208 protein-coding genes, 2 tRNA genes, 1 rRNA gene, 1 other RNA gene, 4 pseudogenes and 1 riboswitch (1 of these 217 running past the window's edge) are annotated in these 230069 nt (G+C 60.6%); of the genes and pseudogenes, 112 read left to right on the forward strand and 104 right to left on the reverse strand.

Annotation, left to right across the window (positions count from 1 at the left end):
* The 4 genes from rrf to FGE05_RS10700 all read left to right on the forward strand — a co-directional run.
* Positions 1-84: ribosomal RNA gene (gene rrf, locus FGE05_RS10685) — 5S ribosomal RNA — on the forward strand; the annotation flags it as partial.
* A 148-nt stretch (positions 85-232) separates the two neighbouring features.
* The gene (locus FGE05_RS10690) at positions 233-892 is read left to right on the forward strand and encodes a paraquat-inducible protein A (RefSeq protein WP_139644705.1); all 660 of its coding nucleotides are present in this window, start codon (positions 233-235) and stop codon (positions 890-892) included.
* Positions 879-1502 carry a paraquat-inducible protein A gene (locus FGE05_RS10695; RefSeq protein ID WP_139644706.1) on the forward strand — a complete coding sequence of 208 codons (624 nt, stop codon included), beginning with the start codon at positions 879-881 and terminating at the stop codon, positions 1500-1502. The genes FGE05_RS10690 and FGE05_RS10695 overlap by 14 nt, the downstream gene beginning before the upstream one ends.
* Positions 1495-3798 (forward strand): PqiB family protein, encoded by a 2304-nt coding sequence (locus FGE05_RS10700; protein ID WP_139644708.1) that lies wholly within the window; start codon positions 1495-1497, stop codon positions 3796-3798. The genes FGE05_RS10695 and FGE05_RS10700 overlap by 8 nt, the downstream gene beginning before the upstream one ends.
* A 206-nt stretch (positions 3799-4004) precedes the next feature.
* Here the strand turns inward: FGE05_RS10700 and mksF are convergent, their stop codons facing one another.
* The 3 genes from mksF to mksB are packed head-to-tail and all read right to left on the reverse strand — an operon-like array spanning position 4005 to position 8810.
* Entirely contained in the window at positions 4005-6845 is a 2841-nt protein-coding gene (gene mksF, locus FGE05_RS10705) for an Mks condensin complex protein MksF (RefSeq protein WP_139644710.1), read from the reverse strand.
* A complete protein-coding gene (mksE, locus tag FGE05_RS10710; protein ID WP_024778194.1) occupies positions 6842-7543 on the reverse strand; it encodes an Mks condensin complex protein MksE in 702 nt (233 codons plus the stop codon). Before mksE ends, mksF begins: the two co-directional genes overlap by 4 nt.
* Complete coding sequence (mksB, locus tag FGE05_RS10715) at positions 7533-8810, reverse strand: Mks condensin complex protein MksB (RefSeq protein WP_139644713.1); 1278 nt, start codon at positions 8808-8810, stop codon at positions 7533-7535. Before mksB ends, mksE begins: the two co-directional genes overlap by 11 nt.
* Before the next feature lie 180 nt (positions 8811-8990).
* On the opposite strand from mksB, the gene FGE05_RS10720 reads away from it, so the two are divergent.
* On the forward strand, positions 8991-9776 hold the full coding sequence (locus tag FGE05_RS10720; protein ID WP_139644715.1) for an energy transducer TonB: 786 nt from the start codon (positions 8991-8993) through the stop codon (positions 9774-9776).
* Positions 9769-10221 carry a ribosomal protein S18-alanine N-acetyltransferase gene (gene rimI / locus FGE05_RS10725; RefSeq protein WP_003205585.1) on the forward strand — a complete coding sequence of 151 codons (453 nt, stop codon included), beginning with the start codon at positions 9769-9771 and terminating at the stop codon, positions 10219-10221. Before FGE05_RS10720 ends, rimI begins: the two co-directional genes overlap by 8 nt.
* A gap of 143 nt (positions 10222-10364) precedes the next feature.
* On the opposite strand, the gene FGE05_RS10730 is transcribed toward rimI, so the two are convergent.
* Complete coding sequence (locus FGE05_RS10730) at positions 10365-10769, reverse strand: serine kinase/phosphatase (RefSeq protein ID WP_139644717.1); 405 nt, start codon at positions 10767-10769, stop codon at positions 10365-10367.
* Between the two features lie 131 nt (positions 10770-10900).
* Between FGE05_RS10730 and can the strand changes: the two genes are divergently transcribed.
* Positions 10901-11545, forward strand: coding sequence for a carbonate dehydratase (can, locus tag FGE05_RS10735; RefSeq protein WP_041023284.1), 645 nt, complete (start codon positions 10901-10903; stop codon positions 11543-11545).
* A gap of 11 nt (positions 11546-11556) precedes the next feature.
* Here can and FGE05_RS10740 read toward each other — a convergent pair whose 3' ends face one another.
* The 3 genes from FGE05_RS10740 to FGE05_RS10750 all read right to left on the reverse strand — a co-directional run bounded on the left by FGE05_RS10740 (position 11557) and on the right by FGE05_RS10750 (position 14985).
* Entirely contained in the window at positions 11557-12084 is a 528-nt protein-coding gene (locus tag FGE05_RS10740) for a lysine methyltransferase (RefSeq protein ID WP_139644719.1), read from the reverse strand.
* A 210-nt stretch (positions 12085-12294) separates the two neighbouring features.
* Complete coding sequence (locus FGE05_RS10745; RefSeq protein WP_139644721.1) at positions 12295-13455, reverse strand: hypothetical protein; 1161 nt, start codon at positions 13453-13455, stop codon at positions 12295-12297.
* Between the two features lie 111 nt (positions 13456-13566).
* Positions 13567-14985 (reverse strand): short-chain fatty acid transporter, encoded by a 1419-nt coding sequence (locus tag FGE05_RS10750; protein WP_139644723.1) that lies wholly within the window; start codon positions 14983-14985, stop codon positions 13567-13569.
* Between the two features lie 311 nt (positions 14986-15296).
* Here FGE05_RS10750 and FGE05_RS30365 point away from each other — a divergent pair.
* The 4 genes and pseudogenes from FGE05_RS30365 to FGE05_RS10765 form a co-directional block, all read left to right on the forward strand.
* Positions 15297-15983, forward strand: a pseudogene (locus FGE05_RS30365) (PAS domain-containing protein); the annotation flags it as partial.
* 108 nt (positions 15984-16091) lie between these two features.
* Positions 16092-16523: pseudogene (locus FGE05_RS30370) on the forward strand (methyl-accepting chemotaxis protein); the annotation flags it as partial.
* 92 nt (positions 16524-16615) lie between these two features.
* Positions 16616-17173, forward strand: a complete 558-nt coding sequence (locus FGE05_RS10760; protein ID WP_139644728.1) for a DUF2975 domain-containing protein — start codon at positions 16616-16618, stop codon at positions 17171-17173.
* Positions 17174-17180: 7 nt separating this feature from the next.
* Complete coding sequence (locus FGE05_RS10765) at positions 17181-17399, forward strand: helix-turn-helix transcriptional regulator (protein WP_139644729.1); 219 nt, start codon at positions 17181-17183, stop codon at positions 17397-17399.
* A gap of 17 nt (positions 17400-17416) precedes the next feature.
* Here FGE05_RS10765 and ggt read toward each other — a convergent pair whose 3' ends face one another.
* Positions 17417-19258, reverse strand: a complete 1842-nt coding sequence (gene ggt, locus FGE05_RS10770; RefSeq protein WP_257225629.1) for a gamma-glutamyltransferase — start codon at positions 19256-19258, stop codon at positions 17417-17419.
* Positions 19259-19392: 134 nt separating this feature from the next.
* Here ggt and FGE05_RS10775 point away from each other — a divergent pair, with 134 nt between their 5' ends.
* Positions 19393-20004: a glutathione S-transferase gene (locus FGE05_RS10775; RefSeq protein ID WP_139644731.1), complete on the forward strand. Its 612-nt coding sequence runs from the start codon at positions 19393-19395 to the stop codon at positions 20002-20004.
* A 197-nt stretch (positions 20005-20201) separates the two neighbouring features.
* Here the strand turns inward: FGE05_RS10775 and FGE05_RS10780 are convergent, their stop codons facing one another.
* Both FGE05_RS10780 and FGE05_RS10785 read right to left on the reverse strand, forming a co-directional pair.
* Positions 20202-20990 carry an SDR family oxidoreductase gene (locus tag FGE05_RS10780; RefSeq protein ID WP_139644733.1) on the reverse strand — a complete coding sequence of 263 codons (789 nt, stop codon included), beginning with the start codon at positions 20988-20990 and terminating at the stop codon, positions 20202-20204.
* A 48-nt stretch (positions 20991-21038) separates the two neighbouring features.
* Positions 21039-22121, reverse strand: coding sequence for an alkene reductase (locus FGE05_RS10785; RefSeq protein ID WP_139644735.1), 1083 nt, complete (start codon positions 22119-22121; stop codon positions 21039-21041).
* Positions 22122-23408: 1287 nt separating this feature from the next.
* On the opposite strand from FGE05_RS10785, the gene FGE05_RS10790 reads away from it, so the two are divergent.
* Positions 23409-24305 carry a S49 family peptidase gene (locus FGE05_RS10790; RefSeq protein WP_257225631.1) on the forward strand — a complete coding sequence of 299 codons (897 nt, stop codon included), beginning with the start codon at positions 23409-23411 and terminating at the stop codon, positions 24303-24305.
* A gap of 166 nt (positions 24306-24471) precedes the next feature.
* Here FGE05_RS10790 and FGE05_RS10795 read toward each other — a convergent pair whose 3' ends face one another.
* Both FGE05_RS10795 and FGE05_RS10800 read right to left on the reverse strand, forming a co-directional pair.
* Positions 24472-24672: a hypothetical protein gene (locus FGE05_RS10795; protein ID WP_139644739.1), complete on the reverse strand. Its 201-nt coding sequence runs from the start codon at positions 24670-24672 to the stop codon at positions 24472-24474.
* Between the two features lie 755 nt (positions 24673-25427).
* The gene (locus tag FGE05_RS10800) at positions 25428-25652 is read right to left on the reverse strand and encodes a hypothetical protein (RefSeq protein WP_139644741.1); all 225 of its coding nucleotides are present in this window, start codon (positions 25650-25652) and stop codon (positions 25428-25430) included.
* A 922-nt stretch (positions 25653-26574) separates the two neighbouring features.
* On the opposite strand from FGE05_RS10800, the gene FGE05_RS10805 reads away from it, so the two are divergent.
* Positions 26575-27576, forward strand: coding sequence for a hypothetical protein (locus FGE05_RS10805; RefSeq protein ID WP_139644743.1), 1002 nt, complete (start codon positions 26575-26577; stop codon positions 27574-27576).
* A 540-nt stretch (positions 27577-28116) separates the two neighbouring features.
* Here the strand turns inward: FGE05_RS10805 and FGE05_RS10810 are convergent.
* A complete protein-coding gene (locus tag FGE05_RS10810; protein ID WP_139644744.1) occupies positions 28117-28872 on the reverse strand; it encodes an NYN domain-containing protein in 756 nt (251 codons plus the stop codon).
* Positions 28873-29418: 546 nt separating this feature from the next.
* Between FGE05_RS10810 and FGE05_RS10815 the strand changes: the two genes are divergently transcribed.
* Entirely contained in the window at positions 29419-30108 is a 690-nt protein-coding gene (locus FGE05_RS10815; protein WP_139644746.1) for a hypothetical protein, read from the forward strand.
* Between the two features lie 238 nt (positions 30109-30346).
* On the opposite strand, the gene FGE05_RS10820 is transcribed toward FGE05_RS10815, so the two are convergent.
* From FGE05_RS10820 to FGE05_RS10910, 19 genes are all read right to left on the reverse strand, one after another.
* Positions 30347-30781: a hypothetical protein gene (locus FGE05_RS10820; RefSeq protein ID WP_139644748.1), complete on the reverse strand. Its 435-nt coding sequence runs from the start codon at positions 30779-30781 to the stop codon at positions 30347-30349.
* Positions 30782-30825: 44 nt separating this feature from the next.
* Positions 30826-31410, reverse strand: coding sequence for a tail assembly protein (locus tag FGE05_RS10825; RefSeq protein ID WP_139644750.1), 585 nt, complete (start codon positions 31408-31410; stop codon positions 30826-30828).
* A gap of 3 nt (positions 31411-31413) precedes the next feature.
* Positions 31414-31764 (reverse strand): hypothetical protein, encoded by a 351-nt coding sequence (locus FGE05_RS10830; RefSeq protein ID WP_139644752.1) that lies wholly within the window; start codon positions 31762-31764, stop codon positions 31414-31416.
* Between the two features lie 110 nt (positions 31765-31874).
* On the reverse strand, positions 31875-32480 hold the full coding sequence (locus FGE05_RS10835; RefSeq protein ID WP_139644754.1) for a hypothetical protein: 606 nt from the start codon (positions 32478-32480) through the stop codon (positions 31875-31877).
* Positions 32477-32788: a hypothetical protein gene (locus FGE05_RS10840; protein WP_139644756.1), complete on the reverse strand. Its 312-nt coding sequence runs from the start codon at positions 32786-32788 to the stop codon at positions 32477-32479. Before FGE05_RS10840 ends, FGE05_RS10835 begins: the two co-directional genes overlap by 4 nt.
* Before the next feature lie 333 nt (positions 32789-33121).
* The gene (locus FGE05_RS10845; protein ID WP_139644758.1) at positions 33122-34924 is read right to left on the reverse strand and encodes a DUF927 domain-containing protein; all 1803 of its coding nucleotides are present in this window, start codon (positions 34922-34924) and stop codon (positions 33122-33124) included.
* Positions 34911-35792 carry a toprim domain-containing protein gene (locus tag FGE05_RS10850; RefSeq protein WP_139644760.1) on the reverse strand — a complete coding sequence of 294 codons (882 nt, stop codon included), beginning with the start codon at positions 35790-35792 and terminating at the stop codon, positions 34911-34913. The genes FGE05_RS10845 and FGE05_RS10850 overlap by 14 nt, the downstream gene beginning before the upstream one ends.
* Positions 35789-36013 (reverse strand): hypothetical protein, encoded by a 225-nt coding sequence (locus FGE05_RS10855; RefSeq protein WP_139644762.1) that lies wholly within the window; start codon positions 36011-36013, stop codon positions 35789-35791. The genes FGE05_RS10850 and FGE05_RS10855 overlap by 4 nt, the downstream gene beginning before the upstream one ends.
* Positions 36006-36293 carry a hypothetical protein gene (locus tag FGE05_RS10860; protein ID WP_139644763.1) on the reverse strand — a complete coding sequence of 96 codons (288 nt, stop codon included), beginning with the start codon at positions 36291-36293 and terminating at the stop codon, positions 36006-36008. The genes FGE05_RS10855 and FGE05_RS10860 overlap by 8 nt, the downstream gene beginning before the upstream one ends.
* Positions 36294-36305: 12 nt before the next feature.
* The gene (locus tag FGE05_RS10865) at positions 36306-36794 is read right to left on the reverse strand and encodes a hypothetical protein (RefSeq protein ID WP_139644765.1); all 489 of its coding nucleotides are present in this window, start codon (positions 36792-36794) and stop codon (positions 36306-36308) included.
* On the reverse strand, positions 36791-37006 hold the full coding sequence (locus FGE05_RS10870) for a hypothetical protein (RefSeq protein ID WP_139644767.1): 216 nt from the start codon (positions 37004-37006) through the stop codon (positions 36791-36793). The genes FGE05_RS10865 and FGE05_RS10870 overlap by 4 nt, the downstream gene beginning before the upstream one ends.
* On the reverse strand, positions 37003-37263 hold the full coding sequence (locus FGE05_RS10875; protein WP_139644769.1) for a hypothetical protein: 261 nt from the start codon (positions 37261-37263) through the stop codon (positions 37003-37005). Before FGE05_RS10875 ends, FGE05_RS10870 begins: the two co-directional genes overlap by 4 nt.
* Positions 37260-37574, reverse strand: coding sequence for a hypothetical protein (locus FGE05_RS10880; RefSeq protein WP_139644771.1), 315 nt, complete (start codon positions 37572-37574; stop codon positions 37260-37262). Before FGE05_RS10880 ends, FGE05_RS10875 begins: the two co-directional genes overlap by 4 nt.
* 475 nt (positions 37575-38049) lie before the next feature.
* A complete protein-coding gene (locus FGE05_RS10885) occupies positions 38050-38418 on the reverse strand; it encodes a hypothetical protein (protein ID WP_139644773.1) in 369 nt (122 codons plus the stop codon).
* Positions 38419-38688 carry an AlpA family transcriptional regulator gene (locus FGE05_RS10890; protein WP_139644778.1) on the reverse strand — a complete coding sequence of 90 codons (270 nt, stop codon included), beginning with the start codon at positions 38686-38688 and terminating at the stop codon, positions 38419-38421.
* Positions 38689-38793: 105 nt separating this feature from the next.
* Entirely contained in the window at positions 38794-39336 is a 543-nt protein-coding gene (locus tag FGE05_RS10895; RefSeq protein ID WP_139644780.1) for a hypothetical protein, read from the reverse strand.
* Positions 39337-39511: 175 nt separating this feature from the next.
* Positions 39512-40753: a tyrosine-type recombinase/integrase gene (locus FGE05_RS10900; protein ID WP_139644782.1), complete on the reverse strand. Its 1242-nt coding sequence runs from the start codon at positions 40751-40753 to the stop codon at positions 39512-39514.
* A gap of 170 nt (positions 40754-40923) precedes the next feature.
* Positions 40924-41000 (reverse strand) — tRNA-Met (locus tag FGE05_RS10905).
* Positions 41001-41103: 103 nt separating this feature from the next.
* Positions 41104-43296, reverse strand: a complete 2193-nt coding sequence (locus tag FGE05_RS10910) for a methyl-accepting chemotaxis protein (protein ID WP_373682456.1) — start codon at positions 43294-43296, stop codon at positions 41104-41106.
* A gap of 886 nt (positions 43297-44182) precedes the next feature.
* Between FGE05_RS10910 and FGE05_RS30375 the strand changes: the two are divergent.
* The 3 genes and pseudogenes from FGE05_RS30375 to FGE05_RS10920 form a co-directional block, all read left to right on the forward strand.
* Positions 44183-45205: pseudogene (locus FGE05_RS30375) on the forward strand (HAMP domain-containing protein); the annotation flags it as partial.
* Between the two features lie 111 nt (positions 45206-45316).
* Complete coding sequence (locus tag FGE05_RS30380) at positions 45317-46105, forward strand: methyl-accepting chemotaxis protein (RefSeq protein ID WP_373682467.1); 789 nt, start codon at positions 45317-45319, stop codon at positions 46103-46105.
* Positions 46106-46355: 250 nt separating this feature from the next.
* A complete protein-coding gene (locus FGE05_RS10920; RefSeq protein WP_139644787.1) occupies positions 46356-47927 on the forward strand; it encodes a TerC family protein in 1572 nt (523 codons plus the stop codon).
* Here FGE05_RS10920 and gcvA read toward each other — a convergent pair.
* Positions 47809-48774 carry a transcriptional regulator GcvA gene (gene gcvA, locus FGE05_RS10925; RefSeq protein WP_139644789.1) on the reverse strand — a complete coding sequence of 322 codons (966 nt, stop codon included), beginning with the start codon at positions 48772-48774 and terminating at the stop codon, positions 47809-47811. The two genes, FGE05_RS10920 and gcvA, sit on opposite strands and share 119 nt — an antisense overlap.
* A gap of 93 nt (positions 48775-48867) precedes the next feature.
* Between gcvA and FGE05_RS10930 the strand changes: the two genes are divergently transcribed.
* The 7 genes from FGE05_RS10930 (at position 48868) to FGE05_RS10960 (ending at position 59894) form a co-directional block, all read left to right on the forward strand.
* Entirely contained in the window at positions 48868-49476 is a 609-nt protein-coding gene (locus FGE05_RS10930; protein WP_139644791.1) for a LysE family translocator, read from the forward strand.
* Between the two features lie 67 nt (positions 49477-49543).
* Positions 49544-49975, forward strand: coding sequence for a DUF3592 domain-containing protein (locus FGE05_RS10935; RefSeq protein ID WP_139644793.1), 432 nt, complete (start codon positions 49544-49546; stop codon positions 49973-49975).
* Between the two features lie 15 nt (positions 49976-49990).
* On the forward strand, positions 49991-50578 hold the full coding sequence (locus FGE05_RS10940; RefSeq protein ID WP_139644795.1) for a hypothetical protein: 588 nt from the start codon (positions 49991-49993) through the stop codon (positions 50576-50578).
* Positions 50579-50851: 273 nt separating this feature from the next.
* Positions 50852-52915 carry a calcium-binding protein gene (locus FGE05_RS10945; RefSeq protein ID WP_139644797.1) on the forward strand — a complete coding sequence of 688 codons (2064 nt, stop codon included), beginning with the start codon at positions 50852-50854 and terminating at the stop codon, positions 52913-52915.
* Positions 52916-53317: 402 nt separating this feature from the next.
* Complete coding sequence (locus FGE05_RS10950; RefSeq protein ID WP_139644800.1) at positions 53318-54220, forward strand: ABC transporter substrate-binding protein; 903 nt, start codon at positions 53318-53320, stop codon at positions 54218-54220.
* Between the two features lie 29 nt (positions 54221-54249).
* Positions 54250-57300 (forward strand): response regulator, encoded by a 3051-nt coding sequence (locus FGE05_RS10955; protein WP_139644802.1) that lies wholly within the window; start codon positions 54250-54252, stop codon positions 57298-57300.
* Entirely contained in the window at positions 57297-59894 is a 2598-nt protein-coding gene (locus tag FGE05_RS10960; RefSeq protein WP_139644804.1) for an EAL domain-containing protein, read from the forward strand. The genes FGE05_RS10955 and FGE05_RS10960 overlap by 4 nt, the downstream gene beginning before the upstream one ends.
* 133 nt (positions 59895-60027) lie before the next feature.
* On the opposite strand, the gene ychF is transcribed toward FGE05_RS10960, so the two are convergent.
* The 8 genes from ychF to FGE05_RS11000 form a co-directional block, all read right to left on the reverse strand.
* Positions 60028-61128, reverse strand: coding sequence for a redox-regulated ATPase YchF (gene ychF, locus FGE05_RS10965; RefSeq protein ID WP_139644806.1), 1101 nt, complete (start codon positions 61126-61128; stop codon positions 60028-60030).
* A gap of 21 nt (positions 61129-61149) precedes the next feature.
* Positions 61150-61734, reverse strand: coding sequence for an aminoacyl-tRNA hydrolase (gene pth / locus FGE05_RS10970; RefSeq protein WP_024778155.1), 585 nt, complete (start codon positions 61732-61734; stop codon positions 61150-61152).
* A gap of 161 nt (positions 61735-61895) precedes the next feature.
* A complete protein-coding gene (locus FGE05_RS10975; protein ID WP_024778154.1) occupies positions 61896-62498 on the reverse strand; it encodes a 50S ribosomal protein L25/general stress protein Ctc in 603 nt (200 codons plus the stop codon).
* A gap of 137 nt (positions 62499-62635) precedes the next feature.
* Positions 62636-63577, reverse strand: a complete 942-nt coding sequence (locus FGE05_RS10980; RefSeq protein WP_003205529.1) for a ribose-phosphate pyrophosphokinase — start codon at positions 63575-63577, stop codon at positions 62636-62638.
* A 47-nt stretch (positions 63578-63624) separates the two neighbouring features.
* Positions 63625-63699, reverse strand: a tRNA-Gln gene (locus FGE05_RS10985).
* 37 nt (positions 63700-63736) lie between these two features.
* Positions 63737-64588 carry a 4-(cytidine 5'-diphospho)-2-C-methyl-D-erythritol kinase gene (gene ispE, locus FGE05_RS10990; protein WP_139644808.1) on the reverse strand — a complete coding sequence of 284 codons (852 nt, stop codon included), beginning with the start codon at positions 64586-64588 and terminating at the stop codon, positions 63737-63739.
* A gap of 1 nt (position 64589) precedes the next feature.
* Complete coding sequence (gene lolB / locus FGE05_RS10995; RefSeq protein ID WP_139644810.1) at positions 64590-65207, reverse strand: lipoprotein insertase outer membrane protein LolB; 618 nt, start codon at positions 65205-65207, stop codon at positions 64590-64592.
* 4 nt (positions 65208-65211) lie between these two features.
* Complete coding sequence (locus tag FGE05_RS11000; RefSeq protein WP_139644812.1) at positions 65212-66936, reverse strand: tetratricopeptide repeat protein; 1725 nt, start codon at positions 66934-66936, stop codon at positions 65212-65214.
* A gap of 172 nt (positions 66937-67108) precedes the next feature.
* Between FGE05_RS11000 and hemA the strand changes: the two genes are divergently transcribed.
* From hemA to FGE05_RS11030, 6 genes are all read left to right on the forward strand, one after another.
* Complete coding sequence (hemA, locus tag FGE05_RS11005; protein WP_139644814.1) at positions 67109-68398, forward strand: glutamyl-tRNA reductase; 1290 nt, start codon at positions 67109-67111, stop codon at positions 68396-68398.
* On the forward strand, positions 68395-69477 hold the full coding sequence (gene prfA / locus FGE05_RS11010) for a peptide chain release factor 1 (protein WP_139644818.1): 1083 nt from the start codon (positions 68395-68397) through the stop codon (positions 69475-69477). Before hemA ends, prfA begins: the two co-directional genes overlap by 4 nt.
* A gap of 14 nt (positions 69478-69491) precedes the next feature.
* On the forward strand, positions 69492-70322 hold the full coding sequence (prmC, locus tag FGE05_RS11015; protein ID WP_139644820.1) for a peptide chain release factor N(5)-glutamine methyltransferase: 831 nt from the start codon (positions 69492-69494) through the stop codon (positions 70320-70322).
* Positions 70316-71071, forward strand: a complete 756-nt coding sequence (locus FGE05_RS11020; RefSeq protein ID WP_139644822.1) for a molybdopterin-synthase adenylyltransferase MoeB — start codon at positions 70316-70318, stop codon at positions 71069-71071. The genes prmC and FGE05_RS11020 overlap by 7 nt, the downstream gene beginning before the upstream one ends.
* Positions 71064-71855, forward strand: coding sequence for a glutamate racemase (gene murI / locus FGE05_RS11025; RefSeq protein ID WP_139644824.1), 792 nt, complete (start codon positions 71064-71066; stop codon positions 71853-71855). The genes FGE05_RS11020 and murI overlap by 8 nt, the downstream gene beginning before the upstream one ends.
* Before the next feature lie 115 nt (positions 71856-71970).
* Positions 71971-72489, forward strand: a complete 519-nt coding sequence (locus FGE05_RS11030) for an acyloxyacyl hydrolase (protein WP_139644826.1) — start codon at positions 71971-71973, stop codon at positions 72487-72489.
* Positions 72490-72671: 182 nt separating this feature from the next.
* Here FGE05_RS11030 and FGE05_RS11035 read toward each other — a convergent pair whose 3' ends face one another.
* The 6 genes from FGE05_RS11035 to FGE05_RS11060 form a co-directional block, all read right to left on the reverse strand.
* Complete coding sequence (locus FGE05_RS11035; RefSeq protein ID WP_024778144.1) at positions 72672-72977, reverse strand: YkgJ family cysteine cluster protein; 306 nt, start codon at positions 72975-72977, stop codon at positions 72672-72674.
* Positions 72978-73005: 28 nt separating this feature from the next.
* The gene (locus FGE05_RS11040) at positions 73006-73764 is read right to left on the reverse strand and encodes an SDR family oxidoreductase (RefSeq protein ID WP_139644828.1); all 759 of its coding nucleotides are present in this window, start codon (positions 73762-73764) and stop codon (positions 73006-73008) included.
* A gap of 121 nt (positions 73765-73885) precedes the next feature.
* Positions 73886-75340, reverse strand: a complete 1455-nt coding sequence (phrB, locus tag FGE05_RS11045; protein WP_139644830.1) for a deoxyribodipyrimidine photo-lyase — start codon at positions 75338-75340, stop codon at positions 73886-73888.
* A gap of 13 nt (positions 75341-75353) precedes the next feature.
* Positions 75354-76292: a MerR family transcriptional regulator gene (locus tag FGE05_RS11050; RefSeq protein WP_139644832.1), complete on the reverse strand. Its 939-nt coding sequence runs from the start codon at positions 76290-76292 to the stop codon at positions 75354-75356.
* On the reverse strand, positions 76292-77251 hold the full coding sequence (locus FGE05_RS11055) for a DUF523 and DUF1722 domain-containing protein (protein ID WP_139644834.1): 960 nt from the start codon (positions 77249-77251) through the stop codon (positions 76292-76294). Before FGE05_RS11055 ends, FGE05_RS11050 begins: the two co-directional genes overlap by 1 nt.
* Positions 77252-77427: 176 nt before the next feature.
* Positions 77428-78414 (reverse strand): NAD(P)/FAD-dependent oxidoreductase, encoded by a 987-nt coding sequence (locus tag FGE05_RS11060; protein WP_139644835.1) that lies wholly within the window; start codon positions 78412-78414, stop codon positions 77428-77430.
* A 196-nt stretch (positions 78415-78610) separates the two neighbouring features.
* On the opposite strand from FGE05_RS11060, the gene FGE05_RS11065 reads away from it, so the two are divergent.
* Both FGE05_RS11065 and hemH read left to right on the forward strand, forming a co-directional pair.
* On the forward strand, positions 78611-79510 hold the full coding sequence (locus tag FGE05_RS11065; protein ID WP_139644837.1) for a TIGR01777 family oxidoreductase: 900 nt from the start codon (positions 78611-78613) through the stop codon (positions 79508-79510).
* Positions 79511-79523: 13 nt separating this feature from the next.
* Positions 79524-80549, forward strand: a complete 1026-nt coding sequence (hemH, locus tag FGE05_RS11070; protein ID WP_139644839.1) for a ferrochelatase — start codon at positions 79524-79526, stop codon at positions 80547-80549.
* 128 nt (positions 80550-80677) lie between these two features.
* On the opposite strand, the gene FGE05_RS11075 is transcribed toward hemH, so the two are convergent.
* Together FGE05_RS11075 and upp are read right to left on the reverse strand one after the other, a co-directional pair.
* Positions 80678-81952: a uracil-xanthine permease family protein gene (locus FGE05_RS11075; protein WP_139644841.1), complete on the reverse strand. Its 1275-nt coding sequence runs from the start codon at positions 81950-81952 to the stop codon at positions 80678-80680.
* Between the two features lie 2 nt (positions 81953-81954).
* Positions 81955-82593 (reverse strand): uracil phosphoribosyltransferase, encoded by a 639-nt coding sequence (upp, locus tag FGE05_RS11080; protein ID WP_024778135.1) that lies wholly within the window; start codon positions 82591-82593, stop codon positions 81955-81957.
* A gap of 162 nt (positions 82594-82755) precedes the next feature.
* On the opposite strand from upp, the gene FGE05_RS11085 reads away from it, so the two are divergent.
* Both FGE05_RS11085 and FGE05_RS11090 read left to right on the forward strand, forming a co-directional pair.
* Positions 82756-83313, forward strand: a complete 558-nt coding sequence (locus tag FGE05_RS11085) for a hypoxanthine-guanine phosphoribosyltransferase (RefSeq protein ID WP_041020499.1) — start codon at positions 82756-82758, stop codon at positions 83311-83313.
* Positions 83314-83316: 3 nt separating this feature from the next.
* Positions 83317-83790, forward strand: a complete 474-nt coding sequence (locus FGE05_RS11090; RefSeq protein WP_139644844.1) for a WbuC family cupin fold metalloprotein — start codon at positions 83317-83319, stop codon at positions 83788-83790.
* A 115-nt stretch (positions 83791-83905) separates the two neighbouring features.
* Here the strand turns inward: FGE05_RS11090 and dauA are convergent, their stop codons facing one another.
* The gene (gene dauA, locus FGE05_RS11095; RefSeq protein WP_139644846.1) at positions 83906-85645 is read right to left on the reverse strand and encodes a C4-dicarboxylic acid transporter DauA; all 1740 of its coding nucleotides are present in this window, start codon (positions 85643-85645) and stop codon (positions 83906-83908) included.
* Positions 85646-85816: 171 nt separating this feature from the next.
* Here dauA and FGE05_RS11100 point away from each other — a divergent pair, with 171 nt between their 5' ends.
* The 3 genes from FGE05_RS11100 (at position 85817) to FGE05_RS11110 (ending at position 87303) form a co-directional block, all read left to right on the forward strand.
* Entirely contained in the window at positions 85817-86302 is a 486-nt protein-coding gene (locus tag FGE05_RS11100; protein WP_041022098.1) for a hypothetical protein, read from the forward strand.
* Positions 86303-86363: 61 nt separating this feature from the next.
* Entirely contained in the window at positions 86364-86651 is a 288-nt protein-coding gene (locus FGE05_RS11105) for a PA4642 family protein (RefSeq protein ID WP_139644848.1), read from the forward strand.
* Between the two features lie 190 nt (positions 86652-86841).
* Positions 86842-87303, forward strand: coding sequence for a hypothetical protein (locus FGE05_RS11110; protein ID WP_139644850.1), 462 nt, complete (start codon positions 86842-86844; stop codon positions 87301-87303).
* A gap of 57 nt (positions 87304-87360) precedes the next feature.
* On the opposite strand, the gene mqo is transcribed toward FGE05_RS11110, so the two are convergent.
* Both mqo and FGE05_RS11120 read right to left on the reverse strand, forming a co-directional pair.
* On the reverse strand, positions 87361-88866 hold the full coding sequence (gene mqo, locus FGE05_RS11115) for a malate dehydrogenase (quinone) (protein ID WP_139644852.1): 1506 nt from the start codon (positions 88864-88866) through the stop codon (positions 87361-87363).
* Between the two features lie 735 nt (positions 88867-89601).
* Entirely contained in the window at positions 89602-89835 is a 234-nt protein-coding gene (locus tag FGE05_RS11120) for a hypothetical protein (protein ID WP_139644854.1), read from the reverse strand.
* Between the two features lie 201 nt (positions 89836-90036).
* Between FGE05_RS11120 and FGE05_RS11125 the strand changes: the two genes are divergently transcribed.
* Positions 90037-90621, forward strand: coding sequence for a YajG family lipoprotein (locus FGE05_RS11125; protein WP_047701387.1), 585 nt, complete (start codon positions 90037-90039; stop codon positions 90619-90621).
* A gap of 132 nt (positions 90622-90753) precedes the next feature.
* Here the strand turns inward: FGE05_RS11125 and FGE05_RS11130 are convergent, their stop codons facing one another.
* A complete protein-coding gene (locus FGE05_RS11130) occupies positions 90754-90960 on the reverse strand; it encodes a hypothetical protein (RefSeq protein WP_041020607.1) in 207 nt (68 codons plus the stop codon).
* Between the two features lie 291 nt (positions 90961-91251).
* On the opposite strand from FGE05_RS11130, the gene FGE05_RS11135 reads away from it, so the two are divergent.
* Positions 91252-91536, forward strand: coding sequence for a hypothetical protein (locus FGE05_RS11135; protein ID WP_139644856.1), 285 nt, complete (start codon positions 91252-91254; stop codon positions 91534-91536).
* Positions 91537-91684: 148 nt separating this feature from the next.
* Here the strand turns inward: FGE05_RS11135 and FGE05_RS11140 are convergent, their stop codons facing one another.
* Positions 91685-92851, reverse strand: a complete 1167-nt coding sequence (locus FGE05_RS11140) for a 1-acyl-sn-glycerol-3-phosphate acyltransferase (protein WP_139644858.1) — start codon at positions 92849-92851, stop codon at positions 91685-91687.
* 140 nt (positions 92852-92991) lie between these two features.
* Between FGE05_RS11140 and FGE05_RS11145 the strand changes: the two genes are divergently transcribed.
* Genes FGE05_RS11145 through FGE05_RS11155 form a run of 3 tightly spaced genes read left to right on the forward strand, consistent with a single transcriptional unit; the run spans position 92992 to position 94105 of the window.
* Complete coding sequence (locus tag FGE05_RS11145; protein WP_139645260.1) at positions 92992-93174, forward strand: CPXCG motif-containing cysteine-rich protein; 183 nt, start codon at positions 92992-92994, stop codon at positions 93172-93174.
* An 11-nt stretch (positions 93175-93185) separates the two neighbouring features.
* Positions 93186-93446, forward strand: a complete 261-nt coding sequence (locus tag FGE05_RS11150) for a putative signal transducing protein (protein WP_041020608.1) — start codon at positions 93186-93188, stop codon at positions 93444-93446.
* 35 nt (positions 93447-93481) lie between these two features.
* The gene (locus FGE05_RS11155) at positions 93482-94105 is read left to right on the forward strand and encodes an SOS response-associated peptidase (RefSeq protein WP_139644860.1); all 624 of its coding nucleotides are present in this window, start codon (positions 93482-93484) and stop codon (positions 94103-94105) included.
* A gap of 129 nt (positions 94106-94234) precedes the next feature.
* On the opposite strand, the gene FGE05_RS30385 is transcribed toward FGE05_RS11155, so the two are convergent.
* Positions 94235-95077 (reverse strand): methyl-accepting chemotaxis protein, encoded by an 843-nt coding sequence (locus FGE05_RS30385; protein WP_373682468.1) that lies wholly within the window; start codon positions 95075-95077, stop codon positions 94235-94237.
* 15 nt (positions 95078-95092) lie between these two features.
* Positions 95093-96373, reverse strand: a pseudogene (locus FGE05_RS30390) (HAMP domain-containing protein); the annotation flags it as partial.
* A gap of 217 nt (positions 96374-96590) precedes the next feature.
* On the opposite strand from FGE05_RS30390, the gene FGE05_RS11165 reads away from it, so the two are divergent.
* Positions 96591-97406 carry a M48 family metallopeptidase gene (locus tag FGE05_RS11165; RefSeq protein WP_139644865.1) on the forward strand — a complete coding sequence of 272 codons (816 nt, stop codon included), beginning with the start codon at positions 96591-96593 and terminating at the stop codon, positions 97404-97406.
* Positions 97407-97559: 153 nt separating this feature from the next.
* On the opposite strand, the gene FGE05_RS11170 is transcribed toward FGE05_RS11165, so the two are convergent.
* From FGE05_RS11170 to FGE05_RS11180, 3 genes are all read right to left on the reverse strand, one after another.
* Positions 97560-98144 carry a TMEM165/GDT1 family protein gene (locus tag FGE05_RS11170; protein ID WP_041020600.1) on the reverse strand — a complete coding sequence of 195 codons (585 nt, stop codon included), beginning with the start codon at positions 98142-98144 and terminating at the stop codon, positions 97560-97562.
* A gap of 90 nt (positions 98145-98234) precedes the next feature.
* Positions 98235-98353: riboswitch (yybP-ykoY riboswitch) on the reverse strand.
* A 51-nt stretch (positions 98354-98404) separates the two neighbouring features.
* On the reverse strand, positions 98405-99403 hold the full coding sequence (locus tag FGE05_RS11175) for a class I SAM-dependent methyltransferase (protein WP_139644866.1): 999 nt from the start codon (positions 99401-99403) through the stop codon (positions 98405-98407).
* 33 nt (positions 99404-99436) lie between these two features.
* The gene (locus FGE05_RS11180; RefSeq protein WP_139644869.1) at positions 99437-100402 is read right to left on the reverse strand and encodes a 2-hydroxyacid dehydrogenase; all 966 of its coding nucleotides are present in this window, start codon (positions 100400-100402) and stop codon (positions 99437-99439) included.
* 137 nt (positions 100403-100539) lie between these two features.
* Between FGE05_RS11180 and FGE05_RS11185 the strand changes: the two genes are divergently transcribed.
* The 6 genes from FGE05_RS11185 (at position 100540) to FGE05_RS11210 (ending at position 110272) form a co-directional block, all read left to right on the forward strand.
* A complete protein-coding gene (locus FGE05_RS11185) occupies positions 100540-101169 on the forward strand; it encodes a LysE family translocator (RefSeq protein ID WP_139644871.1) in 630 nt (209 codons plus the stop codon).
* 251 nt (positions 101170-101420) lie between these two features.
* Positions 101421-103103 carry a fatty acid--CoA ligase gene (locus FGE05_RS11190; protein WP_139644873.1) on the forward strand — a complete coding sequence of 561 codons (1683 nt, stop codon included), beginning with the start codon at positions 101421-101423 and terminating at the stop codon, positions 103101-103103.
* Between the two features lie 333 nt (positions 103104-103436).
* Entirely contained in the window at positions 103437-105296 is a 1860-nt protein-coding gene (locus tag FGE05_RS11195) for a DUF1302 domain-containing protein (RefSeq protein WP_139644875.1), read from the forward strand.
* 24 nt (positions 105297-105320) lie between these two features.
* On the forward strand, positions 105321-106685 hold the full coding sequence (locus FGE05_RS11200) for a DUF1329 domain-containing protein (protein WP_139644877.1): 1365 nt from the start codon (positions 105321-105323) through the stop codon (positions 106683-106685).
* Positions 106686-106980: 295 nt separating this feature from the next.
* Positions 106981-109716 carry a LuxR C-terminal-related transcriptional regulator gene (locus FGE05_RS11205; protein ID WP_139644879.1) on the forward strand — a complete coding sequence of 912 codons (2736 nt, stop codon included), beginning with the start codon at positions 106981-106983 and terminating at the stop codon, positions 109714-109716.
* A gap of 55 nt (positions 109717-109771) precedes the next feature.
* Positions 109772-110272 carry a methylated-DNA--[protein]-cysteine S-methyltransferase gene (locus FGE05_RS11210; RefSeq protein ID WP_139644880.1) on the forward strand — a complete coding sequence of 167 codons (501 nt, stop codon included), beginning with the start codon at positions 109772-109774 and terminating at the stop codon, positions 110270-110272.
* Between the two features lie 90 nt (positions 110273-110362).
* On the opposite strand, the gene FGE05_RS11215 is transcribed toward FGE05_RS11210, so the two are convergent.
* Positions 110363-110797, reverse strand: coding sequence for a YhcB family protein (locus FGE05_RS11215; protein ID WP_024778106.1), 435 nt, complete (start codon positions 110795-110797; stop codon positions 110363-110365).
* A 142-nt stretch (positions 110798-110939) separates the two neighbouring features.
* Between FGE05_RS11215 and FGE05_RS11220 the strand changes: the two genes are divergently transcribed.
* From FGE05_RS11220 to zapE, 3 genes are all read left to right on the forward strand, one after another.
* Positions 110940-111575 carry an alpha/beta hydrolase gene (locus tag FGE05_RS11220; protein WP_139644882.1) on the forward strand — a complete coding sequence of 212 codons (636 nt, stop codon included), beginning with the start codon at positions 110940-110942 and terminating at the stop codon, positions 111573-111575.
* A 24-nt stretch (positions 111576-111599) separates the two neighbouring features.
* Complete coding sequence (locus FGE05_RS11225; RefSeq protein ID WP_139644884.1) at positions 111600-112955, forward strand: tryptophan--tRNA ligase; 1356 nt, start codon at positions 111600-111602, stop codon at positions 112953-112955.
* A 102-nt stretch (positions 112956-113057) separates the two neighbouring features.
* Positions 113058-114152, forward strand: a complete 1095-nt coding sequence (zapE, locus tag FGE05_RS11230) for a cell division protein ZapE (RefSeq protein ID WP_139644885.1) — start codon at positions 113058-113060, stop codon at positions 114150-114152.
* 180 nt (positions 114153-114332) lie between these two features.
* Here the strand turns inward: zapE and FGE05_RS11235 are convergent, their stop codons facing one another.
* Positions 114333-115229: a GlxA family transcriptional regulator gene (locus FGE05_RS11235; protein ID WP_173668656.1), complete on the reverse strand. Its 897-nt coding sequence runs from the start codon at positions 115227-115229 to the stop codon at positions 114333-114335.
* A gap of 243 nt (positions 115230-115472) precedes the next feature.
* Here FGE05_RS11235 and FGE05_RS11240 point away from each other — a divergent pair, with 243 nt between their 5' ends.
* On the forward strand, positions 115473-116609 hold the full coding sequence (locus FGE05_RS11240; protein WP_139644889.1) for an acyl-CoA dehydrogenase family protein: 1137 nt from the start codon (positions 115473-115475) through the stop codon (positions 116607-116609).
* A gap of 177 nt (positions 116610-116786) precedes the next feature.
* Here FGE05_RS11240 and FGE05_RS11245 read toward each other — a convergent pair whose 3' ends face one another.
* A complete protein-coding gene (locus tag FGE05_RS11245) occupies positions 116787-117827 on the reverse strand; it encodes an NADP(H)-dependent aldo-keto reductase (protein ID WP_139644891.1) in 1041 nt (346 codons plus the stop codon).
* Between the two features lie 246 nt (positions 117828-118073).
* Between FGE05_RS11245 and rplM the strand changes: the two genes are divergently transcribed.
* The 7 genes from rplM (at position 118074) to FGE05_RS11280 (ending at position 122949) form a co-directional block, all read left to right on the forward strand.
* Positions 118074-118502, forward strand: a complete 429-nt coding sequence (rplM, locus tag FGE05_RS11250; RefSeq protein WP_024781110.1) for a 50S ribosomal protein L13 — start codon at positions 118074-118076, stop codon at positions 118500-118502.
* 14 nt (positions 118503-118516) lie between these two features.
* The gene (rpsI, locus tag FGE05_RS11255) at positions 118517-118909 is read left to right on the forward strand and encodes a 30S ribosomal protein S9 (protein WP_003228056.1); all 393 of its coding nucleotides are present in this window, start codon (positions 118517-118519) and stop codon (positions 118907-118909) included.
* A gap of 257 nt (positions 118910-119166) precedes the next feature.
* On the forward strand, positions 119167-119760 hold the full coding sequence (petA, locus tag FGE05_RS11260) for a ubiquinol-cytochrome c reductase iron-sulfur subunit (protein WP_139644893.1): 594 nt from the start codon (positions 119167-119169) through the stop codon (positions 119758-119760).
* Complete coding sequence (locus FGE05_RS11265; protein ID WP_139644895.1) at positions 119760-120971, forward strand: cytochrome bc complex cytochrome b subunit; 1212 nt, start codon at positions 119760-119762, stop codon at positions 120969-120971. Before petA ends, FGE05_RS11265 begins: the two co-directional genes overlap by 1 nt.
* Positions 120971-121753, forward strand: a complete 783-nt coding sequence (locus FGE05_RS11270) for a cytochrome c1 (RefSeq protein ID WP_024781107.1) — start codon at positions 120971-120973, stop codon at positions 121751-121753. The genes FGE05_RS11265 and FGE05_RS11270 overlap by 1 nt, the downstream gene beginning before the upstream one ends.
* Positions 121754-121901: 148 nt before the next feature.
* Positions 121902-122519, forward strand: coding sequence for a glutathione S-transferase N-terminal domain-containing protein (locus FGE05_RS11275; protein ID WP_139644897.1), 618 nt, complete (start codon positions 121902-121904; stop codon positions 122517-122519).
* Positions 122520-122535: 16 nt separating this feature from the next.
* Positions 122536-122949, forward strand: a complete 414-nt coding sequence (locus FGE05_RS11280) for a ClpXP protease specificity-enhancing factor (RefSeq protein WP_024781105.1) — start codon at positions 122536-122538, stop codon at positions 122947-122949.
* 581 nt (positions 122950-123530) lie between these two features.
* Here FGE05_RS11280 and FGE05_RS29825 read toward each other — a convergent pair.
* From FGE05_RS29825 to FGE05_RS11300, 5 genes are all read right to left on the reverse strand, one after another.
* The gene (locus tag FGE05_RS29825; RefSeq protein ID WP_176563000.1) at positions 123531-123677 is read right to left on the reverse strand and encodes a hypothetical protein; all 147 of its coding nucleotides are present in this window, start codon (positions 123675-123677) and stop codon (positions 123531-123533) included.
* 268 nt (positions 123678-123945) lie between these two features.
* Positions 123946-124524, reverse strand: coding sequence for a BON domain-containing protein (locus FGE05_RS11285; RefSeq protein ID WP_024781263.1), 579 nt, complete (start codon positions 124522-124524; stop codon positions 123946-123948).
* On the reverse strand, positions 124521-125114 hold the full coding sequence (locus tag FGE05_RS11290) for a phosphoheptose isomerase (protein ID WP_139644899.1): 594 nt from the start codon (positions 125112-125114) through the stop codon (positions 124521-124523). The genes FGE05_RS11285 and FGE05_RS11290 overlap by 4 nt, the downstream gene beginning before the upstream one ends.
* Positions 125115-125223: 109 nt before the next feature.
* Positions 125224-125586, reverse strand: coding sequence for a YraN family protein (locus FGE05_RS11295; RefSeq protein ID WP_139644901.1), 363 nt, complete (start codon positions 125584-125586; stop codon positions 125224-125226).
* Positions 125586-127397, reverse strand: coding sequence for a penicillin-binding protein activator (locus FGE05_RS11300; protein WP_139644903.1), 1812 nt, complete (start codon positions 127395-127397; stop codon positions 125586-125588). The genes FGE05_RS11295 and FGE05_RS11300 overlap by 1 nt, the downstream gene beginning before the upstream one ends.
* 232 nt (positions 127398-127629) lie before the next feature.
* Between FGE05_RS11300 and rsmI the strand changes: the two genes are divergently transcribed.
* From rsmI to lpxC, 18 genes are all read left to right on the forward strand, one after another.
* Positions 127630-128502 carry a 16S rRNA (cytidine(1402)-2'-O)-methyltransferase gene (gene rsmI, locus FGE05_RS11305; RefSeq protein ID WP_041020577.1) on the forward strand — a complete coding sequence of 291 codons (873 nt, stop codon included), beginning with the start codon at positions 127630-127632 and terminating at the stop codon, positions 128500-128502.
* A 74-nt stretch (positions 128503-128576) separates the two neighbouring features.
* Positions 128577-128930: RNase P RNA component class A (rnpB, locus tag FGE05_RS11310), an RNA gene on the forward strand.
* A 307-nt stretch (positions 128931-129237) separates the two neighbouring features.
* A complete protein-coding gene (gene mraZ / locus FGE05_RS11315) occupies positions 129238-129693 on the forward strand; it encodes a division/cell wall cluster transcriptional repressor MraZ (RefSeq protein WP_003205355.1) in 456 nt (151 codons plus the stop codon).
* Positions 129690-130637, forward strand: a complete 948-nt coding sequence (gene rsmH / locus FGE05_RS11320) for a 16S rRNA (cytosine(1402)-N(4))-methyltransferase RsmH (RefSeq protein WP_373682458.1) — start codon at positions 129690-129692, stop codon at positions 130635-130637. The genes mraZ and rsmH overlap by 4 nt, the downstream gene beginning before the upstream one ends.
* Complete coding sequence (gene ftsL / locus FGE05_RS11325) at positions 130634-130927, forward strand: cell division protein FtsL (protein ID WP_041020575.1); 294 nt, start codon at positions 130634-130636, stop codon at positions 130925-130927. Before rsmH ends, ftsL begins: the two co-directional genes overlap by 4 nt.
* Complete coding sequence (locus tag FGE05_RS11330; RefSeq protein ID WP_175364018.1) at positions 130927-132666, forward strand: penicillin-binding protein 2; 1740 nt, start codon at positions 130927-130929, stop codon at positions 132664-132666. The genes ftsL and FGE05_RS11330 overlap by 1 nt, the downstream gene beginning before the upstream one ends.
* Positions 132666-134129: a UDP-N-acetylmuramoyl-L-alanyl-D-glutamate--2,6-diaminopimelate ligase gene (locus tag FGE05_RS11335; RefSeq protein ID WP_139644907.1), complete on the forward strand. Its 1464-nt coding sequence runs from the start codon at positions 132666-132668 to the stop codon at positions 134127-134129. Before FGE05_RS11330 ends, FGE05_RS11335 begins: the two co-directional genes overlap by 1 nt.
* Complete coding sequence (murF, locus tag FGE05_RS11340) at positions 134122-135489, forward strand: UDP-N-acetylmuramoyl-tripeptide--D-alanyl-D-alanine ligase (protein ID WP_139644908.1); 1368 nt, start codon at positions 134122-134124, stop codon at positions 135487-135489. Before FGE05_RS11335 ends, murF begins: the two co-directional genes overlap by 8 nt.
* Positions 135489-136571 (forward strand): phospho-N-acetylmuramoyl-pentapeptide-transferase, encoded by a 1083-nt coding sequence (mraY, locus tag FGE05_RS11345; protein WP_041020571.1) that lies wholly within the window; start codon positions 135489-135491, stop codon positions 136569-136571. Before murF ends, mraY begins: the two co-directional genes overlap by 1 nt.
* Positions 136572-136576: 5 nt before the next feature.
* The gene (gene murD / locus FGE05_RS11350) at positions 136577-137923 is read left to right on the forward strand and encodes a UDP-N-acetylmuramoyl-L-alanine--D-glutamate ligase (RefSeq protein WP_047701351.1); all 1347 of its coding nucleotides are present in this window, start codon (positions 136577-136579) and stop codon (positions 137921-137923) included.
* Positions 137920-139137, forward strand: coding sequence for a putative lipid II flippase FtsW (gene ftsW / locus FGE05_RS11355; RefSeq protein ID WP_041020569.1), 1218 nt, complete (start codon positions 137920-137922; stop codon positions 139135-139137). The genes murD and ftsW overlap by 4 nt, the downstream gene beginning before the upstream one ends.
* Positions 139127-140197 carry an undecaprenyldiphospho-muramoylpentapeptide beta-N-acetylglucosaminyltransferase gene (murG, locus tag FGE05_RS11360; RefSeq protein ID WP_139644910.1) on the forward strand — a complete coding sequence of 357 codons (1071 nt, stop codon included), beginning with the start codon at positions 139127-139129 and terminating at the stop codon, positions 140195-140197. Before ftsW ends, murG begins: the two co-directional genes overlap by 11 nt.
* Positions 140190-141650 carry a UDP-N-acetylmuramate--L-alanine ligase gene (murC, locus tag FGE05_RS11365; RefSeq protein ID WP_139644912.1) on the forward strand — a complete coding sequence of 487 codons (1461 nt, stop codon included), beginning with the start codon at positions 140190-140192 and terminating at the stop codon, positions 141648-141650. Before murG ends, murC begins: the two co-directional genes overlap by 8 nt.
* Positions 141647-142612 carry a D-alanine--D-alanine ligase gene (locus FGE05_RS11370; RefSeq protein WP_139644914.1) on the forward strand — a complete coding sequence of 322 codons (966 nt, stop codon included), beginning with the start codon at positions 141647-141649 and terminating at the stop codon, positions 142610-142612. Before murC ends, FGE05_RS11370 begins: the two co-directional genes overlap by 4 nt.
* A 3-nt stretch (positions 142613-142615) precedes the next feature.
* Positions 142616-143482, forward strand: coding sequence for a cell division protein FtsQ/DivIB (locus FGE05_RS11375; protein WP_024781279.1), 867 nt, complete (start codon positions 142616-142618; stop codon positions 143480-143482).
* Positions 143483-143497: 15 nt separating this feature from the next.
* Entirely contained in the window at positions 143498-144757 is a 1260-nt protein-coding gene (ftsA, locus tag FGE05_RS11380; protein ID WP_139644916.1) for a cell division protein FtsA, read from the forward strand.
* A gap of 99 nt (positions 144758-144856) precedes the next feature.
* Positions 144857-146050, forward strand: coding sequence for a cell division protein FtsZ (ftsZ, locus tag FGE05_RS11385; protein ID WP_047701346.1), 1194 nt, complete (start codon positions 144857-144859; stop codon positions 146048-146050).
* Between the two features lie 112 nt (positions 146051-146162).
* A complete protein-coding gene (gene lpxC, locus FGE05_RS11390) occupies positions 146163-147074 on the forward strand; it encodes a UDP-3-O-acyl-N-acetylglucosamine deacetylase (RefSeq protein WP_010452622.1) in 912 nt (303 codons plus the stop codon).
* Positions 147075-147195: 121 nt separating this feature from the next.
* On the opposite strand, the gene FGE05_RS11395 is transcribed toward lpxC, so the two are convergent.
* Entirely contained in the window at positions 147196-148185 is a 990-nt protein-coding gene (locus FGE05_RS11395) for a PHB depolymerase family esterase (protein ID WP_176563001.1), read from the reverse strand.
* 91 nt (positions 148186-148276) lie between these two features.
* Here FGE05_RS11395 and FGE05_RS11400 point away from each other — a divergent pair, with 91 nt between their 5' ends.
* Positions 148277-148879, forward strand: coding sequence for a TetR/AcrR family transcriptional regulator (locus tag FGE05_RS11400; RefSeq protein ID WP_176563002.1), 603 nt, complete (start codon positions 148277-148279; stop codon positions 148877-148879).
* Positions 148880-149147: 268 nt separating this feature from the next.
* Here FGE05_RS11400 and FGE05_RS11405 read toward each other — a convergent pair whose 3' ends face one another.
* From FGE05_RS11405 to FGE05_RS11425, 5 genes are all read right to left on the reverse strand, one after another.
* On the reverse strand, positions 149148-150641 hold the full coding sequence (locus tag FGE05_RS11405) for a GGDEF domain-containing protein (protein ID WP_139644922.1): 1494 nt from the start codon (positions 150639-150641) through the stop codon (positions 149148-149150).
* A 223-nt stretch (positions 150642-150864) separates the two neighbouring features.
* Positions 150865-152244, reverse strand: a complete 1380-nt coding sequence (locus FGE05_RS11410) for a heavy metal sensor histidine kinase (RefSeq protein WP_139644924.1) — start codon at positions 152242-152244, stop codon at positions 150865-150867.
* Positions 152219-152893: a heavy metal response regulator transcription factor gene (locus FGE05_RS11415; protein WP_139644926.1), complete on the reverse strand. Its 675-nt coding sequence runs from the start codon at positions 152891-152893 to the stop codon at positions 152219-152221. Before FGE05_RS11415 ends, FGE05_RS11410 begins: the two co-directional genes overlap by 26 nt.
* Positions 152894-152902: 9 nt before the next feature.
* The gene (locus FGE05_RS11420) at positions 152903-156016 is read right to left on the reverse strand and encodes a multidrug efflux RND transporter permease subunit (protein ID WP_139644928.1); all 3114 of its coding nucleotides are present in this window, start codon (positions 156014-156016) and stop codon (positions 152903-152905) included.
* Complete coding sequence (locus tag FGE05_RS11425; RefSeq protein ID WP_139644930.1) at positions 156013-157170, reverse strand: efflux RND transporter periplasmic adaptor subunit; 1158 nt, start codon at positions 157168-157170, stop codon at positions 156013-156015. The genes FGE05_RS11420 and FGE05_RS11425 overlap by 4 nt, the downstream gene beginning before the upstream one ends.
* Positions 157171-157447: 277 nt before the next feature.
* Here FGE05_RS11425 and FGE05_RS11430 point away from each other — a divergent pair, with 277 nt between their 5' ends.
* The gene (locus tag FGE05_RS11430; protein ID WP_139644932.1) at positions 157448-157678 is read left to right on the forward strand and encodes a hypothetical protein; all 231 of its coding nucleotides are present in this window, start codon (positions 157448-157450) and stop codon (positions 157676-157678) included.
* 30 nt (positions 157679-157708) lie between these two features.
* Here the strand turns inward: FGE05_RS11430 and FGE05_RS11435 are convergent, their stop codons facing one another.
* Positions 157709-158677, reverse strand: a complete 969-nt coding sequence (locus tag FGE05_RS11435) for a LysR family transcriptional regulator (RefSeq protein ID WP_139644934.1) — start codon at positions 158675-158677, stop codon at positions 157709-157711.
* Between the two features lie 332 nt (positions 158678-159009).
* Between FGE05_RS11435 and FGE05_RS11440 the strand changes: the two genes are divergently transcribed.
* From FGE05_RS11440 to FGE05_RS11455, 4 genes are read left to right on the forward strand one after another with little or no spacing between them, the layout of a single operon-like run.
* On the forward strand, positions 159010-160494 hold the full coding sequence (locus FGE05_RS11440; protein ID WP_139644936.1) for an efflux transporter outer membrane subunit: 1485 nt from the start codon (positions 159010-159012) through the stop codon (positions 160492-160494).
* Positions 160495-160504: 10 nt separating this feature from the next.
* Positions 160505-162697, forward strand: a complete 2193-nt coding sequence (locus FGE05_RS11445; RefSeq protein WP_139644939.1) for an FUSC family protein — start codon at positions 160505-160507, stop codon at positions 162695-162697.
* On the forward strand, positions 162687-162887 hold the full coding sequence (locus FGE05_RS11450) for a DUF1656 domain-containing protein (RefSeq protein ID WP_024780658.1): 201 nt from the start codon (positions 162687-162689) through the stop codon (positions 162885-162887). The genes FGE05_RS11445 and FGE05_RS11450 overlap by 11 nt, the downstream gene beginning before the upstream one ends.
* 10 nt (positions 162888-162897) lie before the next feature.
* Positions 162898-163761: an HlyD family secretion protein gene (locus tag FGE05_RS11455; RefSeq protein ID WP_139644943.1), complete on the forward strand. Its 864-nt coding sequence runs from the start codon at positions 162898-162900 to the stop codon at positions 163759-163761.
* 631 nt (positions 163762-164392) lie between these two features.
* Here the strand turns inward: FGE05_RS11455 and FGE05_RS11460 are convergent.
* Together FGE05_RS11460 and FGE05_RS11465 are read right to left on the reverse strand one after the other, a co-directional pair.
* Positions 164393-165217 carry an SDR family oxidoreductase gene (locus tag FGE05_RS11460; protein WP_139644945.1) on the reverse strand — a complete coding sequence of 275 codons (825 nt, stop codon included), beginning with the start codon at positions 165215-165217 and terminating at the stop codon, positions 164393-164395.
* A 39-nt stretch (positions 165218-165256) separates the two neighbouring features.
* On the reverse strand, positions 165257-165721 hold the full coding sequence (locus FGE05_RS11465) for a multidrug transporter (RefSeq protein ID WP_139644947.1): 465 nt from the start codon (positions 165719-165721) through the stop codon (positions 165257-165259).
* Positions 165722-165887: 166 nt separating this feature from the next.
* Between FGE05_RS11465 and FGE05_RS11470 the strand changes: the two genes are divergently transcribed.
* Positions 165888-168677: an RHS repeat domain-containing protein gene (locus FGE05_RS11470; protein ID WP_139644949.1), complete on the forward strand. Its 2790-nt coding sequence runs from the start codon at positions 165888-165890 to the stop codon at positions 168675-168677.
* Positions 168678-168777: 100 nt separating this feature from the next.
* Here FGE05_RS11470 and FGE05_RS11475 read toward each other — a convergent pair whose 3' ends face one another.
* From FGE05_RS11475 to yaaA, 13 genes are all read right to left on the reverse strand, one after another.
* A complete protein-coding gene (locus tag FGE05_RS11475) occupies positions 168778-170229 on the reverse strand; it encodes a mannose-1-phosphate guanylyltransferase/mannose-6-phosphate isomerase (protein ID WP_139644951.1) in 1452 nt (483 codons plus the stop codon).
* A 146-nt stretch (positions 170230-170375) separates the two neighbouring features.
* Complete coding sequence (locus FGE05_RS11480) at positions 170376-171041, reverse strand: alginate O-acetyltransferase AlgF (protein ID WP_139644954.1); 666 nt, start codon at positions 171039-171041, stop codon at positions 170376-170378.
* 14 nt (positions 171042-171055) lie between these two features.
* Positions 171056-172231 (reverse strand): alginate O-acetyltransferase, encoded by a 1176-nt coding sequence (locus FGE05_RS11485; RefSeq protein ID WP_041021623.1) that lies wholly within the window; start codon positions 172229-172231, stop codon positions 171056-171058.
* Between the two features lie 11 nt (positions 172232-172242).
* Positions 172243-173808 carry an MBOAT family protein gene (locus FGE05_RS11490; RefSeq protein WP_139644956.1) on the reverse strand — a complete coding sequence of 522 codons (1566 nt, stop codon included), beginning with the start codon at positions 173806-173808 and terminating at the stop codon, positions 172243-172245.
* A gap of 193 nt (positions 173809-174001) precedes the next feature.
* Positions 174002-175123, reverse strand: a complete 1122-nt coding sequence (locus tag FGE05_RS11495; protein ID WP_139644958.1) for a mannuronate-specific alginate lyase — start codon at positions 175121-175123, stop codon at positions 174002-174004.
* Between the two features lie 23 nt (positions 175124-175146).
* A complete protein-coding gene (locus FGE05_RS11500; protein WP_139644960.1) occupies positions 175147-176595 on the reverse strand; it encodes an alginate O-acetyltransferase in 1449 nt (482 codons plus the stop codon).
* Positions 176596-176606: 11 nt separating this feature from the next.
* Positions 176607-178196 (reverse strand): mannuronan 5-epimerase AlgG, encoded by a 1590-nt coding sequence (gene algG, locus FGE05_RS11505; RefSeq protein WP_139644962.1) that lies wholly within the window; start codon positions 178194-178196, stop codon positions 176607-176609.
* Positions 178197-178222: 26 nt separating this feature from the next.
* Positions 178223-179707: an alginate export family protein gene (locus FGE05_RS11510; RefSeq protein ID WP_139645265.1), complete on the reverse strand. Its 1485-nt coding sequence runs from the start codon at positions 179705-179707 to the stop codon at positions 178223-178225.
* A 5-nt stretch (positions 179708-179712) separates the two neighbouring features.
* Positions 179713-181221: an alginate biosynthesis TPR repeat lipoprotein AlgK gene (gene algK, locus FGE05_RS11515; RefSeq protein WP_139644964.1), complete on the reverse strand. Its 1509-nt coding sequence runs from the start codon at positions 181219-181221 to the stop codon at positions 179713-179715.
* A gap of 9 nt (positions 181222-181230) precedes the next feature.
* Positions 181231-182400 carry an alginate biosynthesis protein Alg44 gene (locus FGE05_RS11520; protein WP_139644966.1) on the reverse strand — a complete coding sequence of 390 codons (1170 nt, stop codon included), beginning with the start codon at positions 182398-182400 and terminating at the stop codon, positions 181231-181233.
* Between the two features lie 35 nt (positions 182401-182435).
* Positions 182436-183917: a mannuronan synthase gene (gene alg8, locus FGE05_RS11525; protein ID WP_373682460.1), complete on the reverse strand. Its 1482-nt coding sequence runs from the start codon at positions 183915-183917 to the stop codon at positions 182436-182438.
* Positions 183918-184017: 100 nt separating this feature from the next.
* Complete coding sequence (locus FGE05_RS11530; RefSeq protein ID WP_139644970.1) at positions 184018-185334, reverse strand: nucleotide sugar dehydrogenase; 1317 nt, start codon at positions 185332-185334, stop codon at positions 184018-184020.
* 810 nt (positions 185335-186144) lie between these two features.
* Complete coding sequence (yaaA, locus tag FGE05_RS11535; RefSeq protein ID WP_139644972.1) at positions 186145-186924, reverse strand: peroxide stress protein YaaA; 780 nt, start codon at positions 186922-186924, stop codon at positions 186145-186147.
* A 202-nt stretch (positions 186925-187126) separates the two neighbouring features.
* Between yaaA and FGE05_RS11540 the strand changes: the two genes are divergently transcribed.
* The 7 genes from FGE05_RS11540 (at position 187127) to FGE05_RS11570 (ending at position 192444) form a co-directional block, all read left to right on the forward strand.
* Entirely contained in the window at positions 187127-188251 is a 1125-nt protein-coding gene (locus FGE05_RS11540) for a polysaccharide deacetylase family protein (protein ID WP_139644974.1), read from the forward strand.
* 43 nt (positions 188252-188294) lie between these two features.
* On the forward strand, positions 188295-188501 hold the full coding sequence (locus tag FGE05_RS29830; RefSeq protein ID WP_175363646.1) for a hypothetical protein: 207 nt from the start codon (positions 188295-188297) through the stop codon (positions 188499-188501).
* 86 nt (positions 188502-188587) lie between these two features.
* Positions 188588-189982, forward strand: coding sequence for a PhoH family protein (locus tag FGE05_RS11545; protein ID WP_041021615.1), 1395 nt, complete (start codon positions 188588-188590; stop codon positions 189980-189982).
* A 277-nt stretch (positions 189983-190259) separates the two neighbouring features.
* Entirely contained in the window at positions 190260-190733 is a 474-nt protein-coding gene (gene moaC, locus FGE05_RS11555) for a cyclic pyranopterin monophosphate synthase MoaC (protein ID WP_139644976.1), read from the forward strand.
* Positions 190730-190972 (forward strand): molybdopterin converting factor subunit 1, encoded by a 243-nt coding sequence (gene moaD, locus FGE05_RS11560; RefSeq protein WP_139644978.1) that lies wholly within the window; start codon positions 190730-190732, stop codon positions 190970-190972. Before moaC ends, moaD begins: the two co-directional genes overlap by 4 nt.
* A gap of 3 nt (positions 190973-190975) precedes the next feature.
* Entirely contained in the window at positions 190976-191431 is a 456-nt protein-coding gene (gene moaE / locus FGE05_RS11565; protein WP_139644980.1) for a molybdopterin synthase catalytic subunit MoaE, read from the forward strand.
* A 236-nt stretch (positions 191432-191667) separates the two neighbouring features.
* Positions 191668-192444, forward strand: a complete 777-nt coding sequence (locus FGE05_RS11570; protein WP_139644982.1) for an ABC transporter substrate-binding protein — start codon at positions 191668-191670, stop codon at positions 192442-192444.
* A gap of 100 nt (positions 192445-192544) precedes the next feature.
* Here FGE05_RS11570 and FGE05_RS11575 read toward each other — a convergent pair whose 3' ends face one another.
* From FGE05_RS11575 to FGE05_RS11595, 5 genes are all read right to left on the reverse strand, one after another.
* Positions 192545-193171, reverse strand: coding sequence for a transcriptional regulator (locus tag FGE05_RS11575; RefSeq protein WP_041021610.1), 627 nt, complete (start codon positions 193169-193171; stop codon positions 192545-192547).
* Between the two features lie 88 nt (positions 193172-193259).
* Positions 193260-194387 (reverse strand): FAD-binding oxidoreductase, encoded by a 1128-nt coding sequence (locus FGE05_RS11580; RefSeq protein ID WP_139644983.1) that lies wholly within the window; start codon positions 194385-194387, stop codon positions 193260-193262.
* A gap of 175 nt (positions 194388-194562) precedes the next feature.
* Entirely contained in the window at positions 194563-195510 is a 948-nt protein-coding gene (locus tag FGE05_RS11585; protein WP_139644985.1) for an ornithine cyclodeaminase family protein, read from the reverse strand.
* A gap of 124 nt (positions 195511-195634) precedes the next feature.
* On the reverse strand, positions 195635-197101 hold the full coding sequence (gene rhlB / locus FGE05_RS11590) for an ATP-dependent RNA helicase RhlB (RefSeq protein WP_139644987.1): 1467 nt from the start codon (positions 197099-197101) through the stop codon (positions 195635-195637).
* Positions 197102-197190: 89 nt separating this feature from the next.
* Positions 197191-197847, reverse strand: a complete 657-nt coding sequence (locus FGE05_RS11595) for an alpha/beta hydrolase (protein WP_139644989.1) — start codon at positions 197845-197847, stop codon at positions 197191-197193.
* 474 nt (positions 197848-198321) lie between these two features.
* Here FGE05_RS11595 and FGE05_RS11600 point away from each other — a divergent pair, with 474 nt between their 5' ends.
* The 4 genes from FGE05_RS11600 to FGE05_RS11615 all read left to right on the forward strand — a co-directional run bounded on the left by FGE05_RS11600 (position 198322) and on the right by FGE05_RS11615 (position 202483).
* Positions 198322-199353 (forward strand): amino acid ABC transporter substrate-binding protein, encoded by a 1032-nt coding sequence (locus FGE05_RS11600; protein WP_139644991.1) that lies wholly within the window; start codon positions 198322-198324, stop codon positions 199351-199353.
* A 65-nt stretch (positions 199354-199418) separates the two neighbouring features.
* On the forward strand, positions 199419-200600 hold the full coding sequence (locus FGE05_RS11605) for an amino acid ABC transporter permease (protein WP_139644993.1): 1182 nt from the start codon (positions 199419-199421) through the stop codon (positions 200598-200600).
* Between the two features lie 10 nt (positions 200601-200610).
* Positions 200611-201708 (forward strand): amino acid ABC transporter permease, encoded by a 1098-nt coding sequence (locus tag FGE05_RS11610; RefSeq protein WP_139644994.1) that lies wholly within the window; start codon positions 200611-200613, stop codon positions 201706-201708.
* 10 nt (positions 201709-201718) lie between these two features.
* Entirely contained in the window at positions 201719-202483 is a 765-nt protein-coding gene (locus FGE05_RS11615) for an amino acid ABC transporter ATP-binding protein (protein ID WP_003178331.1), read from the forward strand.
* Between the two features lie 62 nt (positions 202484-202545).
* On the opposite strand, the gene FGE05_RS11620 is transcribed toward FGE05_RS11615, so the two are convergent.
* Together FGE05_RS11620 and FGE05_RS11625 are read right to left on the reverse strand one after the other, a co-directional pair.
* A complete protein-coding gene (locus tag FGE05_RS11620) occupies positions 202546-203028 on the reverse strand; it encodes a type II TA system antitoxin MqsA family protein (RefSeq protein ID WP_139644996.1) in 483 nt (160 codons plus the stop codon).
* A complete protein-coding gene (locus tag FGE05_RS11625; RefSeq protein WP_139644998.1) occupies positions 203025-203336 on the reverse strand; it encodes a type II toxin-antitoxin system MqsR family toxin in 312 nt (103 codons plus the stop codon). The genes FGE05_RS11620 and FGE05_RS11625 overlap by 4 nt, the downstream gene beginning before the upstream one ends.
* A gap of 166 nt (positions 203337-203502) precedes the next feature.
* Here FGE05_RS11625 and FGE05_RS11630 point away from each other — a divergent pair, with 166 nt between their 5' ends.
* The 5 genes from FGE05_RS11630 to FGE05_RS11650 all read left to right on the forward strand — a co-directional run bounded on the left by FGE05_RS11630 (position 203503) and on the right by FGE05_RS11650 (position 207410).
* Positions 203503-204162 (forward strand): FadR/GntR family transcriptional regulator, encoded by a 660-nt coding sequence (locus FGE05_RS11630; RefSeq protein ID WP_139645000.1) that lies wholly within the window; start codon positions 203503-203505, stop codon positions 204160-204162.
* On the forward strand, positions 204152-205480 hold the full coding sequence (locus FGE05_RS11635) for a CynX/NimT family MFS transporter (RefSeq protein WP_139645002.1): 1329 nt from the start codon (positions 204152-204154) through the stop codon (positions 205478-205480). Before FGE05_RS11630 ends, FGE05_RS11635 begins: the two co-directional genes overlap by 11 nt.
* An 88-nt stretch (positions 205481-205568) precedes the next feature.
* Entirely contained in the window at positions 205569-206039 is a 471-nt protein-coding gene (locus FGE05_RS11640; RefSeq protein ID WP_139645004.1) for a nuclear transport factor 2 family protein, read from the forward strand.
* A 41-nt stretch (positions 206040-206080) separates the two neighbouring features.
* On the forward strand, positions 206081-206395 hold the full coding sequence (locus tag FGE05_RS11645) for a GIY-YIG nuclease family protein (RefSeq protein ID WP_139645006.1): 315 nt from the start codon (positions 206081-206083) through the stop codon (positions 206393-206395).
* 79 nt (positions 206396-206474) lie between these two features.
* The gene (locus tag FGE05_RS11650) at positions 206475-207410 is read left to right on the forward strand and encodes a glutathione S-transferase family protein (RefSeq protein WP_139645008.1); all 936 of its coding nucleotides are present in this window, start codon (positions 206475-206477) and stop codon (positions 207408-207410) included.
* Between the two features lie 194 nt (positions 207411-207604).
* Here the strand turns inward: FGE05_RS11650 and FGE05_RS11655 are convergent, their stop codons facing one another.
* Both FGE05_RS11655 and yejK read right to left on the reverse strand, forming a co-directional pair.
* On the reverse strand, positions 207605-207961 hold the full coding sequence (locus FGE05_RS11655) for a glutaredoxin family protein (protein ID WP_139645010.1): 357 nt from the start codon (positions 207959-207961) through the stop codon (positions 207605-207607).
* Complete coding sequence (gene yejK, locus FGE05_RS11660; protein ID WP_014340016.1) at positions 207961-208965, reverse strand: nucleoid-associated protein YejK; 1005 nt, start codon at positions 208963-208965, stop codon at positions 207961-207963. Before yejK ends, FGE05_RS11655 begins: the two co-directional genes overlap by 1 nt.
* Positions 208966-209361: 396 nt before the next feature.
* Here yejK and FGE05_RS11665 point away from each other — a divergent pair, with 396 nt between their 5' ends.
* A complete protein-coding gene (locus FGE05_RS11665; RefSeq protein ID WP_024777638.1) occupies positions 209362-209646 on the forward strand; it encodes an HU family DNA-binding protein in 285 nt (94 codons plus the stop codon).
* 85 nt (positions 209647-209731) lie between these two features.
* Here the strand turns inward: FGE05_RS11665 and rlmF are convergent, their stop codons facing one another.
* From rlmF to FGE05_RS11690, 5 genes are all read right to left on the reverse strand, one after another.
* Positions 209732-210757: a 23S rRNA (adenine(1618)-N(6))-methyltransferase RlmF gene (gene rlmF, locus FGE05_RS11670; protein WP_139645012.1), complete on the reverse strand. Its 1026-nt coding sequence runs from the start codon at positions 210755-210757 to the stop codon at positions 209732-209734.
* Positions 210758-211011: 254 nt separating this feature from the next.
* Complete coding sequence (locus FGE05_RS11675) at positions 211012-213858, reverse strand: valine--tRNA ligase (protein WP_139645014.1); 2847 nt, start codon at positions 213856-213858, stop codon at positions 211012-211014.
* A 235-nt stretch (positions 213859-214093) separates the two neighbouring features.
* On the reverse strand, positions 214094-214459 hold the full coding sequence (locus tag FGE05_RS11680) for a DNA polymerase III subunit chi (protein WP_139645016.1): 366 nt from the start codon (positions 214457-214459) through the stop codon (positions 214094-214096).
* 7 nt (positions 214460-214466) lie between these two features.
* Complete coding sequence (locus tag FGE05_RS11685) at positions 214467-214895, reverse strand: DNA polymerase III subunit chi (protein ID WP_139645018.1); 429 nt, start codon at positions 214893-214895, stop codon at positions 214467-214469.
* A 60-nt stretch (positions 214896-214955) separates the two neighbouring features.
* Positions 214956-216446 (reverse strand): leucyl aminopeptidase, encoded by a 1491-nt coding sequence (locus FGE05_RS11690; RefSeq protein ID WP_139645020.1) that lies wholly within the window; start codon positions 216444-216446, stop codon positions 214956-214958.
* Between the two features lie 313 nt (positions 216447-216759).
* Between FGE05_RS11690 and lptF the strand changes: the two genes are divergently transcribed.
* From lptF to pdxJ, 8 genes are all read left to right on the forward strand, one after another.
* The gene (gene lptF, locus FGE05_RS11695) at positions 216760-217881 is read left to right on the forward strand and encodes an LPS export ABC transporter permease LptF (protein ID WP_139645022.1); all 1122 of its coding nucleotides are present in this window, start codon (positions 216760-216762) and stop codon (positions 217879-217881) included.
* The gene (gene lptG / locus FGE05_RS11700) at positions 217874-218935 is read left to right on the forward strand and encodes an LPS export ABC transporter permease LptG (protein WP_139645024.1); all 1062 of its coding nucleotides are present in this window, start codon (positions 217874-217876) and stop codon (positions 218933-218935) included. The genes lptF and lptG overlap by 8 nt, the downstream gene beginning before the upstream one ends.
* A 255-nt stretch (positions 218936-219190) precedes the next feature.
* Complete coding sequence (lepA, locus tag FGE05_RS11705) at positions 219191-220990, forward strand: translation elongation factor 4 (protein WP_024777646.1); 1800 nt, start codon at positions 219191-219193, stop codon at positions 220988-220990.
* Positions 220991-220995: 5 nt separating this feature from the next.
* Positions 220996-221850, forward strand: coding sequence for a signal peptidase I (gene lepB, locus FGE05_RS11710; protein ID WP_041022962.1), 855 nt, complete (start codon positions 220996-220998; stop codon positions 221848-221850).
* Positions 221851-222018: 168 nt separating this feature from the next.
* Entirely contained in the window at positions 222019-222708 is a 690-nt protein-coding gene (gene rnc, locus FGE05_RS11715; RefSeq protein ID WP_041022961.1) for a ribonuclease III, read from the forward strand.
* On the forward strand, positions 222701-223603 hold the full coding sequence (era, locus tag FGE05_RS11720; RefSeq protein WP_024777649.1) for a GTPase Era: 903 nt from the start codon (positions 222701-222703) through the stop codon (positions 223601-223603). The genes rnc and era overlap by 8 nt, the downstream gene beginning before the upstream one ends.
* Before the next feature lie 198 nt (positions 223604-223801).
* Positions 223802-224491, forward strand: coding sequence for a DNA repair protein RecO (recO, locus tag FGE05_RS11725; RefSeq protein ID WP_139645026.1), 690 nt, complete (start codon positions 223802-223804; stop codon positions 224489-224491).
* Positions 224492-224500: 9 nt separating this feature from the next.
* A complete protein-coding gene (gene pdxJ / locus FGE05_RS11730; protein ID WP_373682462.1) occupies positions 224501-225286 on the forward strand; it encodes a pyridoxine 5'-phosphate synthase in 786 nt (261 codons plus the stop codon).
* Between the two features lie 139 nt (positions 225287-225425).
* On the opposite strand, the gene mltF is transcribed toward pdxJ, so the two are convergent.
* Complete coding sequence (mltF, locus tag FGE05_RS11735; protein ID WP_139645032.1) at positions 225426-226886, reverse strand: membrane-bound lytic murein transglycosylase MltF; 1461 nt, start codon at positions 226884-226886, stop codon at positions 225426-225428.
* Between the two features lie 288 nt (positions 226887-227174).
* Here mltF and purL point away from each other — a divergent pair, with 288 nt between their 5' ends.
* Positions 227175-230069, forward strand: partial view of a phosphoribosylformylglycinamidine synthase gene (gene purL / locus FGE05_RS11740; RefSeq protein ID WP_139645034.1) — the 5' portion only. 1002 nt of this gene lie beyond the right edge of the window; the window shows 2895 of its 3897 coding nt (coding positions 1-2895); its start codon is at positions 227175-227177; the stop codon falls past the right edge of the window.

The raw sequence follows: 230069 nt of genomic DNA on the forward strand, positions 1-230069 counted from the left end.
TCCCATCCCGAACTCAGAAGTGAAACGATGCATCGCCGATGGTAGTGTGGGGTTTCCCCATGTGAGAGTAGGTCATCGTCAAGATTAAATTCCGAAACCCCTATCTGCTGATGCAGGTAGGGGTTTTGTTTTGCCCGCAGGAAAAACCTGCGAAAGCTCGAAATAAATTTGCACAGTTATTTTTGAGCTGGAGCACTAGAATAGCCCCACCTCAGTTGAGTCAGAGTTGTTTATGCCCGACCCGCTGGACACCCATCGGCTGTCAGAACTGCCTTTAGGCGAACTGGTAGCGTGCCATGAGTGCGACCTGTTGATGCGCAAGCCTCGACTGTCCCATGGCGAGAAAGCCGAATGCCCCCGTTGTGGATATGAGCTCTACGCCCACCGGCCCAATGTCGTCGAGCGTAGCCTTGCCTTGGTCATCGCTGCCCTGCTGTTGTATGTACCCGCGAACTTTCTACCCATCATGCAGCTCAACCTGCTCGGTCAATCTTCCCAGGACACCGTGTGGAGTGGCGTGGTCGGCTTGTTCGATAGCGGCATGCAAGGCATCGCGGTGGTGGTGTTCCTGTGCAGCATGGGTGTGCCACTGCTCAAGCTGCTGTGTCAGTTGGCTGTATTGTTGACCATTCGCTGGAACGTCGGCCGCAGCTACGGCTTGTTGCTGTACCGCATTTATCACCACCTGCGAGATTGGGGAATGCTCGAGGTCTATCTCATGGGCGTGTTGGTGGCCATCGTCAAGTTGGCAGACATGGCCGCCATCACCGTGGGTCTGGGGTTGGTGTGTTTTATCAGTTTGCTGCTGGTTCAGGTCTGGTTGGAGGTGGTGATGTCGCCGCATCAGATCTGGCAAGCGTTATCAGGAGAGGATGCCCATGCGGGCGATTGATGCGGGCATTCTGATCTGTACCGAATGCCATGAATTGAATCGGCTGGATGCTGACGCCGACGCGCAAGCCTGTACCCGCTGCGGAGCGCGGATTCATCCCCGTCGCCCGAACAGCTTGATGCGTACCTGGGCGTTGTTGGTCACCGCCGCAATTCTTTACATCCCGGCCAACATGCTACCGATCATGACGATCAATTCCCTGGGCCATGGTGCCCCCAGCACCATCATGGCCGGTGTCATCGAGTTGGTGCAGCACGGCATGTTACCGATTGCCGCCGTGGTGTTCATCGCCAGTATCCTGGTGCCGACCTTCAAACTGGTGGGTATTGCCTTGCTGTTGTTTTCCGTGCAGCGGCATCAGCCCATGTCTGCAAGGCAACGCATCCTTATGTACCGTTTCATCGAATTCATTGGTCGCTGGTCGATGCTGGATATTTTCGTGATCGCGATTCTGGTGGCGGTGGTGAATTTTGGACGACTCGCCAGTGTCGAAGCCGGTCTCGGCGCGATTGCCTTTGCCAGCGTAGTGATTTTGACAATGATTGCCGCAGTAACCTTCGATCCCCGACTGATTTGGGATAACACGGAGTCGGATAACGACCATGACTGATTTGCCTACCGCTAAAACCCGACCGGCCTCTAACTGGTCGGCCATCTGGGTCCTGCCGTTGATTGCCTTGATCATCGGGGGATGGCTCGGCTGGCGGGCTTATAACGAGACCGGGATCGAGATCAGCGTGCGCTTCGAGAGCGGCGAGGGTATCCAGATCAACAAGACCGAGGTGGTCTACAAGGGTATGCCGGTCGGTAAAGTGAAAGCCCTTACTCTGGACGACGAAGGCAGCTCGAAGGGGGTGGTCGCGACCGTTGAGATGAACAAGGACGTGGAACAATACCTCAAGACCGGAACGCGTTTCTGGCTGGTCAAGCCAAGCGTGAGCTTGGCCGGGATCACGGGTCTGGAAACCCTGGTATCGGGCAACTACGTGGCAATCAGCCCGGGTGACGGAGAGTCCAGTCGCAAGTTCAAGGCCCTGTCCCAAGAGCCGCCGCTGTCGGACGCCAAGCCGGGTTTGCACCTGACCATCAAGGCTGACCGGTTGGGTTCGCTGGATCGGGGCAGCCCGGTGTTCTACAAGCAGATCCAGGTCGGGCAGGTGAAGAGCTACCAGCTCTCTGAAGATCAGAACACGGTGGAGATCAAGGTTTTCATCGAACCGACCTACGCCAGCCTGGTGCGTAAACACACGCGTTTCTGGAATGCCAGCGGCATCAGCATCGATGCCAATCTCTCAGGTGTCAAAGTCCGCAGCGAGTCCCTGGCGAGCATCGTGGCCGGTGGTATTGCATTCGCCACGCCGGAAAGCCGCAAGGACAGTCCGCCGACGGACCCCAGCTTGCCGTTTCGTCTTTACGAAGACTTTGACGCCGCGGCTGCCGGTATTCGCGTGAAGGTCAAGCTCAGCGACTTTGAAGGTTTGCAGGCCGGCCGTACACCGGTGATGTACAAGGGCATCCAGGTCGGTAGCCTGAAGAACCTCAAGATTGACTCTGACCTGTCCAGCGCTACGGCTGAACTGACCATGGACCCACTGGCCGAAGATTACCTGGTAACCGGCACTCAGTTCTGGGTCGTCAAGCCGTCGATTTCCCTGGCGGGGATCACCGGCCTGGAAGCGCTGGTCAAGGGCAACTACATTGCCGTGCGACCCGGCGACAAGGGCGCGGCCCCCCAGCGTGAGTTCGAAGCCAGGGCGAAGGCGCCGCCGCTGGACTTGCGTTCGCCCGGCCTGCATCTGGTGCTGTTGACTGAAAACCTCGGATCGCTAGAGGTCGGCAGCCCGATCCTCTACAAGCAGGTCAAGGTCGGCTCGGTGCAGAGCTACCAATTCTCCCGCAAGAAAAAGCAGTTGATCGTCGGTGTGCACATCGAGAAGGAATACGAAGGGCTGGTCAACGGTTCGACGCGGTTCTGGAACGCCAGCGGCATTACCCTCACGGGAGGTCTGACGGGGGGAATCCAGGTCAAGAGTGAATCGCTGCAAAGCCTGATGGCTGGCGGTATCGCCTTCGAAACGCCGGTGCCCAATGTACCGTTGAAGAGACGTGTCCCCCGCTTCCGCCTGTTCGAGAACCGCGAAGCCGCGCAACAGAACGGCACCGTGGTGACGATCAAGGTCGATCGTGCCGACGGTTTGCGCAGCGGGACGCCGATTCGCTACAAAGGGTTGGATGTGGGCAAGGTCGAGGACGTTGATCTCAGCGCCGATCTACAGTCGGTGCTGCTCACTGCTCGCATCACTGAAGTACCGGAGCGTATCGCCCGGGTTGGCAGTCAGTTCTGGGTCGTCAAACCCGAACTGGGGCTGATCAAGACCTCGAACCTGGAAACACTGGTGACCGGTCAGTACCTCGAAGTGCAGCCCTCGGTGAAAAACCTCGGACCACAGAAGAACTTCGTGGCCCTTGCCAGTCCACCGGAAAGTGCCGTGCCCGAAGCCGGTTTGAGCCTGGTGTTGAGCGCTGCCCGCCGTGGTTCGTTGAAGACGGGCGTTCCGGTGACGTACCGAGAGATCACCGTGGGCAAGGTCACCGGTTATGAACTGGGCCAGACTGCGGACCGGGTGCTGATCCACATCCTGATCGAACCCAAATACGCGCCGCTGGTACGCAGTGGTACGCGATTCTGGAACACCAGCGGTTTCGACATGGACTTCGGCCTGTTCAAAGGCGCCACAGTGCGGACCGAGTCGTTGGAGACGTTGATCCAAGGGGGCGTCGCTTTCGCGACACCGGATGGCGAGAGCATGGGCAGCCCGGCGCGGCCGGAGCAGACCTTCCCGTTGTTCGATAAATTCGAGGATGAGTGGCTGACCTGGGCGCCGAAGATCAAGCTCGGTAAATAACGGGTCAAGTGATGGCCTGTTCCGACGTCATCGCGAGCAGGCTCGCTCCCACAATGATCCGTTGCAAACACAGCTCCTGTGCCTGACACGAATCCCCTGTGGGAGCGAGCCTGCTCGCGATGACGGCGGGACAGTCGATACAAGTGCTTCAAAAAAAAGGCCGCGATCCAATGGATCGCGGCCTTTTTCATTTTCCGAGACTTACCTCACACCGGATCCAGCTCCGGCTCATCGGCCTCTACATTCACCGTGGCTTTCACCACATCATGGCGGCGGATGTACTTCCAGTCCGCTTCGTCGATGTAGATACCGTTCGGGCCGCTGCCGCCTTCCAGGTCGATGGCGACACTGGCACAGACCTGCGGCTTCACACTCGCCAGGATCGGCACGAAGCCCAGTTGCAGACTGGTTTCCAGCAACGCTGCCTGGTTCTTTTCATCGATGTCCGCCGCCTCATCCAGGTAGTACGGCAGGCGCACGCGACCGGCCTGCTCGCGGTCCATCAAGTGCAGCAACAGGTACATGTTGGTCAGCGCCTTGATGGTCATGGTGGTGCCGTTGGAGGCCGCGCCATCGATGTCGGTATGGATCACGGGCTGGCCGTTGACCTTGGTGATCTCGAAGGCCAGTTCGAACAGGTCCTTGAGGCCGAGCTGGTTGTGGTTCGCCGCCACCAGGCGCGCCAGGTATTCCTTGGCTTCTTCGTTCTTGTTGTCCTGCTCGGCGCTCTGGCTGAGGTCAAACACCGAGAGGGTCTCGCCTTCCTCGTATTGACCGGCGCTGTGGATGATCTGGTCGATGTGCTTGAGCGCTTCCTTGTTCGGCGCCAGGACGATGCGGAAGCTCTGCAGGTTGGACACCTGGCGCTTGTTGATCTCGCGGTTGAACAACGCCAGTTGGTGCTCGAGGCTGTCGTAGTCGCTGCGGATGTTGCGCAGGGTCCGGGCGATGTCAGTCACTGCCGCACGGCGAGCCTTGCCCAACGTCAGGGCTTCGTCGGTACGGTGGGCATAGGCGTTGATCAGCAGTTGCAGGCGGCGCTCCATGTCGTCTTCGCTGTCGAACTTGGCGACGCCCTTGAGGCGCACCTGGGCGTACAGTGCCTCGATCTGGCCGTCCACCCGCAGCAAGCCTTGCCAGCTGTCCTGATAGTCATTGAGCAGCGGCAGCAGGTTGTCCATGGAGTCGTCGACCGGGTCCATGAACGGCGTGCCGAACGGCAGGTCAGCCGGCAGCAGTTGACGGCGGCGCAAGGCGTCGTCGAGGGTGCGCTGCTTGGCTTCCATATCGGCAATCTGCCGGCCCACCAGTTGCAGTTTGGCGGAAAGCTGCTGGACACGCTCGGTGAAGGCGTCGCTGGAGCGCTTGAGTTCGTCCTGGGCGGCTTCCATCTGTGCCAGTTGCTCGAGCTTTTCGCCTTCTTCGGCGCTCAGGGTCTGGCTGCGACGGAAGTCTTCCAGGGCCTTTTGCGCGTCCAGTACCTGCTGGTACAGCGCTTCGGTCTGGGTCTTGCTCGCCGCACGGTCGGCGGCCACGGCCTGTTGGGTCTTGAGTTGCTTGAGTTCTTTCTCCAGGCGCTCTTTCTGGTCCCGCAACGCGGCGCGGTCGGCCAGGGCTTGCAGGGCCGGTGGCTCGATGTGGGACAGGTCGATGGACAGGCCCGGCACTTCGAAACGCTCGCCCTTGAAGCCGTCGAGGATCAACTCCATGGATTTGACCCATTCGCCGTTCTCGTCCAGCGCGATGCCATGCTCGCCCAGCGGTAGGCTGAACAGGGCGCTGTTGAACAGGCGCATCAGGCGCTCGACGTCCTGCTGCGAGAACTCCTCTCGCAGGCGGGCGTAGCTGTTGTTGTCGGCATGATCGAGTTGCTGCTTGACCGACTTCAGGCGTTTTTCCAGATCCCGCAGACGCTCTTCCAGGTCTTCGGCGCTGAACTGCCGGGACTGGGCCAGGGCGCCGGCCAGTTCATCGTGGGCATCCTTGGCGGCGAGCAGTTGCTGCTCCAGGACCTTGACGTCATCCACCAGGGCGAAGCGATGCTTGAGCACCGACAGCTCGCCGAGCCAGCGCTGGATCCCCGTGATTTCCCGCTCCAGGCGCATCAGCTCCTGGGTGCTGCCGCGCTGGTCGTTCTGCAGCGAATCCTGTTCGTTGCGGTAGTGCTCGGCCTGGATGGTCAGCTCTTCCTTGCGTGCACCGGCGTAGTCCGACCAGGTACCCAGCAACGAGTCGAGCAAGGGCGACAGGCGATGCAGTTTGCCGCGCAGGATACCGCGCTGCTTCACGCCATTGGCCAGGGCTTCCACCAACGGACCCGCTGCCACCAGGGAGTTGTAGTCCTGCTCCATGCGTCGCACGTCGCGGAAGGCTTCTTCGCACGCGGCGATGTAGTCCACGCTCCCTGAACGCAGGCTGTGCTCGAAGGCATCGAGAAACAGCTGCTTGAGCTTGGCCGCGGTGATTTCGCGCATGTGCAGCAGGTTGATGAACAGCGCTCGGAAAGTCTTGAGGCTTTGCTCGCTGGTGGAACGCAGCGGGATCAGCGTCAGGTCCAGGGGAATCGAGGTGTGACCACCCACCAGCAGGCGCCGCAGTTCATCGGGCTTGAGTTCGTAAGCCTTGAGGCCTTCGCGCTCCAGGTTGGTGAACAGCTCTTTCTGACGCAGGCAGGTGTCGTTTTTCTGATAGTGGGCCAGGTCCAGTTTGCCTGCGTAGGCAAAGAACTGGTGACCGAAACCGCCGCCGGGGCCGCGACCGACCACGCCGATCACATGAGGACCGTGGGGCAGGGCGACTTCCACCAGGATGTAGCTGGTGTCCGAGGCGAAGTAGAAACGCCGGGATTGCTCCAGGCTGTACTTGCCGAAGCTCATGTCCGACATACGCGCCAGGATCGGGAACTGCAAGGCGTTGATCGAGGCGGATTTACCGAGGTTGTTCGCGCCATACACCGACAGCGGTTCTTCCAGCGGGAACAGGCCGAGGCTGTAGCCGGCGGTGTTCAAAAGGGCAAAGCGGCGGATGCCGTAGCGTTCCTGGCTCATGCGTCGGTCTCCTGTTCTTCGGCAATGGCGCGGGCCAGTGCGTCTTCTTCGCTTTCGTCTTCAAACGGTGCCAGGTCGAGCGGATCGTCGGTTTGCAGCAGCTTCTCATCACTGTCTTCGTCGATCAGTACCGGCGCCGGCAACGGCAGCACGCTGTGCACGCTGGCCGCCAGGTCGCGGTCCTGCTGGACCGACAGGCAGACATCGAGGAAACGGTGCATCGGCGGCAGGAAGCGGTACACGCCGTTGTCTTCACTGGCGAAGCCCAGTTGGGTCATGCGGCGCATGATTTTTTCTTCCAGCTCTTCCTGGGTCTGCACCTCGGCCTGGATGAACAGGTCGCGGTACTTTTCCAGCAGCGAAGGCAGCTCATCGCGGCCCAGGCTGCCACCGTCGAGTACGGCAATCGGGTCGCGGCCCTGGTCGGCCAGGTGCTCGACGAGGATGAAGGTGAACAGCGCCAGGCGCTGGGCGGTCTTGTTCACCGCCGCAGCGGCCAGGTCCGGCACGAAGTAGTAGAAACCACGGGTATCGCACACCAGTTCAAAACCCAGGGCCTTGAACAGCGTGCGGTACTGGTCCTGGAAATTCGACAGTTGCGCGTACAGCTCCGGGTCGCGGCGGCTGACGTGGTAACCCTTGAACAGCTCGCGAAAGATCGGCGCCAGCTGGGACAGTTCGGATAGATCAAGATGCATGGGGGATGCTCGCAGAATCCTCGGCAGCGTCGCGGGCCGAGAGCAGGGCGAAGGAGCGCAGGCTGACCTGATGCTCGTGAGTGTGGTATTCGCGGCGTTCCAGGCGCTCGCGCTTGAAGCGTTTTTCCCGCGACAGGCGCGAGAACCAGTACAGCAATTCGTCGGTGGCGCCGTCCGGCTCCTGCTCCAGCAGCCAGACCATCAGATCCGGCAGCGGCAGGGCATCTTCGCAACGCTCGACCATCTCGCGCACGGTGCGCGGCGCCCGTGGGGCATCGCCGCCCTTGTGGGTTTTGTGGGACTTGGGGAAGCGCGCCGGTTTCGGCTCGAAGCGGGCCAGGGCGTAGACATAGGCTTCAACCTGGCTGGCGCTGCCGAGGAAGGTGCTTTGCGGCCGGGTGAACAACGGCATGGCCGCCTGCGGCACGGCATCGATGCCTTTGCGACGGATGGCAGCCAGGGCCAGGGCTGCGCCACGGGTCACGGCGTTGTGACGACGGGCCTCTTCGCGCAGCGGCAGGAGCAGTTCACGGGCATGGCGCAGGGTCAGCTGGGCGCTGGTCTGCATCTCGAGAATGCGTGCGTGGGTACGCAGCAGCATGTCATCGTCCACCAGGTGGCCGAGGCGCTGTTGTTCGGTGAGCATGCGCAACAACACATTCTCGACCTTGCGCACGCCTTGCTCGAACGCTCCGTCGGCGTTAACCAACTGGATCATCGGTTCGACGTACTCGTCCCAGGTCGCCAGCACTTCAGCGTAACGTTGGCGCAGCGGGATCTGCCGGTCGCTGGTCTTGGCCCGTTCGGCCACGGCCACCAGGGCCTGCTCATCGTTGGCAAGTTTCTTCAGGACGTCCCGCACGCGCATGTCGAGCAGGCGCAACTGGCGGGCCAGGTCGTTGCCGTCGCGCACGTCGAAGGCGTCCTGGATATAGCCGGCCAGACGTTCGAGGTGGCGCAGGTAGGCTTCGATCTCCAGGCACAGGCCCAGGCGGTGTTCGCGGCGCAGGTAGGCGAGGAAGTCATGGATCTGGGCATTCAGCTCGAAACGGTTCGGGCTTTTTGCCACCGGCACGAGGATGTCCAGGCGGATCCACACGTCCAGCAGGTTGGTGATGTCCTGGGGCGTGCTGTCCAGCTGTTGGGCGGCCAGTTGTGAACGCAATTCGTTGAGGCTCAGGGTGCCCTGGTCGAAGTGCTCGCACAAAGGTTCCAGCAATGCCCAGTGTTCAGCGAGGGCGCGCAAGACGCGCTTGGGTTCGATCATCGCAATGGCCGTCGGGTTGGCAATTAAAAGGGGCGATTGTACTGCATCGGGCCGGTTGCGATTCACCCCCGAGACGGACTGTCGTCTGTATTGCCCAACTATTGACTCAACAAGGAAGCGATCCGCGTCGAAGGGCGGTAGAATCCCTTCCACTTTCAGTTATCCACAAGTGGCCGACCCTTGCTTATCGAGTCCCGTCGCCGCGCCTATCTGACCGCCATGCAGGTGGTCAATTGGCTGCCGCGCACCGAATTGCCGTTCGCCGCCCCGTCGCGGCCTGAGCTGTTGGAAATGCCCGAGCCGGCAGAGATCGCGCCGGTGGTTGCGGCTCCCGTGGCCCGGACCGTGGCCGAGCCGGCAGCGCCTGTGGCCGAACGGCCGAAAATCGAAGTGCCACGGCCTAGCCTGGCCTCGACCCGCACCGGCGCCAAACCGGTGGAGGACGCGCCGGAGGTGCCGGCCCCTGCCAGGGTCGCCCCGGTCCCGCCACCGCGCTTCGCCCTGCAATTGCTGCGTGCCGGACGCTGCCTGCTGCTGGTGGAACTGCCCACCGGCGAGCCATTCCAGAGCCGCGATCCCGCGTACCTGCTACTCAAGGACATGTTGCGTGCCGCCGGTCTGCCAGACAGTCCACAGATCGTGGGTGAACCGGTGCGCTGGCCGCTGTTGTCTCGTGGGACGATGGACCAGGGGCCGGAAGCTGCACGGGAGTTCGTCCAGGGTTTTGTAGCGGCGCGGCTCGAAGACGCGCCCTGCGCGTGTTTGTGGTTGGTCGGCCTGCCGGCGGTGAAGTTTGCTGGCGAAGCGGACGCGCAAGCGTTCAATCGCGAGCTGCAGATCGAAGGGCTGGGGGTGGCCTGGGCATTACCGGGCCTGGAACTGTTAATGGAAACGCCACAGCACAAGGCTGAAGTCTGGCAAGCCATGCGCCGGCTGATGGCGCGCTGGAAAGAATCGAATGAGTGATGCTGTTTCGTTTCGCCCGATGACCGAGGCGGACCTCGACGCTGTACTGAAAATCGAATACGCGGCCTACAGCCACCCTTGGACCCGGGGGATATTTCTCGACGGTCTGGGCAAGTACCAGATCTGGCTGATGTTCGAAGGCCAGCAGCAAGTGGGGCACGGTGTGGTGCAGATCATTCTTGACGAGGCGCACCTGCTCAACATTACCGTCAAGCCGGAAAACCAGGGCCGGGGGCTGGGCTTGCGCCTGCTGGAACACCTCATGTCGATTGCCTACAAGGCCGAGGCCCGGGAGTGCTTCCTGGAGGTGCGCGACAGTAACCGCACGGCGTTCCGGTTGTACGAGCGCTATGGCTTCAATGAAATCGGCCGGCGGCGGGATTACTATCCGGCCGTGGGTGGACGTGAAGACGCAGTGGTCATGGCTTGTACGCTGGTGGATTGAAGCCAGCATAGAAGGCTCCTGTGGGAGCAAGGCTTGCCCGCGATAGCGATGGGTCAGTTGTCGAGCTATCGACTGTCCTGGCCTCATAACGGGCAAGCCATGCTCCCACAGGCGTATAGGCAGCCTGGAGGGCTGCGTTTCACTCAGCGCTTGCCATCCAGTGGGTCGATATCCGCCATCTCGGCCTCGTCCAATCCATCGCCCCCGCCAATGTCATTTTCATCCACCACGCTCAGGTCCCAATCGGCCTGCTCGTCGTCGCCGGCTTCGTGGGCATCCCGGGCACCGTCTTCCCGGATCAGTGTCTCGGGGCTCATGTCATCGTCGGTCGGTTGATGATCATCCGTCGAGGCGCCGGTCATGCCGGCCTCGCGGACGCGCTCACGGGGCATCAAATGTTCGCGTTCGTTTTCCGGCAACTCGTCACCAATCTTCGCGCTGGGCTCGTCTTCATCGAATTCCAGTTCATGCATCGAACCCATGCGGTCTTCGTTGTCATCGATGGGCTCCGGTTGCGCCGCATCGAAAGGACGTCGTGAATCATTCATGGCAACTCTCCTACTTTGGGCCTTACTGGATGGACCGGTAGCCGTGTCGAGAATTCCAACGGCATTGACGAAGTGACCTCGACAGCCGCTCCGTTGTCAAAGATGCGCACTGTTCTCGAGGGCAAGACAGCATGAACGAACTACAAGATCTGATTGATAACAACGCGCGCTGGGCCGATGCGATCAAGCAGGAGGATCCTGACTTCTTCGCCAAGCTGGCTCGTCAGCAAACCCCTGAATACCTGTGGATCGGCTGTTCCGATGCGCGGGTGCCGGCCAACGAGATCGTCGGCATGCTGCCGGGCGATCTGTTCGTGCACCGCAACGTGGCCAACGTGGTGCTGCACACCGACCTCAATTGCCTGTCGGTGATCCAGTATGCAGTGGACGTGCTCAAGGTCAAACACATCCTGGTCACCGGCCATTATGGCTGTGGTGGCGTGCGGGCCTCGATGCAGGATCGCCAGCTGGGTCTGATCGATGGCTGGCTGCGCTCCATTCGCGACCTGTATTACGAGCATCGCGAAGCGTTGGCGCAACTGCCGACCGAAGAGGAACGTGTGGATCGCCTGTGCGAACTCAACGTGATTCAACAGGTGGCCAACGTCGGCCACACCAGCATCGTGCAGAACGCCTGGCATCGCGGACAGAAGTTGTCGATCCATGGTTGCATCTATGGCATCAAGGACGGGCGTTGGAAAAGCCTGGACACCACGATCAGCGGTTTCGAGCAATTGCCGCCGCAGTATCGCTTGCGTCCGGTGGGCGCCCCCTGATCTGACTGGCGTCAGTCGCGGTGACAGCGGCGGCGCCAGTGCTTCAGGAACTTCATGCCCTGTTCGTTGGGCGGTTCGTCATAGCCAGTGATCCAACCATGGCAATTGGACGAACCGCACCGACAGGCAAACTGCCGGTAGAGCTTCTGTTCCGTGCTGGCGTGATCCATCGTCAGGCAGTCGCCTGCGTGGATGGGCGTCAGCGCCCATAACCACAGTTCGCTCATGTCGAGAAAGACATTCGGGTTGCAGGAATGCAGCAGCAATCCGGCGAAGTGCGGGTCATACATATGGATGTCCGGCAGGACCTGCACGGTATGCGGGCGGCGCCGCCCCACCAGCAGCCCCGATACCCTGCACATCCGCTCCATGGGGGCGAACCTTTTCCGGGCGATAACGGCATTGCCGCGGCCGTTGGGGGTGCGTAGCACTTCGAAATCGCGGGCAGACGGATAACCCAGGCGGAGGCTGAGTGCTTTTTCCGGGTAAATGCAGCCCCGGTCCTGTGAAAAGGCTTTATCTGCAACGAAGATGGTCATGACAGTCCTTGTCGGTACAGGCCGACTTGCTGCCGTTGGCGTCCTGCCAACGGTCGTGAGTGACCTGGGTAGCTTCCTCCAAGTCCGGTGGGACATCTACTGTCAACTCTGACAGGCGCCAAAGGCGCTTTCCTGTGTGAGCGAAGGCTTACACAGGAAAGTGGACCCGTGGCGAGGGCATATGTCCCCTCACCACGAGGCCTTCAGGGGTTATACCGGCTCGGATGGCAGCGGCATGGGCACCTTCAACTGCGGAAGTTGCGACTTGATCGCCGGCGTTTCGCATTTTTTCGCCGCGTCCTCTGGCGACAGCTTGCGAATCGAGGTGTAGAACAACTCGCAGGTTTTTTCCTTTTGCGTGACCTGCCAGGTCTGCGTGCACTGGTTCAATTGAGTCGTCGGGTCGCTGCTCGGCTTGCTGCCCATGCCGGCTTGCCAGCAGGCAGCGCTCAGGTCCTGGCCCATGACTTTCAGGCCTGCCGCGTCCGCCTTGGCTTCGTCGCCGCCATAGCTTTCCGGGTCGGCGGCGTACCAGATGTAGCTTGGGTGGTTGGAGCCCAGGACTGGAACCTTGACGCCAGCGGCGGGAGAGATGGTCGCCAGGCCGAGCACCGCCACGGTCTGGCCGTATTGGGTCTTGATCCAGTTCCGCACGGGGGCACCAAAGGCCACCATTGGCAGCGCGGTTCCGCTGGTGCTCTGGCTGACTTGCTTGACCATGGTGGTCTGGTAGTCGTTGAAGTAATCGTAGACACCCTCCAGCGTCGCGCCGGCAGTGGACGGAGCCGCGATGGGGGCGATGTCGATGATGGTCTGGTAAGCCGGCGTCTGGTCGGCGGCAATGCCGTTGGCCGTCAGCAGGGTGGCCCAGCGATCGGTGGTGGCTGATTCCAGGTAGTCCTGGGCCTGGGTCAGGGAATAATCAGGCGGGAAGTGCAGCAGTTCGATGCTCTTGCGGTTTTCCAGGGCCATGCCCAGCGGCAGGAACAGGTACCAGTTGTAGGCCCATTTCTTGTCGTCGTTGAGCTTCGTGGCCCCCTTGTACGCCAGGTCACCGGCATCGAGCAGTTTGCTCAAGGGTTGGCCATAGGCTTTCGGCACGCCGCTGATGTGGGCGTAGACCTTGCCGTTGTCGCGTTTGACGCTGACCTTGGCCGCGCCGTAGCCGTCACGTTGAACGCTCTGGGTCAGGTAGTGCTCGACGGTCTGTTCCAGCGTCCAGTTGCGGAAGCAGATGACGTTGCAGTTGTTGGGGTAAGCGAAGAGGCGAGTGACGCGTTCGGTACTGCCAAGCTGTACATCGACGTCGGCCCCGTGAACGGTGGCACTCAGGGCCAGGGCGGCAAGGGGAAATACTGCGAGTTTAGACATGCTCAGATCCTTTTCAGCGTTTGAGCCCTTCGAACAGGGCGCCCCCATACTGAAACAGACCGAGCCGAAGAAGAAGTGGGCCGATGTAAATATCGGCCCTTTTTTATGGCTTTATGGCATCACTGGCGGCAAATAGGCCAATGTCGTCCCGAGCGCCCATAGCAGCACCAGCACCAAGGGGGTGTGCACCAACAGTTGCACGAAGGAAAAGCCGATCAAGTCCCTGGCTTTCAGCCCCAATACACCCAGCAGCGGCAGCATGTAGAAGGGGTTGATGAGGTTCGGCAACGCTTCGGCGGCGTTGTAGATCTGCACCGCCCAACCGAGGTGGTAATTCAGGTCATTGGCCACCTGCATCACGTAAGGGGCTTCAATGATCCACTTGCCTCCACCGGAAGGAATGAAGAACCCCAGGATTGCCGAGTAGACCCCCATCAACAAGGCGTAGGTGTCGTGGGAAGCGATCTGTACGAAAAAGGTCGAGATATGGTGGGCGAGTGTCTGGGCATCGCTGCCCTTGACCGTGGTCAGCAGCGCGGCGATGGAGCCGTATAGCGGGAACTGGATCAGTACGCCGGTAGTGGTCGGTACTGCGCGGGCCACCGCATCGAGAAAACTGCGCGGGCGCCAATGCAGCAAGGCGCCGAGCATCAGGAACAGGAAGTTATAGGTGTTGAGCCCCGAAATCGCGCTGATCGCCGGCTTGGTCGAAAACTCGTGGAACAGCCAGCCGGCGGCCAGCAGCACCAGCGCGATGGTCAGCAGCGGGCTGTGCTCCAGCCATTCCCCAGGACGGGTACGGGGTTGCAGGGCCGGCATGCTGAAGCTGGGATCGATCCCGCAAGCGGCGGCGTCACGGGCGCTGTTTGGCCCTGGGGCGGTCGCATAGGCAACCAGCAGTGAAATGACGATCAGCGCCAGTAACATCACGCCGGACTGCCAGAGGAAGATGGTCTGGGTGAATGGAATGACGCCGGTGATCGACAGGATCGACGGCGGCAGGCTGGCCGGGTTGGCTTGCAATTGCGCGGCCGACGACGATAACCCCAAGGCCCACACCGCGCCGAGGCCCAGGTAAGCGGCGGCGCCGGCAGCGCGATAGTCCATTTTCAGATCGGTGCGGTGGGCAAGGGCGCGCACCAGCAGGCCGCCGAAGACCAGCGACAGGCCCCAATTGAGTAACGAGGCGACCATGGAGATCAACGCCACCCAGGCCACTGCGGAACGCCCGTTCCTTGGGATGCGCGCCAGGCGATCGATCAACCTGACGGCGGGTGGCGAGCTGGCGACCACGTAGCCACCGATCACGACGAAGGCCATTTGCATGGTGAACGGGATCAGGCTCCAGAAGCCATCGCCGAACGCCATGGCGGCGGCCGTAGGCGTGGCGCCGATGAACTGCGTCGCCAGGGCGACCACCAGCACTGCCAGCGCGGCAAAGACCCAGGAGTCGGGAAACCAGCGTTCGGCAAAACTGGAACAGCGCAAGGCGAAGCGGGCGGAGCGGCTGTCTTGGATGTCGGTGGTCACGGCGATTACCTCGATTCTTATGATTGCTTTTATGGGGACGGGTATCTGGAGCGGAGAGGCCCCGACAACGGTAGAACAATCCACTGACCATGAAAGACGGGCCTGGGTTCGCGAGCCTCTTGGAAAACGCCAGGGCGACCAATGGCACTCTTCAGAAAAAAGTCGCCGCGCCGATGGCATGAGAACAGCTTGTCAATTCTCCTGCCACCCGGAGCATGCTTATGTTCAATCAACGCTTGAAGCAGGAGCTGACGGCCCTGCGCCAAGAACTGTCCAGCCTCATGCAAGTGAAGGAAAGCCTGGACCGTGAAATGCTGGCGCTCACCCTTGATGCCGAGGGGAGGGTGCAGACGGTCAATCAGAAGTTTCTCGATGAAATGCACTACAAGAGCCAGGACCTCATTGGCCGGGGTGTGGAAGACCTGGTGCCGTCCTATCTGAAGTCCAATGAGTTCCAGCTTCGCTTCAAGACGGCATTGACCCGTGGTGAGCATTTTTCCGGTGCCGTGCGCCTGCTGCGGGGCAATGGCAAGGAAGCCTGGCTGCGCTCGATCCTTCAGCCTGTAAAAGGAGTTGATGGGCGAGTTCGTTATTTTTCGATGTATTCCAATGACCTGACCCGTACCATCGAAGGTTCTCGCGAGCATGAAAACCTCATTGGTGCGTTGGTGCGTTCAACGGCGGTGATCGAGTTTGATCTGGACGGTCACGTACTGACAGCCAATGACCGTTTTCTCAACGCCATGGGTTATAGCCTGGCGCAGGTCAAGGGCAAGCATCACCGCACCTTCTGCGATCCGGAGGAATACAACAGTCCCGCCTACCAGCAGTTCTGGAAACGCCTGAACAGCGGCGAGTTCGTCGCCGGCCGCTTCAAGCGCCTCGACAGCAATGGTCGTGAAGTGTGGCTGGAGGCTTCCTACAACCCGGTGGTCGACGCCAACGACCGACTGTACAAAGTGGTCAAGTTCGCCACCAACATCACCGACCAGGTCAACCAGGAAAAAGCCGTCGCCGAGGCCGCCAACATCGCCTACAGCACGTCCCTGCAAACCGACAGCAGCGCTCAGCGGGGGACTACTGTGGTGACCCAGGCCGTGGACGTGATGCGCGACCTGGCCCGGCACATGCAAACCGCCGGCGAAGGTATCGAGGCGCTGAACGAGCAATCCATGGTGATCGGCACCATCGTCAAGACGATCAGCGGTATTGCCGAGCAGACCAACCTGCTGGCGCTCAACGCTGCTATCGAAGCCGCCCGTGCCGGCGAACAGGGCCGAGGCTTTGCGGTGGTGGCCGATGAAGTGCGGCAACTGGCGTCGCGTACCAGCCAGGCCACCGATGAAATTGTCGGCGTGGTTCGCCAGAACCAGGACATGGCGCGTAATGCCGTCTCGTTGATGACGGACGGTCAACACCAGGCCGAACAGGGCCTGGCCCTGGCAGCCGAGGCGGGGACAGTGATCGTCGAGATCCAGGATGGGGCAAAGAAAGTGGTCGATGCCGTGAGCCAGTTTGCCAATCAGCTGTCGAGCTGAGGCAGGTGTTATTGTTTTTTACATATTAATTATTGTTTTACGATAATTTCGTAATTATGTTTGGCGCTCCCATACTCTGTTGGAGCCCTGACATGTGTTCGAATCGTCTCGCCCTGTACAGCCAGCGCATGGCTGCCATCACGCTTGTTTTCATTGTCGCGATGATGGTCGTCAACGCTGCTGCCTGGCTGTTTCCTGATGTTGCGTCAAAATACGGGTTGGGCTTTTCCCTGACCGAGCGGCAATTGTTCAGTCTGCCCGAAGGAGGGGCGATAGGGTTGACGGGCTGGCAGCGTCTGGGGGGCATTCTTTTGTCCAGCGTACCTCTGCTCGCGCTCGCGGTCGGACTGGTCAACCTGCGGCAGCTCTTCAGGCGCTATGCCCAGGGGCAATATTTTTCCAGTGAAGCCGCGGTTTATCTTGGAAACGCAGGTCGCGCGGTCGCACTATGGGTGTTGCTGGATTTCCTGTGCGAGCCGTTCCTCAGCCTGCTGGTCACGATCAATGCGCCAGTGGGCGAGCGATTACTGACCATCAGCATCACCGCTCCGTCCTTCGTCGCTTTGTTCCTTGCCGCCTGTATCGCCATCATTGCTCGGATATTGTCCCAGGCCAGTGAAGTCGACTCAGAAAACAGAACTTTCGTTTGAGAAACTCATGCCTATCGTGATTCAACTGGATGTGATGCTGGCAACGCGCAAGGTCAAATCCAAGGACCTGGCCGCCGCCATAGGCATTACGGAAGCCAACCTCTCCCTGTTGAAGCAGGGAAAGGTCAAGGGCATACGCCTGGCGACGCTCGAGGCTATCTGCAGTTACCTGCAGTGTCAGCCCGCCGATCTGCTGATTTATCAACCAGAGCGCGAGCTGTCATGAGTGAGTCGGATATTCGCTCAGTCCCCCAGGGCCTCCCCTTCACGCCGAGGATCGGCGCCCCCGGCCAGTGATGTTTTGCCTTGCGCATCGCGCACCCGGACGATGGCCTGGGTGCCGCTGGTCATGTCGATCTCGCTCACCGTGTGGCCTTTATCTTTCAGCGCCTGGATCAACGCAGGGCTGAATTGTCCTTGTTCCAGCTCAGTGGGGCCATTGCGGCTGCCGAAGTTGGGCAGGTTGATGGCGGTTTGTGGGTCCAGGTTCCAGTCCAACAGACCGATCACCGATTTGGCCACGTATTCGATGATCTGCGAGCCCCCCGGCGAGCCGACAGCAGCCAGCAGCTCACCGTTCTGACGGTCGAAAATCAGCGTCGGTGCCATCGATGAACGTGGGCGCTTGCCGGGTTCGACGCGGTTGGCGACTTTCTGTCCGTTTTCTTCGGGGATGAACGAGAAGTCGGTCATCTGGTTGTTGAGCATGAAGCCCTGGACCATCACATGTGAGCCGAATGCCGATTCCACCGTGGTGGTCATGGACACGGCGCCGCCCTCATCGTCCACCGCCACCACTTGCGAGGTGGAAATACGCAGTGGCGAACGGTCCGGGGCGTAGGCTACCTGGATGCCCGGCGGCGTACCGGGTTTAGCGGTACCCATGCTGCGCGGGCCGATCAGGTTGGCGCGGCTGGCCAGGTAGCCAGGGTCGACCAGGCCCTGGATCGGTACAGGGACGAAGTCCGAATCGGCGACATACTGGGCACGGTCGGCGTAGGCCAGGCGTTCGGCCTCGGCGATCAGATGCACAGCTTCCGGCGCGGGTTCGAGGCCGGCGGGTTTATCGCTCTTGATGGGTTTCAAGGGCGCGAGGGCGGAGTGGCTGTCGCGCTGTTCCAAAGCCTGCAAAGTCCCGAGAATCTGCGCGACGGCGATTGTGCCGGAGGAGGGTGGGGCCATGCCGCAGAGCTGCCAGCGCTTGTAGTCGGTGCACAGCGGCGCACGCTCCCGGGCGGCGTAGCCTTTCAGGTCGTTCAGCGAAAGGCTGCCGGGGTTGGCGTGGCCCTGCACCTTGGCGACGATTTCCCGGGCCACCGGGCCCTCGTACAACGCGTCGGGGCCTTCGTTGGCGATGCGCTTGAGCACACCGGCCAAGGCTGGATTTTTCAGCAGCGTGCCGACGGCTTTCGGGCTGCCATCGCTATTCAGGAAATAAGCAGCCATGTCCGGTGAACCTGGCAGGGACGGATCGCTGGCAATGATTGAGTGCAACCGAGGCGAGATCGGAAAACCTTGTTCCGCCAGCTTGATGGCCGGTTCGAACAGCGTTGCCCATTTCAAGCGTCCGTGTTTTTGGTGGGCCAGCTCCAGCGCACGCAACACACCCGGCGTGCCGACCGAACGGCCACCGATCTGTGCAGCGGTAAACGGCATGGGCTTGCCATCGGCCTGCAGGAAGAGTCGCTCGGTAGCACCGGCCGGTGCCGTTTCGCGGCCATCATATGTACGCACGGCCTTGCCATCCCACAGCACAATGAATGCGCCGCCGCCAATGCCCGATGATTGCGGTTCCACCAGGGTCAACACCGCTTGCATGGCAATCGCCGCGTCGATGGCCGAGCCTCCACGCCGCAACATCTCCCGCCCGGCCTGGGCTGCCAGAGGGTTGGCTGCGGCGGCCATGTGCTTGTCGGCGTGGCGGGACTGCAGATCCGCGCGGTAACCGGAGGTGATTTCCGGTGCGGTGGGTAATGCGGGCGTGGAGGAGGAGGGTGGAGCCTTGCAGGCAATGAGGGTGAGGGCGACAGCCAGCAATGAAGCAGCTGACAGGCGATGAAGGTTCGGTTTGAGGTCTGTAAGCACGTGTTGCTCCATCCGTGGCATGGGATATACAGTCGGACTGTAGCGATGCGAGACGCAGGGTGCAAACCGACAGGGACCCGCTTCTCGGCAGTAGCCGGAACTAGGATTGATCCGCATCACGGAGGAAAGACCTGATGAAACTGATTGGCATGCTGGATTCCCCCTATGTCCGTCGCGTGGCGATCTCGCTTGATCTGATGGGTGTCTCGTTCGAACACGTCGCACTGTCGGTCTTCGGTTCGTTCGAGGCATTTCGCGCGATCAACCCGGTGGTAAAGGCCCCCAGCCTGGTATTGGATGACGGTAGCGTGTTGATGGATTCGACACTGATCATCGACTACTTCGAGGCGCAAAGTCCCGCTGACAAGAAGTTGATGCCGCAGCAGGCCATGCCCCTGGTCACTTCGCTGCAAATCCTGGGATTGGCGCTGGCTGCTTGCGACAAGGCGGTGCAGATTGTCTATGAGCGCCAGTTACGCCCTGAGGAAAAACGTCATCAGCCTTGGCTGGACCGGGTGGTCGGGCAGTTGCTGGCGGCCTGCCGCGAATGGGAAACCCAACTGGCGTGCCTTCCGCCGGCTGTCCAAGAGAGGCCGGATCAGGCCACCCTCACCAGTGCCGTCGCCTGGTCTTTCATTCAACTGATGGTCGCCGATATCGTCAGGGCAGATGATTTTCCCGTGTTGCATGCTCATGCGGCCCGGTTGGAAGAAACCGAATCGTTCAAGCGCTATCCCCAGGCTTGAGGGCGGCGCATTTCATCAGGCACGATTGTCGGTCGGGCAACTTGCTTAAACCCGATTTGCCATAGTGCTTGAATGTGAGTGCTTTCACAGTGCTCTGATTCCGATCTGCACATGCCGCTGCCACTTCGCTCCCCCGTGACATAGCCACAGGGAAGCTTTGCGTTCAATTGCATTGACTGAATGAGCGCCGTGAACACTCAGGCTTTCGGTTGATAGCGCTCAGCGGCGTGGGCTTGGCGAATCTCTGACAGCAAACCCTGCCGCGCTTGATCCAGCGTCGTCCAGCGTGCCTCGGTGTGTAACGGTGGGATGGTGACCAGCTCGCGGCGATCAAAGCCGATCAGTGCGGCATCGACCAACTCTTCGACGTCCATCACTTCACTCAGTGAATTGACGTCTATCCCTGCGCGCTCCCAGATTTCGGTGCGGGTGGCGGCTGGTAATACTGCCTGGACATAGACGCCCTTGGGCGACAACTCCAGATGCATCCCTTGGGACAGGAACAGCACGAACGCTTTCGAAGCGCCATACACCGACATACCGAATTCAGGCGCCAAGCCCACCACCGACCCCAGGTTGACGATAGAACCCGCACCGGACTGTGCAAAGCGGGGAGCTACCGCAGCGGCGAGCCGCGTCACGGCTACGACGTTGAGCGAGACAAGCCGATCGATCGCCTCGGCGTTCTGTTGGACGAAAGCACCGGATTGAGCCAACCCTGCGTTGTTGATCAGTACGCCAATGCGCGAATCGTCACGCAGGCGGGTTTCGACCGCACTGAGATCGGCAGGGTCGGTCAAGTCGGCTTGCATAACATCAACAGCAATGCCGTGTTCCGCATGAAGGCGGGCAGCCAGTGCATCCAGGCGTTCCTTGTCACGGGCGACAAGGACAAGATCATGGCCGCGTTTGGCAAAGCGTTTGGCATAGGTGGCGCCGATGCCGGTAGAGGCACCTGTGATCAGAACAGTGGCAAGCGTTGTCATGTTGGAATTCCTGAGGGCGTGTTGTGCAAGAAGATGAGTGGGGAAACTTCAACCAGCGAGTGTCGGGTAGTCGGTATAACCTTCGGCGCCGCCACCGTAGAGCGTCGCACCGTCGAGGGGGGTCAATGGCGCAGCGGTTTTCAAGCGTTCAACCAGGTCCGGGTTGCTGATGAACGGACGGCCGAAGGCAATCAGATCGGCCTTGTCCTCGTTGAGAGCAGCGGTAGCCAATTGCAGGTCGTAACCGTTGTTGGCCAGGTAGGTCTGCTTGAATCGCTGACGTAATGCGTCGTAGTTGAACGGTGCTACATCGCGTGGGCCGCCAGTGGCGCCTTCCACTACGTGCAGCAAAACAATCCCCAGCGCATTGAGCTGCTCGACGATGTATTCGTACTGGGCTTGCGGGGCGCTGCTGGAGACGCCGTTGGCCGGCGAGACCGGCGAGATCCGCACGCCGGTGCGCTCGGCACCGATTTCGTCGACCACTGCCGCGACGACTTCGATCAGCAGACGCGCGCGATTTTCTATCGAGCCGCCGTAGGCATCCGTGCGCTGGTTGGCGTTGTCTTTGATGAACTGATCAAGCAAATAGCCGTTTGCCCCATGGATCTCGACGCCGTCGAAGCCCGCGGCAATGGCGTTCGCCGCCGCTTGGCGAAAGTCGTTGACGATGCCTGGCAGCTCGCTCAATTGCAGGGCACGAGGCTCCGAGACGTCGGCGAAATGGTTGTTGACGAAAGTCTTCGTCTGCGCCCGGATCGCCGACGGTGCCACGGGGGCTGCGCCATCCGGTTGCAGGTCGACGTGCGAAACACGGCCAACGTGCCAGAGCTGCACAAAAATGTGCCCACCCGCAGCATGCACAGCGTCCGTCACTGTCCGCCAGCCGGCGATCTGCGCGGGCGTATACAGCCCCGGGGTGTCTTGGTATCCCTGCGCCTGCGCTGATACCTGGGTGGCTTCGGTGATGATCAGGCCGGCCGTGGCGCGTTGGGCGTAATAGGTTGCGCTCAATGCGCTCGGGACCAGGCCGGCGCCCGCACGGTTACGGGTCAGGGGTGCCATGACGATGCGATTAGAGAGCGTCAGGTCTCCCAGGAGATAGGGTTCGAAAAGCGATTTCTCAGACATGATTTCCAGCTTCTGGTGTGGGAATGGTTCTAATGATTGCGATCGAACTCTAAAATGTCAATCTTTTGATGTTGATTGACATCAATGTAACTGGAGGCTGGGTGGGGGCGCCTGGATGGACGATGAGAGCCATGAGGAAAGAAGCGCAGATTTCCCACGTGCGATGGGCAATGTGAGAGGTTGTGTTGGAAGAGGGCGGGGTCTTGCAGGCAACGACAGTGAGAGCGGCAGTCAGCGGCGAAACGGCTGACAGGCGATGAAGGATCCACCACGATGGTTCAGGCAATCATGGCGGTTTTTTTCAGGGCATAAAAAAACGGCTTATCTTTCGATAAGCCGTTTTTAGTACTTGGTGGTACACAGACAATTGAACTGGATATTTAACTGTCTGTATTTTCAGGAAAATATACTTTTTGTGATATTGAAGGGATACAACAGGGGATACACGGTGCTTTCTGCTGGGGTTTTTTTGGCCTGTTTCACGCTGGCTGAAAAAGCGGTCTAGGTTCGTTGCACCGTCCCCGACGAACGGTAGCGACATCGCGATAAACCCCGCGAGCCTATATAAAGTTGTGGTCATCACCACCACTCCTTTATGGCCCAGTCCAGAAGTGACCCGATTATCTCGCTCCTCACTTTTGAGGAGCCATAGCCACACTTTTGCGGCGTTGGTGCTGGCGCCGTATAGCAGTCCACCCCACAGAGGCGTTCTGCCAATCCTCCGCGCCAGCACCACCCCGGATCAGGGTAGTGGATGATTAAATGAACGAAAAATTTCCCGAATGCTCAAATTTCATGATAGGAGATGCTGAGCGGTAGTAGTCTCCCGCTGTATCTGGATGTATTCTGCGCTACGTTTTTTGGTGGCAGTATGATGGCGCTTTGATTTGCATCGTTGAGGTTTGTAAGCATTCTCTTACGTCTCATTGAGCCGATTGCTTACCGCCCCCAGTCTCCAAATAGACTACGCTGGCCTTACGCCAGAAAACGCAGGACGGTCGCTCTTTTAAAGAACGGCCGTTTTTTGCCGATGATGTAAACAGACCAAGCACACCAGGGTGGACCAGGAGGGGAAATGCACACTACTAAATCCTCAGTACAGAAACGCAAAGCTTTGTATGAGTCGCTTGTAGGTACCGCTGACACCCAGCGGGAGCCTCAGCCTCACAGCCTTCAAGGCTCCAATCGAGATTTCGAGCTTTACAGCGCACTCGATTACTCGATCCAAACCACAGTAGCTACTGATACCAGAGCGATTGCACGGACTGCATAACCCGTATGCCCAACATGAACGATGTACTCCGTGAGATTCAGCAAGAAGCTGGAGCTCACGGAGATGCGGCTGCCGATATCGTCAGGCGTAAATATCTCGCAGCGCTGACCAAGCATACCGGACGCAACACCATTGCTTATTACTCCGGCTTCTTGACCTCGAATCCCAACAATCCTCACCTCTCTGTGAATGATGTCGACAAGAACGCGTTCATGGCGGCCGTGCATGGTTTTGATTTCGAGAAAGGGCTTGATCTGATTCTGCACACCCCTGGTGGCGACATTGGTGCAACTGAATCACTGGTCGATTATCTCCACCAGCTATTCGATAAAAATATTCGGGTACTTGTGCCGCAAATAGCGATGTCTGCCGGAACAATGATCGCGTGCTCCGCCAAAGAGATCATCATGGGTAAGCAATCGAGCCTTGGCCCCATCGATCCTCAAATCAGAGGTATCCCTGCTATTGGCGTCCTAGCCGAGCTGGATAAGGCTGCGAAAGACATCGAAGAAAACCCCCATAAGATCGAGATATGGCGGGTTATTTTGAATAAATACAATCCGACTCTCATCGTTAGCTGTGAACAAGCGATCGAATGGGCGAAAGAATTTGTTGAGTCTTGGCTCACAAGCACAATGTTTGAAGGTGACGCTCAGGGGCCTGAAAAGGCTGGCCGGGTAATCTCACTGCTCAGTGAGTTTGATCACACACGAAATCACAGCCGTCACTTCAATATGAACAAATGTCGGGACATTGGTTTAAACGTCACGGCCATGGAAGACGACGATGATCTTCAAGATTTACTGTTGTCTGTTCACCACTGCTACATGCATGTAATGGATGGGGGGCGGATCGCAAAAATCGTTGAAAATCACCTTGGTATGGGGCAGATCAGAATCATTACCGCCTGAATTTTCATCGAAATTTGTGAATTAGAGCTTGCAGTTATGCAGGCTTTTTTTTCACCTAAAAAGTTTCGAATATCGAAAATACTCGGCCAATTGGATAGCGGCCGATCCGCCTGACCTCCCATCCCGGGAGGTCGGATATCGACAACCATCTGGATCTCGAAGGCTTCTACAAGCGCATTTCCCTTATTACGCGCCTCGGCTCAGCTCCCCGCGAAAGGGCGCGCCGGGCGTCCTTGGTGAGCTGGTCGAACGCTTGCTCCTCGAATGCCGCAGCCATTGCGCTGGCCTTCCTGATAATCAGCAGCGCCAGCTCCGGTGGAAACACTACTTTGTCGGCGGGTAGATAATCACAGTCAATAACGGACACGGCTCCATCCTCGGTGCGCGGTTGATGCTGGCGCCGGAATGAGGCGGGGCCAGCAGATGACCTGCGGATGTTACCAGCAGAACGTGAGCTACCACCTAGAACCCGGCGGTTGGCCAAACTGGCAAGTCGACTGATTTCCGCTCCAGGGTGAATAACTCGTTCACCACCTGCTCCGACCTGCTGTCAGGTCGCTGGAAGCCCCGGCTAATACTTGACGAGCATCAAGCGCCAGAGCACCACCTATCAGGCTGTCAGCGTCGTATGGCTTGGGCTGCGGGCAACTTGGCCGTGGTCTCTCGGCGGAAATCCGTCTAAGGCCTGTCTAGTATTGCCTGGCGCGCTAAGCATTTGTATGGCCCGGTATTTCACCATCCCATTCGGCCAGCAAGGCCTGGATATGATCGAGTAATTACCTTGACGGCCATCTCCTGAATTTTGACGAAGCTAGTGCTGGTCAAGCTGCGCAAAGCGTTGCCCAGCCTGGCTTTCAGCGTTCCAACTGTTTGGTGGCCCAGATAAATCCGTCAAGGCCCCGTCAAGGATGGTCAAGGATTATGGAGCGCTTGCCTGGTTCGACCGTGGGCCACTTATCCAGCAGGTGACTGCCGCGGTTTGCCCCTGTTTCTGGACGAGGTAGCTACCCGGCCCCATGGCCGATCTGCCACCGGGCCGTGCGGGGATTCGACTGCGGGGCCGCAGCGGATGAACTGCGACCTCTGTATCCGTCCAGAGCCTGTCCAGAATCCGATCCTGCGTCACGACTGCCCCAGGCTGCCGGCGACAGTCAGCTCGGCGATCCCCTCGCGGATGAATACCAGGTTGTCGTCGAGCGTTTCGAGTGCGGCTCGCACATTGGTAGCGACATCCGCCGATCCGCGCTGCTCCACCCAGTTAGAAATCTCCTCAACCGCGGCGCCCAGGGCGAGCTGGTTCTGGTTCAGACGATCAAACAGGCTGGCGATCAAGTTGGTGTCCGTCATGGTGGCTCTCCGTGTTTCGGGGAAGCGTAGCACCGGCGGCTGGATAACAGTCTGGGGTCTGTCAGGGGTATGAGACGGCCAGACAGCCTACTTTGACGCAGCCCCCAAGGAATAAGCCTCAGACGACCATCCAGCTTGGATTCCGTCTCATGCCTGTCTCACATTCCGTCAAAGTGTGGTCAAAGTTAAAGCCGGCCCAGGATGTAGGCATAACCATCACCTTTGCGCGCTCGCAGCCTTGTTGATTCCTACACAGAGTGTCGTTTTCTACACGCTGGAACCTGTCTGTTTTAGACACTAAATTTCTAGCGCCTGCTATTCATGTAGCGCCTTCTCAGCAAGCGCACTCAATTTGTATTGGGGCGCCAACGCGCAAACTCAGAACCCGAACTACAGTTGCCGCGTGGACAATCACTTTCAAGCGGAAGGATGCGGTATGAGCTCAGCCCCTCAGGTGAAATGCAGATGTGGTTCGACAAATTTTGAAAGCTCGAAACCTATTCGCTCTCTAGACGATTTCGTCGGAGCTAAATGCGAAAAGTGTGGAAAGGCTATCTCTCGCAAGGAGATCGATGATCAAGCCAGATCCTTAGCGGAGGCAGTGATAAGGAAATCGCTGAAGAACTTCAAGCTGTAATGGTTAGGAGCGGCGTTCTCAAGGGGGACCGCTTGGCTTACAACGCCGCGCCTTTATGAGTTTTTTCGCATCTGGTCAGGTTTCCAGTGAAAACCACTGCAAAACCCCCGGAAACCACAGTGGAAACCAGCGCCTGGCAACTTAACAACCCTAAAAATGTAATTACTGTCAGATGGCTACAGAAAGCAACATTACGAGCCGGCAGTGCGCTCTGGGCATGATCTGGATGCGCGCCAACGTATCTCGCATGAACTAGAGTCTTAGCACATTGAGCGAGGACGAAGCATGGATCAGACGATAGACATTGAGGCTCGCATGATCAGTTTCCTAGAGACTCAGGATCATGTACGTCCATTGGATGGGCACGTCGACCAGCCGATAAATGTGAAAATGGCTGATTACCTGTTCTTTCACGGTCGAGCTGTGACTGAGCTGAAGACACTCAAGATTGATCCGAAAGAAAAGATCCTCAGCCAAGCAAAACCGGCGATGGATTCGGGTGATTTCCCACTTATCTTTGGGGACTATGACCTGGAAGCCGCGATCAAGGCGATGCCCGACGGCCAGGCGACCATGAATAGGATTTTCGCAAAGGCCACAACTGTGGTTGAAGGTATTTGTCGGCAGGCACGAGATCAGATTGCATCGAGCAAGAAGCACCTTGGCCTCGACCCAGAAACACCAGGCATCTTACTCGTGCTGAATGAAGCCATTGAAAGCATCCCGGTCGCTCAACTGGTGGATCGTTTTAGCTTTTGGCTCGAAGGCGGCATCGAGAAACGATCAGACCGTTTCTCGCAAATTGATTTCGTAGTGCTTATTCAGACGACTTATCGCGTCAAGGCTCAGCAAGGCCAAACGGTTCCCGCATTCATCATTTACAATGAGTGCAATTCCCATCGCCACCACCTGATAGAAAGGGACGTACACGCGTTTCTTAAATCGTGGGCTCATTCTCAGGGGCACCGCTACGCCACCGCGCACAATGTCCAGAGCCTTAAATTCGAGCCTAATCAGCCCACGCCCCCTCTCCCGCAAACTACCCAAGAGTACGTTGAGCACCGCTACCGCCAGAACCGGTACCTTCAAGAGCTGACGGAGGAGGAGTTCATACAGTACGGCTGCAAAGTCACAGGCCAGATGACCTCAATCGTTTTGATAGGTGGCCCAAAGCCCTCAGACGAAACGGCGATGTTATTCATGACGCGGTTCGGGGAGTTTCTCGAGGAGTGTCGATTGCGGAGTTTCGACCTGAAAAAGGTTACAAGCCGTATGCGAATACGCTGATGGACAGCAAGCCAAAATGACGGGCCAGGTTCGCACCAGTTCGCGTTGTAGGGTGCGAACCACGAGTGCAAACCTGATCGACACCCACCACCAGTGCGTACCGATCGTGCGTGAAGCCAGGCGCGAAGGTTCATTCATGGGGTGTTTCCGCAAACAGGCCATTCGACCTCATTTGGTCTCATTCATGGGGTGTTTTCGCAGAACGGCGTTCGGCCAGTGAAAAGCCCTACCATTCCGTGGAAACCATAGTGGAAACTAGTGTCCCGCAACTACGGTTTTTTGATAGCAGGGGAAGCTTGGTTCGCGCATTGGCGGCTGAGACCCGGCCCTACACGCATGGCCGATCGTCGGTATGCTGCTTGTACTGGGGTCGTATCCTGAGAAGTTAAGCTTCCTCCGACGCGCCAGAGACGCACTCCAAGCGCCCCAAATGGCTGCGCCCGCAACGTGCATTCTCTGACTGTCGCATGTCGCATGTCGCCGGTAGACGATGATGACCAGCGCTTGTGGTACTTGCGCCGTATTCCTACCCAAGGCTCACTAAGCTGTCACTGGCTCTGCGAGAAGAGAAACGGTCCAGTGACCTCCCGGCTCTTTATGCAAATTCAACGAGTCATGCGTCTTCATCAATTCTAGTAAGCCAGAAAACCCGTATTTTGCAGGGGAGAAGCTGGGATCGCGTCGCTTGAGATAAGAACCTAGAGCACTAACAGTGATCTTGCCTTCCGGAGCGTCTCCGGCAAGGAGCGAAACAGCATCCACTACGAATACCGTCGATTCCTCGATTTGCTGATCGTCCGCTTGGGCTGCGGTTGCTCCTGCTGCAACCTGGCCTGTGTAGCTCTCATCTATGGCATCTTTACGCCATTCGAAGAACTGATCGCTTGCGTTTCTTAGGGCCGGAGGGGTCTTACTCTCGCCAACAATACAGACAGCGGCACCTCGCTCTCGGAGTTTTCGGCAAAGGTATGCGAAGTCGGAATCACTGGTGACTAGGCAGAATAAATCAGCGCGATTGTCAAAAAGCGCTTCCTGAGCATCCAATGCCAGCGCTATGTCAGACGTGTTTTTACCAGCTGCGTACTGGTACTGAAGGCAGGGTGTGAATGCAAGTCTTACTAGCGCTTCCTGCCATTTGTTCGCGAGAGTTCCATGGTTTCCATATCCCCGCCTCAAAACGATGCGTCCGAACTGAGCCGCCACCGTTAAGGCATGCTCCAGGACGTCTGGAGATACATTGTCGCAATCAACGAGCACAGCTACTCGAGATTCCCCTTGGTTGTGGATAGATGCCATTGAATCCTCCTTGAATGAAATCGGTGTGCGACTGCCTGATTCAGTCCAACGCAACATAGCACTCTGCCATATGTTGAATCTAGCGGCATACTAGGACTTGCGTCACGGCGGCATGGGTTCACGCGCGTTGATGGTTGCGAACTTGCTGGTGGATGTCAGTGCCCGGTGCGTACCGATTGTGCGTACCAGCGTTGCGCGGCTCGCCCCCACAGGAATTTCGCGGGCTCCTGAGCGCGTGAAGATTGTGCGTGAAGGCTCACCCAAGATAGTTTGAAGAACCTACGTCGGCTAATGAAAACCACTCCAAACCCTGGAAAACTCTGTGGAAACAAACGCTTGGCGACCGCTCGCATTGGTGGTCTATCGTGGCAACCATTGGTTTGGGGCGCGGTTCGCAATTCGCGCCTTGCTGGTTGCGAATCAGAAGTGCGAACTCGCTATTGGTTGTAAACTTCTGACATATTGAGCTCCTGTGGAATGGCCGATACTAGGCTAGTAAATGGGTTGTGTAAGTACATGGTTTTTCTTTTGACAGGGAGTTGAGCAATGGGCGCTAAGCCAAAGGTTAACCACGTACGCGATGACTTCATTGCCGAGATCAACACTGCTAGGAATTTAGTGGTGGCGATAAGGGGGTTACCACGATGGTCACCGAAATCTACTGGGGCTGCGATACATACCAAGCATGTAAATCAGGTAGTGGAGCTCGCTTTCATGGGGCTTGTGGCTTCTTGGGAGGAGTTTCTCGAACGTTCGCTTGTTCGATATCTGGCCGGGGCGGTTACTGATAAAAACTACTCTCCTGCGCCTAAGTACGGCTCGGCAGACTCAATATCTCATGCATACGAACTGCTTTCTCAAGACTCCAAGTACGATACGCTGAAGAATTATCTGAAAGTGAGTGATCCTAGATGGGTCTACCGTACCGCCGATTTTTTCTTTAGATCACATCCGTACGGGGTTTTAAACCCAAAAACTGACCTAATAAGGCACGCATCTGCCATCCGCAATAGGGTGGCCCATAGTTCTGATAAGTGCCGTTCGGACTTCAAGAAGACCGCATTGGATTTTCTTGGACCTGCAAAAGCCTCACTTAGCAGTGGTTATTCGCCTGGCACTTTTCTTCTAGCGCCCGCGCAAAGGATTTTTACGGGGCCGGCCATTCAGAAAAATACCAGTCATTTTGAGGCTTTCGCTACCATGTTCGAGGATTTGGCTCATAGCATCGTTCCCTAATGCTAGAGAGCACTAGAACCTGACATCTTGCGGTTTGCGTCACGGGTACTGACGTTGACAATTGTTGACATCGTCGCCAGCTCAAGCCAGCCATTCGGTTAACAATTGTCAACGGGGCCAGGCCTGAGGGGGCTACCGGGGATGGTTACCAAAGGTGGTTACCACGCTTGGTTACCAAATAGATCGAAGAGAGGAGGGGCGGCTCGGTTCTTGGGGCCGCCCGATGTTTCCAATTGGGTCAGAAGGAGCTGGGGCGAATGTCGGTACCATTTTGGGTACCGGACACTCTGAACTTCTGAACATCTCCGGCGCTAACCTGCGTAGCTGTCTCCTTGACCGGCTGGCCGATCTGTAGCGCGCATACGCCGTTACCGTCGTCATCACCAGCTATCCCGACAATGTGACGGCCAGGCTTGACCTGGAACGCCACAATCTCGCCTGTGCCAATCCGCGCGGCTTTCCTGCCATCGACCAACACCGTTGCATAGCATCCACCGGACGCCCAAAAACCACTATCTCGACTCACCACCAGCTTGGCGCCGCCCGGAACGTCTGACTGAAACGCAAACGTTCTGGCTGCTGGCACTTTCTTCGCCGACGCTTGGTCGACCGGTGTACTGGAGCAGCCGGCCAGCACGCCGGCGGCGATGAACGCGAGAAAAATCCTGTGCATTTGGTTCGTCCTCAAAAGTGAATTGTGACTTTACAACACCACGTCTACATTTTGTCTTCGGCGTAGATCGATGCGGAAATGATCATCCCGCCCCACCGGCGGTCACCAATGCAGATCGGGACGGGGTTACCGCTGGCTGTGGTGTTCTTGGCGCTGCCGAAGGCGTAGGACGGCGCGTTCTCCGGTCCAGCGCTCTGCTTCAGGCCAGAGGCCTGGGGGCTGAGCATTTGGATGACGCCGCCGGCGGCGAGGGCTATGCCCGGCGCGAGCGTGGCGCCGTTCGTGAACGGACTGAGCACAATCAGCACCGCCCCCAACACTGTCTGCAATAGTCCCGCCCGCTTACTCCCATGGATGACTGGGACGATGCGGATCTCGTTTGCTCGCCCCATCCCGAGCTCCTTCTCGCCGATATTGCGCCGGTTTCGAAAAATGGCGAACTCCAAGCCGCGGGCCTTTGCGTCGGCAAGGTATCTGGCAAATCCCGGGTGATTCACGTCTACCGCCTTCACCGCCTCGCGGACATCCCCCGTTGAGAGTTCGTAGAGGTGTTTGCGGCCGAAGAGCTTGCCAGCGCTGCCGCCGAGTAGGATCAAGGTTTTGTTGCCATAGTCGGTTGCCATTGCCATTTCTTACTCCTGGGCGCCCTGGGCGCTGTGTCTGGGGATTTCCATGCCGAGCTGGCCGGCAAGGATCATGCGAGCAGCCATAGCGTCGTTTCGAATCGCTATCTCCCGTCTCACGTCGGGATTCCAGGCGGAACAGTGAGTGGACTGATAAGCCCGGGCTCCGCGGTACTCGATGCGCATCAGCTCGGCGGAGATCCTGGCCTCTTCCTCGGTGAAGAAAGGCCCCTCGATTTCAACTCGCTGGCCGTCGCGCACATGCTGTACGGTCCAGACGATGTATCCGCCAATGGTGCCGGGGTCAGTTGTGAAGTCTGTGGCCTTGCACGCTTCGGCGAAGCGTATGTGATGTGACATGTGTTTCCTCCTGCGGCGCCTGGGCGCCATTGATGGGCTGATGCCCGGTGGTATTGCTCTGTGTCGCGACACGATTTATTGATTCGCAAATCGTGTCGCGGAATGGGTTTCTACTTGCCAACGATGCTCAGGGTGGGCGGGAGCTTCGGTCCGAACGGTGCGCCAGGCGCGAACGGGTCGGGGAGCAGGTGCTCGGGGCACTCCCTGATGAAATTGTTGAATGCGACCTGACAGGCGTTGAACAATGGCGCGTCATTCCACTCCTGCCCGCGGCGGGCGGCGCTGTCCTCCAGGGAATGGGCGAACACCAGCTCCGCCAAACCGTTCACGCCGTCCTTCCTCGCCGCCTCACGCTCCACGGTGTTCACCCCCAGCAGATCGCACACCCGGTCGAATCCCAGGCCATCCATCAGGCCTTCGGTATCCAGCATCAGCGAGCGGCCAAAGGCGCCGAGCACCTTGCGTAAGTCGTCCCGCTCGGCCCGTCGATGCTCCGTGGCCTGCTGCTGGAGTTCGTCGATCCTGCTGGTGGTGAAGGGGAGGAAGGCGCGAAGCTTCCCGGCCTCCCGCCGTATAGCCCGGCGCTCGCTTCGGATGGCGTCCGCCCTCTGTCCGAAGATGCGGCAGATCCGGCGAGTGGTGATCAGACTCGTACTCATGCTGGCGTCTGGCTTCTGTGCAATATCCAGCAGGGCGATAACGATATTGGTCTTCATGGCTGTATCTCCATGGGCGTGCGGTCATAGCTGGCAAGCAGGCCGGCGCCAGCGCTGCAATAGCGGGCGGTGGGCGCGTAGCAGGACCGGCAGGCCATGATGTGGTTGAGGTATGCGTCGCGGGCCAGTCGCCACTCGGGCGTTGCCGTGGCGGCGCTTGAGTGAGGCGCAGTCACAAACTGGGGGTGGCGTTCTGCTTGGGCGACCAGCGCCAGCGATGGACGAGGCGCAGGTCGGCGGGATTTCTCCGCGGTGATGTCAGCGATGATCGGCGGCATGTGATCGAGCAGACCGGAAAGGAGGCTCATCGCATCACCTCGCCCGAATTGCTCCACTGCCCAAATGTGTCTGTGAAAAAAAAACGGGGGAACGGGGGAACAGTGGGAACACCCAATGATTCCGGGGCTTTCAGAGGGGGATTCTGTACCCCACGTTTTTTTGTGGGGAACAGTGATAACCAAACTTCAGGAAGGCGGTATTCGCTTATATTCAAAAACATGTTTGTGTTCCCCCTGTTCCCCAACCACTCAATAAGGGGGAACGGCTACAGGCCGCGTGTTTACTGGCTGTTCCCCCGTTCCCCCTGTTCCCCACGTTTGTAGGTTCCTGTGAACTCGGGCATTCGTTTCTGGTGGTGGAGGTCATGCGGCACCGCCTTCGCTGTCCAGGGCTTCAGGGTCGATGACGTACAGCCGCGCCGATCCGCCGGCGGGGATGCGGTACTTTTTGGTTTTGCGGCTTTCTCGGTCGGTGTCGCGCTTGGCCAGGGCTCCGCCAACCTCCAGCGCCTTGATGACGCGGGTGAGACCGAACCCATGGGCGGCTTCGATGAGGGCGGACTTGTTGAACAGGAACAGTCGCTTGTTGGCGACCACCTCCCAGTACCCGGCGCGGTTGAACACTTTGGCGTCCGCCTCGGGTGCGTCCACGTCCGAGAAACGGCTGCTGCCGTGCCTGTCGATAAAGTCGATGATGCCGGCCAGGATCTGGCGGTCTTCGGCATTCCCTCCACCGACGCGGGAGAGCCATTCGCCGTAGAGCAGGCGGCAGTCGGCGAGGGCGGTACCGGGTTCCCACGGGAGCAGTCCGTAGGCGATGGCCATCTCGCCCGCCAGCGCAATCACGGCGAACCGGTCAGCCACACGGCCGGCCTGGGCGTTGTCCTCGACGAACTGAGCGCGGATGCCGTCGAAGTCACTGAGCAAGCCGGGCTTGTCGTCGGCCGCGACCAGGCGTTCCACAAAGGCCGGTCCCAGGTGGCCATGGTGGGCGCCTACCGCGACGGTAAGCTGCCGGTGAAAGTCCGCACCTTCCAGGCCGTGCAATTCGTCAAAGGCCCGATGGGTGCGGGTGCCAGCGTTCACGTCGACCATGCGCAGCTCGGCGCCAGCGTGGGCGGCGTTACCGGATATGGCGGCGTGCTCGGAGAGGGAGCGCTCGCCGCTGGAGAGCGTGAGAAGGCGCCAGCTCAGCTTGCCCCGGGCCTCGCGCTCGCGAGTCATGGTGCCTTTGCCCTGGCCGTTGGCGAGGGAGTAGGCCATTTCCTGTACCCGCTTGGGGTCGGCGCGTTTGATTTCGTCCAGCGGCAGGATGGTGTCGTTACGGCTCGATGCCTCGATCTCAAGGCCGCCCTTGGTCATGTCCCAGCTGGCGGCGAACACCCCAGGATCGCCCCACACCGACGAGCCGATCAGTTGCGCCAGCGACTTGCCGCTCGAGCTATCGCCCACTAGGTGAACGCCGCCACCCAGCACGCCGACCAGACTCAGCAGCGGCCCGGCCAGTGAGCAGCCGATTGCCAGCGTCAAAACTGGATTACCTGCGCACTTGGCTGCCACTTCCGACTGCCATCGCGCCAGCTCGCCGCGCTGACTGAACAGAACCTGGGCCTTGTTGCTGGACTGATATCGCACGTTGGCGGCGCCTATCGTTCGCCCAGGCAGCACGAACGCCCCTGATTCGTGCCAGCCCGGTCGACTGGTGGTGGCGAATACCTCGGCGGGGTGCTGGTCGAGCAGATACTCCATGAACGTGCCGCGCTTCTTGAGAGCGATGATGACGCCCATGCCGAACAGTGCCCGCCGGGCATCCTCACCGCTGCCGCCGAACACCTCCATGGCGATGATCCATTCCTTGATGCCACCCTCGGTGACCAGGTGGAGGAGCCGCCCCTCGCTGCCGTCGTCGCTGTTGGTGGTGCGCGCCACGACTGTGACGGGGCTGGAGATCCATTCATCGCTGATAGGGCTGTCGGCGGCGTCGTTCTCCGCGTCGTCCTGATCGGCGGCGGTGCGCTTGAAGCTATGCCAATACACGCCCGGGCGCAGCTTGCGGCCGTTCTCATTGGTGACCCAGTGCTCGTACACCGCCCAGCAGGGGCGAACTGGTGCGATGGTCGCGGCTTCGGGCCGAAGGTTGATCACGTTGGTGTCAGGCTTGGCCATGGGCGAGCTTCCAGTTTGCGAGGTCGTTGAAGTCGGTGAGGTCGTCGGGCGCACCTTCTGGCCAGTCAGGGAAAGCCACCTGTCCACCCACTGCCGCCGCGGCTGCGTTTGCCGCTGCGCGCCCCGGGTTGCCATCGGTGAGCCGATCGTCGTCACCGGCGATGACGATTGGCTGGCCCGGGTAGCGAGCACGAAGGGCCATCGCTGCGGGGATCAAGTTGCCCGCGTTCATGGCTGCCGCAACGACATAGCCGCCATGCTGGTGGAGGCTGGCGGCCGTTGCCCATCCTTCGCAGATGCACAGCACGGAGCTGGGCTCGATGATGCCCAGCGGCGAATAGGTGCCCTTGATCCGTCCGCCAAACAGGAAGCGCTTGTCGCCGTCCGGGGCAATTCGTTGCAGGTTGACCAAGCGCCCATCCAGGTACAGCGGGATCAGCAGGTCGGTGCCACGCTGGCGCAGACCGTAGGAGCGAACCGCCTTGGCAACCAAATACGGATGGTCGGGTGAGGCGCGGCGCGCATTGCGCCACCAGTGGTTAGCCTTCTCGGCGGCCTGCTGCTGGCGCCGGTGTTGCTCGGCTTCGCGCTGGCGCCGGGCCTGGTCAACTCGCTCCCTGATCTGGGCCGCTTCGCGGACGTCCACTGGTTCGCGGCTACACCAGGTGCTGGCGCCGCCGGCCTTCCAACTGCCGAACGCGCCGGACGCGATGCCATCCAGATACAGCACATACCAACCGTTGAGGGAGCCTGGTTTATCCTCCGGTACCCGGAACCGATGGATCAGGCCATCAGGCTCTGGCATCCAGTCGAGCGGGCCATAGACGGCCTGGAGCGCGTCACGGAAAAGGGCCGTAGCGTCAGTCATGCGGCCCCCTGTGGCGGCTCAAATCGCGCCAATACTGCGTTGAGCTTGGTGGTCGTCTTGCGCATCAGTACGGCGCGCTCACGGTTTGGCTCGCTGTCACGGAATGCCGTCAGGTCGTTGAAGACGCCGACCAGCAAGGCAAAGCTGTACGAGTCGATATGAGGTGTCTCATCGTCACGCACGATGCTGGTGAGGGGGTCGAACGGGATCACATCACCCATGGCTCACCTCCCGGCAATCAGCGCCAGCGAAGGCCCGGCAGACGCGGCCGTTGTTTATGGCGTGCCAATGCGTGATGTCGTCGATGGAATCGACCAGACAGGCCGTGACCTGGGCGTCGGCGCTCCGCATAACCACGCGCCCACACTCAGCGTCGGCTTCGCTCAGGAACGGGCCCAATAGCGCTTTTGGCGCCTTCGGATGGGTCACATAAAACAGTTCGTTGGCTTTCTTCGGGCAAGCCGATCCCGTCGACGCAAATGCGTCGTTTTGAAATTTCATGGTCTTAACCCTTTATCGAATCAGTGTGTGCGCGGCGTTCTTCATTGCCTGCTGTGGCTGGGTTTTGATCGCTACACGACTGAGCCCTAAGCCTGCGTTGGCCTTCTGAAGCTCGGCCTTCTCGTCAAGCTTGGCGAGCCTGCAACGGGAGGCCATCGCTGCCGCGTGCGCCCATCTGCCGATCTCCTCCATGAACCCCAACACCTGCCCATGCAGAGTGTCTAGCTCCTCTGGGTTGGCAGTGCTGGCTCGATCGATCCAGGCAGACGCGATGCTCTTGAGATGGCCGCCATCGGCGTCATGATCGTGTTGGCTCATGTGCTTGATTGCGACGAGACCCAAGGCACGACCGGTTGCCCAGCCTCCGTTGTAGCCACCGGTCAAAGGGACATCCCAGTATCCGATTCGCCCGTAGCGATCGACATAGTTTTCGTAGCCGACATAGGGGAGGCGGTGCGCCGGATACGTTCTGCGTGGCTTGAATTTCAGTGGCTGGATCATCGGGACGCCTCCTGCTCGGCGATGACATCACCGAGGAGATCGGCCCAAGCCAAGGCTGTGTGCTGTGCGAGCACGGCCATTACGCGGGCCACAAGGATGTGAGTCGAGGGCGAGGCGATCAGCGCCAGCGACAGGGCCAGCAGGGCGAGGATGTCTTGAGCGTCACGAAGCTCCTCCACGACATCGGTGTAGCGTTGGGCTGCTTCAGTCATGCCGCACCTCCGGCCGCGGCCAAGTGGCTGTTGAGCAGTTCAAGGATTCGATGCGCGTCCGGTTGATGACTTTCGGCGAGGTAGATGCCCAGGCTCGCCAACCCTGGCGCGTTTTGACCACCTCCATGTTTATGATCGTCGCGAATTGCGGTCATGAGTGCGAACATCCAGTCGGCGAATTCACTGGCGCAATCCAGCTGGAAAACGGCCTCATCGGCGATCTGTTTGTATCCAGGGGCTGTATGTTCGGCGTTCATCTGGCACCTCCTTCGCCCATTTCTGTTCGGCTACCCACCACGCCATGCGAGGCGCCCAGGTGGCGATGGCGCCAGCAAAAGTTGCCGCTGAAAATCCGGATCTGCTCAAGGTGGCGAGCGATATCGCTGGCCGGCCCGGTCTCCTGCTTGCACAGCAGCGGCTCAATCAGCGGCCACAGAATCCGCTCAAGCTTGTTGAATTCCTCACGGGCGAAGTTCATGGAGCACATGTCCCGAGCGTCAATGACAGCGTCGCCCAGGACTTGCCCCTCGATTGGATCGGTGCCGACGATTCGCAGCTTGCGGTTCATTGCGCACCCCCGGAGGCTTCCAAGGTGCGGACGATTGCCATGTGAGCGTTGTAACGGGCGAGGCGAACGGAAAGGGACGATTTAGCGTGAAGGGCGCTCAGGGCCATGCGGCGGTGAGCAAATGCGCGAATTGCGGACGGAATGAGGGCGTGTTGCATGGGTGTAGCTCCCGAATCATGAGAACCACCACGGCCTGCCGCCAAGCAGAGAAGGGTGGCGAGTTGCACAGGATTGGCGGACCGGTGATTCAGGAACCCGGCGCACCCGAGGGTGCTCCTGCGCAACCCGCCATAACACGAGAATGCGGACGCAAAAAAAGCGCCTGCAATCGTAATGGGGGCGCTGTTGCGCCTGAAATCGTTCGACCCGCCAAGGTCGGTCGCTGAATTTGCAGCGACGGGTAAACCATACCGGCGGGAGTGACTGCTGGCAAGAAGACTTATCGACCGTTCATCGTTGAACATGAGGGGCGTATTCATGCTGCAACCTGCCGACGGGACGCGCCCGTCTTCTCAAGCATGGCCAGGACGTTGCGCCCGCGCTTGTGTTCGGAGGTCGGCAGACTGTAGCGAGTCACCAGGCAAGGCAACCCCCAGTGGTTCGGCACACGCTCCATCAGGCGGTTGAAGTTCAGCCCGTAGCCGTTGGCCAGGCTGCTGATGGTCGAGTGAAGGCAGTGGTCGCCTAAACGCTCGGCCTCGAATCGGTTGAGGCTCCGGTCTTGGAGGAAGTGTCCCAGGACGCGGCTGATCTTTGTCGGCGCTTTCCCGGTCCCGGTGGTAGTATCGGTTTGAGATTTTTTCGGGCTGGCCTTTGTGGGTTGGCCTTTTTTTTGTTCGGTCATTTATGCGGCCTCTCCACGCAGGGCGATGCGCTGGCGCACCCATGCCTGGACCTCGGCCAGCACGAAGCCAACTGGCGAACCACGCGACTTGCTGTTGCTCAGCGGTACAGGTCGAGGGAAGGTCGGATCGTCTTTGAGGCGTTTGTACACCGTGGGGCGGGCGAGGCCGGTGATGGCCTCCAGATCCGGCATGCGAATCAGGGTGATCGCTGGGTCGAAGTTCTGCGCTGTGTTGGTGGAAGGTTGGTACGGCGAGTGGATGGTGTGCATTTTGCGTTTCCCGATACTGATGTAGACAGGAAACACAGTGCTTTGGCGGGGCTATTGTCGGAAATGGATGACATGCCGGCGTGCCGGCATGTCATTAGCGCTCTGTCACTTACTGACAGCTATGTCAGAACGATCTGACACATTGTCAGGCTTGATAGCGCTCGCTAATTCCGCAGCCTGGCGGATCGGAATGCCTTGCTCCGAGATGAAGCTTTGGACGCTTTTCTGCAAGGGAGGGCGTTCCGGATCGTAGCCAATCCAGAACTTAACGGTCGCCTGCTGGGCAGCTGAAAGCGCCCTTGTCGTATAGGGGAAGGTCAGTTCTCCGGTATCGATTGGCGCGTCGCGGCTATGGGGGCGGGGAATAAGCAGCGGCTCAGGTTCTGGCGTGAAGGTGCCGGACGGCGCTGGTGCAATATGACTTATTGATTCAGCCGCTTCGAGCTCGTCAATTGCATGAGTCCGGTTGAGGACGTAGGACATCCCCCACGCCGCGCACAGCATGCCGCCAGTGCTGCCCATAATTATCCATCCCAGCGTGTCATACCCAAACTTCTTCAAAGTCAGGAACACGCACAAAAGGATCATTCCGGTGATCATGCCGGCGAGAAATATTCCAAGTTGGCTATCGTAGTACTCGCGCTTCATCCGCCGCTCCCTCCCAGGAGCCCCATGACTAAATCGGTTGATCAGGCGGTTGGGAGTCCCGCTTTTCGCCCCGTCGGGCTAGATCAACCGAAGCTCTGCTCTGTTGGGTGCTGGTTATCCAAACAGTAGTGGCGAACAGTCTATATCTGTCTATATGGCAGATGAAAGCGCCACGTCAGGCGCGCTTGCCAAAATGCCCCTGAATCACAACACCGCCGGCCAAGCCGTCCAGATAGTTCGCATACCATTGCATCATCGCCGTGCGCTGCGGCAGGTACTTCGCTTTGTTGTACACGCCAGCGACGCCAGGCTTCTTGTGCGATAGCTGGGCCTCGATGTGGTTCTCGTCGAACCCGTTTTCATTGAGGACCGTCGACGCGATGTGTCGGAACCCGTGCCCGGTTTGGCGCCCCTCATACCCCATCCGGCGCAGCGCCATCAGGAATACGGTGTCGCTGCGGGGCTTCGTGCGGTCACTGCGCCCAGGGAAGAGCAGGGGATTGCCACCGGTGTACTGGCGCAACTCTTCCAGCGCCTCGATCGCCTGAGTGGAGAGGGGCACCAGGTGTTCCAGCCCTTTTTTCCGGCCCTTGCGATCAACCGGCACCGTCCAGATTTTTTTATCGAGGTCGAACTCTGACCACTGGGCCTCGCGCAGCTCACTGGGGCGCACGGCGAACAGGCTCAGCAGGCGCAGGCCGAGGCGAACGTCGTGTGCGTGAGGGTATGCCGCGATGGCGCGGATCAGGCCGGGGAGTTCTTCCTGGGGGACATGGGCATAGTTCTCTGCCTTTCCTGACTTGAGATACTTTTGCAGGCCTTCCAGCGGATTATGCGTCGCCCGGCCGGTAACCCGGGCCAAGTCGTACACGTCGCGGCAGTAGGAGCGCACCCGGCTCATCTGCTCGAGGATTCCCTGCTGCTCCATGCTGCGGAGGAACTCCATCCATTCAAGTGGAGTGATGTCGACGAATTGGCGCTTGCCGAAAACCGGGAAAACATGACGCTCCAGGGCGCCGATGATCCGCTTCGCCGTGCCTGCGTCCCAGTTGGCCAGGCGTGAGGCGTACCACTCCCGCGCCAACGGCTCGAATGTCTCGCCAGCGGTGTCCCGCTCAGCCTTCTTGCGCGCCTGCTTTGTGACGATAGGGTTTTTGCCATCGGCGGCATCGTTTCGCAATTCGGATGCTTTCTGCCTGGCCATTGACCCACTCACTTCGGGGTAGCCACCAAGCCCAAGCCAAGACCATTTACCGTCCGGCTTCTTGTAGCGGTATTGCCACGACTTTTGGCCATCAGGCTTCACGCGGAAATAAAGGCCGCTCCCATCCAGTTCGCGATACTCCTTGGCATCAGGCTCGAGGCCGGCTAATGCGGTATCGGATAGGGGCCGGCGCTTTATCTCGGATCGCTTCATTTGGGCTTGTATCCCCTCGGTTCAATTATTTGTCGAGGATACACAGCGGGATACACGAAGGGAAGGTATAGGGGGATACAGAGAGAGATAGCCAGAAACAAGAAAGCCCGCACTAGGCGGGCTTCTTGAGGTTGTTTAGAGACTCATGGAGACATCTGTAAACAGGTACTTGGTGGCTACACAGGGACTTGAACCCCGGACCCCAGCATTATGAATGCTATGCTCTAACCAACTGAGCTATGTAGCCAAGTGGCGCGCATTATTCGCCGGTAGCGAGGATGTGTCAAGCGTAAATCTGAAATATTTCTCTGCGCTTTCAACCGCTTATCCTTCCTCGCTACAAATGCCCCTCAACCGAGTTGAAATCTCCCGGTATTCGCACTCAGCGCCTGGCTTCCCTGGCTCAGGGTATCCGCTGCCAGGTTCACTGCCCGTGCACCATCCAGCAAGCGCATGGCGGCTTGATCGACCTGCTGGATATTGCCGCTGACCTCGTCGGCCGTGCTGGCCTGTTCGTCCACTGCGGTGGCGATCTGCGCCAGGGTATCGGTCACGCTTTGCACCGCGCTGGCGATTTCCCCCAGGCGTTCGCCCAGGCTGGTGACGGCTTGGGCATCGGTCTGTGCCTGCTCGCAGGCAGCTTCCATCAGGCTGACTGCTTCATTCACCGTAGCGCGCAGGCTGTCGACCGTGCCTGCAATCTGCTGGGTGGAGGACTGGGTACGCTGCGACAGGCTGCGGACCTCATCAGCCACCACCGCGAAACCGCGCCCCTGTTCCCCGGCACGCGCGGCTTCGATGGCGGCGTTGAGGGCCAGCAGGTTGGTTTGCTCGGCCACGCCACGGATGGTGTCGACCACCAGTTGGATCTGCTGTCCCTGTTCGCTCACGCGGCCCAGGGCGGCGGCGGTGTCGTTGAGGCGCTGGTTGAGCTGCTGGATGCTCGCGGTCGTGCGTTGGCTGTCGCGACTGCTATCGGTAGCGATGCGTCGGGTCTGTTGGGCGCTGTCGGACGCCTGTTCACAGCTTTTTGCCACGCCTTGAGAGGTCGCGGCCAGTTGCGTTGCCGCAGCGGCGATCTGGCTGATCTGCATCTGTTGGGCTTCGACTTCTCCCAGGGCGCCGCTGGAATGGGTATTGAGGGTGCGCACGGCATTGCTCACCTGCGACGTCTCGTGGTCGACCCCCAGCAGGCTGTTGCGCAATTGCACCACGGCGACGTTGAGGGCGGTGCTGATCGCCGCCAATTCGTCGCGGCCTTGCACCGGCACTTGCAGGCTGAGGTTACCGTCACGCAGGGCTTCGGCCAGCAAGGTGATGCCGCTGGCGCTGCGGCGGATGGACGCTTGCAGGCAGACAAACAGGTAGAGAGCCGCCAACAGCAGGCAGCCCAGCACTGTCGCCACCAGCGTGAACTGGCGGATCGCCGTGGCGTGATAATGGTTCAGCCGCGTATCCAGGGCCACCAGGGATTGCTGGCGCAAGGCGGCCAGATCGGACAGCAGGGCGTCCAGGTGTTTCTCGAAGTCTTCCGGCTTGAGGCTGATGGAGCCGCCGAACACGCCGTCATCCAGCACTTTCAGTTCGGCATCCAGATGCTTGAGGCTGCCTTGGTATTGACCGGCCCAGGTTTGCAGGTCGCTGGGCAAGCGTGCTTCCAGGAGCCCACCGGTCTTGAGCAATTGATCCCGGGCGTCGCCGATGCGACTGCGCAGGTCCCGAAGTTGCAGGCGGCTCTGCAGAGTGAACTGGCCCGACACCACCGAGGCTTGTCCGACGCTGGCCAGGCGCCCGACCCGCTCGATCAGCTCGGGGGTCTGCTGGGTCGAGATCTGGGTCAGCAAATAGGTTTCGAGCCAGGAGGCGAGGATCAGGCGATTGTCCATCACGATCTGCTCGCGCAGAGCTTGCAGCGCACTGAGGGCGGCGGTGAAGCGGTCATAGCCGTCTGGCCACCAACCCACGGCGCCCAGGCTTTTCGAATCCAGGCCCTTGAGGCTGGTCTGCAAGGCTTGGTAGCGGGCGAGGATATCGGCTTCGGCGCCTTCGGCCTGCAAGGTGGCGTTCAGGTCATCGGCGGCCTGGTTGAGGGCCGGTTGTACGGCATCGAAAGCCGCCATCGCGGCAAGCGTGGCAGGCGTAGGTTGCCGATTGGTTTCCGTGGCGCGCCAACGGGCAGCGCGGTTGCGCTGGGCGGTGAGCAGGTTGTCCAGGTTGTCCAGGGCCAGTAACTGGCGGACCCCGGCACGTTCCCCGGAAATCAGGCTGAGCTGATCGCGATAGTCCTGGCCGATGATCCACAGACTGCCCATGAGTGGCAGGATGAAGAGCAAGAACAACAATTGGAATTTACCGGCGAAGCCGAAACGTCCCAATAATCCGATGCCCGGTGATAGAAAAGCCTGCATGCCCATACTCCCCTGAACACCCTTGCACTCTTTTTGTGCGTTTCTACACAAATGCTGAAACAGGTGTTCTTTTAAAAGGCCTCGAAAATTCGCTCTGATCGCTCTGTACGCGGGCTCTGTAGCGAAACTTCCCATTCTCGGTTCCCTTTGTAAGGGACCGCGTTATAACGAAAAATAAGGCAAGATTCAGACCATGGCGTTGAGCTATCACCTTGGCGGCGGGGATTTTTTAGGTCGATAGCATGCTAATTAAAAACGTGCCGCACTAAAATGGCGCATTGCGGGGCCTGTCAGCGTGCGCTCCCCGTTCGCTGAGTTGAAACGATACGAACGTTGGGTCGCCGAGTGTGCTCTCGTCACGACTAAAGTACTGATTTGTATAAGTCCTAAGTTGATGTTGTAGAAATATTGCCCGTGTTAATTTGCTGCTGTGGTTGTTGGTTTGAATGGATTCTGCGGCTTTATTCAAGGGTGATCCTGGGTGATAGCAGAAGCAGGCTTTACATTCTTTCCGCCTATCGCCCTTGCCTTCCTGGAAATAAGCCTCCGGTTTCTGATTCGAACGCCTCTTCCGCTACCGAGTGGATAGAGCGATGAATGCTTTCCCCCCACTTGCCACGTTTCAATGCTGGTAAACAGCTGTATCGCCGTGTCCTTGAAGGCGTTCGTTCGAGGCGGCGTAAGCAGCGGTGATCGATTGTTATTCGCCACGTCGTGCACACGTTGAAATGCCGCCGTCGTTGTTGACGGTAGCAATAAATAGAATCAGGCAGGGGTCAATATGAAGTTCAAGTCGTTGCAGGCACGTATTTGTGTCACGGCGGGCGTATGCCTGTTTGTCTCATCGGTCAGCCTGGTTGCCTACGGGCTCTTCACCGCTCGCGCCAATGAGCATTATGTTTCGACGGAAGTGACGGCACTGGTTGAAAAATCGACGATTCGGGAAATTCAGAACCTGGCCGAGTCCCGCGCCAACGCCATTCAGGCCAGGCTGCAAAACGCGCTGGATGCAGCCCGCACCATGGCCAATACCTTTGCCGCCGGCAAGGCCGTGCAGAGCCCGCTGGCATTGGGCAGGGATCAGATCAACAGTGTATTGCTCAGTGTCCTCAAGGATAATCCTGACTTCAATGGCACGTATTCCTGCTGGGAGCCGGATGCATTGGATGGGCAGGATCGCGCTTTTCGAAATGCCCAGGATGGCAACAATCCGCTGACCGGACGTTTCACGCCCTATTGGACCCGCAGCGCGGACGGCCATGTCGCGGTGCAACCGCTGGTGGAGTATGACTCCCCTGACCGTCACCCCAATGGTGTGCCGAAGGGCGGTTGGTACAGCGGCCCGCGCGACACCCTGAAGGAAAGTGTGTTGGACCCCATTCCCTATGTGGTCCAGGGCAAGAATGTCTGGCTGACCACCTTGTCGGTGCCGATTGTGTCCGGCGGCAAGTTCTACGGGGTGGTCGGGGCTGACTTCGATATCGCTTTCATCCAGAAACTCAGCGAGCAGATGTCTGCCGATCTTTACGATGGCAAGGGGTCTGTTTCGATCATGAGCAACCAGGGACTGGTGGTCGCAGACAGCAAGCGTACGGATCTGATCGGGCAACCCATCAAGGCCTTGTTGCCCGATTCCTGGGAAAAGGTGCTGAGTGATATCCAGCGTGGTCGTGGCGATGGCCTGCTCAATCCGCAAACGCAGAATATTGAAGTGCTGATGCCCATTGAACTGGGACGCACGGGTAAACCGTGGGCAGTACTCATTCGCTTGCCCAAGGCGGTGGTCATGAGCCAAGCGATTGCCCTGGAGCAGGAGTTGCAATCGCGCAGTATCAGTAACAGCGTCTGGCAAGTGTCCGTAGGGCTGGGCATTTCACTGTTGGCTCTCGTTGGCCTTTGGTTGGCCGCGGCAAAAATCGTCGGGCCGATTCGCGAGGCTGCTGCCCTGGCGGCTCAGATCAGCCTGGGGGATTTCTCTCGTCGCTTGGTGCAGAAGTCCGAGGACGAAGTCGGGCAGTTGTCCATCGCGCTCAACGACATGTCCGAGAGTCTGCAGCGACAGGTCAGGGTGGCCGAGCGCATTTCCGAAGGCGATCTGGACCTGGAAGTCCGGCTGTCTTCACCTCACGATACCCTGGGCAAGTCGCTGGAAAAAATGGTCACCAACTTGAACCAGTTGATTTCCGAGGTCCAAGTCAGTGCCACCCGAATCAGTGGCAGTTCGGCGCAGGTCACCGATCTGAGTCAGTCCTTGTCCGATGGGGCGGCCAACTCGGCCTCGTCCATCACCGAGATCAGCGCGGTGATGACCCAGATGGCTGCCCAGACCCGGGACAATGCCGCCAATGCCAAGAAGGCCGATGAGCAATCCCAGTCATCACGGGCCGATGCAGGCGAGAGCGACAAGTTGATGAGCGAGCTGATTGCCGCGATGGCCGAAATCGATAATTCGGGCAAGGACATCACCGCGATCATTACCACCATCGATAACATTGCCGCACAAACCAACCTTCTGGCACTGAACGCCGCCATCGAGGCTGCCCGGGCCGGTGAGCTCGGGCGCGGTTTTGCCGTGGTCGCGGATGAGGTTCGCACCTTGGCAGCCCGTAGCGCCGAGGCCGCGCAGCAGACGGCCGCGTTGATTGCCGATTCCTCGAACAAGACCCAGCGCGGCATGATCATCGCCGGACGAACCGCCGAGTCCCTCAAGAATATCGTCAGTGGCACCAGCGCGGTGTCCAGCCTGGTTTCGCTGATCTACCAGGCTTCCAGCGAGCAGGCTTCAGGCTTGCAACAGGCCAGTGTCGGGTTGGAACAGATCGATGAGGTGACGCAGAAAAACCAGTCGAGCTCGCAGGAATGCGCGGTGGCGGCCAAGGATCTGTCGGAGCGGGCGTCGCTGATGCAACGGGTGTTGAGCCGTTTTAAAGTCAAAGGGGGCTAGTACCCGTTCCCAGGCGTATGGCCAAGCATGTCAAATCAGCACAAGAAGCCCTGCATCGGTGATGGATGCAGGGTTTTTGTCAGATCCTGTAATAATTCGCCTCGCATGAAGCGTCCTGAAACTCTGTAGGATTTTTATCCCCAATTACTTCAGGTCGATATGAACACCACCATGGAGCCCCCCAGTCGCTTTTCTCCTCTCGTTCGCTGCACCCCTCTGACAAACTCTTTCCGAGGGAGCGAATAATTCCATGGAATGGATCGTTGACCCCACGGCCTGGCTTGGCCTTTTGACGCTGATCGTGCTGGAGCTGGTGCTCGGCATCGACAACCTTGTCTTCATCGCCATCCTGGCCGACAAACTTCCTCCAGAGCAGCGGGATCGCGCCCGCATCATCGGGCTGTCCCTGGCGCTGTTGATGCGTCTTGGCTTGCTGGCCAGCATCTCGTGGATGGTGACCCTGACCGAACCGTTGTTCGAGGTCTTTGACAAGACGTTCTCGGGTCGAGACTTGATCATGTTGTTCGGGGGTGTGTTCCTGTTGTTCAAGGCAACCATGGAGTTGCATGAGCGACTCGAAGGCCATGTGGCCCAGCGCTCGGGTAACGCGGCCTATGCGATGTTCTGGCCAATCGTTGCGCAGATCGTGGTGCTGGATGCAGTGTTTTCGCTGGATGCCGTAATCACTGCCGTGGGCATGGTGGAGCACCTGTCGGTCATGATGATCGCGGTGATTTTCTCCATTGGCCTGATGATCGTCGCAAGCAAGCCGCTGACGAATTTCGTCAACGGGCACCCCACGGTCATCATGCTCTGCCTGGGCTTCCTGATGATGATCGGTTTCAGTCTCACCGCGGAGGGCCTGGGTTTCCACATTCCGAAAGGGTATCTCTACGCCGCGATAGGCTTCTCGATCCTGATCGAACTGTTCAACCAGTTGGCTCGCTCGCGTCGCAAGAAGAGCCTGCAGGGTCGTCGCCCCATGCGCCAACGTACCGCCCATGCGGTGATGCGTTTGTTGGGTGGCCACCCATTGGACGCCGACGAGGTGGGTGAAGAGATTGCCGACATGCTCTCAAGCGATGAGGCCGAGCCGGCGTTCGACCGACGTGAACGGGTCATGATCAGCGGTGTGCTTCAGTTGGCGGAGCGCCCGATACGCGGTGTCATGACCCCCCGCGCGGAAATCGATCACCTCGATCTGGCCGACGCCCCAGACGTGATCCGCACGCGGCTGATGCATTCGTCGTATTCCAGGCTGCCGTTGATTCGCAATGGTCAGGTCGATGAGCCGTTGGGCTTCGTGCACAAGAAAGAACTGCTCAAGGAACTGTTGGCGGGGCACGAGCCCGATCTGGAAGCCATGGCCCGCAAGGCAATCAACTTGCTGGACAGTTTCACGATTCTCAACGCGCTGGAACAGATGCGTAAGGAGTCGACGCATATCGCTTTTGTGGTGAACGAGTTTGGTGATTTCGTGGGACTGCTCACCATGACCGACATCCTCGAATCCATCGCCGGTGAGCTGCCCGATGCCAGTGAAATCGAAGGTCCGAATATCCTGCCCCAGGAGGGCGGTTTCCTCATCAACGGTGCGCTGAATCTCAGTCAGATTCGCGAGCAAACGGGCTTCCAGGCACAAGCCACCGAGGACTATCAGACACTCGCAGGATTGGTCATGAGTTTGCTGGATCGCTTGCCGGTCATTGGCGATGAACTCCATTGGCAGGCGTGGCGCATGACGGTGGTTGAGGTCCAGGAGCGTCGGGTGACGAGGGTGTTGTTGCGTCCTGACGGATATGAGACAGCATCCAGTCGATAAACACCTGGGTTTCAGCCGCTGCGTCCTGGGAGACGCCGTAGTAATAACGGATCAACGGCAGGCGCAAGGAGGGAAACGGGCAGGTCAGTCGCCCTGTGGATAAGTCCCTGCCCAACAATGACGCCGGACACAGGGCCACTCCCAGGCCATCGACGGCGGCTTGCAACACCAGATGCATATGGTCCAATTGCAGGGTCGGTTGGGTTCGCAACTGAGCGATACCCGCCTGCCTGGCCCAGTCCTGCCAGTCGCTGCTGCGGGTTTTACCGGTCAGCAGCGTGTGCTGGAACAGATCATTCGGGCTGTCCAGCGGCTGGCGTTGCAGCAGCGACGGGGCGGCGACCAGTATCAGGTGGTCTTCCAGTAACGCGTGGGGTTGAACGTTGGCGGACCATCCGGACTGTCCACGGCGAACCACGACGTCAAACACCTCGCGCGATTGATCCGGCGGCAGGGTGCTGGTAACCACTTCAGGGTAGATATCCGGATACAGCGCCATGAAGTTGGGCAATCGCGGAATCAGCCAGCGCACCGCGAAGGATGGACGCACATTGATCGTCACCTTGCGCCGCGAAGCACTCCGGGTCAGGGCGGTCGCGGCATTGGCAATCTGTGCAAGGGCCATGCTGACCTGTTCATAAAACGTCTGGCCGGCCGACGTGAGCACGGATTGGCGGGTGCGACGTTCGAAAAGCAGCACCCCCAGGTGTTCTTCGAGCAGCTTGATATGACGGCTGACAGCGCTGTGGCTGACATGCAGTTCTTCGGCCGCACGGCTGAAACTCTGGTGGCGAGCGGCAGCGGCGAAGGCACGCACGGCGTTCAAGGGCGGGAGGTCGGCAATCATGCGTCTAATTTAGTCACATCAGGGGCGCAATTAAAGCGTTTGTCAGCGATGCCCCTTCATACCACTCTGAGCGTCACTGCTTTGGAGTGATTCATGGTTAATTACGGACTGTTTCTGATTCTGGCTACCCTGACCGTGCTCAGCCCCGGCCCGGGGGTGGTGCTGACGATTTCCAACGCTTTGCGCCATGGTTGGACCGGTTCGTTGCCCGGCATCTTTGGTATCGCGCTGGGGGCATTTGTGGTGGCGGGTATCTCCGCCACCAGTGTCGGGCTGATCCTCGCCACGTCAGCCACCGCGTTCACCGTTCTCAAATATGTCGGTGCGCTGTACCTGTTGTACCTTGGGGTCAAGATGTGGCGGGTGAGGGGGTTCATCCCGGAACTCAATGTCACGTCGTCGCGTCCGTGGCGACGATTCGCCGGAGCGCTGTCGATTCAGCTATTGAATCCCAAGGCAGGCTTCTTCTTTCTCGCGGTATTCCCGCAGTTCATCAAGTCGGGGGACAACTACTACAGTCAATTTTTCCTGCTGGTGTCTTCCTATGGCTTGCTTGTCGTACTGGTTCATACCGGATATGCGTTCATGGCCAACCGTGCTAGGGGTTGGCTCTCCACAACCAGGGGCGCAGGCATTGTTGGCAAGCTGTCGGGCATCACCTTTTTCTGTTTTGGCGTACTGATGGCTTCCGCCAGCAAATGAGCGGACTCGGATAAAGCTTCTTGCTATCCTGACGCCCCTCTTTCATGGACGAATACTGAGACCCTCCATGGCTAACCACGCTTCCTCCTCCACCGGGAAGATATTGCTGGGCTTGCTGTTTGCCCTGATAGGTATCGGACTGTTGGTCATTGCTGTCAATCTCACCCTTGATCGCCGCGAGTTTCTCTCCCGCGCGCAGGCTGCCGATGGCGTCGTCAGCCGCCTGAATGCCGGCGGTTCGCATCCTGAAATCGCCTTTACCAGCGTCGGCGGTGAAGCAATCTCCTATCCCCAGGGCGGGATGATCTTCGGCTATCAGCCAGGGCAGTCGGTACGCGTGTACTACTTGCCCGAACAGCCCGTCGGCAGCGCTGTCATCGACGATCCGGGTGCGCTCTGGGGACCGTCCGGGCTGCTGGGATGCCTCGGTCTGATGTTCGCGTTTGCTGGTTTGTCCAAAACCATTTTCCAGTATGGTCGGCGCGTTTCATTCAAATAAAAGGATTTTGAACCTATGAGCTACAACATCCCAATTCCGCTCAACGAGAGTCGTTGGGTGTACCAGACCGCCAGCGGTGGCGGACTGACCGTGGCCGTGGTTGCCGGCAGTGGTGGTTCGATCATTCTGCGCTCGCCCCAAGGTGAAGACGTCAGCTACCGCTACGGTGGTGTCGGGGTAGGAGCCGGCTTTGGTGCCCGGCTGCCGCGCTTTGGCAAGGTCAATATCCAGATAAAAGGCAAGAGTGTAGGAGCGGCCGGCGCAGCCGAGGCGTTTCCCAGCTTCGGCAAGGTATTTGTCAGCGATGCCTTGGCCGGACGCGACCTGACGAGTGATGACATCACCGGCCCCTGCCTATACACCGAAGTGGCAGGCGGACTGGTCGTCGGTGGTTCTGCCACGGCGCTGTTGTTCGGGCTCGATCCCAAGTTGCTGGCGTTGTCGGTGGCCTTGAGTGCCAGCCCGGCCACATCGATCATTGCTTCCAGCACGGTCAACCGGCAGCTGATGCAATCAGCCAAGGGCGCCCTGGTCATGGCGGGCATGAACGCCGGTGTACAGGCCGGTGGTGGGGCGGCGATCTATATTGGCTATCTGTTCTAACCCGCCATAAAAAACTGTGGGAGCGAGCCTGCTCGCGATGGCGGTGTTTATTCAGCTGGCATTGATGCCGACTGTTGCGCCGCTATCGCGAGCGGGCTCGCTCCCACAGAGTTCGTGCTCATGTCGAGCCACTGCAGCGTCCATGAGCCCATGAAAAAGCCGCGAATCAACGCGGCTTTTTCATGACTTCAAAAAGCCGCCCGTCGAGCGCTGCTGGCACCGACTTGTCGCTCTACTAGAGTGACGGGTCCACCCCCCTTAAAGGATTAAGACATGGCAACTACTGATAGCACGACGGTCAGTACCCATTCCGTGAGAAGTGGCCCAGGCACCGTCCAAGTCGATCTCACCGGCCAGCTCGACGATAACCAGAGCATCATTATCCAGCCGGACGGCAAGATACTGGTCGGGGGGTATACCGAATACCTGGCATGGGGTTACCCCGGGGCGCCCGGCGAAGAGAGTTACGGCTACGAACAGAACCATTCCGTTATCCGCCTCAACGCGGATGGTAGCCTGGACACCAGCTTCCATGATGGCGGCGTCGATATCGTACCTGCCGAGGTAGCCCCGGCGTCGCGCTATGAGCTGACGGCGGTGCAGTCCGATGGCAAGGTGCTCATTGCCATTGCGCAGGACACCAGCGTACAGGTGCAGCGCTTCAACAGCGACGGGACGCGCGATACTTCCTTTGGTCAGAACGGCGCCATTACCGTCGACATCAGTCATGCGTTCAAAGACATCGACCTGACGGCCAATGTGGATGGCACTTTCCAGATCAGCGCCCGTGGGCTTGATCAGGCCACCGTGTCCTGGATCGGCAATGACGGCGCTTTCGTCGAGGGCTTTGGCGACAATGGCGTGCTGACCGTCAGTATTCCGGAAGACGCCTTCTACAACGGCGGGATTTCCACTGCAGTGCAGGCTGACGGAGGTGTTGTGGTCGGGGCTGCATACAATGCCGCCGGTGCAGGGGATCCGACATACGCCCTGCAACGCTTCAATCCCGACGGTCAGCTGGATACCCATTTCGGTGACAACGGTGTCCTCTACCTGAGCCCTGCCATGGGGTTTGGCGAAGACTCGGTGATCACCCTGCAAACGGACGGCAAAATCGTCGTGATGGGCCATGGCGAAGGTGACACCTTGGCCACCGTGGTGCGGCTAAACCCTGACGGCTCCTTCGACACTGGCTTTGGCACCAACGGCACGGTGACCTTCGAGGCCGGCACGCCTGCGGCTTTGACGGCACAAGCCGATGGTAAGATCGTGGCCGCCGGTACGAACAACGGCGATTTCAGCGTCATCCGCTTGAACGCGGATGGCAGTGTCGACACCAGTTTCGGCAGCCAGGACGGCAAGCTCCATGTGGACGGATACGCCGGTGAGGAAATCCTGCAAGGTACCGATGCCGCCGAAATCATCCATGGCCTGGCCGGTGATGACGTGCTCCAGGGCAACGGCGGGCGCGACGTTCTGCAGGGTGGTGCTGGCGCCGACATCTTCCGCTTCGCCGAGCTGAGCGACAGCTACCGCACCGGCACGCAAAACGGTAGCGACCGAATCCAGGACTTCGACGCCTCCCAGGACCGCATCGACCTGATTGCCCTGGGCTTCACCGGAATCGGTGACGGCCATGACGGCACGTTGGCCATCCAGGCCAGCGCAGATGGCACGCGTACCTACCTCAAGAGCTACGACGCCGATGCCTCCGGGCAACGCTTCGAACTGGCCTTGGACGGCGACTGGGTGGGGCAATTGAACAGCACCAACCTGGTGTTCACCGCGCCTACCGTCGAGGGTACATCTGGCAAGGATACGATCAGCGGTTCTGCCTTATCGGAAATCATCTATGGCCTGGACGGCAACGACCGCATCAACGGCGGCGCTGGAGCGGATGTCATCATTGGTGGCAGGGGCGCCGACCATCTGAACGGCGGGGACAGGAGCGACATCTCGCTATGGACCGATAACCATCAGAACGATGACGTGTTTCGCTACACCTCCACCGAGGACAGCTATCGTACTGAAAGCCAGAGCTTTGCCGACCTGATCGAAGGCTTCACGGTTGACGACCGGATCGATGTGTCGGCCCTGGGTTATACCGGCTTTGGAGAGGGTACGGATAACACGCTGAAGGTGGTCTACAACCAGGCCCTGGACCGCACGTACCTGACGGACGCGGAAGCGGACGCACAGGGGCACTTATTCCAGATTGGGCTTGCCGGCGATTGGCGGGAAAGCCTTGACGAGGAACACATGATCTTTGCTCCCGACGCCGGGATAGGGCTGGTCGGGGTAGTGCCCGAGGTCGATCCAGGACATCTGTTGTCCTGATGCCCTGGGGGATGGTCGCGTGGCAGTGGGGAGCTGCCACGCGACAAACCGTCGATGTTGCTTTGGTTCTGGTTTGAAGGTTCCAAGGAGATCTATCGTGCAGCGTGGCTCGGCCCGTATAACCACACAGGATGTGTTGGCGGAGCGCTTACCCATTTTAATGCGGGTTAGTGGTCGCTCCGTTTCAGCCCGGCCAGTTGGTCAGTATCTAGCGTGGGGACAGCGTAGCCCATCGCAATGTGTTTCCTCCCTACGCTCACTAACGTCGCGCGCTACGACGAGACTGGCAAAATGCCACGCTTGTTGCTATTTTTTGACGTATCGAAAGTTAGACTTGCTACCGGACCATCCGCAGACGTAGCTGTATCTGCCCAATTCGCTACGGAGAAGGAAACCCGGAGTATGTACATTCCATCGTTTGCGCGAAGCCCGGCGCCGCGTTTTTCATCTCTTCTAAAGTTTTTAATTGCTGTAGTCATTTCGCTGAATTTGTTTGCTCATCCCGCGCAAGCCGAAGACCGCGAAAAGACATTTCGTTATTTCCCTTCTGGGCCCATCTATGAATACCGTTGGAAGCTCCTGGAGTTGGCGCTTTCGCACACACAGGCTACTGATGGCCGCGCCCGTCTCGTTCCCTATGCGCAGGAGGTTACTCAGAATCGCGGCATGGAGTTGCTCCAGACAGGACAGATCGATGTCATCGCGCTGGGAACCAACGCCGAGCGCGAATCCCTTATGCTGCCGATCAAGATCGATATCTTGCGTGGTCTTGTCGGCTTCCGATTGCTCTTGATTCGTGCTGCCGATCAACCTCGTATTGCGCAGATGGACGAACAAGCGCTTCGCAAGCAACTGACATTCGGCCTCAACAGTCAGTGGGCCGATGTACCCATCATGCAAGCCAGTGGCTTTACGGTGGTTACCTCGACCAGCTATGAAAATCTTTTTGGCATGCTTGCAGCTGGGCGCTTCGACGCGTTCCCGCGTGGGTTGAATGAAGCGGCTCGTGAACTTGAAGAGCACAAGGATCAATACCCTCAACTCGTCATTGAAAACAGCAAGGCGCTGTTCTTCCCTTATCCGGTGTATTTTTGGGTCAACAGGAGTGACACCGCACTGGCCCGGCGAATCGAACTTGGACTCAATCTTTCGTTGAAGGACGGGTCCTTTCGCAAACTGTTTGAAACTTACCATGCAAAGGAGATTGCCGCGCTTGCCAGGGAACATCGGCAGGTCATCCATCTCGACAATCCCGTTCTGCCTGCCAAAACGCCAGAACCGGATACCCTTTGGTGGTGGAAATAAAATGCAAGTGACGGGGCGGGAGTAGACGGATGTTTGCTGCTCAGACGCTTTTCAGGCGACTGCTATACACCATGTTCCCATGGTATCTCTTGATTGCTCTGGGTATGACGGGAACGCAGTTGAGCATCCAATATTTCAGCGTCAGCAGGGATATCAGTGATGATTTAGCCTCTCTGAACAGGACCATCAGCCCCAGCGTCACCAATGCCGTATGGGAACTGGATAAGGCGCAACTCATGAGTATCGTCACAGCTCTGCGCCAGAACGCTATCGTCAGCGGTGTCCAGGTAGTCTCCAGTGGGGGGGAGGTTCTGGCGGTCTCTGGCCATGTGCCAAGCGGCATGAAAGAGGGGCAGACTCTTTTCCCCGCCAGGTTCCGCCAAGCCGAACTTCCGCTCACATCGCCTGGGCAGAAAGGCGAGCAGAATGTGATCGGGGTTCTTAAGATGTATTCGGATCGCAGTGTGCTATGGAGCCGTACAAAATACGCCTGCCTGTTCATTCTGCTCAATTCCATCGTCATTACCTCTGCACTCTGGTTAATCATTCTCTGGGCCATTCGTTATCGATTGTCCAATGCCGTTACCCGTGTTTCCCAGGCTGTGACGAACTGGCGTTTCGGGCCGGACAACGCGCCCGTGGAGAGAGTCCAATATCCCTATAAAGACGAACTCGGCGAGTTGGTAAATGCCTTTAACGAGAGTCGCAGTCGACTCTTCGATTCGTTGCAGGCGCTTAACCAGCTCAATCACAATCTCGAAGGCATCGTTGCCGAGCGAACTGAAGAGTTGCTCCTTGCCAAGGAGGAAGCGGAGCGGCTGACTCAGGTCAAGAGTGATTTCCTGGCTAACATGAGCCACGAGATTCGCACCCCGATGAACGCTATTCTCGGCATGCTCTATCTTGTCTTGAAAAGGGATGTGCCACCGGCCTTGCGTAGCCAACTGGTCAAGGTGCAAACGGCCGCCCATTCACTGCTGGGGGTTATCAACGACATTCTTGATTTTTCCAAGGTCGAGGCGGGCAAGCTTAAACTCGAACAGATCGAGTTCGGGTTGGATTCAGTGTTGGAACAACTGACGGATGCCATTGCCTTCCAGGCCGAAGATAAAGGTATCGAGTTTCTTATTCGTCATGACCCCACCATTCCCACGCGCTTGTTGGGCGATCCATTGCGCCTGGGCCAAGTCCTCCTGAATTTATGCGGGAACGCTGTAAAGTTCACAGAAAAAGGCGAGGTGGAGTTAGCGTTCCACAGCCTGGGCATTCGTGACGACATCCTGCATATGCAGATTAGCGTGCGCGACACGGGCATTGGCATGAGCCCGGAAACGCAGCGTCATCTCTTCGAAAAATTTACACAAGGCGACTCATCCACGACGCGAAGATTTGGTGGCACCGGCCTTGGACTGGCCATCAGCAAGAGTCTGACCGAATTGATGGGAGGGCGGATCTGGATTGAAGACTCGCAACCAGACAAAGGCAGTACGATCAGTTTCACCGTGCAGTTGCCCGTCGCTCGCCAAGCACAGGCGCATCAACGAGAACTGGTCGAGCAGACCGGGCCATTGCTTAAGGGCATCCGCGTCTTGCTCGTGGATGATAATGCCGTCTCTCGTGAAATCCTTGCCGAAATGTTGCGTTTCTTCCAATTGGAGGTTGTCACCGTTGCCAGTGGCCCTGCCGCCCTCACTGAGCTGCAGGCCTCAACCGCCGAGCCCTATGATCTGGTCCTGATGGACTGGCGCATGCCTGGCATGAATGGCGATGAAACCACCCAGCGCATTCGCCGTGATATTGGGTTGCCTCGCCTCCCCAAGGTCATCATGATCACCGCTTATGGCCGCGAAGATGTCTTGCGCCTGGCCGAGCAGGCCGGTGTGGACGGGTTCTTGATCAAACCGGTCTCACCTTCAGTGCTGCTTGACTCGATTCTTTCAGTTCTGGGACGTGGCCGCATTCTCGGAATGGATGCCCAGAGTAGACCCGCATCGCTCAGGCCAGCGAATAGCAATCAATTGGCGGGCGCACACATACTGGTCGTCGAAGACAACGATATCAACCGGGAATTCGCCACCGAGTTGTTGCACAGCGAAGGCATGGCAGTGGACGAGGCGGTGAATGGGCAGGAGGCTCTCGACAAGGTCCAAGGTAATAGTTATGACGCGGTATTGATGGATATCCAGATGCCAGTGATGGATGGGCTGGAATCAACCAGGCGCATTCGGGCGTTGGGTGATGTACCTGGTGGAGAACGCTTTGGTGCGCTACCGATCATTGCCATGACAGCGTTGGCGATGGTACAGGATACCCAGGCCAGCCATGATGCGGGAATGAACGATCACATTACCAAACCGATTGCGCCAGATCGTCTGATGATCGTACTTGCCAAGTGGATACAGTTACCCATCCGGCGTAGCGATCAGCCTCCGGTGCTCGATGTTGTGAAATCGCCGACGAGTAGCTTGCCTGCCGATCTGCAGGCGATGGTCCATGTCAATGCTCAGGATGGTTTACGCCGTATTGGCGGCAGGGCAGATGGCTATCGAAAACAGCTGCGGCGATTTCGCCTGCATTACGCTGATGCGATCCTCAAGATCCGGAGCTCTGTTGCAAGCGGCGACAAGCACGGCGCGGAGACATTCTGTCATTCACTCAGGGGCGTTACTGGAAATATCGGGGCCCAGCGGCTGTATGACATCGTTAAAACCATCGACGACCAGCTCAAGCAGGACATTTTCCCTGATGATCGCATCCTGGAGGAGGCTGAAGGCCTCCTGCAGCACGTGCTACGTGAGATCGATGGGATTGGCGAAGTTGATTGCCCTGCCCAGTCGAGTGTCGACGCCCCCTTATCACAGCCATTGCTGGACGCGTTACTGAGCCAGCTCGCACAGGCCCTGGAATCGGATCTTGGTGCGGCAGAACCCATACTCGCTCAATTGCTCAAGGGGACGCGCGGAACCCGGATCGAGCAGGAAATATCCGCCATCGCCGCCTTGATCGATGATTTCGAAATTGACGCGGCACATACCCGATTACAGCGCCTGAATAGGGTCGACCCGGATACATCTTTATGAACGAACTCGCTCCCAACAACAAACGTGCCCGTATTCTGATCGTCGATGATATTCACGAAAACCTGCATGTCTTGATGGGAATGTTGCGCGACGATTTTTCTCTGTGTGCCGCCACCAACGGTGAAAAAGCGCTTGAACTGGCGAACCGCCAACCGCAGCCAGATCTGATCCTGCTGGATATCAAGATGCCGGGAATGGACGGCTACTCCGTTCTTTCCGCACTCAAGCTTGATCCTTGCACCACGAGTATTCCGGTGATTTTTGTGACCGCCCTGGCCGATGCCATGGATGAGGCGCGAGGCCTTGCGATGGGCGTCGCCGATTACATCACCAAGCCGTTCAGCCCTGATCTGCTCAAGGCGCGCATTCACAATCAGCTTGAGCTCAGACGTTTTCGGCAGAATCCCATCCGTTTCGATATAGCAACGCCCGCAGACCCTGCCAATCGGCCATCGCTATTGGTCGTTGATGACATCCCGGACAACATCCATGAGCTACTCGAGGCGCTCAAGGATGACTACCGCATCATGGTTGCACGCACCGGCGCGCAGGCGCTGGATGCCGTTCAGGGCGCCGCGCCCCCAGACCTTGTGCTTCTTGACGTCGTGATGCCTCGCATGGACGGCTATGAGGTATGCAAACGCATCAAGGCAACGCCGGTAGGCAGCCGAATCCCTATCATCTTTGTCACGGTCATCAATGCTGCATCAGAAAAAGTCAAAGGCTTCGAGATCGGGGCTGCCGACTACATCACCAAACCCTTCGATATCGACGAAGTGCGCGCGCGTATTCGCACTCATCTGGAGTTGGCCCGACTTCATCGTTTTCTGGAGGATCTGGTGGCGCAGCGTAGTGCATTGCTGCAACTGACTGAAGACAAATATCGCATTCTTGCCCATCGTGACCCCCTGACTGGCTTGCCAAATCGCGTGCTGTTCGCCGAATTACTGGATCACGCGATTCTGCAGGCGGAGCGCGATCAGTCTCATTTTTCCTTACTCAACATAGATCTGGATAACTTCGCGACGATCAATGAAAGCCTCGGTCACAAGTTGGGTGACCAGTTGCTGATGCAGGTAGCACAGCGGTTGCAAAGCCTGTTGCCCGAGAGCGATAGCATTGCCCGCATTGCTGGTGATGAATTCAACATTATTCTGGAGCAAGTCGATGTTCCAGTGGACCTGATGTCCCAGCGCATCATCAATGCGTTGGCAGAGCCATTCATACTGGGCAAGCAGAATGTTTACATCGGTGCCAGCATTGGAATTACGCTCTATCCCGATGATGGCACCGATTCCGAGACGCTGCTCAGCAATGCCGACGCCGCACTTCATAGAGCTAAAGAGCAGGGGCGGGGAACATTGTGCTTTTTCTCGCCAGAGATGACTCACCGAGCCAAGCGGCGTTTAAAACTCGAAGTAGAGTTGCGCAATGCCCTTGAGCAAGGAGAGCTGCGGGTTTACTACCAGCCTCAGGTTGATCTGGACACCGGTAATATTGGCGGTCTTGAAGCCTTGGTCCGCTGGCAACATCCCGAGCGCGGGATGATCTCTCCGGGCGACTTCATCCCCCTTGCAGAGGAAAGTGGCCTGGTCATTCAACTCGGTGATTGGGTGTTGCGTGAGGTCTGCCAGCAAATCAAAATCTGGTCAGAGGCAGGTCTCGCGCCGCGTCAAACAGCGGTGAACATTTCTGCCGTTCAGTTAAGCGCGGGTAATCTGGCTAGGTCCGTCAGAACTGTCTTGGCGCAAACCGGCATCAATCCCAATCAGCTTGAGCTGGAAATCACCGAAAGTTATGTAATGGTGGACCGGGATCAGTCATTCAAGTCGCTGAGCGAGCTCAAAGCTCTGGGGGTCCGGCTGTCCATCGATGATTTCGGAACGGGTTACTCTTCGCTGGGCTATCTGCAGCAACTGGAAGTGCACAGGCTCAAGATTGATCTCTCCTTTGTCCGCGACATGACGACGAACACGGGCAACGCTTCTATCGTCAAGGCCATTATCGCGCTGGGGCATAGCCTCGGACTTGAGGTGGTTGCCGAAGGTGTCGAGCACCCAGGCCAAGCGCGGTATCTGCGATCCATGCACTGTGATCTGATCCAGGGTTACCTGATCAGCCATCCCATGCCTGTTGAAGACACTGAGCGCTTTCTTTCTTCCTATCAGCCAGCGGATGTCCTACTTGAACATGAAACAGCCTCTACGTTGTTGCTGGTGGACGACGACTTGGGCATTTTGTCTTCGCTCAAGCGTCTGCTGCGTCACGAGAACTATTTCATCCTCACCGCGACGAGTGCCCAGGAAGCGCTCACGCTTCTGGCGGAACATCAGGTTGGTGTAATCATTGTTGACCAACACATGCCAGGCATGAGTGGCACGGAGTTACTCGCATGTATTCGGACCATGCACCCCCATACCGTCCGAATGGTCCTGTCAGGCTGTACCGCTGTCGATAACGTGACCGAGGCAATCAACCGCGGCGAGATCTACCGTTTTCTGACCAAGCCCTGGCAGGAAGCAGAGTTGATCGAGACTGTTCGCGAGTCTTTTCGCCACTACCGAACGTTGACCGAGGAAAGCCGTAGGGCCTGATGTGCATTTCAGGGAAGATGACGCAGCAGTCAGCAAGCTATAGAAACGAAGAAGCCCCGAAAATCGGGGCTTTTACGTGCTTTTTAGGAGTCCGAGGTAATCTACAGAAATCTCCTGAAATGCTATCTACGATTTAGACGTTAAAGCGGAAGTGCATCACGTCGCCGTCTTTGACGACGTATTCCTTGCCTTCCAGACGCCATTTACCGGCTTCCTTGGCACCGGCTTCGCCCTTGTACTGGATGAAGTCGTTGTAGGCGATCACCTCGGCACGGATGAAGCCTTTTTCGAAGTCGGTGTGGATCACGCCAGCGGCTTGCGGTGCGGTGGCACCGACGCGCACGGTCCAGGCGCGGACTTCTTCGACACCGGCGGTGAAGTAGGTCTGCAGGTGAAGCATTTCATAGCCAGCGCGGATCACACGGTTCAGGCCAGGCTCTTCCAGGCCCAGGGCCTCGAGGAACATGTCTTTCTCTTCGCCGTCGTCCAGCTCGGCGATTTCCGCTTCGATCTTGTTGCAGACCGGAACCACCACGGCGCCTTCTTCTTCGGCGATGGCCTTGACCACGTCCAGGTGCGGGTTGTTCTCGAAACCGTCTTCGGCGACGTTGGCGATGTACATGACCGGCTTGGTGGTCAGCAGGTGGAAGCCCTTGATCACCAGTTTCTCATCGGTGCTCATGTTCTTCATCAGGCTGCGTGCAGGCTTGCCTTCGGTGAAGTGAGCGATCAATTGCTCCAGCAGGCCTTTCTGGACCACTGCGTCCTTGTCGCCACCCTTGGCGTTGCGGGCGACTTTCTGCAGTTGCTTCTCGCAGCTGTCGAGGTCGGCGAAGATCAGTTCCAGGTCGATGATCTCGATGTCGCGCTTCGGGTCGACGCTGTTGGAGACGTGAATCACGTTCTCGTCTTCAAAGCAGCGCACCACATGGGCGATGGCGTCGGTTTCACGGATGTTGGCCAGGAACTTGTTGCCCAGGCCTTCACCTTTAGAGGCACCGGCCACGAGGCCCGCGATGTCGACGAACTCCATGGTGGTCGGCAGGATGCGCTTGGGGTTGACGATGGCCGCCAGTGCGTCCAGGCGCGAGTCCGGCATCGGCACGATACCGCTGTTCGGCTCGATGGTGCAGAAGGGGAAGTTCTCGGCCGCGATGCCGGATTTGGTCAGGGCGTTGAACAGGGTGGACTTGCCGACGTTAGGCAGGCCGACGATGCCGCAATTGAATCCCATGGTGTTTCCCCTCGGTAAGAGTCAGGCCTTCTGGCTGTGCAGGTTTTTCATCGCGCGGTTCCATTCACCGGCGAGGATATCCGGCAGCACGCCGAGGGCAAAGTCGATGCTGGCATCGAGTTTTTCCTGTTCGGCGCGAGGCGCGCGACCCAGGACAAAATTTGAAACCATGCTGGCTACGCCCGGGTGGCCGATGCCAAGCCGCAGGCGGTAAAAGGTATTCTGATTACCCAGCTGCGCGATGATGTCGCGCAACCCGTTGTGACCGCCATGGCCGCCGCCCTGCTTGAGCTTGGCGACGCCCGGAGGCAGATCGAGTTCGTCGTGGGCCACCAGGATTTCTTCAGGCTTGATGCGGAAGAAGCCAGCCAATGCCGCCACGGCCTGGCCGCTACGGTTCATGTAGGTGGTGGGAATCAACAGGCGAACATCCTGACCTTGATGCGAGAAGCGTCCGGTCAGGCCGAAATACTTGCGATCGGCCGCCAGGCTGACGCCTTGTGCGTGCGCGATGCGCTCAACAAAAAGGGCCCCTGCGTTATGCCGGGTCTGTTCGTATTCGGTGCCTGGATTTCCCAGGCCAACGATCAGTTTGATGGCAGTCACGATAGGGGCCCTTCCTGGAGTGTGGATAACGTCGCGATCAGATGTAGCGACAGTGGACGAACAATGCGGATCTACCGTTAAGTAAACTTCGCGTTACCGCCCGCTGTCTCGCTACGTTCCAGTCCGCGATGTTTTCCGGTCACTCCGGCGACAGAGTGAAATTACTCTGCAGCGCCTTCTTCGGTAGCTTCTGGAGCAACACGTGGAGCGTGGACGTTGGCAACAGCCTTGTCATCACCGTGTGCCAGGGCAACGAACTCAACGCCTTTAGGGGCCTTGAGGTCAGACAGGTGAATGATCGTGCCGACTTCGGCGTCAGCCAGGTCGACTTCGATGAATTCAGGCAGGTCTTTCGGCAGGCAGGACACTTCCAGCTCGGAAGTCACGTGCGAGATTTCGCCGCCTTTCTTGACCGGGGCAGCTTCGTTGATGAAGTGCACTGGAACGGTAGCGGTCAGTTTCTGGCCAGCCACGACGCGAATGAAGTCAGCGTGCATGATGAACTGCTTGGCCGGGTGACGCTGCATCGCTTTAACGATGACGTTCTGCTTCTTGCCATCAACGTTCAGCTCGATCACGTGGCTGAAAGCAGCCTCGTCTTCGAACAGCTTGGCCACTTCTTTGGCCAGCATGGTGATGGACTCAGGGGCCTTGTCACCACCGTATACAACGGCAGGAACCTGGCTGGCGAGACGACGCAGGCGGCGGCTCGCACCTTTCCCCAGGTCGGTACGCGCTTGGGCGTTCAGGATGAAATCAGTCATTTTGTATCTCCAAAATAGCCATTCCGGGTGACGTCTGCGACCGACGTCAAAGCGGATGGGCAAAAAAGCCCCGCCCCAACATGAGTGTTGGGGCGGGGCGCTTTTCGTCAACGGGATGTCATGTAAGGGCAGGGCCCTTAGCGGAACATCGCGCTGATCGATTCTTCATTGCTGATGCGGCGAACCGCCTCGGCAACTACCGGTGCGATATCCAGTTGACGGATACGTACACAGGCTTGTGCGGCAGCGGACAGCGGGATGGTGTTGGTCACCACCAGCTCGTCCAGCACGGAATTTTCAATGTTCTCGATTGCCCGACCCGACAGCACAGGGTGTGTGCAGTAGGCAAAGACCTTGGCTGCGCCATGCTCTTTCAAGGCCTTGGCCGCGTGGCACAGGGTGCCGGCGGTATCGACCATGTCGTCGACCAGGATACAGGTACGCCCTTCGACGTCACCAATGATATGCATCACTTCGGAGTGATTGGCTTTCTCACGGCGTTTGTCGATGATACCCAGATCCACGCCCAGGGATTTGGCAACTGCCCGTGCACGCACGACGCCACCAATGTCCGGGGACACGATCATCAGGTTCTCGAAGCGCTGATCTTCAATGTCATCCACCAGGACTGGGGAGCCGTAGATGTTGTCTACGGGAATATCGAAGAAACCCTGGATCTGGTCAGCATGCAGGTCAACCGTGAGCACACGATCGATGCCGACGACGGTGAGCATGTCAGCCACGACTTTCGCGCTGATTGCTACACGCGCGGAACGCGGACGGCGATCCTGGCGGGCATAACCAAAGTAAGGAATAACAGCAGTGATACGAGTAGCCGAGGAACGGCGGAAGGCATCAGCCATCACGACGAGTTCCATCAGGTTATCGTTGGTCGGAGCGCAAGTCGGCTGAATAATGAAGACGTCTTTACCGCGGACGTTTTCATTGATCTCGGCAGTGATTTCGCCGTCGGAGAACTTACCGACAGAAATGTCACCGAGAGGGATATGCAGCTGACGTACGACACGCCGAGCCAGATCGGGGTTAGCGTTCCCCGTAAAGACCATCATCTTGGACACGCGCAGTACCTGAAGGCTGAGGGTATACCTGGATGAGTATAGGAAAATGGCAGGGGCGGCTGGATTCGAACCAACGCATGGCAGGATCAAAACCTGCTGCCTTACCGCTTGGCGACGCCCCTGTATCTGTTGCTGCGAGTGCCCAGCACTCGATTCCTTTTAGAGCAGACTTTGCAGCTTGCGATGCAACATCGAAACGTTGCTTCCTTTCGCTACAAACCCTGTAAGGGTCTCTGTCAGAAGGGCCGAGACTTTATCAGCTTCAGCTTTGCTTGGGAAGCCCCCAAACACACAACTTCCAGTTCCGGTGAGTTTTGCTTCGGTAAATTTACCTAACAAATTCAAAGCGTTACGAACATCTGGATAACGCCTTGCTACCACCGGTAAGCAGTCATTTCGACTGTTTCCCTTGGGAACGGGGCGCACTTTAATGGGAGGAGAGTTACGTGTCAACAGTGGATCTGAAAAAATTTCTGCTGTACTTACAGAGACTTGCGGCACGAGTACCAGGTACCAGGGTTCCTCGGGCTCTACGGGCGTGAGTTTCTCCCCTACGCCTTCGGCAAAAGCCGCGTGGCCACGCACGAAAACCGGCACGTCGGCCCCTAGCGTCAGGCCCAGCGCCGCCAGGCGGTCGACGTCCCAATCGAGCTGCCACAGGTGATTGAGCCCAAGCAGGGTCGTTGCCGCGTTCGAGCTGCCGCCACCGATACCGCCACCCATGGGCAGGATTTTTTCGATCCAGATGTCGATGCCCAGCGAACAACCGGATTGCTCCTGGAGTTTTCTTGCAGCCTTGACGATCAGGTTGCTGTCGTGGGGAACGCCTTCGAACTCGGTGTGCAGGTGGATGACACCATCCTCGCGCACTGCGAAGGTGATTTCATCGCCGTAGTCCAGGAACTGGAAAATCGTCTGCAGCTCGTGGTAACCGTCCGGACGACGACCCAGGATGTGCAACATCAGGTTGAGCTTGGCCGGGGAGGGCAGGGTCAGGCGCGCAGCGGTCATGTCATTGCCCCAGCTTGCGTGGCTGCCATTGCTTGATCACCAGCGTGACATCCAGGTCGCTGCCGTGCAGCTTGATCCGCTCGGGCAGCCAGTAGCCGTTCTGCTGGGCATAGCTGAGGTATTCGATCTGCCAGTCATCCTGTTCCAGGTTGGAAAGGCGGCTGTCGGCGTCGAGGGTCAACCGGCTCTTGCTGTCTGGCGCCGGCAGCCCGCGCACCCACCAGGTCAGGTGGGAAACCGGCAATTTCCAGCCCAGTTGCTCTTCCAGCAGGGCTTCGGGCGTGGGAGCCTCGTAGCGGCCCTGGTTGGCGACTTCCAGCGAAACCTGCCCTGGCCGGCCGGTCAGGCGCGCCGCGCCACGTCCCAGCGGCCCGGACAGGCGGATGTCGTAGTAGTCCTGGCGTTGCAGCCAGAACAGCGTGCCGCTGCCCGAGTCCTTCGGCGCGCGGATGCCGATCTTGCCGTCGATCTGCCAGCCGTCGAGGCCACTCAGTTGTGCCTTGTGTTCGCGCCACTGGGCCGGGTTGCCGTGGCCCTGGACGGATTCGCGGGCGCCGAAGCCCGCACAGCCGGCGAGCAGGGCGATGAAGCTGAAAACGATGATGTGGCGCAAAAACATGATCTTAAAGGGTCTCTGATCCGGTCAGGCGTTTGATGGTACCGCGCAGGATGGGGCTGTCGGGCTGGTCCTTGAGGAACTTGCTCCAGATCTGCCGGGCCTCGCGTTGTTTGCCGGCGGCCCACAGGACTTCGCCCAGGTGAGCGGCGACTTCCTGGTCGGGAAAGCGCTCCAGGGCCTGGCGCAGCAGGCGCTCGGCTTCGTCGAGGTTGCCCAGGCGGAAATTCACCCAGCCGAGGCTGTCGAGCACCGCCGGGTCTTCCGGGTTGAGCTGGTGGGCCTGCTCGATCAATACCTTGGCTTCGGCGTAGCGGGTGGTGCGGTCCGACAGGGTATAGCCGAGGGCGTTCAGGGCCATGGCGTTGTCAGGGTCACGCTGGATGATCAGGCGCAGGTCTTTTTCCATCTGGGCCAGATCGTTGCGTTTTTCCGCCAGCATGGCGCGGGTGTACAACAGGTTCAGATCGTCCGGGTATTGCTTCAAGGCCTGTTGCAGCACGTTCCAGGCCTTGTCGCTCTGATTGTTGGCCGACAGCGTCTCGGCTTCGATCAGGTACAGCTGAATGCCGTAGTCCGGCTGGGCGTCGCGCTGTACGGCCAGGCGACTCTGGGCTTCGGCCGTCTTGCCGTTGCCGATCAGGATATCGGCCTGGCGCAACTGCGCCGGCAGGTAGTCGTTGCCCGGACCGACCTGGGCGTACTCGATCAGCGCGCTTTCCGGGTCGTTGCGTTCTTCGGCGATGCGACCCAGGTTCAGGTGGGCCGAGTCGACATGGCTTTCCCGGGCGATCAGGTCTTCCAGATAGCCCTTGGCCTCATCCCAGGCTTTGGCTTCCAGGCAGACCAGTGCCAGGGAGTAGCGCAATTCGTCGTCTTCGGGGTATTGCTGGACGAGGCTGGAGAACTCCACCTTGGCATCGTCCATGCGGTTGTTTTCCACCAGCATGCGGGCGTAGGTGAGGCGCAGGCGCTTGTCGTCCGGATACTTCTTGATGCTTTTTTCCAGCAGAGGCAGTGCTTCGTCGCCGCGGTTCAAGCCTTGCAGCAGGCGAGCGCGCAGCAGGATCGGCGCCACTTCGCCGGCTTCCGGCGGGTTGTCTTCCAGCAGGGTGAGGGCGCCCTGGGCGTCGCCATCCTGTTGCAGCAGCAGGGCCTTGCCAAAAATCAACTGACCGTTGTTCGGATGGCGTTCCAACAGGCGGTCGAAGCTCTTCATCAGGCCGCTGCGGGTTTCCTGGTCGGTATCGGCAGCCGATAGCGCGAGGAAATCGAAGTGGGTATCCCCCTTGCCCTGCAGGACTTTCTCCATGTAGGTCATGGCGTCGTCGTAGCGCCCGGCGCGTGCCAGTTGCACGGCGGCGGCGCGTTGCGCTTCGAGGTCGTCCGGGGCATTGCGGGCCCAGATCATCGCGGTATCCAGCGCAGCCTGGTCGGCCCCCAGGTACTCGGCGATGCGAAACGCCCGCTCGGAGATGCCCGGGTCCTGGGTATTGATGGCCTGGGTCACGTAGTTGTCCAGCGCAATGTCGAAGCGATTGCGCTGGCCTGCCAGTTCGGCGCTCAACAGGCTGAAGATGGTTTCTTCGCTGAACGAGCCGTAGACCTTGGGTTTTTCAGGTGCCTGCGTGCTGTCTTCGACCGGCGGCGTACCGTCCGTCGAAACGGGGGCCATGGATTGGCAGCCGCTGAGCAAGGCAAGAGCGAGGAGCAACGCGGAAGATCTATTCATATAGGAAGAGGACGACTAACCTGCGGTCGGATCATCATGACACAAGCCTTCGGTCAAACATAACCGCCCCGTCGATTTACGAAGCGAGGGAGGGCGATAGAGATGCAGTGGTTGTTCTGGATCTGGCGAAGTAGGACAATTGCCGGCTTCACGTCACCATCAGCGACCTTGAATGGCCTTCCTTGCACTTGGTATCAACCACAAGACTGCTTCAGTAGACGTCCGCGAGCGCGTGGCCTTTACGCCTGAGCAGCTGGTGGAGGCCCTGCAGCAGCTCTGCCGGCTCACCGAGAGCCGTGAGGCTGCGATCCTCTCCACCTGCAATCGCAGTGAGCTTTATATAGAACAGGATCATGTTTCGGTCGATGCCGTGCTGCGCTGGCTGGCCGAATACCACGACCTGAGCCTCGAGGAGCTGCGTGCCAGTGCCTATGTGCATGAGGACGATGCGGCCGTTCGTCACATGATGCGTGTCGCCTCCGGGCTCGATTCTCTGGTGCTGGGCGAGCCGCAGATTCTCGGCCAGATGAAGTCGGCCTATGCCGTGGCTCGCGAGGCCGGTACGGTCGGCCCGCTGCTGGGGCGGTTGTTCCAGGCCACGTTCAACGCCGCCAAGCAGGTACGCACCGACACGGCCATTGGCGAGAACCCGGTGTCCGTGGCGTTTGCCGCCGTCAGCCTGGCAAAACAGATTTTCAGCGATCTGCAACGCAGCCAGGCGCTGCTGATCGGTGCCGGCGAGACCATCACCCTGGTCGCCCGCCATTTGCACGACCTGGGGGTCAAGCGCATTGTCGTCGCCAATCGGACCCTGGAGCGGGCCAGTATCCTGGCCGAACAGTTCGGTGCCCACGCGGTACTGCTGTCGGATATCCCGGCCGAGCTGGTGCACAGCGACATCGTCATCAGTTCCACCGCCAGCCAGTTGCCGATCCTCGGCAAGGGCGCGGTGGAAAGCGCCCTGAAGCTGCGCAAGCACAAGCCGATCTTCATGGTGGACATTGCCGTACCCCGGGACATCGAGCCGGAAGTCGGCGAATTGGACGACGTGTACCTTTATAGCGTCGACGACTTGCACGAAGTGGTCGCCGAAAACCTCAAGAGCCGGCAGGGCGCAGCCCAGGCGGCGGAGGAGATGATCTCCGTTGGCGCCGAGGACTTCATGGTGCGCCTGCGCGAGCTGGCCGCGGTGGATGTGCTCAAGGCCTATCGTCAGCAGAGCGAACGCCTGCGCGATGAGGAACTGCAAAAGGCCCAGCGCCTGCTGGCCAACGGCGGCAGCGCTGAGGAAGTGCTGGTGCAACTGGCCCGTGGCCTGACCAATAAATTGCTCCACGCCCCCAGCGTCCAGCTCAAGAAACTGACCGCAGAGGGCCGCCTCGATGCACTGGCCATGGCCCAGGAACTCTTTGCCCTCGGTGAGGGTTCACCGGATAGCTTTTCGGATAAGAAATCGCAATGAAAGCGTCACTGCTCAATAAACTGGACACCCTCCAGGACCGTTTCGAAGAACTGACCGCCTTGCTGGGCGATGGCGAAGTCATTTCCGACCAGAACAAATTCCGCACCTATTCCAAGGAGTACGCGGAAGTCGAGCCGATTGTCGCGACCTATAAACAGTTGCTCAAAATTCAGGACGACCTCGCCGGTGCCCAGGCACTGCTCAAGGACAGCGACCCGGACCTGCGGGAAATGGCGGCTCTGGAAGTGCGCGAGGCCAAGGAACAATTGGTCGAGCTGGAAAGCAATCTGCAGCGCATGTTGCTGCCCAAGGATCCGAACGACGGGCGTAACGTGTTCCTGGAAATCCGCGCCGGTACTGGCGGCGATGAAGCGGCGATCTTTTCCGGCGACCTGTTTCGCATGTATTCGCGCTACGCCGAGCGGCGTGGCTGGCGCGTGGAGATCCTGTCGGAGAACGAAGGGGAGCATGGCGGCTATAAGGAAGTCATCGCTCGGGTCGAAGGCGACAACGTCTATGGCAAGCTGAAGTTCGAGTCCGGGGCCCACCGTGTACAGCGTGTGCCGGCCACCGAATCCCAGGGGCGTATTCATACCTCGGCCTGCACGGTGGCGGTATTGCCCGAACCGGACGAACAGGAAGCCATCGAAATCAACCCGGCGGACCTGCGGATCGACACCTACCGTTCCTCCGGCGCGGGCGGCCAGCACGTCAACAAGACTGACTCGGCGATCCGCATCACCCACTTGCCTTCGGGTATCGTGGTCGAATGCCAGGAAGAGCGTTCCCAGCACAAGAACCGCGCCCGGGCCATGGCCTGGCTGTCGGCCAAGCTCAACGACCAGCAGACCAGTGCCGCCGCCAATGCCATCGCCAGCGAGCGCAAGTTGCTGGTGGGTTCGGGGGATCGTTCCGAGCGCATCCGCACCTACAACTTTGCCCAGGGCCGGGTCACCGATCACCGGGTCAACCTGACCTTGTATTCCCTGGATGAAATCCTGGCCGGCGGTGTCGATGCCGTGATCGAACCGCTGCTGGCCGAATACCAGGCCGACCAATTGGCCGCGATTGGCGAGTAAACAAAGGTGAACACATGACCATCATCGCCAGTCTGCTACGCGCCGCCGAGCTGCCGGATTCACCCACGCCAAAACTGGATACCGAGTTACTGCTGGCGGCTGCGCTGGGCAAGTCCCGCAGCTTCCTGCACACCTGGCCCGAGCGGATCGTGCCAAGCGAGGCCGCCCTGCTGTTTTCCGAATACCTGCGTCGTCGTCGTTCCGGCGAGCCGGTGGCCTATATCCTGGGGCAGCAGGGCTTCTGGAAGCTCGACCTGGAAGTCGCGCCCCATACCCTGATCCCGCGTCCCGACACCGAGTTGCTGGTGGAAACCGCGCTGGCTTTGTTGCCGCCCACTGCGGCCAGGGTCCTGGACTTGGGCACCGGCAGCGGCGCGATTGCCCTGGCGCTGGCCAGCGAGCGCCAGGCCTGGAAGGTCACGGCGGTCGATAGGGTGCTGGAGGCCGTGGCCCTCGCTGAACGCAATCGTCAGCGCCTTGGTCTGGTCAACGTCACGGTGTTGAGCAGTCACTGGTTCAGTGCTTTGGATGGCGAGCGTTTCGAGTTGATCATCAGCAACCCGCCTTATATTGCCGCCGCCGATCCGCACCTGGCCGAAGGCGACGTGCGTTTCGAACCTGCCAGTGCATTGGTCGCGGGCCAGGATGGGCTCGATGACCTGCGCGAGATCATTGCCCAGGCGCCGGATCACCTGACACCGGGCGGCTGGCTGATGCTCGAGCACGGTTACGATCAGGCCGAGGCGGTGCGGGATCTGTTGCAGGCTCAGGGTTTCGCCGAGGTCCACAGTCGCAAGGACCTGGGCGGCCATGAACGCATCAGCCTGGGGTGCCTGCCGTGCTGAACGATCAGGAGCTGTTGCGCTACAGCCGGCAGATTCTGTTGCAACATGTCGACATCGACGGCCAACTGCGCCTTAAGCAAAGTCGTGCATTGATCGTCGGTCTCGGCGGCCTTGGTGCGCCGGTGGCGTTGTATCTGGCCGCCGCCGGCGTTGGCGAACTGCACCTGGCGGACTTCGATACGGTCGACCTGACCAACCTGCAACGCCAGATCATCCATGACACCGACAGCATCGGCCTGAGCAAGGTCGATTCGGCCCAGCGTCGTCTCACGGCGATCAATCCCGAGGTGCGACTGGTGCCTCATCCGACGGCCATGGACGAGGACAGCCTGGCCGCGGCTGTCGCGGGGGTGGATCTGGTGCTGGACTGTTCCGATAATTTCTCGACGCGTACCGCGGTCAACGCGGCATGTGTTGCGGCGCGCAAGCCGCTGGTCAGCGGGGCGGCGATCCGTCTCGAGGGCCAGCTGTCGGTGTTTGACCCACGCCGTCCCGAAAGCCCTTGCTACCACTGTCTCTATGGCCATGGCAGCGAGGCCGAGTTGACCTGCAGCGAAGCAGGGGTGCTTGGGCCGCTGGTGGGCCTGGTGGGCAGTTTGCAAGCCCTCGAAGCCTTGAAGTTGCTGGCCGGTTTTGGTGAGCCGTTGGTAGGGCGCCTGCTGTTGATCGATGCCCTGAGTACGCGGTTCCGCGAGTTGCGGGTCAAGCGTGACCCGGCCTGCAGTGTCTGTGGTGACCCACATGAGTGAAGCGCCGGTCGGTGTCCTCGACTCGGGCGTCGGCGGGTTGTCGGTGCTGGGTGAAATCCGTCGGCTGCTGCCGAACGAGTCGCTGTTGTACGTGGCTGACTGCGGGCATATCCCCTACGGCGAAAAAACGCCGGAATACATCCGACAGCGCTGCGCGATCATTGCCGATTTTCTCCTTTGCCAGGGCGCCAAGGCACTGGTGGTGGCGTGCAACACCGCAACGGTCGCAGCGGTGGCTGATTTGCGTCGCGATTTCCCCCACTGGCCCATCGTTGGCATGGAGCCGGCAGTCAAGCCGGCCGCCGCCGCCACCCGCAGCGGTATTGTCGGCGTACTGGCCACCACCGGTACCTTGCAGAGCGCCAAATTCGCCGCCTTGCTCGACCGTTTCGCCACCGATGTGCAGGTCATCACTCAACCGTGCCCGGGACTGGTGGAACTGATCGAGGCAGGTGACTTGCGCAGTCCGGCGTTGTATCAGTTGTTGCAACATTACGTTGACCCGTTGCTTGCAGCGGGCTGCGATACGCTGATCCTGGGCTGCACGCACTATCCGTTCCTCAGGCCATTGCTCAAGCAAATGATCCCGGACCACATCAGCCTGATCGACACGGGTGCAGCCGTGGCCCGGCAACTTCAGCGCCTGTTGGCCGAGCGTGGGTTGTTGGCGAAGGGACCGGCCAGCGAAACGCAGTTTTGGACGAGCGCTGATCCGACACATTTAAGAAATATCCTACCGACGCTATGGCATTCGTCTGGCCTTGTGCGAAGCTTCTCTCTGTAAGCAAAATGTGAAAATTCCGTAAATGCTGCTGAACTTCTGTTCCGGCGCGGATTTCTATACTTTTGTCTGTTTGTAACAAAAAACTAACTATGTCGTTCGGAAAAGGATGTTTCTAATGAAGCGCTTATTCTGCTTTGCCGCATTTGCGGCTGCATTGCTGGGGCACACCTATACCGCACAGGCAGCAGGTGTGGAGTTCGGGGTCGGCCAGACCAGCGACTCGACCATGACTTATCGTCTGGGGATGCAATTCGATTGGGACAAGAGTTGGTGGCAAAGCGACGTAGGCCGTCTGACCGGCTACTGGAGCGGTGCCTACACTTACTGGGAAGGGGATAAGACGTCCAGTAACCACAGCCTGTCGTTTTCGCCGGTCTTCGTGTATGAATTTTCCGGTGAAAGCGTGAAGCCTTACGTCGAGGCCGGCATAGGCGTTGCGCTGTTCGACAAGACCGAGCTGGAAGATAACAAGCTCGGTAGCTCGTTCCAGTTCGAAGACCGCATCGGCTTTGGCCTGCGCTTCACTGGCGGACATGAAGTGGGCATTCGCGCCACTCACTATTCCAACGCGGGCATCAAGTCGGATAACGATGGCGTGGAAAGCTACGCCCTGCACTACACGATGCCGTTGTAATACCTGAACCTGTGGGGAGCAGTTGCTTGCAACGGCGCTGGTGCAGTTGGCTTTGATGTCGACTGCGCTACCGCTATCGCGAGCAGGCTCGCTCCCACACTGTTTCGCGGGTAGCCGCGAGTCTGATATCCCCCGCTGATCCCTGTGGGAGCGAGCCTGCTCGCGATAGTGGCGGTGATGTTCTACCGATACGCCGTCGTAATCCCGCGGCGTTCTTCAATGCATTCCGGTGCCCCCATTTCGAACTCCCGACAGATCAGCGGGCGCTTTTCGTAGATGGTGCACTTCATGCTGTCGCGATCCAGCGCCGCGCACCAGCCGTCATCGAGGCGCAACATCACTTCCCCACCCCAATCGTCCGTGGCGATGAAGCGTTGCGGGACGCCGGTGTCGGTGATCAGCAGTACTTCCAATTGGCAGCAGCACGCCGCGCACGTTGAACACGTAACGGTCGGTGCGGTGAGGTCAGCAAGAGGGATGGTTTCCATGGCGCGCAGTGTAAGGCAAGCGGGCCGCTCAGGGTCGACCCTTGATCGGTGAGGTGGCGCTTATCTGACGAGGATCGATGTCCGCCTGTGCCGTCTGGCCCGATGGCGGTAACGGCCACAGCGCGGCCAGGGCCGTGATCGGGAGCAGCACTTCCTGAGGCCGTTCGACCAACTGGCTCAGGATGTAAGCGGCCGATTCGTCCGCCGCCCCTGGTGTGGCCGGAAAATTCGCCAGGCTCCCAAGCGCGCTATCGAAGTCCGGGCGAACGAGCGTTACGTCGATGTGTTCGGAGGCGCGAGCCGATTCGAATAGATAACGCATTGCTCCACTGCTGCCCTCGGTATGGGACGGTGGCAGGTAAGTTGCCGGGCTGATGATTCCCACCAGCAGGGGCGCGGTGCCGGCACGCAGCAATGGCGAGGCTGTTTCGATGCAAAGGCTGGCGACCAACAGGTTGCTGCGCACAATATGTTCGATGAGAGAAGCGTCGGGGAGCTGACCGTTGACGTACTCGGTGGTGCCGGCGTTCAGGATCAGCGTGTCCAGCGCCCCCCACTGCTGAGCGATCTGATCAGTGATGTCACGTACCGTCTGGCCGTCGGTCAAGTCGCCGTGCATCCTCAATACCTGGCCTGGATAACGTGTCGAGAGGGCTTCGCAGGATTGAGCAGAGCGTGAACTGATGGCCAGGTTCGCCCCGGTTTCGAGTATTGCCTGGGCCAACGAAGCGCCGACTCCGTTACCAGCGCCCGTCAGCCAATATCGCCGTGGTGGTCTCTGACCCATTCCATACTCCTTCTGATCGGGGCGGCACGCCGCGACGGGTAGCGGCCATTCACAGCAAAGTCCTTGCGTTTAGTCTGACTATATCTCGCATAGTTGGACGCGACCCTGGATTTCGCTAATTTCATGTTCGCTGATCGCCCGGCTTTTCGGACATGGCCTGTTGTCGCGCCGGCAGATTTCTGAAAGCCGCCAGCGCACGCTCCCGGGATTGTTTGAGATTGACGATCGGCGCCGGGTAGTTCGCGCGACCAAACAATCCGCCCAAAGGATTATGGACCTCTTGCGTATCCAGATCGTTCAGCTCAGGCAACCAGCGTTTGATAAACCGGCCCTCACGGTCGAATTTCTCCGATTGGCTCAAGGGGTTGAAGATGCGGAACCAGGGCGCCGAATCCGTGCCGGTGGAAGCGCTCCATTGCCAGCCGCCGTTGTTGGCGGCCAGGTCACCGTCGATCAAGTGCTGCATGAAAAAGCGCTCGCCTTCGCGCCAGTCGATCAGCAGGTTCTTGGTGAGGAACATCGCGACGACCATTCGTAAACGGTTATGCATCCATCCTGTTTCCAATAATTGGCGCATGGCTGCATCGATGATTGGCAAACCGGTGCGAGCCTGCTTCCAAGCTGTCAGTTCTTCAGGCGCATTGCGCCAGGCCAGGGCTTCGGTTTCCGGGCGGAACGCGCGATGACGGGACACACGAGGAAAGCCCACTAGAATGTGTTTATAGAACTCACGCCACAGTAATTCATTGATCCAGGTCACGGTTCCGACACTTCCGCTATCGAATTCGCCCTGGTTGGCTTGTAATGCGGCGTGCAGGCACTGGCGCGGCGAGACCACACCCGCCACCAGATAAGCCGAAAGCTGGCTGGTACCGGGCCTGGCCGGGAAGTCTCGTTCGCTTTGGTAGAAGTCCAGGTGTTGATCGACAAAGGTGTCGAGGCGTCGCCGGGCTTCGTTTTCACCGGCGGGCCAGAGGGTGCGCAGGGAGTCGCTGGGAAGGGCAAACCCTTCTACCTGCGTTGGCACCGGATCGCTGTAGATACCGGTCGGTGCCTGCCGGGACGGTGCGCGGATCAGCTTCGGCAGCGAAAGGTGCAAGCGGCTGTAGCAGACTTTGCGAAATTGGCTGAACACCTGGAAATAACTGCCGGTCCGGGTCAGTACGCTGCCGGGCTTGAACAGCAACTGGTCGAGGTAGCTGTGAAAAGCGATGCCCTGGGCTTTCAGGCTTCGGGCTGCTTCGGCATCGCGCCGGGCTTCATTCACTCCGTATTCTTCGTTGACATGCACCGCGTCGATGTTCAGTTCGCGGCACAGCGTGAGCAGTACCGACGGAGCCTGATCCCAGTGCGGCGCATGGCGGATCAGCAAGGGGATGTTCAGTTCGCTCAAGGCTGCGCTCAACGAAGCCAGGTTACGCAGCCAGAAATCGATCTTGCATGGTGCATCATCATGGGCGCGCCATTGCCCGGGACTCGTCAGGTACACCGCCACGCAAGGCCCCTGGGACGCGGCTGCCGCCAACGCGGTATTGTCGTTCAGGCGCAGGTCGCTGCGCAGCCAGATCAGTTGCATGGGGTTTTCCATTTCAAAGAAGTGCTTTGCGACTCAGCTCGCGGTAGGCCGATAAAGGGTCTTCGGCCCAGGTGATGTCCTTCATCGAGCCGCTGGCGGAGAGTCTGGCGTGATGGATCGAGGCGGCGGTGCCGGCAATGAAGATCGGGCAGTCGATTCCGTTCAGCAGTCTGGGCAGTTGCGACAGGTTCAGGGCGTGACTGGAATACAGCAGTACGCCGCGGGCCTTGAGGCGCTCGACCGCCAAGGCCAGTTCGCCCGCCGGTATCGGCCCGTCGAAGACTTCCACTGGGCAATCGGCGCTGCTCGCCAGCCAGGCGGTGAGCCACAGGCCAGGTTCCAGGGGAGCGTCCGAATGGTTGACCAGCAGCAGCGGCGCGCCGCGTAGCTGACGGTTGTTGTGGTAGATCCGACTGCCGAATTTGCTGCGCAGCCAGGAGTACAGGAACACCCTTTCCAATTGCGCGCCGAACAGGCCCTGCCAGCGCAACTGCATCTCCTCCAGCAACGGCAGCAGCAGCTGTTCACACACCGTCCAGGGCGGGTACAACCCCATTGCCTGGTTGACCAGGTCATCGACCTGGCGCTCGGCCAGTTGTGTCACTGCCAGCACGAGGGCGCGACGCTGTTGCTGCCAATCGCTGTCCAGCGGCTCGCTGGGCGGCTGCGGTGTGTCGAGCAAGGGCTTGATCTTGCTGACCGTCACGCCTCGGTCGATCCAGGCGAGAATACTCAGGATTCGCTGCACATGTTCGGCGTTGAACAACCGATGGCCCTTGGGGGTCCGCAACGGCACGATCAGGCCATAACGGCGTTCCCAGGCTCGCAACGTCACGGCGTTGACACCGGTTCGCCGCGCCACCTCGCGTATGGGAAGCCAGCCTTCCGCCAGGGCTTGGGCGAAATCGGCGCCAAGGTCTTCACCTGCGCTGGAGTCGGTATCGCCTTTCATCAGATGGCGTTCCGCAAACTGAGATTTTCCGGGTGCGGTTGCAGGTAGACCTGCTGCGCCAGGTAGGGATCGGGATGTTGGCGAAGGTGATGTTTGAGCAGGGTCAGTGGCACGACCAGCGGTACGATGCCGAGGCGGTACTGGGCGATGAGATGCTGAACTTCCTGTTTGTCCTCGGCGTCGATGGCGCGTTTGAGATAACCGCTCAGGTGCTGCAATACATTGGTATGGGTGCGGCGGGTGGCGCATTTTTTCAGGGCGGCCATCAGGGCGCTGAAGTATTGCGGGCCCAACTCGTTGGGGTCGGTCTTGCCCATGTTGCCCAACAGGTTGCCCAGGACTTTGTACTGCACGGGATTGTGAGCCATCAGCAGGTATTTGTAGCGCGAGTGGAACGCGATCAGGTCCCGCCGGGTCAGGCCCTTGCGGCGCAGCGGTTGCCAGGCGGCGTAGGCGAACACCCGGGTCAGGAAGTTCTCCCGCAGCACCGGATCGTTGAGGCGGCCGTCTTCTTCCACCGGCAAGTCCGGGTGGAGGTCGCAGAATGCCTGGGCGTAGACGCCTCGTCCGCCACCTGGCTGCGACGCGCCGTTATGGTCGTAGACCTTGACCCGCTCCAGTCCGCATGACGGCGATTTCTGCATGAAGATGTAGCCGCAGATGTCATCCAGTTCCGCAGCCATTTGCCGAGCGTAATTGACCAAGGGACGGGTCACGTTGAGGTCCTGTGTCACCGTGCCGACCACTTCGGGGTGTTCGGGATCGCCCACCAAGCGGATCGGCTCTCTCGGAATGCCCAGGCCGATGGCGACTTCCGGGCAGACCGGCACGAAATCAAAGTGTTCCGCGAGACGGCTGCACAGCTGTGACTGCTTATGCCCGCCGTTGAAGCGAACTTCGGCTCCCATCAGGCAAGCGCTGATGGCTATTTTCGGGCGGATCATGGCTGAGTCGGGCATGGGCACCTCTGGTGTATAAACTTGTACAATTTATGTTTGTTTGTACAATTTTATTCATCATAGATCCATGGCTGTACAAGTCAACCCGGTTCGCATGAGGGGAGAGGCCGCTGGCGTTATTCGCGGGCAGGCTGCCGTCTCGTTCGACAGCAGCGGAGGGTGCAGGATGACGCGATCTACTGGAGGCTGGCGTGCAAGCGCCGCGCGGCTTCCTGGCCGCTGAGCCAGGCACCTTCGACCCGGCCGGACAAGCACCAGTCGCCACACACGTACAAGCCCAGGTCGGCATCGGCCAGGGCGCCCCACTCATGGTTGCCGGCAGGGCGGGCGTAGAGCCAGCGATGGGCCACGCTGAAGCTCGGGGCGGGCATGGCGCTGTGCAGCAGTTCGGCGAAGGCACCGTGCAGGTGTTCGATCACCGCTTCCTTGGGCAGGTCGATGTGTTGCCGGCTCCAGTCGCTGGTGGCGTGCAATACCCAGGTGTCGAGCTTGCTGTCGCGTCCCGGTTTGCTGCGGTTACGGGCCAGCCAGTCGAGGGGGCTGTCCTGCACGAAGCAACCTTCCATGGGCGTATCCAACGCCTGTTCGAAGGCCAGGGCAACGGCCCAGGTCGGGTCCATCTTCACGCCGGCCGCCACCCCGGCCAGTTTCGGCACGGCCGCCAGCAACGCGGTGGCCTGGGGCGCGGGAGTGGCGATGACGACCTGGCCGAAGGGGCCATGGGTGAAGCCTTCCGCGTCCTGCAAGTGCCAGTGTTCCTGGCCGCGGTATACCTCGGTGATCCGGCAGGAGAACTGCACTTGCAACTTGCCGAGCAGGGCGCGGGTGATGGCGCTCATGCGCGGGGTGCCGACCCAGCGGGTCTGTTCGTCCGGGGAAGGGGTCAGTTGTCCGTCCTGGAAGTTGTAGAGTTGCGGGTTCCACTCCGCCGCCCAGCCGTTGGCCTGCCAACGCTGGACTTCGGTGACGAAGCGGCGATCACGGGCGGTGAAATATTGCGCGCCCATGTCCAGGGTGCCAGCGTCGCTGCGTTTGCTGGACATGCGCCCGCCGCTGCCGTGGCTTTTATCGAAGAGTTGAACGACATGCCCGGCCTCCGTCAGGGCCTGGGCGGCTGAGAGTCCGGCGATGCCGGTACCGATGATTGCGATGGGTACAGTCATGGGGGCCTCGTTTACCTTTCTGTACAGACTACGCCGTCGCGTAAATCTGTACAATTTGGGTTTTTGGTATAAGTTTTACCGTTCGCATTTGAACAGGTTGACCTATTGTTAAACACAGACCCTGTCCGATACGAAAAATCCCTGCTTATAAAAATAGACTAATGGGCCAGGTAAAACGCGCTGCGAGGATCATCTCATGCACATATTGCTGACCGGCGGTACTGGTTTGATCGGACGTCAGCTCTGCCGCCTCTGGTCGGAGCAGGGACATCGCTTGACGGTATGGAGCCGCCGAGCCGAAGAGGTGGCCAAAATCTGCGGTGCGCAAGTGCGGGGAATCGCCAAGCTCGATGAGATCGACGAACCGGTGGACGCGGTGGTCAATCTCGCGGGCGCGCCGATTGCCGATCGACCCTGGACCCACAAGCGCAAGATGTTGTTGTGGAGCAGCCGCATCACCCTGACCGAGGTCTTGCTGGCGTGGCTGGAGCGCTGCGAGCGCAAACCCGCCGTGTTGATTTCAGGTTCTGCGGTGGGTTGGTACGGCGACGGCGGCGAACGGGAATTGACCGAGGAGTCGGGGCCGGTCAGCGAGGATTTCGCCAGCCAACTGTGTATCGCCTGGGAAGAAACCGCGCAACGGGCCGAGGCCATGGGCATACGTGTGGTACTGGTTCGCACCGGCCTGGTCCTGTCCGCCGAGGGCGGCTTTTTGTCGCGGCTGCTATTGCCCTTCAAACTGGCGCTGGGTGGGCGTATCGGCAATGGGCGGCAATGGATGCCATGGGTCCACATCGATGATCAAATCGCCCTGATTGATTTTCTTCTGCACCGCGATGACGCCAGCGGTCCTTATAATGCCTGCGCGCCGAACCCGGTGCGTAATCGCGATTTCGCCAAGGCCCTGGGGCACATGTTGAATCGGCCTGCCGTGATGCCGATGCCGGAGCTGGTACTGAAAATCGCACTGGGGGAGTTGTCACTGCTGTTGCTGGGCGGCCAGCGCGCCACGCCGGCCCGGTTGCAGGCGGCGGGCTTCACTTTCCGGTTTACGGATTTGCCTGCGGCACTGGACGACTTGTCCAGCCGCTTTTGAAATAGGACGTTGCATGACCGATCACGCGTTGCTTCTGGTGAATCTGGGTTCGCCTGCCTCCACTTCGGTGGCCGATGTACGCCGCTACCTCAATCAATTCCTGATGGACCCTTACGTCATCGACTTGCCATGGGCGGTGCGACGTTTGCTGGTGTCGCTGATCCTGATCAAGCGCCCAGAGCAATCGGCCCACGCCTATGCCTCGATCTGGTGGGAGGAAGGATCGCCACTGGTGGTGCTCAGCCGCCGGCTGCAACAGGCTATGGTCACCCAGTGGACCCAGGGGCCGGTGGAACTGGCGATGCGTTACGGCGAGCCGTCCATCGAGTCGGCGCTGGTGCGCCTGGCGAGCCAGGGGCACAAGAAGGTCACCCTGGCGCCGTTGTATCCGCAGTTCGCTGATAGCACCGTCACCACTGTGATCGAAGAGGCCAAGCGGGTCGTGCGGGAAAAGAAGCTCGACGTGCAGTTCTCGATTCTTCAGCCGTTCTACGATCAGCCGGAATACCTCGACGCGCTGGTTGCCAGCGCCAAGCCCTATCTGATGCAGGATTACGATCACCTGCTGTTGAGTTTCCATGGCTTGCCGGAGCGGCACCTGACCAAGCTCGACCCGACCGGGTTTCATTGCTTCAAGGATGCCGACTGCTGCAAGAACGCGCCGCCGGAGGTCATTGCGACGTGCTACCGCGCCCAGTGCATTCGCACGGCCGAACTGTTCGCTCGGCAGATGGGGCTCAAGGACGGCCAATGGTCGGTGTCGTTCCAGTCCCGGCTCGGCCGCGCCAAGTGGATCGAGCCCTACACCGAAGCGCGCCTGGAAGAATTGGCCAAAAGCGGGGTCAAGAAGGTGTTGGTGATGTGTCCGGCGTTCGTGGCCGACTGCATCGAGACCCTGGAAGAAATCGGTGACCGCGGGCGCGAGCAGTTCCGCGAGGCCGGGGGAGAGGAGTTGGTGCTGGTGCCGTGTCTCAATGATCAGCCGCAGTGGGCCAAGGCGTTGAGCAGGTTGTGCGAACGGGCGCCGATCGCGTTGTAACATTCACGGGCCCTATCGCGAGCAGGCTCGCTCCCACATGGGGTGGGTTGTGTACACAGATTTTGTGACCAACCGAGATCCAGTGTGGGAGCGAGCCTGCTCGCGATGGGGCCATGTCAGGCAACATCTCAGAGCAGCGGTTCATCCGCCTTCTTCTGCTTCCAACCATCGTTACCTGGCAGCAGCAGGTTCAGCCCGATCGCCACCACCGCGCACAGCGCGATGCCTTTGAGGCCGAAGTCATCCGGGCCGGTGCCGGTTCCCACCAGCACGCCGCCGATGCCGAACACCAGTGTCACCGAAACGATCACCAGGTTGCGCGCTTCGCCCAGGTCGATCTTGTGACGGATCAGGGTGTTCATGCCCACCGCTGCAATCGAACCGAACAACAGGCACAGGATCCCGCCCATGACCGGTACCGGGATGCTTTGCAGCAATGCGCCGAACTTGCCGATGAAGGCCAGGGCGATGGCAAAGATCGCCGCCCAGGTCATGATTTTCGGGTTGTAGTTCTTGGTCAGCATCACCGCGCCGGTGACTTCGGCATAGGTGGTGTTGGGCGGACCGCCAAACAGACCGGCTGCGGTGGTGGCGATGCCGTCACCGAGCAGGGTCCGATGCAGGCCCGGCTTTTTCAGGTAGTCGCGACCGGTCACGCTGCCCACGGCAATCACCCCGCCAATGTGCTCGATGGCCGGCGCCAGGGCCACCGGCACGATGAACAGGATCGCCTGCCAGTTGAACACGGGAGCGGTGAAGGCCGGCAGCGCGAACCATGGCGCGGCGGCGATTTTGCCGGTATCCACCACGCCGAAGAAAAACGCCATGGCGAAGCCTACCAGCACGCCGGAGATGATCGGCACCAGACGGAAGATACCTTTGCCGAACACCGCGACAATCAGCGTGGTGAGCAGGGCCGGCATCGAGATCATCATCGCGGTCTGGTAGTGGATCAGCTCAGTGCCGTCGCCGGCCTTGCCCATCGCCATGTTCGCGGCAATCGGCGCCATTGCCAGGCCGATGGAAATGATCACCGGGCCGATGACCACTGGCGGCAGCAGCCGGTCGATGAAACCGGTGCCCTTGATCTTCACGGCCAGGCCCAGGAAGGTATAGACGAAACCGGCCGCCATCACGCCGCCCATGGTCGCCGCGAGGCCGAACTGGCCCTTGGCGAGAATGATCGGGGTGATGAAGGCAAAGCTCGACGCCAGGAACACCGGCACCTGCCGTCCGGTGACGATCTGGAACAGAATCGTTCCCAGACCTGCGGTAAACAGCGCGACGTTCGGGTCCAGCCCGGTGATCAGCGGCATCAACACCAGAGCGCCGAAGGCGACGAACAGCATCTGTGCGCCGGACAGTACCTGGCGCCAGAGCGGATCGTTGAACTCGTCCTGCATGCTCAGGCGTCCTTCTGCTTGGTGCCGAAGATCTTGTCGCCGGCATCGCCCAGGCCCGGGATGATGTAGCCATGCTCGTTGAGTTTCTGGTCGATGGAGGCGGTATAGATGGTCACGTCCGGGTGAGCGTCCTGGACCACCTTGATGCCTTCGGGGGCGGCAACCAGGACCATGGCGCGGATGTCGCGACAACCGGCCTTTTTCAACAGGTCGATGGTGGCGACCATGGAACCGCCGGTGGCGAGCATCGGGTCGATGATCATGGCCAGGCGCTCGTCGATTTCCGGTACCAGCTTTTCCAGGTAGGTGTGGGCCTGCAGCGTTTCTTCGTTGCGAGCCACGCCCACGGCGCTGACCTTGGCACCCGGGATCAGGCTCAGCACGCCCTCGAGCATACCGATGCCGGCGCGCAGGATCGGCACCACGGTGATCTTCTTGCCGGCGATTTTCTCCACCTGGACCGCACCGGCCCAGCCATCGATCTCGTAGGATTCCAGTGGCAGGTCCTTGGTGGCTTCGTAGGTGAGCAGCGCACCGACTTCCTGGGCGAGCTCGCGAAAGTTCTTCGTGCTGATATCGGCGCGGCGCATCAGGCCGAGTTTGTGTCTGATCAGCGGATGGCGGATCTCGAGGATAGGCATGGGGAGGGCTCCGGCGGCGGGCAAAAAAACCGGGCTAGATTAATCTATCCCGATGGCTTGTCCTATAGACAATACAGAACGTTAGTCCACAAACCCTTGATCTGGCCGGGCGGGATGCGTACCTTTGCCCGCTTTTCCGAACCTGCACCCCTGGAGAGCAACATGTCCGCTGATCTCGAGCATATCCGTCAAATCATGGCGGAGGCTGATTGCCTGTACACCGAAGCCGAAGTCGAAGCAGCCATTGCCCGGGTCGGTGCGCAGATCAACGACCAACTGGCCGATTCCAATCCGGTGGTGTTCTGTGTCATGAACGGCGGGCTGATCTTCTCCGGCAAGCTGCTGACCTACCTGAACTTCCCGTTGGAGGCGTCGTACCTGCATGCCACCCGTTATCGCAACGAAACCAGCGGCGGCGACCTGTTCTGGAAAGCCAAGCCGGAAGTCTCGTTCATCGACCGTGACGTGCTGATCATCGACGACATCCTCGACGAAGGGCACACCCTGGGCGCGATCATCGACTTCTGCCGGCATGCCGGCGCCCGCGCCGTGCACACCGCTGTGTTGATCGACAAGGACCACGACCGCAAGGCCCGTCCCGACCTGAAGGCCGATTTTGTCGGCTTGCCATGCATCGACCGCTACATCTTCGGTTATGGCATGGATTACAAGGGTTACTGGCGCAACGCCAACGGTATTTTCGCCGTCAAGGGCATGTGATCGATGACTCGCCCGGGTTTCCTGGACCAAACGCTGTTCGATGAGCTGGCCGAGAAAGCCGCGGCCAGCCCTCGCGGCCGGCAGCACCATAACTTCCATCAGATGGACGAGCCCTGTCATCGGATGGCGGTGGGTTTGCAACCTTCCACCTACATCCCGCCCCATCGCCACCTCGGTGCCGACAAGGCAGAAACCCTGCTGGTGCTCAAGGGCCGCCTGGGTGTGTTGATCTTTGACGAAGCCGGTGCGGTGACGGACAAGCGCATCCTCCAGGCCGGAGGCGATTGCCTCGGCGTCGACCTGCCGGCCGGCGTGTATCACGGCCTGGTGGTGCTGGAAGCCGACAGCTTGATGTTCGAGTGCAAGGCCGGCCCTTACCGGCCAGTGGGTGAGGGCGAGATGGCCCACTGGGCGCCCCGGGAAGGCGAGTCGGGTGTGGCTGAGTACCACGCCTGGATGCGCGCGCAGTTCGACTGACGCACCGCCCCCCTGTGGCAAGGGGGTTTATCCCCGCGGGAGCGCAGGGCTTTTGTGGGAGCAAAGCTTGCTCGCGAAACAGGCGCCTCGGTTTCGAAGGCAGACCGCGTCAGCTTCATCGCGGGCAAGCCTTGCTCCCACAAGCCGCCAGCCAATGCTCACTCTTGATCCGTGCCTGCTCCAGAGTCTGCACATACGCCAGTTGGCGCTGTTCGCGATGGATGCCGGCGCGGCGTAGCTTCAGGCGCACTCGCGGCGTGGTCGCTACCAGGATCAGGCCGATATCGTGCTTGCGGTAGTCCTTCAGGATGTTTTCAAACGCAGCCAGTGCCGTCATGTCCAGCATCGGCACGGCGCTCATTTCCACCACCACGACGCGGACTCCCGGATCGAACCGACGCAGCACATCCAGGGCTTTTTCTGCCGCACCGAAGAACAACGGGCCGCGAATCCCGTAGCAACGCACGTGCTCAGGCATATCCAGTAACGCCTGGTGAAAGTGCCGCGGCAGTTCGGCGCTGTCGGTCAGCTCGCTCATGCGCTTGATGAACAGCCCGGCCGCCAGCAGCAGGCCGACGGAGACCGCCAGGACCATGTCGAACAGCACCGTCAGGCCCAGGCAGGTCAGCAGCACCAGTACATCGCTGCGCGGGGCGATGCGCAAGGTGTGCAGCACATGCCCGGCTTCGCTCATGTTCCAGGCGACCATCACCAGCAGCGCCGCCAGCGCGGCCATGGGCAGGTAGCTGAACAGCGGCGCCAACAGCATGATCGCCGCCAGTACCACGAGGCTGTGGATGATCGATGCCAAGGGCGAAGATGCGCCGCTGCGCACGTTGGTGGCGCTGCGCGCAATCGCGGCGGTGGCGGTGATGCCGCCGAACAGCGGCGCCACCAGGTTGCCCAGGCCCTGGCCCATCAGCTCTGCGTTGGGGTCGTGCTTGCTGCCGGTCATGCCGTCCGCCACCACGGCGCATAACAACGACTCGATGGCACCGAGCATGGCGATGGCGAAGGCGGGTGACAGCAACTGTCGGATCAGGTCGTAGGACAGCACCAACGGCCGCCCCTGGCCGTCAGGAAGATTCCAGGGCCAGTCGAAGCTTGGCAGGAACGGTGGAATTCCCGGATGGCTGATGCCATCGACCACGTAACTGAAGCGTTCCCCCAACGTTGCCACTGGCCACCCGCCGCGTTCCAGTGCCCAGCCCAGCAATGCCCCGACCAGCAGGGCGACCAAGTGGCCTGGCACCCGCGGAACCCAGCGCGGCCAGATGACCAGAACCGCCAGGCACACGACGCCGATGAGGCTGTCACCGAGGTGGGCGCCCGGCAGTGCCACGATCAGCTCGCCCAGTTGTTCGACGTAATGTCGGGCCTGGCCGACAGTCGTCAGGCCCAATAGATCTTTCAGTTGCAGGGTGGCGATGACCACGCCGATGCCAGCGGTGAAACCGAGGATGACGGGATAAGGGATGTACTGGATCAGACGCCCGGCGCGCATCAGTCCCAGGGCAATCAGAATCAACCCGGCCAGCATCGTGCACAACAGCAGGCCGCCTGGCCCGTATTGCTGGGTGATAGGCAGCAGGATCACCACGAATGCCGCTGTCGGCCCGCTCACGTTGAAACGCGAGCCGCCGGTCAGGGCGATCAGCGGTGCGGCCACCAGCACCGTGTACAAGCCGTGTTGCGGCGGCACGCCCACTGCGATTGCCAAGGCCATCGCCAGGGGGATGGCGATGATCCCGACCGTCAGCCCGGCCACCAGGTCGCCCCGCAGGCGTTCAAGGGTATAACCGGCCCGCCAGCTTTGGCGCCAGGCGGCGAATAGAGGTGGCGCGGAGAAGGACATGGGTACTCCTCAAAAGGAATGGGCAAACAATACCGAGTTCCCTGTGGTGAGGGACAGAATGATGGCCCTTTGAGTATGCCTCCTACGGCGTCCCCCGGTATTGACCTGGATCGTTTATTTTTACTGGTCATGCTCATGCTAGAGTGCGGGGCCAAGATCCCGGAGCCTGTCATGATTGTATCGATCCGCCGCCGTGCCGCCTTGCTTCTGATTTCCAGCCTGCCGCTGGTGGCCGTTGCCGCGCCGATGCACAGCCAGTTCCTGCCGCCCGACGACCTGACCGTGCGCCAGGAGCAGCCCGAACAGCAGCAACTGCTGCAAGTCACCGAGTACTCGGTGGTACTGGGCAATCAGCGTCAGTCCAACCAGCAACCGATACCGGTGACTTCGCCGTTGCTGGTGCGCCTCAAGGGCAAGCCCCTGAACAAAGGCGCCACCATCAATCAGGTGATCCTCAACTTCGATGGCGAAAGCAAGAGCCTGAAGAAGCCGGTCTTTGACGAGGCGAGCAAGACCCTGACCCTGTCTTATCCACAGGCGCATTATCGGGCGGTCATCGATCTGCTGCGCAATGACACGGTGTATGTGCAGTTCCTCAGCTATGCCAACGGCCACGTCTGGGCCGATCTGCACACCGGAGCGGTACACCCGCGTTGAGCGCCGGGGCCTGCCGGGGGTAAACTGCCTGCCCCGTGAACTGTGCGAGTTGGAGCCGGCAATGCGTAAAGACAAGAAACAAGTGATTGGTGACGAGATTGGCGATGAACAGATCAAGCTGTTCCTCAATTTCGAACCGGCCGATGCCACCTCGCCGTCGTTGCACAAACTGATCAAGGGTTACCGTGGCCTGCGGGTCGATGATTTCGAGCGTTTCCTGACCTTCTTCGTCGAAGCCGGCTATGACCTCAATGGCAAGGATGAGCACGGTAACGACTTCATTGCGTTGATCCAGGATCAGCGCAATTCCGAGGAATACATCGAGTTGTTCAACAAGGCGCGCGGCTGAGCGTGTCAGGGCGGATTTAACGCCTTTCGGGGCGTTTGATCGTCTTCTTTTAGTTTCTCAATACTCTTTTAAGAGATGTCCGAAAGGTTATGTCACCATTCGGACTGTTCTGTTTCAGTTTGATTTCCATTACTTTTGCGTTGGGACCGGATGGTTTCAATTCAATCGTTTTAATGGAGCTGTATTCATCATGGAAGATAAAAGCAAATGTATCGCTGGGGCGTTGTTGGCCTTGCTCGGTTGCCTGGCAAGTTCGGTTTCCAATGCGTTCGATGAGATCGTCAATGTGGAGATTTTCAACGCAACATCGGCAATGATTGTTCCCGGCAGCGACTTCACCTGGACCCAGGACCCGGCCAATGCAGGCCATGGCTTTTCGGTAAGTCCCGGCGCGAGTCAGGAACTGACCTATTACCTGCCACAGTCGCGCGCCGAGCGGGAGTCTTTTACCTACACCCAAGGCAGTCGCAAGTGCCACTTCAGTTTCGGGCATATAGCCAAAGCTCCAGTGAGTGATGAGCAAACAATGCCTTATCGCCGTTGGGTTGATGCACAACCCCAAGATTCCTGTGTCGCAGAGTTGTTTGAGATTGAGGATGACGACGATTACGTTCGTCATGGCGGAACACGCATCAAGTTCAGTATGAAATAAACGCGGAAATAAAAAGCCTCCATCAGTTGGAGGCTTTTTATTTATAACGACAGAGGGTCAGGCGTAACTTTGAGCCTTGCTGTCTTCAACCAGTTCCAGCGCGATGTTGTTCTGCGCATTGATCTTGCGATACAGCGCCGCGTCGGTTTCCAGCACTTTTTCCCGGGCCGGGAAGATTTCCGCGAGCTTGGTCGCCCACTCTCCCTTGGCCTTGTCCGGGAAGCAGCGCTCGATCAGGTCCAGCATGATCGACACGGTCACCGAAGCGCCTGGCGATGCGCCGAGCAGGGCGGCGAGGGTACCGTCCTTGGCTGCCACCAGCTCGGTACCGAACTGCAGGACGCCACCTTTCTTCGGATCTTTCTTGATGATCTGCACCCGTTGGCCGGCCACTTCCAGGCGCCAGTCCTCGGCTTTCGCCTCGGGGTAGAAGCGGCGCAGGGATTCCAGGCGCTGCTCCATGGACTGCATCACTTCGCTGATCAGGTACTTGGTCAGGTCCATGTTGTCCCGGGCTACCGCCAGCATCGGGCCGATGTTGCCGGCGCGTACCGACAGTGGCAGGTCCATGATGGAGCCGTGCTTGAGAAACTTGGTGGTGAAACCGGCGTAAGGTCCGAACAGCAGGGATTTCTTGCCATCGACCACGCGGGTATCCAGGTGCGGCACCGACATCGGCGGCGAGCCCACCGCGGCCTGGCTGTAGACCTTGGCCTGGTGGTGCTTGACCACTTCCGGGTTGTCGCAACGCAGCCACTGGCCACTGACCGGGAAGCCGCCGAAGCCCTTGCTTTCCTCGATGCCCGAGGCTTGCAGCAGTGGCAACGCCGCGCCGCCGGCACCCAGGAAGACGAACTTGGCATCGACGTCGCGGCTGGCACCGGAGTTGACGTCCTTGATGCTTACGGTCCAGCCGCTGCCGTTGCGCTTGAGGCCGGTGACGCGCTTGCAGTACTTGACCTGGGTGTCGGGCGCGCTGGTCAAGTGTTTGAGCAGTTGGTTGGTCAGGGCGCCGAAGTTGACGTCGGTGCCGTTCATGACCCGGGTGGCGGCGATGACTTCATCGGCCGGACGCCCCGGCATCATCAGCGGCATCCACTCAGCCATCTTGCCTTTGTCTTCGGTGTATTCCATGTCGGCGAAGGCGTGATGCTGGCTCAGCAGTTCGAAGCGCTTCTTCAGGAATGACACGCCTTTTTCGCCCTGCACGAAGCTCAGGTGCGGCACCGGGGCGATAAAGGATTTGGAGGAGCCGAACGTGCTCTTCTGGGTCAGGTACGTCCAGAACTGCTTCGACACCTCGAACTGGGTGTTGATGTGCACGGCTTTCTTGATGTCGACACTGCCATCGGCCGCTTGCGGCGTGTAGTTCAGCTCACACAGACCGGCGTGGCCGGTACCGGCGTTGTTCCAAGGGTTGGAACTCTCCGCGGCACCGGAATCCATCAGCTCGACGACTTCCAGCGAAATCGCAGGGTCGAGCTCCTTGAGCAGCACGGCCAGGGTGGCACTCATGATGCCGGCCCCTACCAGAACTACATCGACTGCTTCGTTATGCGCCATTTAACGCGTCTCCAAAATCTGCAGCACCAAATTGTCGGCATAGCGGCCAGGAGTGGCGGGGCAGGTCGGTTGCGCCCCAGGTACCCATGGCCAGGATCGCCATGTCCGAATCTTCGCAATTTTTTGCAACTGCTACGGATGCATGCAGCCTGGCCTCAAGAGTCACATGAACTCATTTCAGCGCCGGGCAGGCAATTCGACTTATGGCCGAGACATCCGTTCGTGCAACCAAATCCGTAGCGGACAGGCTTCAGGCGCCGGTTCTTGAGCGATATCCGGTCCTGTGTCGTTGGGCTGTTTCAGACGCCAATGGTGCTTGTTCAGACGCAAAACTCTTCATTTGCTCGCCACACTCTTGTGAAGTTGTGAAAACCCGTTTTTTCACGCTCTTTTGAAGACGTGAACCTCAAAAAAGGGCTGTCCCAGCCAGGCACCGTGTCCGGATTGTTTGCCCCATGCAGTACATGACAGGCAAAACGGGCAGACAGCTCAGTGACCGAGCGTAATGACAGCTCTGCAGATTCGCGAAAAGTGGTGATTGGCCCGGAAACAGCAGGCGCGCCAGCTTCACTCGATCTGTGTGGGCGGCTCTCTGTGGGCGATGCGGGGTGCCAATGCAAGCGCATCAGCGGTGTTGCGAGGCCCGATCAGGAGACGTCCTTATAATCGGGGGGAGATTGTAACGAAGAAACGCAGGAAAATGGTCGTGTTTAATGACTTTTATTAGCCATTCGGTCAGATGGCCAACAACTGGCGGCCGCGCGCGCGACTACGAAGCGGCTGTACGCGGGCGCTGGCGGGTAAAGGCTGATTCAGCCAGTTGAGACGGATTTCTTCGATTTCCACCCAGCCTTCGCCCATGGGTTGCAGGCTGCATTGCTTGAACGCCTGGCAGCGGCCGTTGCGATCCAGCAGGGCGAAGCTGCGATGCTGTGGGCGCGGAGTGAACAAGGAGACGAGAAGGCGCATGGTCGGATTTCCGTGTCGGGGGACTTGTGAGCAGCCTGACAGCGAGCCATGACATGCCGGTGTAAGGACCGTGACAATGGAGTGACAGGAACCGGCATTGGCGGTACATGTCAGAAATTTCAGTATTCATTCGGCTGGTTCGCCGCGATGGCGCACCGCTATACTGCGGGTCTGTCAGTGCCCGATTCTGGAGAGAAGAGCATGTTGCAACGCCTGTTGTTCGGTTTGATCGCTGTGACCAGTCTGACCCTTGTCGGCTGCGCCCACAGCCCGCAACAACTTAACCCGGAACCCAAGCTCAACGCCCAGCTGGCGCCTGTGGGTCATGGCCAGCCGGTGGTGGTACGGGTGGTGGACGGCCGTCCATCGCCGACGCTCGGCACCCGCGGCGGGCTGTACCCGGAAACCAGCGTCATCACGGTTCAGGGCGCTCAGATCCTGCCCAAGCTGCAGGCCCAGGCTGAAGCCGCCGTGCGTTTGCTGGGCTTCACCCCTACCGCGAACGCGATGAATGCTCCACAGCTGACCGTTACCCTGGCCGAACTCAAGTATCAATCGCCCAAGGAAGGCATGTACGTGACCGAAGCCACCATCGGCGCGACCTTCCGTTCCGACGTGCAGAACGCCAACCGCCGTTACAGCGGTCGTTATGGGGCTTCGCTGGACCAGCGTTTCGGCATGGCGCCCAATCAGGACACCAATACCAAGCTGGTCAGCGATGTGTTGAGCGACGCCCTGACCCGGCTGTTCAAGGACCCGACCATTGGCCAGGTGCTGGCTGAGTAAGATCCGGGCCTGACCCCCGCCTGTGGGAGCGAGCCTGCTCGCGATAGCGGCGTCACATTTGAAATCACTGTGACTGATAAACCGCTATCGCGAGCAGGGCTCGCTCCCACAGGTTTTTTTTGCGCGATTTTTCTAGGCGGCCTGTGAATACAGTTCCAGCACACTGATGCCCGTCAGCAGATCGGTCTCCGGCAGGTCGGCATGTTGATGACCACCGAGGGCGCAATACACCAGCCAATGTGGGTCCTGTACGTTGAAGGACAGGCTGCCGACGAGGTTTTGCTGTTCGTCGCTTGGGGTGATGAGGTAGAGGCGATCCTGGTTTTCGGCGTGGAGCATGACGGGGTCCGGTCAGGTTTGGAGGGCGACAGGGTGGCTTATCCAGATGACGAAACCGTGACGGTGAACATAAGTCCGTAGCTCAGCCTCGCAGCAACGAAGCTCTGTGGGAGCAAGGCTTGGACGCGATGAAGCTGACGCGGTTACCGAGGATCGAAGCGCCTTTATGGCGGGCAAGCCTTGCTCCCACAGGTCGGAAAAAACAGGGCAGGGCAGTGGGCTTTCGGTAGAATCCGCGCCCTGCTCGCAAGTCCCGGGCGTGTTCCGTTCCGTTTTCCCTTGAGGTTTGTGATGTCGCTGCATCTGCTTTCGTTGTTCGCCGCCCACCCGGCCAAACTGATCAACTTGTTCGCCTTGCTGTTTGCCTGCCCGGGCGGCTGGGTGCTGCACGCAACGCGCCGCCGTGAGCAACGGGCGCGAGCGAGCCTGCAAGCAGGCAATCGCAATGGTGAAGAACGGTTCGAAGCGTTGCTGGACCTGGCGACGCAGCGCATGAACCGGTTTTTCTACCGATTCGGCTTTGGCTGCCTGGCGTTGGCGTTGCTGGTGTCGTGGATCAGCACGCAGATCAGCTGAGATTTACCGGAAGCAAGGATGCTTTTGTGGCGAGGGTGCCTGGGAGCAAAGCTTGCTCGCGAAACAGGCACCTCGATTTCCGAAAGTATCGTGTCGTTTTCATCGCGGGCAAGCCTTGCTCCCACAGGTCTCCCTCAGGTATGCCGCGTTACAACGCCAACCCCGCCTTCACCCGATACTGATTACGCACCGGCGTTGCATATTGCAGGATCAGGAACGGTCGGTGTTCCGCCGGGCACGCATCCAGCCGGCGTTGCCATTCTTCCTGCGCCTTGGCCAGTTCATCGGCGCCGAATACCTCGGCCGCCTGCGGAACCTGCAATTGCGGATCGGCGTCGGCCCACTGGGCGTAAGCCAGGTAATGCACCGGAAACAGGCGGTAGCCGCCGAGAATCTGCCGATCCATCTCCTGGGCCAATTGCTTGGTGTCTTCGAACAGTTCGGTGATCGGTGCGGCAAAGTTCACGTGCACCCGGCCCTTGTATCCAGTGATGCCTTTGGCGATGCTCACATCATCTTCGCCCGGTGCCTTGGTATAGGTGCCGGTGGTGGCTCGGATGTACAGCTCGCGGGCCTTGGCCTGGTCGCACGGGTCGTATTCGTAACTGATCGACACGGGAGTGAGGTTCAGCGACTGGATGACCTCGCCAAATGGCTCGTCCTTGCGGCTCATATGGAACATCTTGAGGATGGCCGATTCGGTACGGTCGTCGCCGTCCTTGGCCCGCCCTTCGGCCTGGGCGATCCAGATCGAGGCGCAGTCGTTGCGGATCGAGTGGTTGATATACGCTGACAGCAACTGGTAGGCCGCCATCTTCTCTCGCCGTCCGGTGATGGAGCGGTGCACGATGAAACTCTTGTTCAGGCGCATCAGGTCACTGACAAAAGGTTTTTGCAGCAGGTTGTCGCCAATGGCGATGCGCGGGGTCGGCAGGCCGGCGTGGTACACCGCATAGTTGACGAAGGCCGGGTCCATCACGATGTCGCGATGGTTGGCAATGAACAGGTACGCGCTGCCGGACTTGAATTGCTCCACCCCTGTATAGGTCACGCCGTCGGTGGCACGCTCGATGGTGTGGTCGACGTAGAACTCGACTTTATCCTGCAAAGTGGCGACCGATGTCACGCTGGCGAACTCACGGCGCAATCTTTGCGCTATAAGAGGTTTGAGCATCCAGCCGAATGCGCCGGCCAGGCGCGGGAAGCGGAAGTGGGTGAGGATATCTAGAAACGCCTTGTCGCCGAGCAGCCGGGCCAGCACCGCTGGGACTTCGCTGTCGTCGTAAGGTCGGATGGCATCGAATTCGCCCATCATGCTCTCTTGTTGGAAACGGCTAGGGTAAGTTAAAGGTTCGATCGAAAAAACGACGGGGCATGGCCTGGAAGATAAGCCAGACGAAAATAGCCCTGCAAATAGACCGGCGATTATACGCACAAGTCACCTGGGAGACCGCGATGCTGGAAACCGCTCTTTATGATTGTCCGTATTGTGGTGAAGAGGTTGAGACGACCGTGGATCTGTCGGGTGGCGACCAGGAGTATGTTGAGGACTGTCAGGTGTGTTGCCGACCGATCAAATTCAGGTTGCAAGTGCATGACGAACACTGGTTTCTCGAGGCCTTCACTGAAAACGATTGATGGGGGCGCCCATGCAACGAATCTACGAGCTGGAAAGCCTGATGGAGGGCGAACTGCTGCAAGGCATGCTCGCCAGCGAAGGCATCACGGCGCATCTGGTGGGGCGCGACCTGGTGGGCGGCGCTGGCGAGTTGCCGATGCAAGGCCTCCTGGGCCTGGCGGTAGAAGACGACCAGGCGCAGTACGCCCGGGAGCTCATCGTTGCGTACAATGCCGCGATGCCAGTGCCCGGTGATGAGCCGGAGAGCTATCCCGGCACGCTGGTCTGTTAGGCTGGCGGCCGTTCGATCAAGAGTCGTGTTGCCCCATGTGTGGACGTTATGCCCTGTTTCGCTGGAACCCCGCTTTCGCGGCCTTGCCCGGCTTTCCTGCCGACCAGAAGGCTCAATGGAATATTTCGCCCAACGATTCGGTGCTGATGCTGCGGGCCGGTGCCGAGGGGCAGCGCGAGTTGGCCCGTGCGCGCTGGGGCCTGACGCCCGCGTGGCTGACCGATCTGTCCCGTACTCCGGCCCACGCCCGCGCCGAAACCGTGGCCGAGCAGCCGATGTTCCGTGAAGCCCTGCGCCTGCGTCGCTGCCTGCTGCCGGCCAACGGCTTCTACGAATGGCGCGGTGGCACACGCAAGCGGCCCTACTGGCTGACGCCGGGAGAGGGTTCGTCGTTGTTTTTTGCCGCGATATGGGAAGCGTATCCCGTGCAGGAACAGGTGTGGCTGAGCACGGCGGTCATCACCCAGCCGGCGGCGGGGCAACGCAGGCCGTTGATCCTGGACGAAGAGGGCCAGCGCCTGTGGCTCGATCCCGAAACGCCGCTGCATGCCTTGCAAGGGCTGCTGGCAAGCGAACCGGCACAATTGCGTGAGCGGGTGTTGGCCAACATGGTCAACGACCCGAAGCTCAACGGACCGGAATGCCTGACCCCGGCTTGAGGCCTGTGGTGCCTTTACTGCCGCTATCGCGAGCAGGCTCGCTCCCACAGGGTCATTGCGGTGGACACATCTTTGTGAACATCCGCAACCTCCTGTGGGAGCGAGCCTGCTCGCGATAGCGGTTCTGGATCAGACCCTGAACTGATTGATCAACCGCCGCTGCTGCTCCGCCAGTTTGGTCAAGCCGGCACTGGCGGCGCTGGATTCATCCGCGCCGCCCGCCACTTCATTCGCCACTTGCCCGATGTTGATGACGTTGCGGTTGATGTCGTCGGCCACGGCGCTTTGTTCCTCGGCAGCGCTGGCGATCTGGGTGTTCATGTCATTGATCACCGACACCGCCTGGGTGATGGTTTCCAGGGCCTGGGCCGCTTTCGCCGCATGCTGCACGCTTTCATCGGTGCGGTGCTGGCTGTCCTCCATCACCCGTACCACGTCCCGAGTACCCTGCTGCAATTGCTGGATCATCGACTGGATTTCTTCCGTGGCCTGCTGCGTCTTCTGCGCCAGGTTGCGCACTTCGTCAGCCACCACGGCGAATCCGCGGCCCTGTTCACCGGCCCGGGCGGCTTCGATGGCGGCGTTCAGCGCCAGCAGGTTGGTCTGTTCGGCAATACCACGGATGGCGGTGAGAATCGCGTTGATGTTCTCGCTGTCCTTGGCCAGGGTCTGCACCACGCCCACCGCCTTGCCGATTTCCACGGCCAGGGCGCCGATGGACGTGGACGTATCCCGTACGATCTGCATGCCCTGGCTGGCGGCCTGGTCGGCGTGACTGGCGGCCTGGGCGGCCTGGGTCGCGTTGCGGGCGACGTCCTGGGCCGTAGCGGTCATCTCGTGCACGGCGGTGGCGACCTGGTCGATCTCCGACATTTGCTTGTGCACGCCCTGGTTGGTGCGGATCGCGATGTCGGCGGTGTGCTCCGATGAATCGCTGACGCTCTGCACCGAAGTCACCACCTGGGTGATCATCCCCTGCAGCTTGCTCAGGAACGTGTTGAAGCCCCTGGCTATCGCGCCCAGTTCGTCTGCGCGATCACTCACCAGGCGACGGGTCAGGTCGCCTTCACCCTGGGCGATGTCATCGAGCATGGCCACCATTTGCTTGAGTGGCCGGGCGATGCCATGGCCCACCAGCCAGATCACCAGCAGACCGATGCCGGCAATCACCAGGCCTACCATCGCCATGCCGAAAATATCGGACTGGCGTCGATCGTTCAGGTCTTTCTGCAACGCTTGCAGGTCGGCCATCACCGCATTCAGCGGCAATTGCAGCATCAGCGTCCAGCGGGCGTTGGTCTCGCCGATGCCGAACGGCATATACACTTCGATGTGCCCATGCTCCTCATCGATGTCGTAACGTACTTCGCCGATACTGAGCTTGCCCAGGTTGTCCAGTTCACTGGCGTTGAGCAGGTCGCTGGCCTTTTCCCCGAGTTTGCTCGGGTCCTTCGTGAATGCCACGAGGCGGTTATTGCTGGAGAGCAGCGCCAACTCCCCGGCGCCGTTGTACAGCTTGGCATCGGCGGCCACGAGCATGTCCTGGATGAAGTTCACCGACAGATCTGCCCCGACGATGCCCTGGAACTTGCCGTCGATGAGGATCGGCTCGATGAACGAGGCGAGCATGGTCATGGTGTCGCCGACGCGGTAGGGCGCCGGGTCGATCACGCAGGCCTTCCTGCTGTCCTGGGAGCACAGGTAGTACTCACTGGCGCGGATACCGGTGGACAGGAGTTTCTGATCGGCCACATCGGCCAGTTTTTCCAGGCCCAGGGTGCCGTCCTGGTTACGGAACCACCACGGCAGGAAACGCCCGTTGGTTTCCATGCCCACCACGGGGCTGTTCACGTAGTTGGCATCATCGTGGTCGATGGCGTTCGGCTCCCAGGCGATGTAGGCGCCAAGGACTTTTGGATTGCGCACCACGGTTTCGCGCAGCAGGCTGATCATCTGCTCGCGCGCAATCTTCAACTGTGGGTTGCCGTCCGTGCCCTTCATGCCCATCAGCGCGTTCGTGGTGGCAAGTCCCTTGGCGAGCTGCAGTGGGGCTTCCAGTTCCCGTTGGATCAGGCTGGCCTGGGTACGGGCCAGGGCGCTGAGGCGTTGTTCGATGAGTTGTTCGAACTGCGCCTTGGTCCGTTGTTGCACCATGTCTTGGGTGCGGGCCCCGGCGAACAACGCGTACAGGACCAGGGCCCCGACCACGCTGAGCACGATGGCACCGGCCAGGGCGGCCACGGAAAACTGGATCGACTTGAATTTCATAAAGGCTCCGGACGCGAGGATGACGTCTGAAGCTTGTATCGGCGTCCATAGGGGGCGGCATGAGGCGTTGTTCGTCGGGTGACTGTTTTTGAATCGTGAGTGTCGCTAATGGAGCGGGGGTGGGATCTGTGCGAAATAGCGGTAATCCGTCGTTGTGTATCTGGCGCCGATACAAATCACCGCATAGGATACGCCCACGTTTCCAGGGAGCTTTAATATGCACAAGACGTTGATGGTGAGTGTCCTCGGCACGAGCCTGTTGCTTGCCGGTTGCCAATCGGTGAATACCACCAGCGGCGGCGCCGTGGGTGTGGAGCGCAAGCAGTACATGTTCAGCATGCTGTCGACCGATGAGGTCAACCAGATGTACGCCCAGTCCTATCAGAAGACCGTCGGCGAGGCGAGCACCCAGGGTGCGCTCGACAAGACCAGCAGCGAAGCCAGGCGCGTCCAGGCCATTGCCGACCGACTGATCGCCCAGGCCCCGGTTTTCCGTCCGGACTCGGCGCAGTGGAAGTGGGAAGTGAACCTGATCAAGAGCGATGAGCTCAACGCCAACTGCGGCCCAGGCGGCAAGATCATTTTCTACACCGGGTTGATCGACTCGCTGAAGCTGACCGACGATGAAATCGCCGCGGTCATGGGCCATGAAATCGCCCACGCCCTGCGTGAGCACGGGCGTGAAGCAATGTCCAAGGCCTACGGCATCGAGATGGCCAAGCAGGGCGCCGGTGCCTTGTTCGGCCTGGGCCAGGACAGCCTGGCGCTGGCCGACACCGTGGCCAACTACGGCATGACCTTGCCCAACAGCCGTGCCAACGAAAACGAAGCCGACCTGATCGGCCTCGAACTGGCCGCTCGCGCCGGCTACAACCCGAACGCCGCCATCGCCTTGTGGAACAAGATGAGCAAGGCCTCGGAAGGCGCGCCACCGGAGTTCATGAGCACTCACCCTGCGTCCAGCAGCCGGATCGCTTCGTTGCAGGCGGCGATTCCAAAGGTGATGCCGCTTTACCAGCAGGCCAAGAAGTAACCTTTCTTATGTGGTGAGGCCGCTGGCCTCATCGCGAGCAGGCTCGCTCCCACATTGGGCGCGGTGCTCACAAAAAATGTGGGCACTGCAAATCCCCTGTGGGAGCGAGCCTGCTCGCGATGAACGATGGCACGGTATTACTTGCCTACCTGATCAAACCCATCCACTGCTCTGCATTGCCTTGTACACCGCCACAATCGCCAGGATGAAGAATGCCGAGGCGGCCAGGCGGCGGATCAGGGTGAGCGGCAGCTTATCGGCGGCGAAATTGCCGGCCAGTACCACCGGCACATTGGCAATCAGCATACCCACGGTGGTACCGATGATCACCAGCCACAATTCCGGGTACTGCGCGGCGAGCATCACGGTGGCGATCTGGGTCTTGTCGCCGATTTCCGCCAGGAAGAACGCGATCAGCGTGGTCAGGAAGGGGCCGAACTTGCGCGCGGTGCTCGCTTCTTCATCGTCCAGTTTGTCGGGAACCAGGGTCCACAGCGCGGTGGCGGCGAAGCTCGCTGCCAGGATCCAGTGCAACACCGCATTCGAGAAAATACTGCCCACCCAGGCCCCCACGGCTCCGGCTGCCGCATGATTGGCCAGGGTCGCGGCGACAATGCCGGCGATGATCGGCCAGGGTTTGCGAAAACGAGCCGCCAGGACGAGCGCAAGCAATTGGGTCTTGTCGCCGATTTCGGCCAGCGCAACGATGGTGGTGGGTACGAGGAAAGAGTCCAGCATCAGGTGATTCCTAGAGGGGCGGGTCGACACGGCTATGACACGTACAGCCTCCCCGCCCCGGGTAAGGTGTGCGTGTCATAGGTCTTGTCAAACCCTGCGACCGGTTCCGGACGCTTGGGCCGCATACGCCATGGTCTGCTGACCAAGTATGTTGACGTATGCCGGGCGAGCAGGGTGCTCGCGGGAGACTACTCCCCTAGGACGCTGCGGATTCTGCCTAGGCAAATCCGATTGGGCAAGTGCTGTGTCTTAAAAAGCTTTCAACCGCGCTTGGCCCGGTAGATGCGAAAGCCCTGGCCCTCGGCCTTGATGGTGCACACGCCCAGATGTTCTTCGATCAGCGGCTGGTATTTGAGGAAACTGTTCGCAACCAAACGCAATTCCCCACCGTTTTTCAGATGTTTGGCCGCTTTTCGCAGCAGGTTTTCCGTCGCGTAGTAATCGGTGTGGACGCCGACATGGAACGGCGGATTGCTCAGAATCGCGTTCAGGCCCATCGGCGCGGCATCGATACCGTCACCGGTCAGCACCTCGGCGTCCAGGCCGTTGGCAGCCAAGGTCAGGCGACTGCTGGCGGCGGCGAAAGCGTCCACATCCAGCAAGGTGACGGTGTTGTGCGGATAGCGACGCTTGACGGCCGCCCCGAGCACACCGGCACCGCATCCGAAGTCCAGCAGGTGGCCGCTGGGCAATTTATCCAAGTGTTCGAGCAGCAGCGCACTGCCGCGATCCAGGCGACCGTGGCTGAACACCCCCGGCAGGCTGATGACCTTCAGCGGACCTTCCTCGAGGGGCAACTCGTAGGTCTGGGCCAGGCTTTCCAGGGGCTTGGCCTCTGGAACGTTGGCGACGGTGACCTGCCACAGTTGGCAATGCCGCGCGCTGTCGAGCTTGCGCGGTTTGCCGAACGGGTTGAGCTGCTTGGAAGCACCTTCGATGCCGCTGCGCTTTTCCCCCACCAGAAACACTTCGCGGCCGCCCAGGCGCGAGGCCACGGCATTGAGGATGTAGTCCGTCAGGTCCTTGGCCTTGGGCAGGAATACCACCGCACTGTCGAACTCACGGGAAGGGGCGTCTACGCCAAAGTGGCTACGCTCGGGGAAGCGGGCGTCCAGTGCGGCCTGATCGCCCGCGTGCCAGCACCAGCCATGGGCGTCGGGCAAGCGGCCGAGCAGGTCGTCGGCGGGCAGGCCGGCCAGCAGGACCGACCCCTGGAATAGTTCGGGCTGACGAAGCAGTACTTCACTGCGCGGATCCATGGTCTGCTCCTTGAAAAAAAGTGCGGCAGTTTATCAACTGACGACCCGTCGCGCTGTACCGCTGAAAAAGCCTTGGGCGTTTTCCGTCAGTTGGCCAACGATCCGTTGCCGCGCCTCGCGACTGCCCCAGGCGTTGTGAGGCGTGATGATCAGGCGGGGAATGTCGCTGGCCAGCAGCGGATTGCCCTGGGTTGGCGGCTCCACGCTGAGCACATCGGTGGCCGCGCCGCCCAGGTGACCGTTGCGCAGGGCGTCAGCCAGGGCCTGTTCATCGATCAGGCCGCCACGGGCGGTGTTGATCACGAAAGCGCCGGGCTTGAGCGTCGCCAGTTCCCGCGCGCCGATGAAGTGGCGGGTATGTTCATTGAGTGGGCAGTGCAGGGTCAGGGCATCGACTTGCGACAACAGCTGATCCAGCGGCAAGCGGTCAGGACGGGCAGGACGTCCGGGGATCTGGCCCAACAGCACGCGCATGCCGAAGGCTTCCGCCAGCCGCCCGACGGCACTGCCCAGTTCGCCGTGGCCGAGCAGGCCCAGGGTCTTGCCTTGCAGTTCGACGATGGGATAGTCCAGCAGGCAGAATTGTGAGGCCTGTTGCCAGCGCCCGTCGCCCACCGCCTTCTGATAATCGGCCAGTCGCGTCGCCAGGTTCAGCAACAGCATGATCGTGTGCTGGGCGACCGATGGCGTACCGTAGCCCTGGCAGTTACACACTGTAATGCCGTGATGGCGAGCTGCCGTGAGGTCGACATTGTTGGTACCGGTGGCGCTGATCAGGATCAGCTTCAATTCGGGGCTGGCGGCCATGGCGGCGGCATCGATCACGACCTTGTTGGTGATCGCCACGGTGGCGCCCTTGAGTCGTTCGATCACCAGGTTCGGCGTGGTGCGGGCAAACAGTTGCAGTTCGTCGAAGCAATTGCGCAACGGGGCCAGATCCAGGTCGCCGAGATCAAGGGAAGGGTGGTCGAGGAAAACCGCGCGGCCGGTATTTGTCATCAGCTGTACCTTTTTAGTCTGGAACCGAAGGCGTAAGGTGACGAGCCTATCAGATGAATTGCGGCCCTGTGGCGAGGGGATAAATCCCTCGCCACAGAAGTCGATGTCCGTTTCGAAATTGAGTCAAGGAGCCCGCCATGTATCTCACCGAATTCCTCACCGTCGCGCTGATCCACCTGCTGGCGGTTGCCAGTCCCGGGCCGGATTTTGCCGTGGTGGTGCGCGAAAGCGTGACCCATGGCCGCCGGGCCGGGACCTGGACGGCTCTGGGCGTCGGCACGGCGATTTTCCTGCACGTAGGCTATTCGCTGTTGGGCATCGGCCTGATCGTGTCGCAGTCCATTGTGCTGTTCAACGCGCTGAAATGGGCCGCCGCCGCGTACCTGCTGTACATCGGCTTCAAGGCGCTGCGGGCACAACCGGCCAAGCCGAGCGAGGAAAATCTGCACAAGGAAGTTGGCGAACGGACCGCCCGCGGCGCATTCACCTCGGGCTTCGTCACCAATGGCCTGAACCCCAAGGCGACGCTGTTCTTCCTGTCGCTGTTCACCGTCGTGATCAACCCTCATACACCACTGGCGATCCAGGCCGGTTACGGTGTGTACCTGGCGGTCGCAACGGCCGCCTGGTTCTGCCTGGTGGCCATGCTGTTCAGCCAGCAGCGGGTGCGCGCCGGATTCGCCCGCATGGGCCACTGGTTCGATCGGACCATGGGTGCGGTACTGGTTGCCATCGGTGTGAAGCTGGCGTTTACCGAAGCGCATTGACGGGTTCGCCCGCTCTTTTTTTTGCCGCCATTGCAGGAGGTTGCGATCTTCTTGGCCTTCTGCCGCCTGGACACTGGCGGTGACAGTCCCGGTGGGATTGCAGATTCAAAGTATCCGGAATGGGTGGGTGGATGGCTCTGGGCCAGTATTTGCCGAGCGATCAAATCATTCCTTTGGCTGATTTGAACGGTGTATAAGCCCTCTAGAGTGCTTACCTCCAGTCACGACCATGCAGTCAGAAAAGGATTCTTATGTTGCAGACTCGCGTTATTCCTCCCGCCGAAGGCGCTTATCAATATCCACTGCTGATCAAGCGGCTGCTGATGTCCGGTGTGCGTTACGAGAAAACCCGCGAGATCGTCTACCGTGACCAGTTGCGCTACAGCTATCCGACGCTGATCGAACGGGTGGCACGGTTGGCCAACGTGCTGACCGAGGCCGGGGTCAAGGCGGGCGATACCGTGGCGGTGATGGACTGGGACAGCCATCGCTATCTGGAATGCATGTTCGCGATCCCGATGATCGGCGCCGTGATCCACACCATCAACGTGCGGCTGTCACCGGAGCAGATTGTCTACACCATGAATCACGCCGAGGACCGCTTCGTGCTGGTCAACAGCGAGTTCGTCGGGTTGTACCAGGCCATTGCCGGGCACCTGACCACGGTGGAGAAGACCCTGCTGCTGACCGACCTGCCGGAGAAAACCGCCGACCTGCCCAACCTGGTGGGCGAATACGAGCAGTTGCTGGCGGCTGCCAGCCCGGTCTACGACTTCCAGGACTTCGACGAAAACTCCGTCGCCACGACCTTCTACACCACCGGTACCACGGGCAATCCCAAGGGCGTCTACTTCACCCACCGGCAATTGGTGCTGCATTCCCTGGGCGAGGCGACCATCATGGGCGCCATCGACAGCGTGCGGTTGCTGGGCACCAACGATGTGTACATGCCGATTACGCCAATGTTCCACGTTCATGCCTGGGGCCTACCGTACGTGGCGACTATGCTCGGCCTCAAGCAGGTCTATCCCGGCCGCTACGACCCCGAGCTCCTGGTTCAGTTGTGGCGCAAGGAGAAGGTCAGCTTTTCCCATTGCGTGCCGACCATCCTGCAGATGGTGCTCAACGCCAAGAGTGCTCAGGGCACCGATTTCGGCGGTTGGAAAATCGTCATCGGCGGAAGTGCCCTGAATCGCAGCCTGTACGAAGCCGCCAAGGCCAGGGGGATCCAGCTCACCGCCGCCTATGGCATGTCGGAAACCGGCCCGCTGGTGTCCTGCGCCCACCTCAACGACGAGTTGATGGCCGGCAGCGAAGACGAACGCATCAGCTACCGGATCAAGGCTGGCGTGCCGGGCCCCTTGGTGGAGGCGGCGATCGTCGATGCCGAAGGCCGGTTCCTGCCGGCCGATGGCGAGACCCAGGGCGAGCTGGTGCTGCGTGCACCCTGGCTTACCGAAGGCTACTTCAACGAACCGCAGAAGGGCGCCGAGCTCTGGGCCGGCGGCTGGCTGCACACCGGTGACGTGGCTACGCTGGACAGCATGGGCTTCATCGACATCCGCGACCGTATCAAGGACGTGATCAAGACGGGGGGCGAATGGATCTCGTCCCTGGACCTGGAAGACCTCATCAGCCGTCACGCGGGGGTACGCGAAGTGGCAGTGGTGGGTATTCCCGATCCACAGTGGGGGGAGCGCCCGTTTGCCTTGCTGGTGATTCACGATGGGCATCAGATCGGGGCTCGCGAGCTCAAGGAACACCTCAAGCCATTTGTCGAACAGGGACACCTGAGCAAGTGGGCGATCCCGAGCCAGATCGCCCTTGTTACGGAAATTCCCAAGACCAGCGTTGGCAAGCTCGACAAGAAACGCATCCGCGTCGACATCGCCGAATGGCAGAGCAACAACAGCGCCTTCCTGTCCACGCTTTGAGGTCTCCTTGCCGTGTCCGAAAGGGCACGGCAGCCCCACCGAGCAAGCGCTTGCCTTGTCAAACCGCCAATTTCAGCCATCCTTGCCGTGCCGACAGGTGTCGGCCTGGCAAAGGACTGTTCCAGAGTGGTCGGGGGCTGCAAATCACACTTTAGAGGGATCAAGCCGTACTACCTGCTAGCTATAGTCCGCTCAAGGATTTTCAAGAATGGGCCTCCTGCACGAACGGGCGATGCGACTTTGAATGAGTGCCGCAACCCTGTCGCTGGTCGTCGAAGACGTTCCTTGAAAATACCCCCTGCCATAACAATAAAGAACATGGAGTAGTGTCGAATGACCTCTGCAAACACGTTCTGGCGCCGGGCAAAATTGCCTCTGGCGGTCAGTCTCGCCTCTTCGCTCGCCGGGCCTGCATTCGGCGTCAGTTTCAACATCGGTGAAATCGAGGGCCAGTTCGATTCTTCCCTGTCGGTGGGGGCGAGCTGGTCCACGGCCCATGCCAACAAGGACCTGATCGGCGTCAACAACGGTGGCAGGGGGTTGTCCCAGACCTCTGATGACGGTCACTTGAACTTCAAGCGCGGGGAAACCTTCTCGAAGATCTTCAAGGGTATTCATGACCTGGAGCTGAAGTACGGCGATACCGGTGTGTTTGTGCGAGGCAAGTACTGGTACGACTTCGAACTCAAGGACGAGAATCGTCTGTACAAGGACATCAGCGACAACAATCGCAAGGAAGGTGCCAAGTCCTCCGGCGGGCAGATTCTCGATGCCTTCGTCTACCACAACTACGCCATTGCCGATCAGCCAGGCTCCGTTCGCTTGGGCAAGCAGGTCGTCAGTTGGGGTGAAAGTACCTTCATCCAGGGCGGCATCAACTCCATCAACCCGGTCGACGTGTCCGCGTTCCGTCGTCCCGGTGCCGAGATCAAGGAAGGCCTGATTCCGGTCAACATGTTCTATGTGTCCCAGAGCCTGACCGACAACCTGTCGGCTGAGGCGTTCTATCAACTGGAGTGGGACCAGACGGTTGTCGATAACTGCGGGACATTCTTCTCCCAGCCGGATGTGATTGCCGATGGTTGTACGGATAACCTCCGGGTGCTGAACAAGCGTTCCACGATTCCTGGTGCTGCCTTGCCCGCCCTGGCCGCGCGAGGGGTCGACGTCAACGAGGAAGGCGTGCTGGTGCGTCGTGGCCCGGATCGCGATGCCCGTGACAGCGGCCAGTGGGGGGCGTCCATGAAGTACATGTTCGAGCCTCTGGACACCGAATTCGGTGCCTACTTCATGAACTACCACAGCCGGGCGCCGATTTTCAGCGCCACGGGCGCGCCGGCACAGTTCTACACGGCTCCGTTGGGTCCGTTGGCGGCACTGCGTCCCCTGATTGTGGCCGGCAACTCCAACTACTTCGTTGAGTACCCGGAAGACATCCGTCTCTATGGCCTGAGTTTCTCCACCACCCTGCCTACCGGCACGGCGTGGAGCGGTGAGTTGAGTTATCGCCCGAACGCACCGGTACAGCTGAGTACTACCGACATTCTTTTTGCTGGCGTCCGTCCGATCGGTGGGCCCTTGGCCAACGCGTCGGTACTTACGGGCGTTCCGGGCCAGGATCTGCATGGCTATAGCCGCAAGGAAATCACCCAGTTTCAAACGACCTTCACCCACTTCCTCGACCAGGTTATGGGGGCCAGTCGCCTGACCTTGGTGGGTGAAGTAGGCGTAACGCATGTGGGAGGCCTGGAAAGCAGGTCCGAGGCCCGCTACGGTCGCGACCCGGTGTTTGGTCCGGGTGAACTGCCCAACGGATCCTGCCAAGCGCTCAATGCCTCCACTGCAGCAGGCGGCGGACAGACTCTTGGCGGTGTGAACAGCAACTGCAACAACGACGGCTTCACCACCGCCACTTCCTGGGGCTACCGCGCCCGCGCCATCTGGGAATACCCGGACGTCTTCGCCGGCGTGAACCTCAAGCCCAACGTGGCCTGGTCCCATGACGTCAAAGGCTACTCGCCAGGCCCTGGCGGCAACTTCGAGGAAGGCCGCAAGGCCGTCAGCCTCGGGCTGGATGCCGAGTACCAGAACACCTACAACGCGAGCCTGGCCTACACCAACTTCTTTGGTGGCGACTTCAGCACCGTGGACGATCGCGACTTCCTGGCGCTCAGCGTCGGCGTGACCTTCTAAGCACCGTATTCAGGACGACACACGATGAAAATAACAAAGAGTCTGTTGCAGGTCGGCGCACTGGGATTGTCCCTGCTGGCGGCCAGCGTCATGGCCGCGGTGCCTGCGGGCGAGGCCGACAAACTGGGCAAGAGCCTGACGCCGATGGGCGCCGAGATGGCCGGTAATGCCGACGGTTCGATTTCCGCCTGGAAGCCCATGGCCAAGAATGCCGGTAGCGTGGACAGCAAAGGGTTCCTCGCCGACCCGTATGCCAGCGAGAAACCGCTGTTCACCATCACCGCGCAGAACGTCGAGCAGTACAAGGACAAGCTCGCGCCGGGTCAGTACGCGATGTTCAAGCGCTACCCGGAAACCTTCAAGATGCCGGTCTATCCGACCCATCGTGGCGCCACCGTGCCGGATGAAGTGTTCGCGTCCATCAAGAAGAACGCGGTCAACACCAAGCTGGTATCCGGCGGCAACGGCCTGGAAAACTTCGAGACCGCCATACCGTTCCCGATTCCCCAGAGCGGCGTCGAAGTGATCTGGAACCACATCACCCGCTACCGTGGCGGCAGCGTGACGCGCCTGGTGACCCAGGCCACGCCGCAAGCCAACGGCTCCTATAGCCTGGTGTATTTCCGTGATCAGTTCGTGTTCCGCGACAAGATGAAGGATTTCGATCCGGCCAACCCTGGCAACATCCTGTTCTACTTCAAACAGCAAGTGACCGCGCCGGCACGCCTGGCCGGTGGCGTGTTGCTGGTGCACGAAACCCTCGACCAGGTGAAGGAACCGCGCTCGGCCTGGGTCTACAACGCCGGCCAGCGTCGGGTACGTCGTGCGCCACAGGTCTCCTATGATGGTCCGGGTACCGCCGCCGATGGCCTGCGTACCTCCGACAACCTGGACATGTACAACGGTGCGCCGGATCGCTACGACTGGAAGTTGGAAGGCAAGAAAGAGCTGTATATCGCCGCCAACAGCTACAAGATCGACTCGCCACAACTCAAGTACGCCGACATCCTCAAGGCCGGCCACATCAACCAGGACCTGGCGCGTTACGAGCTGCGTCGTGTCTGGCATGTCACCGCGACCCTGAAGGAAGGCCAGCGCCACATCTACGCCAAGCGCGATTTCTTCATCGACGAAGATACCTGGCAGGCGGCGGTGATCGATCACTACGACGGTCGTGGCCAACTGTGGCGAGTTGCCGAGGCCCATGCCGAGAACTACTACGACAAGCAAGTGCCGTGGTACGCCCTGGAAACCCTCTACGACCTGCAGTCCGGCCGCTACCTGGCTCTGGGCATGAAGAACGAAGAGAAATCGGCCTACGATTTCGGCTTCACCGCCACCACCGCAGACTTCACACCGAACGCGCTGCGCCAGGACGGTATCCGCTAAACCGCTTTACCCCGAGGCCGCATCCTCGGATAAACGCCCCGACTGGTTCGGGGCGTTTGTTTTTTGGCCTGAATGTGGGAGCAAGGCTTGCCCGCGATGGAGTTAACGCGGTTTGCCCTGGAACCGAGGCGCCTTCATCGCGGGCAAGCCTTGCTCCCACGGGATGTGTCGTCAGGAGATGTCGATTTGTAGTCTTTTTGTAGCCATTTGTAGCACTCCCTTCAATACCTCTTCGTTTACGGCTAGTCTGCGGACATCTGCAACGCCGCCACCTGCATCTAAACAAGAGCCGGCCATGACTGATCTGTCTTCACTTCCGGATTCTGCCCGCGCAGCCTTTGCGGTACAGGACGGGCGCTTCTATCGACCGCCTCTGCCCGACGGGCACGTCGTGCGGCCGCGGTTGTGCGAGCGTTTAAGTGCGGGGCTCGGCGGCCGATTGCTGTTGGTCAGTGCGCCGGCGGGGTTCGGCAAAAGCTCCCTCGCGGTGGAGTTCTGCCAGAGCCTGCCGGTCCATTGGCAAAGCCTCTGGTTGGGGCTCAACACCAGGGACAATGATCCGGGACGTTTTCTGGAGCGGCTGCTCGAAGGGCTCCAGGCACTCTTTCCACAGCTGGGCGGCCGGGCAGCGGGGCTACTGAAGATGCGCCAGCGCCACCAGCCCTTCGCGTTCGAAGAATGGCTCGATGGCCTGCTGGATGAACTGACCAGTCACCTGACGCTTCGCAACCCCTTGCTGTTGGTGCTCGACGATTATCACCTGGCCCAAGGCCCCGTACTGGATCGTTGCCTGCAGTTTTTCCTCAATCACTTGCCTGATGGTTTGCTGGTACTGGTCACCAGCCGCCAGCGACCGAACTGGCATCTGGCGCGCCTGCGCCTGTCGCGGCAATTGCTCGAACTGAACGAGCAGGACCTGCGCCTGACCCATGGCGAAGCCCTGACACTGCTCGAGCATCACAGCATCTCGTTGCGCGGTGAAGCGTTGGAAAACCTTATCCAGCGCAGCGAAGGCTGGGTGGCCGGGCTGCGTTTCTGGTTGCTGGCCGCCTCCGAAGCCGGTTCCGAGGGCGGGCTGCCACAGACGCTGCACGGTGGGGAAGGGCTGATCCGCGATTATCTGCTCGAAGAAGTCATCGACTGCCTGCCCGCCGAGGTGCAGGCGTTTCTCTACGACACCGCGCCACAGGATCGCTTTTGCAGCGAACTGTGCGATGCCGTGCGCGAAGCCCATGACAGCGCCGAGATCCTGCAATATCTGGCGGCCCATCAGGTGTTCCTGGTGCCCCTGGACGAACACGGTCATTGGTATCGCTACCACCATCTGTTTTCCGATCTGTTGCGCAGCCGCCCCAGCGCACCCGCCATGGTGCCGGCCGCGACCCTGCACTTGCGCGCCTGTCGCTGGTTCAACGCCCAGGGGCTGATCGACGAAGCCGTGGAGCAGGCGCTGCGGGCCGGGCACCTGGATGTGGCGGCGAACCTGGTGCAGACCCTCTCGGAGGAACAACTGCTGGCCGAGCAGAACGTCGGCATGTTGCTGCGCTGGAAGATGGACCTGCCCGACAGCCTGCTCATCAGTACCCCGAGGCTGATTGTGCTCTACAGCTGGGCACTGGGGCTGGCCTGTCAACTGGACGCCGCCGAAGAACTGGCCGCCCACCTGAGCCGCTTCCTGCCGGCACCGTCGGCCACCGCGCAAAAATCCATGCTTGCCCAATGGTTGGCCCTGAGCGGGATCGTCGCTCGTGGCCGTGGGGACCGTGAAGCCACGGTGCGTTATTGCACCGAAGCCCTGGAAAGCCTGCCGCAAAAACGCTACGGCCAACGCCTGATGTGCCTGTCCACGTTGTCGAACCTGGCGATTGCCGACGGTGACCTGTGGCGCGCCCGTGGTTTGAACCGCGACTCCCTGGAACTGGCACAGCGGGTCGGCAACCCCTTGTTCGAAGCCTTGGCTCATTACGATCGCGCCCGGGTCCTGCAGGCGCGGGGAGAGATCCTGCGGGCGCTGGATGAAGTGCGCCAGGGCCTGCAACGCTTGCACAAACTTTCGCCCCAACGGCTTTATGCGGTACGGGCGCGGTTGATCCTGTACGAGGGTTTCCTGCTGACTTTGCGTATGCAGCCCCAGGCCGGACTGGCGCGGTTGCAGGCCGGTCTTACCGAAGCACGGGCCTGCCGCGACATCAGCGTGCTGCTCGGTCATTGCGTGATCGCCCGTATCGAAGGCAACAGTGGCGAGTTCGCCAGGGCCTTTGCCGAACTGGCTGAAGCCGAGCGCCTGATGCATATCTGGGATGTTCCGCCGATCTACTACCTGGCGATGATCACACTGGTCAAATGCGAGCTCTGGCTGGCCCAGGGCCGCACCGAGCTGGCCGAAGCCTGGCTGGCGCGGCTGGGGCGGACCTATACCGGGGAGCAGGCCGCGGCGCCGCCAGAGTTCCACCCGCAATTGCCGCTGCATATCGAGCTGCAACAGGCACTGCTGGAGTCCGTTCGCGGTCAACCGATGCTGGCTGAAGGGCGGCTCAACGCCTTGCTTGAACACGGCCAGCAAACCGGCCGGCAGATGCTCAGCGTGATGGCCCTCAACCAGAAAGTCGCCTTGTTGCTGAGTGTCGGCCGCGAACCGGCGGCCCGCAATGCCCTGGCTCAGGCTTTTGAAGCCGCCGGTGGCGGAGTGCTGCAACCGTTCGAATGGCTGCTGGGCGACGAACATCGTGAATGGCTGCGCGAGCAGCTGCTGCACGCACCCCCCAGTCCCTTGTGCCAGAATCTGCTCGAACGCCTGCCGACGTCGACGCAACCGGCCGACTCCCCGGCACCTGTCGAAAGCCTCAGCAGCCGCGAACGGGCGGTGCTGCAACTGATTGCCCAGGGCTGTTCCAACCAGGAAATCAGCGAGCAGCTGTTCATTTCGTTGCATACGGTCAAGACCCATGCCAGTCATATCAACAGCAAGCTTGGCGTGGAACGTCGCACCCAGGCTGTGGCGAGGGCCAAGGAGCTGGGGTTGTTGGGCTGAGTCCAGCTGCGCAAAGCAACCTGCCACAGAAGCCAGCCAGTAAAGGAATGACTCGATGTTACCCCGGTACAAAACCATCCCATCCCCGGTCGGCCAATTGATCCTCGTCGCCCGAGGCGCAAGACTGGCCGCGATCCTGTGGGAAAACGAGCGACTCAACCGTGTGTGCCTGGGCCCCTTGGAAGAAGACATTCATCACCCGATGCTCGAGGAAACCGAGCGTCAACTGATGGAATACTTCGCCGGGCAACGGCGCCGTTTCGAGCTGGAGCTGGACTTTGTCGGCACGGACTTCCAGAAACGGGTCTGGCAGGCACTGCTGACCATTCCCTTCGGTGAGACCCGCAGTTACCGCGACATCGCCATCCAGATCGGTCAGCCGACTGCTGTTCGGGCGGTGGGCGCAGCCAACGGTCGTAACCCAATCTCGATCATCGCTCCCTGCCATCGTGTCATCGGCAGCTCTGGCAGCCTCACCGGTTTCGCCGGTGGGCTGGCTGCCAAGCAATGGCTGCTCAGCCTCGAAGGTCAGCAGAGCCTTCAATTGGCGTTCTGACCTCAACGGACAGTCCCACCGGAAAACCTGCGCCCATGAAAAAGCCCGCCCGATCACAGGATCGGGCGGGCTTCTGGTGTGGCTTGCAGCTTACTTCTTCAAACCGTAATGCTCATCGAGCATGCCGGGCGAATTCGGTGCCTTGGGGGCGTAGTCCCTAGGTGGTTCCTGATCCCTTGGCGGAGTCAGGCGTTCCCGTGGTGCCTGCGCCGAGTCGGCGTGCAGGGCGGCCAGCAGGCGCTGGCGAGTCTGTTCGTCCAGGGCCAGGCGGTTGGCACCCTCGGACAAATGATCCTGAACATCCTGATAGCTCTGGGTGAGTTTCTTCACCAGAGAAGCGGTGGCGTTGAAGTGGGTCACCACCTCATTCTGATAACTGTCGAAACGTTCCTGAATGTCGTCCAGCTGACGTTGCGTGCTGTTGGGCACTGCGTTGGGCAGCAGTCGGGCAAGCAGGAATCCAATGGCGACACCGGCAACCAGGGCAAGAGTCGGCAACAACCAAACTAAGAGCGAGTGTTCCACGAGTCCTTCCTCTATAAACGGCTTTGCTTTACGTTAACGGCTCGGACCTGCGCTGTATACCGCGAAGAACATCGCAATCATGCCAGGCACAGACTTTTAGCTAGACGAGTCGACCCTATCCGGGGTCACGGAGTTCTTTCCCTTGCTTATACGCGAAACCCCTGTAGTCATCGACGGCCCGGTGGGCCAACTGGAAGCGTTGTACCTGGACAGCGAGGCGCCCCGTGGCCTGGCGTTGATCTGCCACCCGAACCCGGTGCAGGGCGGGACCATGCTCAATAAAGTGGTTTCGACCCTGCAGCGCACTGCCCGGGATGCCGGCCTGGTCACATTGCGTTTCAATTATCGCGGTGTCGGCGCCAGTGCCGGTAGCCATGACATGGGGACCGGTGAAGTGGACGACGCCCAGGCCGTCGCCGCATGGCTGCGGGAAAAACACCCGCAACTGCCCTTGAGCCTCTTCGGTTTTTCCTTCGGCGGCTTCGTCGCTGCCAGCCTGGGTGGACGGCTCGAAGCCCAGGGGCAATCGCTCAAGCACCTGTTCATGGTGGCTCCGGCGGTGATGCGCCTGGACGAGCAGTCGCCTTTGGCGAAGAGCGGCGCGTTGACGGTGATCCAGCCAGAAAATGATGAAGTCGTCGATCCCCAACTGGTCTACGATTGGTCCGACGCGCTCCAACGCCCCCATGAGCTACTGAAAGTGGCAGAATGCGGGCACTTTTTTCATGGCAAGCTGACCGATCTCAAGGATCTGCTCCTGCCGCGCCTTTCGAATTGACAGCAGTCTGACAAGCGATAATTCATGACGACTCGTACCCGTATCCTGACCGGCATCACCACCACCGGCACCCCGCACCTGGGCAACTATGCTGGCGCCATCCGCCCGGCGATTCTCGCCAGCCGCGACAGCAATGCCGATTCGTTCTACTTCCTGGCCGACTACCACGCCCTGATCAAATGCGATGACCCGCTGCGCATTCAGCGCTCGCGCCTGGAAATCGCTGCGACCTGGCTGGCCGGCGGCCTGGATGTGGATCGCGTGACCTTTTATCGCCAGTCCGATATCCCCGAGATCCCGGAACTGACCTGGCTGCTGACCTGTGTCGCCGCCAAGGGCCTGCTCAATCGCGCCCATGCCTATAAGGCCTCGGTGGACAAGAATGTCGAGACCGGCGAAGACCCGGACGCCGGCATCACCATGGGTCTGTACAGCTACCCGGTGCTGATGGCCGCTGACATCCTGATGTTCAACGCCCACAAGGTGCCGGTCGGTCGCGATCAGATCCAGCACGTGGAGATGGCTCGGGACATTGGCCAGCGCTTCAACCACCTGTTTGGCCAGGGCAAGGAGTTTTTCACCATGCCCGAGGCGCTGATCGAAGAAAGCGTCGCCACGCTGCCAGGGCTCGATGGCCGCAAGATGTCCAAGAGCTACGACAACACCATCCCGCTGTTCAGCAGCGCCAAGGAGATGAAGGACGCGATCTCGCGAATCGTCACCGACTCCCGCGCCCCGGGTGAAGCGAAGGATCCGGACAACTCGCACCTGTTCACGCTGTTCCAGGCCTTTGCCACCCCGGCCCAGTCAACCGAGTTCCGCAACGAGCTGTTGCAGGGCCTGGGTTGGGGCGAAGCGAAGAATCGTCTGTTCCAATTGCTCGACAGCGAACTGGGTGAGTCCCGCGAGCGTTATCACCAGTTGATCGAACGTCCGGTGGACCTTGAAGACATCCTGCAACTGGGCGCGAAAAAAGCCCGGGCCGTGGCGACGCCGTTCCTTAACGAACTGCGTGAAGCCGTTGGCCTGCGTTCGTTCGTCAGCCAGGTCCAAGTGGCGGCCAACACGAAGAAAAAAGCCACCAAGGCGGCGCGTTTCGTCAGCTTTCGCGAAGACGACGGCAGTTTCCGCTTCCGCCTGCTGGCTGCCGACGGCGAACAACTGTTGCTGTCTCGCCATTTTGCCGATGGCAAGACCGCGGGCCAGGTGACCAAGCAACTGCAAGCCGGCCAGCCACTGGACGTACGCAGCGAGGCGGCGGGCTTCAGCGTCTGGCTCGAAGGCGAATGCGTGGCGGACAGCCCGGCTTTTGCCGACGAAGCTGCGCGGGATGCGGCCATCGATGCGCTGCGCGTCGCGCTGACCCCCGCGCAGGATTGATCCAAAGCATCATCCGACCATCGGTCCTGAATAAGGGCCGATTGCCATTCTTACGGGCCGTCGCTACAGTGACGGCCCGTTTTTGTTGCCTTGCTAACGAATATGACGCCCCTAGAACGATATCAAGCTGATCTGAAACGCCCGGAGTTCTTCCACGACGCAGCCCAGGAAACGGCGGTGCGGCATTTGCAGCGCCTGTACGACGATCTGATCGCCGCGTCGAACAACAAGCCGGGCTTGTTGGGAAAACTGTTCGGCAAGAAGGAACTGGCACCGGTCAAGGGCCTGTACTTCTGGGGTGGCGTGGGCCGTGGCAAGACCTACCTGGTGGACACCTTCTTCGAGGCGCTGCCGTTCAAGGAAAAGACCCGCACGCACTTCCACCGCTTCATGAAGCGTGTGCACGAAGAGATGAAGACCCTGGGTGGCGAGAAGAACCCATTGACCATCATCGCCAAACGTTTCTCCAATGAAACGCGGGTGATCTGCTTCGATGAGTTCTTCGTGTCCGACATCACCGATGCCATGATCCTCGGCACCTTGATGGAAGAGTTGTTCAGGAACGGCGTGACCCTGGTCGCCACGTCGAACATCGTGCCGGACGGCTTGTACAAGGACGGTCTGCAACGGGCGCGCTTTCTCCCGGCCATCGCGTTGATCAAGGAACACACCGAAATCGTCAACGTCGACAGCGGCGTCGACTATCGTTTGCGCCATCTCGAACAGGCGGAGCTGTTCCATTACCCACTGGACGCCGCTGCCGAAGAAAGCCTGCGCAAGAGCTTCCGCGCCCTGACGCCAGAATGCACCCAGGCGGTCGAGAACGATGTGCTGATGATCGAGAATCGCGAGATCCGCGCAGTCCGCACCTGTGACGATGTGGCCTGGTTCGATTTCCGTGAGCTGTGCGACGGCCCTCGCAGCCAAAACGACTACATCGAGCTGGGCAAGATCTTCCACGCCGTACTGCTCAGCGGCGTCGAGCAGATGAGTGTCACCACCGACGACATCGCCCGTCGCTTCATCAATATGGTGGACGAGTTCTACGACCGTAACGTGAAGCTGATCATCTCGGCCGAAGTCGAACTCAAGGACCTCTACACCGGTGGTCGCCTGACGTTCGAATTCCAGCGGACCCTGAGTCGCCTGCTGGAAATGCAGTCCCACGAGTTCCTGTCGCGGGCGCATAAGCCTTAGGCTGATTCGGAAAGCACAAAGGGCCTGCGATTGCAGGCCTTTTTTATGGCTGATCCACCGCATAACCCTGTGGGGGCGAGCCTGCTCGCGATGGCGGTGGGTCAGCTTGCTACGATTCTGAATGTGCTGCCGTCATCGCGAGCAGGCTCGCTCCCACATGGGGTAGTGGGGTCCGAAGCCTTACGCCGCCTGCTGAAATTGCTGCCGGTACTGGTTCGGCGACAGGTCCGTGTGCTGCCGGAACAGCCGCGCGAAGAAGCTCGCGTCGTCGTAGCCCACTTCGTAGCTGATGGTCTTGATGCTCTTGCGGCTCCCGGAGAGCAGGCCCTTTGCGGTTTCGATGCGCAGCCGTTGCAGGTAATGCAACGGTTTGTCGCCAGTGGCGGTCTGGAAGCGGCGCATGAAATTGCGAATGCTCATGCCATGTTCCCGGGCGACGTCTTCGAAACGGAACTTGTCGGCGAAGTGTTCTTCGAGCCAGTGCTGGATCTGCAGGATGATCACGTCCTGATGGAGTTTCTGCCCGCCGAAACCGATCCTGCCCGGCGAATAATTGCGCTGCACTTCATACAGGATGTCCCGCGCCACGGCCTGGGCCACGTTGGCGCCGCAGAAGCGCTCGATGAGGTAGATGTAGAGATCGCACACCGAGGTCGTGCCACCGGCGCAGAACAGGTTGTCGGCGTCGGTCAGGTGTTTGTCCTGGTTCAGATGCACCTGGGGAAAACGCTCCCTGAAGGCGTTGAAGAAGCGCCAGTAGGTGGTGGCTTCCTTGCCATCGAGCAGCCCGGCCTCGGCAAGCCAGAACACGCCAGTGGCCTCGCCGCACAGTACGGCGCCGCGAGCGTGCTGTTCCCGCAGCCAGGGCAGGACCTGGGGATAGCGTTGGCAAAGGGTGGGGAAGTCATCCCAGAACGCCGGCAGGATAATCACATCGGTATTTTCCAGCCCGCCATCCACCGGCATGATCACTTCGCTGAAGCTGTTCACCGGTTTGCCGTCAGGGCTGACCAGTCGGATTTCAAACGCCGGTGTCAGGCCTTGGCCCAGTTGCTTGCCGTAGCGCAGGCTGGCCAGGTGGAAGAAATCCTTGGCCTGCATGAGGGTGAAAGCGAAAACCCGGTCGACTGCCAGGATGCTGACGCGCCGTAAGGGCGTGGAGGGGTGCATAGACATAATTTCATCTTGTTTTTATAGGGGAAAGTGGTCACCAGACGGCTGGATCGTCTTATTTTTTGTCGGATGTGTCCAGTGTCCTATGGTACATCCCGGGCTTAGGCTCATCGGATGACCCCCTCCAACCATAACCAAAGGTGCGCCATGATTCCCAGAACCCTGTTCAGTCCCGAGCACGAATTGTTTCGCGACAGCGTGCGAACGTTCCTGGAAAAGGAGGCCGTGCCCTACCACAGCCAGTGGGAAAAACAGGGTCATGTCGATCGCCAGCTCTGGAACAAGGCCGGGGAGGCGGGGATGCTGTGTTCGCACCTGCCGCAAGCCTATGGCGGGCTCGACGCGGACTTTCTCTACAGTACGGTGGTGATAGAGGAGATCGGCCGCCTGGGGCTGACAGGCATCGGCTTCTCACTGCATTCCGATATCGTTGCGCCGTACATCCTGCATTACGGCAGCGAAGCGTTGAAGCAGAAATACCTGCCGAAGCTGGTTTCCGGCGAAATGGTCACGGCCATCGCCATGACCGAACCCGGCGCCGGTTCCGACCTGCAAGGGGTGAAAACCACGGCGGTACTGGACGTTGATGAATACGTCATCAACGGTTCGAAGACCTTCATCACCAATGGCTTTCTCGCCGACCTGGTGATCGTGGTCGCCAAGACCGATCCGAAAGCCGGTGCCAAGGGCACCAGTCTGTTTCTGGTGGAAGCGGGCACGCCGGGTTTCGAGAAGGGCAAGCGCCTGGAGAAAGTCGGAATGAAGGCCCAGGACACGTCGGAGTTGTTCTTCCAGGATGTCCGCGTGCCGAAGGAAAACCTGCTCGGGCAGGCCGGAATGGGGTTTGCCTATCTGATGCAGGAGTTGCCCCAGGAACGCCTGACCGTCGCGATTGGTGGCCTGGCCTCGGCCGAAGCGGCGCTGCAATGGACGCTGGACTACACCCGCGATCGCAAGGCCTTCGGCAAATCCATCGCGGAGTTCCAGAATACCCGCTTCAAACTGGCGGAAATGGCCACCGAGATCCAGATCGGCCGAGTCTTCGTCGACCGCTGCCTGGAGCTGCACCTGCAAGGCACGCTCGACGTGCCGACGGCGGCGATGGCCAAGTACTGGGGCACGGACCTGCAATGCAAGGTGCTCGACGAATGCGTGCAGTTGCATGGCGGCTACGGTTTCATGTGGGAGTACCCGATTGCCCGGGCGTGGGCGGATGCGCGGGTGCAGCGGATCTATGCGGGGACCAATGAAATCATGAAGGAGATCATTGCGCGGTCGCTTTGATTGCGTTGTGCTCTTGGGGTGATCGTTCCCACGCTCTGCGTGGAAACGCCGCCAGGGACGCTCTGCGTTCCGCTCTGGTGACGCGGAGCGTCACCGGATGCATTCCCACGCAGAGCGTGGGAACGATCAGCAACCCTTGTGGGAGCGAGCCTGCTCGCGATTGGGTCTACGGGTCAATCAAGGAGCAGGATTCGGCTGATCCCTGTGGATCGCCTCGATCCCCGCCAGCACTTCGTCCGACAGCTTCAGATCGAAGCTGGCGATGTTGCTGTCCAGTTGTTCAAGGGTGGTGGCGCCGATGATGTTGCTGGTCACGAACGGTTGTTGCGTGACGAACGCCAGGGCCATCTGTGCCGGGTCCAGGCCATGTTCACGGGCCAGCGCCACATAACGGCTGCATGCCGCTTCCGACTGTGGATTGAAGTAGCGCATGAAGCGGCTGTAGAGCGTCAGGCGGCCCTTGGCCGGCCGTGCGCCGCCTTCATATTTACCCGACAGGAAGCCGAACGCCAGCGGCGAGTAGGCCAGCAGCCCGCACTGTTCGCGAAGGGCGACTTCCGCCAGGCCGATCTCGAAGCTGCGGTTGAGCAGGTTGTACGGATTCTGGATCGACACCGCTCGCGGCCAGCCACGGGCTTCGGCCAGGGCGAGGAATTTCATGGTGCCCCACGGCGTCTCGTTGGACAGGCCGATGTGGCGGATCTTGCCGGCACGGACCTGTTCGTCGAGGGCCTCGAGGGTTTCCTCCAGTGGGGTGAATTCTTCATCGGCTTTGTGCTTGTAGCCCAGTTGCCCGAAGAAGTTGGTGCTGCGTTCCGGCCAGTGCAACTGGTAGAGATCGATCCAGTCGGTCTGCAGGCGCTTGAGGCTGGCGTCCAGCGCTTCGACGATGTGGCGGCGGTTGTGCTTGAGGTTTTTGTCGCGGATGTAATCGATGGTGTTGCCGGGGCCGGCGATCTTGCTCGCCAGGATCCAGTCGGCACGGTCGCCACGGCTCTTGAAATAGTTGCCGATGTAGCGCTCGGTGGTGGCATAGGTCTCGGCCTTGGGCGGGACCGGGTACATCTCGGCGGTGTCGATGAAATTGATGCCGGCACCCTTGGCGCGTTCGATCTGGGCGAAAGCCTCGGCCTCGCTGTTCTGCTCACCCCAGGTCATGGTTCCGAGGCACAGGGCGCTCACGTTCAGATCGGTACGGCCTAGCTGGCGATAGTCCATCGGGGGGCTCCTTGGGCAAAACAATCATAAAAGCAGGTTGAAATATTTTTCGCAATCTGCATAATTGCGCACCTCTTTCTGCAGTGGAAGTGATGCGCCGCCGCCGAAGAATCTTGCCGTTGAACGGACGCGCCGACCCGAGCCCCCGAAAGCGTCTGTATCCGGCTGCCTTTGACTTGTCAAAGTACGCACTATTCAGTAAGATCCGCCGTCTAATTTACAGGGCGGCCCCTGAGGCTATAAAGAATGAAAACTTTTACTGCTAAACCGGAAACAGTACAGCGCGACTGGTTCGTCGTCGACGCTGCTGGTCAGACCCTGGGTCGTCTGGCCACCGAAATCGCGAGCCGTCTGCGTGGCAAGCACAAGCCTGAGTACACCCCTCACGTTGACACCGGTGACTACATCGTCGTGATCAACGCTGAGCAAGTACGTGTTACTGGCGCTAAAACCACTGACAAAATGTACTACTCCCACTCCGGTTTTCCGGGCGGCATCAAGTCGATCAACTTTGAAAAGCTGATCGCCAAAGCCCCTGAGCGCGTGATCGAGACCGCGGTTAAAGGCATGCTGCCTAAGAACCCACTGGGTCGCGACATGTATCGTAAGCTGAAGGTTTATGCGGGCGCTGCTCACCCTCATACTGCTCAGCAGCCCCAAGAACTGAAGTTTTAACGGAATAGTTCATTATGTCGGCGACTCAAAATTACGGCACTGGCCGTCGCAAGACTGCAACCGCACGCGTTTTCCTGCGTCCGGGCACTGGTAACATCTCCATCAACAACCGCTCCCTGGATAACTTCTTCGGCCGCGAAACTGCCCGCATGGTAGTTCGTCAGCCGCTGGAACTGACCGAGACCGTCGAAAAATTCGACATCTACGTCACCGTTATCGGTGGTGGTGTAAGTGGTCAAGCTGGCGCAATCCGCCACGGTATCACTCGCGCTCTGATGGACTACGACGAAACCCTGCGTAGCGCCCTGCGCAAAGCTGGCTTCGTGACTCGCGACGCTCGCGAAGTTGAACGTAAGAAAGTCGGTCTGCGTAAAGCGCGTAAGCGTCCGCAGTACTCGAAGCGTTAATTTCGCTTCCGCTTTCAAAAGGCGCCCAGTTTCCTCACGGAGCTGGGCGTTTTTTTATGGGCGAAATAATTGCTCTGTGACAACTTGCCACATTCGTAGAGCCCCTATACTACAAGGCTTGGCGGTAGGGCCGCTTGGTAATTACCTTGTCAGAATTGGGGGTTTTCATTACCATTCGGCAAAATTTTTATAAGTTCAGATTTTTACTTAGTAGACGCCTGATCTAACAGGCCACAAAGCTGATGGGAGAGGACTGAATGAGCAATGACGGCGTGAATGCAGGCCGGCGTCGCTTCCTGGTAGCAGCCACATCCGTGGTGGGTGCTGCAGGAGCGGTGGGGGCTGCGGTCCCGTTCGTGGGGTCATGGTTTCCCAGTGCCAAGGCGAAAGCTGCAGGTGCACCGGTGAAAGTGAATGTCAGCAAGATCGAGCCAGGCCAGCAGATGATTGCTGAATGGCGCGGCCAGCCGGTGTTCATCGTCCGCCGTACAGAGGAAATCCTGGGGAATCTGAAAAAGATCGAGGGCCAGCTGTCCGATCCCTCTTCCAAGAACTCGGCCCAACCGGAATACGTCAATCCTGAAACGCGTTCGATCAAGCCGGAAATCCTGCTGCTGATCGGGATCTGTACGCACCTGGGTTGCTCGCCAACATTCCGTCCCGAAGTGGCCCCTGCCGATCTGGGCAAGGACTGGGTAGGCGGCTATTTCTGCCCTTGCCACGGCTCCCACTACGATCTGGCGGGGCGCGTCTACAAATCGCAGCCTGCACCTCTGAACCTGCCAGTTCCCCCGCATTCCTATGAGTCGGATGAGATCATTGTCATCGGCGTCGACACGGAGAAAGCGTGATGAGCAAACTTATGGATTGGGTTGATGCGCGCTTTCCCGCGACCAAGATGTGGGAAGACCATCTCAGCAAGTACTACGCTCCGAAAAACTTCAACTTCTTCTATTTCTTTGGCTCCCTGGCATTGCTCGTTCTGGTCAACCAGATCGTCACCGGTGTCTGGCTGACCATGAGCTACACCCCGTCGGCGGAAGAAGCGTTCGCTTCCGTCGAGTACATCATGCGTGACGTCGAGTACGGCTCGATTCTGCGTCTGCTGCACTCCACCGGCGCTTCGGCGTTCTTCATCGTGGTCTATCTGCACATGTTCCGTGGCCTGCTCTACGGTTCGTACCAGAAGCCCCGCGAACTGGTGTGGGTCTTCGGCATGTTGATCTACCTGGCGCTGATGGCTGAAGCCTTCATGGGTTACCTGCTGCCATGGGGCCAGATGTCCTACTGGGGTGCCCAGGTGATCATCTCGCTGTTCGGTGCGATCCCGGTCATCGGCAACGACCTGACCCAGTGGATCCGTGGTGACTACCTGATCTCGGGCATTACCCTGAACCGCTTCTTCGCCCTGCATGTGGTAGCCCTGCCGATCGTGATCCTCGGCCTGGTGGTGTTGCACATCCTGGCGTTGCACGAGGTCGGCTCGAACAACCCGGATGGCGTGGACATCAAGAAGCACAAGGACGAAAACGGTGTACCGCTGGATGGCATCGCCTTCCACCCGTACTACACCGTGAAGGATATCGTCGGCGTAGTGGTGTTCCTGTTCATCTTCTGCTCCATCGTGTTCTTCTTTCCGGAGATGGGCGGCTACTTCCTCGAGAAGCCGAACTTCGAACAGGCGAACGCCTTCAAGACGCCTGAGCACATTGCCCCGGTCTGGTACTTCACGCCGTTCTACGCAATTCTGCGGGCGATCCCGGACAAGTTGATGGGCGTTATCGCCATGGGCGCGGCCATCGCCGTGCTGTTTGTCCTGCCATGGCTGGACCGCAGCCCGGTCAAGTCGATGCGCTACAAAGGCTGGCTAAGCAAGATCTGGCTCGTGGTGTTCTGCATCTCGTTCGTGATCCTGGGTGTGCTGGGTGTACTGGCACCGACACCGGAGCGTACGTTGCTGTCGCAGGTCTGTACGTTCCTGTACTTCGCCTACTTCATTCTGATGCCGTTCTATACCAGGCTCGAGAAGACCAAACCGGTTCCGGAAAGGGTGACTGGCTGATGAAAAAGCTATTTGCTGTACTGATTCTTGCTGCCATGCCTGTCTTGTCCTTCGCGGCCGAACACGGTGGTCCAGAGCTGGAAAAAGTCGATATCGACGTTTCCGATAAAGCCGCCATGCAGGACGGCGCACGTACGTTCGCCAACTACTGCATGGGTTGCCACAGTGCCAAGTTCCAGCGTTACGAGCGCGTGGCCGATGACCTGGGCATTCCCCATGAGCTGATGCTCGAGAAATTGGTGTTCACCGGCGCCAAGCTGGGCGATCACATGACCGTCGGCATGCAGCCGGCAGATGCCAAGACCTGGTTCGGCGCTGCGCCACCCGACCTGACCCTGGTCGCTCGTGTACGCGGTACCGACTGGCTCTATGGTTACCTGCGTTCGTTCTATGAAGATCCTGCGCGTCCATGGGGCGTGAACAACAAGGTCTTCCCGAACGTCGGCATGCCGAACGTTCTGGTCGGCCTGCAGGGTCGTCAGGTGGTAGGCTGCAAACAGGTGCAGATCGTCGAGAACGGCAAGAAGCAATTCGACCCGTTGACCGGCACCGCCTTGACTCATGAAGCCTGCGATCAGTTGACCATCGTGCCGAACAGCGGCGCCTTGACGCCTGAGCAGTTCGACGAGAAGGTCAAGAATCTGGTGACGTTCCTGGCCTACTCGGCCAACCCGGTGAAGCTGCAGCATCAGCGCATCGGTACGTATGTATTGCTGTACCTGGCGTTCTTCTTCGTATTCGCTTATCTGCTCAAGCGTGAATACTGGAAAGACGTACATTGATAAAGCGGTAAGTTGTTGCTGTTAATCGTGCGCGCCCAAGGGCGTCTCTGAAGGTGTAACGAGCCTGGTCAGCCAGGTGTTACGGGAGACGCCCTCTGGGCGCGCTCGTTTTTCTTTCCTAAAATTTCAACAAGCGAGGAGGATCGCCATGGGCGTGACCAATCGGTTGGCCTGTTACTCCGACCCCGCCGACCACTATTCCCACCGGGTACGTATCGTACTGGCAGAAAAGGGTGTCAGCGCCGAGATCATTTACGTCGAGGCTGGCCGTCAGCCGCCGAAGCTGATCGAGGTAAACCCCTACGGCAGCCTGCCCACGCTGGTCGATCGTGACCTGGCATTGTGGGAGTCGACGGTGGTGATGGAATACCTGGATGAGCGTTATCCGCACCCGCCCTTGCTGCCGGTATACCCTGTGGCGCGTGCCAACAGCCGTTTGCTGATCCATCGTATCCAGCGTGACTGGTGCGGGCAGGTGGATCTGATCCTGGATCCGCGGACCAAGGAGCCGGCGCGGGTGGTGGCGCGCAAGGAGTTGCGTGAAAGCCTGACAGGCGTATCGCCGCTGTTCATCGACAAACCGTTTTTCCTCAGTGAGGAACAAAGTCTGGTGGATTGCTGCCTATTGCCCATACTCTGGCGTTTGCCGATTCTGGGTATCGAACTGCCGCGGCCCGCCAAGCCGCTGCTTGATTATATGGAGCGCCAATTTGCGCGTGAGACTTTCCAGGCGAGTCTGTCTGGTGTCGAACGCGACATGCGCTAAGGCTTAGGGAGCCGCTATGAACTCCAGTCGACCTTATCTGGTCCGCGCGCTCTACGAGTGGATTGTGGACAATGATTGCACCCCGCACATGCTGGTCAATGCCGAATATCCATCGGTACAGGTGCCGCAGGGGTTTGCCAATGACGGGCAGATTGTCCTGAACGTATCGCCGGCAGCCGTGCGCCATCTGCACATGGACAACGATGCCGTGAGCTTCGAAGGCCGCTTCGGCGGTGTGCCGCATACGCTGTATGTACCTATCGCTTCGATCCTGGGGATTTATGCCCGGGAGAATGGCCAGGGCATGGTGTTTGAGCTGGAAACGCCGATGGATGGCGAGGAAGAGTACGAGGTGGATGATGACCTGCCGCCACCGGATGATGAGCCGCCGCGGCCTAGTGGTCGGCCTAGTCTTAAGGTGGTGAAGTAACAGGGGCGGCTATTGCGTGGGATTTGTGTGTATATCCTTTTCTGCGGTAACGGCTGCTTAGGGTTCCGCCCTTACGGCGGGTCACTTTTGGAAGAGCCCGGGGTGCCGGCCAACCAAAAGTAACCAAAAGCGCTTTGCCCCACCACTGGGCACCTCGCCAAGGCTCGGTGTTCCCTCACTCCGGCATCGCTCCGTGGGCCCGCCGCGAAGGGCCATCCATGGCCCAGCGCGGCTATCCCGGCATCCATGCCGGGTTGCCCACTACGCAACGCCTGCGTTCGGCCCTCGTGGTTAACGGGGCGCCCAAGATCAAAAGCCAAAGCCAAAGCCAAAGCTAGGCGGCCGAATGGCCTGCCTGACTTTTCCGGCTGTACCTGAATCCACCTGTGGGAGCAAAGCTTGCTCGCGAGGCGACCTGGCAGCCGACCTGTCTTTTCCGGCTGTCCCCGAACAATTGTGGGAGCGAGCCTGCTCGCGATTGCGATGTGTCAACCTACATCAATGCTGCTGACCTGACGCCATCGCGAGCAGGCTCGCTCCCACAGTGGGATTGAGGTGCAGCCGTAAAGACAGGCCGGCCGTCACGCCGCCTCGCTTTTGCTTTTGCTTTTGCTTTTGATCTTGATCTTGATCTTGATCTTGGGCGCCCCATTAACCACAAGGGCCGAACGCAGGCATTGCGTAGTGGGTATCCCGGCATGGATGCCGGGATAGCCGCGCTGGGCCATGGATGGCCCTTCGCGGCGGGCCCACGGAGCGATGCCGGAGTGAGGGAACGCCGAGCCTTGGCGAGGTGCCCAGTGGTGGGGCGAGGCGCTTTTGGTTACTTTTGGCGCCTTTTCAAAAGTAACCCGCCGTAAGGGCGGAGCCGCCAGTAGCCGTTACCGCAGAAAAGGATATACACACTAACCACACCCCCCCAAAAAAAACGGCGCTTCCCCGTCTGAAGAAGCACCGTTTTCTAGCCAAGCGCAGCATCGAGAGCCGCAACAACCCTCAGTCAATATACTCAAACAACTTCACGATCTTCTGCACCCCAGACACCCCTTGCACCAGATTGGTCGCCTGAGCAGCCTCTTTCTTGGTCAGCAGACCCAGCAGATAAACGATGCCATTCTCGGTCACAACCTTGATACGCGAGCCGGGAATGCTGGCATCGGTCAGCATCTGGGTCTTGATCTTGGTGGTCAGCCAGGCATCGTTCTGACGCGCCAGCAGCGAGGACGGTTGCAGGACCTGCAATTCGTTATGCACGGTCTTGACCCGTTGAACGGCACTGGCCTCTTGTTCGGCCTTGGCCTTGAGGTCTTCCCGTGGGGTCTGGCCCGCCAGCAGCACGACACCGTTGAAGCTGGTGACGACGATGTGCGAGTTGTTGTCCAGGTCCGGGTCGGCCTTGGCGATGTTCACGCCGACTTTGGTTTCGATCAGGGAGTCGTCGATCTTGCTGCCGAAGGTGCGGGTGCCGCGGTCGTCTTCGATCGGCTTTTCCCGGCTGGCATTAACCACCGATGTGCAGCCGCTGATGCCGAGGCACAGGGTCAGGGCCAGAAGGCCCAGGCGATTAGGGGTCATTCTTCACTCCCGAATATTTGGCTGTCGATCAAGTCGCAAAGACAATGGATCGCCAGCAGGTGGACTTCCTGGATGCGTGCGGTGACTTTGGCCGGTACGCGGATCTCGACGTCTTCAGGCAACAGCAGTGAAGCCATGCCGCCGCCGTCGCGCCCGGTCAATGCTACGACAATCATTTCGCGATCATGTGCGGCCTGGATCGCCTGAATAATATTGGCCGAGTTGCCGCTGGTGGAAATCGCCAGCAGCACATCGCCGGGTTGGCCCAGGGCGCGGATCTGTTTGGAGAAGATTTCGTTGTAGCTGTAGTCGTTGGCGATCGAGGTGATCGTCGAGCTGTCGGTGGTCAGCGCGATGGCCGGCAGGCTCGGGCGTTCGCGCTCGAAACGGTTGAGCAGCTCGGACGAGAAATGCTGGGCGTCGCCGGCGGAACCACCATTGCCACACGAAAGCATTTTGCCTTCGTTGAGCAGGGCGTTGACCATCACTTGGCTGGCTTGCTCGATGTAGGGTGCAAGTACGTCCATCGCCTGTTGCTTGGTGTCGATACTGGCCTGAAAAAGCTGGCGAATTCGTGATTGCATGTCCATCTGTGTGACCTTAAGTAGCGCGACTTATCGGCACAAACGTGTGCGGCGCGCAAAGCAAAGAGCAAGTTGAGTGAAGGTGTCCGGCTCGGTTCGTCATGGGCGTGGGCGTTCAGCTGTCGAAGGCATTCTGCAGCCAATTCAACTGATCGGCGTTGCTGTCGATGGCAACCACGTCGAAACGGCAGGGATGATCAGCCCAGCGAGATTCGTTTTGCAGGAAATACTGCGCGGCGAAAACCAGTTTCTGGCGCTTGCGCTCGTCGATGCTATCGAGCGCACCACCCCATTGGGTATTTTTTCTGTAGCGGACTTCGACGAATACTACTGTATCGCCGTCAAGCATGACCAGATCAAGCTCGCCGCGTTTACACAGCCAGTTCTGCGCCACCAGACGCAGGCCTTGCTGCTGGAGATGCGCGAGGGCCTGGCCCTCGGCATCCCGTCCGCTTTGCTGGCGTGATCGTTCGGGCATCAGCGCTGGGTGTCCGGCAGGCGCTGTACCTGGCCGTTGACGAACTCGGCCCAAGGCAATTGACGCTGAATCCGTTGGGACTGGGACACCGCCAGGCTGCCCGTCAGGCCTTCGATACGGCTGTCCGGCAGTGTCTTGAGTTGGCCCAGGCGCGGCGCCAGGCGATAGGCATCTGCCCCCATCGCATACAACCGGCCGAGGCTGCCGGCAGCTTGTGGCCACTGGGCAGTGACCTGCTTGCGCAATGGATCGTTGGCATCAAGCAGCCACGGGGTTTCGCAGAAGCGAATACCGTTCATGTCGTTGTACTGGTTCTGGTCGCCGCTGGCGCTGAACACCTGGGACGTCGCATAGACCGGCACGTCTCCAGCGTACTGGAAGTTCAGGGTCGGCTTGATCTGCTGGGCCTGCTGTGGGGTCGACGCCAGGAAGATGAACTCGATGTCCTGGCGACGGGAAGGCTGGGCCGCGACCGTGGTGCCCACGGTGTTCTGCAGGCTCTTGGCGCGACCTTCGCTCTGGCGCAGTTGGAACATGTCGGCGATCTGCTGGGCCAGTTGCACGGGTTGGTCGACGCGTTCGATGGCGAGAATGGAGCCGCCGGTGGCTTGCCAGTCCTGGCTGAAGGCTTTCAATACGCGATCACCCCATTCGCCCTTCGGTACCATGACCGCTGCGCGATGCAGACCGTCGGCGCGGGCACGACGAGCGACTTCGCGGGCTTCATCCTCGGGGGCCAGGCCGAACTGGAACAGCTGGGGTGGGCCTTGCTCGCCTTCGCTGTAGTTCAATGCCAGGGTGGTGATCGGCAACTGCGCACGCGTGCTGATCTGCTTGACCAATGGTTTTTCCAGGGGGCCGACCACCAGTTGCACGCCGTCGGCCTGGGCCTTGCGATAGAACTCGTCCATGGAGGTCAGGGTCGAGCTGTCGTAGAACTGGATGCTCGGTGGGTTCTGTCCGGCCTGCTGGGCCTGGTAATGCGATGCCATGAAGCCTTCACGCAGGGCTTTGGCGACTGCGGCCAACTGGCCATTCTGCGGCAGCAGCAGGGCGATCTTGCTCAGGGGCTGGCTTGCCAGTTCCTTGAGCTTGACCAGGGGTGTCGGCAACTGAAGTGCGGCCGGGTGCTTCGGGTTCTGTTCGCGCCAATGGTCGATGGCCGCTTGCTGCTGTTCCAGGGTGCCGGCGGTTTTCACGGCGCGGGCCAGGCTCAGCCAGCCGCCGAGGTCATCGGTGGTGGTCGGTTGCAATTGATCGGTGGGCAGCGAGGCAATCAGCGACCAGATCGCTTCATGGTTTTTAGCGGCGGCTTCGTTCTCGAGCAGGGGCGCAATGAAGATACGTTCCTTCGCAGCTGCCAGGGTCTGGCCATCGGCTTCGAGGGCGCGGGCATGGACGGTCCCGGTGCGGACCTGCTGTTCCACCGGCATTTCGCTCAGGTGTTGCAGGCTCGGGTGGCTCAGGGCGGTCAGCGCCGCCTTGGGCTGATTGCGCGTCATTGCCAGTTCCGCCGCCAGGGTGCTGGCGAAAATCTGCTGGCCTGGCTTGAGCTGTTCCATCGGCACTTGTTGCAGGATTTGTGCGGACTGGCCGGCATTGCCCTGGCGGTAGGCCAGGTCCGCTGCGCTCAGGCGCAGCAGGGCGGCTTTTTCCGGTGTTTTGCTTTGGGCGGCCTGTTCGAGCAGTTGCTCGATACTGGCATCCGGGGTCCGGGGAAGTTCGCCAAGGCTGGACGAGGGCGAGCTGGCGCAGGCCGCCAGAAGGGCGGCGAGGCAAAGGGCGGAGAGCAGCCGCAGGCAAGCGATCATGTAAATGTCCTGATACGAGATCAAATTAGCGTCGAATTGTACCCAAGCGCTGGCCGGGGCGCGATGTCAGTGGCGTGAATCGATCAATTTAGATGGTTCAAATGTTGTGGTGCAGCACAAAGCGTCGTTCACTCGGGAGGTGACACTAAATCCCCTCACCACAGGGATGATGTGAACGGCTGAGACCGGCACACGCTACAATGGCAGTTTTACCGATTGTGAGGTGCGCGCTTTGACTGCTCCAGGTGCTTTGAATTCCGCTGCAGGCTCGCTTTATGTGGTGGCGACGCCCATAGGCAACCTGGACGATATCAGTGCCCGGGCGCTGAAGATCCTGCGGGAGGTCGCCCTGATCGCGGCTGAAGACACCCGCCATTCCCAGCGGCTGCTGCAGCATTTCGGTATTTCCACGCCGCTTGCCGCTTGCCACGAACATAATGAACGGGACGAGGGGAGTCGTTTCATCACGCGCCTGCTGGCGGGTGATAACGTCGCGCTGATCTCCGACGCGGGCACGCCACTGATTTCCGACCCCGGCTACCATCTGGTGCGCCAGGCCCGCGCGGCGGGCATCAATGTGGTGCCGGTGCCGGGCGCCTGTGCCTTGATCGCGGCGTTGTCGGCGGCCGGCCTGCCATCGGACCGCTTCATCTTCGAAGGCTTTCTGCCGGCCAAGGCCGTGGGGCGTCGAGCGCGCCTGGAGTCCATAAAGGAAGAGCCGCGCACGCTGATTTTCTACGAGGCGCCGCACCGCATCCTCGAGTGCCTGCAAGACATGGAGCTGGTGTTCGGTCCCGAGCGTCCGGCACTCCTGGCGCGTGAGCTGACCAAGACCTTCGAAACCCTCAAGGGATTGCCGCTGGCGCAGTTGCGGGCCTTTGTCGAAAGCGACAGCAACCAGCAACGTGGCGAATGTGTCGTCCTGGTGGCAGGGTGGACCGCGCCGGAGAGTGAAGAGGCTGTCAGTAGCGAGGCGATGCGGATCCTGGACCTGCTGCTGGAGGAAATGCCGCTCAAGCGTGCGGCCGCCCTGGCTGCGCAAATCACCGGCGAGCGCAAGAACGTGCTGTATCAGGTCGCGCTGGACCGGCAGAAGACCCGGTAAAACCGGACAGGCAACATGGCCAAAGGCTTTTAGCGCTTGTTCTTCAAGCGCTCTGCCGTTAACCTTCGCGGCGGAGAGTCGATCGGACAGTCGCTGCCCTCTATGAGAATTAGAGGGGGGAGGAAAGTCCGGGCTCCATAGGGCGAAGTGCCAGGTAATGCCTGGGAGGCGTGAGCCTACGGAAAGTGCCACAGAAAATAACCGCCTAAGCGTTTCGGCGCCGGTAAGGGTGAAAAGGTGCGGTAAGAGCGCACCGCACGGCTGGCAACAGTTCGTGGCTAGGTAAACCCCACTTGGAGCAAGACCAAATAGGGTCCCAAGGCGTGGCCCGCGCTGGGACCGGGTAGGTTGCTAAAGATGTCCAGTGATGGCCATCGTAGACGAATGACTGTTCACGACAGAACCCGGCTTACAGATCGACTCTCCACCTTTTCCCCTCCTGCCGAAATCACTGGCAGACGCATTTCCTAAGACCAAAAAAATCTTACTCTTAACAAATCACTTTAACTTGTGAGCGCAGCTTCCTGTGGTTGCTCGGGTTGAGGTGAAAAATCCTACGTCAGATTCTTGTTGGTCCTCCTGAAACGCTCCTAAATCTCCGATCTATAAGGCTTTTCCTTCAATCCGCGCCTTGACGGTGCGGTAGGCGCATTCCTATAGTGTGCGCGAGTGGAGGAAAGTGGCATGAAGTGGGTTTTTTGGACGTAAAACGCTAGATTTTGGAGAAACGCTGACGTGTTTCGCGGAGCCAACGCTATCAGTCTCGATGCAAAGGGCCGTCTCGCCATGCCGAGCCGGTACCGTGACGAGCTCGTTTCGCGTAGTTCCGGTCAGTTGATCGTCACGATCGATGCCGTTGACCCCTGTCTATGTGTCTACCCGTTGGATGAATGGGAAATCATCGAAACCAAACTGCGCGCACTGCCTTCGCTGCGTGAAGAAAACCGCAGGCTGCAACGCTTGCTGATCGGTAATGCCGTCGACCTGGAGCTCGATGGCAGCGGTCGTTTCCTGGTTCCGCCGCGCCTTCGCGAGTACGCCAAGCTGGACAAGCGCGCGATGCTGGTGGGCCAACTGAACAAGTTCCAACTGTGGGACGAAGATGCCTGGAATGCGGTTTCCGCCGCCGACCTCGCTGCTATTCAACAACCGGGCGCCATGCCCGATGAACTGCGTGATTTGATCCTGTGACTATAAATAGCGGCTTTAACCACATCACCGTACTGCTTGACGAGGCCGTCGAGGCCCTCGCCGTACGTCCTGATGGCTGCTATCTGGACGGCACGTTCGGGCGCGGTGGGCACAGCCGGCTGATTCTCAGCCAGCTCGGTCCGGATGGCCGGCTGCTGGGATTCGACAAGGACCCTCAAGCGATTGCCACCGGGCAAGCGCTGGCGGCCGAAGACGGCCGCTTTGTCATTGTGCAGCGCAGCTTTGCGGAACTGGGGTCGGAGGTCGCCGAACGGGGTCTGGCCGGCAAGGTCAGCGGGATCCTGCTCGACTTGGGCGTCTCTTCGCCGCAGTTGGACGATCCTGAGCGCGGCTTCAGTTTCCTCAATGATGGCCCGCTGGACATGCGCATGGATCCGTCTCGCGGAATCAGCGCCGCCGAATTCGTCAACACCGCTGCGGTGGAAGAAATCGCCCGTGTCTTCAAGGAGTACGGCGAAGAGCGTTTCTCCGGGCGCATGGCGCGCGCCGTCGTGGAGCGCCGTGACATCAAGCCATTCGAGCGCACCGGCGACCTGGCCGAAGTGCTGAAAGTCGCCAACCCGGCGTGGGAGAAAGGCAAGAACCCGGCGACCCGTGCCTTCCAGGGTTTGCGCATCCACGTCAATAACGAACTGGGCGACCTCGAGGCCGGCCTTGACGCCGCCCTGGAAGCGCTGGAGATCGGCGGTCGCCTGGTGGTGATCAGCTTCCATTCCCTGGAAGACCGCATCGTCAAGCTGTTCATGCGCAAACTCACCAAGGGCGAGGCCGACAACCTGCCGCGCAACCTGCCGGTGCGTTTCGAGGCCTTCGTGCCGAAAATCAAGATCCATGGCAAGGCGCAGTTCGCCTCCGAGGCGGAGCTCAAGGCCAATCCCCGCGCTCGTAGCGCCGTCATGCGTGTTGCGGAGAAGTTGCGGTGAGCAAGCTCTTCGCCAAGCCCCTGCCGGGCGGCAGCTTTTTCATGCTGCTGCTGTTTATCGGCGTGCTCGTGTCGGCCATCGGCGTGTCCTATAGCGCGCACTGGAACCGGCAGCTGCTCAATACGCTTTATAACGAACTGAGCGTGCGCGACAAGGCACAGGCCGAGTGGGGCCGGTTGATCCTGGAGCAGAGCACCTGGACGGCCCATAGTCGCATCGAAGTATTGGCCACCGAACAGCTGAAAATGCGCATCCCGAATGCTGCCGAAGTGCAGATGGTGGCGCCATGATGAAGCTCGAGGGGGCGCTGTTCCCGTGGCGGTTCCGTCTGGTCCTGGGGTTGCTCGGGATCATGGTGGCGGCCATCTCCTGGCGCATCATCGACCTGCAAGTGGTCGACCGTGACTTCCTCAAGGGGCAGGGCGATGCTCGCAGCGTGCGTCATATCCCGATCCCGGCCCACCGTGGCCTGATCACCGACCGCAATGGCGAACCCCTGGCCGTGAGTACTCCGGTGACCACTTTGTGGGCGAACGCCAAGGAAATGCAGCTGGCCAAGGAAAAATGGCCGGCCTTGGCCGCCGCGCTCGGGCAGGACCCCAAGGCCCTGGCCGAACGCCTGGAAGCCCAGGCCAACAAGGAATTCATCTATCTGGTGCGCGGCTTGACGCCCGAGCAGGGCCAGAGCGTGCTCGACCTGAAAGTGCCGGGCGTCTATGGCATCGAAGAGTTCCGGCGCTTTTATCCGGCCGGTGAAGTGACGGCCCACATGGTCGGCTTTACCGATATCGATGACCGGGGGCGCGAAGGTGTGGAACTGGCTTATGACGAATGGCTCGCCGGGGTCGCCGGCAAGCGCCAGGTCATCAAGGATCGGCGCGGCAGGCTGATCAAGGATGTCCAGGTCACCAAAAACGCCAAGGCCGGCAAGCCCTTGGCGTTGTCCATTGATCTGCGCCTGCAATACCTGGCCAACCGCGAACTGCGCAATGCCATCGTCGAGAACGGTGCCAAGGCAGGCAGCCTGGTGATCATGGACGTGAAGACCGGCGAGATCCTGGCCATGGTCAACCAGCCCACCTACAACCCGAACAACCGCCGCAACCTGCAACCGGCGATGATGCGCAACCGCGCGATGATCGACGTGTTCGAGCCGGGTTCGACCATGAAGGCCGTTTCCATGGCCGCCGCGCTGGAAACCGGGCGCTGGAAGCCGAGCGACACCGTCGAGGTGTATCCGGGGACCCTGCAGATCGGCAAGTACACCATTCGCGACGTGTCCAAGACCGAAGGCCCGGTGCTCGACCTGACCGGCATCCTGATCAACTCCAGTAACGTCGGCATGAGCAAGATCGCCTTCGACATCGGCGGTGAGACCATCTATCGCCTGGCGCAGAAGATCGGGCTCGGCCAGGACACCGGCCTGGGCTTCCCTGGCGAGCGTGTCGGCAACCTGCCGAACTATCGCGAATGGCGCAAGGCCGAGACGGCAACCCTGTCCTACGGCTACGGGGTTTCCGTGACGGCGATCCAGTTGGTCCACGCGTTCTCGGCGTTGGCCAACAACGGCCGCATCGCGCCGCTGACCCTGATCAAGACCGACAAGCCGCCGCAGACCACCCAGGTGATCCCCGAGAAGGTCGCCAAGACCATGCAGGGCATGTTGCAGCAGGTCATCGAGGCGCCGCGTGGCGTCTTCCGCGCACAGGTGCCGGCCTACCACGTCGCAGGCAAGTCGGGTACGGCTCGCAAGACCTCCGTGGGGACCAAGGGCTATGCCGAGAACTCCTACCGTTCGCTGTTCGCTGGCTTCGGGCCGATGAGTGACCCGCGCTACGCCATCGTGGTGGTCATCGACGAGCCGAGCAAGGCGGGCTACTTCGGTGGCCTGGTGTCGGCGCCGGTATTCAGCAAGGTCATGTCCGGCACCCTGCGCCTGATGAACGTCACCCCGGACAACCTGCCGCCCACCCAGCAGGCGAGCACTGCACCGGTCGTCCCTTTGAAAGCTGATGGAGGGCGTGGCTGATGTCCCTGAGCCTGAACAAGATTTTTGCCCACGCCGGTCACGATCTGCTGATTCGCGAACTGGCCCTGGACAGCCGCAATGTCCGCGCCGGGGACCTGTTCCTGGCGGTGCCGGGCGGACGGTACGACGGCCGCGCCCACATCGCCGATGCCTTGCAACGCGGCGCGGCTGCCGTGGCGTATGAGGTGGAAGGTGCGACTGTGTTGCCAATCACCGACGTGCCGCTGATTCCGGTCAAGGGCCTCGCGGCGCAGTTATCGGACATCGCCGGGCGCTTTTATGGCGAGCCTAGCCGTCACCTGAACCTGATTGGCGTGACCGGCACCAACGGCAAGACCAGCGTCACCCAATTGGTGGCCCAGGCGCTGGACCTGTTGGGGCAGCACTGCGGCATTGTCGGGACGCTGGGCAACGGTTTCCACGGTGCGCTGGTGAGCGGCCTGCACACCACGCCAAACCCGATTGCCGTGCAGGCGACCCTGGCCGACCTGAAAAAGGCCGGTGCCAAGGCTGTCGCGATGGAAGTCTCCTCCCATGGCCTGGACCAGGGGCGCGTCACCGCCCTGGCGTTCGACATCGCCGTATTGACCAATCTGTCCCGGGATCACCTGGACTATCACGGCAGCATGCAGGCCTATGGCGAAGCCAAGGCCAAGCTGTTTGCCTGGAACAACCTGAAGTGCCGGGTCATCAACCTCGACGATGAGTTCGGCCGGCAATTGGCGGCCAATCAGGGCGAGTCCCGGTTGATCACCTACAGCCTCGAAGATGCCGGCGCCCACCTTTATGTACGCCAGGCGCAATTCGACGACGAGGGCGTGCGAGCCACGCTGGTCACGCCACAGGGCGAGCACCATCTGCGCAGCACTTTGCTGGGGCGTTTCAACCTGAGCAACGTATTGGCCGCCATCGGCGCCTTGCTGGGGTTGGACTACGCGCTGGATGAAATCCTCAAGATCCTGCCGAAGCTCGAAGGCCCGGCCGGTCGCATGCAGCGCCTGGGTGGTGGTACTCAACCGCTGGTGGTGGTCGATTACGCCCACACCCCCGACGCCCTGGAAAAAGTCCTGATGGCCTTGCGGCCTCACGCCAAAGGCAAATTGCTCTGCCTGTTCGGCTGCGGTGGCGACCGCGATCGCGGCAAGCGCCCGCTGATGGCCGAAGTGGTGGAGCGGTTGGCCGATGGTGTACTCGTCACCGACGACAACCCCCGCAGCGAAGACCCGATGCAGATTTTCGATGACATCCGTGCCGGGTTCTCGGCGGCGGACAAGGTGACCTTCGTCGCCGGTCGCGGCCAGGCGATTGCCCAGTTGATCGCCAGCGCTTCGGCGGACGATGTGGTCGTCCTGGCTGGCAAGGGGCACGAGGATTACCAGGAAATCAACGGCGTGCGCCATGGCTTCTCCGATCTGGTCGAGGCCGATCACGCCTTGACCGCCTGGGAGGTGGCCCATGCTTAAAGCCTTGAAACTCAGCGAACTGACCGGCGCCCTGAATGCGCGTCTCATCGCGGCGGATGCCTGTTTCGACGGCGTCAGCATCGACAGCCGGGCCATTGCCCCGGGACAACTGTTCGTCGCCTTGGCCGGACCGCGTTTTGACGGCCACGATTATCTGAATGATGTGGCGGCCAAAGGTGCGGTCGCGGCATTGGTCGAGCGCGAAGTCACCAACAGTGCGCTGCCACAGCTGCTGGTGGGCGACACCCGCCAGGCCCTGGGCCAGCTCGGCGCACTGAACCGTGCAGCATTCGGCAATCCGGTCGCGGCCATCACCGGTTCCAGCGGCAAGACCACGGTCAAGGAAATGCTCGCCAGCATCCTGCGTACTCGTGGTCTGGTGCTGGCGACCCGGGGCAACCTGAACAATGACCTCGGCGTACCGTTGACCCTGCTCGAACTGGCGCCGGAGCACAGCGCCGCCGTCATCGAACTGGGTGCCTCGCGGCTCGGCGAGATCGCCTACACCGTGGGCATGACCAAGCCTCACGTCGCCGTGCTCAACAACGCAGGGACCGCCCATGTTGGCGAGTTCGGTGGCCCGGAAAAAATCGTCGAGGCCAAGGGCGAGATCATCGAGGGGCTTGAGGCCGATGGCGTCGCCGTGCTGAATCTCGACGACAAGGCGTTCGAAATCTGGAAGGCGCGGGCGGGTGAGCGCAAGGTGCTGACGTTTGCCTTGAGCAACCTCGCCGCGAACTTCTACGCCAGCGACCTGGACCGCGATGCCCGCGGTTGCCCGGCCTTCAACCTGCACAGTCCCGACGGTGCAGAGCGGGTCCAGTTGAACCTGCTCGGCACCCATAACGTCGCCAACGCCCTGGCTGCCGCCGCCGCCGCCCATGCGCTGGGCGTGTCCCTTCCAGGCATCGTCGCAGGCTTGAACGCCGTGCAACCGGTCAAGGGGCGCACGGTGGCGCAACTGGCCAGCAACGGCATGCGGGTGATCGACGACACCTACAATGCCAACCCGACGTCCATGTGTGCGGCGGTGGATATCCTCGCCGGTTTTTCCGGCCGCACCGTGCTGGTGCTGGGAGATATCGGCGAATTGGGAGAGTGGGCGCGACAGGGGCACCACGATGTCGGAGCCTATGCCCGTGGCAAGGTCGACGCGTTGTATGCCGTCGGTCCGATGATGGCCCACGCCGTCGCCGCGTTTGGCGAGCACGCACAGCATTTCACCACTCAGGCCGACCTGATCCAGGCCCTGGGTGCCGAGCAAGACCCGAACACCACCTTATTGATCAAGGGCTCTCGTAGCGCAGCGATGGAAAACATCGTCGCGGCGCTGTGCGGCACCCGTACGGAGAAACATTAATGCTGCTGCTGCTAGCGGAGTACCTGCAACAGTTCTACAAAGGCTTCGCGGTCTTCCAATACCTGACCCTGCGCGGGATCCTGGGTGTGTTGACCGCGCTGTCGTTGTCGCTGTTCCTGGGCCCGTGGATGATCCGCACCCTGCAGAACCTGCAAATCGGCCAGTCGGTGCGTAACGACGGTCCGCAGTCGCACCTGTCCAAATCCGGCACCCCGACCATGGGTGGCGCGTTGATCCTGTCGTCCATCGGCGTCAGCACCTTGCTCTGGGCCGACCTGGCCAATCGCTATGTCTGGACCGTGCTGCTGGTGACCCTGTTGTTCGGCGCCATCGGCTGGGTGGACGACTACCGCAAGGTCATCGAGAAAAACTCCCGCGGGCTGCCGAGCCGCTGGAAATATTTCTGGCAGTCGGTGTTCGGCCTGGGCGCGGCGATCTTCCTTTATATGACCGCCGCCTCGCCGGTGGAAACCACCCTGATCCTGCCGATGCTCAAGGACTACAGCATTCCGCTGGGCGCGGGCTTCGTCGTGCTGACCTACCTGGTGATCGTCGGTTCGAGCAACGCTGTCAACCTCACGGATGGTCTCGATGGCCTGGCGATCATGCCAACGGTCATGGTCGGCGGCGCGCTGGGGATCTTCTGCTACCTGTCGGGCAACGTGAAGTTCGCCGAATACCTGCTGATCCCCTACGTGCCTGGGGCGGGTGAGTTGATCGTGTTCTGCGGCGCGTTGATCGGCGCCGGCCTGGGTTTCCTCTGGTTCAACACCTATCCGGCCCAGGTATTCATGGGCGACGTCGGCGCGCTGGCGCTGGGCGCGGCCCTGGGCACCATTGCCGTCATCGTTCGCCAGGAAATCGTCCTGTTCATCATGGGCGGCGTGTTCGTGATGGAGACCCTGTCAGTGGTCATTCAGGTTGCGTCCTTTAAATTGACCGGCCGCCGCGTATTCCGCATGGCGCCGATCCACCACCATTTTGAACTCAAGGGCTGGCCCGAGCCGCGCGTGATCGTCCGTTTCTGGATCATCACCGTGATTCTGGTGCTGATCGGCCTTGCCACCCTGAAGCTGAGGTAGAACGAGTGTCCCTGATCGCTTCTGACCACTTCCGCATCGTTGTCGGCCTCGGCAAGAGCGGCATGTCCCTGGTTCGCTTCCTGGCGAGCCGGGGCGTGTCGTTTGCCGTGGCCGATACGCGGGAGAATCCGCCTGAGCTGGCCACGCTGCGGCGTGACTATCCGCAGGTGGACGTGCGTTGTGGCGAGCTGGACGTCGAATTCCTGTGCCGCGCCGACGAGCTCTACGTGAGCCCCGGCCTGGCCCTGGCGACGCCGGCCCTGCAGGCCGCTGCTGCCCGTGGCGTGAAATTGTCCGGTGATATCGAGCTGTTCGCGCGTAACGCCAAGGCGCCGATCATCGCCATCAGCGGCTCCAATGCGAAAAGCACCGTCACCACCCTGGTGGGCGAAATGGCCGCGGCGGCCGGCAAGCGGGTCGCCGTGGGCGGCAACCTCGGAACCCCGGCGCTGGACCTGCTCAGCGACGACGTCGAGTTGTACGTGATGGAGCTGTCGAGCTTCCAGCTCGAGACCACCGATCATCTCGGCGCCGAAGTGGCGACCGTGCTCAACATCAGCGAAGACCACATGGACCGCTACAGCGGCCTGCCGGCCTATCACTTGGCCAAGCACCGGATTTTCCGGGGTGCCCGGCAAGTGGTATTCAACCGCCAGGACGCCCTGACCCGTCCGCTGCTGGGCGAGGGCATGCCATGCTGGTCCTTCGGCCTCGGCGTACCGGACTTCAAGGGCTTCGGGTTGCGGGAAGAGAACGGCGAGAAATACCTGGCCTTCGAATTCCAGAACCTGATGCCGGTGCGCGAGCTGAAGATCCGGGGTGCCCACAACCAGGCCAACGCGTTGGCGGCCCTGGCCCTTGGGCATGCGGTCGGCCTGCCGTTCGACGCCATGCTGTCGGCGCTGCGTACCTTCGCCGGTCTCGAACACCGCTGCCAGTGGGTTCGCGACCTGGATGGCGTGGCCTGGTACAACGATTCCAAGGCCACCAATGTGGGGGCCGCGCTGGCCGCCATCGAGGGCCTGGGAGCAGACATCGAGGGCAAGCTCGTGCTGATCGCCGGTGGCGACGGCAAGGGGGCCGACTTCAAGGACCTGCGCGATCCGGTAGCGGCCAACTGCCGCGCCGTGGTGCTGATGGGACGTGACCGCGAGCTGATCGCCGAGGCCATCGGCGACGGCGTTCCGCTGGTTCGTGTCGCTTCGCTGGACGAGGCTGTGCAGCAATGCCGTGCCCTCGCTCAGCCGGGCGATGCCGTCCTGCTGTCGCCGGCCTGTGCCAGTTTCGACATGTTCAAGAACTACGAAGAGCGTGGGCAGTTGTTCGCCCGGGCCGCGGAGGACTTGGCATGAGCCTGAGAAACGTCATCAAGCCGTATCCGTCGCCGCTGATCACCGGGCGTGGCATCGACCTGGATTTCCCGATGCTCGCCGGCTGCCTGGCATTGCTCGGCCTGGGTCTGGTGATGATCACTTCCGCGTCGTCGGAAGTGGCTGCCGTGCAATCCGGCAACACCCTGTACCACATGATCCGCCACCTGGTTTACCTGGTGATCGGCCTGGGCGCCTGCGTCGTCACCATGATGGTGCCGATCGCCACCTGGCAGCGCCTGGGCTGGATGATGCTGCTCGGCGCCTTTGGCCTGCTGGTGATGGTGCTGGTGCCGGGTATTGGCCGCGAGGTCAACGGCTCGATGCGCTGGATCGGTTTCAGTTTCTTCAACGTACAGCCTTCGGAAATCGCCAAGGTCTTTGTGGTGCTTTTCCTCGCTGGTTATCTGGTGCGTCGCCAGAAAGAAGTGCGCGAGAGCTGGATGGGCTTCTTCAAGCCATTCATCGTATTGCTGCCCATGGCGGGCCTGCTGCTGATGGAGCCCGACTTCGGCGCCACGGTGGTGATGATGGGCGCGGCGGCGGCCATGCTGTTCCTGGGCGGGGTCGGGCTGTTCCGCTTCATTCTGATGGTGGCGCTTGCGGTGGCTGCCGTGACAGTGCTGGTACAGGCGCAACCCTATCGGATGGCGCGCCTGATCACCTTTACCGACCCGTGGGCCGACCAGTTCGGTTCCGGTTATCAATTGACCCAGGCGCTGATCGCTTTCGGGCGCGGCGAATGGCTGGGCGTAGGCCTGGGCAACAGCGTGCAGAAACAGTTCTACCTGCCGGAAGCCCACACCGACTTCGTGTTCTCGGTGCTGGCCGAAGAACTGGGCGTGGTGGGGTCGTTGTGCACCGTGGCCCTGTTCGTGTTTGTCTGCGTGCGTGGCATGTACATCGGTTTGTGGGCCGAGAAGGCCAAGCAGTTCTTCGCCGCTTATGTGGCCTACGGTCTGTCGTTCCTGTGGATTGGTCAGTTCCTGATCAACATCGGTGTGAACGTCGGCCTGCTGCCGACCAAGGGCCTGACGCTGCCGTTCCTCAGTTATGGCGGCAGCTCCCTGGTGATCTGCTGTGCCTGCCTCGGTTTGCTGTTGCGCATCGAATGGGAGAGCCGGACGCACCTGGGCAGCGAAGAGATGGAATTCCAGGAGAGCGACTTCGCCGAGGAGCCGACTCATGGGCGCTAACGTGCTGATCATGGCCGGCGGCACCGGCGGGCATGTCTTCCCGGCGTTGGCCTGTGCCCGGGAGTTCCAGGCGCGCGGCTACACCGTGCATTGGCTGGGCACGCCACGAGGCATCGAGAATGAACTGGTTCCCGGTGCGGGTCTGGAATTGCACCGGATCAATGCCAGCGGCCTGCGGGGTAAGGGCAAGCTGTCCTTGCTCAAGGCCCCGCTGATGTTGCTCAAGTCGGTCTGGCAGGCGCGGGCGATCATTCGTCGGCTGCGGCCGGTCTGCGTGGTCGGGTTCGGTGGTTATGTGACTGGTCCGGGCGGTGTCGCGGCGAAACTGGCCGGCGTGCCGGTGATCGTTCACGAACAGAACGCCGTCGCCGGTACCGCCAATCGGTTACTGGTGCCGTTGGCCGCCCGGGTCTGTGAAGCCTTTCCCGACACCTTTACCCTGTCGGGCAGCCGCCGCACCACCGGTAATCCGGTGCGTACCGAGCTGTTTCTCGATACCCCGCGCCCGACCCTGGTCGGACGCAAAGCGCGTTTGCTGGTCCTGGGTGGGAGCCTGGGGGCAGAGCCGTTGAACAAATTGCTGCCCGAAGCCTTGTCGCAGGTCGCTTCCGAACTGCGGCCGGAAGTCTTTCACCAGGCCGGCAAGCACCACGATGAAGTGACCGCCGAGCGCTACCGCGCCGCAGGCGTCGAGGCGCAAGTGCAGCCGTTCATCAAAGACATGGCCCAAGCCTATGGCTGGGCCGACCTGGTGATCTGTCGCGCAGGCGCGCTGACCATCAGTGAACTGGCTGCCGCCGGTCTGCCCTCGATGCTGGTGCCTTTGCCCCACGCCATCGACGATCACCAGACCCGCAATGCCGATTATTTGGCCCGAGAAGGCGCTGCCTTCCTGCTGCCGCAAAGAACGACCGGCGCCGCGGATCTTGCCGCCCGCCTGACAGAGGTCTTGATGCAACCGCAACGACTTGAAGACATGGCCCGCGCCGCGCGCCGCCTGGCCAAACCCGATGCAACGGCCCAAGTGGTCGATACCTGCCTGGAGGTGGCCCATGGTTGAGAATCGCAAAGCCATGCCACAGCCGGAGATGCGCCGCATCCGCCGCATCCACTTCGTCGGTATCGGCGGCGTGGGCATGTGCGGGATCGCCGAAGTGCTGCTGAACCTGGGCTACCAGGTCTCCGGTTCCGACTTGAAGGCTTCCCCGGTTACCGAGCGCCTGGAATCCTTTGGCGCCCAGATCTTTATCGGCCACCGTGCCGAGAACGCCGCCAATGCCGATGTGCTGGTGGTTTCCAGTGCGGTGAACACGTCCAACCCGGAAGTCGCCACCGCCCTGGAACGGCGCATTCCGGTGGTGCCACGTGCCGAGATGCTGGCCGAGCTGATGCGCTATCGCCACGGTATCGCCGTGGCCGGTACCCACGGCAAGACCACCACCACCAGCCTGATCGCCTCGGTGTTCGCTGCCGGCGGCCTGGACCCGACCTTCGTGATCGGCGGTCGTCTGAATGCCGCGGGCACCAATGCCCAACTGGGCACCAGCCGCTACCTGATCGCCGAAGCCGACGAGAGTGACGCGAGCTTCCTGCACCTGCAACCGCTGGTGGCCGTGGTCACCAACATCGACGCCGACCACATGGCGACCTACGGCGGCGACTTCAACAAGTTGAAGAAGACCTTCGTCGAGTTCCTTCACAACCTGCCGTTCTACGGTTTGGCGGTGGTGTGCATGGATGACCCGGTGGTGCGTGAAATCCTGCCGCTGATCAAGCGTCCGACCGTGACCTACGGTTTCGGCGAAGAAGCCGACGTGCGCGCTATCAACGTGCGCCAACAAGGCATGCAGACGTTCTTCACGGTGCTGCGTCCCGACCGCGAACCGCTGGACGTGTCGGTGAACATGCCGGGCAACCACAACGTGCTCAATGCCTTGGCCACCATTTGCATTGCCACCGACGAAGGTGTCAGCGATGAAGCCATCGTCCAGGGGCTGTCCGGCTTCCAGGGCGTGGGTCGACGCTTCCAGGTCTATGGCGAGCTGCCGGTGGACGGCGGCAACGTGATGCTGGTGGACGACTACGGCCACCACCCGACCGAGGTCGCGGCGGTGATCAAGGCCGTGCGCGGTGGTTGGCCGGAGCGCCGCCTGGTGATGGTTTACCAGCCGCACCGCTACAGCCGCACCCGCGACCTGTACGACGATTTCGTCCAGGTCCTGACCGACGCCAACGTGCTGCTGTTGATGGAAGTCTATCCGGCCGGCGAAGAGCCTATCCCGGGCGCCGACAGCCGTCAGCTGTGCCACAGCATCCGCCAGCGCGGTCAACTGGACCCGATCTATATCGAGCGCGGCGTGGACCTCGCGCCGTTGGTCAAGCCGCTGCTGCGCGCCGGCGACATCCTGTTGTGCCAAGGGGCCGGTGACATCGGCGGCCTGGCGCCGAAACTGTTGAAAAGTCCGTTATTCGCCGGTGCCACCGTGGCCTCCAGCGAGGGGAAACTGAAATGACTGCTGCCTACGCCAACCTGGTCTCCACCCTTGACCCGAAAGCCTTCGGCCGCGTCGCCGTGCTGTTCGGTGGCAAGAGCGCCGAGCGCGAGGTGTCCCTCAAGTCCGGCAAGGCCGTGCTCGAAGCCCTGCAAAGCGCCGGCGTCGATGCATTCGGCATCGACGTGGGCGATGACTTCCTGCAGCGCCTGCTGAGCGAAAAGATCGACCGCGCATTCATCATTCTCCATGGTCGCGGCGGCGAAGACGGCAGCATGCAAGGCCTGCTCGAATGCCTGGGCATTCCCTACACCGGCAGCGGCATCCTGGCATCGGCCCTGGCGATGGACAAGCTGCGCACCAAGCAGGTCTGGCACAGCCTCGGCATCCCGACGCCGCGGCATGCCGTGCTGGCGTCCGAGGCCGACTGTATGTCGGCGGCCACGGAACTGGGCTTCCCTTTGATCGTCAAACCGGCCCATGAAGGTTCAAGTATCGGCATGGCGAAAGTGAATTCGCTGCCTGAGTTGACCGCGGCATGGAAAGACGCCAGTTCCTACGATTCGCAAGTGTTGGTCGAGCAATGGATCACCGGTCCCGAGTTCACCATCGCCACCCTGCGTGACCAGGTGTTGCCGCCGATTGCGCTGGGCACGCCCCACACGTTCTACGACTACGACGCCAAGTACGTGGCCAATGACACCCAGTACCGCATTCCCTGCGGGCTGGACAGCACCAAGGAAAAAGAACTGATGGACCTCACGGCCAAGGCCTGTGAGGCGCTGGGTATTGCCGGTTGGGGACGGGCGGACGTGATGCAGGACGCCGAGGGTCAGTTCTGGTTCCTGGAGGTCAACACCGCGCCCGGCATGACCGATCACAGTCTGGTACCGATGGCGGCCCGTGCCGCCGGTCTGGATTTCCAGCAACTGGTGCTGTCGATCCTGGCCGCCAGTGTCGGCAATCAAGAGCCACGAGGTTAAGCCATGCAAGGCGCATCGCTTCGTCATCAGCCATCCGCACCCGGTCGCAAGCCGGTGCCGCGGGGTGCCAGCCGAATGGTGGCCAAAGAGCCGATGTCGGCGCGCTTGCCGAAAGCCAACTTTGGCTTTCTCAAGAGCCTGTTCTGGCCGGTGCTGTTGGTGGCGTTGGGGTTCGGTACGTATGAAGGCGCCCAGCGGTTGCTGCCTTACGCTGACCGGCCGATCGCCCGGATCAACGTCCAGGGCGACCTCAGCTACATCAGCCAGCAGGCGGTGCAGCAGCGGATCGCCCCGTTCGTGGCTTCGAGCTTCTTCACCATCGACCTGGCTGGCATGCGCACGGAACTGGAGCAAATGCCCTGGATTGCCCATGCCGAAGTCCGGCGCGTGTGGCCTGACCAGGTCTCGATCCGCCTGGAAGAACAACTGCCGGTGGCCCGTTGGGGTGACGAGTCGCTGTTGAACAACCAGGGCCAGGCGTTCACGCCGCGGGAACTGGCCAACTACGAACATTTGCCACAGTTGTTCGGCCCGCAGCGGGCCCAGCAGCAGGTGATGCAGCAATACCAGGTGTTGAGCCAGATGCTGCGGCCGTTGGGCTTCTCCATCGCGCGCCTGGAATTGCGCGAGCGCGGCAGCTGGTTCCTGACCACTGGCGCGGGCAGCTCGGGGCCGGGCATCGAGCTGCTGCTCGGTCGCGGCAACCTGGTGGAAAAGATGCGCCGCTTCATCGCCATCTACGACAAGACGCTCAAAGAACAGATTACGAACATCGCGCGCATCGATCTGCGCTACGCCAATGGCCTGGCTGTTGGCTGGCGGGAACCGGTAGCGCCCACGACGGCCCAACCCGCCGTCGCGAAGAATTAAGAAGAGGCAGGACCCATGGCAAACGTGCAAAGCGGAAAAATGATCGTCGGGCTGGATATCGGCACTTCCAAGGTGGTTGCGCTGGTAGGCGAGGTTGCGGACGACGGCACGCTGGTCATCGTCGGGATCGGTACCCATCCGTCCCGTGGCCTGAAGAAAGGTGTGGTGGTGAACATCGAGTCCACCGTGCAATCGATCCAGCGCGCCATCGAAGAAGCGCAGCTGATGGCCGGTTGCCGGATCCACTCGGCGTTCGTCGGCGTGGCGGGTAATCACATCCGCAGCCTGAACTCCCACGGTATCGTCGCGATCCGTGATCGCGAAGTCAGCTCCGCCGACCTCGAGCGCGTGCTCGACGCGGCACAGGCCGTGGCGATTCCGGCCGACCAGCGGGTGCTGCACACCCTGCCGCAGGATTACGTGATCGACAACCAGGAAGGCGTGCGCGAGCCCCTGGGCATGTCCGGCGTGCGCCTGGAAGCCAAGGTCCACGTGGTGACCTGCGCCGTGAACGCTGCGCAGAACATCGAGAAATGCGTGCGCCGTTGCGGCCTGGAAATCGACGACATCATCCTCGAGCAACTGGCTTCGGCCTACTCGGTACTGACCGACGACGAGAAGGAACTGGGCGTGTGCCTGGTGGACATCGGCGGCGGCACCACCGACATCGCGATCTTCACCGAAGGCGCCATTCGCCACACCGCGGTGATCCCGATTGCCGGTGACCAGGTGACCAACGACATCGCCATGGCGTTGCGCACCCCGACCCAGTACGCCGAGGAAATCAAGATCCGCTACGCCTGCGCTCTGGCGAAACTGGCCGGTGCCGGTGAAACCATCAAGGTCCCGAGCGTTGGCGACCGTCCTCCGCGCGAGCTGTCCCGCCAGGCCCTGGCCGAAGTGGTCGAGCCGCGCTACGACGAACTGTTCACGTTGATCCAGGCCGAGCTGCGTCGCAGCGGCTACGAAGACCTGATCCCGGCCGGCATTGTGCTGACCGGTGGTACGTCGAAGATGGAAGGCGCAGTCGAGCTGGCCGAGGAAATCTTCCACATGCCGGTACGCCTGGGTGTGCCCCATGGCGTCAAGGGTCTGGATGACGTGGTGCGCAACCCGATCTATTCCACCGGCGTGGGCCTGTTGATGTACGGCCTGCAGAAGCAGTCCGACGGGATCTCGTTCTCGGGGATCGGCAGCCGCGACAGCTACAACAGCGACGAGCCGAAGGCTCCGCTGTTCGAGCGGCTCCAGGCGTGGGTCAAAGGCAATTTCTGATACAGGTTTCAGGCTTCGGGCGACAGGTTTCAGGCCTGGCGCTGGAAGGGCAACAAACGCAGTAGGCGAAAAAAACTAGAGAATGTAAGGAGAGGGAAAATGTTCGAACTCGTAGACAACATCCCCGCTAGCCCGGTTATCAAAGTAATCGGTGTCGGCGGTGGCGGCGGCAACGCTGTCAATCACATGGTCAAGAGCAACATCGAAGGCGTCGAATTCATCTGCGCCAACACCGATGCTCAAGCGCTGAAGAACATTGGCGCGCGGACCATCCTGCAACTGGGTACCGGCGTGACCAAGGGCCTGGGTGCCGGCGCGAATCCCGAGGTTGGCCGTCAGGCTGCCCTGGAAGACCGCGAGCGCATCGCTGAAGTCCTGGCCGGCACCAACATGGTGTTCATCACCACGGGCATGGGCGGCGGTACCGGTACCGGTGCGGCGCCGATCATTGCCGAAGTGGCCAAGGAAATGGGCATCCTCACCGTTGCGGTGGTGACCCGTCCGTTCCCGTTCGAAGGCCGCAAGCGCATGCAGATTGCCGATGAAGGCATCCGCGCGCTGAGCGACAGCGTCGACTCGTTGATCACCATTCCCAACGAGAAACTGCTGACCATCCTCGGTAAAGACGCCAGCCTGCTGTCGGCTTTCGCCAAGGCCGATGACGTACTGGCCGGTGCCGTTCGCGGTATCTCCGACATCATCAAGCGTCCGGGCATGATCAACGTCGACTTCGCCGACGTACGCACCGTGATGTCCGAAATGGGCATGGCGATGATGGGCACTGGCTGCGCCAGCGGTCCGAACCGTGCTCGCGAAGCCACCGAAGCGGCCATCCGCAACCCGCTGCTCGAAGATGTGAACCTGCAGGGCGCTCGCGGCATCCTGGTGAACATCACCGCTGGTCCGGACCTGTCCTTGGGCGAGTACTCCGACGTGGGTAGCATCATCGAAGCGTTCGCTTCCGACCACGCCATGGTCAAGGTCGGCACCGTGATCGATCCGGACATGCGTGACGAGCTGCACGTGACCGTGGTTGCCACCGGCCTGGGTGCGAAAATCGAGAAGCCGATGAAGGTGATCGACAACACCGTCCAGACCACAATGGCCTCGCAGCCTCAGCAGCAAGCCCCCGTTCGTCAGGAACAGCCTGCGGTGAACTACCGCGACCTGGACCGTCCGACCGTCATGCGCAACCAGGCCCAGGCCGGTGCTGCGACTGCCGCGAAGATGAATCCACAAGACGATCTGGACTACCTGGATATCCCGGCCTTCCTGCGTCGTCAGGCCGATTGATGAAATGTATCAGGGGTATTCGGGTGATTGGTGTTCAGCAAAGGTCTGGTCTGCTATCATCGCCAGCCTTTGTTGATACCAGTTCGCAATTTGCGCTGAAGCGGCCCATGCCATGATTAAACAACGCACCCTGAAGAATATTATCCGTGCCACAGGTGTCGGCCTGCACTCCGGCGAGAAGGTCTACCTGACCCTCAAGCCCGCGCCTGTCGACACCGGCATTGTGTTTTGTCGTGCCGACCTCGACCCTGTGGTGCAGATTCCTGCTCGCGCGGAAAATGTTGGTGAAACCACCATGTCGACCACACTGGTCAACGGTGACACCAAAGTGGACACGGTGGAGCATTTGCTCTCGGCCATGGCTGGCCTGGGCATCGATAACGCCTACGTCGAGCTCTCCGCGTCCGAAGTCCCGATCATGGATGGCAGCGCCGGACCCTTCGTATTCCTGATTCAATCGGCTGGCCTGGAAGAGCAGGACGCGGCCAAGAAGTTCATCCGCATCCTGCGGGAAGTGACAGTGGAAGACGGCGACAAGCGCGCCACTTTCGTCCCTTTCGATGGTTTCAAGGTGAGCTTCGAGATCGATTTCGATCACCCGGTTTTCCGTGACCGCACCCAGAGTGCAAGCGTGGATTTTTCCAGCACTTCGTTCGTAAAAGAAGTCAGCCGCGCCCGTACCTTTGGTTTCATGAGTGACATCGAGTACCTGCGCAAGCACAACCTCGCACTCGGCGGCAGTGTTGAAAACGCGATCGTGGTCGATTCCGATGGCGTGTTGAACGAAGACGGCCTTCGCTATGAAGACGAATTCGTCAAACACAAGATCCTCGATGCAATCGGCGACCTCTACCTGCTGGGCAATAGCCTGATTGGTGAGTTCAAGGGCTTCAAGTCCGGCCACGCACTGAACAACCAGCTGCTGCGCAAGTTGATTGAGCAGAAAGATGCATGGGAAGTCGTGACGTTCGAAGACGCCAGTACCGCACCGATCTCTTACATGCGCCCTGTTGCGGCCGTGTAAGCAAAAAACCTCTCTAGTTTTTTAAGGGCTGCCTTCGGGTGGCCTTTTTTTATTTCCGCATGACTCCAGCACCGAACTTCGCTGGACTACGCCACAGCAACCGCAGATCGCGTTGCGCCCATTACCGGGTGTGCGCCTCGAAGAAGTCCCAGATTGTACCGGTCGCATCTATAGGCGCGGCGCTTGCGCCGCCGTCGCTTCCGCTGCGCCCCAGGCCCTTTCCGCTGCTTGATCCCGGCCAACTATGGCCGCCGTTCGGCAAATCGTAAAACACGATATCGGCGTTGCCGTGGCAACTGACGCTGCTCTCCATCTTCACGCCGGGTCGCTGCGTTACCGAAGGGTTGCCTTTGCAGCCATTGGCCCTGCGCCAGAAATTCACGGCATAGCGGACCGGCTCGAACGGGATCGTCTGCCCCTTGGCGACGAAGCCAGTCTGGCTCATACCGCCGTTGAAACCGACGACGGGATCCTGCTCACCGTGTATGACGAGCATCGGCACAGGCGTGCGCGCGGTACTTTCATTGCCGAACAGCGCGCCGGAAACTACAGCAGCGGCGGCAATTCGATCGCCGAGAGCGATTGCAACGCGATGGGTCAGCATGCCGCCGTTGGAAAAACCGGCAACATAGATACGGCGTCTGTCGATCTGCATTTGCTTGGACACGTCGTCGATAACGGCGGCAACGAAGCCGACATCGTCCACGCCCTTCGACACTGCCTCACCGCAACAACCGCTGGCGTTCCAGGTGCCCATTCTATCGTTACGGCCAATCCCCTTGGGGGCGGCGACCACCAATCCGGCGGTCTGCGCCTGCTGTTCCCAGCGCGGAATCATCGTTTCGGGACTACCGCCGCCGCCATGCAGCACGATCACCAGCGGCGCGGGACCGTTGCCGCGATGCTCGTCGAGGAGCAGATAGCTGCGGTCGAGGCCTCCGACCCGCAGCGTCTTCGACACAGCGTGGCTGTTGTCGGCCTGCTCGGCTCGTTCGGCGCGCGCCTCCCGCGCCTCGCGCAACCGTTCCAGCAATCTTGGCTGTGCCTCGACCGTGCCAACAAGAGAGGCTGCGATCAAACCGTATGTTAAGAAAAGTCTGGCTCTGTTCATGTCGCACCGTTCCTTTGTCGCCACGCCGATCCCCGATGTTACTGTATAGTAACATCTTGTAACCATGCCGTACGTGAACGAAAATCGGGCTATGACCGGCACCTATGCAGATATGCTCGAAGATCACAGGACCAACCGGCGTGCCTTGTTGATCGCAAGCGCGGCAGACGCGATCGACGCGCATGGGCTGCGCAGCGTCACCATTGACGCGATTGCCGCGCATGCTGGTGTCTCCAAGGTCGTGCTCTATCGCTACTTCGGATCGAAGGATGCGCTGATCGACGCGGTATTGGCCGACATGGTCGAGGCACTGCTCGGCGTCGATGCCATGCCGGCGGACAAGTGGACCGAGCGCCTGCCGCATACCCTGGCGTTGGCGCGACAGAAGCGCGCCGCCCTGCGGATACTGCTGCGTCAGGCGCCCCACGATCCACGCTTCGGGCGGTATGTGGACCATCTGCATACGGTTCTTGCCGAACGCACCATCCATCGCATGCAAGAAGCATTGGGCGAGCCGGGCATCATGCCCGGCGATCCGGCCATGCTGGCGCGGATGGTGTCGAGCTTCCTGCTGGACGCCTATCTCAACTGGCTGGACGGCGGCAACCTGGCAAAGGAAATGGAATTCCTCGACTGGCTCGCCGCCAGTGTGCAGGCGATGACGCGGCAGTGGTGGAACGGGGCACAAGCTTAAATGTGACAGGCGGGCGTCGCCCTCTTCGGCGGACACTTCGCGGATGTTGCCAACAGAAGGAGACCGGAAATGGGACGTGAGGCGCTGGTGCATTAGTAAGTCGGCAACGAAGCGGGTGAGGTCAAGGCCCGGCTTGAAGCAAATGAACTGATCCTGCGCGGCGATATTCGGCGCTGTTTTCCCAAGACAGAAATCACTGAGCGCTGCCCCTTTGGGCCGCCTATCCCAGGGGAAAGGCAGCGGGGGAGAGCGTTCGTGGCGAGGGGTATTACATCGCGCAGACCACGCAATTGCGCCCGCTGGCCTTGGCCTGGTATAGCGCTTTGTCGGCGGCGAACAGGAGCTGTTCGAAGTCGCCATACGGTCCCTGGGACCAGGTCGCGATGCCGATGCTGACGGTCATGGGCGCGTCGCCCGGCTGGACGGGCAGTTGTTCCACCGCTTCGCGAATGCTTTGAGCCATGGCAAAGGCCCCGGCGGTATTGGTTTCCGGTAACACCACCGAGAACTCTTCGCCACCGTAGCGTGCTGCGAGGTCGGCAGGGCGACGGACACGCTCGCTGATCAGCCGTGCCAAGGTGCGCAGTGCCTCGTCACCCTGTTGATGGCCATGGCGATCATTGAAAGCCTTGAAGTGGTCGGCATCGACCATCAGCACCGACAGCGGTTGGCCCGAGCGCAAGGCCCGTAGCCATTCTCTTTGCAGCGTTTCATCCAGGGCCCTGCGGTTGGCCAGACCTGTCAGCGGATCGGTGGCCGCCCGTTGGGCCAGTTCCCGTTCCGCGCGATGGCGGCGTCTCAGTTCCCGGCGCAGCAGCCAGGTGAGCCAGAGCAGGCCGATGCACAGAGCACCGGTGGCGCCGCTGACGATCAGCGTCGTGCGTAGCCATGAAGCAAAGACCTCTTCGGAGGAGAGCGCCACCACGACAATCAACGGCAAGTTGCCTACCTGTGAAAAGGTGTAGAGGCGCTGTTTCTGGTCAAAACCGGAAGTGCTGGTGAAGCTGCCGTTACCTTCATGCAGGATGCGCACGAAATTTGGCCGGTTGCTGAAGTCCCTGCCGATCATGTCCTCGGCCAGGGGCGGTTCCTGTGCCAGCAGGATTCCGTCGCGGCTGATCAGGTTGACCGTACCGCCATGCCCGATGTTCAAGCTTCTGAACAATTGGCTGAAGTAACTCAAGCGCATCGCGGCTTCGGCCACGCCCAGGAAATCGCCTCGTTCGTCGCTCAGTCGGCGACTGAAACTGATACGCCAGTCGTGCTCGCCACTCCGGGCTCGGAAGGGGCGGCTGATCATCATCTCCGGGCTTGGGTTCTGGACGTGGGACTGGAAATATTCCCGCTCAGCATAATTGCCGATGCGTGGTTCGACCGAGGCCGAGTCAGCGATGACATCGCCTTGTTTGTCCAGCAGCAGGATGTCGCCTTTGTAAGGCGCGGCGGTGGAGCGGTCGAACAGGGCCAGGTGCCGGATGGCCGGTGAGACGTCTTTCAGGTCGTCGCGCTGGGCCGCGGCAATCAGGCCTTGCACCGACAAGTCGTAGAGTTCGACGTTGCGCAGCACGTCGGCATCGATCAACTGCACGATATTGCTGGCCGCGCGTGTCGCTGCTTCACGGGCGTTGGCGTGTTCGCGTATCAGCAGGAAGGTCACGATGCCCAGGATGGCAATGACAACCAGTGAGCTGGCCAGTACGAGTACCCGCTCCGAGCGTATCGAAAGCGGGGTGCTGCAGGGTGTCGCACTGCTGGTGCTCATGATTCCGATGTCTATATGGTCGATCCATTCCGAAGGGAGCATAGCTGGCAATTCACCAGATGCTGGCCTTTTGCTGATTGTGCTTGGATCGGCGAGAGGGGGCAATCAGTGTTCGCAGAAGCCGTAGCTGCCGCCGGAGGCCAAGGCTTGCTGATTCTGGGCTAATAGCCTTTCGCCCAGCATTCAATGGCGTGGAAAAAGGTGTCCGGATCGTTCGGAGCAGTCAGGCAGGTAAACGGATCCCAAAGGTATTGGCACCCCGGTCACTGCGCACGAAGACGTCCCCACCGTGCATCAGGGCGATGGCCCTGACGATGGCCAGCCCCAACCCGTGGTTGGCCCCGCTGTTGCTGCGAGAGGCATCGACTCGGTAGAAGCGTTCGAACAGCCGCGGCAGGTGTTCGGTGGCAATCGGTTCGCCAGGGTTGGTGACGGCGAGGGTGATCTGGTCGGCCTGGGCTTCGATGTGTACGTCGATGACGTGTCCTGGCGCGGTGTGCTGTACGGCGTTGCTCAACAGGTTGATCAGCGCCCGGCGCAGATGAGCGATCTCGATGCTGGCCTGGGCGTCGCCGCTGACCCTAACCTGGACCTGGGCGTCTTCGAGGATGAAGTCCAGGTAATCGAGGGTGGTGGCCACTTCGTCGGCCAAGGACGTGGTGATCAGTTTGGTGGCCTTGCTGCCCTGGTCGGCGCTGGCGAGGAAGAGCATGTCGTTGATGATCGAGCGCAGCCGTTCCAGTTCCTCGAGGTTCGATTGCAGCACTTCGAAGTAATGCTCGGCCGAACGACCGCGGGTCAGCGCCACTTGGGTCTGGCCGATCAGGTTGGTCAGGGGCGAGCGCAGTTCATGGGCGACATCGGCATTGAACGATTCCAGCCGTGAGTAGGCCTGTTCGACCCGGTCGAGGGTGGCGTTGAATGAATTGACGAACTGGCTGAGTTCCGGTGGCAACGGCGATAGCCGCAGGCGCCCGGACAGGCGCGGAGGGGCCAGGCGCCGGGCTTCATCGGACAGCTTGATCAGTGGCTTGAGGCCGATATGCGCCACCCAGTAGCCCAGCAAGGAGGCCAGCAACACCCCGACAATCGCCAGGCTGACCAAGGCCACCAGCAGGCGATGTTGGGTCTGGTAGAACGTCTCGGTGTCGATGCCGATCATGAAACGCAGCGGCGGTCGTTGGTCCTTGGCCGGGAACTGGCTCACCAGCACTTTCATCGGGTAGTGGCGGTTGGGCAATTGCAGGTCGCGTTTACCCAGTGGCCCTTCGGTGAAGGCGCGGATCTGCGGGTCGGGATCGCCATATTCGAAGTGTGGGTCACCGCTGACGATCCAGAAATGGATACGCTTGTCTTCCTCGCCCAGCAAACGCAGTTTGTTGTGGATCTTCACCCAGTGCTCGGGCGTGCCGTAACGGCCCACCGTGGATTCGAGCACACTGTAGCGGGCATCGAGTTCGGCTTCGGGCAACAGGCCCAGGCCTTTTTCGACCTGCTGGTACAAGGCTCCGCCGATCAACAGGAACACCAGCGCGGCGACCAGGGTGAACAGGCCGCTGAGGCGTAGCGCGATACTGTTACTCACTGCGACTTTCCAGCACATAACCCATCCCGCGAATGGTGTGCAGCAACTTCTGCTCGAACGGCCCGTCGAGCTTGGCCCGCAGGCGTTTGATCGCCACTTCGACGACGTTGGCGTCGCTGTCGAAATTGATGTCCCAGACCATTTCGGCGATGGCGGTCTTGGAGAGGATTTCACCCTGGCGGCGGGCCAGGACGCTGAGCAGCGAGAACTCCTTGGCCGTCAGGTCCAGGCGTTGGCCAGCGCGGGTGGCCTTGCGGCTGATCAGGTCGATCCACAGGTCGGCGATGCTCACCTGCACCGGTTCATGGCCGCCGCTACGACGGGTCAGGGCTTGCAGGCGGGCCACCAGTTCCAGGAAGGAGAACGGTTTGCCCAGGTAATCGTCGGCGCCATCGCGCAGGCCCTTGATGCGGTCTTCGACCCGTTCCCGGGCGGTGAGCATGATCACCGGGGTCTGCTTGCGGGCGCGCAGGGCTCGCAACACGCCGAAGCCATCCAGACCCGGCAGCATCACGTCGAGCACGATCACCGCATATTCGCTTTCCAGGGCCAGGTGCAGCCCTTCGACGCCGTCGGGGGCTACGTCCACGATGTAGCCCTGCTCAGTCAGGCCGCGATGCAGGTAATCCGCGGTTTTTTCTTCGTCTTCGATGATCAGAACGCGCATGGCCCCGCCTCAGTCTGTAGTCGCCAGCGCCGTAGCTGACGCAGGCCCGGAATGATGGGCGGGCCGATGGAACAACCGCTCGAGCCACAAGTATATGACCGGTGTGGTGAACAACGTCAGCGCCTGGCTCACCAGCAGACCGCCGACCACCGCAATGCCCAGGGGCTGGCGCAACTCCGCGCCGGGGCCATGGCCGAGCATCAGCGGCAGGGCGCCGAGCAGGGCGGCCAGGGTGGTCATGATGATCGGACGGAACCGCGTTACGCCCGCCTGGAAAATCGCCTCCTGCGGTGTTAGCCCGCCATTGCGCTGCGCGTCGAGGGCGAAGTCGATCATCAGGATGCCGTTTTTCTTGACGATGCCGATCAACAGCACCAGCCCGATCAGCGCCATGATCGAAAAATCCCGGCCCAACAGCCAGAGCATGATCAGGGCGCCGAGGCCGGCGGAGGGCAGGGTGGAGATGATGGTCAGCGGATGCACGAAGCTCTCGTAGAGCACGCCGAGAATGATGTACACCGCCACCAGCGCGGCGAGGATCAGCCACGGCTGGCTGGCCAGGGAACTCTGGAACGCCTGTGCCGCGCCCTGGAAGTTGCCGCTGATGGCGGCCGGCATGCCGATCTCGTTCTTCGCCTGGTCGAGCATGCGCACCGCGTCCCCCAGGGCCACGCCTGGCGCCAGGTTGAACGACAGGTTGGCGGCCGGGAACATGCCGTCGTGGGCAATGGACAGCGGGCCGTTGGTGGGGGGATCGAAGCGGGCCAGGGCCGAGAGCGGTACCATTTCGCCGCTCAGGGGTGAGCGCAGGTAGAAGTAGGCCAGGCTTTCGGCCTTTCCACGCTGCTGGGTGTCGAGTTCCAGGATCACGTTGTATTGGTTGGTCTCGGTCTGGAATTCGTTGATCTGCCGCTGGCCGAACGCGTCGTACAGCGCCTGGTCGACATCGCTGGCGGTAAGGCCGAAGCGTGCCGCCGCGCTGCGGTCGATGTTGATATGGGTAATGCTGCCGCCCAGTTGCAGGTCGTTGGAGATGTCACGGAACGCCGGATTGCTGCGCAGCCTGTCAGTGAGTTTCTGTGCCCAGGTGTTGAGGGTTGGCCCGTCGTTGCTCTTGAGGACGTACTGATACTGGGCGCGACTGGGACCGGAACTGAGGTTGATGTCCTGTCCGGCCCTCAGGTACAGCACCACCCCCGGAATCTTCTGCAACTTGGGGCGGATCCGGTCGATGAAGCCGCTGGCCGAGACGTCACGCTCGCTTTGGGGCTTGAGCGCGATCCAGAAGCGGCCGTTGGCGATGGTCTGGTTGCTGCCCGAGACGCCGACGGAGTGGGAGAACGTCTGCACCGCCGGGTCGGCGGCGACGATTTCGGCCAGGGCCTTGTGCTTGGCCACCATGTCCGGGAATGACACGTCGGCGGCCGCTTCGCTGGTGCCCAGCACCAGGCCGGTGTCCTGCACCGGGAAGAAGCCCTTGGGGATGAACACATAGCCTGCCACGGCCATTGCCAGGGTCAGGCCGAACACACCGATCATCAGCTTCTGATGGGCCAGTGCCTTGCGCAGGCCTTTTTCGTAGCCGCCCAACAGCCGCTCGCCAAAGCCCGGAACTCGGTGAGCATGATGCACCGGGGCGCGCATGAACAGCGCCGCCAGCGTTGGCGCCAGGGTCAGGGACACCACCACGGAAATCAGGATGGTCGAGGTGGCGGTCAAGGCAAACTCCTTGAACAGTCGCCCGACCACGCCGCCCATGAACAGCAGCGGAATGAATGCGGCAATCAGGGAGAAACTGATGGACACCACCGTGAAGCCGATTTCGCCGGCGCCCTTGATCGCTGCTTCGCGCATGCTGTCACCGGCCTCGAGATGCCGGTGGATGTTCTCCACCACCACAATCGCGTCGTCCACCACGAAGCCCACCGAGATGACGATGGCGACCAGGGTCAGGTTGTTCAGGCTGAAGCCCATCACGTACATCAGGGCGAGGCTCGCGGTCAGGGACACCCCCAGCACCGCCGAGACGATCAACGTCGCCGAGAGCTGGCGCAGGAACAACGCCATGACCGCCACGACCAGCAGCACGGCGATCAGCAGGGTGAGCTCCACCTCATGCAGCGAGGCGCGGATCGTCTGGGTGCGGTCGATCAGCACCTTGACCTGTACCGCGGCGGGCAGCATGGCTTCCAGGGTGGGCAGGGCGGCCTGGATGCGGTCGACGGTTTCGACGATGTTCGCTCCCGGTTGCCGGAAGATCACCAGGTTGAGGCCCGGCTCGTCATCGGCCCAGGCCTGGACATAGGCGTTTTCCGAGCCATTGATCACCTTGGCAATGTCCTTGAGATGCACCGGTGCCCCATTCTTGTAGGACACGATCAGGTCGCCGTACTCCTCGGGCTGGAACAATTGATCGTTGGTGGACAATGTCGAGATGCTCGAGTCGCCGTACAGCGCGCCCTTGGCCAGGTTGAGGCTGGCCTGCTGGAGTGTCGTGCGGATGTCGGCCAGGGTCAGGCCGATGGCGGCGAGACGGTCGGCGGAGGCCTGGACCCGGATCGCCGGGCGCTGTTGGCCGGTGATGTTTACTTGTCCGACGCCGTCGATCTGGCTGATCTGACGGGCAAGCAGTGTTTCGACGTAGTCGCTCAGTTCGGTGCCGGGCATCAGGCTGGAACTGATACTGAGGATCAGCACCGGGCTGTCGGCGGGGTTGACCTTGCGCCAGGTAGGCAGGTTCGGCATGTCGCTGGGCAGTTTGCCGGCGGCGGTGTTGATGGCGGCCTGCACTTCCTGGGCGGCGGTGTCGATGCTCTTGCCGAGGCTGAATTGCAGGATCAGGTTGGTCGAGCCCAGGGCGCTGCTGGAGGTCATCTGTGTGATGCCGGGAATCGCGCTGAACTGCACTTCCAGCGGCGTCGCCACCGAGGAGGCCATGGTTTCGGGGCTGGCGCCGGGCAGTTGGGCATTGACCTGGATCGTCGGGAATTCCGCCTCCGGCAAGGGGGCGACGGGCAGGCGAGGGAAGGCGATACTCCCCAGCAGTATCAGGGCGAACGTCAGCAGCACCGTGGCGACGGGATGGTCGATGCACCACGCCGAAATCGAGCCGCGCCCCTTCATGGCTGCGGCTCCGTGGCCTTGGCGAGGACCGGTGGGGCCGTGAGCACCTGGACGCTGGCCCCCGGCCTGAGGCGTGACTGGCCGTCACTCACCAGTTGATCACCGGCGTTCACCCCCTTGATGATGTTCATGCCGCTGTCCTGGTAGACCATCTCCACCGGTACGCTCTCGACCTTGTCCCCCTTGACCCGGTAGACGAAGTGCTGGTCCAGTCCACGCTGGACCACGGTCGGCGGAACCACCAGGGCACCCTTGTCGAGGGCGGTCTGGATTTTCAGCGTGACCAGTTGCCCGGGCCACAACCGCTGCCCGGCGTTGCTGAATTCGGCCTTGGCCCGCAGGGTGCCGGTATTGGCGTTGATCTGGTTGTCGATGAGGCTCAGCCGACCCTCGCCAAGTGGTTCACCTGCCGCGCCATCGGCGCCGATGTAGGCCTTGACCAGCGCCTGTTCGGGCGCAGCGATCAAGCGTTGCAAGGTGGGCAGCATCTGTTGGGGCAGGGAAAACTCCACCGCTATCGGGTCGATCTGGGTCACGGTGAACAGGCCTTCGGTGTCGCTGGTGCGCAGGAAGTTGCCTTCGTCCACGTTGCGGATGCCGACGCGACCGGTCACCGGGGAGCGGATCTGTGTGTAGGACAACTGCACCTGGGCGGCATCGATGGCTGCCTGGTTGCCCTGGGCGGTGGCCTTGAGCTGATTGACCAGGGCCTGCTGCTGATCGTAGGTCTGCTTCGAGACGCCATCATCGACGCTCAGCAATTTGTAGCGCTTGAGATTGACCTGGGCCACCGCCAGTTGCGCCTGGCTTTCGCCAAGCTGGGCCCGGGCCTGGTCGAGGCTGGCGCGAATGGAGCGGTCGTCGATGGTCGCCAGCAGGTCGCCCTTGCTCACCTGTTGCCCTTCCTTGACCAGCAGTCGGGTGAGAATGCCATCGATCTGCGGACGGATCACCACGCTGTGCAGTGACAGCACCGTGCCGATGCCGCTGGCGAAGCGCGGCACATCCTTTTGCTCCACGCTGACGACCCGTACCGGAACGGCGGCAGGCGCACCGGGTTTGGCGGCGATGGGTTTCATGACGAACCAGAGGACGAGGGCCGCCAGGGCGATCAATAGCGCGACGAGCAGGACGGTTTTTTTCTGGATGTGCATGGATGTGGGAAGCCGGTCCGGGACGAAGGGATTTACAGGACTCTTATATAGCGTTGCGAGACGGTCAGGAAGGTGACGGCTAACTGACAGGCTTGTCAGTTTCGTCCTGGATTACTGTCGGACGAGTGTCAGGTTGAATCTGCCCGATACGTTGCGGCAGCGGGCGGGTATACTGGTGCCCGTCGCGCCTCTCTCCAGGCCTGACTTGCACACAGTATGGCGAGGAGCAAACCCTTCGCCACGGATTGATGGCCTACCTTGAGTGAACGGCATTTACATGACTTCCCCGAACGGCGAACCGGCCGACCTGCCTGACGGCGATGTTTCCAGTGCCGAGAGCGGCAAAGCGTCGATCCCGGCCTTCAAATTTCCTTTCAAGCCCGGTGAACTGGCCACGGCCAAAGGGGCGGGACAATTGCCGTGGTACAAGAACGGCGTGAAAGATGGTCACGCCAAGTCCCCCGGCGCCGCACCTCCCGGCACCCGTCGTTCGATGGGCAAGCGCTGAGGGTCGTTCCTCGATACAGGAGCGGCGATTTCAATTCGTGGCTCGCGCGCCCGCCAGGCTTCCGCTCAACTCGTACGCTGTCAGTTCGGCCTGGTGCGCTGTCAGGATTTCCGGCAGCGAACCTCGCAGGTACTCGACCCAGGTCTTGATCTTCGCGTCCAGGTACTGGCGCGAAGGATAGATGGCGTAGAGGTTCAATTCCTGGGAGCGGTAATTGGGCATGACCCGCACCAGCGTGCCGTTGCGCAGGCCTTCGATGGCGGCATAAACCGGCAGTACACCCACGCCCATGCCGCTGGTGATCGCGGTTTTCATCGCATCGGCGGAGTTCACCAGGAAGGGTGACTGGTTGATGGTGACCATTTCCTGGCCTTCCGGGCCGTCGAACACCCATTTCTCCAGCGGAATGACCGGGCTGACCAGGCGCAGGCAGGCGTGGTTGAGCAACTCGCTGGGTTTCTGTGGGCAACCGTTGGCCTTCACGTAGGCAGGTGAAGCACAGACGATGCTGTAAGTGATGCCCAGGCGTTGGGAAACGAAACCCGAATCCGGCAATTCGCTGGCCAACACGATGGAGACGTCATAGCCCTCGTCCAGGATGTCCGGCACGCGGTTGGCCAGGGTCAGGTCGAAGGTCACGTCCGGATGGGTCTTGCGATAACGGGCGATGGCGTCGATCACGAAATGCTGGCCGATACCGGTCATGGTGTGGACCTTCAACTGCCCGGCCGGCCGGGCATGGGCATCGCTGGCCTCGGCTTCGGCTTCCTCGACATAGGCCAGGATCTGCTCGCAACGCAACAGATAGCGTTTACCGGCTTCGGTCAGGGCAATGCGGCGGGTGGTGCGGTTGAGCAGGCGGGTTTGCAGATGGGCTTCCAGATTGGAAACCGCACGCGAGACGTTGGCTGTCGTGGTATCGAGTTGCACGGCGGCGGCGGTGAAACTGCCGGCTTCGGCAACACAGCAGAACGCGCGCATGTTTTGCAGGGTGTCCATGAAGGGCTCTCTTGGGCGATAGCAAATTGTGACACGAAGTTACGGTGCTACGGGATCCGACTTATGGATTATCGCGTTTACGGTAACAAAGATTCGCAGAAAGTTCGGCTTATCGCCGTTTGGCTGGGTGCCTAGAATTGCCGGCGTTGAAGGGGTGGGCTTTCTGGCACGGACCTCATGTGGGAGCGAGCCTGCTCGCGAAAGCGTTGGGTCAGTTGTCTGCGATAGCGCGGGTGCCGCCGCCTTCGCGAGCAGGCTCGCTCCCACAGGTTGCGTAACCGGCATGCACGCTCATCACCTTTTTTTGTCCCTTTCCCAGGAATCTTGCGCAAGTGCCGCGTTGCATCAGCAGAGAGCTGAAGACTCTCAGTGTTTGGGCTTTATCGTTGACCCTCAGCGCTTGCGTCGGGACAGGAGGGATCGCACCCCAGGGCGAGGCATTGTCAGCCAATCGACTGGCCACCGATGAAGCGATCCGCGAAGCCGCCCGGGATGCCCATTGGCCCAGTCGCCAGTGGTGGAAGGCCTATGGCGACCCGCAACTGGACCGCTGGATCGACCTGGCTGTACAGGACAGCCCGAGCCTGGCCATGGCCGCCGCCCGGGTGCGGCAGGCCAAGGCCATGGCCGGTGTTGCCGAGGCGGCCGAGTCGCCGCAGGTCGAAGGCCAGGCGACCCTCAAGCGTCACAACTGGCCCACCGATCAGTTCTACGGCCCTGGCGAACTGGCCGACACCACCACCTGGGACAACAACGCAGGCTTGGGCCTGAGCTATGCCCTGGACCTGTGGGGGCGCGAGCGCAACGCCAGCGAGCGGGCCGTCGACCTGGCCCACGCCAGCGTCGCGGAGGCACGGCAGGCGCAGCTGGAGTTGCAGAACAACATCGTGCAGGCCTATATCCGGTTTGCGCTGCACTATGCCCAGCGCGATATCGTCGCCGCGACCCTGCGCCAGCAGGAACAGATTCTCGACCTGGCGCAAAAGCGTCTCGACGGTGGCATCGGCACTCATTTCGAAGTCAGCCAGGCCCAGGCACCGTTGCCCGAGACCCATCGTCAACTCGACGCCCTCGACGAAGCCATCGCCTTGAGTCGCAATCAACTGGCGGCACTGGCGGGCAAGGGGCCGGGGGCGGGCGGGGGTCTGCAGCGACCGGCCCTGGCCCTGGGTGCACCCTTGAAGCTGCCATCGGCGCTGCCCGCCGAGTTGCTGGGCCAACGACCGGATGTGGTTGCCGGACGCTGGCAAGTGGCGGCCCAGGCGCGGGGCATCGATGTGGCCAGGGCCGGTTTCTATCCCAACGTGGACTTGGTGGGAAGCCTGGGCTACATGGCCACAGGCGGTGGTGCGCTGGAGTTCCTGACGGGCAAGAAGCTGACCTACAGCGTCGGGCCGGCCATCACGCTGCCGATCTTCGACGGCGGGCGCCTGCGTTCGCAGTTGGGCGAGGCGGCAGCCGGCTATGACGCCGCGGTGGCGCATTACAACCAGACGCTGGTGAATGCGCTCAAACACATTTCCGATCAACTGATCCGTCGCGAGTCCATGGACAAGCAACAGGCCTTCGCCGCCGAGTCCGTGGCGGCCGCGCAACGCACCTACGACATTGCGCTGGTGGCGTTCCAGCGTGGGCTGACGGACTACCTCAATGTGCTCAACGCCCAGAGCCTGTTGTTCAAGCAGCAACAGGTGCAGCAGCAGGTGGAGGCGGCGCGCCTCAGTGCCCATGCCGATCTGGTGACGGCCCTGGGCGGTGGGCTGGAGGCCGGCAGCGATGTACCTGACGCCGCCACGATGCTGAATTTCGCCCGATGAATGCTTGCACATGCCCCCTTTAATGACTCCCGTACGCTGGCTCTATCGCCTCGAATGGCGCCGTGGTTTCTTCGACTGGGCCCGCAGCGATGGGGTGACCTGGGTCTATATCTTCAAGGTGCTGTTTGCCGCGTTCCTGACATTGTGGCTGGCGATGCGCCTGGAGCTGCCGCAACCGCGCACGGCCATGATCACCGTGTTCATCGTCATGCAGCCGCAGAGCGGCCAAGTGTTCGCCAAGAGCTTCTACCGCTTTCTCGGCACATTGGCCGGTTCGGCGGTGATGGTGGCGCTGATTGCGCTGTTCGCCCAGAACACCGAATGGTTTCTTGGCTGCCTGACCCTCTGGGTCGGTGTCTGTACGGCGGGCGCGGCGCGTTATCGCAACTTCCGGGCCTACGGTTTTGTGCTGGCCGGCTACACCGCGGCGATGATCGGCCTGCCGGCCCTGGCCCATCCGGAAGGTGCGTTCATGGCGGCGCTCTGGCGGGTCCTGGAGATTTCCCTGGGCATTCTCTGCGCCACCCTGGTCAGCGCCGCGATCCTGCCGCAAACCGCCAGCGCGGCCATGCGCAATGCCTTGTACCAGCGCTTTGGGGTGTTCGCACTGTTCGTCACCGATGGTTTGCGCGGGCGTAGCCAGCGGGATGCCTTCGAAGCCGCCAACGTGCGTTTCATTGCTGAAGCGGTGGGCCTGGAGAGCCTGCGCAGCGTGACGGTATTCGAAGACCCGCACATGCGTCGGCGCAACGGCCGGCTCAGTCGCCTGAACAGCGAGTTCATGGGCATCACCACGCGCTTCAATGCCTTGCACCAGCTGCTCCAGCGCTTGCGCGCCGGCGCCGTCGATCATGTGGTGGACGCCATCAAGCCGGGTCTGCAGAACCTCGCCGAATTGCTGGACGGCTTCAGCGCACGGGCCTTGACCGATCGGGATGCGGCGCACTTGGCCCAGGCCCTGGCCCGCTACAAGGCTGACTTGCCGGCACAGGTCCGCCAGTTGCGGGGCGTATTTCAGAAGACAGGACCGAACGATGCGCAGTTACTGGATTTCCACACCGCCTACGAATTGCTCTACCGCTTTGTCGATGACCTGCACGGTTATGCCCTGACCCATGCGTCCCTGGCCGAGCACCGTCACGAGCGTGAGCGCTGGGACGAGCCGTTCGTGTCGCAGACCAATTGGCTGGCCGCCGCGGCTTCGGGGTTGCGCGCCGGCTTCATCCTGTTGGTGCTGGGCAGCTATTGGGTCGCTACGGCCTGGCCGAGCGGCGCGACCATGACGATGATCGCCGCTGCCACGGTGGGCTTGTCGGCCGCCACGCCGAACCCCAAGCGCATGGCCTTCCAGATGGCATGCGGCACGTTGCTAGGGGCGCTGGTCGGTTTCGTCGAGATGTTCTTCATCTTCCCGTTGATCGACGGCTTCCCTTTGCTCTGCGTAATGCTGGCGCCGGTGATCATGTTCGGCTCGTTCCTCAGTTCGCGACCGCAATACGCCGGGGTCGGGCTGGGGTTGCTGATCTTTTTCTGCACGGGGTCGGTGCCCGACAACCTGACGGTGTACAACCCCTACGTCTTCATCAACGATTACCTCGCGATGATCCTCGGCATGCTGGTGTGCGCCGCCGCCGGGGCGATCATCCTGCCGCCCAACAGCCGCTGGCTGTGGCGCCGGCTCGAACAGGATCTGCGCGAGCAAGTGGTGTTCGCCATCAGCGGCCGGCTCAAGGGCCTGGCGTCGGGCTTCGAGAGTCGCACCCGCGACTTGTTGCACCAGGCCTACGGTTTGGCGGCGGGACAACCCGCCGTGCAACGGGATCTTTTGCGCTGGATGTTCGTGGTACTGGAGGTCGGACACGGGATTATCGAGCTGCGCAAGGAGCAGGCGATCCTGCCGGTGCATCCGGCCTATGCCGAGAGCCAGCCGTGGCGCCAGGCGATTCGAGGCATGGGCCGGGCCCTGGTGAGGCTTTTCCGTCACCCCGGACCGAGCAACCTGGAGCGTGCCCTGGTGGCGGTGGACCAAGCCATCTGCCGCGTGCAGGCCACCGACGAACCTTTTGCCCCGCATTTCGACACCTCGGCCCTGCGCCGGGTGAAGAGCTACCTGCATTTCATCCGCACTTCGCTGCTGGATCCGCAATCGCCCATGGCGGCCTTCGCCGCCGAGCTGCCCCAGGATCGTCAACATGCCCCGTGAAATCGCCTTCCACGGCGTGTACATGCCCACCCTGACCTTGATGTTTTTTCTCGCTGCGGCGTTGGCCTGGGCCCTGGATCGCTTCCTGTCGGGACTGGACCTGTACCGCTTCTTCTGGCACCCGGCGCTGTTGCGCCTGAGTCTGTTTACCTGTCTGTTCGGTGCGCTGGCGCTGACGGTCTACCGTTGAGATCGATGCAATGAAAAAGTTTTTCAGTCTGCTTGCGACACTGCTGGTGCTGGCCCTGGCGCTGTGGATCGGTCGTGCGCTGTGGGTGCACTACATGAACACTCCCTGGACCCGCGATGGTCGGGTACGCGCCGACATCATCAACGTCGCCGCCGATGTCAGTGGCGAGGTGGTGGAGGTGCCAGTGCATGACAACCAGCAGGTGAAAAAGGGCGACCTGCTGATGCGCATCGATCCCGAGCATTACCGTATCGCGGCCAAGCAGGCGCAATCCCTGGTGGCATCGCGCAAGGCGACGTGGGAAATGCGCAAGGTCAATGCCCATCGGCGTGCCGACCTGGACAGCCTGGTGATTTCCCGGGAGAACCGCGACGACGCCAGCAACATCGCCGATTCGGCCCTGGCCGATTACCAGCAAGCCCAGGCGCAACTGGAGGCGGCCGAATTGAACCTGTCGCGCACTGAAGTCCGCGCGGCCGTGGATGGCTATGTCACCAACCTCAACGTGCACCGTGGCGACTATGCGCGCATCGGCGAGGCGAAGATGGCGGTGGTCGATATGAATTCGTTCTGGGTGTACGGCTTCTTCGAGGAAACCAAGCTGCCCAAGGTGCGGATCGGCGACTCGGCGCAGTTGCAGTTGATGAGTGGCGAGGTGCTGAAGGGACATGTGGAAAGCATCTCCCGCGGGATCTACGACCGTGACAATCCGGTCAGTCGCGAGTTGATCGCCGACGTGAACCCGACCTTCAACTGGGTTCGCCTGGCCCAGCGGGTACCGGTAAGGATCCATCTCGACGAAGTGCCGGACAGCGTGCTGCTGGCGGCGGGGATGACCTGTACGGTGGTGGTCGAGCCCCGGGCCGGCAACTGAGGGCCTGAGAACGCCACAAATCTCCGTGGGAGCGAGCCTGCTCGCGAAGCGGTGGCTCAGTTGCGGAAGAGGTTGCCAGTGCCGCCGTCATCGCGGGCAAGCCTTGCTCCCACAAGGCTTCCTGCAGGTGCGAGACACTAGTGTTCGCCGCCAATCTCTGTGGGAGCGAGCCTGCTCGCGAAGCGGTGGTTCAGTTGCAGGAGAGGTTGCCAGTGCCGCCGTCATCGCGGGCAAGCCTTGCTCCCACAAGGCTTCCTGCATGTGCTAGAGACTAGTGTTCGCCGCCAATCCCTGTGGGAGCGAGCCTGCTCGCGAAGCGGTGGTTCAGTTGCAGGAGAGGTTGCCAGTGCCGCCGTCATCGCGGGCAAGCCTTGCTCCCACAAGGCTTCCTGCAGGTGCGAGAGACTAGTGTTCGCCGCCAATCTCTGTGGGAGCGAGCCTGCTCGCGAAGCGGTGGGTCAGTTGCAGAAGAGGTTGCCAGTGCCGCCGTCATCGCGGGCAAGCCTTGCTCCCAAAAGGCTTCCTGCAGGTGCGCGAGACTAGTGTTCGCCACCAATCCCCTGTGGGAGCCGAGCTTGCTCGCGATGGCGGTGGGTCAGTTGTCGATGGGTTCCCGGTCATGCCATTTCGATCAGAGCAACCGACCCAGCCCGAACCGCTTCATCAAGCCTTTCTCCAGCATCCCTTTGGGCAGCAATCCCGCCATCAACGGTAGCGCCCGGCTTCCGTTGCCCAGGCGCAGCAGGCGCGGTGGCCTTGGTTGTCGCACGGCGGCGAGCAGCCCGGCGGCGAATTCGCTGGCCGGGGTGGGGTTGTCCTGAGATGCCTTGGCCCGGGCGCGGATGCCGTCGCGCAGGGGCCACCAGGGCGATTGTTCGTGAATCAACTGTTCGGCTTCATGACCGGCATTCTTCGCAAAGCTGGAAGCAATGGCGCCTGGCTGCACCTCCATCACGCGGATACCGAAGGGCGCCAATTCCATGCGCAGCGCATCGCTCAAGGCATGCACCGCCGCCTTCGAGGCGCAGTAAGCGCCGGCGAACGGTGTTACCAGCACGCCGGACACACTGCCGATGTTCACCACCAGCCCCTTGGCCCGGCGCAGTACCGGGAACAGTGCCCGGGTCACGCCGACGATGGCGAACACGTTGGTTTCGAACTGACGTTGCATCGCCGGCACGCCACCGTCCAGCAGTGGTCCCATGGCGCCATAGCCGGCGTTGTTGATCAACACGTCGAGGCCTCCGTGCTGTTGGTTGATCCGTTCGCTCAATTGCTCCAGGGCCGGGCCATCGTTCACATCCAGTTGCACCGCGGTGAACCCGGCGGCGCTGAGTTGGGCAACGTCTTCAGCTTTGCGGGCGCTGGCCCAGACCTGGTACCCGGCCACCTTGAACGCATCGGCGAGGGCGCGGCCGATGCCGCTGGAACATCCGGTAATCAACGCAACGGGCATGGCGCGTTCCTTGTGCAGAAAAAGTCGGAGAGAAAGCAATCAGTCGGAGAAACTACCCTGCAATCGCTCGGCGCGAAACTCCAGGGTCTGCGGGCGGTAGCCGGGTCGCAGGGAGGGCAGGGGCAGGCAATCCTGCCAGTCCTTGCCCGCCTGCAATTGGCCTGGTCCCCGGTAGCGCGGCGCGCTGTAGGGCGTGTCGGCCAGGTTGATGGTATCGCCGGGGGCATAGGCTGCGATTCGCCAGCGCAGCTCAACCAAGGGTACGTCGTTACCGTTGTTCATGTTCAACAACAGAGGGCGATCGGCGGGGCAGCGTTCGGGGGCGTAGGTAATGCGCAGTTCCAGGCGCGCCAGTTGCCGGGTTTCACGGTTTTCCTGCCAGACCACCCAGGCGGCGACCAGCCCCAAACCGACGAATGCGGCCAGTGACACCGGCAGCGCCTTGGCCGGATAGCGCAGCAGCAGGACCAGCCAGGTTATGACCAGCAAGACGCCGATAAGCATGTTCGAAGCCTCCGATACCGTCGTTCCATCCTACCGAAGGGGAGGGACGATGGATATCTCATCCATCCCGCTCCATCGGTCGTCACTGTCATCTCTGACAGTAGTCACCAGGGATTGCCCCTTGTTAGATGTCGGCCAGACCGCACGACTATCAGGAGGCCAAGGCATGAGCATGGATCACGGTACGCCGAGGTTGGTTGCGGTGGATCCACGGTCTTTGCTGGTCCGTTCGGTCGATTACTGCCGCGCGCTTGAGCGTGAACCTGCGCAACCGCGGGTCAACCGCAGCCTTTTCGACCTGGCCGGCCGCGCGATCAAGCAATGGGACCCGCGCCTGTGGGCCCTGCTACAGGACGATGCGGCGACCCCGGCCAATCTTTCGACGGTGTATACGCTGTCCGGTGACGCGCTGCTGGCGCGCAGTGTCGATGCGGGCTGGCAGCTCGACCTGCCCGGGCTCGCCAGTGAAAGCCTGCGGGGCTGGGATGGGCGGGGCACGCGGCGCGACGTGGTCTTCGACGATCTGCTCCGTCCGGTGGCGGTGTTCGAACAGGGTAGTGGGCAATCGCGCACCTGCGTCGAGCGTATGCAATATGGCGCTCCGGGCCAGGGCCAGCAGGCCTTCAATCAGTACGGACAATTGCTCCGCCACGATGACCCGGCGGGCACCTTGCTGCTGGCGTCCTTTGCCCTGACCGGCCAGAGCCTGGCCCTGAGCCGACGTTTCTGCCTGGATGGGGCCATGCCGGACTGGCCAGCGTCGGAGGCCGATCGCGAATCCCTGCTCGAGCCTGGCGACGGTGCTTTGACGACGTGGCGTCTCGGTCCGCAGGGGGATGTGCTGGAGCAGATTGACGCCAAGGGCAACCGGCAGCGCCGGGCCCTGACCCGCGATGGCCGACTGTTCAGCAGCCAATTGCTGTTGCAGGGCCAGAGCGAATGGCAACCGCTGGTGAGCGAGATCGACTACAACGCCCAAGGCCAGATCGAACGGGAAGTGGCCGGCAACGGGGTACAGACCACGCTCAGTTACGCTCCTGAAGACGGATGGCTGATGGAGCGCCATGTCCGGCGGAGCGGTCAGTCGCTGCAACACCTGGTCTATGCCTACGACCCCATGGGCAATGTACTGGGCATCGAGGACAAAGCGTTGCCGGTGCGCTACTTTGCCAACCAGCGCATCGACCCGATCAGTCGTTTCCGTTACGACAGCCTCTATCAATTGATCGAGGCCATCGGATGGGAAGCGGGTGCTCAGAACCAAGGGCCTGTCGGCCGCGTCGACCCAGCCGCGCTCAGCAATTACCGACAAACCTATCACTACGACGACAGCGGCAACCTGCTGGAACTGACCCATGTCGGCGCGCAGAACCATGGTCGCCAGTTGCAGGCGGCGCGCTACAGCAATCGTTGCTTGCCATACCGCAACGGCGTGCCGCCGACAGAAGAGGAGATCGCTGCAGCGTTCGATGCACGGGGTAACTGCCTGGCGTTGGAGAGCAGCCGGACCCTGGCCTGGGACCTGCGCAACCAGCTGTGCTCGGTCACGCCGATCGAGCGCGAATCGGGGCTCAATGACCGCGAGGCTTATGTCTACGATGGCGGCGGTCAGCGGGTGCGCAAGCTGCGCACACTGCACACCGGAGCGCGGACCCTGGCTGCCGAGGTCCGTTACCTGCCGGGGTTGGAACTGCGTGCCGACAGCGGCACCGGGGAATCATTGCAGGTCATCATCGCCCAGGGCGGGCTTGGCGGCGTGCGGGTCTTGCACTGGGACAGCCCACCGCCCTCCGGCGCGAACGACCGCTATCGGTACGGTGTTGCCGAGCACCTGGGTTCGATCAGTCTGGAGCTTGACCAGGACGGGCGAATCATCAGCCAGGAACACTTCTACCCGTTCGGTGAAACGGCGTTCCTGGCCGGGGACGATGTGATCGAGGTCAGCTACAAGACGGCCCGGTACTCGGGCAAGGAGCGGGATGCGACGGGGCTCTACTACTACGGCTATCGGTTCTATGTACCGTGGTTGCAGCGTTGGGCCAGTCCGGATCCGGCCTGGGCGGTGGATGGGCTGAATTTCTATCGGATGGTCCGCAATAACCCGCTCACACTGTTCGACACCGATGGCAGGATACCCACAGGCGCTGCACCCCCTCCGCCCCCCATGCATCCTTCCGGCCCACCACCCCCTCCGCCCCCTGGAATGATAGGTCCCCCCATGCCACCTCCGCCTATGGGCGGTCCGCCGCCTCTTCCTGGGGTTGGCTCCCAGCTACCCATCAAAAAAAAATGGGTCATAAAAAAAGACCCGGCATTATATAAGCAACAGGGGGGTGAGTACCCTTACTACTCTTCGTTTTCAATTACTCTGCAGAAGCTGAATATTGAACATTACAGTTCGATTGCTGATATGGAGAAGTTTGTAAGTGTTTGGCGTGAGACCGGGCGTAATATGATTCCGCCCGCCAGGAACATAGATTATGAAAAGGCCTTGGAGGTTCAAAATGTGCTCAGGGAAATAGATGCAGAATGGTCTACGTATCGTCGCGCAGAGGTAGCGGAGGTTTTTCGCGGAGACTCGCCGGCTATATTGAAAAGCTATCCATGGCTCGCGACCTTTGCAAAGGGGGGCGGGGATAGAGCGATAGAAGAAACAATAAATTTGGAGATCCATTCTCAACTTATAATGTCAACGGCAAAAGACCCCGGGATGGGTTACGTATCCGGTAAGTCAATAATGTGGCACTTTCAGTTGGAATCTGGGCATGCAGGTGTTTCTGAGGGGCTGTATGCATCTGAGGGTGAAGTGACGTTTCCTCTATATAACAAAATTCAAATAGTTTCCTTGCATTACATTCCAAAGGGAAGGTCCTATATGAATAATGCAGAACGATTCGGAACGGCGCATCGATATGTGATAAAAGCGAAAATGTTGCCCCATTCAAAGTCCAGATAATTATCAGAGATACGAATGCAGCAACTAAAAAGCCCCCACCCAACCCGCTGCGGATAGGGGACGCAGTGGGCTGGATGGGGGCTTCTTGTTTCGCTGATCGTTACTGCGCGATGGTCTTCACCGACACGCCGCGCTCGATCGGGGTGGAGCGACCGTAGATGTCTTCGAAGCGCTCGATGTCGTCTTCGCCCAGGTAGCTGCCGGACTGCACTTCGATGATTTCCAGCGGGATCTTGCCCGGGTTGCGCAGGCGGTGAACCGACGCGATCGGGATGTAGGTCGACTGGTTTTCGGTGAGCAGGAACACGTTCTCGTCGCAGGTCACTTCAGCGGTGCCGCTGACCACGATCCAGTGTTCGGCGCGGTGGTGGTGCATCTGCAAGGACAGGCACGCCCCCGGCTTGACCGAGATGTGCTTGACCTGGAAGCGCCCGCCCATGTCCACCGAGTCATACGAGCCCCACGGACGATAGACTTCGCAGTGGTTCTGGGTTTCGGTGCGACCCCGGGCATTGAGGGTGTTGACCATCTTCTTGACGTCTTGGACCTTGTCCTTGTGGGCAATCATCATGGCGTCCTTGGTTTCTACCACCACGATGTTTTCCAGGCCGATCACCGACACCAGCTTGCCGTTGCCATGGATCATGCAGTTGCGGCTGTCCTGGACCACCACGTCGCCCTTGGTGACGTTGCCGTCGGCATCCTTGGGATTGACTTCCCACAACGACGCCCAGCAACCGACATCGCTCCAACCGGCCGACAGCGGCACCACGCAGGCGCGCTGGGTCTTTTCCATCACGGCGTAGTCGATGGAGTTGTCCGGGCAGCAGGCGAAGGTGGCTTCGTCGAAGGTGATGGTGTCCGCTGTCTGCTCACTGCGCTCCAGGGTCAGCAGGCAGGTGTCGTAGATATCCGGATCGTGCTTTTTCAGCTCTTCGAGGAAACGGCTGGCGCGGAACAGGAACATGCCGCTGTTCCAGAAGTAGCCGCCGGCCTCGACGAACTCGGTGGCGCGCTTGACGTCGGGTTTTTCGACGAAGTGCGAAACACGGCTCACGCCTTCGGGCAGCAGCGCGTCGTTGGTCGACTTGATGTAGCCGTAGCCGGTTTCCGGTTTGGTGGCCGGTACGCCGAACAGCACCATTTCACCACGCTCGGCGGCCACGGTGGCCAGGGCCAGGGCGCGTTGCAGGGCTTTCTGGTCTTCGATCACGTGGTCGGCCGGCAGCACCAGCATCAACTCGTCGCGACCTTCGTTGACCAGCATCATCGCGGTCAGCGCGACGGCTGGTGCGGTGTTGCGGCCGAACGGTTCCATCAGGATGCGTTGGGCTTCGAGGTTGCGACCGTTCAACTGCTCGTTGACGATGAAGCGGTGGTCTTTGTTGCAGACCACGATCGGCGTGTCCATGCCTTCGAACACCAGGCGTTCGAGGGTCTGCTGGAACAGGGTGTGTTCGCCGGTCAGGGCCAGGAACTGTTTAGGGAATTGCTTGCGCGAAAGCGGCCAAAGACGTGAGCCGCTACCACCTGACAAGATCACCGGAATCATGTGTGTTACTCCTTTGAAGCGTAATGGTTATAGAGCTACTGCGTTCTGTCGTTTCACTCTTGTTTTTATTCCGTACCCGAATGACGCCCCGGTTCAGTGTGGGAGCGGGTTCGCTCCCACAGGGGAGTGTCAATCAGGCCAATCTGTCAGCGAGTTGACACTGGACGCTTTACCCAGACCGGCGACAAGCTGCTTCCGGAGCCGGTGACATACAGCACGGCCGCTTCGCCGCGCTCCAGGGCCACGGGCTTGAGGTCACCGACTTTCTTGTCGCCTTCGAACAGCGCCAGGCTGACTTTCACCGGGTTGATTTCACGTTCGCCACGGCCCTTGGCCGCCACGTTCGGCACCACCTCGGTCTTGCCGTCGGCGGTCTTGAGGGTCAGCGCCTTGTCGGTGAGGTTCTGCACACGCACCAGGGATTTCTGTTTGTTCTTGAACGGTGGTTCTTCGATCAGTTGCGGCTGGCCGGTCGCGTTGTTGACCAGGGTGTAGTAGTGATCGGGAGCCAGTTTGACCGGAACGGTCTGGCTACCTACCTTGGCGCTGTAGTCGCCGCCGGGCATGAAGCTGAAGTCGCTGCTGGCCAATGGCGCGACGTCGTTGAGGTTGGTGCTGCCGACGGTGGCGCTGACTTCGCTGTTGCTGGCGTTGTAGATACGCACGAAGCTCGAGCCTTTTGGTGCGACCGGGCCGTACAGCGCCGAGTCACCGGCAAAGGCGGAGAGGGAAAGGGCGCTCATGCTGGCAACCAGGGCAACGGCCTTGAAGGAACGAGCAGCGAGACGACGAGGAGTAGTGTTGAAAGTCATGATGGACCTCTCTTTCAGTTTTGCGCCCGGTCGGGCGTCTCGGATTGAGTGTTGGCGGCAACGTTCTGTTGGCGCGCACCGGCTTGTTTGAGTTCTGCGACCCACTGCGGGTCGGCGTCGCCGATTTCGTTGTTCACGGGCAGATAACGTTCAGGAAACTCCCAGATCAGCACTTGTGGCGGGCTGTTCTTGAAGGCGTCGCTCTTGAGGTAGCTGAGCATCGGCAGAATCGGGCCATGGCCGTCTTCGGCGTAGTTCACGACGTCGCTGTGCAGGGCTTGCTTGAGTGCACCGACGAAGTTCCAGTTGGGGTTGGCGCTGTAGCTGGTGCCGATCAGGGCCACGGGAACCTGGGCATCGGCAAACAGCGCGTCGTCGCCGGCCGGCTGGTCGTCGGCCTCGCGGGTGTTGCGCTTGACCAGCGGCTCCTGGGCCGGCATCAGGTTTTCGAACAGCGGGTCCAGGGGCAGGAACTGGCGCAGGTCACCCTTGTGGATGATCTTTTCCGCAGGCTCGGTGACGAAGCGTTGCGGCTCGCCGTTGAGGGGCGCGCGCTCGGCAATGGCCTTGGCGATGTTCTCGGCTGCGACCTGGGCGCCTTCCGGAGTCCAGTGGGTGTCGGTGCGCAGGAATACCTGCTGGCCGCTCTGCTTGGCCTGTTGCAGTGGGCCGAGCAGGTCAGGGGCGAGGATCTTGTCGGCCGCGACGCGGGCATGGAAATCCTGATAGAGATTGGCGTGAATGCTGGCTGGCTTCACTTCACCCAAGTGCTCCGGATACAGCCGCGCCTTGGCCGGCACGATCGCCATCACCAGGGTGATGCCCTGTTCCTTGAGTTTCTGGCGTACGCCTTCGACCAGCGCGTAGTTGCCTTGCAGGTTCAGTTCTTCGTTGACGATCGGGTTGAACTCTTCGTCGCTGTACAGCCACTGGTCGCGGCCCAGGACCACGCCTTTACGGCCCTCGTTGAACAGCTTGTAGTCCAGCGCGGCCCAGATGTTGGTGCCCAGGCGCTTGATCGGGAACTGGTCGTCGTAGTGGGTTTCGACAGCCTTGGTCCAGCGCCCGTTGAGCACGGTGGCATCGGGGTTGGTGCTGAAGCCGAAGAAACTGCGCATCGACCACAGGCCCAGGACCGCGAGGATCAGCAGGAACAGTGCGATGTAAAAGATGCGTAATGAGCGGGTCATGTTCAGATCCCTCAGAACTGGAAGTAAAGGAACGGCGAGAAGCTTTGCGCCGAGAGTTTGAGAATCGAAGCGATGAACAGCAGCAACACCAACGCACGCATGACATAACGTGGCCAGTCAGCGACCCAGTAGGCCGGTTGCACCTGGGCTTCGACGCCCACGGTGTAGCCCGGTTCGTGGATCTGCGACGGGTTGTCGCCCGGTACGGCCTTGATCAGCCCCGGTTGTGCAGTGGCCGGGCCATTGGCTTCGGTGTTGACCTCGGGCTTGGTCTTGACCGGCGGACGGTTGGTGTAGAAATCCCGCAGGCCGAAGAAGGCGAGGGTGATGTAGGCCGCCACCAGCGTGGCGATCTGCAGGCCGGTGAGGTTGGCGCGGGTCAGTTCCGACAGCGACCAGTCGCCGAAGCTGAACATGGCGCCGTACATGCGACCGGCCACATGCAGGTTCTCGGCACGGAAGATCACCCAGCCCATCACCACCAGCAGGAAGGTCAGCGCCCAGCGGATCGGGTTGAGACTGCGTGGGGTGGTGTTGATGCCCACGGCTTTCTCGATGGCCAGCCAGATACCGTGCCAGGCGCCCCAGATCACGTAGGTGATGTTCGCGCCGTGCCACAGACCACCGAGCAGCATGGTCAGGAACAGGTTGCGATAGGTCATCAGCGTGCCTTTGCGGTTACCGCCCAGGGTGATGTAGAGGTAATCGCGCAGCCAGGTCGACAGGCTGATGTGCCAGCGCCGCCAGAACTCGGTAATGGACTGGCTGATGTAGGGCTGCTTGAAGTTTTCCATGAAACGGAAACCCATCATCAGGCCCAGGCCGATGGCCATGTCGCTGTAGCCGGAGAAGTCGAAGTACAGCTGTGCGGTGTAGGCCAGGGCACCGAGCCAGGCATCGCCGGTGGTCGGGTTCTGCAGGGCGAAGCAATGGTCGGCCACCACCGCCAGGGTGTCGGCGATGAACACTTTCTTGATGAAGCCCTGCATGAAGCGCGTGCAGCCTTCGGAGAACTTGTCCAAGGTGTGGGTGCGGTTGTTGAACTGGTCGGCCAGGTCACGGAAACGCAGCACGGGGCCGGCGATCAGGTGCGGGAAGATCGCCACGAACGCTGCGAAGTCGATCAGGTTGCGGGTCGCCGGAGTGTCGCCGCGATAGACGTCGATGATGTAGCTGATGGACTCGAAGATGTAGAACGAGATCCCGATTGGCAACAGCACATGGGTCAGGATGAAGGGTTCGAGACCGAAGCTGGTCATGATCGCGTTGAGGCTGTCCACCCCGAAGTTGGCGTACTTGAAGTAGCCCAGGATGCACAGGTCCACTGCCACGCCGAGCAACAGCCAGCGCTGGGCCGGCTTGGTGCGTACGCCGGCGGCACCGACTTTCAGGCCGATCCAGTAGTTCCACAGGGTCACGGCGGCGAACAGTGCGAGGAAGTCCACCCGCCACCAGGCATAGAACACATAGCTGGCGATCAGCAGTAGCAGGTTGCGATAGCGTTGCCCGCTCAAGTAGTACAAGCCGAGAAAGATCGGCAGGAACAGGAACAGGAACACGTTGGATGAAAATACCATCCCGATCTCTCCATGTTGAATCAACAGTCAAGGGCCAGAGCCCCCCCAAACCCCCCCATGAAAAAGGGCGGTGATGATCGTTCCCACGCTCTGCGTGGGAATGCCTCTACGGACGCTCCGCGTTCGGCTTTTTGGGACGCAGAGCGTCCCCGGCTGCATTCCCACGCAGAGCGTGGGAACGATCAGCGGTGAATCAGCTTCCTTTGCCTTTCTCGTTGGCTGGGTCGTAGACCCGGGTCAAGTCCCCGCCAAGGCGGAACGTCTTGAACGGTTGCATTTCATGTTTGCGTTCCAGCACATCGCCGGAGCAGGTGTAGAGGCTGCAGAACGGTTCGAGCCAGGCGAATTTCGAATCGATTTTCAGATCCTTCATGTCCTGCTCTTCGCCATTCTTCTTCTCGAAGATATCCGGGTCTTTCACCCCGGCCAGCACCCGGTCACCCAGGCGCTTGAGGGCGCCGTTGTTTTCCTGGCGCAGATCCACACCGTTGACCTGAGCGAAGCTGGCGATCATCGCCAATGGCGGCAGGGCATAGTTGTGATAGGACAGTGCCCGTTGCTTGCGCTTGAGTTCGTTGGGCAGGAAGCCGTCGGCATCGATCTGGTTGACGCCGACCTTGTATTCCTTGACGGCCCAGTCGAACAGGTCGCGGCGGTTGGTCGCGACCGAAGTGGCCATCACCGACCAGGCGGCCCAGTAGGAGTGGTTGTTGGTCTTGTCCAGCGGCAGGTTGTCCCAGTCGCTGACCACCTGATCGGCCATCTTGCTGAACCAGCTTTCGATCAGTTGCGCCTGCTCCTGATGGTTCGCCAACGGATGCGAGTCGGAGAATTTCAGGCGCACATAGGCCGAAGCCATGCTGCCCAAGGCCCATTTGCGCATGGACTTGCCGGTGTGGTTGAAGTCCTTGGACATCAGCGCATCGGCCTTGGCCCAGGTGGTCAGCCAGTTCAGGGTGCAGTCCAATTGCTCGGGACGGCCGTCGCGCATGAACTGCATTACTTGCTTGCTGACGCCGCGCTCGATCTTGGTGATGTCGGCGGTGCTGTCACGAAAGGCTTTTTCCGATTGCACGTTCAACGTCGCACGGGCTTTGTCGGAGCCCTCGTACTTGCTGCGAAACTGCAGGGAGCCGGTATAGGGTGCCGGCACGGCGTCGCAGCCTTGGGCGGAATCGCCGGTCTTGGCCTTTTCGATCGGCGCGAAGTAACCCTGCGGCGGGCGCAGCGGGGCCGCGGCCTGGGTGGCCCCGGCGAACATCGCCAGGGTCAGCAGGGACGGTGCCAGCAGCGTTTTCAACGTTCGGTTGCGCATGTTCCTGGTCATAAAGCGAGACCTCATTGTCCGATTTGAGCCGTTTGTTCGGCTTGCGGAGAGACATTGCGTTTGCAGATTTTCGCTTCGACTTGCTGTGGCGCCGCACCGGCTTCGGGGCCTTGGACTTCTACGGCCAGCAGGTTCTGCGAAGCCCAGTCCTCGTCGGTGCGCAGCTGGAAGGCGAAACGTCCGTCGGTTTCGGAGGTATCCGGTTTTTCGATCTTGATATCCTCGTGGCGCCCATTCATGTACCAGAGGGTGGCTTGCAACGTTTTCACCGAGGTATCGGCGAAACGGATATCGACCTGGTGACTGCTGTTACGCAGATCCATGTTCTTGCTATTGACCATCAATTCGTTCTTGCCCGGCTTGAGCGCGGTCTTGCTGCTCATCAATGCCGGCTTGCCTTCGCAACCGTTGTTGTCCAGCAGCGCCATCATCTGGCGATAGATGGTTTCCTGGTCCAGGCGATATAGCGGCGAGAATTCCCAGATGAGGATTTTCGGCGGGTTCTTCTGGAACTCTTCGCTGCCCAGGTACTGGATCATTGCGCCTTCGAAACCGCCGCCGGGGAAGGCCACGTTGAGGATGTCAGCGCCGATGGCTTCTTCCAGGAAACCGGCGAAGTTGTAGTTCTTGCCGCTGTGACTGGTGCCTACAAGGGTGATCTGCGGGTTGCCGGAATCGCCAAACAGATCGCCGTCACCGGCCTCGCCTTTGGGCTCGGTGGTGAACTGGTCCATGTACTGGATCGCGTAGCTGGTGCCGCACAGTTGTCCGGCCATGTTATGCAGGGTGCCGGTCTTGCCCATGCGGCCGGACCTCTTGGTCTCGAACTCACGCTTGGGAATGTCGGCAAAGGCCGGGATCTGCTTGACCTTCTCGGCGACGATTTTCGCCGTGCGCTGGGCACCGTATGGCGTCCAGTGCTGGTCGCCACGGAAGTAGAAATCGTGGGCTGGCAGGGTTTCGGGCAGGTTCTCATTGGTCAGCGGCGACAGGTCCGGCACTACATAACCCATCTGGGCGAAACGGCCGAGCATGGATTTGTAGTTGGTCAGGGCTTTCTCATAGTCGAAAGCGGCCTTTTCCTGTGGGTTGAGCTTGTTGCGGTTCACCAGGCCCCGGGTCGGTTGATAGACGAGCACCAGCTCGACGCCTTTTGCCTTGAACGCATCGTGCAACTGCTGCAGGCGCTTGTAGCCGGCCGGGGTGGTGTTGAATTCGGTGCGCAGGTCTTCCTGGGTCCGGAACAGCCAATCGCCCTGGGCCTGTACCAGCGTGGTGAAGTTTTGCTGGTAGCGCGTGGTGTAGTTCTTTGCATCGTGAGCGGCAGGGCACAGGTTGCAGCAGGGCTCCGCGGTAAACGCAGGCGCCTTGATTTCGTCGGCGCGCGCGCCGCTTGCAGCGGCGAGAATGCCGGCAGTCAGGGCAGACAGGCCCAGGAGTTTGATCATCTGTGGGTTCATAAAGGTCATCCTCAGTCCCGCAATTCGGTCTGGCGTTCGACAGGGTCGATCAGTACGGCTTTCTGCTGGCGCACCAGCAGGTCGAGAATTTCATCCTGGCGCTCGCCCAGGATCCCGGTGAAGCTGATGCCGCTGGATTTAGTCGGCGCGAGCATGGACACGCGATACAGCTCCACGCTCAAGGGCGAGTCGATGGACAGCGGGCCACTGCCGTTGGCGGCCAGTTCGCCACCCACCACGATCAGCGAGACCTCGGCGTCGAACGGGTCGAGCTTGATGTCCCGGTCGGTGTTGGACAGGTCCTTGATGTGGCCGTAGATGCCGGTCAGGCCGTTGGCCATGGATACGTTTTCGTAAAGGCGGATGTTCACGCTGTTACGAATCCGGATGCCGTGGCGCTGGTTGCTGATCACTTTGTTATCCCACAACAGGTTGTCGGCACTCTCGTAGAGGGTGATGCCGTCGGTGTGGTTCTTGTAGATCTCGTTGTAGGCAATGATGTTGTTGACGCTGTTACGGTCGATCACCAGGCCCGAGAGCTTGTTGTCGTAGCTGCGGTTGTTGAAGATGAAGCTGTCGTTGACCTCACGGGAAATAATGATCCCGTGCTTCTTCTTCGTCCCGTAGACGGTGTTGTCGGCGATGATCAGCCGATGGGACCGGTCGTGGGGGTCGATGCCGTAGACAATGTTGTCCTTATAGGTGTTGCCCTTGACCACGAAGTCGCGCGTCTCGTAGCAGTAGAAGCCGTACCACATGTCCGAGAACTCGGAACCGATGATCCAGCCGGTCGGTTCCGGGCGCTTGAGGACCTTGGCCATGTTCGGCGTGTACTGGGAAATACTCACCCCGTACGACTTACTGTTGGAGTAACCGAAGCTGGCCATCTTGGTGTTGACGATGTAGGTCTCGGTGCCGCCCCACGCGAGCAGGAACGGACGGAACTCCTTGGGCGAGCGGAACGTGGCGGGGCCGTTGTCCTTCTCACGCCAGCCGGTGACCTTGGTATCGCGGATGAACATCCGGCCATCGTTGACCAGGAACGAGCCGCCTTCCTGGGACAGGCGCAGTTCCTGGGTCTGTTTGTCGATTTCCAGAATGCCTTTCTGACCGACCACGATCGGAATCTTCGCCAGGTAGACACCCGGCGAAGTTTCGATGATGTACTTGGGCAGTTTCTTGGCCAGGTCCTTGAAGTTCATGTAGCCATCATCGATGAAGATGGCCTGTGGGATGCCGTGCTGGCGCACCACCCACTCGGCCATCTTGTTGTCACCGCCGATGAAGTCCTTCAAGGCGTTTTCCTGCATCATCCGGCGCACGCTGATCTTGCCGGGCTTGGTCCGCACGATCTTGGCCGCGACTGCTTCGGCGGTGAAGCCTTTGAGGTCGGGCAAGGTCGGCTTGGCCAGTTCCAGCGGCTCGGTCGGCGCGCTGTTGACGGTGTAGGTCTTGGCGCGTTGCAGTTCCTTGACCACGTTGCCCGGCTTGACCACCGGTTCAACGTTGGCGAACGCCGGCGAGCCGGCCAGCAGCATCGCTGCGACCAACAGGCTGATCGAACCTTTCATCGCCTGGCTGTTCCTGAGGTAGCGGTTCATTTCGGGCACTCCCATGGCCATTTGCATCAGAAGCGCCAGATCACGTCGACAAAGGCGCGATGCATGTACGAGTCGACGTCCTTGCCGTAGGCATCGCCTGGCTTGAACACGCCGCCACGCAAGCGCACCAGCGCCGATGGTTCGTCGATGGACTGGCTCAGTGCCGCCGGCAGCAGTCCTTGCTTGAAGTATTTGGTGACCACCAGGTCGACCTCCTGGCCCAGATCCTTGTCGCCGTCACGCAGCGGCAGGGTCGAGGTGGAGAGGATGGCGCCGGTCACGTCGTCGGTGTTGTTTTCCACGGCGTTGATGCCGTTGCTGCCCACCGGCTTGTTGCCGTCCACACGCCAGAACTTGTGGTACACCAGGCTGGCGTCGTATTCGTCGCGCAGCTGCCAGGAGCCGAACAGGCTGGCGCTCTGGGTGTTGGCCATTTCGCCACGGAACGCTTCGCCGAAACGGTGGACCCGCGAGCGGGTGCCGGTGAAGTTCGAACGGTTGCTCTGCAGGCCGTTCTGTTGGTACTCATCGCTGGCGCGGGCATAGGCCGCACCGACTTGCCATTGCGGATCGAGGCGCAGGCGGATACCCAGGTCAGTGGCCCAGCCATTCAGGTCTTCGCTGCGCTTGGCTTGCGCAGGACGCGTGCCGTCGGCGTTGAGCGGGTTGACGGTGTCGCTGTCGCCGGACATGCCGGTGAGGCTGGCCCAGTAGTTGACGGTGTTGGTGTTGCGCCAGTTGTAGGCGTCGCTGTTGGCTTCCAGGCCGAGCCAGGTCAAGTCACCGTTCTGGGTCTTGTCCAGGGTGTCGGTGGGTTCGCCCGGGGTCGGGTAATCGAGGCTGCCGTTGTCATGGGTGTGATGGGCACGGATTCCGGCCCACTGGCCTGGCATCCACTGGTAAGCCACATCGCCATAGACGTGCAGTCGATCTTTATCCTTGGGCGACAGCTCCTTGAGGTCGGTGCGGTATTCGCTGAAACGTTCGGCGACGCCGAGGTTGGCGCGCAGCAACGTGGTGTCGAAGGTCCAGTTCAGGGCTTCGATGTTGGTGTCACGCCATTGGCCGTCGTCGTTGCGCAGGCGCTGGCGCCCGAACTTCAACTGTTCGCCCGGGTAAGGCGTCAGGCCGCTGTAGCCAATCCAGAATTCACGCATGGCCAGGTAGTTTTTCTTGGCTTCGCGATCGCCGCTGTCGGTCTGCTGGTTGGCGCCATCGGACTGTTGCAGGGTGTCGGTCTCGATGACATCGGTGGAGGTCACGGCCTGGGCCATGGCGTAGGCGCTCCAGTTACCGCTTTCGCCATAGACCCAAGGACGCAGGTCCAGGCCCACGCCGTTGACGTCGCCACCGCTCTGGGTGCCCAGGTCACGGTCGTCTTCGGATTGGCCGGTGATCTTCACCTCCAGGCCGAAATTCTTGCTTTCGGTCAGGGCCGCCAGCGTCGGGCAGGACCACATCAATGCGCATGTCAGGCCAATTCCAGCCTGCACAAAAGGATTGAATTTCAAAGACTTCATAGTTGTTCCTCGCCGTTATCTTCTTTTAGGGCTTGCAGTTCCAGCGTATCGGGGCTCATGACGCCACGAATGGCCTGCTCTTGTTGTAGCAGGCGTTTGGCTTGGGCAAGCTGCTCCGGCGGTAGTTGTGCTTCGAGGGTCTGGGCAAGCTCGTTGGCTTGCGGGGTGTTCTGGACCTTGGCCAACTGGCTGAATACATAGGCGTTGACCGGGTTGGGCTTGGTGCCCTTGCCTTGGGAAAACAGCTGGGCAATGGCGAAGTCGGCGCTGTTCTGGCCGTTGCGGGCGGCCTTGAGCAGATGGTCCAGGGCTTTTTGCGAGTACACCTGGCCCAGGTAACCACGACGATAGATCTGGCCCAGGTAGTAATCGGCGGCCACTTCTCTGCCGACGGCTTTCTGGAAATGCGCTTCGGCGACCTTGGCGTCGGCTGGCACCCATTTGCCTTCGTAGTACAGCTTGCCCAGCAACAGCTCGGCGCGAGGCTGGTCGGCGGCGCGGCCGTTTTCCAGGTATTGCATCATCTTGTCGACGTCGCCCAGTTCGGGGAAGTCGTAGAGCAACTGCGCCAGGCTGACCCAGGCAGCGGGGTAGCCCGGGGCAATTTCCTCGAGCATGGACTGGGCGGTCTTTTCGTCGGTCTTGCCCAGGCTGGCATCGGCCAGGACACGGGCGACGCTGTCCACCCGTTGGGCAGAGGCCGCGCCACTGCGGTGAGCGGCCTGCAGTTGCTTGAGCAACTCGGCCTGCTGTTCCGGCTGGCCGCGTTTCTGATAGACCGTGGCCAGTTCGACGTAGCAGATGTCGGTCGTTGCCAGGGCGGCCTTGCAGACTTTCTCGACTTCATCCAGATGCTGGTCGTAGGTGCCCTGGGTGCGATAGAGCAGAATCTGCGCCAGGCCCGCTTCCGGATAGCCGACGCTGCGCCACTGGCTGATCTGCTGCTGGGCGTTGACGTTCGGGAAACTGTGGGGATATTGCAGGTACAGCATCGCCAGCGGGATCAGGGTATTGCCTTCACCGTTGGCGAAGGCTTTTTTCAACAGGCCTTCGGCCTCGTGCTTTTCAGCCTCGGTGGAACCCGGTTTGGCCACCAGCAGGCGACCCAGGCGAGCCTGGGCCCGTGGCGAGATATCGGCGGCCGCGCGGTAAGTCGCTTCGGCCTTTTTCATCTGCTCGGGGTCGCGGCTGTCCACCTGGATATCGGCCAGACCCACCTGGGCCTCGCTGTAGCCCAGGTCGGCCAGTTGCTGATAGTTCTGCTGCGCCAGCGCCGTGTCACCACGCTTGAGGGCTTCGTTGGCCAGGCGCTGATCGGGCAGGCCGGCGCAACCGGCCAGGCTGATTGCCAGCGCAATGGCACTGAGGGTTCCCATGTGGGAGCGGGCCTGCTCGCGATGCGGGCCACTCGATACATCAGACACACCGCGCTGATCCCATCGCGAGCAGGCTCGCTCCCACAGGGAATGCAGCGCATTGTTGTTTTGTGGAGTCGTCACTGGCATGTCCTCCGCTTACTTACCGACAGCCATGGCTTTTTCGACCAGCCAGTTCAGGTTCGGACCACGGTCGCTGTTGACTTCCACGGGACGGCCGGCCAGGGCGCTGTCCAGAGGCTCGTCGGGCTTGATCAGCACGCGGATATCCGACGACAGGTCTTCGCTTTTCAGGCTGGTGCTGCTGACGATCTTGCCGGTGCGGGTGATGTCTTCACCGGCGACCTGGAAGTTGACCGAGGTGCCTGGACGCACTTCGCCGAACTGGCGATAGGAGAAGCGTGCTTCCACATTGGCTTCGGTGCCGCGTGGAACCAGTTGGAAGATCACGTCGCCCTTGCTGGCGTATTGACCGTTGGCGACCAATTGCTGGGCCACGATGCAATCGCAAGGGGAGGTCAGGGTGCCGGTCATCTGCTTGCCGAACAGCTCCTCGACCTTGGCCGGTTGCAGCTGGTTGTCGTCCAGGTGGCCCTTGAGCACGTCGAGCATGCTGGTGCTGAAGGTCGCCAGCGGGGCGCCTTTGGCGGCAACGCCGTCAGCCTTGACCAGGCTCTGCACGGTGCCGTCGCGTGGCATGGTGATTGCCATGCCCGGTACGTTTACCAGGCCTGCCTGGGCGTGGCTGACGAAGTACATGCCGTACACCGACTTGAAGATGAACCCGAACGCCGCCAGGCCGACGATGAACACGCCCAGGCTGAAGGTCACAGCCCGCAGGCGACCCATGGCGCTCATGCCACTGTTTTCATCCTTCTGCTTGCGCGCCTTGGTGAAGTTGTCGCGTTGCAGGGTCGCCAGCACATCGCCGACGCCGACGATGTCGCCGGCCAGGTGCGAGGTGATGATGTGACGCAGTGTCGAGATATCCCGAGGCTCCAGGTTCTGGAACTGGCAACCGGTACGGCCGGTCTGGCGCTCGTGGGAGCGGATCTGCAATTCGACGTCCATGGCCAGGCCAAGGTTGTCGATGACGAATTGCAGGCGGCCCTTGTAGGACTCGCCCACTTTGAGCGGCATCTGGCCGGCGTTGAAGCTCAGGCCGCCGGCGGACAGGTCCAGGACCTTGACTTCCATGGGGGTACGGTCGGGGCCGAAGAAGCGCAACTTGGCCGGGATTTTCACTCGGGCGTGTTGGCGCTGGGCTTCGGATTCATGCACTACGTTGACATTCACGGCGGTGTTCATAGGGGCGATTTCCTAGTTAATTCAGGCGAGTTCGGTCAGACCATCGTCAACAGCACGGCGACGAAAATACTGCCGGCAGAGAAGGTCATGGTCCGAGACGACCAGGTGTTGAACCAACGTTGAAAGCTGGCGAGATCACGGGTAAGCGAAGTGGGTTGACGGGTCCAGGACTGTTGATCGAGGCGAAAAAACACATAGATCTTCACCATCGCGCCGACGATCTGGTTGTAATAGAGAATCGCCGGGTAAGCGGGGCCGATCCGGTGTCCGGAGCACGACAGCAACAGAGTCAGGATCAACCGGGTGATACCGATCCACAGCAGGTACACCAGGATGAACGCGGTGCCGTACTTGAAGCTGGCGATCAATGCCACGGTCAGGCCCAGCAGCGAGGTCCACATCGACACGCGCTGGTCGAACAGCACCACCGAGGTAAACAGGCCCAGACGTCTCAAGCCCAGGCCCAGTGCCCGGGAGTTCTGCCGCAGGTTGTTGCCGTACCAGCGGAACATCAGCTTGCGACTGGCCTTGATGAAGCTTTTCTCCGGCGGGTGCTCAACGGTGTTGATCGCCGCATCGGGTACGTAGAAAGTGTCGTAGCCCAGGCGCATCAGGCTGAACCAGCTCGACTTGTCGTCACCGGTCAGGAACTTGAAGCGACCCAGGCGCCAGTGTTGCAGCGAGTCGCTTTCCACGTCGGCGATGAAGTCCGGGTTGGTCACCACGGTGGCGCGGAACACCGACATCCGGCCGGTCATGGTCAGCACGCGCTTGGACAGGGCCATGGAGCACATGTTGATGTGGCGCTGGGCGAAACGCAGCTTGTGCCATTCGGCCATGATGTAGCCGCCGCGCACTTCGCAGAACTCGTTGGTGGTCAGGCCGCCGACGTTGCCGAACAGCTGGAACCACGGCACGGTCTTGCGCACGACGCCTTCAGCGAGCACGGTGTCGCCATCGATCACGGCAACCACAGCGCGGTCGTCCGGCAAGTGGCGGGAGATGGCGCGGAAACCGTAGGCCAGACCATCACGCTTGCCGGTGCCAGGGATGCGCACGAAGTCCAGCTTGACCCGTGCTGGCGGGTTCATGCGGGCCCAGAGGCTCTTGACCAGCAGTTCGTCGGACATTTCCACGATGGAGCAGACCACGGTGGTGGGCAGCCCGCACTCGATGGCCTCGCGGATCACCGAGCCATACACCTGGGCAGTGGTCAGCGCGTCGATCCGGAAACTGGTGACCATCAGGTAGACGTGGGAAGGATCCGCCGCCGCGCCTAGCTTGCGTACCTTGCGACGCAGGTGCGGGTAGACGATGTACAGGAAGATCATGCCACGCACGAAATGCGTTGCTCCCATGGAGTAACGCCAGATGCCCACGGCGCCGATCAGGAAAATGAAATCCTTGGATTCGGAGTCGAACGTGGACGTGGGCAACGCCATGGCGATGCCCATCAATAAACTCAAGTAAAACAGCCAACCGGCGGCCTGAAGCAGGCCGTGCTTTAGCCTGTGCATAATCTGCATCCGTCTCTATCTCGGGCGGGCCTTGTGGGCGGCCCGATGGGTTAAGGCAGGCGAAAGGCCGGTCGGAGCAAGCCCCGACCGGCAAACAGACTTACCAGCAGATGCCTTCGGTCCGGCCATTCGGTGTCGTGGCCTTGGACATGAACCCAACCAGGTCGATGACCTGTTTGCCTTCCGGTACGTTCTCGGTCAGCGCGCGGAACTTCTCGTCGCGGTTGCCGAGAATGATGATGTCGGAGTTGTCGATCACCGAGTCGAAGTCGGAGTTGAGCAAGGACGAGACGTGAGGAATCTTCGACTCGATGTAATCCTTGTTCGCGCCGTGGACACGGGCGTATTCGACGTTGCTGTCGTAGATGCGCAGGTCGTAGCCCTTGCCGATCAGCATTTCCGCCAGTTCTACCAGTGGGCTTTCACGCAGGTCGTCGGTGCCGGCCTTGAAGCTCAGGCCCAGCAGGGCGACTTTGCGTTTCTCATGGCTGGAGACGATGTCGAAGGCGTTCTGCACCTGGGATTCGTTGCTGCGCATCAGCGAGTTGAGCAGCGGTGCTTCCACGTCCAGGGAGCTGGCGCGATAGGTCAGGGCACGTACGTCCTTGGGCAGGCACGAGCCACCGAAGGCGAAGCCTGGACGCATGTAGTACTGGGACAGGTTGAGGGCCTTGTCCTGGCAGACCACATCCATCACGACGCGACCGTCGACGCCCACGGCCTTGGCGATGTTGCCAATCTCGTTGGCGAAGGTCACTTTGGTGGCGTGCCAGACGTTGCAGGTGTACTTGATCATCTCGGCGACAGCGATGTCCTTGCGGATGATCGGCGCATCGAGTTCTTCGTACAGCGATTGCAGGACGTCCCCAGAGGCCTTGTCGAATTCGCCGATGACGGTCATCGGTGGCTGGTCATAGTCCTTGATCGCGGTGCTTTCACGCAGGAACTCAGGGTTGACCGCAACGCCGAAATCGACACCGGCCTTTTTGCCGGAGCAGTCTTCGAGGATCGGGATGACAACGTTTGCGACAGTGCCCGGCAGCACGGTGCTGCGCACCACGATGGTGTGGCGGGTGCTCTTTTCGCGCAGGACAAAACCGATCTCGCGGCAGACGGCCTCGATGTAGTTCAGTTCCAGGTCGCCGTTCTTTTTGCTCGGCGTGCCGACGCAGATCATCGACAGGTCTGTATCGCGAATGGCTTCCGCGAAGTTGGTGGTGCCACGCAGGCGACCTGTTTGAATACCTTGAGCCAGCAACTCCCCAAGACCCGGTTCCACAATAGGCGATTTGCCGGCGTTGATCATATCGATCTTGTCTTTGGCGACATCTACGCCAACCACATCATGGCCCCGTGCAGACAGGCAACCGGCACATACTGCACCGACGTAACCCAAACCAAATATGCTAATGCGCATCGCATTTACCTCTGTTTTTCACGCCATTAAATGGCCGGAGTTAATAGTGTTCAGCGGTCATAGTGCACTCGGAAGTGTGGAATGCAGGCGCCACAGTGCCGTGTGCAGGCATACTAAGTTCCGAGTGTCTAAATAATTGCACTCAAGTTGTGCGCAGTGCGGCCTTCTTGTTATGACCTGCCCTGTTATGCAGCCAGTCCTCGTTATCCAGAACGTTCGTGCAAAGGTCGTTCACTTCTGGTTTCTGGCAAAAAGCCCACAAAATCAGAAGCTTGTGTGCTCGGGTGAGCACGTTATAGGGGCGCAGCCTTGGCCTTGTAGGGGATAGCGATGGTGCCTTATCTCCTGTCCTTTCATCTTGGATCTATAAGAGCGACCGTTTCACTTAGTTGCCATGACAACTTGGTTACTTCGATCGACGTCCCATGTAAGTTATCTCGTACACGTTCGGCGAGAATCGTTACGGGTGGTATGAGCCGTGCATTTGGACATAGTTCCAGCCCGCTCATCGCGATTTCGGAAATTTTTTGAAATATAGGCAGAGATGGCACTGCTCTCATATTGATAGCACTTGCGATTTCGCCCTTTAGTTACGGGGAGTTAAGAGGCCTAGATATTTTTTTGCCACTACTGTTGAAAATTTTCTGTGCCACTACGGAAAAAACTGACATTTGTCGAGTGAAAGAAAAGTTAGCTCAGGGGGTGGATTAAATATTGGCGTCAATAATGTGTCGAATTGAGCGGGGAAGTGAGATGACCTGTCGAGGTCTGATCGAGGCCCCTGATCAGGGGCCCGGAAGAGGTGTTGCGTTATTGTGGGGCGTGGTCGCGCAGGAAAACCAGTTTTTCGGGCGAAGACTGCTCGGCACTGTAACGATAGCCTTGCACATCGAACTGTTTTAGCCGCGCCGGATCGTCGATGCGTTCCTGAATGACAAACCGGCTCATCAATCCGCGGGCCTTTTTAGCGTAGAAACTGATGATTTTGTACTGGCCGTTCTTCAGATCCTTGAATTCAGTATCGATGATGCGTGCGTTCAAGGCACTGCGTTTGACTGCCGAGAAATACTCGTTGGAAGCCAGGTTCAACAGCACGTCATCGCCTTGGTCGGCCAGGGCTTCGTTCAGCCATTCACTGATACGGGTGCCCCAGAATGCGTAGAGATCCTTGCCTCGGGCATTGGCCAGTTTCGTGCCCATTTCCAGACGATAGGGCTGCATCAGGTCCAACGGCCGCAGCAGGCCGTAAAGGCCGGAGAGCATGCGCAGATGCTGTTGGGCGTGCTCGAAGTCGGCTTCGCTGAAGCTCTGTGCGTCCAGGCCTGTGTACACGTCACCCTTGAAGGCCAGCAGGGCCTGCTTGGCATTGGCCGGGGTGAACGCCGGGGTCCAGCTGCCGAATCGCGCAGCATTGAGGCCTCCAATCTTGTCGGAGACGTGCATCAGTTCGCTGATCTGTGCTGGCGAGAATTCACGCAGCTGCTCGATCAGTTCCTGGGAATGGTCCAGGTACTGGGGCAGGGTAAAGCGTTCGGTGGCCGGCGGTGTTTCGTAATCGAGGGTCTTGGCGGGGGAAATCACCATCAGCATGCAATCGTCTCCTTTGAGGGTGCGGCGATTCTAGGGGGTTGTCCGGGTGGACTCCAGCTATCGGGGTAATAGGTGATCGGTGGCGTGAAGGAAATATTCAAATCCCCTCGCCACAAAAGCCCTGTTCGAGCAATGAGATAAGCGGGCGTCGTTCTTGGATCAGCTATGATGCCGCGCGGGTTTCGTTATGGAGACATCCCTTTTGCGTATCGTGCTTGTGTTATCGGCCTGGCTCTTGAGCCTCACTGCCATTGCCGCGCCCAACGACATCGCCACCCTGGACCGCAGCACCTGGCCGGAACAACTCACCAGTCCGACCCTGTTCGACGTCGCTTCGCGGGCCGAGATCCTGATGTTCGCCCGGGTGTTGCTGGACACCGATGCCATGGACGAAATCGCCCTCAAGCAATACCTGGGGCTGCGCTCGGTGAATATGGCGGCGATCTCCACCCTGCGTGCACGGTTGTGGCGGCGGTTACTGGCCAGTTACAACTTCGCCCAACGGAGCTGTGATCAAGACGCCTCTTTCTGTTACCTGGTGGAGGACATGGCGACTTTGCGTGAGGAGGCGCGCAGGTTTCATCTCGATGAAGACTCGTTCTATTTCAAATGGGCCGGGCCAAGCCAGATTTTTCATACCCAATACCGGGATGAGTTGCTGCGAAAAGCCGCGCTTTTTCCGCAAACCAGCAGCGAAATAGAACGTTTCGGCGATTACGAACGCAACGGCGAGGACATGCATGACCGGCTGTTTCTGCTGACGTTCGACAGCGGTGCCAACGTTGCGCCAGACAATACCCCGTGGCTGGCGGATTACTTGCGCAAGTCGAACATGAACGGCACTTTTTTTGTGTTGGGCAAGGACATCCAGGCGCGGCTGGTGGAGGACTCGGTCAACAACCTCCAATCGTTATATTCGGAACAGTGCGTGGGGGTTCAGGGCTGGGAGTTCCGCTCCCATAGCTATTGGCAGGACTGGCAGGACTCGATACGGCGCAGCGTCGATCTGGTCAAAGGCAAGCTGCCGGAGAACTATGTGCCGTTGTTCCGCCCGCCCCAGGGTCAGCGGCGTGGCGATGCCGAGGCATTTTTCAGGCAGCAGGGCCTGCAAGTAGCGTTGTGGGATATCGATCCCCAGGACGGCACCAACCGGCTCAAGCCCGAACAGAGTGCCCAGCGCGCGTTGACCTTGATGCTGCTGTGGCGCCACGGGGTGATCAACTTCAACGCCAAGCAGGATGCGGTGAAGACGGCAATGCCCTGGCTCATTACGCAGACGGCGCAAAGCGGGATCGGTTGGCAAGATTGTCAGGAGGCGTTTCGCTGAAACCGCGCAAGGCCCGGAAACACGGGGGGAGAGGAAAAAATCGGTGCGCATTCATGACGACCGGACTTCCGACTTTAACGGCGTAGCGACGGTACGCCAAGGGCTTTTCGTCACTCTGAAAAATAAACTTCAAAAAAGCGTCAAAGTGCTTTTTCCTGTCATGGTTTTTGGGGTATCAAGAAGTCAGACCGCCGAAACCTGCAACACAGGTGGCGTCTTCCCAGACCCCGTTTGTGTGCAGTTCACCTGAATCCTCGCGGGTGAATTCGGTGGCTACCTCGAGGCGCAGCACTGTCATGGTATTGCGTCGAATGGCCCCCACAAAGGTGACCGAGTATGGATGACCACGGACGTAGCCCTTCCTCCAACCAGCCAATCCTCTATGTACTCGATACCAACGTATTGATCCACGATCCAAACGCACTGCTGAATTTCGAAGAACACCACGTTGCCATCCCGATGACCGTGCTCGAGGAGCTGGACAAGCTCAAGAGCGGTCACCACAGCGTTGCGGCCGAATGCCGGCAGGCGATCCGCCTGATCGACAAGACCCTGGGGGATGCATCTCCCGAAGACGTCGAGCTGGGCGTGCCGATCCAGCGTGGCAAAGGCGGCCCCAAGGGCCTGCTCTCGATCCTGATGAGCAAGCGCACCGAGCCCAACCTCGTACTGCCCGAACACCTGAACGACAACATCATCATCAACCAATTGATCGACCTGCACTCGCGCAACCAGGATCGCGCCGTGGTGCTGGTGACCAAAGACATCAACATGCGCCTCAAGGCCCGAGCCTGCGGGATTGCGGCGGAGGATTACAGCACCGACCAATTGGTCGACGACGTCTCGCTGTTGCCCAATGGCTACCACACCATGACCGGCTCCTTCTGGGACCGCGTGAGCAAGGTCGATACTCGCCAGGACCATGGTCGCACCTGGCATCAGGTGCAACTGATCGACAACCTGCCGGCGGTGCACATCAATGAGTTCATCATCGACGAACAGGGATTCGTCGGCTGGATCAAGGAGATCGAAGACGACAAGCTGCTGATTCTCGACCTGCACCAGGAACCCTTGCTGCATCAGGAGGCCTGGGGCCTCAAACCCCGTGACATCTACCAGAGCCTGGCTCTGTTCGCCTTGCTCGACCCGGATATCCACCTGGTCAACCTGTCCGGCGCGGCCGGTTCCGGCAAGACCATCCTGGCCCTGGCCGCCGCCATCGAGCAGACCATGGTCAGCAAGCGCTACCGGCGCATCATCGCCACCCGCAGCGTGCAGGGCCTGGACCAGGAGATCGGCTTCCTGCCCGGTACCGAAGCGGAAAAAATGGAGCCTTGGCTGGGGGCCATTACCGACAACCTCGAAGCCTTGCACATGGATGACGAAAGCACCCATGGCAGCGTCGACTACATCCTCAGCAAGGTGCCGTTGCAGTTCAAATCCCTCAACTACATCCGGGGTCGCAGCTTCCAGCAGAGCCTGATCCTGATCGACGAATGCCAGAACCTCACCCCGCATCAGATGAAAACCATCATCACCCGTGCCGGCGCCGGTTCCAAAGTGGTGTGCCTGGGTAACCTGGCGCAGATCGATACCCCTTACCTGTCCGCGACCAGTTCCGGGCTGACCTACCTGACCGAACGCTTCAAGGACTTCCCCAACGGGGTCCACATCACCCTGCAGGGCGTACCGCGCTCGATCCTGGCCGAATATGCCGAATCCCATCTGTAACTCCTGAAGAAAAACCGGGCGATCTTGTGGTCGCCCGGTTCCTGAACACGCCAAATAACCCTGTGAGCGAGCCTGCTGTGGGAGCAAAGCTTGCTCGCGATAAAGACACCGTGATTTCTGACAGACCGCATCAACTTCATCGCGGGCAAGCCTTGCTCCCACAGCAAGCTCTACTTCAGCGAGCCGGCTCTCATAGGACAGAGCAGGTGCGACAATCAGGCGTGCCGGAATTTGACTCACGGGTTTACAATCGACGCTCCTGATCAGGAGTAACCCTGTGCTGACCCATCTCGATTCCCAAGGTCGCGCCAACATGGTCGACGTGACCGACAAGGCCGTGACGTTCCGTGAGGCCACCGCCGAAGCTTTTGTGCGCATGTTGCCCGCTACGCTGCAGATGATCGTCAGCGGCGGTCACCCCAAGGGCGATGTGTTCGCCGTCGCACGTATTGCCGGCATCCAGGCGGCGAAAAAAACCAGCGATCTGATTCCGCTCTGTCATCCGCTGATGCTCACCGGCGTCAAGGTCGAGCTCAATGCCGAAGGGGAGGATCGGGTACGCATCGTTGCCCGTTGCAAGCTCTCGGGACAGACAGGGGTGGAGATGGAAGCCCTGACCGCCGCCAGTGTCGCCGCGCTGACCATCTATGACATGTGCAAGGCCGTGGACCGGGCCATGACCATTGAAGGGGTTCGGGTGCTGGAAAAGCTCGGCGGCAAGAGTGGTCATTTCCAGGCGGACGCGTCATGAAAATCCATGTGAAGTTCTTTGCCCGTTACCGCGAGGCCGTGGGCATGGACGCTTTGAGCGTCGATGGTCAATTCACTACGGTCGACGACGTTCGCGCGCTGTTGGCGGATCGCCAGGGCTTCGACGTGTTGAGCGAGCAGACCCTGATGTGCGCCCGCAACGAAGAGTTGTGCCAGCTCGATGAACCGCTGGTGGACGGTGACGAAGTCGCGTTCTTCCCTACGGTGACCGGAGGCTGAGTCATGGCGATTCGTGTACAGGCCGACCCGTTCGATCCGGGCGCCGAAGTCAACGCGATGCACGCGGCCAATGTCGGCGTGGGCGCGGTGGTGAGTTTTGTCGGCTACGTGCGGGACTTCAATGACGGCCTGGATGTGTCCGGGATGTTCCTGGAGCACTACCCGGGCATGACCGAGAAAGCCCTGGGCAAGATTGCCATCGAGGCGCAGCAGCGCTGGCCGCTGCTGAAGCTGGAAGTGTTGCACCGCATCGGCGCCCTGGAGCCGGGCGAGCCCATCGTTTTCGTCGCTGCCGCCAGCGCCCATCGCCAGGCGGCATTCGACGCTTGCGCCTTTGTCATGGACTACCTCAAGACCCGCGCCCCATTCTGGAAGAAGGAAAACACTGCGGATGGCCCGCGCTGGGTCGAGGGACGGGACAGCGATCATGCGGCGGCGGATCGCTGGAAGCAGCAGTAGACCTTCTTTGTTATCTGATAGTCCGTCATCGCGAGCAGGCTCGCTCCCACAATGGATCCGTGCAAGCCGGGATCCTCTGTGGGAGCGAGCCTGCTCGCGATGGGGGCCATCGGCCTTCCATCATTTCTTCAATTGACGGCGTGTACATTAAAGTCCAGTATGGATTTATAAGTACATAATTAGTCGTGCCTGCTTTTTCTCTGCCAAACCAACAACAATCCCGCGAGAGAACGATCATGAAGAAATTCCCCCTCGTCACTGGCCTGGCCCTGAGCCTGCTGGCCTCCAGCAGCCTGTTCGCCGCAGAGAAGACCCTGCGCATCGGCATCGAAGCGGCCTATCCGCCATTTGCTTCCAAGACCTCGGAAGGGAAGATCGAGGGTTTCGACTACGACATCGGCAATGCGTTGTGCATACAGATGAAGGTCAAGTGCGAATGGGTCGAAGGTGAGTTCGACGGACTGATTCCATCGTTGAAGGTGAAGAAGATTGACATGGCGCTGTCGTCCATGACCATCACCGAGGAGCGCAAGAAGTCGGTGGATTTCACCCACAAGTACTATTTCACCTCTTCGCGGCTGGTCATGAAGGAGGGGGCCGTGGTGGATGACCAGTACGCCAGCCTGAAGGGCAAGACCGTGGGTGTGCAGCGGGCGACCACCACCGACCGCTACGCCACCGAAGTCCTCGAACCCAAAGGTGTGATCGTCAAGCGCTACAGCAACAACGAAGAAATCTACATGGACCTGGCATCCGGCCGCCTGGACGCGATTTTTGCCGACACCATCCCGCTGGAGGATTTCCTGTCGATGCCCCGGGGCAAGGGCTACGGCTTTGTCGGTCCTGAACTCAAGGACCCGAAATACGTTGGGGAAGGTGCTGGTATTGCGGTGCGCAAGGGCAATACCCAGTTGGTGGCAGATTTGAACAAAGCCATCGATGGTATTCGGGCCAACGGCGAGTATCAGAAGATCCAGGCCAAGTATTTCAAGTCGGATATCTATGGTGACTGATTGATTGTCATCGCGAGCAGGCTCGCTCCCACATTTTGATCCGTGCGAACCTGTGGGAGCGAGCCTGCTCGCGATGGCGTCAGCCCAGGCAACACAAACCTCAGCCCTTCAATTCCTTCAAGTGCTTGTACACCGTCGCCCGCCCCATATTCAGCACATTGGCCACATAGTTGGAGGCGCTCTTGCCCTTGAAGGCACCTTCGGCGTGCAGCGCCAGCACCAGCTCGCGTTTATGGTCGCGGGTCAGCAGGTTCAGGCTCAACTGACGCTCGCGCATCCAGGCATGCAAAAAGGTGTTGATGCGTTCCTGCCAGTCATCGCGAAACAGGGAGTCGGGCTGCGGAATCAACTTGCCGGGTGACAGGAACAGGTCCAGCGCCGCCTTGGCATTCTCGAACAGTGAGATATTCAGGTTGATGCACAGTACCGCCAATGGTCGGCCTTCGGCGTCGCGCAAGACGCTGCTGAGGCTGCGAATCTTCTGCCCGTCCCAGTTCAGCTTTTCATACGGACCGATGTTTCGTTCGTTGACGTCCTCGCTGAGCATGTCCTCCAGGGACGAGTCGTCACCGATCTCGCGCTTGGAAAGATTATTGGCGATGTAATCGACTTTCTGCGTGCGCAGGTCGTGCAGCACCACCTCGGCGTGAGGGTAGAACAGGGTGGCGATGGCGTCGGCGATGGTGTGGAAATTGTCCATGGCCGGATCGGGTTGCGGGGCGGTCATCACAGGGCTCCAGGCAGCGTCGGCGCCCCGTGAAGCAGGGGCGCAGGGAGTGTGCCGCAATCGTGGCGATGCGTCACCTCCGGGAAGGTCAGCCAAGTCTCGCCGGCGACAGCATTGCGCTGCTCAGGCCGAAGCCAGTCAGGGCTTCGGGCAGCGGTTCGCCGCGTACCAGCGCTGCGCTGGCCTGGCCCATTGCCGGGGAAGTCTGAATGCCATAGCCGCCCTGGGCGGCGACCCAGAAGAATCCGGGTAGCTGCGGGTCGAAACCGGACAGCAGGTCGCCGTCGTGGACAAAACTGCGCAACCCGGCCCAAGTGCGGATCGGGCGGCGAATGCTCAGGGTAGTGGCCTCTTCGATCTGGTAGATACCCAGGGCGATGTCCAGCTCTTCCGGTTGTACATCGTGGGGCTCCACCGGGTCGGCGTTGGCCGGCGAACCCAGGAACATGCCGGCATCGGGCTTCATGTAGAAGGATTCGTCGAGGCTTACCAGCATCGGCCAGTCATGGATATCCAGGCCTTCGGGGCCGGCGAAGATGAAGGCCGCCCGCCGCTTGGGTTGCAGGCCCAACGTCCGGGCGCCGGCCATTTGCGCAACCTGGTCGGCCCAGGCACCGGCCGCGTTGATCAGAATCGGCGCAGTGAAGGTCCGGTTGGCCGTTCTCACCTGCCACAGCCCCTGGTTGTCGCGAATCAGGTCCAGGACTTCGCTGTCGGTGTGCACTTCACCACCGTTACGGCGGATGCCGCGCAAGTAGCCCTGGTGCAGCGCATCCGTGTCGATGTCGGCGGCCGTGGGGTCATAGATGGCCCCATGGACTTTTTCCCGGCGCAGGATCGGCAGCCGCACGCAGGCTTCGTCGGCGCTGAGCAATTGCATTTGCGGCACGGTGGCCTTGGCGCTGAGGTACTGATTGTTCAACTCGGCCGGATCACCGGTGAAGTCCACGGTCATTTCGCCCCGGGGCGTGAGCAGCGGGTGTTCGCAGAAGCCGGCCGGTGGTGTGTCGAAGAAATCGCGACTGGCCTGGGTCAATGCCCGTACCTGTGGGGTGCCGTAGGCGGCGGTGTACAGCGCCGCCGAACGGCCGGTGGAGTGGTAGGCCGGATGGGATTCACGCTCGAGCACAACGACCCGGCCATGGGGGGCCAGCCAGTAGCCGGTGGAGGCACCGGCAATGCCGCCGCCGATGATGATGAAATCTGCTGAGGTCATGAAACTCTCCTGTGGAGCGCGATCCTGAGGACGTCGCTGGCCCCCTGTGGGGGCGAGCCTGTGTGGGAGCCGAGCTTGCTCGCGATGAAGACGCCTCGATCCATTGACCGTGTTTTCGTTCATCGCGAGCAAGCGTTGCTCCCACAGGCTCGCTCCCACCGGGGTATGTGGTGTATCAGTTGCGGAGTTGGTAAAGCGCATTCGCCAACGCCACATCTTCCAGCCCCAGGCCGATGGAGCGGAAGAACACGTGGCGCTCGAGGTCGGGCCGCGCAACCTGTCCGCTGAGTAGCTCAGGCAAGTCACCGATGATGCTCGACGGTTGCCAGCCATGTTGTTCGGCAGCGATCAGCATCTCGCCGGCCGAGCCAGGTGTGGTCTGACGATAATCGCAGTACACGTCCATGTCATCGAGGCTGTGGGGCGGCACTTCATGGGCGCGCGGGGCGTTGGTGCTGATTGAAGTGATCAGCGCCGGCTTGCCCAGCATCTTCGGTTCGAGCACTGCTTTGGCGGACGAGGTGCAGAGCATCACTACGTCGGCATCGTGTACCGCCGCCGCAAGGCTGTCGGCAATCTCCAGGCGCGGATCCAGGCCGGTGATCGATGCACGTTCCTGTGCCGTCTTGCTCTGCAGGCCTGGCGAGTAGAGGCTGATGGTCTTCCATTCCCGCAAGCCCTTGACGTAATGCACATGCGCCCGCGCTACCGCACCGCTGCCGATGACGGCCAGGCGTTGGGCCTGGGGCAGGGCGAGGGCGTCGACGGCGACGGCCGTGGTGGCTGCGGTGCGAGCGGTCGTCAGTTCGGCGGCATCGCACAACAACAGCGGTTGGCCGGTGCGCATCGACATCAGCAAGGTCCAGGCGGTGATCAGCGGACCCTGGTCGCGCACGATGTAGGGCGACGTCTTGACGCCATAGACCTGGTCCTCGGCCAACACGCCCAGGTAGTTGATGAAGTCCCCGGCGCCCTGGGGAAATTCCACCCATTGCTGGGCCGGTTGCACCGCTTGCCCGGCCGCGAGGTCGCGAAACAGTTTGCGCAGGATCTGCGGCACATCGACTTGCCCGAGCAGTGCGCGAGCCTGGGCTTGGGTCATCACATAAGGTGTGCTGGACATGGGGGCTCCGGAGTGTTCCATGTAAACTAATTTGTCCATTATGGACTTTTAGTTTATTCGAGCAATATCCCGGGCAAAAAAAAGCGCAGCCGTCGAGGGCTGCGCTTTTTGGGGGGAGCGATTGTCAGTGACGTTTGCGCTCAACCGGCCGCAACAGATGGGTCGGCGGCATTTCGCAACTGATCTTGCGGCCCAGCAGTGCCTCGATGGACGGCAACTGATAGGAGTCGTCCTCTCCGGCGAAGCTGATGGACACGCCCTCGGCGCCGGCACGACCGGTACGGCCGATGCGGTGCACGTAGTCGTCCGGCACTTCCGGCAGGGTGAAGTTGATCACATGGCTGATGCCGTCGATGTGGATGCCACGTCCGGCCACGTCAGTCGCCACCAGTACGCGGATCTTGCCTTCGCGAAAGCCCTCGAGCGTCTTGATGCGTTTGTGCTGGGGCACATCGCCTGACAGCTGGGCCGCGTTGACGCCGTCGCGCACCAGACGCTCCTCGATGCGCCGCACTTCGTCCTTGCGGTTGGCGAACACCATGACCCGTTCCCAACCGTTGTCGTTGACCAGGTTGTAGAGCAGCTTGTACTTGTCGGCAGCGGCTACGGCGTAGATATGTTGTTCGACGTTTTCACTGGCGACGTTCTCGGCTTCGATTTCGACGATGGCCGGGTCGGTGGTCCATTGCCGGGCCAGGTTCATCACGTCCTCGGTGAACGTGGCGGAGAACAGCAGGGTCTGGCGTTCGCTTTTCGGCGGGGTCTGGCGAATGATCTGTCGCACTTGCGGGATGAAGCCCATGTCGAGCATGCGGTCGGCTTCGTCCAGCACCATGACCTCAACCATATCCAGGTGCACGTCGCCGCGCTGGTTGAAGTCCAGCAAGCGGCCGGGGGTTGCCACCAGGATGTCGCAATGACGGGCTTCGAGGTGCTTGAGCTGCTTGTCGAAGTCCATGCCGCCGACGAACGTCATGACGTTCAGACCGGTGTATTTGGTCAGGTCGGCAGCGTCCTTGGCGATCTGCACCACCAGCTCGCGGGTCGGCGCGATGATCAGTGCCCTCGGTTCGCCCATGTAGCGCTCTTTGGGCGGTGGCGTCTGCAGCAACTGGGTGATGGTGGAGATCAGGAACGCAGCGGTCTTGCCGGTGCCGGTCTGGGCGCGACCGATGGCGTCCTTGCCGGCGAGGGTGTAACCCAGCACCTGGGCCTGGATTGGCGTGCAGTACGGAAAACCCAGGTCCTGGATGGCATGCATCAGTTCCGGGGCCAGCTTGAAATCGTGGAAGCGGGTCTTGCCTTCCTGGGGCTCTACGACGAAGTCCTCGAGCTTCCAGGCGACGACCGGTGGCTTCGGTGCCCGTTCGCGGCGTGGCTTGGGAGCTTCGTTGCGCGGCTTGTCCGGCGCAGGAGCGGCGGCCGGCGAGGTCACCGGCTCTTTTTTCGTCTGCGCGACAGGTGCGGGGCGGCGCGATCGTTGTGGCGCCTCGGTACGGCTCGGGCCGTGGTCAGGGGCGCTGGGGCCAGGCGCGAGCTGCTCGGCCTCGCCCTTACCGAACATCTTCTTGAGTGCTTTGAGCACGGTCATCTCATCGATTGGTTAAGGAATGTACGCCGGCCAGTGTAATGCAAGAAACGGGCGCGGCGTAGTGTGTTAGTCAAAGGCTTGGCGGTGATTCAGCGCAACCGTTCGGCCAGCCAGGTGCCGATGTCGCGAATCTCCTCGGGTAACACTTCGTGGCCCATTGGGTATTCCTGCCATGTCACGGTGACACCATGCTGCTTTAAATACTCTTTCGCGGTCCGGCCCATGGGATTGAGCACCACTTCGTCGTATTGCCCGTGCAACGCCAGGACCGGAATGCGTTGCTGGCTGGCGGATAACTGCAGTTCGTCACCGAATGTCGGTGCATAGGTGGACAGTGCGATCACACCACCCAGTGGTCCCTGCCACTTCACGAAGGCCGTGTGATAGACCACCGCACCGCCTTGGGAAAAGCCAGCCAGGAAAATCCGCGAAGCGTCTATTCCGCTGGCTCGCTGGCTTTCGACCAGGTCCATGACCCGTTTGGCCGACACTTCCAGCTGCTGCTCGTCAATGGCTCGGGCCGGGCTCAAGGCACGGATGTCGTACCAACTGGGCATGGCGTAGCCGCCGTTGATCGTTACTGGCTGGGTGGGTGCCTGGGGTAGAACGAAACGAGTGGTGTGCAGGCTTTGCTGCAAGATTTCGGCAACCGGCATGAAGTCATAACGATCGGCGCCCAGGCCGTGGAGCCAGATAACACACGCGTCCGCAGTGCCGTTGGGCTCGAGAATCAGGGGGTCGGTCATGGTTGTGCTCCAAATCTGTGCGGGCGCGCTCAATCAGTGCGTGGTTACGGTGCGTGCCCGGTGTCTCAGTTAATTAGATGTCGCAAAAGTACAACTTTTTGTCTTGACGTATTTCTCAAGGGCCAAGCGCGGCGGTCTGGTACGGGCTTTGCTATGAGGATACTTGAGTGATGAATCTTACGCTGCGCGGTAACACTATCAGCTCGACGCGACGCATGGGATATCAGAAATCCGGTGATGGATGTTCGCCAATAGCCGCTACGGGCTTCGCGAACGTGAAGGGCTACAGCCCGTTCGGCCGATTGGTGAGAAGTGGGTATGGTCGCCAATGGTGCACCTTCCTCATTAATAGACTCATAGCGAAGGTCCAGACGTCGGTTGACCCTAAAAAAAGCCAACAAGGGTCGGCAATGCCCCAAAAGGGTGCGACAGGACTCAAGCTCCGACACAACAAGAGCAAAACTGGAGGTTTGAATGAAGTTACTGAAATCCACCCTGGCTGTCGTGACCGCAGCAGCTGTCCTCGGCGTCAGCGGGTTCGCTCAGGCGGGTGCAACCCTGGACGCAGTGCAGAAGAAAGGTTTTGTACAGTGCGGCGTAAGTGATGGCCTGCCGGGTTTCTCGGTGCCTGATTCGACCGGCAAGATCGTCGGTATCGACGCAGACTTCTGCCGCGCGGTTGCCGCTGCGGTATTCGGTGATGCAAGCAAGGTCAAGTTCAGCCAGTTGAACGCCAAGGAGCGCTTCACCGCGCTGCAGTCCGGCGAAATCGATGTGCTTTCGCGTAACTCCACCATGACCAGTTCCCGTGACGCGGGCATGGGCCTGAAGTTTCCAGGCTTCATCACCTACTACGACGGCATCGGCTTCCTGGCCAACAACAAACTGGGCGTCAAGAGCGCCAAGGAACTGGACGGTGCAACCATCTGCATCCAGGCCGGTACCACCACCGAACTGAACGTTTCCGACTACTTCCGCGCCAACGGCCTGAAGTACACCCCGATCACGTTCGACACCTCCGATGAAAGCGCCAAGTCGCTGGAGTCCGGTCGTTGCGACGTACTGACCTCCGACAAATCCCAGCTGTTCGCCCAGCGCAGCAAGCTGGCTTCGCCGAAGGACTACGTGGTTCTGCCGGAAACCATTTCCAAGGAACCACTGGGCCCGGTCGTGCGTAACGGCGACGACGAGTGGCTGGCAATCGTTCGTTGGACTGGCTATGCACTGCTCAACGCTGAAGAAGCCGGTGTGACCTCGAAGAACGTCGAGGCTGAAGCCAAGTCCACCAAGAACCCGGACGTCGCTCGTATGCTCGGCGCTGACGGTGAATACGGCAAGGACCTGAAACTGCCGAAAGACTGGGTCGTGCAGATCGTCAAGCAAGTCGGTAACTACGGTGAAATGTTCGAGCGCAACCTCGGCAAGGGCACCCCGCTGGAAATCGACCGCGGCCTGAACGCGCTGTGGAACGCTGGCGGCATCCAATACGCACCACCAGTGCGCTGATGGTTCTATCACCCGGTGGGCCAACCACCGGGTGATGTTCTGTTCCATTCTTTGCGGGGCACTTCATGCAAAATTCAATCGGCGCACCAAAGCAGAGGCTCAGTCTCAGCGATCCAAAAGTGCGTGCGTGGGTATTTCAGATCGTCACTGTCGTGGCGGTTATCACGCTGGGCTGGTTCCTGTTCGACAACACACAGACCAACCTCCAGCACCGGGGTATCACGTCCGGTTTCGGTTTCCTGGAACGCAGTGCCGGGTTCGGCATCGCTCAACACCTGATCGACTACACCGAAGCGGACAGCTATGCCCGCGTCTTTGTCATCGGTTTGCTCAACACGTTGCTGGTGACCTTCATCGGGGTGATCCTGGCGACCATTCTCGGCTTCATCATCGGTGTCGCGCGCTTGTCGCAGAACTGGATCATCTCCAAGCTGGCGACCGTTTACGTGGAGGTCTTCCGTAACATCCCACCGCTGCTGCAGATCCTGTTCTGGTACTTCGCGGTATTCCTGAGCATGCCTGGGCCGCGCAACAGCCATAACTTCGGCGACACCTTCTTCGTCAGCAGCCGGGGCCTGAACATGCCGGCCGCGCTGGTTGCCGATGGGTTCTGGCCGTTCGTGGTCAGCGTCGTGCTGGCGATTGTCGCCATCGTGCTGATGACGCGCTGGGCCAACAAGCGTTTCGAAGCGACCGGCGAGCCGTTCCACAAGTTCTGGGTGGGCCTGGCGCTGTTCCTGGTGATCCCGGCCGTGTGCGCGTTGGTGTTCGGTGCCCCAGTGCGTTGGGAAATGCCGGAACTCAAGGGCTTCAACTTCGTCGGTGGCTGGGTGCTGATCCCGGAACTGCTGGCCTTGACCCTGGCGTTGACTGTGTACACCGCGGCATTCATCGCCGAGATCGTGCGTTCGGGCATCAAGTCGGTCAGCCACGGCCAGACCGAGGCGGCCCGCTCCCTGGGGCTGCGCAACGGTCCGACCCTGCGCAAGGTGATCATCCCGCAGGCTCTGCGCGTGATCATTCCGCCGTTGACCAGCCAATACCTGAACCTGGCGAAAAACTCCTCCCTGGCGGCCGGTATCGGCTACCCGGAAATGGTGTCGCTGTTCGCTGGTACGGTGTTGAACCAGACCGGCCAGGCCATCGAGGTGATCGCGATCACCATGAGTGTGTACCTGGCGATCAGTATCAGCATTTCCCTGCTGATGAACTGGTACAACAAGCGCATTGCGCTGATCGAGCGGTGAGGAAACGCGCATGACATCCCATACTTTCAAACCCGACATGCCTCCACCGAGCAACAGCATCGGTGTGGTGGCGTGGATGCGCGCCAACATGTTCTCCAGCTGGATCAACACGCTGCTGACCCTGTTTGCGTTCTACCTGATCTACCTGATTATCCCACCGCTGCTGCATTGGGCGATCCTGGATGCGAACTGGGTAGGTACTACCCGCGCCGACTGCACCAAGGACGGCGCCTGCTGGGTATTCATCCAACAGCGTTTCGGCCAGTTCATGTACGGCTACTACCCGGCGGACCTGCGCTGGCGCGTGGACCTGACTGTGTGGCTGGCAGTGATCGGCGTGGCGCCGTTGTTCATCTCGCGCTTCCCGCGCAAGGCGATCTATGGCTTGAGCTTCCTGGTGGTGTATCCGATCGTCGCCTGGTGTCTGCTGCACGGTGGTGTGTTCGGTCTGGACGCCGTGGCGACCAGCCAATGGGGCGGCCTGATGCTGACCCTGGTAATCGCTACCGTCGGTATCGCCGGCGCACTGCCGCTGGGTATCGTACTGGCGCTCGGGCGTCGCTCGAACCTGCCGGCGATCCGCGTGGTCTGCGTGACCTTCATCGAGTTCTGGCGTGGCGTGCCGTTGATCACGGTACTGTTCATGTCGTCGGTGATGCTGCCGCTGTTCCTGCCTGAAGGCATGAACTTCGACAAGCTGCTGCGGGCGCTGATCGGGGTCATCCTGTTCCAGTCGGCTTATGTAGCCGAAGTGGTGCGCGGCGGTCTGCAAGCCATTCCAAAGGGACAATACGAAGCGGCTGCGGCGATGGGCCTGGGTTACTGGCGCAGCATGGGCCTGGTGATTCTGCCGCAAGCCCTGAAGCTGGTGATCCCGGGCATCGTCAACACCTTCATCGCGTTGTTCAAGGACACGAGCCTGGTGATCATCATCGGCCTGTTCGACTTGCTCAACAGCGTGAAACAAGCTGCCGCCGACCCGAAATGGCTGGGCATGGCCACCGAAGGCTATGTGTTCGCCGCCCTGGTGTTCTGGATTTTCTGTTTTGGTATGTCGCGCTATTCCATGCATCTGGAACGCAAGCTCGACACTGGCCACAAGCGTTAGGAGTTCTGTAATGAGCGAAGCAATCAAGCAGCCTGTGAGCCCTGAAGGCATTATTCAGATGCAGGGTGTAAACAAGTGGTACGGCCAGTTCCATGTGTTGAAAGACATCAACCTGAACGTCAAGCAGGGCGAGCGCATCGTGCTGTGCGGCCCGTCGGGCTCCGGCAAGTCCACCACCATCCGTTGCCTCAACCGGTTGGAAGAGCACCAGCAAGGCCGCATCGTGGTCGATGGCGTGGAGCTGACCAACGACCTCAAGCAGATCGAAGCGATCCGCCGCGAAGTCGGCATGGTGTTCCAGCACTTCAACCTGTTCCCGCACCTGACCATTCTGCAGAACTGCACCCTGGCGCCGATGTGGGTGCGCAAGATGCCCAAGCGCAAGGCCGAGGAAATCGCTATGCACTATCTGGAGCGCGTGCGCATTCCAGAGCAGGCGCACAAGTACCCGGGCCAGCTCTCCGGTGGTCAGCAGCAGCGTGTGGCCATCGCTCGTGCCCTGTGCATGAAACCGAAAATCATGCTGTTCGACGAACCGACCTCCGCTCTCGACCCGGAAATGGTGAAGGAAGTACTCGACACCATGATCGGCCTGGCCGAAGACGGCATGACCATGTTGTGCGTAACCCACGAAATGGGCTTCGCCCGCACCGTGGCCAACCGCGTGATCTTCATGGACAAGGGTGAAATCGTCGAACAGGCGGCGCCGAACGACTTCTTCGACAACCCGCAGAACGACCGCACCAAACTGTTCCTGAGCCAGATCCTGCATTGATCGACGCCAGGTAATGAAATAAACCCGGACTTGTCCGGGTTTATTTTTTAGTGCGTCGGTGCTCAGGACGCCGTGAGGGTTTCGAGCTCCTTGTGCACCTTGGTCTTGAATTGCCTCAAGTCCGCTCCTTCCGCCAGGGTCCGTGCATCTGCGAGCAAATGAGGGTAGAGGTCAAGCAAGCGCATCAGCAGTATCAGTGGTTTTGGCGGCAATATCTCGCCGCGCTCGTAGCGGGAAATCGCGTTATGCCCTCCGCCTGACAAAAGCGATACGGCTTCTTTCTGCGAGAGGTGCAGCTTGCGGCGGATGCGCTTCATTTCCTCTCCGATCATCTGCCTGGCGGCATTGACCAACTCATCACCCGCCTTCGCATGGCGTTCCGAGCAATGGGCATCAAGCTCGACCTCCCCGCACATCCGGCATTCCCAGCCTGACAAATCATCGATTCGGCGTTCCAGGCCCTTGACGCTCAGGGTTTCGCCACGACCTTCGAAGTGCAACATCCCCTCCGGGGCGCCACAGCTGAAGCATTGCTGGGTTTTCATGCGTTTTTCTCCTTGAAGGAGATTACCGGTGGACCTCCGCTCGGGCGATAGGTGACCTTGATGTAAATCTCCAGACCATGTGTATTGACGTGATAGACGTCGTGCCAGAGCCGATGATCGTTATAGGTGGTCATCGATTTATAAAACTGTTTTCGCCGGAGTCCGGAAATGACCTCCAGCATCTCTGGGAGCGTCAGGCCGAGCGCCCAGGCGTTGTTTTTTGCCGTACTGGTGAACGCATTCCCCCCGAGCCGCCTGACATCCGCCTGTATCACCGCCAGCGCGTAATGAGGTGTGTTCTTTTCCATAAGAAACTTGAACCCCTGCTTCTAGGATTACCCTAAAAGGGTAATTCTGACCAATCGAAAATGTTGCTTCGTTTCCCTCTCCTTGACCGTAGGCGGTTGCTGTCCTACACGAAGCTGACTAACATGTCAGAAATTCATCCTATGATTGGATGAAAGGGCGCTTTCAATGACAGAAATTTCTCCAATAATCCGTCGATCATTGGTCGATCAGGCACTGGACCAGATGCGTCGGCGCATCAGTGACGGCCTGTGGCCGGTGGGGCAGCGACTGCCCACCGAGCCGGAACTGGTGGCCGAGCTGGGTATCAGCCGTAATACCGTGCGTGAGGCCATGCGCGTACTGGCATTTTCTGGGTTGATCGAGGTTCGCCAGGGCGACGGCAGTTATGTACGGGCGCTGGTCGATCCACTGGATACCCTCAAGGTGCTGTCCCGCTGTTCGCTGGAGCAGGCTCGGGAAACCCGACATATCCTGGAGGTCGAGGCCATCGGCCTGGCGGCGATGCGGCGTACCGACGAAGACCTGCAGGCCTTGCACCAGGCGCTACGCGCCAGTGGCGCGCACTATCACGGCGACCTGGAGCAGTACATCGCCTGCGACCTGGTGTTCCATCGCCGCTTGGTAGACGCCGCGCACAACCCGGCGCTCAGTGAGTTGTATCGCTATTTTTCCAGCGTGATCGCTGCGCAACTGCGCCAGAGCCTCAACATCGCCCCGCGCCATCAACACGTGTTCGACCTGCATGCCGAAATCCTCGAAGCCGTCGAGCAGCAAGACCCGCAACGGGCCAAGGCCCTTTGTCGACAGTTGATCAATGAACCCTGAGTCCGAGTTTTCCATGTCCCGCGATCTGCCTGCCCCTGCCCCCTCGAAGACGCCCAAGCGCGGCGCCGAGCTCGAAGAATTGTTGATCGACGCCGAGGCCGACGACGAACTGGCCCAGCAGGCCCATCCGCTGCTGAGCCGGCCCTGGCTGTTGCTGCTCGGGTTGATCCTGGTCGCGTTGAACCTGCGCCCGGCGCTGTCGAGCCTGGCGCCGTTGCTCAGCGAGGTGTCGAAAAACCTCGGCCTGTCGGCTGCCCAGGCCGGTTTGCTGACTACGTTGCCGGTGCTGTGTCTTGGCTTGTTCGCGCCACTGGCGCCTGTGCTGGCGCGGCGTTTCGGTGCCGAGCGCGTGGTGCTGGGAATCTTGCTGACGCTTGCCGGGGGGATTGTGCTGCGCAGTTCGTTCGGCCAGGTTGGCCTGTTCGCCGGCAGTATCCTGGCCGGTGCGAGCATCGGTGTGATCGGGGTGCTGTTGCCGGGCATCGTCAAGCGTGACTTCGCCCGCCAGGCCGGGACCATGACCGGGGTCTACACCATGGCGTTGTGCCTGGGCGCGGCGATGGCCGCCGGGGCAACGGTGCCGTTGAGCGAGCAACTGAACCACAGTTGGGCCCTGGGGCTTGGGTTCTGGGCGATTCCGGCGTTGCTGGCCGCCATATTCTGGCTGCCGCAAACCGCTCAGAAGCAGGGTGCCCACCAAGCGGCGTATCGGGTTCGCGGGTTGTTGCGCGATCCATTGGCCTGGCAAGTGACGCTGTATATGGGGTTGCAATCGTCCCTGGCCTACATCGTGTTCGGTTGGCTGCCGTCGATCCTCATCGGCCGTGGCCTGACCCCAACCCAGGCCGGCCTGGTGTTGTCGGGTTCGGTCATCGTGCAGTTGATCAGTTCCCTGGCGGCGCCCTGGCTGGCGACCCGTGGCAAGGATCAACGCCCGGCCATCGTGATCGTCATGATCATGACCCTTGGAGGGTTGTTCGGTTGCCTCTACGCCCCCCTCGACGGTTTGTGGGGTTGGGCGATCCTGCTGGGGTTGGGGCAGGGGGCGACGTTCAGCCTGGCGCTTACGCTGATCGTGCTGCGTTCGCGAGACGCCCATGTGGCCGCGAACCTCTCCAGCATGGCCCAGGGCTTCGGTTATACCCTGGCGTCCCTGGGGCCGTTTGCAGTGGGCGTGGTGCATGACTGGACCGGTGGGTGGCAAGCCCTGGGCTGGATCTTCGGCTTGATCGGCCTGGGTGCGATCATCGCCGGTATCGGGGCGGGGCGGGCGTTGTACGTCGGGGTCAGCAGCGAGAAAATCACCGGCCTTCGCTGATGTCATTTACATGGCGAATGACGATAGTGTTCCCGGCGGCGGCAGATTATTGTGGTGGGTCCACTGAAACGCTTTTCGGAGTCTGTCCATGAGTGATGCCCACAATGCCCTGATCAACCGGTTCTATCAGGCCTTCCAGCGCCTGGACGCCGAAGCCATGAGCGCCTGCTACACCGATGACGTGGTCTTCAGCGATCCGGCGTTCGGCGAGCTGCGTGGGCGTGACGCCGGTGACATGTGGCGCATGCTCACCACCCGCGCCAAGGACTTTTCCCTGACTTTCGATAATGTGCACAGCGACGAGCGTTCCGGTGGCGCGCATTGGGTGGCGACTTACCTGTTCAGCCAGACCGGCAACGTTGTGGTCAACGACATTCAGGCGCGCTTCGTGTTTCGTGATGGCAAGATCTGCGAGCATCACGACAGCTTCGATCTGTGGCGCTGGTCCCGCCAGGCCTTGGGTGCCAAGGGCCTGCTGCTGGGCTGGACGCCGCTGGTGCGCAACGCGGTCAGGGCCCAGGCCCTCAAAGGGCTTCGGGCGTTCCAGGCCAGTCGCTGATAAGATCGCGGCATGTTTCCTACGCGCCTGTTGAACATTTCGTGACGATTGCCAACAACACTTCAGAGCTTCCTGTGGAGGCTGCGGCCGAGCCGGGCAAGCCCTGGTTCGTCTACCTGGTGCGGGCTGCCAACGGCGCGTTGTACTGTGGCATCAGCGATGACCCGGTGCGCCGTTTCGCCAAGCACCAGAGCGGCAAGGGCGCACGTTTCTTTCTTTCCAGCCCGGCGGTGGCATTGGTTTATACCGAAGCCTGCCGTGATAAGGGCGAAGCCTTGCGCCAGGAGCGGCTGATCAAGAAGCTGCGCAAAAGCGCCAAGGAGTGCCTGGTGGCGTCGCATCATCCATCCCACTGATGAGCGCTCATCAGGTGGGTAGGCTGTCTGTCCATGGCGCGCTAAGCTTGCGGCCTTCCTTCCTGCATTGGCAAATCTCATGTCAGAGCTGATTCTTCATCACTACCCGACGTCCCCCTTCGCCGAGAAAGCCCGCCTGTTGTTGGGGTTCAAAGGCTTGTCCTGGCGCTCGGTCAACATCCCTCCGATGATGCCCAAGCCCGACCTGACGGCATTGACGGGGGGCTACCGCAAGACGCCGGTGTTGCAGATCGGCGCGGATGTTTATTGCGATACGGCCTTGATCGCTCGTCGATTGGAGCAGGAAAAGGCCACGCCGGCGCTGTTTCCCGAAGGCCGGGAGATGATTGCAGCCTCCTTCGCGGCCTGGGCCGATTCGGTGGTGTTCCAGCATGGTGTGAGCCTGGTGTTCCAGCCTGAGTCGATGGCCGTGCGTTTCGCCAAGTTGTCGCCTGAAGCGATCAAGGCGTTCATCGCGGATCGCGCCGGGCTGTTCAGTGGTGGCAGCGCCACGCGTTTGGCTGCCGAGCAGGCCAGGCATCAGTGGACGACAATCATGGCGCGTCTTGAGCAGCAGTTGCAGCGCGAGGAAGGCGACTTCCTGTTGGGGGAACCCTCGATTGCCGACTTCGCCATGGCGCACCCCCTGTGGTTTCTCAAGGGCACACCGGTGACTTCGCCACTGGTGGATGCGTACCCGGCTGTCTCGGCCTGGCTGGCGCGGGTGTTGGCTTTCGGTCATGGTGCGTCGAGCGCGATGAGTTCCGAAGAAGCCTTGGAAGTGGCCCGCAACGCCACGCCGGCCGCGTTGCCGGATGAACCATTCGATGAGTCGAACGGGTTTGCGAAAGGGCAACGGGTGAGCGTCGCCGCGACTGACTATGGTGTCGATCCGGTGGCGGGGGAGTTGCTGTTTGCCGGGCGCGAAGAGCTGATCCTGCGTCGTGAAGATGAGCGCGGCGGGGTGGTGCATGTGCACTTTCCGCGGTTTGGATTTCGAATAGAGGCTCGCTAAGTCACCCATGACCTGTGGGGGCGAGCCTGCTCGCGATAGCGGTGTGACAGTCAGTGCAAATGGTGACTGGAATGCCCTCATCGCGAGCAGGCTCGCTCCCACACTGGATTGGCGATGTTCCCAGGATGGCGGTCAGCAGCTGATTCAATGTGGGAGCGAGCCTGCTCGCGATTGAGGCCAGCGGTTGCAAAAAGCTATGTTGCAGACAACGCCTCAAGAACCCTTTGCGGTTCATACCCACGAATCAACGTGCCATTCACGTCCAGGATCGGAATTCCCCGACCGCCCAGCGCCTCATAGGCCTTGCGCGCTTCGGGGTCTTTCTCGATGTCGAACTCGCGATACGGCACGCCTTTCTCATCCAGGAACCGTCGCGTTGCCTTGCAGTAGCCGCACCAGTCGGTGGCATACAACGTAACGCGGGCATTGCTGCGAATCTGCTGTGACACCATCTGCGAAGGGTTGAGCAACCGCTCGATCTTACCCCAGTTCTGGTAAGCCACGACGACCAGCAGAATCAGCAGAAACTTCCTCAGGACCCCGCCGAACATCAATTTCGCCGTTTCAACTGGTCCGTCAACGACGTCGGCAACCCTTTGATGATCAACGTACCGGCTTCTTCGTCATATTCGATCTTGGACCCCAGCAGGTGTGCTTCGAAGCTGATGGACAAGCCTTCGGCGCGGCCGGTGAAGCGGCGGAATTGATTGAGGGTGCGTTTATCCGCCGGGATTTCCGGCGACAGGCCGTAGTCCTTGTTGCGGATGTGATCGTAGAAAGCTTTCGGGCGATCCTCGTCGATCAGCTCGGACAGTTCTTCCAGGCCCATGGGTTCGCCGAGCTTGGCCTGGCTGCTGGCGTAATCCACCAGGGTCTTGGTCTTTTCCCGGGCATCGTCTTCCGGCAGGTCCTCGCTTTCGACGAAGTCGCTGAAGGCCTTGAGCAGTGTGCGGGTTTCGCCGGGGCCGTCGACACCTTCCTGGCAGCCGATGAAGTCGCGGAAGTATTCCGAGACCTTCTTGCCGTTCTTGCCCTTGATGAAGGAAATGTACTGCTTGGACTGTTTATTGTTCTGCCATTCCGACACGTTGATCCGCGCCGCCAGGTGCAACTGGCCCAGGTCCAGGTGACGGGACGGGGTGACGTCCAGTTCATCGGTGACCGCCACGCCTTCGCTGTGGTGCAGCAGGGCGATGGCCAGGTAGTCGGTCATGCCCTGTTGGTAATGGGCGAACAGCACGTGGCCGCCCACCGACAGGTTGGACTCTTCCATCAGCTTCTGCAGGTGCTCCACCGCCACGCGACTGAACGCGGTGAAATCCTTGCCGCCGTCCAGATATTCCTTCAGCCAGCCGCTGAACGGATGTGCCCCGGACTCGGCATGGAAAAAACCCCAGGCCTTGCCTTGTTTGGCGTTGTAGCTCTCGTTGAGGTCGGCAAGCATGTTTTCGATGGCCGTGGACTCTGCCAGTTCGGAGTCCCGGGCATGGAGCACAGCAGGGGTGCCGTCGGGTTTTTTGTCGATCAGGTGGACGATGCAATGACGGATCGGCATGGGCTTCTCGGCTGATGAAAGAGAGGAGGGCACGCTCCCCTGAAAAGCGCCCAGTGTACCGCAATCACTGGTTTTGGAGCGCTGCGAAGGGGATTTCGGAGCCGTCCGACGGCCTATATGCATTTTTTTACCGATTTAGCGCAATAAAGCTGACCAAATGGGTAGCTAAGGGCGGATATTTCACAGGCGTTGTGCTAGTTTTGCCCGGTCTTACGCGAAGGCACTGCGTTAAGCGTGCATTCAGCATTTGTCAGGTCGAACCAAACCCGGATTTCGGCATCTATTACCCCGACCCGTCGTGGTGATGACCGAGGGTGTCTGATCCGAGGAGATCGGGCTCGATGGCTGACACTGCACTCTGCAATCCATATGAATTTGATAGGGAAGGAACACTACATGGCTCTTACTAAAGACCAACTGATCGCTGACATTGCTGAAGCTATCGACGCGCCGAAAACCACCGCGCGTAACGCTCTGGACCAGTTGGGCCAAATCGTTGCCGATCAGCTGGAAAGCGGCGGCGAAATCACCTTGCCAGGTATCGGCAAGCTGAAAGTCACCGAGCGTCCTGCCCGTACCGGCCGCAACCCTTCGACTGGCGCTGCCATCGAAATCGCTGCAAAGAAAGTCGTCAAACTGGTTCCGGCCAAAGGCCTGGTTGATTCGATCAACGCCAAGTAAGACGCTTAAGAAAACCGTGCAGCGGAGCAGTCCGGGCACGGTTTTTTGTTGTCCTGAATAAAGTGGTCGGTGCAATAAGCCCCGTTCAGTCCTTGCGAACCCATCGCGCCTGACGCCAGGCCTGCTGCTGGGCCTCGGTATGGAACGTCCAGGCCACGAAGCGGCTCTGCTTTTGTCCTTGGGACATCTCCACCACTTCGCTGTGCACCACGCCGGCCTTCTTCAGTGCCGCCTGAATCGCCGGCAGATTCGAAACCTTCGACACCAGGGTACTGAACCACAGGACCTGCCGAGCCAACTGCGCGCTTTCTCCGATCAGTTGGGTCACGAAGCGGACTTCTCCCCCCTCACACCAAAGCTCGGCGGCCTGACCGCCGAAATTCAGGACTGGCAACTTGCGTTTCGGATCGGCCTTGCCCAGGGCGCGCCACTTACGCTGGCTGCCGCGGGTGGCCTCCTCCAGGGACGCGTGGAACGGTGGATTGCACATCGTCAGGTCGAACCGCTCGGCTTCGTCGAGCAGGCCCAGCAGGATCTGCTTGCGATTGGTTTGTTGGCGCAGTTGGATCACCTTGGCCAACCCATTGGACTGGACGATGGCCTTGGCCGAGGCGATGGCCGTCGGGTCGATCTCCGAGCCCAGGAAGTGCCAGCGATAGTCGCTGTAACCGATCAGCGGATACACACAGTTGGCGCCGGTGCCGACGTCCAGCACCTTCACCGCCGCCCCCCGAGGAATTTCCCCTTCGTTATGGCTGGCGAGCAGATCGGCGAGGAAGTGCACATAGTCCGCACGACCCGGCACCGGAGGGCACAGGTAGTCGGCCGGAATGTCCCAGTGGGCAATGCCATAGAAGGACTTGAGCAGCGCCCGGTTGAACACCCGCACGGCCTCAGGGCTGGCGAAGTCGATACTTTCCTTGCCATAGGGGTTGATGATCACGAACCTGGCCAGTTCTGGTGTGCCCTTGATCAATGCCGGGAAGTCGTAGCGGCCCTGGTGGCGATTGCGCGGGTGCAGGCTGGCTTTCTCACGGGGCACGACGGCCTTGGCTTCGGAGGTGGGCTTGGGCTTCTGGCGTGCGGGTCTGGGGGGGTGGGGCGCGGTCATGGGCGGGTCGATTCGGGGCTGGCTCAAAAAGTGGCGGGCATTGTCCCACATCCCGCACGATCTTGAGGCTTGTACGAATTAAATGTGGGAGCGAGCCTGCTCGCGATAGCGGTGGGGCAGGCTGCATCCGTGGCGAATTTACTGCCGTCATCGCGAGCAGGCTCGCTCCCACAGGGTTTGTTCAGCGTTTGGAGGAAATGGCGGGCAGAAAAAAGGAGGCCACCAGGGCCTCCTTCGTTCATTGCAGCTTGCCGTTACAGACTGGCAATCCGCGCATGTTGCTCGGCCAGCTTGCCCAAGGCCTGTTCCGCCTCGGCCAGTTTGGCCCGTTCCTTCTCGATGACCTCGGCCGGGGCCTTGTCGACGAAGCCGGCGTTGGACAGCTTGCCGCCGACCCGCTGCACTTCGCCCTTCAGACGCAGGATTTCCTTGTCCAGGCGCGCCAGCTCGGCGGCCTTGTCGATCAGGCCGGCCATCGGCACCAGCACTTCCATCTCGCCCACCAGAGCGGTGGCAGACAGTGGTGCTTCTTCGCCGGCAGCCAGGACCGTTACCGATTCGAGCTTCGCCAGTTTCTTGAGCAGCGCTTCGTTTTCCTCGAGGCGGCGCAGGTCTTCGGCGCTGGCGTTCTTCAGGAACAGCGTCAGCGGCTTGCCCGGGCCGATGTTCATCTCGGCGCGGATGTTGCGCAGGCCGAGCATGAAGGTCTTGAGCCATTCGATGTCGTCTTCGGCCGCCGGGTCGATGCGGCTCTCGTTGGCCACAGGCCACGGTTGCAGCATGATCGTCTTGCCTTGGGCGCCTGCCAGCGGCGCGATGCGCTGCCAGATTTCCTCGGTGATGAACGGCATGAACGGGTGCGCCAGACGCAGGGCCACTTCCAATACCCGAACCAGGGTCCGACGAGTGCCGCGCTGGCGTTCGACCGGTGCGTTGTCGTCCCACAGCACCGGCTTGGACAGTTCCAGGTACCAGTCGCAATACTGGTTCCAGATGAACTCGTACAAGGCTTGCGCAGCCAGGTCGAAACGGAACTGGTCCAGCTGACGGGTCACTTCGGCTTCGGTACGTTGCAGCTGCGAGATGATCCAGCGGTCCGCCAGGGTCAGCTCAAAGGCTTCGCCGTTCTGGCCGCAGTCTTCACCCTTGTCCAGCACGTAGCGCGCGGCGTTCCAGATCTTGTTGCAGAAGTTGCGATAGCCTTCGACGCGGCCCATGTCGAACTTGATGTCACGACCGGTGGACGCCAGGGAGCAGAAGGTGAAGCGCAGGGCGTCGGTGCCGTAGCTGGCGATGCCATCGGCGAACTCTTCGCGGGTGGCTTTCTCGATCTTCTTCGCCAGTTTTGGCTGCATCAGCCCGGAGGTGCGTTTCTGCACCAGGGTTTCCAGGTCGATGCCGTCGATGATGTCCAGCGGGTCGAGGACGTTGCCCTTGGACTTGGACATCTTCTGGCCCTGGCCATCGCGCACCAGGCCGTGGACATAGACGGTCTTGAACGGGACCTGCGGCGTGCCGTCTTCGTTCTTCATCAGGTGCATGGTCAGCATGATCATCCGGGCGACCCAGAAGAAAATGATGTCGAAACCGGTGACCAGCACGTCGGTGGAGTGGAATTTCTTCAGGAACTCGGTCTGTTGCGGCCAGCCCAGGGTCGAGAACGTCCATAGGCCCGAGCTGAACCAGGTGTCGAGGACGTCGTTGTCCTGTTGCAGCGCAACGTCCGGGCCCAGGTTGTGCTTGGCGCGGACTTCGGCCTCGTCGCGACCGACGTAGACCTTGCCCGACTCGTCGTACCAGGCCGGGATGCGATGGCCCCACCACAGCTGGCGGCTGATGCACCAATCCTGGATGTCGCGCATCCACGAGAAGTACATGTTCTCGTATTGCTTGGGCACGAACTGGATGCGGCCGTCTTCCACGGCGGCAATCGCCGGCTCGGCCAGCGGCTTGGTGGAGACGTACCACTGGTCGGTCAGCCACGGCTCGATGACGGTGCCGGAACGGTCGCCTTTCGGCACCTTCAGGGCATGGTCGTCGACGCTGACCAGCAGGCCGGCGGCATCGAACGCGGCGACGATCTGCTTGCGCGCTTCGAAGCGGTCGAGGCCGGCGTATTCGGCCGGGATCTGGCCGTCGATGCTCTCGTTCAGCGTGCCGTCCAGGTTGAACACCTGGGCTGCCGGCAAAACGTTGGCGTTCTTGTCGAAGATGTTCAGCAGCGGCAGGTTGTGGCGCTTGCCGACTTCGTAGTCGTTGAAATCGTGGGCCGGGGTGATTTTCACGCAGCCGGTGCCGAATTCAGGATCGCAGTAATCGTCACCGATGATCGGGATACGACGGCCGACCAGGGGCAGCTCCACGAACTTGCCGATCAGGGCCTTGTAGCGCTCGTCGTTCGGGTTCACCGCCACGGCCGAGTCGCCCAGCATGGTTTCCGGACGGGTGGTGGCGACGATCAGGTAATCCTTGCCTTCGGCGGTCTTGGCGCCATCGGCCAATGGGTACTTCAGGTTCCACAGGAAACCTTTCTCGTCGTGGTTTTCCACTTCGAGGTCGGAAATGGCGGTGTGCAGCTTGGTGTCCCAGTTGACCAGGCGCTTGCCGCGATAGATCAGCCCGTCTTCATGCAGGCGCACGAAGGCTTCCTTCACCGCTTCCGAGAGGCCGTCGTCCATGGTGAAGCGCTCGCGGCTCCAGTCAACGGACGAGCCGAGGCGGCGGATCTGGCGGCTGATGTTGCCACCGGACTCGTCTTTCCATTCCCAGACTTTCTCGAGGAACTTCTCGCGGCCCAGGTCGTGGCGATTCTGGCCCTGGGCTTCGAGGCGGCGTTCCACCAGCATTTGCGTGGCGATGCCGGCGTGGTCGGTGCCCGGCTGCCACAAGGTGTTGCGACCTTGCATGCGACGGAAACGGATCAGGGCGTCCATGATCGCGTTATTGAAGCCGTGGCCCATGTGCAGGCTGCCGGTGACATTCGGTGGCGGGATCATGATGGTGTAGGAATCGCCCGCGCCTTGCGGAGCGAAATAATTCTCGGACTCCCAGGTGTTGTACCAGGAAGTTTCAATGGCGTGCGGCTGGTAGGTCTTATCCATGCGCGGCGGGACCCTATTGGCATTTATTCAGGAAAAGCCGGGAAGTATAGCGGGCGGGGCAGATGCAAGCCACTGGCGGGAGGCGCCGGGCGCAGAGTTTATGGACACCGTTGAACCCTGTGGGAGCCGAGCTTGCTCGCGATGGCGGCGGATCAGTTGCATCCAATGCTGGATGTGCCGCCGCCATCGCGAGCAAGCTCGGCTCCCACAAGGTGTTCGCTGTGAGGCAGAAAAATTACTCGTACTGGCTCAGCAGCCGTTCCATCCTGGCATCCAGCCGACGTTTGATCTCGGTCTCGATGTGCGGGGCGAAGTCGTCGATGACGTCCTGCATGATCAGTTGCGCGGCGGCGCGCAATTCGGTGTCCAGATGCAGCAGGGCATCGGGCCCCTTGGGTTCGGCCTTGGGCGCCGGCTTGGGTTCGGGCTGGCCGGTGATCGGCTCGAACAACAGGGGGATCTGTTCTTCATGCACAGGCTCATGCACGACCGTGTCGGTCAGCAACGGCGGTTGCAGGGTGTCGTCGCCGAGCAGTTGACGGATCGACTCGAGGTCGTCCAGCAGGTGTGGAGGCTTTTGCGGTGGTTTTGGAGTGTCCATCGTAGGCTCAGAGTCGCTGTAAACGGTGGTCTTGCAGAGGATAGCCCTGTTCGCGGTAGAAACGGAAACTCTCCCGCGCGGCTTGCCGGATGGCCGGATCCTCCACCACCACTTCCGCCACACGGGCGAAGCGCGGAGCAAAGGCCGGTACTTTCAGATCGAGGTTGACCAGCAGGTCCTGGTGTTGGCCGCAGTCAGCCCCCAGCCCCAGCACGATCAGCCCTTCGGGTTCGCTTTCGGCCGGGCCATGAGGCACGAAGCTCTCGCCCTTGAAGGCCCACAGGCGTGCATCAAGCGCGTCGCGCTGGGCGGCATCGCTGCAATGCAGATAGATGCGGTGGCCCATGCGCCAGGCTTTTTCGGTGAGCTTGCAGGCGAAATCCAGCCGGGCCGACGGATCGGCGCTGGGCAGGATATAGAAATCGACTTTGGTCATTGCGGTTCCTGAGCTGCCGATGACGCCGCCCGCGGACGGCGCCATCGGCAATCATGGGTGTCAGGCCTTGGCGCGGTCCAGCAGGTACTGGGTCAGCAGCGGAACCGGACGACCGGTCGCGCCTTTATCCTTGCCACCGCTGGTCCAGGCCGTACCGGCGATGTCCAGGTGCGCCCAGTTCAGGTTCTTGGTGAAGCGCGACAGGAAGCACGCCGCGGTGATGGTCCCGGCTTTCGGGCCGCCGATGTTGGCGATGTCGGCGAACGGGCTGTCCAGCTGTTCCTGATACTCGTCGAACAGTGGCAATTGCCAGGCGCGGTCGTCGGCTTGCTGGCCGGCGCTGAGCAGTTGGCCGATCAATTCGTCGTTATTGCCCAGCAGGCCCGAGGTGTGGGCGCCGAGGGCGACCACGCAAGCGCCGGTCAGGGTCGCGATGTCGATCACCGCTTGCGGCTTGAAGCGCTCGGAGTAGGTGAGGGCGTCGCACAGCACCAGGCGGCCTTCGGCGTCGGTGTTGAGGATTTCCACGGTCTGGCCGCTCATCGTCGTGACGATGTCGCCCGGGCGCGAGGCTGTGCCGCTGGGCATGTTCTCGGCGCAGGCCAGGATGCACACCAGGTTGATCGGCAGTTGCAGCTCGAGCACGGCCCGCAGGGTGCCGAACACGCTGGCGGCGCCGCCCATGTCGTATTTCATTTCATCCATGCCGGCGCCGGGCTTGAGGCTGATGCCACCGGTGTCGAAGGTGATGCCCTTGCCCACCAGCGCGTAAGGCTTCTCGGACTTCTTGCCGCCGTTGTATTGCATGACGATCAGGCGTGGCGGCTGGGCGCTGCCCTGGCCGACGGAATAGAAGGAGCCCATGCCCAGGTCCTTGATTTTCTTCTCGTCGAAGACTTCGACCTTCAGGCCCTTGAATTGCTTGCCCAGGGCCTTGGCCTGTTCGCCGAGAAACGTCGGGTGGCAGATGTTCGGCGGCAGGTTGCCCAGGTCGCGGGTGAAGGCCATGCCATTGGCGATGGCGGTGGCGTGGGTCACGGCGCGCTGGACTTCGGCCTGGGCGGCCTTGATGGTCAGCAGAGTGATTTTTTTCAGGGCGCGGGGTTCGGCCTTCTGGCTCTTGAACTGGTCGAACTGGTATTCGCCGTCCACCAGGGTTTCGGCCAGCAGGCGGGTCTTGCCGTAGCTGTCGCGGCCTTTGACCATCAACTCGTCCAGCGCCAGTGCGGCATCGCTGCCACCCAGGCCCTTGAGGGTGCCCAGCACGCCGGCGATGATCTTGCGAAACGGACGGTCGCCCAGTTCGGTCTCCTTGCCCACGCCGACCAGCAGCACGCGCTCGGCCTTGAGGTTGGGCAGGCTGTGCAGCAACAGGCTCTGGCCGACCTTGCCGGCGAGGTCGCCGCGCTTGAGCACGGCGCTGATGGCGCCGCCGCACAGGGCGTCGAGCTGGGAGGCGACGACGCCGAGCTTGCGGGCTTCGCCGACGGCAACCACCAGGGTGGCGGTTTTCAACGTTTCTGGGCTAACGCTTTTTACAACCAGTTCCATGTCCGGATCCCTGAATGAATGGTCAAGATGTCGGGCGCCGACTGTAGCGGGAGCAAGCTCCCTGCCACACGTGTCGAGTGAGGCAACGTCACGGTATCGCGCCGGCGACAAAGGCCGCAGTTTGAACCCCGGCCCCCGAGGCTGACAACCCTTGGTACAGCTATCTTTATGGCTTTGGGGACCGGTTTAAAGCGTGCGAAGTGACAGGCGCCTCCAATCACAGGATAATGCGGCTCTTTTTTCGGCGACTCGTGATGGCGAGTGGCTCGATTGCTTGTTTGGCCCCTAGCCTGACAATCCTGGAGTGTCTGGTTTGATCGTCTTTCGATATCTATCCCGCGAAGTTCTGCTGACCCTGAGCGCGGTCAGTGCCGTGCTGCTGGTCATCATCATGAGCGGGCGCTTCATCAAGTATCTCGCCCAGGCCGCTTCCGGCGCGCTGGATCCAGGCTCCCTGTTCCTGATCATGGGGTTCCGCCTGCCAGGCTTCCTGCAATTGATCCTGCCGCTGGGGCTGTTCCTCGGCATTCTGCTGGCCTATGGGCGCCTGTACCTGGACAGCGAAATGACTGTCCTGTCGGCCACCGGCATGAGTCAGCAGCGGCTGTTTCGCATTACCCTGTTCCCGGCCACGCTGGTTGCGTTGATGGTGGCCTGGTTGAGCCTGAGCCTGGCGCCCCAGGGGGCCAACCAGTTCCAGTTGCTGATCAACCAGCAGGACGCCCTGACCGAGTTCGACACCCTGGTGCCGGGGCGCTTCCAGGCCCTGCGCGACGGCACGCGCGTCACCTATACCGAACAGCTTTCGGATGACCGGATCAATCTCGCCGGCGTCTTTATCACGCAAAAGAACCTGTCTTCCAACACCCAGAAGGATCGCGGCATTTCCGTGCTGGTGGCCGAGAAAGGGCGCCAGGAAATCAATCCCGACGGCAACCGCTACCTGATCCTCGAAAACGGCTATCGCTACGACGGCAAGCCGGGCCAAGCCGATTACCGCGCCATCAAGTACGACACCTATGGCGTGCTGCTGCCCAAGCCCGAGGCCAGTGAGGAGGTCACCGACCGCGACGCGATGCCGACCGCCAGCCTGCTGGGCAACACTGACATCCGCGCGCGTACCGAGCTGCAATGGCGCCTGTCGCTGCCGCTGCTGGTGTTCATCGTGACCCTCATGGCGGTCCCGCTGGCACGGGTCAATCCGCGCCAGGGTCGTTTCCTCAAGCTGCTTCCGGCGATTCTCCTGTATATGGCTTACCTGACCATCCTCATTACCGCCCGCAGTGCTTTGGAAAAAGGCAAGATCCCGCCGGCATTGGGCCTGTGGTGGGTGCATTCGATTTTCCTGGCCATTGGCCTGGGGCTGCTCTACTGGGAGCCGCTGTGCCTGAAACTGGCGAGCCGCCGCAGCGCGCTGGAGGTGGCCCGTGGTTAAGCTCGACCGCTACATCGGCAGCAGCGTGTTCATGGCGATCCTTGCGGTACTGGGGATCATCCTTGGCCTGGCGACCCTGTTTGCCTTCATCGATGAAATGAGCGACGTCAGCGATACCTACACCCTGGCGGACGTGGCGAGCTACGTGCTGCTGACCGCACCAAGGCGCCTGTACGACATGCTGCCGATGGCGGCGCTGATCGGTTGCCTGATCGGTCTGGGCAGCCTGGCCAGCAACAGCGAACTGACCATCATGCGTGCCGCCGGCGTTTCCGTCGGTCGGATTGTCTGGGCGGTGATGAAGCCGATGCTGGTGCTGATGCTGGTCGGCGTCCTGATCGGCGAGTACGTCGCCCCGGCCACCGAGAACACTGCCCAGGCCAACCGCTCCCTGGCCCAGGGCGGCGGGGATGCACAAAGCGCCAAGCATGGTCTGTGGCACCGTCAGGGCGATGAATTCATCCACATCAACTCGGTCCAGCCCAACGGCATTCTCTATGGCGTGACCCGGTATCGCTTCGACGAACAACGGCACATGTTGTCGTCGAGTTTCGCCAAGCGCGCCCAGTTTGCCGAGGATCATTGGCAATTGAGCGATGTCACCACCACCCTGTTCCATGAAAAGAACACCGAGGTGGTCGCGTCCCCGCAGGAGCGTTGGGATGTGGCGATCAGCCCGCAGTTGCTCAGCACGGTCGTCATGGCGCCGGAATCCCTGTCGATTACCGGTCTGTGGGGGTATATCCACTACCTGGCTGACCAGGGATTGAACAACGGTCGCTACTGGCTGGCTTTTTGGGTCAAGGTATTGCAACCACTGGTCACCGCCGCCCTGGTGCTGATGGCCATCTCCTTCATCTTTGGTCCGCTGCGTTCGGTAACCCTCGGTCAGCGAGTGTTCACCGGGGTTCTGGTGGGCTTCACCTTCCGCATTGCCCAGGACCTGCTGGGGCCATCGAGCCTGGTGTTCGGTTTCTCGCCACTGTTCGCGGTGCTGGTGCCGACGGGCGTCTGTGCGTTGGCCGGGCTCTGGCTGTTGCGCCGGGCTGGGTGATCCCAATTTCTTATGGTGAGCGGGCTTCTGTGGCGAGGGAGCTTGCTCCCGCTGGACTGCGCAGCAGTCCCCAGCAGCCTGCCTGACATATCGCCATGGCGGATAAATCCAGGGCCGCCTCGGCGCCAGCGGGGGCAAGCTCCCTCGCCACAAGAGCTCATCGACAGGCGAACGTGACGCTTGCGCGCTGTATCAGGTACAATTCCCGGCTATTTTTCGGCGGGCCTTGCCTGCAGCCTTTTTGAGTGTTGATCCGTGAGTGATTTGAGTCATATCCGCAATTTCTCCATCATCGCCCACATTGACCATGGCAAGTCGACGCTGGCTGATCGCTTCATCCAGATGTGCGGCGGCCTGACCGAGCGTGAGATGGAAGCCCAGGTCCTGGACTCCATGGACCTCGAGCGTGAACGCGGGATTACCATCAAGGCCCACAGCGTCACCCTCTATTACAAGGCCAAAGACGGCGTCACCTATCAGCTGAACTTCATTGACACCCCGGGCCACGTCGACTTCACCTACGAAGTCAGCCGTTCGCTGGCGGCCTGTGAAGGTGCGTTGCTGGTGGTCGATGCAGGTCAGGGTGTAGAGGCTCAATCGGTTGCCAACTGCTACACGGCCATCGAGCAGGGCCTGGAGGTCATGCCGGTCCTGAACAAGATCGACCTGCCCCAGGCCGAGCCGGAGCGCGTCAAGGATGAGATCGAGAAGATCATCGGTATCGACGCCACCGACGCGGTCACCTGCAGCGCCAAGACCGGCCTGGGTGTGGACGAAGTGCTTGAGCGCCTGGTGACCACCATCCCCGCGCCGACCGGCAACATCGAAGATCCGCTGCAAGCGTTGATCATCGACTCCTGGTTCGACAACTACCTGGGCGTGGTGTCCCTGGTTCGCGTGCGCCACGGCCGCGTGAAGAAGGGCGACAAGATCCTGGTCAAGTCCACCGGCAAGGTCCACCTGGTGGACAGCGTCGGTGTATTCAACCCGAAACACACCGCCACCGCCGACCTCAAGGCCGGTGAAGTGGGCTTCATCATCGCCGGCATCAAGGACATCCACGGAGCACCGGTCGGCGACACCCTGACCCTGAGCTCCACCCCGGACGTCGATGTGCTGCCGGGTTTCAAACGTATCCAGCCCCAGGTCTACGCCGGCCTGTTCCCGGTCAGTTCCGACGACTTCGAGGATTTCCGCGAAGCGCTGCAGAAGCTGACCCTGAACGACTCGTCGTTGCAATATACCCCGGAAAGCTCCGACGCCCTGGGCTTCGGCTTCCGCTGCGGGTTCCTGGGCATGCTGCACATGGAAATCATCCAGGAGCGCCTGGAGCGCGAGTACGACCTGGACCTGATCACCACCGCGCCGACGGTAATCTTCGAGCTGCTGCTCAAGAACGGTGAAACCATCTACGTCGACAACCCGTCCAAGCTACCGGACCTGTCGGCTATCGAAGACATGCGCGAACCGATCGTGCGGGCCAACATTCTTGTGCCTCAGGAGCACCTGGGCAACGTCATTACCCTGTGCATCGAGAAGCGCGGTGTGCAGCACGACATGCTGTTCCTCGGCTCGCAGGTCCAGGTGACCTATGACCTGCCGATGAACGAAGTGGTGCTGGACTTCTTCGATCGCCTGAAATCCACCAGTCGCGGCTATGCTTCGCTGGATTATCATTTCGATCGTTACCAATCGGCTAATCTGGTGAAGCTGGATGTGCTGATCAACGGTGAGAAGGTCGATGCCCTGGCATTGATCGTGCACCGTGACAACGCGCACTACAAAGGTCGTGCATTGACCGAGAAGATGAAGGAACTGATTCCGCGGCAGATGTTCGACGTGGCAATCCAGGCCGCCATTGGCGGGCAGATTGTGGCGCGTACAACCGTCAAGGCGCTCAGAAAGAACGTATTGGCCAAATGCTACGGCGGCGACGTCAGCCGTAAGCGCAAGCTGTTGGAAAAGCAGAAGGCCGGTAAAAAACGCATGAAGCAGGTCGGCAACGTGGAGATTCCACAGGAAGCCTTCCTTGCGGTGCTCAGGTTGGATAGTTAGGTCCTATGTCGCTAAATTTCCCGCTGTTGCTGGTTATCGCCGTGTTTGTCTGCGGTCTGTTGGCGTTGATTGATCTGTTGTTCCTGGCGCCTCGGCGCCGGGCGGCCATCGCCTCTTATCAGGGCAGCGTCAGCCAGCCCGATGGTGTGGTGGTCGAGAAACTCAACAAGGAACCGCTGCTGGTCGAATACGGCAAGTCGTTCTTTCCGGTGCTGTTCATCGTGCTGGTGCTGCGTTCGTTCCTGGTGGAGCCGTTCCAGATCCCGTCCGGCTCGATGAAGCCGACCCTGGACGTGGGCGATTTCATCCTGGTGAACAAGTTCTCCTACGGGATCCGCCTGCCGGTGATCGACAAGAAAATCATCGAGGTGGGTGATCCGCAGCGCGGCGACGTGATGGTGTTCCGCTTTCCCAGCGACCCTAACGTCAACTACATCAAGCGTGTGGTCGGTCTGCCGGGCGACAAGATCCGTTACACCGCCGACAAGCGTCTGTACGTGAATGGCGAACTGGTGGCCGAACAACTGCTCGGCTCCGAGCCGGGCACCCTGGGCAGCGCCGAGCTCTACCAGGAAAAACTCGGCGAGGTCGAGCACCTGATCCGCAAGGAAATGAGCCGCTACCGCGCGACGCCGGACCATTCGTGGACCGTGCCGGCCGAGCACTATTTCATGATGGGCGACAACCGCGACAACTCCAACGACAGCCGGTACTGGGATGATCCGAACATTCCCAAGGACATGCTGGGCATGGTCCCCGACCGCAATATCGTCGGCAAGGCCTTCGCGGTCTGGATGAGCTGGCCGGAACCCAAACTCGGACACCTGCCGAACTTCTCGCGGGTTGGCCTGATCAAGTAAACACACACGGCGCTGTTGAACACAGCGCCGAATGCATTTCTGGAGCCTGTACAAGGCGCCAACGATAGCCAGGACGTCATTTTTGAACACAGCGTTAATTGTCCCAAGCCAACGGCGCCTTGCCGACCTGGCGGTGGAATCCAGCCACGAACTCAGCGTGGGTAAACCGTGAGCGTTTCTTTAAGCCGCCTCGAGCGCCAGCTCGGCTACACCTTCAAGGACCCGGAGCTGATGCTCCTGGCCCTCACTCACCGCAGTTTTGCCGGGCGCAACAACGAACGCCTGGAATTCCTCGGTGATGCCATCCTCAATTTCGTCGCCGGCGAGGCGCTGTTCGAACGCTTCCCGCTGGCTCGCGAAGGCCAGTTGTCGCGTTTGCGCGCACGGCTGGTAAAAGGTGAGACCCTGGCCGTACTGGCCCGTGGTTTCGACCTGGGCGACTATCTGCGCTTGGGCTCCGGCGAGTTGAAAAGCGGCGGTTTTCGTCGCGAGTCGATTCTGGCCGATGCCTTGGAAGCCCTGATCGGTGCGATCTACCTGGACTCAGGCATGGAGAAGGCCCGTGAGCGCGTGCTGGCCTGGCTGACCTCCGAAATCGACAGCCTGACGCTGGTGGACACCAACAAGGATCCGAAAACCCGTTTGCAGGAATTCCTGCAATCGCGCAGTTGCGAGCTGCCGCGCTACGAAGTCGTGGATATCCAGGGCGAGCCGCACTGCCGAACCTTCTTCGTCGAATGCGAAGTGGTCCTACTGAATGAAAAAAGCCGTGGCCAGGGCGTGAGCCGTCGTATCGCCGAACAGGTGGCGGCCGCTGCAGCATTGATCGCCCTGGGCGTGGAGAATGGCAATGACTGATACAACTGTTACCCGTTGCGGCTATGTCGCCATCGTTGGCCGGCCGAACGTGGGCAAGTCCACATTGCTGAACCATATCCTGGGCCAGAAACTGGCGATCACCTCGCGCAAGCCCCAGACCACCCGCCACAATATGCTGGGTATCAAGACCGAAGGCGACGTGCAGGCGATCTACGTCGACACCCCGGGCATGCACAAGGGTGGCGAAAAGGCCCTGAACCGCTACATGAACAAGACCGCTTCGGCGGCGTTGAAAGACGTCGACGTGGTGATCTTCGTGGTCGACCGTACCAAGTGGACCGAAGAAGACCAGATGGTCCTCGAACGCGTCCAGTACGTGACCGGCCCGCTGATCGTGGCGCTGAACAAGACCGATCGCATCGAGGACAAGGCTGAGCTGATGCCGCACCTGACCTGGTTGCAGGAACAGCTGCCCAACGCCCAGATCATCCCGATTTCGGCCCAGCACGGCCATAACCTCGATGCGCTGGAGCGGGTGATTGCCGAGCACCTGCCGGAAAACGATCACTTCTTCCCCGAAGACCAGATCACCGACCGCAGCAGCCGTTTCCTCGCCGCTGAACTGGTGCGCGAGAAAATCATGCGCCAATTGGGCGCCGAGCTGCCTTACCAGATCACCGTGGAAATCGAAGAGTTCAAGCAGCAGGGCAAGACCCTGCACATCCACGCGTTGATCCTCGTCGAACGTGACGGCCAGAAGAAAATCATCATTGGTGACAAAGGCGAGCGCATCAAGCGCATTGGCACCGAGGCACGCAAGGACATGGAGCTGCTGTTCGACTCCAAGATCATGCTCAACCTGTGGGTCAAGGTGAAGGGCGGCTGGTCGGATGATGAACGGGCGTTGCGCTCGTTGGGTTACGGCGACTTGTAATCCGTCCGGCAGTACACCGCGGACCTTGTGGGAGCGGGCCTGGTGGGAGCAAAGCTTGCTCGCGATACAAGCGACTCGGTTTCAAGAAGACCGCGTTGTGTTCATCGCGGGCAAGCCTTGCTCCCACCAGCCTTGCTCCCACAGTGGTTTCTGGGTTGTTGGTAATACTGCGTTTCCTTATCGAGAACTGCGACCTCCATGTCCCCCACCCATCCCATCGCCCAAGCCGCCTACGTCTTGCATTCGCGCGCCTACCGCGAAAGCAGTGCCCTGGTGGATTTCCTCACACCGCAAGGGCGGTTGCGGGCGGTGTTGCGCGGGGCGCGGGGCAAGGCCGGGACGCTGGCGCGGCCGTTCGTGCCCCTGGAGGTCGAATTCCGGGGGCGGGGCGAGCTGAAGAATGTCGGGCGCATGGAAAGCAACGGGGTTGCGGCCTGGCTCAACGGCGAAGCCTTGTTCAGCGGCCTGTACCTCAATGAACTGCTGATCCGCCTGTTGCCCGCCGAAGATCCCCATCCCGCTGTCTTCGACCACTACGCCGCAACGCTGCTGGCCCTGGCCGAAGGCCGGCCGCTGGAGCCTCTGTTGCGATCCTTCGAATGGCGGCTGCTGGATGACCTGGGCTACGGTTTCGCCCTAGACGCCGACCTGCACGGCGAGCCCATTGCCGCCGATGGCCTGTACCGCTTGCAGGTGGATGCTGGCCTGGAGCGCGTCTACCTGCTGCAGCCCGGTTTGTTCAACGGCGTCGAACTGCTGGCCATGGCCGAGGCTGACTGGAGCGCGCCGGGCGCCTTGTCCGCGGCCAAGCGCCTGATGCGCCAGGCTTTGGCGGTTCACCTGGGCGGCAAGCCGCTGGTCAGTCGCGAGTTGTTTCGCAAGCCCTGATCAACCCGTATGCTGTGGGCCGAATCTCTGTCCATTCAAGGAGCGCTTTTCGTGAGCACCAGCAATCGCATTCTTCTCGGCGTGAACATCGACCATGTCGCCACCCTGCGCCAGGCCCGCGGTACCCGCTACCCGGATCCGGTCAAGGCCGCACTGGACGCCGAAGAGGCGGGCGCCGACGGCATCACCGTGCACCTGCGCGAAGACCGTCGTCATATCCAGGAACGCGATGTGCTGCTGCTCAAGGATGTGTTGCAGACCCGCATGAATTTCGAGATGGGCGTAACCGAAGAAATGATGGCATTCGCCGAGCGTATCCGCCCGGCGCACATCTGCCTGGTACCGGAAACGCGCCAGGAACTGACCACCGAAGGCGGCCTCGACGTGGCAGGGCAGGAAGCGCGGATCAGGGCGGCGGTGGAGCGGCTGTCGAAAACCGGCGCCGAGGTGTCGTTGTTCATCGATGCCGACGAGCGGCAGATCGAGGCCTCCAAGCGGGTCGGTGCCCCAGCCGTCGAACTGCACACCGGCCGCTACGCCGATGCCGAAACCCCCACGGATGTGGCCGACGAACTGCAACGAGTGGCTGACGGGGTCGCGTTCGGCCTGGCCCAAGGCCTGATCGTCAACGCCGGCCATGGCCTGCACTACCACAACGTCGAAGCCGTGGCGGCCATCAAGGGCATCAACGAGCTGAACATTGGCCATGCGCTGGTGGCCCATGCCTTGTTTGTCGGGTTCAAGTCGGCGGTGGCAGAGATGAAGGCGCTGATCCTGGCGGCCGCCAGGCCCTGATATCACTGTCAGGCCCCTGTGGGAGCAAGGCTTGCCCGCGATGAAGTGGATGCAGTCCTTCTGATAGACGCGGCGTCTGTATCGCGAGCAAACTTTGCTCCCACAGCAAGCCCCCCCACATTCGGCTGGTGTGGTGCCGTCAGAGCTGCGGGCTTTCCTGATTCGGCTTGCTCTTGTCGACGCCCGGCACATGCAGGTTGCCTTCGGCCACCTGGTTGCCTTCGAGCTGCGGTTGCGTGACCCAGGTCAGGATGTCGTAGTAGCGGCGGATGTTGGCGACGAAATGCACCGGCTCGCCGCCCCGGGCGTAGCCGTAGCGGGTCTTGCTGTACCACTGTTTTTGGGACAGGCGCGGCAGGATCTTCTTCACGTCCAGCCACTTGTTCGGGTTCAGCCCTTCCTTGGCCGCCAGCTTGCGGGCGTCGTCCAGATGACCGCTGCCGACGTTATAGGCGGCGAGGGCGAACCAGGTACGGTCCGGCTCCTGGATGCTCTCGTCCAATTGATCCTTCATGTAGGCCAGGTACTTGGCGCCGCCCATGATGCTTTGCTTCGGATCCAGGCGGTTGGACACGCCCATGGCCTGGGCGGTGTTCTGGGTCAGCATCATCAGGCCGCGCACACCGGTCTTGGACGTGACCGCCGGTTGCCACAGCGATTCCTGGTAGCCAATGGCGGCCAACAGGCGCCAATCGACTTTTTCCTGCTTGGCATAGGCCTTGAAGTGCTGCTCGTACTTGGGCAATCGTTGCTGCAAATGCTGGGCAAAGGTGGTGGCGCCCATGTAGCCGAGGACATCGACGTGTCCGTAATAGCGATCTTTCAGGCGTTGCAGGGTGCCGTTCTTCTGCACTTTGTCGAGATAAGCGTTGATTTCGTTGAGCAGGCTGTTGTCTTCGCCGGGGCCCACCGCCCAGCTCTGGCTGCGGGCATCACCCAGGTCGAAGGCCACGCGGACGTTGGGGAAGTACACCTGGTTCATTGCCACTTCGTTGGAGTCCACCAGGGTCAGGTCGATCTGGCCCTCATCGACCATGCGCAACAGGTCGACCACTTCAACGGCGTCGGATTCTTCGTATTCGATGCCTGGATACTGCTGTTTCAGTTGCGCCAGTTGCTCGGCGTGGGTGCTGCCCTTGAGCACCATGATCTTCTTGCCCGCCAGGGCCGCCGCGTCGGTGGGGCGCGACTGGCCGTTGCGATAGATGACCTGGGGCGTGACTTCCAGGTAGGAATGGGAGAACCGTACCTGTTTCTTGCGCGCCTCGCTGCTGACCAGGCCGGCGGCGGCCAGTACCGGGCCGTTGGGTTTGCCGATCTGGCTGAACAGGTCGTCGAGGTTGTCGGCGGTCTCGATTTTCAGTTCCACACCCAAATCGTCGGCGAAACGCTTCACCAGCTCATATTCGAAGCCGGTTTCACCGTTGCGATCCTCAAAGTAGGTGGCGGGGCTGTTTCGGGTAACCACCCGCAGCACGCCATCCTCCTTTACGCGCTCCAGTGTGTTGGGTTTCTCAACACAACCACTGAGCACCAGGAAGAGTCCGGTTGCGATCAGCCATCTGGCGTACCGCGGACGCAAAGCCGTTGGGGAAAACATCTGCGCAGTATACGCAAACGGCCCTTACCGCCATATCTCGACAGCGAAAGGCCAGTCTGCTAGCGGTTGCAAAACATGTCTGCAACACAAGCCGGCCGGCGTGCGGCGGGTTTTATGTCGATTAAAAATATCTGTGCAGGCACATTGGAACGGACGTTCGACAAGGGGTTTGGCGCAAAGACCGACATTCGGCCAGCATCGCTGATGCCGTTTCGGGTGCCGTTGCCGACGGTTTAGGCTAGAATGCACGGCCTCAAAGCACACCCCCTTCCCGAGGCTGTCCCGAAGATGTTGATCCTGCGCGGCGCTCCTGCCCTTTCTGCCTTTCGCCACAGCAAACTCCTTGAGCAACTGAGCCAGAAGGTTTCGGCTGTCAGTGGCTTGTATGCTGAATTCGCTCACTTCGCCGAAGTCACCGGCGGTTTGACCGGCGACGAACAGCAGGTGCTCGCGCGCCTTCTGAAATACGGTCCCAGCGTTCCCGTCCAGGAGCCGGCTGGTCGCCTGTTCCTGGTACTGCCGCGCTTCGGCACCATTTCGCCGTGGTCGAGCAAGGCCAGCGACATTGCCCGCAACTGCGGCCTGGCGAAAATCCAGCGCCTGGAGCGCGGCATTGCCTTTTATGTCGCCGGTGAGTTCAGCGAGGCCGAGGCCCAACTGATCGCCGACAGCCTGCATGACCGCATGACCCAGGTCGTGCTGGGCAACCTGGAGCAGGCCTCCGGTCTGTTCAGCCACGCCGAGCCCAAGCCACTGACCGCCATCGACGTGCTGGGCGGTGGTCGTGCCGCGCTGGAAAAAGCCAATGCCGAGCTGGGCCTGGCCCTGGCCGAAGACGAGATCGATTACCTGGTCAACGCCTTCCAGGGCTTGAAGCGCAACCCCCACGACATCGAACTGATGATGTTTGCCCAGGCCAACTCCGAGCACTGCCGCCACAAGATCTTCAACGCCAGTTGGGACATTGACGGCCAGAGCCAGGAAAAAAGCCTGTTTGGCATGATCAAAAACACCTACCAGATGCACAGCGAAGGCGTTCTGTCTGCTTACAAGGACAACGCTTCGGTGATTGTCGGCAGCGTTGCCGGCCGCTTCTTCCCGAATCCCGAGACCCGCCAGTACGGTGCGGTCCAGGAGCCGGTGCACATCCTGATGAAGGTCGAGACCCACAACCACCCGACCGCGATTGCGCCGTTCCCGGGCGCGTCCACCGGTTCCGGTGGTGAGATCCGCGACGAAGGTGCAACCGGTCGCGGCGCCAAGCCCAAGGCCGGCCTGACCGGTTTCACCGTGTCGAACCTGCAGATTCCGGGCTTCGAACAACCGTGGGAAAAGCCGTACGGCAAGCCTGAGCGCATCGTCAACGCCCTCGACATCATGATCGAGGGCCCGCTGGGTGGCGCCGCGTTCAACAACGAATTCGGCCGTCCGGCCCTGACCGGCTACTTCCGTACCTTCGAACAATCCATCACCACCCCCCGTGGCGAAGAAGTGCGCGGCTACCACAAGCCGATCATGCTCGCTGGCGGCATGGGCAACATTCGCGCCGAACACGTGCAAAAAGGCGAGATCGTGGTCGGCTCCAAGCTGATCGTCCTCGGCGGCCCGGCCATGCTGATCGGCCTGGGCGGCGGCGCGGCATCCTCCATGGCCACTGGCACCAGCTCGGCGGACCTGGATTTCGCGTCGGTCCAGCGGGAAAACCCGGAAATGGAACGCCGTTGCCAGGAAGTCATCGACCGTTGCTGGCAGTTGGGTGACAAGAACCCGATCAGCTTCATCCACGACGTGGGCGCGGGCGGCCTGTCCAACGCCTTCCCGGAACTGGTCAACGACGGTGGCCGTGGTGGCCGCTTCGAGCTGCGCAACATTCCGAACGACGAGCCGGGCATGGCCCCGCATGAAATCTGGAGCAACGAGTCCCAGGAACGTTACGTCCTGGCAGTCGGCCCGGCCGACTTCGAGCGCTTCCAGGCCATCTGCGAGCGTGAGCGCTGCCCGTTCGCCGTGGTCGGCGAAGCCACTGCCGAGCCGCAACTGACCGTCACCGACAGTCACTTCGGCAACAGCCCGGTGGACATGCCACTGGAAGTGCTGCTGGGCAAAGCCCCGCGCATGCACCGTTCGGCCGTTCGCGAAACCGAGCTGGGCGACGATTTCGATCCGTCCACCCTCGACATCGCCGATTCCATCGAGCGTGTCCTGCACCACCCGGCCGTGGCGAGCAAGAGCTTCCTGATCACCATCGGTGACCGCACCATCACCGGCCTTGTGGCCCGTGACCAGATGGTCGGGCCGTGGCAGGTGCCGGTGGCTGACGTCGCCGTGACCGCCACCAGTTTCGACGTCTATACCGGCGAAGCCATGGCCATGGGCGAGCGCACGCCGCTGGCCCTGCTGGACGCTCCGGCGTCGGGCCGCATGGCGATTGGTGAGGCGCTGACCAACCTCGCGGCTTCGCGCATCGGCAAGATTTCCGACATCAAGCTGTCGGCCAACTGGATGTCCGCCGCCGGTCATCCGGGCGAAGACGCCCGCCTGTACGACACCGTCAAGGCTGTCGGCATGGAGCTGTGCCCGGAGCTGGGCATCACCATTCCGGTGGGCAAGGACTCCATGTCCATGGCCACGCGCTGGAACGAAGACGGCGTGGACAAGAGCGTGACTTCGCCGCTGTCGCTGATCGTGACCGGTTTCGCCCCGGTTACCGACATCCGCCAGACCCTGACCCCGCAACTGCGCATGGACAAGGGCACCACCGACCTGATCCTGATCGACCTGGGCCGTGGCCAGAACCGCATGGGCGCCTCGATCCTGGCCCAGGTGCATGGCAAGCTCGGCAAGCAAGCGCCTGACGTCGACGATGCCGAGGACCTGAAAGCGTTCTTCGCCGTCATCCAGGGCCTCAATGCCGACGGCCACCTGCTGGCCTACCACGACCGTTCCGATGGCGGCCTGCTGACCACCGTGATGGAAATGGCCTTCGCCGGTCACTGCGGCCTGAGCCTGACCCTCGACAGCGTGGCGGAATCCGCCGCCGAAATCCCGGCCATCCTGTTCAACGAAGAACTGGGTGCGGTGATCCAGGTTCGCCAGGACGCCACGCCGGACATCCTCGCCCAGTTCAGCGCGGCGGGCCTGGCCGATTGCGTCTCGGTGATCGGCCAGCCGATCAACAACGCC

The organism is Pseudomonas sp. ICMP22404 (genome assembly GCF_006227205.1).
Taxonomy (GTDB): Bacteria; Pseudomonadota; Gammaproteobacteria; order Pseudomonadales; family Pseudomonadaceae; genus Aquipseudomonas.

Coding starts and splice junctions, on each gene's coding strand:
- FGE05_RS11610 (WP_139644994.1), top strand. CDS start 200,611: ATGACATCCCATACTTTCAAACCCGACATGCCTCCACCGAGCAACAGC.
- FGE05_RS11185 (WP_139644871.1), top strand. CDS start 100,540: ATGTATCTCACCGAATTCCTCACCGTCGCGCTGATCCACCTGCTGGCG.
- FGE05_RS10935 (WP_139644793.1), top strand. CDS start 49,544: ATGGCTAACCACGCTTCCTCCTCCACCGGGAAGATATTGCTGGGCTTG.
- FGE05_RS10910 (WP_373682456.1), bottom strand. CDS start 43,296: ATGGGAAGTTTCGCTACAGAGCCCGCGTACAGAGCGATCAGAGCGAAT.
- FGE05_RS11635 (WP_139645002.1), top strand. CDS start 204,152: ATGAACCCTGAGTCCGAGTTTTCCATGTCCCGCGATCTGCCTGCCCCT.
- FGE05_RS11100 (WP_041022098.1), top strand. CDS start 85,817: ATGATTGTATCGATCCGCCGCCGTGCCGCCTTGCTTCTGATTTCCAGC.
- FGE05_RS11280 (WP_024781105.1), top strand. CDS start 122,536: ATGAACTCCAGTCGACCTTATCTGGTCCGCGCGCTCTACGAGTGGATT.
- mksE (WP_024778194.1), bottom strand. CDS start 7,543: ATGCATCTTGATCTATCCGAACTGTCCCAGCTGGCGCCGATCTTTCGC.
- ispE (WP_139644808.1), bottom strand. CDS start 64,588: ATGACCGCTGCGCGCCTGACCCTGCCCTCCCCGGCCAAGCTCAACCTG.
- FGE05_RS11400 (WP_176563002.1), top strand. CDS start 148,277: ATGACCGGCACCTATGCAGATATGCTCGAAGATCACAGGACCAACCGG.
- FGE05_RS11685 (WP_139645018.1), bottom strand. CDS start 214,895: ATGACCAAAGTCGATTTCTATATCCTGCCCAGCGCCGATCCGTCGGCC.
- rhlB (WP_139644987.1), bottom strand. CDS start 197,101: ATGACCGTGCTCAAAGCACTCAAGAAGATGTTCGGTAAGGGCGAGGCC.
- lepB (WP_041022962.1), top strand. CDS start 220,996: ATGTCGCTAAATTTCCCGCTGTTGCTGGTTATCGCCGTGTTTGTCTGC.
- FGE05_RS11035 (WP_024778144.1), bottom strand. CDS start 72,977: ATGGAAACCATCCCTCTTGCTGACCTCACCGCACCGACCGTTACGTGT.
- algG (WP_139644962.1), bottom strand. CDS start 178,196: ATGAACCGCTACCTCAGGAACAGCCAGGCGATGAAAGGTTCGATCAGC.
- FGE05_RS10805 (WP_139644743.1), top strand. CDS start 26,575: ATGGATCAGACGATAGACATTGAGGCTCGCATGATCAGTTTCCTAGAG.
- FGE05_RS11480 (WP_139644954.1), bottom strand. CDS start 171,041: ATGACTTTCAACACTACTCCTCGTCGTCTCGCTGCTCGTTCCTTCAAG.
- ftsW (WP_041020569.1), top strand. CDS start 137,920: ATGAGCCTGAGAAACGTCATCAAGCCGTATCCGTCGCCGCTGATCACC.
- FGE05_RS11165 (WP_139644865.1), top strand. CDS start 96,591: ATGCACAAGACGTTGATGGTGAGTGTCCTCGGCACGAGCCTGTTGCTT.
- rplM (WP_024781110.1), top strand. CDS start 118,074: ATGAAAACTTTTACTGCTAAACCGGAAACAGTACAGCGCGACTGGTTC.
- FGE05_RS11675 (WP_139645014.1), bottom strand. CDS start 213,858: ATGGATAAGACCTACCAGCCGCACGCCATTGAAACTTCCTGGTACAAC.
- FGE05_RS11655 (WP_139645010.1), bottom strand. CDS start 207,961: ATGTTCGGCGGGGTCCTGAGGAAGTTTCTGCTGATTCTGCTGGTCGTC.
- FGE05_RS10960 (WP_139644804.1), top strand. CDS start 57,297: ATGAACGAACTCGCTCCCAACAACAAACGTGCCCGTATTCTGATCGTC.
- FGE05_RS10940 (WP_139644795.1), top strand. CDS start 49,991: ATGAGCTACAACATCCCAATTCCGCTCAACGAGAGTCGTTGGGTGTAC.
- FGE05_RS11430 (WP_139644932.1), top strand. CDS start 157,448: ATGACTTCCCCGAACGGCGAACCGGCCGACCTGCCTGACGGCGATGTT.
- FGE05_RS10740 (WP_139644719.1), bottom strand. CDS start 12,084: ATGACCATCTTCGTTGCAGATAAAGCCTTTTCACAGGACCGGGGCTGC.
- FGE05_RS11520 (WP_139644966.1), bottom strand. CDS start 182,400: ATGAACACCGCCGTGAATGTCAACGTAGTGCATGAATCCGAAGCCCAG.
- FGE05_RS11490 (WP_139644956.1), bottom strand. CDS start 173,808: ATGGTATTTTCATCCAACGTGTTCCTGTTCCTGTTCCTGCCGATCTTT.
- FGE05_RS11205 (WP_139644879.1), top strand. CDS start 106,981: ATGACTGATCTGTCTTCACTTCCGGATTCTGCCCGCGCAGCCTTTGCG.
- FGE05_RS11680 (WP_139645016.1), bottom strand. CDS start 214,459: ATGGACACTCCAAAACCACCGCAAAAGCCTCCACACCTGCTGGACGAC.
- FGE05_RS11140 (WP_139644858.1), bottom strand. CDS start 92,851: ATGATGGGCGAATTCGATGCCATCCGACCTTACGACGACAGCGAAGTC.
- FGE05_RS11225 (WP_139644884.1), top strand. CDS start 111,600: ATGACGACTCGTACCCGTATCCTGACCGGCATCACCACCACCGGCACC.
- FGE05_RS11475 (WP_139644951.1), bottom strand. CDS start 170,229: ATGATTCCGGTGATCTTGTCAGGTGGTAGCGGCTCACGTCTTTGGCCG.
- FGE05_RS10900 (WP_139644782.1), bottom strand. CDS start 40,753: ATGAAGCGATCCGAGATAAAGCGCCGGCCCCTATCCGATACCGCATTA.
- FGE05_RS10860 (WP_139644763.1), bottom strand. CDS start 36,293: ATGAAATTTCAAAACGACGCATTTGCGTCGACGGGATCGGCTTGCCCG.
- era (WP_024777649.1), top strand. CDS start 222,701: ATGACTGATACAACTGTTACCCGTTGCGGCTATGTCGCCATCGTTGGC.
- FGE05_RS10840 (WP_139644756.1), bottom strand. CDS start 32,788: ATGAGCCTCCTTTCCGGTCTGCTCGATCACATGCCGCCGATCATCGCT.
- FGE05_RS11625 (WP_139644998.1), bottom strand. CDS start 203,336: ATGGAAAAGAACACACCTCATTACGCGCTGGCGGTGATACAGGCGGAT.
- mltF (WP_139645032.1), bottom strand. CDS start 226,886: ATGTTTTCCCCAACGGCTTTGCGTCCGCGGTACGCCAGATGGCTGATC.
- petA (WP_139644893.1), top strand. CDS start 119,167: ATGAGCAATGACGGCGTGAATGCAGGCCGGCGTCGCTTCCTGGTAGCA.
- mqo (WP_139644852.1), bottom strand. CDS start 88,866: ATGGCGCATAACGAAGCAGTCGATGTAGTTCTGGTAGGGGCCGGCATC.
- phrB (WP_139644830.1), bottom strand. CDS start 75,340: ATGCAACTGATCTGGCTGCGCAGCGACCTGCGCCTGAACGACAATACC.
- FGE05_RS10895 (WP_139644780.1), bottom strand. CDS start 39,336: ATGAAGCGCGAGTACTACGATAGCCAACTTGGAATATTTCTCGCCGGC.
- FGE05_RS11090 (WP_139644844.1), top strand. CDS start 83,317: ATGACTCGCCCGGGTTTCCTGGACCAAACGCTGTTCGATGAGCTGGCC.
- FGE05_RS11300 (WP_139644903.1), bottom strand. CDS start 127,397: ATGATCGCTTGCCTGCGGCTGCTCTCCGCCCTTTGCCTCGCCGCCCTT.
- can (WP_041023284.1), top strand. CDS start 10,901: ATGAACGAACTACAAGATCTGATTGATAACAACGCGCGCTGGGCCGAT.
- FGE05_RS30385 (WP_373682468.1), bottom strand. CDS start 95,077: ATGATCACCCAGGTGGTGACTTCGGTGCAGAGCGTCAGCGATTCATCG.
- hemA (WP_139644814.1), top strand. CDS start 67,109: ATGGCCTTCCTTGCACTTGGTATCAACCACAAGACTGCTTCAGTAGAC.
- FGE05_RS11030 (WP_139644826.1), top strand. CDS start 71,971: ATGAAGCGCTTATTCTGCTTTGCCGCATTTGCGGCTGCATTGCTGGGG.
- murI (WP_139644824.1), top strand. CDS start 71,064: ATGAGTGAAGCGCCGGTCGGTGTCCTCGACTCGGGCGTCGGCGGGTTG.
- FGE05_RS11120 (WP_139644854.1), bottom strand. CDS start 89,835: ATGCGCCTTCTCGTCTCCTTGTTCACTCCGCGCCCACAGCATCGCAGC.
- FGE05_RS10920 (WP_139644787.1), top strand. CDS start 46,356: ATGGAATGGATCGTTGACCCCACGGCCTGGCTTGGCCTTTTGACGCTG.
- FGE05_RS10830 (WP_139644752.1), bottom strand. CDS start 31,764: ATGTCACATCACATACGCTTCGCCGAAGCGTGCAAGGCCACAGACTTC.
- FGE05_RS11330 (WP_175364018.1), top strand. CDS start 130,927: ATGAAGCTCGAGGGGGCGCTGTTCCCGTGGCGGTTCCGTCTGGTCCTG.
- alg8 (WP_373682460.1), bottom strand. CDS start 183,917: ATGCACAGGCTAAAGCACGGCCTGCTTCAGGCCGCCGGTTGGCTGTTT.
- FGE05_RS10890 (WP_139644778.1), bottom strand. CDS start 38,688: ATGCACACCATCCACTCGCCGTACCAACCTTCCACCAACACAGCGCAG.
- FGE05_RS11415 (WP_139644926.1), bottom strand. CDS start 152,893: ATGCGCGTTCTGATCATCGAAGACGAAGAAAAAACCGCGGATTACCTG.
- FGE05_RS10975 (WP_024778154.1), bottom strand. CDS start 62,498: ATGACTGATTTCATCCTGAACGCCCAAGCGCGTACCGACCTGGGGAAA.
- FGE05_RS11605 (WP_139644993.1), top strand. CDS start 199,419: ATGCAAAATTCAATCGGCGCACCAAAGCAGAGGCTCAGTCTCAGCGAT.
- FGE05_RS10825 (WP_139644750.1), bottom strand. CDS start 31,410: ATGGCAATGGCAACCGACTATGGCAACAAAACCTTGATCCTACTCGGC.
- FGE05_RS11210 (WP_139644880.1), top strand. CDS start 109,772: ATGTTACCCCGGTACAAAACCATCCCATCCCCGGTCGGCCAATTGATC.
- FGE05_RS11585 (WP_139644985.1), bottom strand. CDS start 195,510: ATGTCCAGCACACCTTATGTGATGACCCAAGCCCAGGCTCGCGCACTG.
- FGE05_RS11570 (WP_139644982.1), top strand. CDS start 191,668: ATGAAGAAATTCCCCCTCGTCACTGGCCTGGCCCTGAGCCTGCTGGCC.
- recO (WP_139645026.1), top strand. CDS start 223,802: ATGTCCCCCACCCATCCCATCGCCCAAGCCGCCTACGTCTTGCATTCG.
- FGE05_RS10835 (WP_139644754.1), bottom strand. CDS start 32,480: ATGAAGACCAATATCGTTATCGCCCTGCTGGATATTGCACAGAAGCCA.
- FGE05_RS11435 (WP_139644934.1), bottom strand. CDS start 158,677: ATGGACACCCTGCAAAACATGCGCGCGTTCTGCTGTGTTGCCGAAGCC.
- mraY (WP_041020571.1), top strand. CDS start 135,489: ATGCTGCTGCTGCTAGCGGAGTACCTGCAACAGTTCTACAAAGGCTTC.
- FGE05_RS10800 (WP_139644741.1), bottom strand. CDS start 25,652: ATGACGGACACCAACTTGATCGCCAGCCTGTTTGATCGTCTGAACCAG.
- FGE05_RS11175 (WP_139644866.1), bottom strand. CDS start 99,403: ATGGATCCGCGCAGTGAAGTACTGCTTCGTCAGCCCGAACTATTCCAG.
- FGE05_RS10780 (WP_139644733.1), bottom strand. CDS start 20,990: ATGACAACGCTTGCCACTGTTCTGATCACAGGTGCCTCTACCGGCATC.
- FGE05_RS11375 (WP_024781279.1), top strand. CDS start 142,616: ATGCAAGGCGCATCGCTTCGTCATCAGCCATCCGCACCCGGTCGCAAG.
- FGE05_RS10745 (WP_139644721.1), bottom strand. CDS start 13,455: ATGTCTAAACTCGCAGTATTTCCCCTTGCCGCCCTGGCCCTGAGTGCC.
- FGE05_RS11410 (WP_139644924.1), bottom strand. CDS start 152,244: ATGTGCTGGAAAGTCGCAGTGAGTAACAGTATCGCGCTACGCCTCAGC.
- FGE05_RS10790 (WP_257225631.1), top strand. CDS start 23,409: ATGAACGATGTACTCCGTGAGATTCAGCAAGAAGCTGGAGCTCACGGA.
- FGE05_RS11335 (WP_139644907.1), top strand. CDS start 132,666: ATGTCCCTGAGCCTGAACAAGATTTTTGCCCACGCCGGTCACGATCTG.
- zapE (WP_139644885.1), top strand. CDS start 113,058: ATGACGCCCCTAGAACGATATCAAGCTGATCTGAAACGCCCGGAGTTC.
- FGE05_RS10765 (WP_139644729.1), top strand. CDS start 17,181: ATGCCTATCGTGATTCAACTGGATGTGATGCTGGCAACGCGCAAGGTC.
- FGE05_RS11050 (WP_139644832.1), bottom strand. CDS start 76,292: ATGAAAGGCGATACCGACTCCAGCGCAGGTGAAGACCTTGGCGCCGAT.
- FGE05_RS11200 (WP_139644877.1), top strand. CDS start 105,321: ATGAAAATAACAAAGAGTCTGTTGCAGGTCGGCGCACTGGGATTGTCC.
- FGE05_RS11195 (WP_139644875.1), top strand. CDS start 103,437: ATGACCTCTGCAAACACGTTCTGGCGCCGGGCAAAATTGCCTCTGGCG.
- FGE05_RS11640 (WP_139645004.1), top strand. CDS start 205,569: ATGAGTGATGCCCACAATGCCCTGATCAACCGGTTCTATCAGGCCTTC.
- FGE05_RS11075 (WP_139644841.1), bottom strand. CDS start 81,952: ATGCAGGACGAGTTCAACGATCCGCTCTGGCGCCAGGTACTGTCCGGC.
- FGE05_RS11470 (WP_139644949.1), top strand. CDS start 165,888: ATGAGCATGGATCACGGTACGCCGAGGTTGGTTGCGGTGGATCCACGG.
- rlmF (WP_139645012.1), bottom strand. CDS start 210,757: ATGACCGCGCCCCACCCCCCCAGACCCGCACGCCAGAAGCCCAAGCCC.
- FGE05_RS11595 (WP_139644989.1), bottom strand. CDS start 197,847: ATGACCGACCCCCTGATTCTCGAGCCCAACGGCACTGCGGACGCGTGT.
- FGE05_RS11110 (WP_139644850.1), top strand. CDS start 86,842: ATGGAAGATAAAAGCAAATGTATCGCTGGGGCGTTGTTGGCCTTGCTC.
- FGE05_RS11665 (WP_024777638.1), top strand. CDS start 209,362: ATGGCTCTTACTAAAGACCAACTGATCGCTGACATTGCTGAAGCTATC.
- FGE05_RS10845 (WP_139644758.1), bottom strand. CDS start 34,924: ATGGCCAAGCCTGACACCAACGTGATCAACCTTCGGCCCGAAGCCGCG.
- FGE05_RS11155 (WP_139644860.1), top strand. CDS start 93,482: ATGTGTGGACGTTATGCCCTGTTTCGCTGGAACCCCGCTTTCGCGGCC.
- FGE05_RS11240 (WP_139644889.1), top strand. CDS start 115,473: ATGATTCCCAGAACCCTGTTCAGTCCCGAGCACGAATTGTTTCGCGAC.
- lolB (WP_139644810.1), bottom strand. CDS start 65,207: ATGTTTTTGCGCCACATCATCGTTTTCAGCTTCATCGCCCTGCTCGCC.
- FGE05_RS11425 (WP_139644930.1), bottom strand. CDS start 157,170: ATGCACATCCAGAAAAAAACCGTCCTGCTCGTCGCGCTATTGATCGCC.
- FGE05_RS11485 (WP_041021623.1), bottom strand. CDS start 172,231: ATGACCCGCTCATTACGCATCTTTTACATCGCACTGTTCCTGCTGATC.
- FGE05_RS11180 (WP_139644869.1), bottom strand. CDS start 100,402: ATGACAAATACCGGCCGCGCGGTTTTCCTCGACCACCCTTCCCTTGAT.
- FGE05_RS11405 (WP_139644922.1), bottom strand. CDS start 150,641: ATGAGCACCAGCAGTGCGACACCCTGCAGCACCCCGCTTTCGATACGC.
- FGE05_RS11620 (WP_139644996.1), bottom strand. CDS start 203,028: ATGAAAACCCAGCAATGCTTCAGCTGTGGCGCCCCGGAGGGGATGTTG.
- FGE05_RS11040 (WP_139644828.1), bottom strand. CDS start 73,764: ATGGGTCAGAGACCACCACGGCGATATTGGCTGACGGGCGCTGGTAAC.
- moaD (WP_139644978.1), top strand. CDS start 190,730: ATGAAAATCCATGTGAAGTTCTTTGCCCGTTACCGCGAGGCCGTGGGC.
- FGE05_RS11420 (WP_139644928.1), bottom strand. CDS start 156,016: ATGAAGGGGCGCGGCTCGATTTCGGCGTGGTGCATCGACCATCCCGTC.
- FGE05_RS11060 (WP_139644835.1), bottom strand. CDS start 78,414: ATGACTGTACCCATCGCAATCATCGGTACCGGCATCGCCGGACTCTCA.
- FGE05_RS10870 (WP_139644767.1), bottom strand. CDS start 37,006: ATGACTGAAGCAGCCCAACGCTACACCGATGTCGTGGAGGAGCTTCGT.
- FGE05_RS10945 (WP_139644797.1), top strand. CDS start 50,852: ATGGCAACTACTGATAGCACGACGGTCAGTACCCATTCCGTGAGAAGT.
- FGE05_RS10815 (WP_139644746.1), top strand. CDS start 29,419: ATGGGCGCTAAGCCAAAGGTTAACCACGTACGCGATGACTTCATTGCC.
- prfA (WP_139644818.1), top strand. CDS start 68,395: ATGAAAGCGTCACTGCTCAATAAACTGGACACCCTCCAGGACCGTTTC.
- gcvA (WP_139644789.1), bottom strand. CDS start 48,774: ATGATTGCCGACCTCCCGCCCTTGAACGCCGTGCGTGCCTTCGCCGCT.
- FGE05_RS11190 (WP_139644873.1), top strand. CDS start 101,421: ATGTTGCAGACTCGCGTTATTCCTCCCGCCGAAGGCGCTTATCAATAT.
- FGE05_RS10760 (WP_139644728.1), top strand. CDS start 16,616: ATGTGTTCGAATCGTCTCGCCCTGTACAGCCAGCGCATGGCTGCCATC.
- FGE05_RS11290 (WP_139644899.1), bottom strand. CDS start 125,114: ATGGACATGCAATCACGAATTCGCCAGCTTTTTCAGGCCAGTATCGAC.
- FGE05_RS10690 (WP_139644705.1), top strand. CDS start 233: ATGCCCGACCCGCTGGACACCCATCGGCTGTCAGAACTGCCTTTAGGC.
- FGE05_RS11460 (WP_139644945.1), bottom strand. CDS start 165,217: ATGCCCGTTGCGTTGATTACCGGATGTTCCAGCGGCATCGGCCGCGCC.
- FGE05_RS11600 (WP_139644991.1), top strand. CDS start 198,322: ATGAAGTTACTGAAATCCACCCTGGCTGTCGTGACCGCAGCAGCTGTC.
- FGE05_RS11065 (WP_139644837.1), top strand. CDS start 78,611: ATGCACATATTGCTGACCGGCGGTACTGGTTTGATCGGACGTCAGCTC.
- FGE05_RS11150 (WP_041020608.1), top strand. CDS start 93,186: ATGCAACGAATCTACGAGCTGGAAAGCCTGATGGAGGGCGAACTGCTG.
- FGE05_RS11500 (WP_139644960.1), bottom strand. CDS start 176,595: ATGAACCCACAGATGATCAAACTCCTGGGCCTGTCTGCCCTGACTGCC.
- FGE05_RS11370 (WP_139644914.1), top strand. CDS start 141,647: ATGACTGCTGCCTACGCCAACCTGGTCTCCACCCTTGACCCGAAAGCC.
- FGE05_RS11085 (WP_041020499.1), top strand. CDS start 82,756: ATGTCCGCTGATCTCGAGCATATCCGTCAAATCATGGCGGAGGCTGAT.
- FGE05_RS11055 (WP_139644834.1), bottom strand. CDS start 77,251: ATGCCCGACTCAGCCATGATCCGCCCGAAAATAGCCATCAGCGCTTGC.
- FGE05_RS11575 (WP_041021610.1), bottom strand. CDS start 193,171: ATGACCGCCCCGCAACCCGATCCGGCCATGGACAATTTCCACACCATC.
- FGE05_RS11295 (WP_139644901.1), bottom strand. CDS start 125,586: ATGCCCGAACGATCACGCCAGCAAAGCGGACGGGATGCCGAGGGCCAG.
- FGE05_RS10730 (WP_139644717.1), bottom strand. CDS start 10,769: ATGAATGATTCACGACGTCCTTTCGATGCGGCGCAACCGGAGCCCATC.
- FGE05_RS11630 (WP_139645000.1), top strand. CDS start 203,503: ATGACAGAAATTTCTCCAATAATCCGTCGATCATTGGTCGATCAGGCA.
- FGE05_RS10820 (WP_139644748.1), bottom strand. CDS start 30,781: ATGCACAGGATTTTTCTCGCGTTCATCGCCGCCGGCGTGCTGGCCGGC.
- FGE05_RS10875 (WP_139644769.1), bottom strand. CDS start 37,263: ATGAACGCCGAACATACAGCCCCTGGATACAAACAGATCGCCGATGAG.
- FGE05_RS10865 (WP_139644765.1), bottom strand. CDS start 36,794: ATGATCCAGCCACTGAAATTCAAGCCACGCAGAACGTATCCGGCGCAC.
- FGE05_RS11265 (WP_139644895.1), top strand. CDS start 119,760: ATGAGCAAACTTATGGATTGGGTTGATGCGCGCTTTCCCGCGACCAAG.
- FGE05_RS10930 (WP_139644791.1), top strand. CDS start 48,868: ATGGTTAATTACGGACTGTTTCTGATTCTGGCTACCCTGACCGTGCTC.
- ychF (WP_139644806.1), bottom strand. CDS start 61,128: ATGGGATTCAATTGCGGCATCGTCGGCCTGCCTAACGTCGGCAAGTCC.
- yaaA (WP_139644972.1), bottom strand. CDS start 186,924: ATGCTGATGGTGATTTCCCCCGCCAAGACCCTCGATTACGAAACACCG.
- pdxJ (WP_373682462.1), top strand. CDS start 224,501: ATGCTGTGGGCCGAATCTCTGTCCATTCAAGGAGCGCTTTTCGTGAGC.
- FGE05_RS11285 (WP_024781263.1), bottom strand. CDS start 124,524: ATGACCCCTAATCGCCTGGGCCTTCTGGCCCTGACCCTGTGCCTCGGC.
- FGE05_RS11690 (WP_139645020.1), bottom strand. CDS start 216,446: ATGGAACTGGTTGTAAAAAGCGTTAGCCCAGAAACGTTGAAAACCGCC.
- rimI (WP_003205585.1), top strand. CDS start 9,769: ATGAGTGATGCTGTTTCGTTTCGCCCGATGACCGAGGCGGACCTCGAC.
- FGE05_RS11105 (WP_139644848.1), top strand. CDS start 86,364: ATGCGTAAAGACAAGAAACAAGTGATTGGTGACGAGATTGGCGATGAA.
- mksF (WP_139644710.1), bottom strand. CDS start 6,845: ATGAGCCAGGAACGCTACGGCATCCGCCGCTTTGCCCTTTTGAACACC.
- FGE05_RS11545 (WP_041021615.1), top strand. CDS start 188,588: ATGGATGACCACGGACGTAGCCCTTCCTCCAACCAGCCAATCCTCTAT.
- ftsA (WP_139644916.1), top strand. CDS start 143,498: ATGGCAAACGTGCAAAGCGGAAAAATGATCGTCGGGCTGGATATCGGC.
- FGE05_RS10785 (WP_139644735.1), bottom strand. CDS start 22,121: ATGTCTGAGAAATCGCTTTTCGAACCCTATCTCCTGGGAGACCTGACG.
- FGE05_RS11450 (WP_024780658.1), top strand. CDS start 162,687: ATGCCCCGTGAAATCGCCTTCCACGGCGTGTACATGCCCACCCTGACC.
- FGE05_RS11530 (WP_139644970.1), bottom strand. CDS start 185,334: ATGCGCATTAGCATATTTGGTTTGGGTTACGTCGGTGCAGTATGTGCC.
- FGE05_RS11130 (WP_041020607.1), bottom strand. CDS start 90,960: ATGCTCCACGCCGAAAACCAGGATCGCCTCTACCTCATCACCCCAAGC.
- FGE05_RS11125 (WP_047701387.1), top strand. CDS start 90,037: ATGTTGCAACGCCTGTTGTTCGGTTTGATCGCTGTGACCAGTCTGACC.
- FGE05_RS11615 (WP_003178331.1), top strand. CDS start 201,719: ATGAGCGAAGCAATCAAGCAGCCTGTGAGCCCTGAAGGCATTATTCAG.
- mksB (WP_139644713.1), bottom strand. CDS start 8,810: ATGATCGAACCCAAGCGCGTCTTGCGCGCCCTCGCTGAACACTGGGCA.
- FGE05_RS29825 (WP_176563000.1), bottom strand. CDS start 123,677: ATGGCCCAGCGCGGCTATCCCGGCATCCATGCCGGGATACCCACTACG.
- lpxC (WP_010452622.1), top strand. CDS start 146,163: ATGATTAAACAACGCACCCTGAAGAATATTATCCGTGCCACAGGTGTC.
- FGE05_RS11455 (WP_139644943.1), top strand. CDS start 162,898: ATGAAAAAGTTTTTCAGTCTGCTTGCGACACTGCTGGTGCTGGCCCTG.
- prmC (WP_139644820.1), top strand. CDS start 69,492: ATGACCATCATCGCCAGTCTGCTACGCGCCGCCGAGCTGCCGGATTCA.
- ftsZ (WP_047701346.1), top strand. CDS start 144,857: ATGTTCGAACTCGTAGACAACATCCCCGCTAGCCCGGTTATCAAAGTA.
- FGE05_RS11245 (WP_139644891.1), bottom strand. CDS start 117,827: ATGGACTATCGCCAGCTAGGCCGTACCGATCTGAACGTGAGCGCCCTG.
- FGE05_RS11270 (WP_024781107.1), top strand. CDS start 120,971: ATGAAAAAGCTATTTGCTGTACTGATTCTTGCTGCCATGCCTGTCTTG.
- FGE05_RS10885 (WP_139644773.1), bottom strand. CDS start 38,418: ATGACCGAACAAAAAAAAGGCCAACCCACAAAGGCCAGCCCGAAAAAA.
- FGE05_RS10775 (WP_139644731.1), top strand. CDS start 19,393: ATGAAACTGATTGGCATGCTGGATTCCCCCTATGTCCGTCGCGTGGCG.
- FGE05_RS11445 (WP_139644939.1), top strand. CDS start 160,505: ATGCCCCCTTTAATGACTCCCGTACGCTGGCTCTATCGCCTCGAATGG.
- yejK (WP_014340016.1), bottom strand. CDS start 208,965: ATGCCGATCCGTCATTGCATCGTCCACCTGATCGACAAAAAACCCGAC.
- FGE05_RS10950 (WP_139644800.1), top strand. CDS start 53,318: ATGTACATTCCATCGTTTGCGCGAAGCCCGGCGCCGCGTTTTTCATCT.
- FGE05_RS11000 (WP_139644812.1), bottom strand. CDS start 66,936: ATGAATAGATCTTCCGCGTTGCTCCTCGCTCTTGCCTTGCTCAGCGGC.
- FGE05_RS11135 (WP_139644856.1), top strand. CDS start 91,252: ATGTCGCTGCATCTGCTTTCGTTGTTCGCCGCCCACCCGGCCAAACTG.
- FGE05_RS11465 (WP_139644947.1), bottom strand. CDS start 165,721: ATGCTTATCGGCGTCTTGCTGGTCATAACCTGGCTGGTCCTGCTGCTG.
- FGE05_RS10855 (WP_139644762.1), bottom strand. CDS start 36,013: ATGGGTGATGTGATCCCGTTCGACCCCCTCACCAGCATCGTGCGTGAC.
- hemH (WP_139644839.1), top strand. CDS start 79,524: ATGACCGATCACGCGTTGCTTCTGGTGAATCTGGGTTCGCCTGCCTCC.
- murC (WP_139644912.1), top strand. CDS start 140,190: ATGGTTGAGAATCGCAAAGCCATGCCACAGCCGGAGATGCGCCGCATC.
- algK (WP_139644964.1), bottom strand. CDS start 181,221: ATGCCAGTGACGACTCCACAAAACAACAATGCGCTGCATTCCCTGTGG.
- FGE05_RS11580 (WP_139644983.1), bottom strand. CDS start 194,387: ATGACCTCAGCAGATTTCATCATCATCGGCGGCGGCATTGCCGGTGCC.
- upp (WP_024778135.1), bottom strand. CDS start 82,593: ATGCCTATCCTCGAGATCCGCCATCCGCTGATCAGACACAAACTCGGC.
- rpsI (WP_003228056.1), top strand. CDS start 118,517: ATGTCGGCGACTCAAAATTACGGCACTGGCCGTCGCAAGACTGCAACC.
- FGE05_RS10695 (WP_139644706.1), top strand. CDS start 879: ATGCGGGCGATTGATGCGGGCATTCTGATCTGTACCGAATGCCATGAA.
- FGE05_RS10810 (WP_139644744.1), bottom strand. CDS start 28,872: ATGGCATCTATCCACAACCAAGGGGAATCTCGAGTAGCTGTGCTCGTT.
- FGE05_RS11495 (WP_139644958.1), bottom strand. CDS start 175,123: ATGCGCAACCGAACGTTGAAAACGCTGCTGGCACCGTCCCTGCTGACC.
- FGE05_RS10880 (WP_139644771.1), bottom strand. CDS start 37,574: ATGAACCGCAAGCTGCGAATCGTCGGCACCGATCCAATCGAGGGGCAA.
- dauA (WP_139644846.1), bottom strand. CDS start 85,645: ATGTCCTTCTCCGCGCCACCTCTATTCGCCGCCTGGCGCCAAAGCTGG.
- FGE05_RS10850 (WP_139644760.1), bottom strand. CDS start 35,792: ATGACTGACGCTACGGCCCTTTTCCGTGACGCGCTCCAGGCCGTCTAT.
- murF (WP_139644908.1), top strand. CDS start 134,122: ATGCTTAAAGCCTTGAAACTCAGCGAACTGACCGGCGCCCTGAATGCG.
- FGE05_RS11275 (WP_139644897.1), top strand. CDS start 121,902: ATGGGCGTGACCAATCGGTTGGCCTGTTACTCCGACCCCGCCGACCAC.
- FGE05_RS11145 (WP_139645260.1), top strand. CDS start 92,992: ATGCTGGAAACCGCTCTTTATGATTGTCCGTATTGTGGTGAAGAGGTT.
- FGE05_RS11170 (WP_041020600.1), bottom strand. CDS start 98,144: ATGCTGGACTCTTTCCTCGTACCCACCACCATCGTTGCGCTGGCCGAA.
- FGE05_RS10955 (WP_139644802.1), top strand. CDS start 54,250: ATGTTTGCTGCTCAGACGCTTTTCAGGCGACTGCTATACACCATGTTC.
- moaE (WP_139644980.1), top strand. CDS start 190,976: ATGGCGATTCGTGTACAGGCCGACCCGTTCGATCCGGGCGCCGAAGTC.
- murG (WP_139644910.1), top strand. CDS start 139,127: ATGGGCGCTAACGTGCTGATCATGGCCGGCGGCACCGGCGGGCATGTC.
- FGE05_RS11650 (WP_139645008.1), top strand. CDS start 206,475: ATGTCAGAGCTGATTCTTCATCACTACCCGACGTCCCCCTTCGCCGAG.
- FGE05_RS30380 (WP_373682467.1), top strand. CDS start 45,317: ATGGTCACCAACTTGAACCAGTTGATTTCCGAGGTCCAAGTCAGTGCC.
- FGE05_RS10700 (WP_139644708.1), top strand. CDS start 1,495: ATGACTGATTTGCCTACCGCTAAAACCCGACCGGCCTCTAACTGGTCG.
- FGE05_RS11395 (WP_176563001.1), bottom strand. CDS start 148,185: ATGAACAGAGCCAGACTTTTCTTAACATACGGTTTGATCGCAGCCTCT.